The 229,029-nt window shown below is 57.4% G+C and carries 204 protein-coding genes and 6 pseudogenes (1 of these 210 cut by a window edge); 101 read left to right on the top strand and 109 right to left on the bottom strand.

The annotated features are described in order from the left end of the window. Positions 1–126: 126 nt before the first annotated feature. Entirely contained in the window at positions 127–657 is a 531-nt protein-coding gene (gene blc / locus AC6I79_RS22405) for an outer membrane lipoprotein Blc (RefSeq protein WP_021508986.1), read from the bottom strand. 98 nt (positions 658–755) lie between these two features. Further along, complete coding sequence (locus tag AC6I79_RS22400; RefSeq protein ID WP_058775966.1) at positions 756–1,451, bottom strand: RipA family octameric membrane protein; 696 nt, start codon at positions 1,449–1,451, stop codon at positions 756–758. Positions 1,452–1,685: 234 nt separating this feature from the next. On the opposite strand from AC6I79_RS22400, the gene AC6I79_RS22395 reads away from it, so the two are divergent. Both AC6I79_RS22395 and AC6I79_RS22390 read left to right on the top strand, forming a co-directional pair. Further along, the gene (locus AC6I79_RS22395; RefSeq protein ID WP_421039560.1) at positions 1,686–2,549 is read left to right on the top strand and encodes a substrate-binding domain-containing protein; all 864 of its coding nucleotides are present in this window, start codon (positions 1,686–1,688) and stop codon (positions 2,547–2,549) included. A 172-nt stretch (positions 2,550–2,721) separates the two neighbouring features. Then, positions 2,722–4,149, top strand: a complete 1,428-nt coding sequence (locus tag AC6I79_RS22390) for an alpha,alpha-trehalose-phosphate synthase (UDP-forming) (RefSeq protein WP_498027785.1) — start codon at positions 2,722–2,724, stop codon at positions 4,147–4,149. Between the two features lie 25 nt (positions 4,150–4,174). On the opposite strand, the gene AC6I79_RS22385 is transcribed toward AC6I79_RS22390, so the two are convergent. Then, positions 4,175–4,465 carry a hypothetical protein gene (locus AC6I79_RS22385; RefSeq protein ID WP_159377646.1) on the bottom strand — a complete coding sequence of 97 codons (291 nt, stop codon included), beginning with the start codon at positions 4,463–4,465 and terminating at the stop codon, positions 4,175–4,177. A 392-nt stretch (positions 4,466–4,857) separates the two neighbouring features. Continuing rightward, complete coding sequence (locus AC6I79_RS22380; RefSeq protein ID WP_159377647.1) at positions 4,858–5,757, bottom strand: LysR family transcriptional regulator; 900 nt, start codon at positions 5,755–5,757, stop codon at positions 4,858–4,860. Positions 5,758–5,926: 169 nt separating this feature from the next. Between AC6I79_RS22380 and mgrA the strand changes: the two genes are divergently transcribed. Beyond that, on the top strand, positions 5,927–6,961 hold the full coding sequence (mgrA, locus tag AC6I79_RS22375) for an L-glyceraldehyde 3-phosphate reductase (protein WP_159377648.1): 1,035 nt from the start codon (positions 5,927–5,929) through the stop codon (positions 6,959–6,961). A gap of 28 nt (positions 6,962–6,989) precedes the next feature. On the opposite strand, the gene AC6I79_RS22370 is transcribed toward mgrA, so the two are convergent. Continuing rightward, the gene (locus AC6I79_RS22370; protein WP_159377649.1) at positions 6,990–7,961 is read right to left on the bottom strand and encodes an AraC family transcriptional regulator; all 972 of its coding nucleotides are present in this window, start codon (positions 7,959–7,961) and stop codon (positions 6,990–6,992) included. 69 nt (positions 7,962–8,030) lie between these two features. Between AC6I79_RS22370 and AC6I79_RS22365 the strand changes: the two genes are divergently transcribed. The 3 genes from AC6I79_RS22365 to AC6I79_RS22355 all read left to right on the top strand — a co-directional run bounded on the left by AC6I79_RS22365 (position 8,031) and on the right by AC6I79_RS22355 (position 11,896). After that, a complete protein-coding gene (locus AC6I79_RS22365) occupies positions 8,031–9,065 on the top strand; it encodes an SDR family oxidoreductase (RefSeq protein WP_159377650.1) in 1,035 nt (344 codons plus the stop codon). Between the two features lie 90 nt (positions 9,066–9,155). Next, positions 9,156–10,355, top strand: a complete 1,200-nt coding sequence (locus tag AC6I79_RS22360) for an FAD-dependent oxidoreductase (RefSeq protein WP_159377651.1) — start codon at positions 9,156–9,158, stop codon at positions 10,353–10,355. Positions 10,356–10,699: 344 nt separating this feature from the next. After that, positions 10,700–11,896 (top strand): cupin domain-containing protein, encoded by a 1,197-nt coding sequence (locus AC6I79_RS22355; RefSeq protein ID WP_159377652.1) that lies wholly within the window; start codon positions 10,700–10,702, stop codon positions 11,894–11,896. A 131-nt stretch (positions 11,897–12,027) separates the two neighbouring features. On the opposite strand, the gene AC6I79_RS22350 is transcribed toward AC6I79_RS22355, so the two are convergent. The 4 genes from AC6I79_RS22350 to AC6I79_RS22335 form a co-directional block, all read right to left on the bottom strand. Continuing rightward, positions 12,028–15,108 carry an efflux RND transporter permease subunit gene (locus tag AC6I79_RS22350; protein ID WP_498027784.1) on the bottom strand — a complete coding sequence of 1,027 codons (3,081 nt, stop codon included), beginning with the start codon at positions 15,106–15,108 and terminating at the stop codon, positions 12,028–12,030. Further along, positions 15,092–16,261: an efflux RND transporter periplasmic adaptor subunit gene (locus AC6I79_RS22345; RefSeq protein WP_159377654.1), complete on the bottom strand. Its 1,170-nt coding sequence runs from the start codon at positions 16,259–16,261 to the stop codon at positions 15,092–15,094. The genes AC6I79_RS22350 and AC6I79_RS22345 overlap by 17 nt, the downstream gene beginning before the upstream one ends. Positions 16,262–16,358: 97 nt before the next feature. Further along, positions 16,359–17,531 (bottom strand): sensor histidine kinase, encoded by a 1,173-nt coding sequence (locus AC6I79_RS22340; RefSeq protein WP_159377655.1) that lies wholly within the window; start codon positions 17,529–17,531, stop codon positions 16,359–16,361. Further along, on the bottom strand, positions 17,528–18,223 hold the full coding sequence (locus AC6I79_RS22335) for a response regulator transcription factor (RefSeq protein ID WP_282996214.1): 696 nt from the start codon (positions 18,221–18,223) through the stop codon (positions 17,528–17,530). The genes AC6I79_RS22340 and AC6I79_RS22335 overlap by 4 nt, the downstream gene beginning before the upstream one ends. Positions 18,224–18,348: 125 nt before the next feature. On the opposite strand from AC6I79_RS22335, the gene AC6I79_RS22330 reads away from it, so the two are divergent. Next, entirely contained in the window at positions 18,349–19,128 is a 780-nt protein-coding gene (locus tag AC6I79_RS22330; RefSeq protein WP_498027783.1) for a MipA/OmpV family protein, read from the top strand. Between the two features lie 58 nt (positions 19,129–19,186). Here AC6I79_RS22330 and AC6I79_RS22325 read toward each other — a convergent pair whose 3' ends face one another. Continuing rightward, on the bottom strand, positions 19,187–19,915 hold the full coding sequence (locus AC6I79_RS22325) for an SDR family NAD(P)-dependent oxidoreductase (protein WP_498027897.1): 729 nt from the start codon (positions 19,913–19,915) through the stop codon (positions 19,187–19,189). A 101-nt stretch (positions 19,916–20,016) separates the two neighbouring features. Between AC6I79_RS22325 and AC6I79_RS22320 the strand changes: the two genes are divergently transcribed. From AC6I79_RS22320 to AC6I79_RS22310, 3 genes are all read left to right on the top strand, one after another. Beyond that, a complete protein-coding gene (locus AC6I79_RS22320; RefSeq protein WP_058759071.1) occupies positions 20,017–20,394 on the top strand; it encodes a winged helix-turn-helix transcriptional regulator in 378 nt (125 codons plus the stop codon). A 281-nt stretch (positions 20,395–20,675) separates the two neighbouring features. After that, a complete protein-coding gene (locus tag AC6I79_RS22315) occupies positions 20,676–21,254 on the top strand; it encodes a YceI family protein (RefSeq protein ID WP_058759072.1) in 579 nt (192 codons plus the stop codon). Positions 21,255–21,671: 417 nt separating this feature from the next. Next, complete coding sequence (locus tag AC6I79_RS22310) at positions 21,672–22,739, top strand: mechanosensitive ion channel family protein (protein WP_058770269.1); 1,068 nt, start codon at positions 21,672–21,674, stop codon at positions 22,737–22,739. Between the two features lie 306 nt (positions 22,740–23,045). On the opposite strand, the gene AC6I79_RS22305 is transcribed toward AC6I79_RS22310, so the two are convergent. Both AC6I79_RS22305 and AC6I79_RS22300 read right to left on the bottom strand, forming a co-directional pair. Then, positions 23,046–24,722 (bottom strand): SNIPE associated domain-containing protein, encoded by a 1,677-nt coding sequence (locus AC6I79_RS22305; RefSeq protein ID WP_498027782.1) that lies wholly within the window; start codon positions 24,720–24,722, stop codon positions 23,046–23,048. A gap of 564 nt (positions 24,723–25,286) precedes the next feature. Continuing rightward, positions 25,287–25,928 carry an HD domain-containing protein gene (locus AC6I79_RS22300; RefSeq protein WP_104187468.1) on the bottom strand — a complete coding sequence of 214 codons (642 nt, stop codon included), beginning with the start codon at positions 25,926–25,928 and terminating at the stop codon, positions 25,287–25,289. Between the two features lie 112 nt (positions 25,929–26,040). Between AC6I79_RS22300 and AC6I79_RS22295 the strand changes: the two genes are divergently transcribed. After that, positions 26,041–27,009: a GlxA family transcriptional regulator gene (locus AC6I79_RS22295; protein ID WP_031279996.1), complete on the top strand. Its 969-nt coding sequence runs from the start codon at positions 26,041–26,043 to the stop codon at positions 27,007–27,009. A gap of 47 nt (positions 27,010–27,056) precedes the next feature. Here the strand turns inward: AC6I79_RS22295 and yddG are convergent, their stop codons facing one another. Next, complete coding sequence (gene yddG / locus AC6I79_RS22290) at positions 27,057–27,971, bottom strand: aromatic amino acid DMT transporter YddG (RefSeq protein ID WP_125310541.1); 915 nt, start codon at positions 27,969–27,971, stop codon at positions 27,057–27,059. Between the two features lie 315 nt (positions 27,972–28,286). Here yddG and AC6I79_RS22285 point away from each other — a divergent pair, with 315 nt between their 5' ends. Further along, positions 28,287–29,294 carry an alpha/beta hydrolase gene (locus AC6I79_RS22285; protein ID WP_159377660.1) on the top strand — a complete coding sequence of 336 codons (1,008 nt, stop codon included), beginning with the start codon at positions 28,287–28,289 and terminating at the stop codon, positions 29,292–29,294. 48 nt (positions 29,295–29,342) lie between these two features. Here AC6I79_RS22285 and AC6I79_RS22280 read toward each other — a convergent pair whose 3' ends face one another. Further along, the gene (locus AC6I79_RS22280) at positions 29,343–30,197 is read right to left on the bottom strand and encodes a Vmh family MBL fold metallo-hydrolase (RefSeq protein ID WP_058759080.1); all 855 of its coding nucleotides are present in this window, start codon (positions 30,195–30,197) and stop codon (positions 29,343–29,345) included. Positions 30,198–30,320: 123 nt separating this feature from the next. Between AC6I79_RS22280 and AC6I79_RS22275 the strand changes: the two genes are divergently transcribed. Beyond that, a complete protein-coding gene (locus AC6I79_RS22275) occupies positions 30,321–31,202 on the top strand; it encodes a LysR family transcriptional regulator (RefSeq protein WP_058781544.1) in 882 nt (293 codons plus the stop codon). A 30-nt stretch (positions 31,203–31,232) separates the two neighbouring features. Here AC6I79_RS22275 and AC6I79_RS22270 read toward each other — a convergent pair whose 3' ends face one another. Then, positions 31,233–31,364 (bottom strand): hypothetical protein, encoded by a 132-nt coding sequence (locus AC6I79_RS22270; protein WP_260467644.1) that lies wholly within the window; start codon positions 31,362–31,364, stop codon positions 31,233–31,235. A 38-nt stretch (positions 31,365–31,402) separates the two neighbouring features. Here AC6I79_RS22270 and leuE point away from each other — a divergent pair, with 38 nt between their 5' ends. The 4 genes from leuE (at position 31,403) to biuH (ending at position 35,746) form a co-directional block, all read left to right on the top strand. Further along, entirely contained in the window at positions 31,403–32,041 is a 639-nt protein-coding gene (leuE, locus tag AC6I79_RS22265) for a leucine efflux protein LeuE (protein ID WP_058770263.1), read from the top strand. Positions 32,042–32,294: 253 nt separating this feature from the next. Then, positions 32,295–33,743 (top strand): amidase, encoded by a 1,449-nt coding sequence (locus AC6I79_RS22260; protein ID WP_125310537.1) that lies wholly within the window; start codon positions 32,295–32,297, stop codon positions 33,741–33,743. Further along, positions 33,736–35,046, top strand: coding sequence for a purine-cytosine permease family protein (locus AC6I79_RS22255; protein ID WP_262264037.1), 1,311 nt, complete (start codon positions 33,736–33,738; stop codon positions 35,044–35,046). Before AC6I79_RS22260 ends, AC6I79_RS22255 begins: the two co-directional genes overlap by 8 nt. Then, entirely contained in the window at positions 35,039–35,746 is a 708-nt protein-coding gene (gene biuH, locus AC6I79_RS22250; protein WP_498027781.1) for a biuret amidohydrolase, read from the top strand. The genes AC6I79_RS22255 and biuH overlap by 8 nt, the downstream gene beginning before the upstream one ends. 124 nt (positions 35,747–35,870) lie before the next feature. Here the strand turns inward: biuH and AC6I79_RS22245 are convergent, their stop codons facing one another. The 7 genes from AC6I79_RS22245 to AC6I79_RS22215 form a co-directional block, all read right to left on the bottom strand. Further along, complete coding sequence (locus AC6I79_RS22245; protein ID WP_058775944.1) at positions 35,871–36,665, bottom strand: hypothetical protein; 795 nt, start codon at positions 36,663–36,665, stop codon at positions 35,871–35,873. A gap of 34 nt (positions 36,666–36,699) precedes the next feature. Continuing rightward, the gene (locus tag AC6I79_RS22240) at positions 36,700–37,854 is read right to left on the bottom strand and encodes an MFS transporter (RefSeq protein WP_498027780.1); all 1,155 of its coding nucleotides are present in this window, start codon (positions 37,852–37,854) and stop codon (positions 36,700–36,702) included. A gap of 500 nt (positions 37,855–38,354) precedes the next feature. Continuing rightward, the gene (locus AC6I79_RS22235) at positions 38,355–38,738 is read right to left on the bottom strand and encodes a VOC family protein (RefSeq protein ID WP_481658224.1); all 384 of its coding nucleotides are present in this window, start codon (positions 38,736–38,738) and stop codon (positions 38,355–38,357) included. Positions 38,739–38,795: 57 nt separating this feature from the next. Then, entirely contained in the window at positions 38,796–39,491 is a 696-nt protein-coding gene (locus tag AC6I79_RS22230) for a helix-turn-helix transcriptional regulator (RefSeq protein ID WP_421039544.1), read from the bottom strand. Between the two features lie 40 nt (positions 39,492–39,531). Next, positions 39,532–40,848 (bottom strand): MmgE/PrpD family protein, encoded by a 1,317-nt coding sequence (locus tag AC6I79_RS22225; RefSeq protein WP_498027779.1) that lies wholly within the window; start codon positions 40,846–40,848, stop codon positions 39,532–39,534. Beyond that, positions 40,845–41,996: an amidohydrolase gene (locus AC6I79_RS22220; protein WP_498027778.1), complete on the bottom strand. Its 1,152-nt coding sequence runs from the start codon at positions 41,994–41,996 to the stop codon at positions 40,845–40,847. Before AC6I79_RS22220 ends, AC6I79_RS22225 begins: the two co-directional genes overlap by 4 nt. After that, the gene (locus tag AC6I79_RS22215; RefSeq protein ID WP_021509027.1) at positions 41,993–42,538 is read right to left on the bottom strand and encodes a GNAT family N-acetyltransferase; all 546 of its coding nucleotides are present in this window, start codon (positions 42,536–42,538) and stop codon (positions 41,993–41,995) included. Before AC6I79_RS22215 ends, AC6I79_RS22220 begins: the two co-directional genes overlap by 4 nt. A gap of 252 nt (positions 42,539–42,790) precedes the next feature. On the opposite strand from AC6I79_RS22215, the gene AC6I79_RS22210 reads away from it, so the two are divergent. From AC6I79_RS22210 to AC6I79_RS22200, 3 genes are read left to right on the top strand one after another with little or no spacing between them, the layout of a single operon-like run. Then, the gene (locus AC6I79_RS22210; protein ID WP_498027777.1) at positions 42,791–43,861 is read left to right on the top strand and encodes an iron-containing alcohol dehydrogenase family protein; all 1,071 of its coding nucleotides are present in this window, start codon (positions 42,791–42,793) and stop codon (positions 43,859–43,861) included. A gap of 34 nt (positions 43,862–43,895) precedes the next feature. After that, the gene (locus AC6I79_RS22205) at positions 43,896–45,194 is read left to right on the top strand and encodes an LLM class flavin-dependent oxidoreductase (RefSeq protein WP_058770255.1); all 1,299 of its coding nucleotides are present in this window, start codon (positions 43,896–43,898) and stop codon (positions 45,192–45,194) included. Positions 45,195–45,210: 16 nt separating this feature from the next. Then, a complete protein-coding gene (locus AC6I79_RS22200) occupies positions 45,211–46,410 on the top strand; it encodes an aminotransferase class I/II-fold pyridoxal phosphate-dependent enzyme (RefSeq protein WP_264443995.1) in 1,200 nt (399 codons plus the stop codon). 143 nt (positions 46,411–46,553) lie between these two features. Here the strand turns inward: AC6I79_RS22200 and AC6I79_RS22195 are convergent, their stop codons facing one another. Continuing rightward, positions 46,554–46,955, bottom strand: coding sequence for an H-NS family histone-like protein (locus AC6I79_RS22195; RefSeq protein ID WP_021509031.1), 402 nt, complete (start codon positions 46,953–46,955; stop codon positions 46,554–46,556). A 712-nt stretch (positions 46,956–47,667) separates the two neighbouring features. Between AC6I79_RS22195 and fhuE the strand changes: the two genes are divergently transcribed. Then, positions 47,668–49,866, top strand: coding sequence for a ferric-rhodotorulic acid/ferric-coprogen receptor FhuE (fhuE, locus tag AC6I79_RS22190; RefSeq protein WP_498027776.1), 2,199 nt, complete (start codon positions 47,668–47,670; stop codon positions 49,864–49,866). Positions 49,867–49,967: 101 nt separating this feature from the next. On the opposite strand, the gene AC6I79_RS22185 is transcribed toward fhuE, so the two are convergent. Further along, entirely contained in the window at positions 49,968–50,867 is a 900-nt protein-coding gene (locus AC6I79_RS22185; protein ID WP_031279999.1) for a nickel/cobalt transporter, read from the bottom strand. Positions 50,868–51,027: 160 nt separating this feature from the next. Here AC6I79_RS22185 and fetA point away from each other — a divergent pair, with 160 nt between their 5' ends. Both fetA and fetB read left to right on the top strand, forming a co-directional pair. Continuing rightward, a complete protein-coding gene (fetA, locus tag AC6I79_RS22180) occupies positions 51,028–51,696 on the top strand; it encodes an iron efflux ABC transporter ATP-binding subunit FetA (RefSeq protein WP_498027775.1) in 669 nt (222 codons plus the stop codon). After that, positions 51,683–52,444, top strand: a complete 762-nt coding sequence (gene fetB, locus AC6I79_RS22175) for an iron efflux ABC transporter permease subunit FetB (RefSeq protein WP_325924117.1) — start codon at positions 51,683–51,685, stop codon at positions 52,442–52,444. Before fetA ends, fetB begins: the two co-directional genes overlap by 14 nt. Positions 52,445–52,527: 83 nt before the next feature. On the opposite strand, the gene AC6I79_RS22170 is transcribed toward fetB, so the two are convergent. Genes AC6I79_RS22170 through AC6I79_RS22125 form a run of 10 tightly spaced genes read right to left on the bottom strand, consistent with a single transcriptional unit; the run spans position 52,528 to position 62,594 of the window. Next, a complete protein-coding gene (locus AC6I79_RS22170; RefSeq protein WP_021509036.1) occupies positions 52,528–52,827 on the bottom strand; it encodes a YicS family protein in 300 nt (99 codons plus the stop codon). After that, positions 52,824–53,846 carry an HAD family hydrolase gene (locus tag AC6I79_RS22165; protein WP_159377674.1) on the bottom strand — a complete coding sequence of 341 codons (1,023 nt, stop codon included), beginning with the start codon at positions 53,844–53,846 and terminating at the stop codon, positions 52,824–52,826. Before AC6I79_RS22165 ends, AC6I79_RS22170 begins: the two co-directional genes overlap by 4 nt. After that, entirely contained in the window at positions 53,843–54,859 is a 1,017-nt protein-coding gene (locus tag AC6I79_RS22160) for a BatD family protein (RefSeq protein ID WP_159377675.1), read from the bottom strand. Before AC6I79_RS22160 ends, AC6I79_RS22165 begins: the two co-directional genes overlap by 4 nt. Continuing rightward, positions 54,856–56,358: a VWA domain-containing protein gene (locus AC6I79_RS22155; RefSeq protein ID WP_159377676.1), complete on the bottom strand. Its 1,503-nt coding sequence runs from the start codon at positions 56,356–56,358 to the stop codon at positions 54,856–54,858. The genes AC6I79_RS22160 and AC6I79_RS22155 overlap by 4 nt, the downstream gene beginning before the upstream one ends. Beyond that, positions 56,355–57,332 carry a VWA domain-containing protein gene (locus AC6I79_RS22150; protein ID WP_159377677.1) on the bottom strand — a complete coding sequence of 326 codons (978 nt, stop codon included), beginning with the start codon at positions 57,330–57,332 and terminating at the stop codon, positions 56,355–56,357. The genes AC6I79_RS22155 and AC6I79_RS22150 overlap by 4 nt, the downstream gene beginning before the upstream one ends. Then, entirely contained in the window at positions 57,325–57,762 is a 438-nt protein-coding gene (locus AC6I79_RS22145; protein ID WP_059012128.1) for a DUF4381 family protein, read from the bottom strand. Before AC6I79_RS22145 ends, AC6I79_RS22150 begins: the two co-directional genes overlap by 8 nt. Next, complete coding sequence (locus tag AC6I79_RS22140) at positions 57,743–58,672, bottom strand: DUF58 domain-containing protein (RefSeq protein WP_159377678.1); 930 nt, start codon at positions 58,670–58,672, stop codon at positions 57,743–57,745. The genes AC6I79_RS22145 and AC6I79_RS22140 overlap by 20 nt, the downstream gene beginning before the upstream one ends. Beyond that, complete coding sequence (locus tag AC6I79_RS22135; protein ID WP_159377679.1) at positions 58,669–59,670, bottom strand: AAA family ATPase; 1,002 nt, start codon at positions 59,668–59,670, stop codon at positions 58,669–58,671. The genes AC6I79_RS22140 and AC6I79_RS22135 overlap by 4 nt, the downstream gene beginning before the upstream one ends. Then, positions 59,667–60,962, bottom strand: coding sequence for an anaerobic sulfatase maturase (locus tag AC6I79_RS22130; protein WP_498027774.1), 1,296 nt, complete (start codon positions 60,960–60,962; stop codon positions 59,667–59,669). Before AC6I79_RS22130 ends, AC6I79_RS22135 begins: the two co-directional genes overlap by 4 nt. 48 nt (positions 60,963–61,010) lie before the next feature. After that, positions 61,011–62,594, bottom strand: coding sequence for an arylsulfatase (locus AC6I79_RS22125; RefSeq protein WP_058770243.1), 1,584 nt, complete (start codon positions 62,592–62,594; stop codon positions 61,011–61,013). A gap of 621 nt (positions 62,595–63,215) precedes the next feature. Between AC6I79_RS22125 and AC6I79_RS22120 the strand changes: the two genes are divergently transcribed. Beyond that, a complete protein-coding gene (locus AC6I79_RS22120; RefSeq protein WP_058770242.1) occupies positions 63,216–63,482 on the top strand; it encodes a YdgH/BhsA/McbA-like domain containing protein in 267 nt (88 codons plus the stop codon). Positions 63,483–63,636: 154 nt separating this feature from the next. Here the strand turns inward: AC6I79_RS22120 and AC6I79_RS22115 are convergent, their stop codons facing one another. The 8 genes from AC6I79_RS22115 to AC6I79_RS22080 are packed head-to-tail and all read right to left on the bottom strand — an operon-like array spanning position 63,637 to position 72,044. Beyond that, positions 63,637–64,485, bottom strand: coding sequence for a VOC family protein (locus tag AC6I79_RS22115; protein ID WP_159377681.1), 849 nt, complete (start codon positions 64,483–64,485; stop codon positions 63,637–63,639). Positions 64,486–64,508: 23 nt separating this feature from the next. Then, a complete protein-coding gene (locus tag AC6I79_RS22110; protein WP_283342339.1) occupies positions 64,509–64,886 on the bottom strand; it encodes a peptidase dimerization domain-containing protein in 378 nt (125 codons plus the stop codon). Positions 64,887–64,888: 2 nt separating this feature from the next. Beyond that, entirely contained in the window at positions 64,889–65,992 is a 1,104-nt protein-coding gene (locus AC6I79_RS22105; protein WP_150360326.1) for an alkylhydroperoxidase domain protein, read from the bottom strand. A 12-nt stretch (positions 65,993–66,004) separates the two neighbouring features. Next, positions 66,005–67,009, bottom strand: a complete 1,005-nt coding sequence (locus AC6I79_RS22100; RefSeq protein WP_058770238.1) for a putative FMN-dependent luciferase-like monooxygenase — start codon at positions 67,007–67,009, stop codon at positions 66,005–66,007. Next, on the bottom strand, positions 67,006–68,616 hold the full coding sequence (locus AC6I79_RS22095; RefSeq protein WP_132463071.1) for a dipeptide ABC transporter ATP-binding protein: 1,611 nt from the start codon (positions 68,614–68,616) through the stop codon (positions 67,006–67,008). Before AC6I79_RS22095 ends, AC6I79_RS22100 begins: the two co-directional genes overlap by 4 nt. Beyond that, the gene (locus AC6I79_RS22090; RefSeq protein WP_498027773.1) at positions 68,613–69,470 is read right to left on the bottom strand and encodes an ABC transporter permease; all 858 of its coding nucleotides are present in this window, start codon (positions 69,468–69,470) and stop codon (positions 68,613–68,615) included. Before AC6I79_RS22090 ends, AC6I79_RS22095 begins: the two co-directional genes overlap by 4 nt. After that, positions 69,467–70,411, bottom strand: coding sequence for an ABC transporter permease (locus AC6I79_RS22085; RefSeq protein ID WP_498027896.1), 945 nt, complete (start codon positions 70,409–70,411; stop codon positions 69,467–69,469). Before AC6I79_RS22085 ends, AC6I79_RS22090 begins: the two co-directional genes overlap by 4 nt. Positions 70,412–70,421: 10 nt before the next feature. Further along, positions 70,422–72,044, bottom strand: coding sequence for a TIGR04028 family ABC transporter substrate-binding protein (locus AC6I79_RS22080; RefSeq protein ID WP_498027772.1), 1,623 nt, complete (start codon positions 72,042–72,044; stop codon positions 70,422–70,424). Between the two features lie 419 nt (positions 72,045–72,463). Here AC6I79_RS22080 and AC6I79_RS22075 point away from each other — a divergent pair, with 419 nt between their 5' ends. From AC6I79_RS22075 to AC6I79_RS22040, 8 genes are all read left to right on the top strand, one after another. Then, the gene (locus tag AC6I79_RS22075) at positions 72,464–73,459 is read left to right on the top strand and encodes an MsnO8 family LLM class oxidoreductase (protein WP_498027771.1); all 996 of its coding nucleotides are present in this window, start codon (positions 72,464–72,466) and stop codon (positions 73,457–73,459) included. 12 nt (positions 73,460–73,471) lie between these two features. Continuing rightward, entirely contained in the window at positions 73,472–74,608 is a 1,137-nt protein-coding gene (locus AC6I79_RS22070) for an amidohydrolase (protein ID WP_238562084.1), read from the top strand. Positions 74,609–74,687: 79 nt separating this feature from the next. Beyond that, complete coding sequence (locus AC6I79_RS22065; RefSeq protein ID WP_498027770.1) at positions 74,688–76,001, top strand: LLM class flavin-dependent oxidoreductase; 1,314 nt, start codon at positions 74,688–74,690, stop codon at positions 75,999–76,001. 17 nt (positions 76,002–76,018) lie between these two features. Beyond that, the gene (locus AC6I79_RS22060) at positions 76,019–76,951 is read left to right on the top strand and encodes an ABC transporter substrate-binding protein (RefSeq protein ID WP_058781522.1); all 933 of its coding nucleotides are present in this window, start codon (positions 76,019–76,021) and stop codon (positions 76,949–76,951) included. A 9-nt stretch (positions 76,952–76,960) separates the two neighbouring features. Beyond that, on the top strand, positions 76,961–77,473 hold the full coding sequence (locus AC6I79_RS22055) for a GNAT family N-acetyltransferase (protein ID WP_021509059.1): 513 nt from the start codon (positions 76,961–76,963) through the stop codon (positions 77,471–77,473). 11 nt (positions 77,474–77,484) lie between these two features. Beyond that, positions 77,485–78,411 carry an amino acid ABC transporter permease gene (locus AC6I79_RS22050; protein ID WP_021509060.1) on the top strand — a complete coding sequence of 309 codons (927 nt, stop codon included), beginning with the start codon at positions 77,485–77,487 and terminating at the stop codon, positions 78,409–78,411. Continuing rightward, the gene (locus AC6I79_RS22045; RefSeq protein WP_021509061.1) at positions 78,395–79,189 is read left to right on the top strand and encodes an amino acid ABC transporter ATP-binding protein; all 795 of its coding nucleotides are present in this window, start codon (positions 78,395–78,397) and stop codon (positions 79,187–79,189) included. Before AC6I79_RS22050 ends, AC6I79_RS22045 begins: the two co-directional genes overlap by 17 nt. After that, positions 79,189–80,100 carry an ABC transporter substrate-binding protein gene (locus AC6I79_RS22040; RefSeq protein WP_498027769.1) on the top strand — a complete coding sequence of 304 codons (912 nt, stop codon included), beginning with the start codon at positions 79,189–79,191 and terminating at the stop codon, positions 80,098–80,100. The genes AC6I79_RS22045 and AC6I79_RS22040 overlap by 1 nt, the downstream gene beginning before the upstream one ends. Positions 80,101–80,233: 133 nt before the next feature. On the opposite strand, the gene AC6I79_RS22035 is transcribed toward AC6I79_RS22040, so the two are convergent. Beyond that, entirely contained in the window at positions 80,234–81,661 is a 1,428-nt protein-coding gene (locus AC6I79_RS22035) for a putative bifunctional diguanylate cyclase/phosphodiesterase (protein WP_498027768.1), read from the bottom strand. Positions 81,662–82,033: 372 nt separating this feature from the next. Here AC6I79_RS22035 and AC6I79_RS22030 point away from each other — a divergent pair, with 372 nt between their 5' ends. The 4 genes from AC6I79_RS22030 to AC6I79_RS22015 all read left to right on the top strand — a co-directional run bounded on the left by AC6I79_RS22030 (position 82,034) and on the right by AC6I79_RS22015 (position 86,195). After that, the gene (locus tag AC6I79_RS22030) at positions 82,034–82,594 is read left to right on the top strand and encodes a non-canonical purine NTP pyrophosphatase (protein ID WP_010618047.1); all 561 of its coding nucleotides are present in this window, start codon (positions 82,034–82,036) and stop codon (positions 82,592–82,594) included. Further along, positions 82,591–83,385 (top strand): SIR2 family protein, encoded by a 795-nt coding sequence (locus tag AC6I79_RS22025; RefSeq protein WP_010618046.1) that lies wholly within the window; start codon positions 82,591–82,593, stop codon positions 83,383–83,385. Before AC6I79_RS22030 ends, AC6I79_RS22025 begins: the two co-directional genes overlap by 4 nt. A 76-nt stretch (positions 83,386–83,461) precedes the next feature. Then, positions 83,462–83,791, top strand: coding sequence for a YebG family protein (locus tag AC6I79_RS22020; RefSeq protein ID WP_132463056.1), 330 nt, complete (start codon positions 83,462–83,464; stop codon positions 83,789–83,791). A 463-nt stretch (positions 83,792–84,254) separates the two neighbouring features. Beyond that, a complete protein-coding gene (locus tag AC6I79_RS22015) occupies positions 84,255–86,195 on the top strand; it encodes a methyl-accepting chemotaxis protein (protein WP_021509066.1) in 1,941 nt (646 codons plus the stop codon). 72 nt (positions 86,196–86,267) lie between these two features. Here AC6I79_RS22015 and cybB read toward each other — a convergent pair whose 3' ends face one another. Both cybB and AC6I79_RS22005 read right to left on the bottom strand, forming a co-directional pair. Beyond that, positions 86,268–86,807, bottom strand: coding sequence for a cytochrome b561 (gene cybB / locus AC6I79_RS22010; protein ID WP_498027767.1), 540 nt, complete (start codon positions 86,805–86,807; stop codon positions 86,268–86,270). A gap of 87 nt (positions 86,808–86,894) precedes the next feature. Continuing rightward, positions 86,895–87,383 (bottom strand): MarR family winged helix-turn-helix transcriptional regulator, encoded by a 489-nt coding sequence (locus AC6I79_RS22005; RefSeq protein WP_021509068.1) that lies wholly within the window; start codon positions 87,381–87,383, stop codon positions 86,895–86,897. Positions 87,384–87,493: 110 nt separating this feature from the next. Between AC6I79_RS22005 and AC6I79_RS22000 the strand changes: the two genes are divergently transcribed. Together AC6I79_RS22000 and AC6I79_RS21995 are read left to right on the top strand one after the other, a co-directional pair. Beyond that, positions 87,494–88,648 carry an MFS transporter gene (locus AC6I79_RS22000; protein ID WP_498027766.1) on the top strand — a complete coding sequence of 385 codons (1,155 nt, stop codon included), beginning with the start codon at positions 87,494–87,496 and terminating at the stop codon, positions 88,646–88,648. A gap of 80 nt (positions 88,649–88,728) precedes the next feature. Beyond that, positions 88,729–89,157 carry a nucleotide triphosphate diphosphatase NUDT15 gene (locus AC6I79_RS21995; protein ID WP_193750278.1) on the top strand — a complete coding sequence of 143 codons (429 nt, stop codon included), beginning with the start codon at positions 88,729–88,731 and terminating at the stop codon, positions 89,155–89,157. Here the strand turns inward: AC6I79_RS21995 and AC6I79_RS21990 are convergent. Further along, on the bottom strand, positions 89,154–89,900 hold the full coding sequence (locus tag AC6I79_RS21990; RefSeq protein WP_059011255.1) for an SDR family oxidoreductase: 747 nt from the start codon (positions 89,898–89,900) through the stop codon (positions 89,154–89,156). The genes AC6I79_RS21995 and AC6I79_RS21990 overlap by 4 nt on opposite strands. A 99-nt stretch (positions 89,901–89,999) precedes the next feature. Here AC6I79_RS21990 and AC6I79_RS21985 point away from each other — a divergent pair, with 99 nt between their 5' ends. Beyond that, positions 90,000–90,944, top strand: a complete 945-nt coding sequence (locus tag AC6I79_RS21985) for an AraC family transcriptional regulator (protein ID WP_394516498.1) — start codon at positions 90,000–90,002, stop codon at positions 90,942–90,944. A 319-nt stretch (positions 90,945–91,263) separates the two neighbouring features. Here the strand turns inward: AC6I79_RS21985 and AC6I79_RS21980 are convergent, their stop codons facing one another. Both AC6I79_RS21980 and AC6I79_RS21975 read right to left on the bottom strand, forming a co-directional pair. Continuing rightward, complete coding sequence (locus tag AC6I79_RS21980) at positions 91,264–91,728, bottom strand: GNAT family N-acetyltransferase (RefSeq protein WP_325924139.1); 465 nt, start codon at positions 91,726–91,728, stop codon at positions 91,264–91,266. 113 nt (positions 91,729–91,841) lie between these two features. Then, on the bottom strand, positions 91,842–92,642 hold the full coding sequence (locus AC6I79_RS21975; protein ID WP_071813634.1) for an SGNH/GDSL hydrolase family protein: 801 nt from the start codon (positions 92,640–92,642) through the stop codon (positions 91,842–91,844). Between the two features lie 570 nt (positions 92,643–93,212). Here AC6I79_RS21975 and AC6I79_RS21970 point away from each other — a divergent pair. Together AC6I79_RS21970 and AC6I79_RS21965 are read left to right on the top strand one after the other, a co-directional pair. After that, the gene (locus AC6I79_RS21970) at positions 93,213–94,340 is read left to right on the top strand and encodes an acyltransferase family protein (RefSeq protein ID WP_058759114.1); all 1,128 of its coding nucleotides are present in this window, start codon (positions 93,213–93,215) and stop codon (positions 94,338–94,340) included. A gap of 300 nt (positions 94,341–94,640) precedes the next feature. Further along, entirely contained in the window at positions 94,641–100,619 is a 5,979-nt protein-coding gene (locus AC6I79_RS21965) for an autotransporter outer membrane beta-barrel domain-containing protein (protein WP_498027765.1), read from the top strand. 27 nt (positions 100,620–100,646) lie between these two features. Here the strand turns inward: AC6I79_RS21965 and AC6I79_RS21960 are convergent, their stop codons facing one another. Genes AC6I79_RS21960 through AC6I79_RS21935 form a run of 6 tightly spaced genes read right to left on the bottom strand, consistent with a single transcriptional unit; the run spans position 100,647 to position 106,653 of the window. Continuing rightward, positions 100,647–101,714: an ABC transporter ATP-binding protein gene (locus tag AC6I79_RS21960; RefSeq protein ID WP_088517298.1), complete on the bottom strand. Its 1,068-nt coding sequence runs from the start codon at positions 101,712–101,714 to the stop codon at positions 100,647–100,649. Positions 101,715–101,717: 3 nt separating this feature from the next. Next, on the bottom strand, positions 101,718–102,542 hold the full coding sequence (locus AC6I79_RS21955) for a carbohydrate ABC transporter permease (protein ID WP_481658206.1): 825 nt from the start codon (positions 102,540–102,542) through the stop codon (positions 101,718–101,720). Positions 102,543–102,551: 9 nt separating this feature from the next. After that, positions 102,552–103,472 carry a carbohydrate ABC transporter permease gene (locus AC6I79_RS21950; protein WP_058759118.1) on the bottom strand — a complete coding sequence of 307 codons (921 nt, stop codon included), beginning with the start codon at positions 103,470–103,472 and terminating at the stop codon, positions 102,552–102,554. 24 nt (positions 103,473–103,496) lie between these two features. Continuing rightward, positions 103,497–104,768 carry an ABC transporter substrate-binding protein gene (locus AC6I79_RS21945; RefSeq protein WP_059011244.1) on the bottom strand — a complete coding sequence of 424 codons (1,272 nt, stop codon included), beginning with the start codon at positions 104,766–104,768 and terminating at the stop codon, positions 103,497–103,499. Positions 104,769–104,789: 21 nt separating this feature from the next. Further along, positions 104,790–105,956, bottom strand: coding sequence for a PLP-dependent transferase (locus AC6I79_RS21940; protein WP_477529917.1), 1,167 nt, complete (start codon positions 105,954–105,956; stop codon positions 104,790–104,792). Next, complete coding sequence (locus AC6I79_RS21935; RefSeq protein ID WP_021509083.1) at positions 105,943–106,653, bottom strand: FadR/GntR family transcriptional regulator; 711 nt, start codon at positions 106,651–106,653, stop codon at positions 105,943–105,945. Before AC6I79_RS21935 ends, AC6I79_RS21940 begins: the two co-directional genes overlap by 14 nt. Positions 106,654–106,815: 162 nt before the next feature. Between AC6I79_RS21935 and AC6I79_RS21930 the strand changes: the two are divergent. The 3 genes and pseudogenes from AC6I79_RS21930 to AC6I79_RS21920 form a co-directional block, all read left to right on the top strand. Beyond that, a pseudogene (locus AC6I79_RS21930) lies at positions 106,816–108,465 on the top strand (DNA/RNA non-specific endonuclease); the annotation flags it as partial. Further along, a complete protein-coding gene (locus tag AC6I79_RS21925) occupies positions 108,465–108,797 on the top strand; it encodes a hypothetical protein (protein ID WP_058775901.1) in 333 nt (110 codons plus the stop codon). The pseudogene AC6I79_RS21930 and the gene AC6I79_RS21925, both read left to right, overlap by 1 nt. A gap of 325 nt (positions 108,798–109,122) precedes the next feature. Beyond that, complete coding sequence (locus AC6I79_RS21920; protein WP_310736060.1) at positions 109,123–109,425, top strand: colicin immunity domain-containing protein; 303 nt, start codon at positions 109,123–109,125, stop codon at positions 109,423–109,425. Between the two features lie 38 nt (positions 109,426–109,463). Here AC6I79_RS21920 and AC6I79_RS21915 read toward each other — a convergent pair whose 3' ends face one another. Then, positions 109,464–109,682: a SymE family type I addiction module toxin gene (locus tag AC6I79_RS21915; protein WP_058775900.1), complete on the bottom strand. Its 219-nt coding sequence runs from the start codon at positions 109,680–109,682 to the stop codon at positions 109,464–109,466. Between the two features lie 212 nt (positions 109,683–109,894). Here AC6I79_RS21915 and AC6I79_RS21910 point away from each other — a divergent pair, with 212 nt between their 5' ends. Further along, the gene (locus AC6I79_RS21910; RefSeq protein ID WP_262264993.1) at positions 109,895–110,644 is read left to right on the top strand and encodes a VENN motif pre-toxin domain-containing protein; all 750 of its coding nucleotides are present in this window, start codon (positions 109,895–109,897) and stop codon (positions 110,642–110,644) included. Between the two features lie 303 nt (positions 110,645–110,947). On the opposite strand, the gene AC6I79_RS21905 is transcribed toward AC6I79_RS21910, so the two are convergent. After that, positions 110,948–111,160: a SymE family type I addiction module toxin gene (locus tag AC6I79_RS21905; protein ID WP_058775899.1), complete on the bottom strand. Its 213-nt coding sequence runs from the start codon at positions 111,158–111,160 to the stop codon at positions 110,948–110,950. 182 nt (positions 111,161–111,342) lie between these two features. On the opposite strand from AC6I79_RS21905, the pseudogene AC6I79_RS21900 reads away from it, so the two are divergent. The 5 genes and pseudogenes from AC6I79_RS21900 to AC6I79_RS21880 form a co-directional block, all read left to right on the top strand. Continuing rightward, positions 111,343–111,603, top strand: a pseudogene (locus AC6I79_RS21900) (VENN motif pre-toxin domain-containing protein); the annotation flags it as partial. Between the two features lie 506 nt (positions 111,604–112,109). Next, the gene (locus AC6I79_RS21895; protein WP_338131965.1) at positions 112,110–112,328 is read left to right on the top strand and encodes a hypothetical protein; all 219 of its coding nucleotides are present in this window, start codon (positions 112,110–112,112) and stop codon (positions 112,326–112,328) included. A 10-nt stretch (positions 112,329–112,338) separates the two neighbouring features. After that, positions 112,339–112,590 (top strand): MafI family immunity protein, encoded by a 252-nt coding sequence (locus AC6I79_RS21890; protein WP_072208572.1) that lies wholly within the window; start codon positions 112,339–112,341, stop codon positions 112,588–112,590. A gap of 276 nt (positions 112,591–112,866) precedes the next feature. After that, positions 112,867–113,157, top strand: a complete 291-nt coding sequence (locus AC6I79_RS21885) for a hypothetical protein (RefSeq protein ID WP_498027764.1) — start codon at positions 112,867–112,869, stop codon at positions 113,155–113,157. A gap of 302 nt (positions 113,158–113,459) precedes the next feature. After that, positions 113,460–113,660: a hypothetical protein gene (locus AC6I79_RS21880; RefSeq protein WP_498027763.1), complete on the top strand. Its 201-nt coding sequence runs from the start codon at positions 113,460–113,462 to the stop codon at positions 113,658–113,660. A 39-nt stretch (positions 113,661–113,699) separates the two neighbouring features. On the opposite strand, the gene AC6I79_RS21875 is transcribed toward AC6I79_RS21880, so the two are convergent. Further along, the gene (locus AC6I79_RS21875; RefSeq protein WP_058776388.1) at positions 113,700–113,918 is read right to left on the bottom strand and encodes a SymE family type I addiction module toxin; all 219 of its coding nucleotides are present in this window, start codon (positions 113,916–113,918) and stop codon (positions 113,700–113,702) included. Between the two features lie 81 nt (positions 113,919–113,999). Continuing rightward, positions 114,000–114,212, bottom strand: coding sequence for a hypothetical protein (locus tag AC6I79_RS21870; protein ID WP_058776387.1), 213 nt, complete (start codon positions 114,210–114,212; stop codon positions 114,000–114,002). On the opposite strand from AC6I79_RS21870, the gene AC6I79_RS21865 reads away from it, so the two are divergent. From AC6I79_RS21865 to AC6I79_RS21855, 3 genes and pseudogenes are all read left to right on the top strand, one after another. Further along, positions 114,207–115,001, top strand: a complete 795-nt coding sequence (locus AC6I79_RS21865) for a VENN motif pre-toxin domain-containing protein (protein WP_104093313.1) — start codon at positions 114,207–114,209, stop codon at positions 114,999–115,001. The genes AC6I79_RS21870 and AC6I79_RS21865 overlap by 6 nt on opposite strands. A 38-nt stretch (positions 115,002–115,039) precedes the next feature. Continuing rightward, positions 115,040–115,306, top strand: a pseudogene (locus AC6I79_RS21860) (TNT domain-containing protein); the annotation flags it as partial. A gap of 1 nt (position 115,307) precedes the next feature. Further along, positions 115,308–115,724, top strand: coding sequence for an Imm63 family immunity protein (locus AC6I79_RS21855; protein ID WP_072208604.1), 417 nt, complete (start codon positions 115,308–115,310; stop codon positions 115,722–115,724). A 57-nt stretch (positions 115,725–115,781) separates the two neighbouring features. Here the strand turns inward: AC6I79_RS21855 and AC6I79_RS21850 are convergent, their stop codons facing one another. Further along, positions 115,782–116,015: a SymE family type I addiction module toxin gene (locus AC6I79_RS21850; RefSeq protein ID WP_058776385.1), complete on the bottom strand. Its 234-nt coding sequence runs from the start codon at positions 116,013–116,015 to the stop codon at positions 115,782–115,784. 360 nt (positions 116,016–116,375) lie between these two features. Here AC6I79_RS21850 and AC6I79_RS21845 point away from each other — a divergent pair. Both AC6I79_RS21845 and AC6I79_RS21840 read left to right on the top strand, forming a co-directional pair. Continuing rightward, positions 116,376–117,292: pseudogene (locus AC6I79_RS21845) on the top strand (VENN motif pre-toxin domain-containing protein); the annotation flags it as partial. A 4-nt stretch (positions 117,293–117,296) separates the two neighbouring features. Then, on the top strand, positions 117,297–117,536 hold the full coding sequence (locus tag AC6I79_RS21840; protein ID WP_262264989.1) for a hypothetical protein: 240 nt from the start codon (positions 117,297–117,299) through the stop codon (positions 117,534–117,536). Positions 117,537–117,577: 41 nt separating this feature from the next. Here AC6I79_RS21840 and AC6I79_RS21835 read toward each other — a convergent pair whose 3' ends face one another. Continuing rightward, a complete protein-coding gene (locus tag AC6I79_RS21835) occupies positions 117,578–117,664 on the bottom strand; it encodes a SymE family type I addiction module toxin (protein ID WP_315975550.1) in 87 nt (28 codons plus the stop codon). A gap of 403 nt (positions 117,665–118,067) precedes the next feature. On the opposite strand from AC6I79_RS21835, the gene AC6I79_RS21830 reads away from it, so the two are divergent. The 4 genes from AC6I79_RS21830 (at position 118,068) to AC6I79_RS21815 (ending at position 123,955) form a co-directional block, all read left to right on the top strand. Further along, the gene (locus AC6I79_RS21830; RefSeq protein WP_262264988.1) at positions 118,068–118,220 is read left to right on the top strand and encodes a VENN motif pre-toxin domain-containing protein; all 153 of its coding nucleotides are present in this window, start codon (positions 118,068–118,070) and stop codon (positions 118,218–118,220) included. Between the two features lie 796 nt (positions 118,221–119,016). Then, on the top strand, positions 119,017–119,361 hold the full coding sequence (locus AC6I79_RS21825) for a hypothetical protein (protein WP_166719163.1): 345 nt from the start codon (positions 119,017–119,019) through the stop codon (positions 119,359–119,361). A 410-nt stretch (positions 119,362–119,771) separates the two neighbouring features. Continuing rightward, positions 119,772–121,754 (top strand): autotransporter outer membrane beta-barrel domain-containing protein, encoded by a 1,983-nt coding sequence (locus AC6I79_RS21820; RefSeq protein ID WP_394541884.1) that lies wholly within the window; start codon positions 119,772–119,774, stop codon positions 121,752–121,754. 341 nt (positions 121,755–122,095) lie between these two features. Then, positions 122,096–123,955 carry a putative phage tail protein gene (locus AC6I79_RS21815; protein ID WP_498027762.1) on the top strand — a complete coding sequence of 620 codons (1,860 nt, stop codon included), beginning with the start codon at positions 122,096–122,098 and terminating at the stop codon, positions 123,953–123,955. A gap of 40 nt (positions 123,956–123,995) precedes the next feature. Here the strand turns inward: AC6I79_RS21815 and AC6I79_RS21810 are convergent, their stop codons facing one another. Beyond that, the gene (locus tag AC6I79_RS21810; protein WP_058770213.1) at positions 123,996–125,288 is read right to left on the bottom strand and encodes a glycoside hydrolase family 10-like protein; all 1,293 of its coding nucleotides are present in this window, start codon (positions 125,286–125,288) and stop codon (positions 123,996–123,998) included. A gap of 172 nt (positions 125,289–125,460) precedes the next feature. Between AC6I79_RS21810 and AC6I79_RS21805 the strand changes: the two genes are divergently transcribed. Beyond that, positions 125,461–125,781, top strand: a complete 321-nt coding sequence (locus tag AC6I79_RS21805) for a hypothetical protein (protein WP_021312978.1) — start codon at positions 125,461–125,463, stop codon at positions 125,779–125,781. A 31-nt stretch (positions 125,782–125,812) separates the two neighbouring features. Here AC6I79_RS21805 and gabP read toward each other — a convergent pair whose 3' ends face one another. After that, a complete protein-coding gene (gene gabP, locus AC6I79_RS21800; RefSeq protein ID WP_136546738.1) occupies positions 125,813–127,210 on the bottom strand; it encodes a GABA permease in 1,398 nt (465 codons plus the stop codon). Between the two features lie 104 nt (positions 127,211–127,314). After that, the gene (gene gabT, locus AC6I79_RS21795) at positions 127,315–128,568 is read right to left on the bottom strand and encodes a 4-aminobutyrate--2-oxoglutarate transaminase (protein WP_498027761.1); all 1,254 of its coding nucleotides are present in this window, start codon (positions 128,566–128,568) and stop codon (positions 127,315–127,317) included. 109 nt (positions 128,569–128,677) lie between these two features. Between gabT and pdxR the strand changes: the two genes are divergently transcribed. Then, the gene (gene pdxR, locus AC6I79_RS21790; RefSeq protein WP_193751880.1) at positions 128,678–130,171 is read left to right on the top strand and encodes a MocR-like pyridoxine biosynthesis transcription factor PdxR; all 1,494 of its coding nucleotides are present in this window, start codon (positions 128,678–128,680) and stop codon (positions 130,169–130,171) included. 14 nt (positions 130,172–130,185) lie between these two features. On the opposite strand, the gene AC6I79_RS21785 is transcribed toward pdxR, so the two are convergent. After that, a complete protein-coding gene (locus AC6I79_RS21785) occupies positions 130,186–131,049 on the bottom strand; it encodes an aldo/keto reductase family oxidoreductase (protein WP_498027760.1) in 864 nt (287 codons plus the stop codon). Positions 131,050–131,146: 97 nt separating this feature from the next. Here AC6I79_RS21785 and AC6I79_RS21780 point away from each other — a divergent pair, with 97 nt between their 5' ends. Further along, the gene (locus AC6I79_RS21780; RefSeq protein WP_058770209.1) at positions 131,147–132,058 is read left to right on the top strand and encodes a LysR substrate-binding domain-containing protein; all 912 of its coding nucleotides are present in this window, start codon (positions 131,147–131,149) and stop codon (positions 132,056–132,058) included. On the opposite strand, the gene AC6I79_RS21775 is transcribed toward AC6I79_RS21780, so the two are convergent. Then, positions 132,039–132,641, bottom strand: coding sequence for a TetR/AcrR family transcriptional regulator (locus AC6I79_RS21775; RefSeq protein ID WP_021509093.1), 603 nt, complete (start codon positions 132,639–132,641; stop codon positions 132,039–132,041). The genes AC6I79_RS21780 and AC6I79_RS21775 overlap by 20 nt on opposite strands. A gap of 129 nt (positions 132,642–132,770) precedes the next feature. On the opposite strand from AC6I79_RS21775, the gene AC6I79_RS21770 reads away from it, so the two are divergent. Beyond that, positions 132,771–133,163 (top strand): RidA family protein, encoded by a 393-nt coding sequence (locus tag AC6I79_RS21770; protein WP_058770208.1) that lies wholly within the window; start codon positions 132,771–132,773, stop codon positions 133,161–133,163. Between the two features lie 83 nt (positions 133,164–133,246). Here AC6I79_RS21770 and AC6I79_RS21765 read toward each other — a convergent pair whose 3' ends face one another. The 4 genes from AC6I79_RS21765 to AC6I79_RS21750 all read right to left on the bottom strand — a co-directional run bounded on the left by AC6I79_RS21765 (position 133,247) and on the right by AC6I79_RS21750 (position 138,150). Then, complete coding sequence (locus AC6I79_RS21765) at positions 133,247–134,713, bottom strand: pyridoxal phosphate-dependent decarboxylase family protein (protein ID WP_058770207.1); 1,467 nt, start codon at positions 134,711–134,713, stop codon at positions 133,247–133,249. A 12-nt stretch (positions 134,714–134,725) separates the two neighbouring features. Further along, positions 134,726–136,108, bottom strand: a complete 1,383-nt coding sequence (locus AC6I79_RS21760) for a diaminobutyrate--2-oxoglutarate transaminase (RefSeq protein ID WP_021509096.1) — start codon at positions 136,106–136,108, stop codon at positions 134,726–134,728. Positions 136,109–136,323: 215 nt separating this feature from the next. Beyond that, a complete protein-coding gene (locus AC6I79_RS21755) occupies positions 136,324–137,088 on the bottom strand; it encodes a prepilin peptidase (protein WP_498027759.1) in 765 nt (254 codons plus the stop codon). 846 nt (positions 137,089–137,934) lie between these two features. Beyond that, positions 137,935–138,150: a hypothetical protein gene (locus tag AC6I79_RS21750; protein WP_227746467.1), complete on the bottom strand. Its 216-nt coding sequence runs from the start codon at positions 138,148–138,150 to the stop codon at positions 137,935–137,937. 457 nt (positions 138,151–138,607) lie between these two features. Here AC6I79_RS21750 and arnB point away from each other — a divergent pair, with 457 nt between their 5' ends. The 7 genes from arnB to arnF are packed head-to-tail and all read left to right on the top strand — an operon-like array spanning position 138,608 to position 145,952. Beyond that, positions 138,608–139,744: a UDP-4-amino-4-deoxy-L-arabinose aminotransferase gene (gene arnB / locus AC6I79_RS21745; protein WP_104093300.1), complete on the top strand. Its 1,137-nt coding sequence runs from the start codon at positions 138,608–138,610 to the stop codon at positions 139,742–139,744. A gap of 1 nt (position 139,745) precedes the next feature. After that, on the top strand, positions 139,746–140,732 hold the full coding sequence (arnC, locus tag AC6I79_RS21740) for an undecaprenyl-phosphate 4-deoxy-4-formamido-L-arabinose transferase (protein ID WP_021509379.1): 987 nt from the start codon (positions 139,746–139,748) through the stop codon (positions 140,730–140,732). After that, positions 140,729–142,708 (top strand): bifunctional UDP-4-amino-4-deoxy-L-arabinose formyltransferase/UDP-glucuronic acid oxidase ArnA, encoded by a 1,980-nt coding sequence (arnA, locus tag AC6I79_RS21735; protein WP_498027758.1) that lies wholly within the window; start codon positions 140,729–140,731, stop codon positions 142,706–142,708. Before arnC ends, arnA begins: the two co-directional genes overlap by 4 nt. Next, entirely contained in the window at positions 142,705–143,589 is an 885-nt protein-coding gene (gene arnD, locus AC6I79_RS21730; protein WP_498027757.1) for a 4-deoxy-4-formamido-L-arabinose-phosphoundecaprenol deformylase, read from the top strand. The genes arnA and arnD overlap by 4 nt, the downstream gene beginning before the upstream one ends. Positions 143,590–143,620: 31 nt before the next feature. Then, positions 143,621–145,276, top strand: coding sequence for a lipid IV(A) 4-amino-4-deoxy-L-arabinosyltransferase (gene arnT, locus AC6I79_RS21725; protein ID WP_498027895.1), 1,656 nt, complete (start codon positions 143,621–143,623; stop codon positions 145,274–145,276). Further along, a complete protein-coding gene (arnE, locus tag AC6I79_RS21720; protein ID WP_498027756.1) occupies positions 145,273–145,593 on the top strand; it encodes a 4-amino-4-deoxy-L-arabinose-phosphoundecaprenol flippase subunit ArnE in 321 nt (106 codons plus the stop codon). Before arnT ends, arnE begins: the two co-directional genes overlap by 4 nt. Continuing rightward, positions 145,590–145,952: a 4-amino-4-deoxy-L-arabinose-phosphoundecaprenol flippase subunit ArnF gene (gene arnF, locus AC6I79_RS21715; RefSeq protein WP_058781501.1), complete on the top strand. Its 363-nt coding sequence runs from the start codon at positions 145,590–145,592 to the stop codon at positions 145,950–145,952. The genes arnE and arnF overlap by 4 nt, the downstream gene beginning before the upstream one ends. 3 nt (positions 145,953–145,955) lie before the next feature. On the opposite strand, the gene AC6I79_RS21710 is transcribed toward arnF, so the two are convergent. Then, entirely contained in the window at positions 145,956–147,299 is a 1,344-nt protein-coding gene (locus AC6I79_RS21710) for an MFS transporter (RefSeq protein ID WP_278427267.1), read from the bottom strand. A 317-nt stretch (positions 147,300–147,616) separates the two neighbouring features. Here AC6I79_RS21710 and AC6I79_RS21705 point away from each other — a divergent pair, with 317 nt between their 5' ends. From AC6I79_RS21705 to AC6I79_RS21690, 4 genes are all read left to right on the top strand, one after another. Then, complete coding sequence (locus AC6I79_RS21705) at positions 147,617–149,062, top strand: sugar porter family MFS transporter (RefSeq protein WP_166719174.1); 1,446 nt, start codon at positions 147,617–147,619, stop codon at positions 149,060–149,062. Positions 149,063–149,209: 147 nt separating this feature from the next. Then, positions 149,210–150,031, top strand: coding sequence for a TIM barrel protein (locus AC6I79_RS21700; protein ID WP_498027755.1), 822 nt, complete (start codon positions 149,210–149,212; stop codon positions 150,029–150,031). A gap of 31 nt (positions 150,032–150,062) precedes the next feature. After that, positions 150,063–151,073 carry a bifunctional inositol 2-dehydrogenase/D-chiro-inositol 1-dehydrogenase gene (iolG, locus tag AC6I79_RS21695; protein WP_498008257.1) on the top strand — a complete coding sequence of 337 codons (1,011 nt, stop codon included), beginning with the start codon at positions 150,063–150,065 and terminating at the stop codon, positions 151,071–151,073. A 158-nt stretch (positions 151,074–151,231) separates the two neighbouring features. After that, positions 151,232–152,470 (top strand): aromatic amino acid transporter, encoded by a 1,239-nt coding sequence (locus tag AC6I79_RS21690; protein ID WP_498027754.1) that lies wholly within the window; start codon positions 151,232–151,234, stop codon positions 152,468–152,470. A gap of 205 nt (positions 152,471–152,675) precedes the next feature. Here the strand turns inward: AC6I79_RS21690 and AC6I79_RS21685 are convergent, their stop codons facing one another. After that, positions 152,676–153,572, bottom strand: a complete 897-nt coding sequence (locus AC6I79_RS21685) for an SDR family oxidoreductase (protein WP_264443851.1) — start codon at positions 153,570–153,572, stop codon at positions 152,676–152,678. Positions 153,573–153,671: 99 nt separating this feature from the next. Here AC6I79_RS21685 and AC6I79_RS21680 point away from each other — a divergent pair, with 99 nt between their 5' ends. Beyond that, positions 153,672–154,511, top strand: coding sequence for a helix-turn-helix transcriptional regulator (locus AC6I79_RS21680; protein WP_021509391.1), 840 nt, complete (start codon positions 153,672–153,674; stop codon positions 154,509–154,511). A gap of 188 nt (positions 154,512–154,699) precedes the next feature. Here AC6I79_RS21680 and uraH read toward each other — a convergent pair whose 3' ends face one another. Both uraH and AC6I79_RS21670 read right to left on the bottom strand, forming a co-directional pair. Beyond that, positions 154,700–155,113 carry a hydroxyisourate hydrolase gene (gene uraH, locus AC6I79_RS21675; RefSeq protein ID WP_125310926.1) on the bottom strand — a complete coding sequence of 138 codons (414 nt, stop codon included), beginning with the start codon at positions 155,111–155,113 and terminating at the stop codon, positions 154,700–154,702. 129 nt (positions 155,114–155,242) lie between these two features. After that, on the bottom strand, positions 155,243–156,343 hold the full coding sequence (locus AC6I79_RS21670) for an NADH:flavin oxidoreductase/NADH oxidase (RefSeq protein WP_125310924.1): 1,101 nt from the start codon (positions 156,341–156,343) through the stop codon (positions 155,243–155,245). Between the two features lie 327 nt (positions 156,344–156,670). Between AC6I79_RS21670 and AC6I79_RS21665 the strand changes: the two genes are divergently transcribed. Further along, complete coding sequence (locus AC6I79_RS21665; protein WP_021509394.1) at positions 156,671–157,483, top strand: DUF4225 domain-containing protein; 813 nt, start codon at positions 156,671–156,673, stop codon at positions 157,481–157,483. On the opposite strand, the gene AC6I79_RS21660 is transcribed toward AC6I79_RS21665, so the two are convergent. The 4 genes from AC6I79_RS21660 to AC6I79_RS21645 form a co-directional block, all read right to left on the bottom strand. Beyond that, complete coding sequence (locus AC6I79_RS21660) at positions 157,467–157,796, bottom strand: hypothetical protein (protein ID WP_238562058.1); 330 nt, start codon at positions 157,794–157,796, stop codon at positions 157,467–157,469. The genes AC6I79_RS21665 and AC6I79_RS21660 overlap by 17 nt on opposite strands. Before the next feature lie 158 nt (positions 157,797–157,954). Then, positions 157,955–158,215, bottom strand: coding sequence for a hypothetical protein (locus tag AC6I79_RS21655; protein ID WP_104187340.1), 261 nt, complete (start codon positions 158,213–158,215; stop codon positions 157,955–157,957). 60 nt (positions 158,216–158,275) lie between these two features. Further along, on the bottom strand, positions 158,276–159,190 hold the full coding sequence (locus tag AC6I79_RS21650) for an SDR family oxidoreductase (protein WP_275029258.1): 915 nt from the start codon (positions 159,188–159,190) through the stop codon (positions 158,276–158,278). 36 nt (positions 159,191–159,226) lie between these two features. Continuing rightward, on the bottom strand, positions 159,227–159,964 hold the full coding sequence (locus AC6I79_RS21645) for an SDR family oxidoreductase (protein ID WP_498027753.1): 738 nt from the start codon (positions 159,962–159,964) through the stop codon (positions 159,227–159,229). Positions 159,965–160,083: 119 nt separating this feature from the next. On the opposite strand from AC6I79_RS21645, the gene AC6I79_RS21640 reads away from it, so the two are divergent. Further along, positions 160,084–160,998 (top strand): LysR family transcriptional regulator, encoded by a 915-nt coding sequence (locus AC6I79_RS21640; protein WP_211724748.1) that lies wholly within the window; start codon positions 160,084–160,086, stop codon positions 160,996–160,998. 42 nt (positions 160,999–161,040) lie between these two features. Here the strand turns inward: AC6I79_RS21640 and AC6I79_RS21635 are convergent, their stop codons facing one another. Next, a complete protein-coding gene (locus tag AC6I79_RS21635) occupies positions 161,041–161,772 on the bottom strand; it encodes an N-acyl amino acid synthase FeeM domain-containing protein (RefSeq protein ID WP_498027752.1) in 732 nt (243 codons plus the stop codon). A gap of 607 nt (positions 161,773–162,379) precedes the next feature. Between AC6I79_RS21635 and AC6I79_RS21630 the strand changes: the two genes are divergently transcribed. Beyond that, on the top strand, positions 162,380–163,933 hold the full coding sequence (locus AC6I79_RS21630) for a GGDEF domain-containing protein (protein WP_127834907.1): 1,554 nt from the start codon (positions 162,380–162,382) through the stop codon (positions 163,931–163,933). Here AC6I79_RS21630 and AC6I79_RS21625 read toward each other — a convergent pair. Further along, positions 163,930–165,429: a UbiD family decarboxylase gene (locus AC6I79_RS21625; protein ID WP_498027751.1), complete on the bottom strand. Its 1,500-nt coding sequence runs from the start codon at positions 165,427–165,429 to the stop codon at positions 163,930–163,932. The genes AC6I79_RS21630 and AC6I79_RS21625 overlap by 4 nt on opposite strands. 10 nt (positions 165,430–165,439) lie before the next feature. Beyond that, positions 165,440–166,033: a UbiX family flavin prenyltransferase gene (locus tag AC6I79_RS21620; RefSeq protein WP_498027750.1), complete on the bottom strand. Its 594-nt coding sequence runs from the start codon at positions 166,031–166,033 to the stop codon at positions 165,440–165,442. Between the two features lie 137 nt (positions 166,034–166,170). Between AC6I79_RS21620 and AC6I79_RS21615 the strand changes: the two genes are divergently transcribed. Both AC6I79_RS21615 and AC6I79_RS21610 read left to right on the top strand, forming a co-directional pair. Continuing rightward, entirely contained in the window at positions 166,171–167,073 is a 903-nt protein-coding gene (locus tag AC6I79_RS21615) for a LysR family transcriptional regulator (protein WP_498027749.1), read from the top strand. A gap of 124 nt (positions 167,074–167,197) precedes the next feature. Then, the gene (locus AC6I79_RS21610; RefSeq protein ID WP_498007463.1) at positions 167,198–168,118 is read left to right on the top strand and encodes a LysR family transcriptional regulator; all 921 of its coding nucleotides are present in this window, start codon (positions 167,198–167,200) and stop codon (positions 168,116–168,118) included. Here AC6I79_RS21610 and AC6I79_RS21605 read toward each other — a convergent pair. Further along, positions 168,108–169,802 (bottom strand): thiamine pyrophosphate-binding protein, encoded by a 1,695-nt coding sequence (locus AC6I79_RS21605; RefSeq protein WP_498027891.1) that lies wholly within the window; start codon positions 169,800–169,802, stop codon positions 168,108–168,110. The genes AC6I79_RS21610 and AC6I79_RS21605 overlap by 11 nt on opposite strands. Before the next feature lie 144 nt (positions 169,803–169,946). Then, on the bottom strand, positions 169,947–170,987 hold the full coding sequence (locus tag AC6I79_RS21600; RefSeq protein ID WP_498027890.1) for a tyrosine-type recombinase/integrase: 1,041 nt from the start codon (positions 170,985–170,987) through the stop codon (positions 169,947–169,949). 576 nt (positions 170,988–171,563) lie between these two features. On the opposite strand from AC6I79_RS21600, the gene AC6I79_RS21595 reads away from it, so the two are divergent. From AC6I79_RS21595 to AC6I79_RS21580, 4 genes are all read left to right on the top strand, one after another. Continuing rightward, positions 171,564–172,547, top strand: coding sequence for a DUF1852 domain-containing protein (locus tag AC6I79_RS21595; protein ID WP_498027889.1), 984 nt, complete (start codon positions 171,564–171,566; stop codon positions 172,545–172,547). Positions 172,548–172,574: 27 nt separating this feature from the next. After that, positions 172,575–173,603, top strand: coding sequence for a methionine synthase (locus AC6I79_RS21590; protein WP_021509410.1), 1,029 nt, complete (start codon positions 172,575–172,577; stop codon positions 173,601–173,603). A gap of 349 nt (positions 173,604–173,952) precedes the next feature. After that, a complete protein-coding gene (locus AC6I79_RS21585) occupies positions 173,953–174,336 on the top strand; it encodes a hypothetical protein (RefSeq protein WP_058776343.1) in 384 nt (127 codons plus the stop codon). A gap of 31 nt (positions 174,337–174,367) precedes the next feature. Continuing rightward, the gene (locus AC6I79_RS21580; RefSeq protein ID WP_498027894.1) at positions 174,368–176,425 is read left to right on the top strand and encodes a pyrroloquinoline quinone-dependent dehydrogenase; all 2,058 of its coding nucleotides are present in this window, start codon (positions 174,368–174,370) and stop codon (positions 176,423–176,425) included. A gap of 134 nt (positions 176,426–176,559) precedes the next feature. On the opposite strand, the gene malG is transcribed toward AC6I79_RS21580, so the two are convergent. From malG to malE, 3 genes are read right to left on the bottom strand one after another with little or no spacing between them, the layout of a single operon-like run. Continuing rightward, complete coding sequence (gene malG, locus AC6I79_RS21575) at positions 176,560–177,450, bottom strand: maltose ABC transporter permease MalG (protein ID WP_058759158.1); 891 nt, start codon at positions 177,448–177,450, stop codon at positions 176,560–176,562. 9 nt (positions 177,451–177,459) lie between these two features. Next, positions 177,460–178,992, bottom strand: a complete 1,533-nt coding sequence (gene malF, locus AC6I79_RS21570) for a maltose ABC transporter permease MalF (RefSeq protein WP_459748115.1) — start codon at positions 178,990–178,992, stop codon at positions 177,460–177,462. Positions 178,993–179,050: 58 nt separating this feature from the next. Further along, positions 179,051–180,241, bottom strand: coding sequence for a maltose/maltodextrin ABC transporter substrate-binding protein MalE (gene malE / locus AC6I79_RS21565; RefSeq protein WP_165899346.1), 1,191 nt, complete (start codon positions 180,239–180,241; stop codon positions 179,051–179,053). A gap of 361 nt (positions 180,242–180,602) precedes the next feature. Between malE and malK the strand changes: the two genes are divergently transcribed. From malK to malM, 3 genes are all read left to right on the top strand, one after another. Continuing rightward, on the top strand, positions 180,603–181,712 hold the full coding sequence (gene malK, locus AC6I79_RS21560; RefSeq protein ID WP_058759161.1) for a maltose/maltodextrin ABC transporter ATP-binding protein MalK: 1,110 nt from the start codon (positions 180,603–180,605) through the stop codon (positions 181,710–181,712). A gap of 41 nt (positions 181,713–181,753) precedes the next feature. Next, positions 181,754–183,055 carry a maltoporin gene (locus tag AC6I79_RS21555; RefSeq protein WP_058759162.1) on the top strand — a complete coding sequence of 434 codons (1,302 nt, stop codon included), beginning with the start codon at positions 181,754–181,756 and terminating at the stop codon, positions 183,053–183,055. A 108-nt stretch (positions 183,056–183,163) separates the two neighbouring features. Next, the gene (malM, locus tag AC6I79_RS21550; protein ID WP_413230760.1) at positions 183,164–184,081 is read left to right on the top strand and encodes a maltose operon protein MalM; all 918 of its coding nucleotides are present in this window, start codon (positions 183,164–183,166) and stop codon (positions 184,079–184,081) included. Positions 184,082–184,175: 94 nt separating this feature from the next. Here the strand turns inward: malM and malQ are convergent, their stop codons facing one another. Further along, entirely contained in the window at positions 184,176–186,245 is a 2,070-nt protein-coding gene (gene malQ / locus AC6I79_RS21545) for a 4-alpha-glucanotransferase (protein ID WP_498027888.1), read from the bottom strand. Between the two features lie 8 nt (positions 186,246–186,253). Further along, positions 186,254–188,656: a maltodextrin phosphorylase gene (gene malP / locus AC6I79_RS21540; protein WP_459748108.1), complete on the bottom strand. Its 2,403-nt coding sequence runs from the start codon at positions 188,654–188,656 to the stop codon at positions 186,254–186,256. Between the two features lie 276 nt (positions 188,657–188,932). Between malP and malT the strand changes: the two genes are divergently transcribed. The 3 genes and pseudogenes from malT (at position 188,933) to AC6I79_RS21525 (ending at position 192,289) form a co-directional block, all read left to right on the top strand. Further along, positions 188,933–191,635 carry an HTH-type transcriptional regulator MalT gene (malT, locus tag AC6I79_RS21535; protein WP_459748106.1) on the top strand — a complete coding sequence of 901 codons (2,703 nt, stop codon included), beginning with the start codon at positions 188,933–188,935 and terminating at the stop codon, positions 191,633–191,635. 126 nt (positions 191,636–191,761) lie between these two features. Then, positions 191,762–192,001 carry a type II toxin-antitoxin system antitoxin RelB gene (gene relB, locus AC6I79_RS21530; RefSeq protein WP_058759167.1) on the top strand — a complete coding sequence of 80 codons (240 nt, stop codon included), beginning with the start codon at positions 191,762–191,764 and terminating at the stop codon, positions 191,999–192,001. After that, positions 192,001–192,289, top strand: a pseudogene (locus tag AC6I79_RS21525) (type II toxin-antitoxin system RelE family toxin). Before relB ends, AC6I79_RS21525 begins: the two are co-directional and overlap by 1 nt. Before the next feature lie 118 nt (positions 192,290–192,407). On the opposite strand, the gene AC6I79_RS21520 reads toward AC6I79_RS21525, so the two are convergent. Together AC6I79_RS21520 and AC6I79_RS21515 are read right to left on the bottom strand one after the other, a co-directional pair. Next, positions 192,408–194,189, bottom strand: coding sequence for an EAL domain-containing protein (locus AC6I79_RS21520; protein ID WP_498027887.1), 1,782 nt, complete (start codon positions 194,187–194,189; stop codon positions 192,408–192,410). 497 nt (positions 194,190–194,686) lie between these two features. After that, on the bottom strand, positions 194,687–195,568 hold the full coding sequence (locus tag AC6I79_RS21515) for a LysR family transcriptional regulator (protein ID WP_498027886.1): 882 nt from the start codon (positions 195,566–195,568) through the stop codon (positions 194,687–194,689). A gap of 104 nt (positions 195,569–195,672) precedes the next feature. Here AC6I79_RS21515 and budA point away from each other — a divergent pair, with 104 nt between their 5' ends. Together budA and alsS are read left to right on the top strand one after the other, a co-directional pair. Continuing rightward, complete coding sequence (gene budA, locus AC6I79_RS21510) at positions 195,673–196,455, top strand: acetolactate decarboxylase (protein WP_498027885.1); 783 nt, start codon at positions 195,673–195,675, stop codon at positions 196,453–196,455. Positions 196,456–196,469: 14 nt separating this feature from the next. After that, the gene (gene alsS, locus AC6I79_RS21505; protein ID WP_159377729.1) at positions 196,470–198,149 is read left to right on the top strand and encodes an acetolactate synthase AlsS; all 1,680 of its coding nucleotides are present in this window, start codon (positions 196,470–196,472) and stop codon (positions 198,147–198,149) included. A gap of 79 nt (positions 198,150–198,228) precedes the next feature. Here the strand turns inward: alsS and AC6I79_RS21500 are convergent, their stop codons facing one another. The 7 genes from AC6I79_RS21500 to AC6I79_RS21470 all read right to left on the bottom strand — a co-directional run bounded on the left by AC6I79_RS21500 (position 198,229) and on the right by AC6I79_RS21470 (position 205,993). After that, on the bottom strand, positions 198,229–199,878 hold the full coding sequence (locus tag AC6I79_RS21500; RefSeq protein WP_288421740.1) for a methyl-accepting chemotaxis protein: 1,650 nt from the start codon (positions 199,876–199,878) through the stop codon (positions 198,229–198,231). A 158-nt stretch (positions 199,879–200,036) separates the two neighbouring features. Further along, complete coding sequence (locus AC6I79_RS21495) at positions 200,037–201,047, bottom strand: GlxA family transcriptional regulator (RefSeq protein WP_058776331.1); 1,011 nt, start codon at positions 201,045–201,047, stop codon at positions 200,037–200,039. Between the two features lie 271 nt (positions 201,048–201,318). Then, complete coding sequence (locus AC6I79_RS21490) at positions 201,319–202,437, bottom strand: NAD(P)/FAD-dependent oxidoreductase (protein ID WP_058776330.1); 1,119 nt, start codon at positions 202,435–202,437, stop codon at positions 201,319–201,321. Positions 202,438–202,470: 33 nt separating this feature from the next. Next, a complete protein-coding gene (locus AC6I79_RS21485; protein WP_159377792.1) occupies positions 202,471–203,544 on the bottom strand; it encodes a Gfo/Idh/MocA family protein in 1,074 nt (357 codons plus the stop codon). Further along, positions 203,544–204,290 carry an amino acid ABC transporter ATP-binding protein gene (locus tag AC6I79_RS21480; RefSeq protein WP_021509433.1) on the bottom strand — a complete coding sequence of 249 codons (747 nt, stop codon included), beginning with the start codon at positions 204,288–204,290 and terminating at the stop codon, positions 203,544–203,546. Before AC6I79_RS21480 ends, AC6I79_RS21485 begins: the two co-directional genes overlap by 1 nt. 1 nt (position 204,291) lies before the next feature. Then, complete coding sequence (locus AC6I79_RS21475) at positions 204,292–205,098, bottom strand: amino acid ABC transporter permease (RefSeq protein ID WP_021509434.1); 807 nt, start codon at positions 205,096–205,098, stop codon at positions 204,292–204,294. Positions 205,099–205,171: 73 nt separating this feature from the next. Then, a complete protein-coding gene (locus AC6I79_RS21470) occupies positions 205,172–205,993 on the bottom strand; it encodes an ABC transporter substrate-binding protein (protein WP_058781468.1) in 822 nt (273 codons plus the stop codon). 195 nt (positions 205,994–206,188) lie between these two features. Between AC6I79_RS21470 and AC6I79_RS21465 the strand changes: the two genes are divergently transcribed. Next, positions 206,189–207,265, top strand: a complete 1,077-nt coding sequence (locus AC6I79_RS21465; protein ID WP_159377730.1) for a LacI family DNA-binding transcriptional regulator — start codon at positions 206,189–206,191, stop codon at positions 207,263–207,265. A 931-nt stretch (positions 207,266–208,196) separates the two neighbouring features. Next, positions 208,197–208,661 (top strand): annotated as a pseudogene (locus tag AC6I79_RS21460) (SMI1/KNR4 family protein). Positions 208,662–209,192: 531 nt separating this feature from the next. Here the strand turns inward: AC6I79_RS21460 and AC6I79_RS21455 are convergent. Then, positions 209,193–209,885 carry a hypothetical protein gene (locus AC6I79_RS21455; protein ID WP_283342295.1) on the bottom strand — a complete coding sequence of 231 codons (693 nt, stop codon included), beginning with the start codon at positions 209,883–209,885 and terminating at the stop codon, positions 209,193–209,195. Between the two features lie 387 nt (positions 209,886–210,272). On the opposite strand from AC6I79_RS21455, the gene AC6I79_RS21450 reads away from it, so the two are divergent. Next, positions 210,273–210,977: an MgtC/SapB family protein gene (locus tag AC6I79_RS21450; protein ID WP_215800981.1), complete on the top strand. Its 705-nt coding sequence runs from the start codon at positions 210,273–210,275 to the stop codon at positions 210,975–210,977. A 24-nt stretch (positions 210,978–211,001) separates the two neighbouring features. Here AC6I79_RS21450 and AC6I79_RS21445 read toward each other — a convergent pair whose 3' ends face one another. The 5 genes from AC6I79_RS21445 to cscK all read right to left on the bottom strand — a co-directional run bounded on the left by AC6I79_RS21445 (position 211,002) and on the right by cscK (position 217,499). Beyond that, complete coding sequence (locus AC6I79_RS21445) at positions 211,002–212,012, bottom strand: substrate-binding domain-containing protein (protein ID WP_132463811.1); 1,011 nt, start codon at positions 212,010–212,012, stop codon at positions 211,002–211,004. Between the two features lie 29 nt (positions 212,013–212,041). Further along, positions 212,042–213,451 carry a sucrose-6-phosphate hydrolase gene (locus AC6I79_RS21440; RefSeq protein WP_498027884.1) on the bottom strand — a complete coding sequence of 470 codons (1,410 nt, stop codon included), beginning with the start codon at positions 213,449–213,451 and terminating at the stop codon, positions 212,042–212,044. Continuing rightward, the gene (locus AC6I79_RS21435) at positions 213,451–214,821 is read right to left on the bottom strand and encodes a sucrose-specific PTS transporter subunit IIBC (protein WP_021509443.1); all 1,371 of its coding nucleotides are present in this window, start codon (positions 214,819–214,821) and stop codon (positions 213,451–213,453) included. The genes AC6I79_RS21440 and AC6I79_RS21435 overlap by 1 nt, the downstream gene beginning before the upstream one ends. 64 nt (positions 214,822–214,885) lie before the next feature. Continuing rightward, the gene (locus AC6I79_RS21430) at positions 214,886–216,442 is read right to left on the bottom strand and encodes a carbohydrate porin (protein ID WP_413230756.1); all 1,557 of its coding nucleotides are present in this window, start codon (positions 216,440–216,442) and stop codon (positions 214,886–214,888) included. A 130-nt stretch (positions 216,443–216,572) separates the two neighbouring features. Further along, complete coding sequence (gene cscK, locus AC6I79_RS21425) at positions 216,573–217,499, bottom strand: fructokinase (protein ID WP_498027883.1); 927 nt, start codon at positions 217,497–217,499, stop codon at positions 216,573–216,575. Positions 217,500–217,735: 236 nt separating this feature from the next. On the opposite strand from cscK, the gene paoA reads away from it, so the two are divergent. From paoA to AC6I79_RS21400, 5 genes are all read left to right on the top strand, one after another. Then, positions 217,736–218,356, top strand: coding sequence for an aldehyde dehydrogenase iron-sulfur subunit PaoA (gene paoA / locus AC6I79_RS21420; RefSeq protein ID WP_498027882.1), 621 nt, complete (start codon positions 217,736–217,738; stop codon positions 218,354–218,356). Continuing rightward, on the top strand, positions 218,353–219,309 hold the full coding sequence (locus AC6I79_RS21415) for an FAD binding domain-containing protein (RefSeq protein ID WP_136546518.1): 957 nt from the start codon (positions 218,353–218,355) through the stop codon (positions 219,307–219,309). Before paoA ends, AC6I79_RS21415 begins: the two co-directional genes overlap by 4 nt. Next, positions 219,306–221,495: an aldehyde oxidoreductase molybdenum-binding subunit PaoC gene (gene paoC / locus AC6I79_RS21410; RefSeq protein ID WP_498027881.1), complete on the top strand. Its 2,190-nt coding sequence runs from the start codon at positions 219,306–219,308 to the stop codon at positions 221,493–221,495. The genes AC6I79_RS21415 and paoC overlap by 4 nt, the downstream gene beginning before the upstream one ends. 131 nt (positions 221,496–221,626) lie before the next feature. Continuing rightward, positions 221,627–221,878 carry a type II toxin-antitoxin system Phd/YefM family antitoxin gene (locus AC6I79_RS21405; protein WP_159377738.1) on the top strand — a complete coding sequence of 84 codons (252 nt, stop codon included), beginning with the start codon at positions 221,627–221,629 and terminating at the stop codon, positions 221,876–221,878. Then, the gene (locus AC6I79_RS21400) at positions 221,875–222,162 is read left to right on the top strand and encodes a type II toxin-antitoxin system RelE family toxin (protein ID WP_058770149.1); all 288 of its coding nucleotides are present in this window, start codon (positions 221,875–221,877) and stop codon (positions 222,160–222,162) included. The genes AC6I79_RS21405 and AC6I79_RS21400 overlap by 4 nt, the downstream gene beginning before the upstream one ends. Before the next feature lie 50 nt (positions 222,163–222,212). Here the strand turns inward: AC6I79_RS21400 and AC6I79_RS21395 are convergent, their stop codons facing one another. Genes AC6I79_RS21395 through AC6I79_RS21365 form a run of 7 tightly spaced genes read right to left on the bottom strand, consistent with a single transcriptional unit; the run spans position 222,213 to position 228,702 of the window. Then, a complete protein-coding gene (locus AC6I79_RS21395) occupies positions 222,213–223,547 on the bottom strand; it encodes a M20 family metallopeptidase (protein WP_159377739.1) in 1,335 nt (444 codons plus the stop codon). 3 nt (positions 223,548–223,550) lie between these two features. Then, positions 223,551–224,495 carry an ABC transporter permease gene (locus AC6I79_RS21390; RefSeq protein ID WP_058775026.1) on the bottom strand — a complete coding sequence of 315 codons (945 nt, stop codon included), beginning with the start codon at positions 224,493–224,495 and terminating at the stop codon, positions 223,551–223,553. Continuing rightward, positions 224,492–225,433: an ABC transporter permease gene (locus tag AC6I79_RS21385; RefSeq protein WP_058775027.1), complete on the bottom strand. Its 942-nt coding sequence runs from the start codon at positions 225,431–225,433 to the stop codon at positions 224,492–224,494. The genes AC6I79_RS21390 and AC6I79_RS21385 overlap by 4 nt, the downstream gene beginning before the upstream one ends. Before the next feature lie 11 nt (positions 225,434–225,444). Beyond that, positions 225,445–226,416 carry an autoinducer 2 ABC transporter substrate-binding protein gene (locus AC6I79_RS21380; protein ID WP_058758760.1) on the bottom strand — a complete coding sequence of 324 codons (972 nt, stop codon included), beginning with the start codon at positions 226,414–226,416 and terminating at the stop codon, positions 225,445–225,447. A 24-nt stretch (positions 226,417–226,440) separates the two neighbouring features. Continuing rightward, positions 226,441–227,208, bottom strand: coding sequence for an ATP-binding cassette domain-containing protein (locus AC6I79_RS21375; protein WP_159377740.1), 768 nt, complete (start codon positions 227,206–227,208; stop codon positions 226,441–226,443). Continuing rightward, a complete protein-coding gene (locus AC6I79_RS21370; protein WP_159377741.1) occupies positions 227,201–227,857 on the bottom strand; it encodes a TenA family protein in 657 nt (218 codons plus the stop codon). Before AC6I79_RS21370 ends, AC6I79_RS21375 begins: the two co-directional genes overlap by 8 nt. Continuing rightward, positions 227,857–228,702, bottom strand: coding sequence for a BtpA/SgcQ family protein (locus AC6I79_RS21365; protein ID WP_058758763.1), 846 nt, complete (start codon positions 228,700–228,702; stop codon positions 227,857–227,859). Before AC6I79_RS21365 ends, AC6I79_RS21370 begins: the two co-directional genes overlap by 1 nt. Positions 228,703–228,729: 27 nt before the next feature. Here AC6I79_RS21365 and AC6I79_RS21360 point away from each other — a divergent pair, with 27 nt between their 5' ends. After that, positions 228,730–229,029: the 5' end (the start) of a PfkB family carbohydrate kinase gene (locus AC6I79_RS21360; RefSeq protein WP_159377742.1), read on the top strand. 564 nt of this gene lie beyond the right edge of the window; only the first 300 of its 864 coding nucleotides appear in the window; it begins with the start codon at positions 228,730–228,732; its stop codon lies beyond the right edge, outside the window.

Here is a 229,029-nt window from a genome sequence, read left to right as displayed (position 1 = left end):
ATCAACACCCGTTTTTCAATAAAAAGTAAGGCCGTCAATTTACGCAATGCCTGTTACTGACCTTACTCTGATTACTGCCAGCGTAATCACTGACGCCCGCGCGGGAGTCACTGGCGCTGCACCCTCTTATCGTGACTGATTAACCCAAATCAGTTGATCGGTTGCGAAGCCCAGTCGCTGGGCATAGGCGAGATAACGCTGTTTGACCTCAGCCGGAATGGTGGGCTGACGCGACAGAATCCACAGATACCCCCGGTTCGGCCCGGCGACCAGTGCATACTGATAATCTTCATCCAGCGCGATCACGTTATAACCGCCATAAAAAGGCCCGAAGAACGAGACCTTCAGCGCGGCGACGTCAGGTTTGCCGGTGAAGTAAGCTTTGCCTTCGCTCTCGCTCCACGCTTTTTTCTCCGGATCGTAACCGCGATTCAGCACGCTGATACCACCGTCGCTGCGTTTGCCGTAGGTGGCGGTCACATGATCTTTACCGCGTTCGAAACGGTGATCGAGTCGGGCAATTTCATACCAGGTACCGAGATAGCGATCGGCATTGAAGTGGGTGATGGGCTGCACCCCTTTAGGTGGCGTCGGGGATTTACAGGCGACCAGGGTAACAGACAGCGCCGTAATGGCGACTAACGGCCAGATTTTCATCGCAACTCCTTTATATCTCTCAAAATCCTGTCTGAAGTATAGATAAGGATAGCGAAACCGGCGCGGCGCAAAACCTTACGCCGCTGCCGGTCTGTCGATTAACGGCGTTTCTCAACCTCATCTTCTGGCGGAATCACCGGCTCATCGATAGCGATTGATTTGCCGGATTTCAGCAGCTGAATATCCAGAATCACGTAGGTCATAGTGGTAATAAACAGCGAGATGACACTGCCAATCACGCCGCTGGTGGTGAAGGTGAAGTAGTTGTACATCACCACCCAGGTGAGGCAGATAAACATTGCCAGCGCCACGGTAATCGCCGACTGCGAGTAATGCGTGGTGCGCGCCCCCATTTCATTAATCTGCAGACTCAGGTTGCAGCCGCTGTATTTTTCCAGCAGCACGATAGTGTGATCCCAGTTGTGCAGGCGGCGTGCGCTGCCGCGCGCGGCGAACAGAAACAGCAGCGAAAGGAACAGACCAGAAAAGGCGATCAGGACCGGTACCGCTTCCAGCGCATAGGCAATGCTTTTATGGCTCGACGCTTGTGCGACCGCGCTCAAATCCAGCGTCAGCGAGCAGCCCAGTGCGCCATACAGGAACACAAACAGCAGCAGATAGAGCGCGTTGCGTTTCCAGTCGAGCTCTGCTTCATGATTTCTCTGTAATCGCGCATCCTGCAACGCCTGTTGCAGGCGCAGTTGTTCGTCAGACGTGGAATCGATACTGGCGATCTCTTCGCCCAGTAAGCGGTGAATAAAAGGCTGATCGGCCTGATCGAGGGTGATGCGCATAAATTTTCCGCTAGCAAAATATTCGTGGCGTCAGTGTAACGTAAAACGAAGCTCACCGGGCGTCCGGTGCAGCGGCTGCGCATTTTGCCGCCATCAACACGCACCGGGTGAAGGGGGAGAGCAGCAATCCTTCGCATCTACCAATTGGCGATATCTGATTATTCGGGTAACGTGGAATTTCATACTCATATGTCAAAATTTTTCCCGTACCCTATGTAGCAGGAGAGGTCAGTTATGTCCGTCCATTCGCCGCTCATCGGCATCGTCAGCGATGATGTCAGTCATCCGCACAGTATGCACATGCTCAAAGAAGTTACGCGTCAGCTCAGTGCGCGTGATCTGCTGCCGGTGCTGCTGTGCGCCGCCACGCGCGAGGATTTTCAGGCCGCGCTGCGGAACGCGGCGTCGCTGCCGCTGGGTGGGCTGCTGTTCCTGAGCTCGCCGTGTCGGGATGCGCAGGAGATCGCCGCGCACCTGCTGCCGTCGCTGCGCGCGGTGCATCTGTGCCCGAACGACAGCGCGGGCGCTGATGTGGTGATTGCGGATGCGTATCACGCCGGGCAGCAGCTTGGCGCACTGCTGCTATCGCAGGGGCACCAGCGTTTGGGCGCTATGCTGGTGCAGGCAAGTGACACGCCGCCGCGCCAGGTGCAGGGGTTTATTGCCAGCCTGCAGGCGGAAGATAAGACGCTGCACGCAGCAATGCACGCCGGTGCCCTTCACCGTGAGCAGGCTTATCAGGCGATGATGGCTTATCTGAAGAAAACCCGTGCGGCAGAACGCATCAATGCATTGATGTGCGAATACGACGAGCTGGCCTTTGGCGCACTGCAGGCCGTGCGCGACTTCGGTCAGGGCGCGCATATCGCCGTAGTGGGCTTTGATGATGCTGACGAGGCGCGCGGCTCCACATGGCACCTGAGCAGCTGGGCACCGCGCCGTGATTTACTGGTGACGGAAGCCCTGAACCGGCTGCTGGATCAGCGTCCGGACCACAGCCGCGCCTGGCAGCAGGGTGAGCTGCAGGTGCGCCATTCGCATCACGGCAAATATGTGCCTGGCGAAATGTCGCAGTGCGGCTGCGCCATCCGTCACTGATCGCTGCAAGCCTTTCCCCTTTGGCGCCGGGCTGATTTCCACACACTGGCGCTGATCTTTGCCGGATTTTTATATCCGCACAGGTTTTCTTTACGCCTTTTTTATATTGCCGGCGGTTAAATCAGCGCAGCAGGCGGCACTGTGGCGCGCCTTAACCTTAAAGGGAAATATCATGCCCGGCACTATTCTGGTCACACATAATCAGCATCAGTCTTCCACGCTGGCAGCCATTTACGATCGCCTGATGGCGCGACGCGGTGGCCTCTGGGTCTGCTGGGATGGACAACGTACCGTCGCTGCGCAGGAAGCGGCGCGCACGCTTAGCTTTCAGCAGGGTAATGAATACGACAGGTTGCAGTTTGCGCTGACGCGCGCAGAATACGAAGAGGGCTATCACGGCTACATACATCAGGGGTTGTGGCCGGTGTTTCACCAGCGTCCGGACCTGGCACGTTTCACCAGCGCCAGCTTCCAGGCCTATCGCCAGCTGAATGCGGCTTATGCCCACGCCATCGCCGAATATGCCATGCCGGACGATGTTGTCTGGCTGCAGGATTATCACTTCATCCCAACGGTGAAAATGCTGCGTGATACCGGCTTAACTAACCGCATCGGTTTGTTTTTACATCAGCCGTTTCCGTCCGGTCAGCTGTTTGAAGCGATCCCTGACTGGCGCAGCCTGGCAGAATCGCTGCTGTGCTGTGACCTGATTGGCTTCCAGACCGGGCAGGATATGAATAACTTTCTGCTGTGGCTGGAGAGCGAGTTTCGCGCTGAACGCTTAGGCAGGAACCGTCTGCGCGTACACGGTCACATTATCACCACCGGCGTGTTTCCGGTCGGGATCGATCTGGCTGAGGTTCAGGCGTTACTTGATAGCAACAGCTGCCAGTACATGGAACAGCAGAGCCGCGAACATTTGCCGGTCAACACGGTGCTGAGCGGCGGTCATCTCGACGACAGCGCAGGTCTGCCGTATCGCATCAGCGCGCTGGAAGTGCTGCTGCGCCATCATCCCGACTATGCGGGCAACATGATGTTATTGCAGCTGGCTTCTGCTGCCAGCGGTCACCCGCACCGGCAGCAGGCAATCAGCCACAATCTGGAAAATCTGTGCGGTGAGGTTAATGGCGTGCACGGTATGCTCAACTGGTATCCGGTCAGCTATCTCAACCACGATTATCGCCGTGAGGAGCTGGCCGGACTGTATCGCGCGGCGCGGGTGGCGCTGGTGACGCCACTGATGGCGGGCATGAGCCTGATGGCGAAAATGTATGCTGCGCTGCAGGATCCCGCGAATCCCGGCGTGCTGATTCTGTCACAGTTCGCGGGTGCGGCCGAACAGATGGATGGCGGGCTGATCGTTAATCCTTACGATCCTGATGCGATGGCGGATGCCATCCATACGGCGTTGCGGCTGCCACTCAGCGACCGTCAGAACCGTCATGCGCGATTGCTGACTAATCTGCACCGCTATGATTGTCACTGGTGGGCCGACAGCTTCCTCGCCCTGTTAATGGATGAGCAGCAGCCGGAGAGTGTGCAGCTGTGTAGCCGTCACCTGTCGGGCGCAGGCATAAGCGGGAGGTTACGTTATTGATAAGCAGACAGGGGGCAGAGCGGGGCTAATGTCGGGTGTTCTTGCCCGTATTATCACGGTTGCGAAAAATATGGGTCACGTTATCGCTACCTTTTAACGCCACTGCTTCGCCCTGAGGCGCACTTTTGCTGTTCTGCACTTCAGCAATCGCATAGCGAAACGCGCGCTGGCGGGCCGGATCGGTTTCTGAGGCCGCCATCGCGCGCAGTTTTTCCAGCAGCGCGAAAGTGGTTACCGGTCCGGCTTGTTTTAACAATTGCAGCACGGCATCGCCCATGACAATGTCGGCCAGTTTTTCATCTTCACTTCTATACATAAAAGCTCTCAGTATCCGCGTTGCGTTTAGCATTGCCTGGTGCAGGTAAACCAAAGCCTAATCAACGACTGATAGTGTCGCTCTACCGGTGTCGGAAATGTGTGACCTGCTGAGCGAAATTTTTCCCCGACAGCACCCTTAAACTTATACAACAAAAGCGCTTCTGTACAGGCGGGAGTGCGAGTGGCACGGGTTTTTAGCCACATAATCCTTGACAAACAGTGACTTGAATCAGATATCAATAGCGGTGCGCATTAATGCGCACCCTACATTGAGGGTGCAATCTCCCGGTAGGGTCGCCATTGATGGCGACCGTATCATGCCTGGCAGTCGATTCGTTAACACATAACAAGCGCTGCCGCCGTCATCCTGCACCGTTACCCGCCCCGGCGCTAATCGCTGCTGCCCAGAATATCCATAAACTCCTGCACTGGCCGGTCGTAGACGTTCATACTGCCGGGACGATCGCTGAGCCAGGCCACAGCCAGTTCCCAGCACACATCAACGTCGCTGATGCGGCAATAATGCAGCGTCGTGCTGCGCGCTTTCACTACCTGTTCGGGCAGCAGGGCAATGCCCATATTGCGCTCAACCAGACTCAGCAGGGTTTCCAGATCGCTGACTTCAAACGTCACTTTGCGGCTCAGCCCCTGCAGGGCAAAACTGTTGTCATTCACCTTGCGCGTGCCCTGGCCGGCTTCGAAATCGATAAACGACTGCTGCGCCAGTTGTGCCATGGTGACGTCCGACTGCATCGCGGTGAATCCGGCATAATCGGCGGCGAACGCTACCACGATTTCATCGCAGGCGATGATGCGCGACGACAGCCGGTCGGAGACTTCCTCCACCGGCATAATCGCCAGATCGATCTGCTGATTGTGCACTTTTGCATTGAGCTTCGCTGATGATCCCTGGCACAGCTTGACGTCAAAATCCGGAAAGCGACGAATAAAGGTTTCCAGTAATTGCGGCAGATCGATAAAGGGCGGCACGCTTTGCACCGTGCCAATCGACAGGGTTCCGGTCTTAAGCGCCACGATCGCCGCCACTTCCTGCGACGCTTTTTCGACAAAGGCGCCGATGGTTCTGGCGTAATCGAGAAACACTTTCCCGGCCATGGTCAGGCGCACCTGGCGAGTGGAGCGGATAAAAAGCGGCGTGCCCAGTTCCTCCTCCAGCTGTTTGATCGAGGTGGACAAGGCCGATTGCACAATATGCATACTCTGTGCGGCGCGGGTGAAATTTTCATGTTCCGCCACGGCGATAAAGTGCCGCATCTGGCGCAATTCCATCAGTTATCTCCATAAAAGATGAATTTAATCACAATAATGAATTTTACAGATTAACGATACGCGGTAAAAATTTGTCCGGCAATCGCCTGTTCGCCGCGCGGTTTTGCAGGAAGGCAGAACAATGTCTTCTGTGCACCTGTACGGCGGCATTTAATGAGAGGAATCTGTTATGAGTTATGTTGCATCGCCAGCGCGTTATCAGACCAACATGCAGTACCGTAAAACCGGCAAAAGTGGCCTGGTGCTGCCGCTGATCTCGCTGGGGCTATGGCAGAATTTTGGCGGCGTTGACGTATTTGAAACCGGCAGAGCGATCCTGCGCCACGCGTTTGATAACGGCATTACCCATTTCGACCTGGCTAATAACTACGGTCCGCCAGCGGGATCGGCTGAAGAGAACTTTGGTCGCTGGCTGGCGCAGGATTTTGCCCCATATCGTGATGAACTGATTATCTCCAGCAAAGCGGGCTGGGATATGTGGCCGGGTCCGTATGGTGGCCCGACCGGCACCCGTAAGCATCTGATTGCCAGCTGTGATAACAGCCTGCGCCGCATGGGGCTGGATTATGTCGATATCTTCTACAGCCATCGCGTTGATCCGAATACACCGCTGGAAGAAACCATGGGCGCGCTGGTACAGTTGCATCGTCAGGGTAAGGCGCTGTATGTCGGCATCTCTTCCCATTCGCCAGAGCTGACGCGTCAGGCCGCTGCGATTCTGGCCGATGAGAAAGTGCCGCTGTTTATTCATCAGCCCAATTACTCGATGCTAAACCGCACTATTGAGCAGGGGCTGCTCGATACGCTGGCGGAGCTCGGCAGCGGTTGCATCGCCTTTTCACCGCTGGCACAGGGCATGCTGACCAGTAAATACCTCAACGGCGTACCGCAGGGCGCGCGCGCCGGCGGCAGCGATCCGCGTCTTTCTGCCATGCTCAGCGAAGAGAACCTGGCAAAAATTCGTGCGCTTAACGCGATTGCTGAAGCGCGCGGTCAGACGCTGGCGCAGATGGCGATCGCCTGGGCGCTGCGTGATGAGCGGGTCACTTCTGCGCTGATTGGTGCCCGCACGGTTGATCAGTTGAGTGATTCCCTGCGCGCGCTGGACAACCTGACCTTTACGGCACAGGAGCTGGCGGACATTGATCGCTACGCCACCGAAGGCGGAGTGGATATGTGGCGCGTCTCTTCACAAATTAAGTAAAGCCCGGCGCCGCGCAACGCGGCGCGCTTTATCGCTGCGCCTGCTGTAACCGCACGGCGCGGCGAAATGCATTGGGTGACTGACCCGTTTCACGCTTAAAAGCATGGCTGAAGGCGCTCTCTGAGGCGTAACCCAGCGTCTGCGCTACCACGGCCACCGCCTCATTTTCCTCCTGCAACGCACGCTCTGCCAGCCGCATGCGCCACGCCGTCAGATAGGCTATTGGCGTGATGCCAACCACCTGACGAAAATACTGGGCAAAACGGGTGCGCGACATGGCACAGGCACGCGCCAGTTCGTCCAGATGCCAGTTGCGTGCCGGTTCGCCATGCAGCCGCTGTAACGCCGGTGCCAATCGCGCATCGCTCAGCGCCCGCAGCCAGCTGGCGGGCAGTGCGCTGCTGGTTTGCAAATGCGCCCGCAGAATCTGGATGAACAGTAGTTGTGCCAGCTGGGCCGTTGCCAGCTGCGATCCCGGCTGGACATGCTGGCCTTCCTGCACCAGTTGATCCAGCACCCAGCGGAATGACGCCGCCTGCGGTGACGCCGCCGGCACCTGAATCCAGGGAGGTAATACGTGGGTCAGTAAACGACCACTGGCAGGATCAAGCAGTACATGGCCACCGATATGGACAAAATCATCACCGCTGCCAATCGGCGCATGGCCTTTTCCTGCGCCATAAAACACGCTCATGGCGTCAACCGGCGGCTCGTCCGGATGGCTGGCCAGCACGAAGGCGCGTTTAGCGCTCAGCAAGCCGACGTCGCCGGTGGCAAAGTGGAACGGTTCAGGTTCGCCCTCCAGTATGACCCAGCAACTGCCTTTGATAATGGCGAAGAATTTAATTTTGTCTGGCGCAGGGAAACGCAGCGCCCAGCGTCCGCCCGCGGTAAAACCGCCGGTCAGCAGTGATTCGGCGCGAACGAATCGCAGAATGTCGGAAAAGGGATCAAGGCTCATTTCTGTACTATCACGCAAGTAAACTGCATTGACAAGCATTCAAAATCCGCCATCCGCCGCTTAACGTAGAGCGCGTCGAATGAACGATGCTTGTGATGAGGAAGAAAAATGAGTAATGAAAAGGTTCTGGTTACCGGCGGCAGCGGGTTTATCGCTCAGTACTGCATTATTGCGCTGCTGCAGCAGGGCTATCAGGTGCGAACCACCTTACGTGATGCCGAACGTGAAGCTGAAGTCAGGGCGCATCTGTTGCAGGCCGGGGTGGACGCAGGCGAGGCGCTGCAATTTGTCGTTGCCGATTTAACGGCAGACGCGGGCTGGGAAGACGCGGTGGCGGGCTGTCGCTTCGTGCTGCATGGCGCTTCTCCCACCCCGACCGGCAACCAGGTAAGCGAAGCTGACTGGGTGAATCCGGCGATTGAAGGAAATCTGCGCGTATTGCGCGCCGCGCGCGATGCAGGCGTTAAACGTGTGGTGCTGACCTCGGCGTTTGGCGCGGTCGGTATCGGACATCCAGCGGACTATCCGCGCCCCTTTACCGAGCGCGACTGGAGCGATGTCAGCGGCGATGTGTGGCCGTATCAGAAATCGAAAACCCTGGCGGAACGCGCCGCCTGGCAGTTTATCGCTGAGCAGGGTAACGGTCTGGAACTGGCCACGGTGAACCCGGTGTCGGTGCTGGGACCGGTGCTGGGTGCCGACTATTCACATTCGATTCGGATTGTGAAGGAGCTACTGGAGGGGCAGCCAGGCTGTCCTGACATCAACTCATGTTTTGTTGATGTGCGTGACGTGGCCAGTCTGCACGTGCTGGCGATGACCCACGCCGCCGCGCAGGGGCAGCGCTTCCTCGCCAGTTCGGGGCACAGCCTGCCGCTTATTGAGGTGGCGCGCACGCTCAAAACCCATCTGGCAGCAGAAGCAGAGAAAGTTTCGCTGCAGCCAATGAGTGACGCCATGGTGCGGGCGGCGGCAGCGCAAAATCCGCTGATGACGGGAATGGTAAAACTGCTGGGCGTTGATATGAACGTCAGCGCCGCTAAAGCTGGCTGGCTGCTGAACTGGCACCCGCGCAGTCCGCAGGAGGCCATTCTTGCCACCGCGCGCAGCCTGATTGCGCTGGGGCTGGTAGCAAACCACTAGTCTGACTGCGGCATTTATCATCACCCTGGTGACGCGCAGATGCTATATAAATGATAACAATTATCATATATAGCGATTGATGAGGACATCATGCCGTCTCCACAGGTGATAAACGCCGACTGCTGTATCGTCGGCGGCGGTCCGGCCGGCTTAATGCTGGCCTATTTACTGACGCGCGCCGGCCTGCGCGCGGTCGTGATTGAGAAGCACGCCGATTTTCTGCGCGATTTTCGCGGCGACACCATTCATCCCTCAACCCTGGAGATCATGCACCAGCTGGGTCTGCTCGACGCGCTGCTGGCGCTGCCGCATCAGCGCGCGGAGAAGTTACAGGCGGAAGTAGGCGGGCAGGAGATCACCATGGCCGATTTCTCCCGTCTGCCGTTGCGCTGCCGTTTTATTGCCTTCATGCCGCAGTGGGACTTCCTCACTTTCCTCGCCGCCCAGGCGGCGCACTATCCCGGTTTCACGCTGCTGCAATCCACCGGTTTTGACGATTTTCTTCATCAGGATGGCGTAATCGCAGGCGTGAAAACGTTACAAGGTCACGAAATTCACGCGCCGCTGGTAATAGGCGCTGATGGCCGTCGCTCGGCGGTGCGGCAGAAAGCCGGGCTGGTGGGTAAAAGCTTCGGTGCTCCACGCGATGTGGTGTGGTTCCGGCTGGATAAACAGCCGGACGACCCTGAGCTGGGGATGGGCCACAAGGGGCCGAAGCAAAACTTCATTGTCATTGACCGCGGCGAATACTGGCAGTGTGGATTCACCATTCAGAAAGGCGAATTCGAGGCGCTGAAGCAGGCCGGGCTCGACGCGCTGAAAAACCGCATGGCAGAGGTTGCGCCGTTCAGCGTGGCGCGCATGGCGCAGCTGCAGGAGTGGCAGCAGCTGAGTCTGTTATCCATCCGTATCGATCGGCTGGACAAATGGATGAAGCCCGGCGTGCTGTGCATTGGCGATGCCGCACATGCGATGTCACCGATTGGCGGCGTGGGCGTGAACCTGGCGATTCAGGACGCGGTGGCCGCCGCCAATTATCTGACGCGGCCGTTGCAAAACGGCACGCTCACGCTGCGCGATTTGGAGAACGTGCAGCGGCGGCGGCAGTTTCCGACCGTGGCGACGCAATTCCTGCAGATCAAAATGAGCAGCGGCAAGCGCCCGCGTACCACGCCCAGTAAGGTTCCGCAGCTCATCAGCCGCTATCCGTTTTTACGCCATCTGTTTGGCCGATTGATTGGCATGGGTTTCCGCCCGGAACGGCCACGTCTCGCCGGAGAAAAAACGTAGCCGGGTAATTATTGCAATTGCGATGCTTTTGTAACATTAAATTAACTTTTTCGACGGGCTATCATTAAAAAAATTGCTTAATCGGAGAGGGGGTTTAATCACTTTGTGCCTTATTTGTCGACTGATATAACCTGAACGTCAACGCGATCTCAACGAAGCGTAAATGGCGTGAGGCTGGTGAAGAGCGGGATTACGCGATGATAAAGGTTTTCTATTGATTTCAGCGGTGACACAAGGTTGGCGGAAGCCACAGTTTGATTATGGTTAAGGGGCATGACACAAACCATAAGAAACTGAGGAAGACAGCAGGTATGAAACTGGAAAACTTATCTCGCAGAAGCTTTATGGCCTTCGCGGCTGGTGGCACCGTGGCGCTGGCGGCCGGCAAGGTCCATGCCCACGACGGCAAGGTGGCGACTTATCCGGCGAATGATCCCAACCATCCGCGCGATCCTGGCCCGCACGATCCGGTGCGCGAAGCACTGAATCCGGATCTGGTCGATCCGCCAGCAACCGACAGCGGCACGTTACCCAACCTGCGCTTTTCGTTTAGCGATGCGCACGTGCGCAAGGGCAGCGGTGGCTGGACGCGCCAGGTGACGCAGCGCGAACTGGGCATTTCCACCACCATTGCTGGCGTCGATATGCGGCTGGATAAGGGGGGCATCCGCGAACTGCACTGGCACAAAGAGGGCGAGTGGGCCTACATGCTGTACGGCAATGCGCGCATCACCGCGCTGGATACCGCAGGTGGCTGGTTTGTCGATGACGTCGGCGTGGGCGATTTATGGTATTTCCCGCCGGGCGTGCCGCACTCAATTCAGGGCCTCGGGCCGGACGGCTGCGAATTCCTGCTGGCCTTCGACAACGGCAATTTCGATGAAGACAGTACCTTTCTGCTCAGCGACTGGTTCAAACATATCCCGCCCGAAGTGCTGGCAAAAAACTTTGGCGTGCCGGCTGAGGTGTTTAACACGCTGCCCTCGCCGGAAGAGGAGTACATCTTTGCCGGGCAGGCCCCGGACGGCGCGGCGGCTTCGGCGGTGAGCGGCGGGGTGAAATCGAAGCAGGTCTTCTCGCATAAAATGCTGGCGCAGAGGCCGTTGACGCTGCCGGGCGGCACGGTACGCATTACTGATTCCAGTAATTTTACGGTATCGAAAACCATCGCCGCCGCGCTGGTGGAACTGGCTCCCGGCGCGATGCGCGAACTGCACTGGCATCCCAATAACGACGAATGGCAATACTATCTGGAAGGTCAGGGGCGGATGGGCGTGTTTGCCTCGTCGGGTCAGGCGCGTACGTTTGACTTCCGCGCCGGTGATGTCGGCTATGTGCCCTTTGCCATGGGTCACTATATCGAAAACACGGGTGACAAGCCGCTGCGCTTTCTGGAACTGTTTAAAAGCGATTATTACGCGGATATTTCGCTCAACCAGTGGCTGGCCAGCACGCCGCCGGCGCTGGTGCGTCAGCATCTGCATCTCAGCGACACCTTCATGAATGCGCTGCAGCAGGAGAAGCATCCGGTAGTGAAATAGCCCGTGGCCACGCGCAGCCGGTGCTGCGCGTTCTCTCCTGATACTGTCCACATCTGGCGTGCATATCCCGCCCGGAACCCTGTGGATAAACCTTTCGTTGCCCCGTGCCAGCAGGGCTGACCAGCAGGCGGTTACTTTCTGAACGGCCGCCAGCGCAGCGATTTCAGTTTGTCCCGACGGGCTGCTGCCTGCATCACCAGACTCATCGCCGCGGGTAAAACCGTGAGCGTCACCAGCGTCGCCACTAACAGCCCACCGATAATCGCCAGCGCCATCGGTCCCCAGAAAACCTGACGCGAGATGGGGATCATACCGAGAATCGCGGCGCTGGCGGTGAGCACGATCGGCCGGGCGCGGTGTTCTGCCGCAGCCGCAATGGCGGCATCCGGCGGCATACCTGCATCAACGTTGTTATCTGCCTCGCTGATCAGGATCACCGCGTTGCGGATGATCATGCCAGCCAGAGCAATAACACCCAGCAGCGCCACAAAGCCCATCGGTGTGCCGGTCGGCAGCATGGCCAGCACAATGCCCGGCAGACCAAAGGGCGCCATCAGCAGGGCTAGCAGCATGCGGGAAATCCGCCGCAGTTGTAACATCAGCAGCAGCAGCATGCAGAGCAGCGTGACCGGCAGGATAGCGATCACCGACTGGTTGCCCTTGTCAGACTCTGCTACCGCCCCGTCCTCGTTCAGGCGGTAACCGGCCGGCAAGCTGGCCCTGAAGGTGGCAATCAGCGGCGTGAGGGCGGCTGAGACGGCTTCCGCGCGCAAACCCGGCGCCGTATCGGTCTGGACGGTGATAAACGGCAGGCGCTGGCGTCGCCAGATAACGGGATCCTCCAGCCCCCACTGCGGTGTTGCGACCTGCGTCAGCGGAATTTTTGCGCCCGACGGCGCAGTTAGCAGCAATCCGGACAGGCTGCTCAGGTCATGGCGCGCCGCAGCGTTGCCCTGTAGCACCACATCAATCAGCCGGTTGCGATCGTGTACCGTGGTGATCAGCGTTCCTGACCAGAGCGTATGCAGATACTGAGCAATCAGGTCAGAAGAGAGGCCGGCTGCGCGCGCTGCCGTCTGATTCACCTGCAAGGTGATAACGCGTTCGGGCTCACCGGCGGTTTGATTGACGTCACGCGTCAGCGCTGAGCTGCCGAGCGCGGCGGCCAGCCGCTCTGCCAGCTGCTGCACCTGGCGATAATCCGGACCGCTGATGCGATAACGAATCGGCCAGCCTACCGGCGGACCGAGCTCGAGCGGCGCGACGCGGGTGGTGATGTCGCTGAAATCCCGGGCAAGCACCGCATCCAGTGAGCGCTGCAGTCGTTCACGGGCGGCCAGGCTTTTGGCCACGACCACCAGCTGAGCGCTGTTTTCATCGTCCAGCAGCACATCCATGGGCAGGTAGAAGCGTATCGCACCGGTGCCGACGTAAGACGAGTAGTGGTCAACATCCCGGCTGGCGGAGACAATCTGCTCAAGGCGTTGCACCTGACGCAGGGTGGCCTGCTGCGACGCGCTGGCAGGTAGCGCCAGGCTCACCAGCAGCTCCGGCCGATCGGAGGCCGGGAAAAACTCGCCCTGCATATACGTGGTGCCGACGCCGGCCAGCAATAGCGCCAGCAACGCCATCGCCAGCGTCAGCATGCGGTGGCGCAGCACGCTGCTCAGCAGGCGGCGATAGAACTGGCTGAGGCGCCCGTTTCCGGCGCGGTGCTGCTTTAGCGTGGCCGGCAACAGCCAGCTGCCGGTCAGCGGTGAAAACAGCACCGCCACCAGCCATGAGCTGATGAGCGCCATCAGCACCACCGCAAACAGGGTATAGCAATATTCGCCCGCGCTGGATGCGGCAAAGCCGACCGGAATAAAACCGGCAATCATCACCAGCGTACCGGTCAGCATCGGGAAGGCGGTGGTACTGAACGCCCAGGTCGCTGCGCCGGTGCGGGAATCGCCGGCCTCCAGCCGCGCCACCATGGTTTCCACCGTGATCATCGCATCGTCCACCAGCAGGCCCAGCGCCACGATTAGTGCCCCCAGCGAGATGCGCTGCAGGCCGATACCGGCCAGATGCATGCCGATAAACGTCATGGCGAGCACCAGCGGGATCGCCGCCGCGACCACCAGGCCGGCGCGCAGTCCCAGCGAGACAAACGAAACCGCCAGCACGATGATCACTGCCTCGCCCAGCACATCGACAAATCCGCTGACCGCCTGTTGTACCACCGCTGACTGATCGGCGATGCGCGTCATCTCAATGCCGTGCGGCAGCTGGCTGGCTTCGCTCTCCATACGCGCCCGCAGTGCGCGACCAAAATCCAGCATGTTGCCGGTGGCGGCCATCGACACGGCCAGTCCAATGGCCGGCTGGCCGTTAACGCGAAAAAGCGGAGCAGGCGGCTCGGCGGGCCGGCGCGTGATGGTGGCTATCGCCGTCAGCGGAACATAGCGATCGTTAACGCGCAGCGTAACCGCCCGCAGGCTCGCCTCGCTGTTGAACGCGCCGCTGACGCGCAGGGTGATGTTATCGGTAGCGGTGCGCACATTGCCCGCCGGTTCGACGACGTTCTGCGCCCGTAGCGCCTCTGCTACCTGCTGCAAATCCAGCCCCATAGCGGACAGCTGGCGCGGGGAAAAGGCCACCACCAGCTGCTCTTCCTGCTCGCCCAGTAGCTGGATCTTACCCACATCCGGCAGACTCATCAGATCGCGGCGGATGTCGTCCACCCGGTCCCGCAGCTCACGCGGAGAAAAACCGTCAGCGGTGAAGCCGTAAATCGTGCCAAAGGTATCGTCAAACTCATCGTTGACCGCCGGGCCCTGCACACCCTGCGGCAAAGCCGGGGTCACATCCTGCATTTTTTTACGCACCTGGTACCAGATGCCGGCCACCTGTGCGGGCGGGGTGTCGTCACGCAGATTGACGAAAATGACCGTGCGGCCAGCGTGCGTTTCACTCTGCACATAATCCAGCCAGGGAATTTCCTGCAGCTTTTTCTCCAGTGGATCGGTGACCAGTCTGACCGTATCGTTGATGTCGGCACCTGGCCACTGCGCAGACACCACCGCAGTTTTGATGGTGAACGCCGGATCTTCGTTGCGCGAGAGTTTTTCATAGCTGACGATGCCTGCTGCCACAATCAGCAGCATAAGAAAGGCCATCAGCTGCTGCTGCTTCAGCGCCCAGGCAGAAAGATTAAACGCCGGTTTCATGCTGATCCTCCTGGCTGCCGGCAACGCGTTCACCGTCACGCAGGCTTCTGACGCCCGCCGTGATCACCCGATCGCCCGGCATGATCCCGGCGCGAATCCATACCGCATCTGCCGTGTAGCCGGCAATCTCGACCGTGCGCCGGATAACGCAGTTTTTCACCGGGTCGAGAATAAATACCGCCGGCTGGCCGGCCTGGCGGGTGAGCGCGGTGGCCGGAATCGCCATCACCGCATCCGCCGTCGTGTCGGCCAGCGGCAGGGTGACGGCGACGCTGGCACCCAGCACCATCTCCGCGGGAGGATTGTCCAGTGTGATGCGCACCCGCCAGCTACGTGTCTGGGCGTCGGCCTGCGGACTGACGTCACGCAGGTGCGCTTCGGCTATCACGGACGGATTCTGCAATAGCGCAACGCGGAAGCGGGCACTGGCCCGGCGATCGAGGGTTTCAGGTGTGGCAACGTCAAATACCACGTCACGGCCTGTGCCGGTCGCAACGGTAAACACCGTCTGCCCGGCGCTGACCACCTGACCGGCTGCGGCGCTGACGCCCGTCACCACGCCATCCTCAGGCGCGGTAAGGTGGGTCCAGCGCAGGCTATCCTGCGCATTTTTCAATGCCGCTTCACTGCTCTGCCGCCGCGCCAGCGCAGCCTGCCAGTCGGCGCTGGCGCTATCGAGCTGAGCACGGGCAATTGCCCCGGACGGCATCAGCAGGCGCATGCGGTGCAGATTGAGGGCCGCCACCTTTTCGGCCGCGCGGCTGCTGTTCAGCTCCGCCTGTGCGCTCGCCAGCTGATTCAGCGCGCCGGGACTGTCAAGCACGGCGAGCGTCTCTCCCTGCCTGAAGCGGCTGCCGACATCGGCGCTGCGCGTCAGAATCCGCCCCTCCAGCCTGAAACTGAGCGAGGTTTCATCGTGCGCGCGGATCTCGCCGGTCAGGGTTTGCTGCCCGGCGGGCGTGGGCGGGCCAACCGTGATGAACTTTACCGGACGCGGTGGCGGCGGCGTGGGTGAACGCTTGCGGTCACAGCCGGTCAGCAGCAGGGCCGTCAGCAGCAGACAGGGCAGCAGCGGCAGCAGGGAAACCAGGTGGCGCGGATTAAGCAGGTGGCGCACACCCTGTTTGATCAGGCAGGGAAGCTCGTCGGTCATGGCGCAATTCCTTTATCGGTATTTGCGCCATTACACCGTGCGATTATCAAGAATCCGGCGATGTTCCATCAAGAGCGTGTCAAGAAGGGCAACAACGTCAGGCGTTGCGCGGCAACAAAATCTGTACCTGCAAGCCTCCCGTTGCCGGCAGCGTGGCATTAATCGTGCCGCCGTGCGCCTGGCAAATCGCCCGCGCAATCGACAGGCCCAGCCCGCTGCCGCCCGAGTGGCGGGCGCGTGACGCCTCACCGCGCGCAAAGCGCTCAAACATCAACGCCAGAAACGCCGCAGGAACGCCCGGGCCGCTGTCCTGCACGATGATTTCGTAATGATCAACGGTGTTGCGCGTGCGCAGCTGCAGCTGGCTGCCGCTTCCGGCATAGCGCAGGGCGTTTTCCAGCAGGATGGTGAAAACCTGCCCGAGACGGAACGGATCGACCGGCAGTAATGTCTCCTCAGCCAGCGTTACCCCGGTGCTGATGCGTGCTTCATCCAGCTGCGGTTTGATCCATTGTAAGCGCTCGCGCAGGATATCGGCCGGGTTGCAGCGGACTTTCTCCAGCGTGAGCTGGCCGGCATCCGCCAGTGACAGCAGATGCAGCTCATCGATCAGCCGGTGCAGACAACTGAGCTGCGCCATGATCAGGGCGAGCTGACGTGAATCAGCGCTGAATACGCCATCAAGCAGCGCCTGCAGACGCACCATGGCGGCGTTGAGCGGCGACCGCAGCTCATGCGCCATGGCGACATGCGACGTACGCAGCTCTTTGTCGTAACGCGCCAGCTGGCGCGTCATCGCGTTGAAGTTGTGCGCGAACTGCGCCAGTTCGGCGGGCGCTGCCGGTGTTAACGCCGCCTGCGCACCGAAGTCGCCTGCGGTCACCTGGTCTGCCGCCCGTCTGAGCTGACTGAACTGCGCAGAAAGCGGGCGCGCGTGGCGCAGCCCGAAATAGGCAATAAACGGAATGGTCACCAGCACCAGGATGCCGACGGTGATCCAGTCCGAGGAAGCAATGGACGGATCGGAGTAGCGTATGCCCCACCAGCTATCAATGATCTGGTGAAAGCGCGCGGGATCGCGTTCCGGATGCGCACGCAGGGCGAGAAATTCACGCAGAACCGCCGGCGGCATATGGTGCGTGATCCACAGGTACTGCACCGTGAAGCGCAGCCACATGCACAAAGCAATCAGTACCACGGTACCGATAGCCAGCGTCAGAATGCGCAGACAAAGCCAGCGCCAGAGCGTTTGTGGAGATTTTTCTGTCATGGCTGGCGGAACCGATAGCCTACGCCGCGCACGTTGAGCAGCACGCCCGCCACACCGGCCGCTTCCAGCTTTTTGCGCAGGTTATATACGTGGGTATCAATCACCCGCTCCAGCGCGTCGCTGTCCGGCATACACTGCTCCAGCAAAAACGGGCGGCTCAGCGCGCGCACCGGTGCGCGCATCAGCGTGACCAGCAGCGTGAATTCGGTTGGCGTGGTATCAACGCAAAGCACGTTACCCGAGGCCTGCGTGACGGTAACCGTCATCGCGCCGCTGTTCACCTCCAGCCCCTGCCAGCGCAGGATCTCTTCCTGCGGCGTTTTTACCGCGCTGCGCCGCAGCACTGCCTGCACGCGTGCCACCACTTCGCCGGGATGATAAGGCTTGACCACATAATCATCCGCGCCGTAGCGCAGGGCACCGATGCGATCGGGCGTATCGCCCATGGCCGTGACCATAATCACCGGCACCTCGCTGCTGCGCCGGAGTTTTGCCAGCACCTCGGTGCCGTTCAGGCCGGGCAGCATCACATCAAGCAAAATCAGATCGGGCTGCCAGCGCAGGGCCAGCTCAAGTCCGTTCAGGCCATCAGCGGCAACACGCACCGCATAATTTTCCCGTAGCAGATAGGCCTCCAGCACCTCAGCCGCGTCAGCGTCGTCCTCAATAATCAGGATATTTTTGGTCTGCATAACTCACCTTGACAGTTTCTTCATAAATCCCTGGCTGTTTGTTGACACAGCCCCGGGATACTTCGGCTTCGCGCTGCGGCTGCCCGGGCAAGGGGCGGTAAACGGACCGATAAAGAGGTGACACGATGATAACCAGAAAAACGCTGATGTACATGACCCATCTGCTACTCATGATTTCCGCTGCCGCCAGGGCGGATGGTGACGCACAGACCAGCCTGACGCTCGGCGCGGGGGCGCAATTCGCGCCACGCTACAGCGGATCGAATAAAACACGGCTGCAGCCGGTACCAATTTTCCAGGCCAGAGACGGCGCATTTTTTGCTGATGCCCAGAAAGGCATTGGTTATGACCTGCAGAGCGACAGCGGGGTTTATCTGGAACACACGCTGGGTTATGGCCTTGGCAGAAGCGATAAAGATTCAACGTGGCGGGACGGCGCCAGCCGGCTGCAAGGTATGGGAAACATCAATGCGACGGTGAACACTGCACTGGCGCTGGGCTGGCAGCTTACGCCGTGGCTGAGCGCAGAGGGCAAAGCGGTGCTGCCGCTTAGCGATGATCAGGGCGTGAACTATCAGGCATCCGTTACGCTGGTGCCCGTCCAGCGCGACAGCGATAGCGTTGCACTGCAGACGGCGGCGCTGTTTGGCGATGCGCGTTATATGAATACCTGGTATGGCGTGAGCGATGTCCAGAGCAGGCGCAGCCGGTTTTCACGCTACGATGCCGGCGGCGGCTTCTACGGTGTTGCGACTACGCTCACCTGGAGCCACCAGTTTGATGCCCACTGGGGCACGCTGGTCAGCGCCGGTTACAGCTGGCTGGGCGATCGCGCCGCGGACAGCCCAATCGTGTCCCGGCGCGATCAGGTCACCGGCACGGTCGGCTTTAGCTACACCTTCTGAGAAACGTTTTCGGTGGCTGCACAACGCCCGGCAGGCGCGCTGTGCAGCACGACAACCATTACGCGGACATACCGCCATCAATCACCAGTTCGCTGCCGGTGACATAGACACTTTCGTCCGATGCGAGGAACAGGGCGGCCGCCGCAACTTCGTCAGGATGGCCGAGGCGTTTGGCCGGTATCTGCGCGCTGAATGTCTGTCGTACCTCGTCGCTGACCTGGTCAAACATCGGCGTGTCCGTCGGGCCAGGGCTGAGCGTGTTGACGCGAATGCCGCGCGGTGCCAGTTCGCTGCTCCAGGTGCGGGCATAGGCGCGCACCGCGGCTTTGCTGGCCGAATAAGCGCCATAGCCAGGGTTGGCCATGCTGCCCGCAATCGAGCCCACCAGCACGATGGCACCGCCTTCAGTCATGTGCTTCACCGCATGCTGTACGGTGAATACCATGGCACGCACGTTGAGGCCGAACGTGCGGTCAAAGTGCTCTGCGCTGGTCTCTTCGAGGCTGGCGGGTTCAGCCACGCCAGAGGAGTTCACCAGAATATCGAGACGTCCGGCGCGGGCCTGCACGGTGTCAAACAGACGGGCAACATCGTCTGCGCTGGTGAGGTCGCCTGCTATCGCCTCAATGCAGCCGCCAGTCAGCGTGACGGCTTCGGCCAGCAGCGCTTCGCGTCGCCCGGTGATGAAAACGTGGGCACCTTCCTGCACAAAACGGCGCGCGATGGCGAGGCCGATACCACTGCCGCCGCCGGTCACCAGCGCGACTTTTCCTTCGAGTTTCATTATGGCTGCTCCAGGATGAGAGGGGTGGACGGCTGATGATACATTTCGTATATTTAGTGTCAATTACGCACATTATCTACATTAGATATACATAAGGAAACCTCATGCCGACTGATATCGCGGCGCTGCTGGCAGAGATCAACAGCACCCGTCCAATCCTGGAACAGGTCGCCAATAAGTGGTCGGTATTAATTCTGACCGTGCTGTGCACTGAACCCGCTCGCTTTAACGCGATCAAGCGCCGTCTTGATCCGATTACCCACAAGGCACTGACGGAGGCGTTGCGCCGGCTGGAGCGTAATGGCCTGATTAGCCGTCGCGTGATCGCCTCGTCCCCGGTGGCGGTGGAATATGCCATTACGCCGCTGGGCCAGACGTTGCAGGATCCGTTTGTTGCGCTGGTGAAGTGGGCCAGAGAGCAGGGCGACGCGATTGAAAAGGCACAGCTTGTCTATGATCAACGTCGTGCCAGCGAAGAATAAAGCGTGGCGGTCGCCGGCTATTCAGGCGGTCTGTTAATCGCATGCTCAACATGGTTTGCCGTTCTTCTCTTCGCCGCTAAATTAGCCCACATAAAAACGGACTTATTAAATTCGACTCGCCGGAATTTAATTACGTCATTTCAGTAAATTTCACGCTGCGTTATTATTTGCGTGCGGGAAAAAAGGGTTAAAAATTTTGAATGGGTAAAGCAAATGATTTCAATAACACCTCAGCAGGTTTGCGCTACAGTATTAGCACTTGATTATTTGAGGATGTTTCCATGAAATTTTTGAAAAAAACGGCGCTGCTTTCTCTGGTGGCATTATATGTTCCCCTGTCACATGCCGCGGCGACGGAATATAACCTTGACCCGCAACATACTTCCGTGGTGATCGCATGGAATCACTTTGGTTTCTCTCATCCGACTGCTGATATTTCTGATGTTTCCGGTCAGCTGGCTTTTGATAAAGAAAACCCGGAAAAGTCACAGGTTAATGTGACCCTGCCGTTAAAAACGATTGACACGCATGTGCCAGCGCTGACCAAAGAGTTTTTGGGTAATGAGTATTTTGACGTTAAAAAATATCCTCAGGCCACCTTCCACAGCACCCATGTGGAAAGCAAAGGCGATAATAAATATGATGTGCAGGGTAATTTAACCATTAAAGGTATCACTAAGCCGGTTGTGCTGCATGCCACGCTGAACAAGCAGGATATGCATCCTATGGTTAAAAAGCAGGCGATCGGTTTTGATGCCACCGGCGTCATCAAACGCTCGGATTTTAAAATCGATAAATATGTTCCGGCCGTGGGCGACGAAGTGACGATTACGCTCTCTACCGAGGCGTATGCCAAATAATGCTTTGCGCGCTTAATCGCGCGCTTTTTCTCTGCATCAACCTGCTGCGCTATGCGCGTGTTCAGCGCGAGCTGGCGCAACAGGTTGTCTGTACTTCTTCCCTGGGTGCAGCATCACTGCCTGCCAGCACATTTCTCGCCAGCACCCTCTGACGCTTTGCCTCATCACCTGCCTGCAATTTCAGACCTTTAGCAATAAAGCCGAAAAAAACCACCAATTCATAACCTTGCGATGACCGTCAGCACTGCACCTGATTACCTGATGGGTTTTTACCCTGCTAACAGCGGCCAGTGAACTATATTTTTACCCACTGAAGTGCGAAATCATGGGTTTAGCAGATAACCGGCACGATAACGGTTACTGATTTTGGTGACTTATCTGACAACCACGGTTGTTAGCTGAACAGAAGGGAATATCATGCCATTACTTCCTGGTGAGTTATCTGGTGCGCCGACATGGGTGCCTGCTGTATTGCTCGTCACACTCTCGCTACTGCTGGGTTTTCTGGCCCGCTTTCTTCTTCTCAGGTTTATCCGCTACTGGCAAAGCCGCGATCGCAAGCTGTTTAAATCGCTGGAAAAGCATCTGCGGGGATCGTTATTTTTATTCATTCCATTACTGCTGATCAATATGGGGATGAATTATGTGCATCTTGATCCTGGGTCACTGAGCTTTATCGCCACCACGCTTAATATCTTTATCATCTTATCGTTCTGTTCCATTTTGATTCGTCTGATTAACGTAGCGCAGGATATGTTGTTTATTCGCTACGATATCAACCTGTCGAACAATCTGCGCGCGCGTAAAATTCGTACGCAATTAATCTATGTTAAAAAAGTGGCTATCGTCATCCTGGTATTGTTTTGCCTGAGTTTAATTCTGCTCAACTTCCCTGGTGTACGTAAATTCGGCACCACCATCCTCGCGGGTGCCGGGGTCGCCGGTATCATTATTGGTTTCGCTTTGCAAAAGTCGCTGGTGAATCTGTTTGCCGGCATTCAGATTGCTTTCACCCAACCGATAAAAATTGACGATGCGGTGGTGGTCGAAAAGGAGTGGGGCTGGATTGAGGAAATCAATCTGACCTATGTTGTGGTGCGCATCTGGGATTTACGCCGTCTGGTGCTGCCCATCACCTATTTTACCGAGAATGCATTTCAGAACTGGACGCGAAATAATGCGCAAATATTGGGGTCTGTGTTTCTCTATGTTGATTACTCGATGCCGCTGGCGCCGCTGCGTGAGCATTTTGAAAAAATCCTCAATGAGACGCGGCTCTGGGATCGCGAAACTCAGGTGTTACAGGTGACCGATACCACGGAAAAAACCATGACCATCCGTTTACTGATGACCGCGCAGAACTCACCGACGGCATGGGATCTGCGCTGCTATGTACGCGAGAAAATGATTGAATTCATTCAGCAGAATTACCCGCAGAGTCTGCCGCAGGTCAGAGCCACCCTGACCGACGCCGACAAAGCATAGTTCAGGCTGGCGATGGGGCATCGCTCGGTAATTGCTCAGGTTGCCATTGCTATCCGGCGTCATTATCAGGGCCCTTGTCGGGGCCCTGACAGGGCGTTTTCTCCGTCCGTTTTTACTGACTCTTTTCCTTATCCGCCTCCACCGCCTTCGGCAGATCTTTACGCAGTTTTGCTACCTGATCCGCGCTTACCGCAGGTGCCTGATTGCCCCAGCCGTTACGAATGAATGTCACCAGATCCGCCACTTATTCTTACATTCACAATAACCTGACGTATCATCATCAGGTCATATCATGGCTACAAAACATTATGCAACAATCAACTCTTCGCTTTCTTTTAACGCTGTGTTGCGTTCATTTTCGATGGCTAAAGACTCTCTGTACTCTTTAGCTTCTGCAGAAATTGTCCAATGCACATCAATGCTCATTTCCTGAATCGTGGATTTGATGTCTTTAATACCGACATTAAAGAACTCTTTGCGCGAGTTAACTTTGTTTACCTGTTTATCGTTAAACACCTTGTGAAGGTGATTTTCAAGCGAAGGAGCATCATCACTGTAGATCATTGCATGTACATCGAATGAAAACGGGACGCTGGCATCGCCAAGTTCACGAACCCGGTCGAGCGGTTCGAGCCTGCGTGTCATCCCAATTTTATACACGTTTTCTCCAAACGAGCCGATATTACTGATCACATACACATGACCTGAACGTGTTTGCTGTGCCATCGAAATGGCTCGTTGGTTTTTGGCTTCAGCTTCTTCGTATTTAATTTGTAGCTCAGCCAGTCTTTGTTCGAGGGCTATACGTTGTTCTTCGCCTGCGAGCATCAGTTCTTTAGTCGCTTTATCAATCGCCTGCTGAATTGTTTTTTCTTCTTTTTCAGCTTCTTTTATCGCTTTTTCATACTCGCGACGCGCCTTTTCTTCTTCACGCAACTGTTCTTTGATTCGTCTTTGTTCTTCTCTTTCTTCGAGCATAATTTCATTTACAGCTACTCCCCATTTAAGCTCGTTGAGTCGGGCCTGCAAGCAGATATCAGTGATCCTGGCTGACCTAAAGGCTGAACCGTTAAAATTAACAAGCTCAAAGGCATCTTTTATTTCCTGGGATAATTTGCCGTAATTGTTGTGTTTAATTTTTGAGAGGGTACTGTCGACTTTTCCATTGAAAGCATCCAGTACAAATTTGATGGCGGTGTTTCTTCTGTTTGGTTCGACGTAATCACAGCTTGCCGCTTTGTTCGTTTTGATAAGAGACTTAGTTAACTCTCTGGCTTTTTGCAGTTCTTTTCCTGCATCTGTAAATTCATAACTCTCTGCCAGTTCGTCCAAAACGCTTCGGTTTGGCACTATCCATTCATCGCCGTACCCTTCAATTTTATTTTTCATTGACCTGGCGACAGCCTGATAGGTTTCTGCAAACTCTTTCGCTTCATATGCGGAGCCAGCTATTTTCATTGCACGTATCTCTGCATCCGCGATTATTTTCATCGCATTATCATTTGCGTTGGAGATCAGCTCATCCGCTTTACTATTCGCGTTATCGAGTCGTTCTTTGGCTTTCAGGCGCGCATCACGCGCATCCTGGGTGATAGCGACAGCTTCGCTATTGGCGTTGCTTATTGTTAATGCAGCCTGATCGTGAGCTTCGTTTACCGCTCTTGCCGCTTGTTTTTGCGCGTCATCCAGCTTTTCTCTGGCAATAGCGTCAGCGGTTTTAATCTTTTTTTCCGCATCTAATACTGCATCGTGTAATTCCTGATACTGCCACAAAGGAGTGGCTTTTCCTTCAAGTTCTGCGTGGTCACGTACAGCCTGAGCTAATTTTTTCTGCGTTTCACCTAATTCTTCGCCAAGCGTATTTTTGCCGGAGATTAAAAGAGCTATTTCCTCTCGGTATTTTTTGCTTTTTTTGAAAAGTACGACAGATAAAACCGGAGCCAGAAGTGCTAATAAGAGTACTACTACTAAAAATAATTCCATTTCAAAGTCCTTTTACTCTATCAATTTGTAACAGCTGTGCTTCCTAACTATGCTATCACTTCTATATCTGAAAAAGCACATTCAAAAATATCATTTACAGTGGAAAGTTTGAACCTGCCTCTGGACGACCGGGGGATGAGTCTAATGAAATTGTAATGAAGAAATACCTATAGCATGGTCGAATTGTTATGAATTGATTGCTTTGGTTAACACCGTGTCCGTGCATGACCCTCTGTTAACTGAACGTACAAGGACGACCGCAAAGGCATTGCTGGAAGCAGGGGAATGGGGAATCAAGCCGTTTGAAACCTGCGGCGTAAGAGGTTTGGCAGCAGCGCGACGGTGCATTTTTCGGAAAAAAATGCCCGCAGAGCGGGCATAACAAAAAAACTACAGGAAAAATTCTCGTCGCAACGCTTGAGCTGTGTGTTGCGTCACTATAGTAGCAACGAAAATTCTCCCATGCTGACAATGTTCGATGAGTTAATTTTGTTGCCGGGATTCACAGCGCACGCTTCCGTCGCCATTTCTCCCGTTCGCGATGAGCTATCTCCGCTGTCCATGTTAACCCGCCCAGCGCGACTGGCGGATAATCCGGCAAAAATTCATCGGGCGAAATGCCGGTTGCTTATCAGCGATGACGTCAGCTTTCACGTTGCCGAAAGTCGTCGCCGGTTTGTGTTGAATGCCTTCATAAAATGCCTGGATAATTTCTTCTTTAAACTGTGCCGGACGGGGATGCTGCTGCACCACGGCTTCACGTTGCTCATCGCTGAAGTGGTCATAGTCAATACCCAGCACATCCATCTCAACGCCGGCCGTCACCAGGGCGATTTCCCCGGCCATAAATTGCGGAATGCCGGGCGTCGTGTGCAGGGCAATCGCCGTCCACACTTTATCAATGTCCGCCTGGGCAACCCCGTAATGTTGCAGAAAATCGCGCGCCGCATTGGCGCCATCGACTTCAAAGCGCTTATCGCAGCTGCAATGCTGTTGCGTCAGGCCCACATCATGAAACATGCAGCCAACGTAAAGCAGCTCGGCATCCACTTTGACCCCCAGTCGCTGACCTGCCAAAGCGCCCCAGTAAAAAACGCGGCTGGAGTGATGAAATAACAGATCCGATTCGATGTCACGTACCAGCGCGGTAGCATCGCGCGCCATTTTGCTGTCCGGAATACGAATGCCGTTAAGAGTAAAACTCATGGTGATGTCTCCGCTTAGTAAAGTTGCGTTCAGCATAAAGCCGCGCGACAATGTCATGAATCTCTGTTTAACGATGATTTCAGACATTGCGATTTAAGCGGACAGCCAGACAATGACTCACCATCACATTACCCTTTTGGCCGTTCCCGGCGCCCAGTTGCTGGATATTTCCGGGCCGCTGGATGTGTTTGCCGAGGCAAATCGGCTGCTGCATCGTCAGGTGTATCAGCTCAGCGTGATGTCGCTGCAGCACACCAGCATCCGCTGCTCGTCTGGTGTCCGGCTGGAAGCCGACGTTGCGCTAACTGCGGCGACACAGCATCGCGCCGATACCTTTCTGGTTGCCGGAGCACCTGACGCCAGCCAGATGCAGCTTTCCGCCAGTGAGCGCCAGCAGATTATCGCGCTCTGTCAGCGCAGCCAGCGTTACGGCTCGGTGTGTACGGGGGCGCTGCTGCTGGCGCAAACGGGTTTGCTGAACGGCAGGAAAGTCACTACTCACTGGGCGTGTGCGGAACGGCTGGCATTACTGCTACCCGATGCGCAGGTCGAAGCCGATGCGCTGTATGTGGCGGATGGTGCATTACGCACGGCAGCGGGGGTGACGTCCGGACTGGATCTGGCGCTGCGGCTGGTGGAAGAGGATCTCGGGCGCGAGCTGGCGCAGGAGGTGGCCGCCAGCCTGGTGATGTTCTTCCAGCGCCCGGTGACACAGGGACATTTTGTACGTAAACAGCAGGTGTCCCTGGCCGGACGCAGCGCCTTTCAGGAGATGCAGCGCTGGGCAATCGCGCATCTGGCACAGATTCGCGGGCTGGAAGACCTGGCGGCGCACATGCACCTCAGTACGCGGCATTTAGCGCGTCTGTTTCAGCAGGAAATGCAGATCCAGCCTGGCGCATGGCTGGAGCAGGCACGCATCAGCCACGCGCGGGCTTTGCTGGATGCCGGTGAGCTGCCGCTCAAAGCGATCCCGGCGGCCTGCGGTTATCACAGTGCCGATGTGATGCGCCGCGCGTTTGTCAAAGTGACCGGCATGACGCCGTCGCTGTATCGCAAAATGTTCCCGCCGCCGCGCTGAGTCTGCACCACTGTCCGTATTCTCGTCCGGCTGCGCCATCCAGCCGCTTATTCCAGCGTATTGCTTTCCAGCTTACGCGTTGCAGTCCCGCGCGTTGACCACCAGCAGAGCAGCGAACCGAGGCAAACCATGGCCGTGCCTTGCCAGAAGGAGAAGGTCAGGCTAGAGTTAAGGATAAAAGCGGCTATCAGCGACGAAATGATAGGGATAAAGTAGGAAGCTGCGGCTAACAGCGTGACATTGCCGTGCAGAATGCCGACGTTCCACGCCGCATAGCCGAGCCCCATCGCCATCGCTGCCAGCGCCAGGCTGATGCACGCCTGCAGTGAGAACACCACGGGCGGCTGCGGTGATAGCAGCGATTTCAGCCACAGCGTCAGCGCAGTTAAGATGAAAAACAGCGTGATGCCGTTACTGCCTTTCGCGCTATTTTTTGTCACCACGCAATAAACCGCCCAAATCATCGCACCGCCAAATGCCAGACCATAACTGAGCGGATTATCCATCACATTGTCGATCATTTCGCCCAGTGAAAATCCCCGATCGCCGCTCAGTACCCGACAAATACCGGCGACGGCCAGCAGGAGGCCGGGAATAATCAACGGGCTGGTCTTTTGCCGGTTAACCATCACCGTTAAAACGATAGTCATCGCCGGCCACAGGTAATTAACCATGCCGACTTCAATCGCCTGATGGCCGCTATGAGTAAAACCCAGCGACAGCGACAGGCAGAGCTCATAGCAGACAAACAGCAGGCTGCCGATCAGCAAATAGCGTCGGGGAAACTGGCGCAGGTCAGGAAAACCCACGGTGAGCAGCAACAGCAGGGCGCTGGCGCTATAAATCAGCGCGGCACCGGTTACCGGACCAAAACTTTCACTGACGCTTTTTATTAATCCTACAATCGTGCTCCACAGCAGAATGGCCAGCAGACCAGTCAGGGTAGCTTTACTCTGCGGCATTACCCGTTACCTCAATGTGTGAAAAATCGCGGCGTGCTCGCCAGTGTGGCGGCTGGCGGGGACGCAGACAAGATGAATCTGCAGGTTGCCGATGTGACTGGCCGGAAAGCGAACCCGTCTGCAGACAAAAAGTTGATAAAATATCCTGATTAAAATCAGTGTAATAGAGTGGTGATGTAAATCTTCGCTAAAAAATAACTTGCTATTAAATAGCGCACTATATAAATTCAGTCTCAGTTCAGAACACGACCATCAAGTCATTATCATTTAAATAGCGCGCGATATAATCGCAAAAAACATTAAAGGAGTAACACCATGAAATTACAACACTCTCTGCTTGCCATGGCGATGGCTACTGCGTCGGTAAACAGCTTTGCTGCCGCACCACAACCTGAACGTCACGTGCAGCAGTTTTTACAGGCGCTGAACAGCAGCGGCGGCAAACCGATTGAGCAACTGCCACCGCAGGCGGCGCGTCAGGTGCTGATTGATGCGCAGAAGGGCGTAACGCTGCCGCCGGCCGACGTCACTGAAAAAACCATTCAGGTAAACGGCCAGCCCATTAAGCTGAATATCGTAAAACCGCAGGGCGCACAGGGTACGTTACCGGTATTTATGTTCTTCCACGGCGGCGGCTGGATCCTCGGTGATTTCCCGACCCACGAACGTCTGGTGCGCGATCTGGTGGTGGAATCTGGCGCTGCGGCTGTGTTTGTGAACTATACGCCGTCACCCGAAGCGCATTATCCGCTGGCCATCAATCAGGCTTATGCGGCGACACGCTGGGTGGCGGAACACGGTAGCGAGATTGGTGTCGATGGCAAGCGCCTGGCGCTGGTTGGTAACAGCGTCGGCGGTAACATGGTAGCGGCGGTCGCGCTGCAGGCTAAACAGCAGCAAACGCCAGCAATTCGTTATGACATCATGCTGTGGCCGGTAACCGATGCGCGCTTTGATACCGCTTCGTATCACCAGTTTGCCAACGGATATTTCCTGTCGCGGAACATGATGAAATGGTTCTGGGACGCCTACACCACCAAACAGAGCGAGCGCGACAATATTCTCGCTTCGCCGCTGCGCGCCACAAAAGAGCAGCTGCAGGGCTTACCGCCAACGCTGATTCAGACGGCAGAACTGGATGTGCTGCGTGATGAGGGTGAAGCCTTTGGTCGCAAACTGGATGCCGCCGGTGTGGATGTCACCGTGACGCGCTATAACGGTCTGATTCATGACTACGGTCTGCTCAATCCGCTGAGCGAGGTGCCGGCAGTCCGCACTGCGATTCGCCAGGCGGCGGAAGAGCTGAAAACCCATCTGCAGTAAGCTTCAGGCCAGGCGCGGCGGCGTCTGGCCCGTTTATTTATCCTCGCGTCACTTCCACTTCATCTCACCGGTATTCACCTTCGCGCTCAGCTCCAGCGAGCTGACATCCGCTAAGGTTGGCCATGCCTGTTTCATCGCCTGAATCACCGCCGCGGAGCCTTTGTGCTGTTGCAGCGCCCGCTCAAAACTTTGCAGATAATCCAGCGTAAAGGTGACCGCCTTATCGCCCGCCGGACGCGCACCTAGATAGTGGCCGGGGATCACCACCTGCGGCTTCAACTGCTGCATTTCTCGCAATACCTGACGCCACTCTGCGCGGCTGGCTGCGGTCTGTGTGTCCGCGGTCCAGACGTGAATGCCGGAATCCACCACTGTGCCACCGAGTATTGCCTTACTGGAGGGAATCCACACGTAGGCTGATTTTTCTGCCGCGTGGCGCAGTTCAATGCGCTCACCATCGACGCTAAACCGCGTCTGGTGGGTAATCTGTGGCACATACAGCTGGTGCGGCGCAGCGCCGTTCATCTGCGGTCCCCAGTACTGCAGCTTGGCATCTTTGGTCGCTTCGATATGTTCCACTACCAGCGGCGAGGCGACAATTTTGGCCTGCGGAAACGCCTGCACCAGCGGCTCAAGACCGAAGTAGAAATCCGGATCGCCCGAGGTGATCACGATGTGGGTCAACTGCTTGCCGCGCGCTTTAATCAGTTCCACCAGCTTCTCGCCATCTTTGGGGCTGAACTGCGCATCAAACAGAATCGCTTCATGCGGACCGGAGACCAGCGTCGACGAGACCGGAAAAATTCCCTGTTCCTGTGGGTTATACACGTCTAACTGCAACGGGGCGGCAAAAGCCGGCGCGGCGGCTAAGGTGACCAGCAGCGCGAGTGATTTCATCTTCATGGCATCTTCCTTTTTACGGCAACGTGCCGTCACTGAAAGACGCTATTGTAAGCCAATCGCCAGCTGGCAGAATTCCCGCAATCAGATATGATCAGTTGCATAAAACGATCAGATGGAGCCTGCATGGACAGAGTGACGGCAGCGCGGGTGTTTAACCGAATTTGTGAGTTGGGAAGCCTGAGCGCGGCGGCACGCGCGCTGGATATTTCGCGCCCGATGGTCAGTCGCTATCTTGATGAAATGGAGAAGTGGGCAGGCGCACGCCTGCTGCACCGTTCTTCACGGCGGCTGACCATTACGCCGGCGGGTGAGCAGATTTTGCATAAGACACGTGCGCTGGCCCGGCTGGCCGACGAGATTGAACAGCAGGGCGATGAGGGCAAACCGCAGGGCACGTTGCGCGTGGCCTGTGCACATTCAACCGCCACCCACATTCTTGGACCGATGATTCCGGCGTTCCTCGCGCGTTACCCGGCGGTACGTATTGAGCTGGAGATCAATAATCAGCCGGTCAGCCTGGTGGGTGAGCGCATCGACGTGGCCATTCGCATTACCGACGATCCGGAGCCCGGCGCGATTGCCCGCAGGCTGGGTGAATGTGCCTCGGTAGTCTGCGCCGCGCCGGCCTATTTAACGCGACGGGGCGAACCGCAGACGCCAGCGGATCTGGCACAACATAATTGCCTGCACTACAGCCGCTTTGCCGGGCAGCGCTGGCAGTTTCACGATGCGCAAGGCGAGGCGGTTTCCGTGGTGGTGAGCGGCAATTTCAGCGCTGGTATTTCATCCGTGTTATGTGATGCCGCTATCGCCGGCTGTGGTGTTGCCATGGTGCCGGCAATGGAGGCGCAGGCTGCACTGGCCAGCGGTCAGTTACGTTGCGTACTGCCCGGTTTTCAACCGCGCACCTTAGGCATTTATGGCCTGTATATGTCGCGCGAACGCCAGCCTGCGGTATTACGGGTATTTCTGGACGCGGTGATGCAGCAGTTGCGAAACCTCTGAATCATCACTGTGACAACGTCACTGTGCCTGTCACGCGCTGTATGCGTTACGTAACACCGTTTCGACATACTGAACCGTGGCGTTAAGCGACAAATCCACCGCACAACTGCTACTATGCGCCGCGCCGCGGCAGTTGAGCAGCGCGCCGGGTTCCACTTTCACTCATTTTTACCTGCTTAACGGCATGGGGTAGCACCGTAATGTTTCACGATTTAGGCATCATTAATCTCTGGACTTTCCTGGCGGGCGCGCTGGTGATCATTCTATTACCCGGACCCAACAGCCTGTATGTGCTGCGCACCGGGATGAGTCGTGGGGCAAAGCCGGCCTGTCAGGCGATAGCCGGGGTGATGGCGGGCGATTTGATTTTGATTTTTCTCGCCTGGGCGGGCGTCGCGACGCTGATCCGTACCAGTCCGCATATTTTTATGGTGGTGCGTTATCTTGGCGCCATGTTCCTGCTGTATCTCGGCGTGAAGATTATCATCGGCGCGCTGCGCAAACGCAGCGGCGATCAACCGGCTGAAGCGGTAAAACAGGAAAACTATTTCCTGCGTGCGCTGCTGCTTGGCGTAACCAATCCCAAGGCGATTCTGTTTTACGTTTCGTTCTTCATTCAGTTTATCGATCCGCGCGTAACCCATACCGCGCCGGCGTTTGCCACCCTGGGTGCGCTGATTCAGGTGATCAGTTTCAGCTACTATTCCCTGTTGCTGGTGGCTGGCGCGGTGATGGTGCGCTATCTGCGAAGCCGCACCCGCCTGGTTAAGCTGGCGAACATGCTGACCGGCATGCTGTTTTTTGGCTTCGCCGTGCGGTTAGTCAGCGCGCAAAGCTAACCCTTCTGACGCACGCCACGGCAGCAACACCGCCTCCGCCGGCTGCACCTTAAAATGGCAACGCGATGATGCAGCGGTGTGCACAGCTTGTGCGCATTGGCTGCATCCGTATGACTGCCGCATCCATAAGTATTCCATCTTGTATCCCAGACCGTATCCTATCTGGCCCGGCGCATAACGGCCGCGCACATCACGTTATTCTGGCACGCAAACTGCACTCCTCCCGGTAGCCAATTAACCCGGGAGAACGATCATGTTTGATGCACTGCTGGATGAAGATGCCACCCAGCTGGCGGCGCGGGTGCGCGACGGCGAGGTTTCCGCGCGCGAGTTAACCCAGGCGACGCTGGATCGCCTGGAACAGCGTGAGCCGCTGATTCAGGCGTTTTGTACGCTAACGCCGGAGCGGGCGCTGGCACAGGCAGAGCAGATCGACCGCCGTCGTGCGCGCGGCGAGCCGCTGGGCGCACTGGCGGGCGTGCCGCTGGCGGTAAAAGATTTGATCTGTACCGCCGGTGTGCGAACCACGTCAGGATCGGCCGCCTACGCCGATTTTATTCCCGAAGAAGATGACATCACCGTTGAGCGCCTGCTGGCGGCGGATGCCATCCTGCTGGGCAAGACCACCGCGCCGGAATTTGGCTACAGCGGTGTCGGCCATAATCCCCTGTTTCCCTCACCGCGTAATCCCTGGGATGTGAGCAAAACGCCGGGCGGATCGAGCGCGGGATCCGGCGCGGCGCTGGCGGCGCGGCTGTGTCCGATTGCGCTCGGCAGTGATGGCGGAGGATCGGTACGTATCCCGGCGGCCCACTGCGGTGTCTATGGACTCAAGGCCTCGATGGGACGGGTGCCGCTGTGGCCGGGCTGCCGCGATGAGCGTTATCCTGGCGTTTCCAGCTGGGAATCGCTTGAACATATCGGTCCGATGACGCGTAGCGTGCGCGACAGCGCGCTGATGATGTCGGTGATGGCCGGTCCGGACATGCGCGATCGGCACTCCATCCCATGCAGCGATGTTGACTGGCTGGCCAGTCTGGATCGGCCACTGCAGGGGTTGCGCATCGCTTTCAGCGCCGACTTTGGCTATATCGCCGTCGATGCGGAAGTGCGCGCCGTGGTCACCGCGGCCGCGCGTCGTCTCGCTGCGGCGCTGGGCGCAGAGCTGGAGGAGGTGGATCCCGGCATCGCTGACGAAAGCGCCAGCTTTGCTGCGCTGGTGGCGTTCGAAAGCGATCTGAGCGGCATGCGCCAGATGCAGAGCGAGCTGGGTGCTGCGATGTCACCGCACCTGAGTGCCATGCTGCAGCGCGACTGGCGCGCGGAGCATTTCACCGACGCCAATACCACGCGCAAAAAGCTCTGCAACCAGCTGTGGCGCTTTATGCAGCGCTACGACCTGCTGCTGTCACCGACGCTGGCGGTGCCGCCGTTTGCGCTGCACATGCAGGGCCCGGAAATCATTGATGGCCGCATGGTGCGCAGCGATCACTGGCTGTCGTTCTGCTTCCCGTTCAATTTTACCGGTCAGCCTGCCGCCTCGGTGCCTGCCGGCTTCACGGCCAGTGGTCTGCCGATCGGTATGCAAATTGTGGGTCGTCATCTGGACGATGGCCTGGTGCTGGCGGCCAGTGCCGCTTTTGAGCGCATCCAACCATGGAATCATCACTATCCTGCTGCTATTGGAGTTCTCCATGAGTAACAAATCTTCCCCTGCGCTGGAGCAGGAGTTCGAGCATGAGCCGGTGCCGCTTAGCCATCGCCACTCGACGGGTTCGGTGTCGGCGGTGTGGTTTGGCTTTCCGATGATCCTCACCAATGCGCTGTTCGGCGGCATTATCACCTGGCATCTTGGCTTCTGGCCGGCACTGCTGGCGATTTTGCTGGGTAACCTGGTGCTGTTTGCCTATGTCGGCGCACTTAGCTGGTTCGCCGGGCATACCGGTATGAACTTCGCGCTGCAGGCGAAGCGGACCTTCGGCACCAAAGGCTATATCCTGGTGTCCGGCTTTCTTTCTACTGTGGTGATAGGCTGGTACGCCTTTCAGACCGGCCTGACCGGAACGGTGATCAACCAGACTTTTGGCTGGAATGCGCTGGCGGTCACCGCGTTTGCCATGGTGCTGTATACCGGCGTCACCTTTCTTGGGGTACGGGCGCTGTCGGTGCTCGGGATGATTGCCGCACCGCTGTTTGTGGTGCTGGGGCTGGTTGCGCTGTGGCTGGTGAGCAAGGATCATGATTTCACCACGCTGACCCAGTGGCAGGGCAGTCCGGCAGCCGCTGGCGCCATGAGCATGGGCACGGCGGTCACCATGGTGATTGCCGGCTTTGCGGATTCCGGCACCATGACAGCGGATTTCACCCGCTGGTCGAAGGACGGCAAATCAGCGGTGATCGCCGCGTTTTCCGCGTTCCCGCTGGCGAATGTGATTTCCTATCTGTTTGGCGTGGTGATTGTCGCCGTCGGCGCGGCGGTCGATCCGCTCAGCAACGGCGGTAACTTTCTGCCGCTGCTGATGGGGCACGGCATGCTGCTGTCGGCCATCGCCTTTCTGTTTGTGTTTATCAACCTCGGTTCGGTATGCACGCACTGCCTGTATAACGGCGCGGTCGGTTTCAGCCATCTGTTCAGCAGCAAAATGCGTCTGTGGACGCTGATCCTCGGTGCCATCGGTGGCGTGCTGGCGCTGGCCGGCGTGTGGTCCTGGTTCCTCGAATGGCTCAGCCTGCTTGGCATGGTGGTGCCGCCGTTTGGCGCAGTGATGATTGTTGACCTGATCTTTATGGCGAAAATCAGCGAACAGCGTCAAACCCGGCGCCTGCGCGGCAGCGCGTTCGCCGCCTGGGCCATCGGCAGCCTGTGTGCGGTGATGGCCCACCTCGAATTCCCGCAGTTTGGTGAAGCGGTTATCGGCCTGGTCACCGCGGCACTGAGCTATACGCTGATTGTGAAATGGAAACCGGAAAGCAGTACGGCGGTAATGGAGAAAAGCAATGCCTGATTATATCGTAGATTCAACCCCCTATCCGTGGCCGTATGACGGCAACTGCACGGTGCAAAACACCGCGCTGCTGGTGATTGATATGCAAACCGACTTCTGCGGCAAGGGCGGCTATGTTGACACTATGGGTTACGACATCTCCCTGACGCGCGCCCCCATCAAACCGCTGCAGCAGGTGTTAGCGCGCATGCGCGACTCCGGCTTCCCGATCATCCATACCCGTGAAGGCCATCGTCCGGACCTGAGCGATCTGCCGGCCAACAAGCGCTGGCGATCGCGGCGGATGCAGGCGGAGATTGGTGCACCAGGGCCCTGTGGCCGCATTCTGGTGCGCGGTGAGCCAGGCTGGGAAATCATTCCCGAGCTGGCGCCGCTACCGGATGAAGTGATTATTGATAAACCCGGCAAAGGCTCTTTTTACGCCACCGACCTTGAGCTGATTCTGCACAGTCGCGGTATCCGCAACTTAATGATCAGCGGCATCACCACCGACGTTTGCGTGCATACCACACTGCGCGAAGCCAACGATCGCGGCTTTGAATGTCTGGTGCTGAGCGACTGCTGCGCGGCGACGGAGTTGAAGCATCATCAGGCGGCGCTCAGCATGATTCATATGCAGGGCGGTATATTCGGCGCAGTGGCAGACTCGGCAGCGCTGCTGGCCGCGCTGAACAGCCCGGCAGCGGCGCGCGTGAGCTAATCCGGCAACGGACGCGAACGGCGGGCTGGCCAGGCGTTGAGGTGCCGGGCCAGCCACAACCGAACACAACCCTGCGCGGGCGTGATGATGCAGTCTGACCGGCCTAGGCCGGTCATGGCAAACTTCAGCCAACGTTGCCGGCAATCGTCAGATAGTCGGTATACATTTGCGGTGCGCCGGAGAACGAGGCCATGGTGCGCCATTCATCATACATACGCTCGCTCTCCTGATGGTTTTTCACAAACGTCAGCGATTTTTCGGTTGAGACGTCCATCGCCGGATGGAAGCTGTTGAGCGAGTCGAGGCTCTCGATCACCAGCATCACGGCATACTGCTCACTTCGATTACCGCCGGTGCCCTTCAGCATGTGAAACTTCCAGCCGGGATAGTCATCAATGCGCGCGACGTTCTCAATCATAAAGCGATCAAAGTCGGCAGCCGTCACGCCAGCGCGTAGCGCCAGATGATGAAAACCGACCACGCGTGCCACCGCAGGTTGAGCATCGGGCTGAAAGTTCGGGCCGGGCGGCAGTGAACTGTGGCGGTTTTCTGCCAGCAGCGAGAACGTGGAGAAGAGCGTTGGTAACTCCCCATAGGTGGCAAAGTTTTTCCACTCCTCAAGCAGCGCGCACGCCTCGGGCCGTTGTTGCCAGAAGGCGATGGCCTCGGCCGTGAGTTCGCCAGCCGGTGTGATATAGCGGTCATAGTCTGCCTGGCTGGCAGCCTGATACAGCATCAGGTATTGTTCCTGGCGTTCGCCGCGCAGGCCTTTTAACAGCGACCATTGCCAGCCCGGATAAGCAGGAATCTGCGTGCCGCGCGCCTTGAGAAAGGCTTCGAAGGTCGCGGCATTAACGCCTTTCTTCAGATTGAGCCCGACGTAGTGCAGGCTGAACACCGGTTGCGTTGAGGTTGTCATAGAAACTCCTTGTGAATATGACAGGGCAGAGGCGCTATTTCGCTGCCAGAGCGAAACGCGCCGCGAAAGTCACCAGCAGCAACATCACGATGCCGGCGCTGAGCGTGGTGGTCAGGGACGTGAGCTGGGCGCTAAAGCCAATCAGCGCCGGGCCCAGCAGTAGCCCGGAGTAACCGCATAGCGTGACGGCCGGTATGGCGTAATGCGCGGCGACAGTGCGCTGGTTACCCGCCGCGTTGAATAAAATCGGCACGATATTGGCCAGACCGATACCCACCAGCACAAAGCCGAGCAGGGCGCTCCACAGCCAGACGGAGAAAATCGCTAATGCCAGCCCTCCGCTGGCGACGAGACCGCCCCAGGTGAGCACGCGGCGACTGCCATAGTGATTAATCAGCCGATCGCCAAACAGGCGCAGCGTAGCGACAGCCGTGGCGTACAGTGTGAAGCTGAAACCGGCCAGCTGCATCGACATGGCGCGTTCACTGTTCATAAACACCGCTGACCAGTCGAGCATGGCGCCTTCGATGAGGAACAGCAGAAAACACAGCAGGGCAATCAGCACCACGTTACGGTGCGTCAGGGCGCGCAGCGTACCGCGCGTTGGTTTTGCATCCGTGCGACGAAGGGGCAACAGGGCGGTATGGCTCATCAGCAGCAGCAATACAATCAACGCACACAGCGGCAGCAGCGCCAGCAGGGGCGCAACCTGCAGCCACAGCAGCAGACTCACCGCGCCGGCGCCAGCAATGCTGCCAAGACTGTAAAAGCCGTGAAAGCCCGACATCTTGCTGGCCCCGGCCTCGCGCTCCACGATCACCGCCTGATAATTCATGCTGACATCCATCAGTCCGTTGATCGCACCGAAGAGCAACAGCGCGCCCGCCATCGGCAATGGTGAGGACAGCAGCATCAGCAGCGGCAGATCCAGGGCCAGTCCGGCACCGCACAGCAGCAGCAGCGTGCGACAGCCAAAATGGGCTATCAGCGCGCCGGTAAAAGGCATAACTGACATGGAGCCTGCGGCGATACAGAACAGCAGCAGCCCCAGCATGCCGTCATTGATCGCCAGTTGCGCTTTGGCGAAGGGAATAAGCGGCGCCCAGGCGGCCATGCCCAGTCCGGCGATAAAAAATAGCGTGCGCGTCGCGCGCTGCTGGCGCAGGTTAAGCAGATTACTGTTCATCATCACATCCCGGTGTAGTACGGCGTTTAATCGCCTGGCCTTATCCATGGTCGGGCTACAGGTACACTGCAGCCTGTGCAGAGGCCCATAAAAACGTAATTAATATTTAACAGTAACAAGACTTGTCCTGGAAATGACGTAGCGTGTTCAGGTGGCTGTATTCAGTAGAGTTTATTTATTACATATACGGAAGGCATTTTAAAAAAGCGCGATGTGGGATGGGAACGGTAATGACGGATAAAGTAAATAATGACAATCTTATTTCAATGCGCTGAAATATATATAAATTTAACTGGGTCGATACAAGCATTGCGTGCACTGTGTAGCGGTGCAATTTATTGCACGATAAATCGCACCGCTATCCACCAGGTTGAATTACCTGCACGTTGCTTAACTGAACAGCAGCGTTAATGTCATTAACCGGCAATCAATAATATAAATATAGTTAATTGATTGCTCAGTGCATTTAACAACCTGCAACCGTCAGCGCCAGGTCTCTTCACTTACTCATCCAGCTGTAAATAGCAGACACGCAGGCGGTGCCCGTCCGGGTCCAGCGCGGTAAAGGTGTAGCCAAAGTCCATGCGCACCGGTGACTGAATGATGGTGATTTCGCGCAGCACGCCCCATTCGTGATAAAGAAAATCGACATCGTCTTTGCGCGCGGTTTTAAACACAATTTCGCTACGCGCCGCACTGGCGGGCAGGGAGAGTGCGGGTTCAACGGTATACTGCGACCAGATACCCAGTTTAAAGCCGTTCTCAAACATAAACATTGCAAAGGTCGGGCTGAGTTCTGCGGGTTTGATGTCGAACAGCGCGGCATAAAAGTCAGCACTTTTCACGACGTTGGGCACATAAATAATGGTCATGTTAGCGGTAAGCATGGTGATCTCCTTGTGTGTTTACCGCTGCATAGTAGGGGGAGGCTGTGACAGATTTTGTCAGGAGTCTACCGGGTACCGCAGATTCTGATAATCCCGCCAGCGTTTCAGCAACTGATGACGCGTGCCGGGATAGAGTTCGCTGGTGACGCTGATCGCTTCAATGCGGTCGACGCGGAAATTGCGGAACTCCTGGCGCAGTTCGCACCAGCCGCACAGCAGGCGCACGCGTTCAAAGTAGCCAATCACTACCGGCCAGATGGTGCGGGTGGAGAGGTTATCCTGCAGATCTTTGTAGCGCAGGCTGATCTTGCTGCGCTGATGGATTGCCTGGCGAATCTGCGGCAGATGGGTTTCGAACAACGCTTCGCCCTGGGAGGCGATCAGCAGCGACTGGTGATCGATACTCTGCGTAAGATGCGGCGGAACCACAGCCTGGACTTTGGCCAGCGCATGGCGCGCGGCGGACTTAAGCTCTTCGTCGGTGTGTCGGGTGACCCAGTTGAGCCCGAGCACCAGCGCATCAATCTCCTGACGGGAAAACATCAGCGGCGGCAAATGGCCGTCGGATTTCAGTAAATAACCAACGCCCGCGCTGCCCTCAATCTCCACGCCCTGCTGCTGCAAACTAAGAATGTCACGATAGACGGTGCGCACGCTGATGTGCAGCTGTTCGGCGATACGCTGCGCGGTCAGCGGATAGCGATGACAGCGCAGCAATTGCAGCAGTTCGGGAAGCCGCTGAGTTTTAGACATGATACGCCAGCCTTAAGCGAAGAACGCGCGCCGCCAGGATTCAGGCGCGCAACAGTTGGCTTAATGTAGCCAAATCCGCCGTGCTTTGCAGCTCACTGATAGCCAGTAACTGCTGCTGGCGCGCCGGCACTTCATGGCGCAGCGCCTGACGCAGTTTAGCCGCCACATCTACGCCATCCGCCAGCGACTGCTGCCGCGTGCGGCGCTGCTGCAGCTGACGACCCTCTTTCAGCGTCAGCGTGACGAGATGAAAACGCCGCGCCGGGTTGAGCGCATCGGGCGGCGCGGACGCATCCGGCGTGCGACGCACTTTGGCCGCCAGCGGCATCACCGCCGGATTAAGCGCACCTTCGGCAAAATCTTCCATCCGCAAATCGTCATACATCAGCATGGCGGCAATCACGTATTCCAGGCTAAAGCGTGCTTCGATGCCGTTAGCCGGCACGCGAACTGCCGCCGCGATATCGCCACCCGGCGGGAAGGCGACCGTGATGTCATCAATATTTTCCAGCAGCGAGTCCAGCGAGTGGCCTTCCGCCAGCCAGGCGCGCCGCAGCAGACGTGCCGCTTCGGCAGCGCTGTGAGTTCCGGCGCAGGTGGGGAAGGGTTTGAACTCCAGACCGGGGGTACTGATGCGCCACGGCGCGCCCCAGTTTTCCACCAGCCGTTGCGGCTGCGCCTCGCCGTTACTGCTGGCGGCGAGAAACGCGTCGAGCACGCCTTCATGCCGGCCATCGAATTTCGCCAGCGTCAGCTGCGCCGCCATCACCGCACGCTCTGCCGCCAGTCCGGCGTGCAGCGGCTTCACCGCTGAACCAAACTGAGCGCGCAGTCCGCTGGCCTGGGTCGCCGCGATGCCGATCAGCGTGGCGCAGTCGGTTGCATTAAGCTGCAGCAGACGTGCCAGCGCGGCCGCCGCCGCCAGCGTGCCCAGCGTGGCCGTGTTGTGATAACCCAGCGCATAGTGCTGCTGGCTGGCGGCCAGTCCCAGCCGGCCAGCCACTTCCACGCCGATGACATAGGCATCAAGGAACGCTTCGGCAGTGGCGGGCTGCTGCTGCTGCCAGGCAAACAGCGCGGGCAGAATCGCCACGCTGGGATGGCCGCGAAAATCGGCATGGAAATCATCGTAATCCAGCGCATGGCCGGCATAGCCCAGCAGTAACGCCTGTGAGCGTACGCTGCCGTCGCCATAAACCTGTCGCAGCGCCGGTAAGCCGCTGTCCGGGACCTGCTGCTGTAACACCGGCCAGCTCACGGCGAGAAAATCCTGCACGCCAGTGCGCGCGGCATCACGTGCCGCCGCATCCGGCTGGCTTTGCAGGATGCGCTCAGCCAGCGCGTGGCTCAGGTTCATGCCTGCTCCAGACTGCGAAGCGCCGCCACGGCGAGTTGCGCGAGGTAGCGTGAGGTGGGCAGTAACACCGCATCATTGATGCGAAAAGCCGGATGGTGCAGCGCAAAAGGTTCGCCAGTGCCGATCATCACAAAGGCGCCGGGCAGCTGTTGCTGATAAAAAGCAAAATCTTCGCCGATCGGGCTGGCTTCCACCACGCGCGCTTCAAGTCCGCTGGCGGTGGCCTGTTGCAGGGCAAAATCCGCCCAGTGCGCATCATTCACCACCGCAGGCGGACCGGCGTGCCAGTTAAACTCAACCTCTGCGGCAAAAGCCGCACCGAGGCCGAGCACGATTTCGCGGAAGCGCTGCTCCAGTCGCTCACGCGTGGACTGAGAGAAGGTGCGCACCGTGCCTTCCAGCCAGGCGCTGTCCGGAATAACGTTCCAGGTGCTGCCGCTGTGCAGCTGGGTGATCGACACCACTGCGTTGTCAGCGGAGGGGGCGTTACGGCTAATTAGCGTTTGCGCCGCGGAGACTATCTGCGCCGCGATAACGATCGGATCGTTGCCCTGATGCGGTTTGGCGGCATGGCTGCCGGTGCCGGTGATGCGGATATCGAAGCGATCCACCGCCGCGGTCAGCGCACCGGCTTTGCTGCCCACCACGCCAGGCGGCAGCGACGGATCGTTATGAATGCCGAAAATCGCCACCGCCTCCTGCAGCGCGCCGGTAGCGATGACATCCGGCGCGCCCTGGCCGGTCTCTTCGGCGGCCTGGAACAGAATCCGCACGCGGCCGGGCAGCGTTGCCTCCTGCTGCTTAAGCAGAATCGCCGCGCCAAGTGCAGCGGAAGCGTGAAAATCGTGGCCGCAGGCGTGCATCACGCCAGGACGCTCCGAGCGAAAAGCGACCTCCGACTGCTCTTCAATCGGCAGCGCATCAATATCCGAACGCAGCACAATCAGCGGTCCCTGTGCCGGGCCGACTTCCGCCACCAGACCGGTTTTCAGTGGCAAATCAACGATGCGAATCTGGTGCTGTTCCAGCTGCTGGCGCAGGCGGGCGGTGGTTTCAAACTCCTGATTAGAGAGTTCCGGAAAACGGTGCAGTTCGTGGCGAAAGGCGATCAGCTGCTCGCCCAGCGCGGTTTCATTCAGTTGGCTCATGCCTGGCTTCCTTGTGATGCCGCCTGGCGCGTCAGCCAGGCATCGTGCGCGGTTTCATCCAGCACTTTTTTCATATATTGCGTGATGTGGCCTTTGCCGAGATCGGTGGTGTGCATGAGCACAAATCCGCGCTTGCGATACATATCAATTAGCCACGGATGGCTGATGGCGGTACCGAGCGATACCGCCGGTGCGCGTAACTGGCCGCGTAAAATTTCCTGCTCCAGACGATCCTGAACCTGGCGGCCAAACTGCTGCCCCGCGTAGTCCGGGTGAGCGCCAAACCAGCCGATATGCGGCAGGCCGAACGGACCCGGCAGCGGGCCCCATGGATAACGCACGGTGACCGAGGAGACCATCACGCCCTGGGCATACAGCGCATACACGCCGTGGCTTTGCAGATGCCGCAGCGTTTTCTCGCGGTCAGCGGTGGCCGCATCAAATTTGATCCCCAGCGCCAGCGTGGGCGCATAGGCGGCATGCATCAGCGCCTGATAAGTGTCCACTTCGTCTTCAGTGACCTGACGAAACTCAAGTGTCATAGCTATCCCCGGAAAACCGCCCGGCGGGCGATAAAGAAAGAAGGCTCAGAGTAGCAGTAAAGCGCTGACGGGCTATATGTGAAATCCGGATAAGCTAATGCAAATTTGTGAAAATGAAATGGCGGCTTTTTCATTGCACAAATCGCCATTTACCGTAGTATGCATAAAATACATAGCGCTATAACTATTTCGCATTAATCCTCTGAAATATAACAATTTTGTTATGGCGTTTTTCCTAATCAGGGTGACAACGTGTTAGCGATTAAATCTCCGCGTGCCTACGCACACGAACCGGGACTGCGTGCGCGCACCGGCGAATTCATTAAATCTTATGCTACGCATATCCGTATTTTCACCTCTCCGCGCGCCTGGCAGGCGGTTAATCCGCAATTAACGCAAAGTCTGGAAACCTGTGGTATTCGCTGGGAAATCGAGTATTTGCACGGCGAATGCACCGACGCGGCCATTGATACGCTGAAAAGCAATCTGCAACAGCAGCAGGCTGAACTGCTGCTGGCAATTGGCGGCGGGCGCGTACTGGATGCGGCTAAAGCGGTCGGCAGCCAGTTACCGGAAATCACCGTCGTCAATTTCGCCACCGTCGCGGCGACCTGTGCCGCCTGGTCGCCGGTGGCGATTATTTATGACGCGCAGGGCGGCCACGTGCGCAGCCAGCCGCTGGGCAAAATGCCTGAACTGGTGCTGGTAGACAGCGAAGTGATTGCGCAAAGTGATGTGCGTTACCTCAAAGCGGGCATTGTCGACGCGCTGGCTAAATACTACGAGTTCTATCCTTATCTGCGGCACAACCCCCACGATCTCGCCCTCGATCTTAAAGTGATGACCGCGCAGCGCGCGCTGGATGTCTATCGCCAGCACGGTGCCGCCGCCGTGATGGCCAACCAGCAACAGCGCGTGACGCCAGATCTGGTGAAGGTGATCGATGCCAGTATTGTGCTGGCCGGCCTGGCCAACAGCGTGCGTGACGTGCTGCCAACGCCAGGCTTTGCCCATGCGATTCATAACCGTCTGACCCATCAGCCGGAGCTGCACCACTGGCTGCACGGTGAAAAAGTCGGTTACAGCCTGCTGGTGCAGTCGCTGATTGAGCACGACGGTGAGCCGGACGCCGCGCTGCTGGCGCTGCTGCGACAGTATGATATGCCGCTGACCTTAGCGCCGCTGCACGGCGATCGTCGCGCAGCCATCAGAAGCATTGCTGAACAGATCAAATTCCCGGCGGCCAGCGCCGAACGTCTGCCGTTCCGCATCAGCGCGGATGCCTTAGAGCAGGCGCTGCTGGCGACCGAGAACGCCTTTTAATTGTTATTGACCCTTTTATTGACCAGGAAAAAATATGGCTACTTCATCTTCACGCCGCATCCGTTTAGGGCTGTTTGTACAACCGGTTGGACAGCATGTGAGCGGCTGGCGGCTGACGGAAAATCTGGGCGATCCGACGGATATTGACTGGCTGATCACCATCGCGAAAAAAGCCGAAGCCGGTAAGTTTGATCTGTTCTTCGTGGGTGATGCACTGGCGACCAGCATGTATCGTCTGCCTTCCACCATGGCGCGTCTGGAGCCGTTAACGCTGCTGTCGGCGCTGGCGGTCAACACCAAACGCATTGGCCTGGCGGCGACCGCCTCGACTACCTTCAGCGACCCGTTCACCATGGCACGCAGCTTCTCGTCACTGGACCACATTAGCCGCGGCCGCGCCGCCTGGAACGTGGTGACGTCGTTCTCTACCGATGTGGCGCGTAACTTCAGCCGCAGCGATATGCCTAATCATGCGGAGCGCTACGCACGCGCCCGTGAATTCCTCGATGTTACCTATAAGCTGTGGGACGGCTGGCAGGCAGGGGCGGTGCAGCCCAACAAAGAGACCGGTCAGTACTTCATTGATGACAAAATTCAGCCGATTAACCACGTCGGCGAGCACTTCCAGGTGCAGGGCCCGCTGAACATTACCCGCTCACCGCAGGGGCGTCCGGTGATTATCGAAGCCGGTTCTTCCAGCGATGGGCAGAAGCTGGCGGCCGAGACTGCCGAGGTGATTTTCACCGCCTCGGCCAGCCTGGAAGAAGCACAGAGCTTCTACCGTTCGCAGAAAGATCAGGTGATTGCCGCCGGACGCAATCCGGATCACGTGGTGATCATGCCTGGCGTGATGCCGATTGTTGGCCGCACGCGCGAAGAGGCCAAAGCGCTGTGGAAAGAGCTCAACACGCTGGTTGATATCGACAACGGTCTGCGTCAGCTCTCGCTGCGCTTCAATATGGATCTGAGCCAGTATCCGCTCGACGGTCCGGTGCCGGAAGTGCCGCTGGGTGAAGGCAACCAGAGCCGCGTGAAACTGATGACCGACATGGCGAAACGTGAAAATCTGACGCTGCGCGAACTGGCCGCGGTAGCCGCCGGATCGCGTGGTCACCGGGTAATCGTCGGTACCGCGCAGGATATTGCCGATGACTTTGAGTTGTGGCTCAACGAGGGCGGTGCCGATGGTTTCAACATCATGCCGGCGATCATGTCCGAGCAGCTGGATTTGTTTGTGGAGCTGGTGATTCCGGAACTGCGCCGTCGCGGTCTGTTCCGCGAAGAGTACGAGTTCGCCACGCTGCGTGAAAACCTCGGCCTGCCGGTGGTGTGAGAGACAGGAGCGAAACATGATCACCCTATCGAAGCGCGTACAGTCTGTGTCGCTCTCGGCTAACGCGGCGGCACGCCAGCTGACCCGCCAGCTAAAAGAGCAGGGCGTGGATATTCTTGACCTCACCACCGGTGAGCCGGATTTTGATACGCCCGCGCACATCCGTGCCGCCGCCAGCGCCGCGATGGATGGCGGTGAAACCCGTTATACGCCGACCAATGGCACCACCGCGCTGCGTAAAGCGGTGCAGGCCAAACTGGCGCGGGAGAACCAGCTGCAGTACGCGCTGGGTCAAATCTGTATCGCCAACGGCGCAAAGCAAATCATCTTCAACGCGTTTGCCGCGACGCTAAACGACGGCGATGAGGTGATTGTGCCCACGCCATATTGGCCAACTTTCCCGGACAGCGTGCGCTTCAACGGTGGCGAGGCGGTGCTGCTGCCTTGTCCGCTTGAGCAGCAGTACAAGCTGCAGCCGGCGCAACTGGCGCAGGCGATCACTGAGAAAACCCGCTGGCTGGTGCTGAACAATCCCGGCAATCCCTCTGGCATGGTGTACAGCGCACAGGAGTTGCAGGCTCTGGCGACGGTGCTGCGCGATCATCCCAATGTGCTGATTATGCTGGATGAGCTGTACGAACATATCCTGTTTGACGATCGTCAGCACGTTAGTCTGCTGCAGGTGGCGCCAGATCTGGCTGAACGCGTTTTGCTGGTGGGAGGCGTGTCGAAAACCTATGCCATGACCGGCTGGCGCATTGGCTTTGCTGCCGGGCCGCAGCCGCTGATTGATGCCATGGTGGTGGTGCAGTCGCAGAACAGTTCTGGCGCCAGCGCCATCAGCCAGGCGGCGGCGGTTGCGGCCTTTAACGGTGGGCTCGATTTCCTGCCACCGCAGCGCGCCGCGTATCAGGCGCGACGCGATGTCATTGTGCAGCAGTTGCAGCAGGTGGCCGGCATTGAAGTGCTGCAACCTCAGGGCGCATTTTTTGTCTTTTGCCGCTGTGCCGGCCTGCTGGGCAAAACCCGGCCTGACGGCGCCGTACTGCATGACGAACAGGATGTGCTGAATTATCTGCTGGAGAGCGGTGTGTCCGGCGTGGCGGGCAGTGCTTACGGCCTGTCGCCGTATTTCCGTTTGTCGATCGCCACGGATATCGATAGCGTGCAGGAGGCGGGTAAACGTATTGCGCGCGCCTGTGCAACGTTAATCTGACGGGCGGGTGTGGGAAGGCGTAATGGCCTGATCACCTCGCGGCACACTGTATGAAAGGAATGCATGAAAGCATTTAGGGTGCCGCGATACAGGGGCGGTGATGCGGCAATTAGCCGGTTCCGCCCCGATTTCCTGCGACTGGATTAAATCAGAAAATCATCCAGCGAACCGCCAGCGTCAATCGCTGACTTTATCGGCGAGGGAGTACGACCCTGACCGGTCCAGAATTTCTCATTACCCTGTTCGTCGGTAAATTTATACTTCGCCGGACGCGGTGCACGTTTTGCTTTGCTCTTCGTTTCACCCTGGTTTAATTGCGCCAGTTCATTAATTGTAATGCCGTCTTTGCGCAGCATCTCTTTATATAACGCCAGCTTCTCTTCTTTTTCGCGCTGTGCAGCACTCTCTGCAGCCGTCTCTTCGCGGCGTTCGGCGACCACCACGGCAAACTTCTCCAGCATTTCGTTTAATACCGCAACCTCAATATTACGTGCTTCAGCACGCAGCGTACGAAGATTGTTCAATGCCTTGAGTGCATCGCTCATGTATAAACCCTTATTACTGATACCACTGATTTGAAAGCGTGCATTCTACGGCAATTTTATTCAAATGGAAATATTCACCCGCCGACAGATTTGTCCGGAAATATGCCCCGACCTGTACAGTTTTTGATTGGGCGTAAAGATTTTTGTCTCTTCATTGATTACGCATAAACATGTTAGCGGCGGATTTAATATTACTCGCCACCTACGTCAAGCCGTTCATTTAACATCGCGGCATCTCACACAATATACGTCACGGCGATTTACAGCTTAATAAATGGCGTCATGTTAACAACGCAGCGATTGCTGCAGGGATTAAAAGCGTAACTGGTCAACCTTAGCGCAGAAAAGGAAATTTTATAAACACCTTCCCATCGGCAGCGTAATTATAAATCAATGGCGGTGACCGGGTACCAGGCTGGTACATACGTGGTGTTCAGATGCCATAGCAGGATGCAGGCACAGCCGTTCAGGCGGGGAGGCCGTAGGTCACGCACCGGTTGACTCAGATTAAGGATGATTTCAGGCGTGATAGTTTCCTGTAAAGCAGTATTAGTGCCGTTACTCCCTGAAGCATAAGATTTTTTCGCAGTGTAAAGGCGTCAGAAAGGCAGTAACAATTTCTTGCAATGTTAATCTTAATGCGTATATTTCTCATTTGCTTTCTTAACCACATGCTCACCACAAAATAACGATAAGCCGATTGAGGAATATTATGTCTTGCAAAGAGATGCGCGTCCGGGACGCAGGTCTTGCGCCGCAGCGCGCGCTGCGCCTGTCACTGCTGGCAGTGCTGGTTGCCTCGGGTGTCGCTCAGGCGGCCGATACGCAAAACAGTGAGGCCACCCTGACCGTTGATGCCAGCGCCAGCGCGGAAGCGCAGCAGACGCAGGCCGCAGCGGATTACAGCGTACCGGTGACGCGGGCCGGCACCAAAATGGCGCTGACCGCACGTGATATTCCCCAGTCGGTCACCATCATCAGCAAGCAGCGCATGCAGGATCAACAGCTGCAGTCGCTGAACGACGTACTGAGCAACACCACCGGCATCCACGGTGTGGCCGCCGATATGGACCGCATCAATTACTATTCGCGCGGTTTCCTGATCGATAATTACATGACCGACGGCATTCCGACCGCGTTTGCCCAGCGCTGGAACCTCGGTGATGCGCAGACCGATACCGCGCTGTACGAACGCGTCGAAGTGGTGCGTGGCGCAACGGGCCTGCTGACCGGACCGGGCAATCCTTCCGCTGCCATCAACATGGTACGTAAACATGCCGACAGCAAAGAGTTTACCGGTAGCCTTGAAGCTGGCTATGGCAGCTGGAATAAGCAGCGTTACGTCGCCGATCTTTCTGCACCGCTGTCACCGGAAGGCAACGTGCGCGGTCGCCTGGTGGCCGGCTATGAAGACAAAAACAGCTTCATTGAACGCTACGGCGCCGATAAGAAGTTTATCTACGGCGTGGTCGACGCTGACGTGACGGACGCCACCAGACTGTCTGTTGGTTATGAATTCAGCCAGGTAAATACCGATTCACCTATGTGGGGCGGTGCGCCGCGCTGGTACACCGACGGCACGCAGATCCACTCCCGTCGCGGCTATAACACCGCACCTGAATGGGCTTACAACAACAAAGAAAATAAAAAGGTCTTTGTTAACCTGCAGCAGAATTTCGATAACGGCTGGAACATCACCCTTAACGGCACGCATAACGAGATGTTCCTCGACAGCAAGCAGCTGTATCTCGACGGTTACTTCGATAAAACCACTGGCACAGGCGTCTCTGGTTATGCCGGCTATCCGGTAGTAGGCGGAACCGGCTACAACACCGGCAAACGTAAGGTGGATGCGGTGGATGCCTTCGCCAGCGGTCCTTATGAACTGCTGGGCCGCCAGCATGAGCTGATGGTCGGGGTGAACTACAGCCGTCAGGACAACAAATATTACAGCGCCTGGGCCAACATTTCGTCAGCCGAGCTGGGCAACTTCAACCAGTTTAACGGCGATTTCCCGGAAACCGACTGGAATCCGCGTGAACCCGCGGCCGACACCCAACGGGTGCGGCAGAAGTCAGCGTATCTTGCGACGCGCATCAATCTGGCCGATCCGCTGCACCTGATTGTCGGGGCGCGCTACACCAACTGGAACCGCCAGACGCTGACGGCAGAGATGGAGAAAAACAACATCACGCCGTACGGTGGGGTGATTTGGGACTTCTACGATAACTGGTCTGCCTACGCCAGCTACACTTCGGTGTTCCAGCCGCAGGATTATCAGGATGCGTCAGGCGCGTATCTCTCACCGGTAATTGGCAAAAACTACGAAGCGGGCGTGAAATCTGACTGGTTCAACAGCCGTCTGACGACGTCGGTATCGATTTTCCGCACCGAACTGGATAACGTCGGCCAGAGCACCGGTCAGACCAATGCGCAAACCGGTAATACTATTTACGTGGCGAAGAAGGGCGTGGTAAGTCGTGGCGTCGAGTTTGAGGTCAACGGAGCGCTGACCGATAACTGGCAGATGACCTTTGGCGGGACCTCGTATGTGGCGGAAGACGCCAACGGCGATCGCTACAATTCACAACTCCCGCGCACCTCGTTCAACCTGTTCACCAGCTATCGCCTGCCGATGCTGGACCAGCTGACGCTGGGCGGCGGGGTGAACTGGCAGGCGAGAACTTACGCGGACATCAGTGGCCCGGATGGCAATGGCACCTGGCGCACCCGTCAGGGCAGCTATGCGCTGGTGGATCTGTTCGCGCGCTACGACGTGACCAAAAACCTCAGCCTGCAGGCCAACCTGAATAACCTGTTCGACAAAGAGTACGACGAAAACGTCGACAGCACCGGCATCGTCTACGGCGAACCGCGTAATTTTATGCTGTCCGCGAAATACCGTTTCTGATCAGTAAGCCAGAGCCCAAAGCGGCACCTGACGTTCCCTCTCCCGCGTGCGGGAGAGGGTTAGGGTGAGGGGAAAACCGCACCCTCCCCAAACCATGCACCTCAACATCCCGCCGCAATATAATCCCCGTTGGCACTCACCGGCACCACGGTAAAAAACAGCACCAGCGCAAACATCACCAGCAATATCCCACCGGCGATCCGCACCGCTCTCAGCAGCGATGCCGCCTGCGGCGAGCGCTCTGCCAGCCACAGCTGCCCGGCGCGCTGACGGTAATGCTGCACAAACAGTGCCAGCGCCACCAGCGCCATGCCGGTACCGAGCGCCATACTCATCACCGCCAGCATGCCCCAGCGCGTAATGCCGATGACGCTGGCGAACAGCAGCACCGTCAGCGCACCGCTGCACGGCCGCACGCCGGTGGCGATGATAATACCCGCCCAGCTTTTCCAGTCGCTGCCGTGCCCAGCCGCGACGCCATGCGCGTGGCCGCAATGATCATGATGATGCTCCGCTGGTGGCCTGCGCCAGGCTTGCAGCAGCAGCATCACGCCCAGCCCGGCAATGAACACAGCGCTGGCTTTCTCCAGATACCAGCGGCTCAGGCTGAGATCGCCGGTGGTCAGGTTAAAACCAACCGCCAGAATAAAGACAAAGGCAATCGCGCTCAGGCCCTGCACCAGGCTGCCCAGCAGCGGCACGCTCAGCGCCACGCCGCGCGGGGGCTGATGGGTGGTCAGCCAGGTGGTAACGATAAATTTACCGTGGCCGGGACCCACCGCGTGCAGAATGCCGTAAATGAAGGTCACGGCCAGCAACCACAGTCCGGCACTGTACTGGCCGCTATTGATTTGCAGTAAATGGGTAACCAGCAGCCGGTGCAGCTGAATCTGACTTTGCAGCGCCCATGCCTGAAACGCGCTCCAGTGCAACGACAGCAGCGTCAGCGCGCTCAGCAGCAGCACGCTCGCGCAGAGAAATCCGGTTTTGGTGGCGGTCATAGTAATGAAGAAAGTGGTCCTGAATGTCACCAGCATGCGGATTTCTGCCGCGTTGTAAAGCCACGGCGGTTAAACGGCAGCCGCTCTCCGCATCGTGACGCATTCCCCTGCCTTGTGCAGCTGTCTATAATCTGCCGACAATTTCTCACGGATGCCTTTTATGTCTGCTGATTCTCCTTTGCTGGCGGTACAAGACGTCACGCTGGCCGTGCAGGGGCGCACCTTGCTGGCGCCGGTATCACTGCAGCTGTACGCAGGTGAAACGCTGTTGCTCACCGGCCCGTCCGGCAGCGGCAAAAGCACGTTGCTGAAAATTATTGCCTCACTGCTGGAGCCCGATAGCGGCCAGATCCTGTTTCAGCAGCGGGATATTCACACGCTGAAAGTCGAACACTATCGCCAGCAGGTCTCCTACTGTTTCCAGACACCGCAACTGTTTGGTGACACGGTCTACGATAACCTGGCGCTGCCGTGGCAGCTGCGTCAGCAACAACCGTCGCGCGAGCAGCTGGTGGCGGCGTTGCGCAGTCTGCATTTACCCGCCGACATGCTGGACAAAAACGTTGCCGGACTCTCTGGCGGTGAAAAGCAGCGGGTGGCTTTGCTGCGCAATCTGCAGTTTCTGCCACAGATATTGTTGCTGGACGAAGTGACCAGCGCACTGGACGAGTCTAATAAACAACGGGTTAACCAGCTGATTGCCGCGCTGGTGGCGGAAAAAGGGCTGGCGGTGATCCGTATCAGCCATGACGTACAGGAGATTGATGCCGCTGAGCGTATTCTGCGGCTGACCCCACCCGCAGCGGGAGAACAGCATGAATCAGCATAATATCAGCGACAGCTCGCTGCTGCTTTCACTCATGCTGGTGCTGGTAGCGCTGCTGATTAGCCAGAAAGAGAAGCTGGGGATGAGCAAAGACATTCTGTGGAGTGTCACGCGCGCCATTATCCAGCTGGTGATCGTCGGTTACGTTCTGAAGTCAATTTTCGATGTTAATAATGACTGGCTGACGCTACTGATGGTGCTGTTTATCTGCATCAATGCAGCGCTGAATGCGCGCAAACGCAGCCGGCAGATCGATCATGGTTTTATCATCGCGCTGGTGGCGATTACCAGCGGTACGGCACTGACACTAACGGTGCTGCTGCTGAGCGGCGCCATTGCCTTTGTTCCCATGCAGGTAATCCCCATTTCCGGCATGATTGCAGGTAACGCCATGGTGGCGGTCGGGCTGTGTTTCACCAATCTCAATCAGCGCTTTAGCGACAACCAGCAAAAAATCATGGAGATGCTCAGCCTGGGCGCGCCGATCAAACGCGCATCCGCCGGGCTGATGCGTGACAGTATTCGTGCCGCGATGATCCCCACCGTTGACGGCGCGAAAACGGTGGGGCTGGTAAGTCTGCCAGGCATGATGTCCGGGTTGATTTTTGCCGGGATCGATCCGGTAAAGGCCATCAAGTACCAGATCATGGTGACGTTTATGCTGATTGCCACCGCCAGCCTGTCGACCATCATCGCGGCGTATCTGTCCTACCGTCGTTTTTACACCGCGCGGGCGCAGCTCAAACCGTAGATTACGCCTGAAACCGCAGCGCCACGCCGCTGGCCTGTTCCGCGCTGACCACGATGGCGTCTGGCATTTCCTGCCAGCGACGATCAGCTAAAATCCGGGCAGGTTATCTGCGACATCAACTGCTGATAATGCTGATGCTTGCCCATCTTCAGGGCATCAGCCGCCTGCAACAGCGCGTTGTGATTGCTCTTATCCGCCAGAAAGGTCTGCTTGATTTTTTCGTCGGCGATGGAGACCGGCACGCGGCAGTGAGTGCGCAGATCGTTGATCATGGTCTGCTGCCGCAGCGCCAGCGCCAGATTCTCATACGGCGATACCGCCAGCGCAGACGTGGCACTCAGGGTGAGCAGGGCGATCATGGCAGTGAAAGGTAATGTTTTCATTTTGCTTCTCCTTGATGAACGGGAACGGCGGCCGGGCACTGGGCGGGGTCGAACACCGTACCCCAGTCCTGTTTCATATCGACAACGGTCCAGCCATAGTGCGCGGCCAGCCTGAGACCGTTAACCAGTTTGCCGCTGGCCGGCGGATGCGCATCGTAGGCGTATTCCCGCTGTGCATCGGTGTGATGCACCAGCAGCCCGAAGGTGCTGGCGGCAGGGTTGCCCGAGGTGTATTGCAGCATCGGCACATCGCCGTCGCTGTTGCCGAACGCTGCTACCGGCCGATGACCCATGAACAGATGGATGGCCACCGGTTTGGCCGCTTCATCATCATAAAATGCACCATTCATGGTTTTCCGCAACTGCGTGCCGTTGTCGCTGAGTGAAAATTCCGCAAGGGAAAACGAGCCAACCACTTGCTCAGGTGGAATGCCGTACATCTGTTCCGCCAGCACGCGCATAAAATCGATGCCGCCGCCGGAGATAATCCAGGTGCGGAAACCGTGAGCGCGCAGATAATCCAGCAGCTGGCGCATCGGCAGATAGCCCATGCGATCGTAGCGGCAGCCAAAACGCGTATCCCGCTGCGTCGCCACCCAGTTCTGCACGCGCTGGGCAAACTCATCGGTGGTGATACCGCTGTGAGTCAGTGTCAGCAAATGCATCAGCCCCTTTTTCCCGCTGGCGGCAATAGCGGCGGTGTTGTTGCTGAGCACCGCCTGCACCAGCGCATCCTGCTGCCACTGCGGATGCTGCGGTGCCAGCCGTTTCACTTCATCGAGCGCAAACTGCAGCTGAAAGGTGAGCGGTGCTTCCGGCCATAGCGTGCCGTCATTATCGAACACCACGTAGCGCTGGCTAAGAGGAATAAAGTCAGCGCTGCCGGCGCGGGTGGTGTCATCCACCCACTGTGTAATGGCATGCTTTGCCGCACCGTCACGCCAGGCGGAGAGATCGTCAGCCTGACTGACGCTAGCGAGGCACAGCGTGAGGCCCGCCAGTATAGAAACAGTTTTCATCGGCGACTCCTGTGATGTGGAACGAGATCGGGCAGCGCATGAATACGCCACAGGCGGCTCCACGTATGGCCGGCAAACATCAGCGCCTGACGCAGTAAACGGCGGCCAGCCCACAGCACCGCGACGAGGAGAACCACGGTTGCGGCGAGCAACAGCCACTGCCACCAGGGGCGTTCAGGCCCGGCACGCAGCACCTGTTCGCTGCCGGCCGGGCGCGCAGGCAGAATGTCATAGTGATGGGCGGGCAGCGTGGCGAGCTGCCATGTCTGTTGTCGGGTATCCCACCAGCGCAGCTGCACCGGCGGCAGCGTCAGGCTGCCGGCGCTGTCCGGCAGATAGCGCAGCCGCTCGCGTCGCTGGCTGCCAGTGATTTCACCGCGTCCGCTGGTCAGGACGCTAACCTCGGGCGTCAGCAGCTGGGTACTGGCACCGGGCAAATCGATCAGCACCGGTGGAATCTGTCCGGAGACCACACCACTGGCCTGCAGCGTAATCTGACGTTCCACCACGTCGCCTGCGTGTAGCGCGTCGCCCTGCGCGGCACGATACAATGTCACTTTTTCCTGCAGATGAAGCGTGGCGGCGGGCAGGAAGCGATCCGGCTGCTGCACACCCGGCGGCCAGCGCACATTTTTTTCCAGCGCTGGCAGCGTAACGGTCTGCGGCGGCTGGCCCGCGGATTGCAGGGTGATGTCCAGCGCCGGCAGCTGCAGTTTGCCCTGCTCCCAGGCCATCAGCTGGCGCTCCATGCGGATGCCGCTCCAGCTGACACCGTCACGCTGACGCGATACCAGCTGATTGGGAATGGCCGCCGGCAACAGCGTGCCGTTGCTGACCGGGAAGTCAGGCCACTGTGGCGGCGGGTTAAACCAGCTATCGGTCCAGTAGGTTACCGCGACGCGCAGCGGCTGACCCGGCACCAAACGGTCATCGCCCACCAGCTCGCGCGTGATGTCCATCGCGGCGCGCGCGGGCCCGGTCAGCAGCAACAGGCAAATCAGCAGCGTTCTCATGGTGACTCCTGACGATAGAGATTTTCCAGCAGGCCACCGGGCGACAGGCTGAGATTGTCGTACCACTGACTGACCTGCGGTGCCGCGTGACCTGCAGGCTGCATGACCTGCTGCGCGACGCCCTGCTGTTTGTGCAGATCTTTTTTACTGCCGTCAGGATCGTAATCCTGCTCTTTCCCCTGTGCCGCCTGGCGATCGCGCTCCTGCTGACGAAGCTGCATCACAATGCGCGCGATGCTGGCGCGATTTTGCTGTGCCATTCGCCAGTCGGGACGCAGGCTTAGCGCCTGATCGTAATGCTGCAGCGCCTGCTGCCACTGTTTCTGCTGCGCCAGGCTGTTGCCCAGCCACAACAGCGATTCAGGCGTCACGGGTGCCTGACGAAAAGCGCCGCTGGCGGCGGAAAAATCACCGGCATAGTAGAGCGCAATGCCGCGGCGCAGCGGATCAACATAGTGCTGCGCCGCGCGCGCGTAATCCTGCCGTTGAAAGGCATGTTGCCCTTGCAGGTCGGGCGGGATAAACGCATCCAGCAGCGCGGCGGCCGCCGGCGGCGTTATCCCACTGAGCGGCAACACAATCAGCACGATCAATATATGACGACGCCACCACAGCAGCAGCAACAACATCGGCGCAATCAGCCAGTAGCCGCTGTTGTGCCACGGCAGATCCGCGCGACTGTTTTGCTGGGCGCTGAGGCTTTGCTGAATATGGCGTCTGATGGCAGGCAGATCGCTGTCATCGGGGGTGGCGAGCGTAACCGCCAAGCCGTCGGCGCGTAGCTGCTGGAAGCGCGCCACGTTGAGGCGGGTATCAATAGCCTGACTTGCGAAAGCGGGCGGCAAGGGGCCGCCGGGCGCGGTGCCGGGCACCCACAGCTGCAGCGGCAGCGAGGTCTGGCTGAGCAACCGGGCATCTTCCTGGCGCAACGTATCGGCCACCAGCACAATGCTGCGCGGCGTGTCCGGCAGATTATCATCGGCCAGCCTGAGAGCGGCCGCCAGGCCATTGCCCTGACCGTCCGGCAGTAACGTTGGCTGCTGCGCCTGCAAGAACAGCGAGTAAAAGGCCGGATCGTTGGTCAGCGGCGTGGTCAGCCAGGCACCGCCGCGATACACCACCAGGCCAAAGTGGCTACCCGGCATCTGCTGCATCAGCTGAGCGATCTTATGCTGCATGCGCTGATGCCGGTCGGGCGGGAGATCCTGCGCCAGCATGCTGAGATCCTGTTGCAGAATCACCATCACGTTACTTTGCGGCGTAACGCCGCCCGGCAACGCCTTCTGCCATGACGGCCCTGCCAGCGCCAGCACGCCGAGCGCCAGCAGCCACGGTACGGGTGACAGCCGCTGCAGTCGCTTACCGGTAATCAGGGCGTGAAACGGCGCTGTCATAATGCGCTGCCAGGCGCTGCGCGGCGCGCGCAATAGCCACGCCAGTGCCAGACAAACCAGCAGCCCGGACAGCCACCACGGGTGCATAAAATGAAAGCCATTCATGCTGCACGCTCCCGCAGGCGCGCCAGCAACAACGCCGCGGTTAACAGCGCCAGCGCCGCGCCGAGCGGCCAGGCAAACAGCGGGCGCGTAAACGACAGACCGAGCGTCGCCACCTGCGCGGGCGTTTGGGCGTCAATGGTTTGCCAGACACGTTGCAGGGCGCTGCCTGAGGTAGCCGCCTGAAACGCGCTACCGCCGGTGATGCGGGCAATATCCTGCATCAGCGCGCTATCGACTTTGTCCTCGCCGCTGGCATTAAGATCGCCAAAGGCGATGGTATCAACCTGCACCTGATGCTCTGCTGCCAGCTGCGCAGCGAGGGCGGGCGGCAGCTGCGAAGCGGTATCGTTGCCGTCGGTAAGTAAAATCACCATGCGGCTGGCGTCCTGTTCCAGGCTGCTGTCCAGCAGTTTGACCGCCACCCCCAGCGCATCGCCGATGGCGGTTTGCTGGCCCACCATGCCGGGTGCCAGCTGGTTGATGCGCGCCAGCAGTGCCTGCTTATCGGCACTGATCGGCGCAAACGGCCACGCCTGACTGGCAAAAATCACCAGCCCGATGCGATCGAGGGTTCGCTGCAGCACAAAATTGTGCACCGAGCGCTGCACCGCCTGCAGGCGAGTGGTGCCCGCGCCGGCGTCGTTTTTCGCCATCGAACCGGAAACATCCAGCACCAGCACCACATTGCGCATCGGCTTATGCTGTAGCTGCGGTGGCAACAGCAGCTCAGGGCGCGCCAGCGCGGCCAGTAACAGCAGCCACACCAGCCAGAACAGCAGCGTTTGAGGCCAGCGGCTGGCCGGAGGGGCATTCTCCAGACGCAACTCCCTCACCAGTTCCGGCAGGAACGGCACGCGCACCTCTTCGCTGACCGGCTGGCGTGGCGGTAGCAGAAAGCGCGTCAGCAGCGGCAGCGGCAACAGGAGCCAGATCCACGGCCAGGCAAAATCGAAGCGGGTAAGCAGTTCAGACATCGGGCAGTGCCTCCAGCCAGCGCCGCAGCTGGCTGCGCAGGCGCTGCATTTCATCAGGCGACAGGCTATTGTCCGGCTGGCAGTAACCGTCAAGCAGCCGCTGATAGGTTGCAGCATCCAGCGGTAGCTCCTGCAGTAACTGGCTGAGGCTCAGTTCACTGACCTGAGCACGCGGCTGGTGCACCAGCCGCACCCGCTTAATCAGCCGCAGCCAGCTATCAATGCTGTTGTCGTGACGTAAAACCTGACGCGCTTCACGCCGCCAGCGGTTGCGCCGCCAGCGCGCTGTGCGCCACAGCGCCAGCAGCACAAGCAGGGCCGCTAACGCGCCTGCCAGCCACCACCAGCCCGCAGGAAGCGGCAGCCAGGATACCGCGGGCGGCAGGTCAGGCTGCAGCAGTGGCGGAACGCTAAAGCCTTTTTCCAGCATGCTCGTCTCCCTGCGTTAACTGACGCAATAACGGTTCACTCACCACAATGTGCTGCACGCGGATGCCGAGCCGCAGCAGTCGCGTCTGCTGCTGTGCCAGCCGGGCGGTGACCCGCTCGCTAATCTGCTGACGCAACGCGGGCGAAAGCGGCAGCGTAACGTGCTGATGCTGGTAATGCGCGGCGAGATAGCCCTGATGCGGAAGCCGCAGATGCAGATCGTCGAGCAGCACAAAGGCGGTGATATCACACCGGCGCGCCAGCGCCGCCAGCAGCGCGTCACTCTGAGCGTCAAGATCGTGGAAATCGCTGATCAGTGCCAGCCAGCTTCCGGCAGGCACCTGCGCCCGGATACGTTGCAGCACCTGATGGAGTGGCAGACTGCTGGCGGGCTCCTGCGGATAGCGCGCCGGCAGCTGATTATTCATTTGATGCAGGTCGTTCAGGCACGGCGCCAGGGCGAGTTTCGGCGAGCGGCAGCGCTGCAACCTCAGGGAATCATCGCTGAACACGGCGGCCCCGAGGCGATCGCCATCGTGCCAGCTACGCCACGCCAGCAGCGCTGCCAGATGAGCTGCGGCAACCGATTTAGTCTGCCCGCGTGTGGCGAAATACATATCCAGGCGCTGATCAACCAGCAGAAATACCGGCCGCTCGCGCTCTTCGTTGTACAACCGCACCCAGGGTGTGCGCAGACGCGCGGTGGCCTGCCAGTCGATCAGCCGCACATCATCGCCCGGCTGATAGCGGCGCAGGCTGTCAAAATTGAGTCCGCGTCCCTGCTGACGCGACACGCGCTCGCCGGCCATCGCGCCGGGCGGCAGCTGAGCCGGCGGATTGCGCAGCTGCTGCGCTGCACCCGCCAGCGCCAGTAGGCCGGGCAGGGTGACGGCCAGTGCGGTATCCGTCATGCGACCACCGCATCCAGCAGCATGCGTACCACGTCATCGGCGGTCACCTGGTCGGCGCTGGCCTGATAACTCAGCAGCAGACGATGCCGCAGCACGGCCGGGGCAATGCGCTGAATATCGTCCGGCAACACCGCATCACGCCCTTCGAGCCACGCCTGCGCGCGCCCGGCGCGGTCCAGTGCCAGCGTGCCGCGCGGGCTGATACCCAGCGCCACATAACTGGCAAAGGTGTCGCTGACCTGCTGCGGCTGGCGCGTCATTTCCACCAGCGAGACGATGTAATCTTCCACCGTGGGCGCGACGTAAATGTCGGAGATGGCCTGCCAGCAGCGACCCATATCCGCCTGGCTGATCCTCACTGGCGGCGGCGTAGCGGCGCTGACGGCAGGGGTGTCCTGTTCGCGATATTTTGCCTGCTGTTCGGCGCGCACCAGTTGCATCACGCGCTGTTCATTCTCTTTCGAGGGATAGTGCACCAGCACTTTCATCAGGAAGCGATCCAGCTGCGCTTCCGGCAGAGGCCAGGTGCCTTCCTGATCAACCGGGTTCTGCGTCGCCAGCACCATAAACACGCCGGGCAGCGGCCAGCTGTTGCCCGCCACCGTGACATGACGCTCCTCCATGGCTTCCAGCAACGCCGACTGCACGCGGGCCGAGGCGCGGTTGATCTCATCGGCCAGAATCAGGTTGCCGAACACCGGGCCTGGCCGGAAACGAAACTGCTCCTCTTCACGCGTGGCGTGTTGCTGATAAATTTCGCTGCCGGTGATATCCGAGGGCAGCAGATCCGGTGTGAACTGAATACGGCTGAAGTCGCCTTCAATGTGGCGCGCCAGCTCACGCACCGCACGGGTTTTGGCCAGTCCGGGCAGTCCTTCCAGCAGAACGTGGCCGTCGCACAGCAGCGCGATAATCAGCATGCGCACCAGCTCTGGCTGACCCAGCACCTGCTGGTTTATGCTCGCTTCCAGGTCGAGAAACCGTTGCCGCAGGGTCATTGCGTCACTCCCTGTTTTTCCCGCTCAAGCAGCGTGGCGATACCTACCAGGATCGGCTGAGCATAGGAAAAAAACGCTTTGATGCCGGGACAGAGATAGTTAAGGCCGGGTTCACCCTCTGCGCTGCGCACGATGCGGTTTTTCGGGCATTCGCCCCAGCATAATTTGAGGTAAGGACAGCGTTTGCAGACGGCGGGCAGGGTGTCGCGTTTCCCGAGGCCAAACGCTTTTTGCCGTTCGGAAAACGCCAGGTGCGCCAGTTTAGTGTTGGCAATATTGCCCAGCTGATACTCCGGATAGACGTAGTGATCGCAGGCATAGATATCACCGTTTTTTTCAATGGCGAGGCCCTTGCCGCAGAACTCTGAGGTCACGCAGATCTGGCCCGGCAGGCCCAGGGTTTGCGCCACTGCCGTTTCAAACAGGTTAACCTGTACGCGGCCTAAATCATTGTTGACCCACTCTTCAAACACGGCGATGAGAAAGCGTCCCCAGTCATCGGGATCGACCGACCAGTCGGTCACCACCGAGTCGAGATCGCCCGGCCGCGCGCGGCGGGAACCGCTCACCGGGATGCTGTCATCGCGCCAGAACTGCGGCGCGGTTTGGGTAAAATCGACCGGCTCGACGCAGGGATTGAATTGCAGATAGGTCGCGCCCAGTTCGCGCGTGAGAAAGCGGTACACCTGCAGCGGAAAGCGTGCATTGGTCCGGTTGACCGTGACCAGCGCGTTGAACGGCACGCCATGACGTTGCAGCGCGGCCACACCCGCCATCACTCTGTCGAAAGTCGGTTTACCGCTGCGCGTTACGCGATAGCGATCGTGCAACTCGCGCGGGCCATCAATCGACAGCCCGACCAGAAAGTGATGCTGCTTCAGAAAGCGCGCCCAGTTGTCGTTCAGCAGGATGCCATTGGTTTGCAGATCATTCTCGATGCGTTGTCCTGGCTTCTGATACTTTTGCTGTAGCGCCACTACCTTTTCGAACCACGGCAACCCCATCAGCGTCGGTTCACCGCCTTGCCACGAGAACACCACCTGATCGCCATCCTGACTATCAATGTACTGGCGAATATAGTTCTCCAGCACCTCATCAGACATGCCGCTGTGATGATCCTGCTGCAGCAGCTGCTCTTTATGCAGGTAAAAACAGTAGTTGCAGTCGATATTGCAGCGCGAGCCGGTGGGCTTGGCCATCACGTGAAAGCGGCGTTTATACGCCGGACCGATGCCGTTGTATTTTTCCGCCGAGAGCAACGGGCGAACCGGCAGTGTGGTGCTGTATTTCATCAATGCCTCCGAATACCGGGCACGGCGTGCCCGGCTGTGAGTCATAACTCAGTTAGTGGCCGGGCTGCCTTCGTCAATCAGTTTCTGCACATCCGAAACGGTGAAGGAGCCGGGTTTCTGACGAGGCGGGAACTCTTTGAAGCTTTGCAGCATTTCTGCGGCATATTTCTGCGCGCCACCCAGCAGGAACAGACGGTCATAGAACCAGTGGTTGTAATCCATACCGCTGTCACCGCGCTCCAGCGGGTCGATCTCCAGGTCGAAGATCAGTGGCGTGCGCAGTTTAACGAACGGATATTTCCACAGGTCGAGGCCGGTGTGTTCCTGAATCATGAAATGCGCTTTCCAGCGACCGTAGCGCATCGCTAACAGATCGCCGTCATCGCTCCAGTAGAAGAACTCATTACGCTGGTCGGGCCCTTTGCCCTGCAGGAAATCCAGCTGGTTGTAACCGTCCAGATGCACTTTGTAGGTCATGGCGCTGGTCTTATAGCCTTTCAGCAGCTGCTGTTTGATATCCGGCACGCCCGCTGCGGCAACCAGCGTCGGGAACCAGTCGTTGCTGCCGAAAATATCGTTGATCATCGTGCCGGGCTTAATATGCCCCGGCCATTTGATCATCGCGGGTACGCGGAACCCGCCCTCCCAGCCGGTATTTTTTTCGCCACGGAATGGCGTCATGCCGGCATCAGGCCAGGTGGCGATCATCGGACCGTTGTCGGTGGTGTAAATCACGATGGTGTTATCTTCTATACCCAGATCTTTGATTTTCTTCAGCACCTCGCCGATCATTTTATCGTGCTCAACCATGCCGTCTGCGTAGTCTCCGAGGCCGGTCACGCCCTGATCCTGCGGTTTAATGTGCGTTTTGTTGTGCATGCGCGTGGTGTTGAACCAGGTAAAAAACGGTTTGCCCGCTTTGACCTGACGCTCCATGAAATCGTTGTTGGCGGCGAGGAACTCTTCATCCACCGTGCCCATACGTTTCACGTTCAGTGGCCCGGTATCTTCAACCTTGCCATCCGCGCTGGCTTTAATGACGCCGCGCGGACCGAACTGTTTACGGTACTCAGGATCTTTCGGATAGTCCGGGTTTTCCGGTTCTTCTTCGGCGTTCAGGTGATAAAGATTGCCAAAGAACTCGTCGAAGCCGTGTGCGGTAGGCAGGAATTCATTGCGATCGCCCAGATGGTTTTTACCAAACTGACCGGTGGCATAGCCGAGCTGTTTCAAAATTGAGGCAATGGTCGGATCTTCTTTCTGCAGGCCCTGCGGCGCACCTGGCATACCGACTTTACTCATGCCGGTGCGGAACGGCATCTGCCCGGTGATAAACGACGAGCGTCCGGCGGTGGAGCTTTGCTCGGCGTAATACGAGGTGAATTTGGCGCCCTCGGCGGCAATACTGTCGATGTTGGGCGTTTTGTATCCCATGGTGCCCTGGTTATAGGAACTGATGTTCCAGTAGCCAATGTCATCGCCAAAAATCACCACGATGTTAGGCTTGCCCGAATTTTGCTCGGGCGCGGTAGAGGGCGTCGGGGATTGAGGAGCCGCATGGGCGCTCCAGGAACAGCAGGCCACAGATAGCATGGACGCTAATAGTGACTTGCTAAAAGGTAATCTGGACATTTCTGCACTCCGATAATTGTATTCCGACCAGGTCAGAATTTTTCCGACCGAATAAGTGCTGCGCAGACGGTTATTTCCTCCTTACCCTGAAAGGACGGCAGATGAATAAACGCATCTTTTTGATAGCTATTTCCCGGTGCGGAATGGCGGTGCTCAGTCAGTCTGATTATCTGTGATTTTAAATAGTTTTTATTAAAGCGTGGCCCGCTGCACGCAGGCTGCGTGCAGGCGAAAAATATGCGGTGTGCGAGAGGGTATAAGTAACCAAGGTATAAAAATGCAAAAAATGAGCAGGCTGTGTATCTGGTTATGTAGCAACCATAGCGGCTCATAACTGGAATGCCAAGTGCTATTTTAAAAATGTGAGCGGCAGAGTGATTTTTTTCTGCTGTATCGCACTGCTGCGCATTTCGGCTAAGGTATTTCTTATTTTAAATAAGCTGAATATTACTTAACCTATTGTAATATATAAATTATTTTTCTGTTGGCTGAAAGTGGCTGGTTATTTTTTACGAGGCGGGTCATATTTTTTAGCGTTCAGGTTTGCGTTATTTTTATGGCTCACCTAAGCCTTAAAAGGCCATCCGGAACGGGATGGAATCAATTAATCTGGGGTGATTTATGAAAAAAATTACGGTAGCAATAATGTCATTGCTGGTGGCGTCAACTTTCTCTTTATCGGCTCTGGCAGCGCAGGAGATTACTAAAGAAGAGGCTAAGCAGTATCAGGAAGTTGGTAAGGTTAGTACCAATAATGAATACAGTTCACCGGCAGAGGCCATGGCTGAAATCTCGAAAAAGGCCGATGAGATGGGGGGTAAATATTTTGTGATCACCTCCGGCAAAGAAGGTAAGAAAATACAGGGTACGGCAACAGTGTATAAATAATAAATTATACGCTGCAAATCAGGCGTCATAGTCATTGCAACAGGCCGTTTTAATAACGGCCTGTTGTCGTGTTTCTATTTCTACAGTAAGCGATGAGATTAAGATCTGGTTCGCTTGCCTGGTCCTCAGCAGGCAATCTACTCCGGCAATGCTTTCATAGCTGAAACCTTAGCGCCACGCCGCTGGCCTGTTCCGCGCTGACCACGATGGCGTCTGGCTCTTCGCGGAAAGGCACATCGCCCAGCAGCAGGCTGGCTTTCACCCTGCGTAAGTCGCTGCTGCGCAGCGTCAGCGCGGCCATACGCGCACTGCCGTCATAATCGGGCGGCAGGCCGGTAAAGCGCTGCGTCACATAGTGCGCAGCGGCAAAGCGCACGGTGGCCACGCCCGCTTTCAGCACAAACGCGCCCTGCTGACAGGCGGTGAGCTTATCAGCACCAAATAAACGACTGTAGGGCAGCGCGGCGGCTGCCGGATCCTGGGCCACCACCACAAACTCAATAATGTCGGTCACCGCGTTGGGATGCTGCTGCCACACTGGCTGCCAGACCGCCTGCGGTGTCTCATGCTGGCAGAAAAAACTGCGTCCGTTTGGCACCAGGGCGGGGCGCAGGCAAACGGTGCGAAAACGCGCCTGCTGTGCGCTACCATCCGGCAACTGCACCGGCCGGTAAAAACTGGCGGCGGGATCGCCATCAATATCCTGACTTTCCAGATAGCGCCACACCGCATCGGCATCGCCGGTTTTCCATGCCAGACCGCTCAGGCCCGCCGGTGCCTGCCAGATATCCTGACGCTGTTGCGCACGCCCGGCTTCATAGCCCAGCAGTTCCAGATAATTATCACCAAACACCGCCAGATGATTACTGGAGCCAAGCGAATGATGGCCGCGTGGCGTGAGCTGGAAACCGAGCCGGCGATACAGCGCGCTGGCGTCATCCAGCCGATCGGCAACATTGATCACTGCATGATCGAGCTGTGGAATGGGTACCGGTATCGCCATTATCTGCCTCCTGGTTCGCATCATTACGATGACCGCGGTGTCGCGCTGCGTTCGGCTTCGCGTTGCGGTTGCCAGGCGAGCTGCGCTTCGGCGCCGAACGCCCGGGCAATATGGCTGACCAGCGTCGCGGCCTGCGCCGATGATCGCTGGCGCGCGCTGGCATCCTCGCTGTGCAGCACGCCTTCCACGACGACCTCTGGCGGCAGCACGTTCCAGCTGTTGCCACCCTGAAAGCGGGTGACATCCAGGCCGGCGGCCGCCAGCGCGCTGACGATATGGCTGCCGGTAACGATACTATCGATGCCCTCATGCGGACGTGCAGCGTGAGCGCCTTTGCCTTGAATGGTGATATGAAAATGGTCAGTAAACGCTGCCGGTGTGGCAGATAACGTGTGTGTCATGGTCATCCCTGCGGCTGTTCGGGTAAGAAAGGTTCGCCCAGCGTTAGCATCAGGCGGTTGGCCCAGGCAAAAAACGCGGCGGACTGGATCAGGTCCAGCAGCTGCAGCGTATCCAGTCCGTGCTCGCGCAGCGCCTGCAGCTGGGTCTGGCTGCTGGCGACCGGGGTTAGCGATAAGGTGGCGACAAAATCGATAATCGCCGCCCAGCGCGCGGACTGGCCGTGTGCCAGCTCGGCACCTGGCGCGACATTCAGGAGTTTCTGCACCGCAGTCTCATCTTTTGACAGCTGACTGGCTTTGCGGGCATGCACGGATGCGCAGTAAATGCAGCCATTGACTTTACTCACTACCGTGGCCGCCAGTTCGCGCTCGGCGCGAGGTAAACCGCCTGGCGTATAAAAGATGCCTTTATCCGTCAGCGTGCGTTGTTCCAGCAGCGGCAGATTGCGCGCCAGCAGACGGAAATAGTCGGACTCGCTATGACCGTTTTTTGCCAGCGTCGCCTGTTCTTCCGCCGTAAACTCGCTGAGCGGTTTGGCTGCCAGCCACGGCTCCCAGCCCAGCTCCTGCTGGGTAAACGCGGTGAGCGCAGTCTGTCCGCTGGCCGTGAGCGGCGCGCTATGCCATTTGCCGGCCACCGCATGCGGCTGAGCGCGCGACGCTTCACCGCTCAGCAGGCGCAGGCCGGTCAGCAGGCGACTTTGAAAGCTGACAAATCCCACCAGCTGCGCCAGCGTGACGATGCCGCGCGGCGTCCAGCCGGCATGGCGCAGCGTGGTCAGTTGTTGCGGTGTGGCGTCGACCGGATGCAGGCTCAGCAGTTCAGCAAAGGCGCGACCGGCGGCAAAGCGCGTATCTGTCGGGGTTTCGCTGGATTGCTGCTGATAGTGTGCCTGCAATGATGTGACGCCGTGCCAGCCCGCGACCTGCCCGGCGAGCGCGTAACGCTGCGCCAGCGGGAAATCGTCGTCATCCTGGCCAAACAGCACCTCATAGCTGCCCTGTGCGTGTCGGGTCGCGGCCTGACGCACGCTGCGCGCCTCTGCCAGTTGCGCCGCCGGGTCGATATCGGCCAGCGCCGCCAGTAAATCTGTAGCCTGAGACATGGTTTTCTCCTGTTAAGCGGTCCCCAGCGCACGCAGCGTGGGGGCAATATGTTCAGCAATTAACGCCACCGAACGCAGCGTATCGGCGTGCGGCGGATCGATAGAGTGCACCTGGAAGGTGATGTCGGTGGCGCGCGTCAGCGTGCTGTCGGCCAGCAGCGAAGCCAGCACCGCGTCCGCATCGCCGATATGTGCATCGAGCTGGCGCGCGTGGCTCTCCAGCGTGCTGCCGGTGATGTCGTGGCCCGCCTTGCGAAACTGCTCTGCCTGGCGTTGCAGACCGGGCGCGGCAAGGCGGCGCGCGTAGTCGTTCGAGTCGGCAACAAACGCGGTGCGTGAAGCCAGGATGCGGGGCGCCACGCCCGACGGCAGCGCCGCGAGATAAGCATCGATCATCGGGTTTTGCAGCTGCTGCAGCGACAGGTCCGGCTGACCCGCCGGCCGCGGCTGGGTGCGCGATAACATCAGCCCGTGACCGGCCTGGCCGGCACGCGTCGCGCCTGCAACGGAAAAGGTGGCGATCCACACGCGCTGCGCCAGCGTGGGCGCCGGCGGATAGAGATGATTGTCCGGATGGGCCAGCGTGTCGCCGCGCCACGCGCTGAGCAGCGTATGCAACTGGTCGGCAAACACGCCGGCGCGCTGTTCGCTGGTCAGGCCAAACGGCAAAAATGAGGTTGGCGTGCCGCCGGAGCCGAGCCCAATTTCCAGGCGTCCGTCGCTCAGCAGATCCAGCACCGCCGCGTCTTCGGCCACGCGCAGGGCATTTTCCAGCGGCAGGGTGATGATGCCGGTGCCGAGGCGGATATGACGGGTGTGCGCGGCCACGTGGGCAAGAAACACCAGCGGCGAGGGCAGCCCGCCTTCCTTTTCATGAAAGTGGTGCTGCGCGATCCAGGCACTGTCAAATCCGCAGCGTTCAGCGTGCTGAATTTGTTCCGTCGCCAGCCGGTAGCGCTGTTGCGCCGTGGTGTCGTCGAGCAGGCGGGTAAAAAAACCGATGCGTTTGCGCGTCATGCAGACTCCTTAATCAGCGGACGGAAAACCGGAATGGCGTCAATCAACGCGCGGGTGTAGGGATGCTGCGGCGCATTGAACAGTGTGACGGTGTCACCTTGTTCAACCACTTCGCCGGCGCGCAGCACGGTAACGCTGTGTGCCAGTCGTCGTACGGTGGCCAAATCGTGGGTGATAAACAGATAGGTGAGGCCCAGCTCGCGCTGCAACTGTTGCAGCAGCTGCAGAATCTGCGCCTGCACCGTGACGTCCAGTGCTGACGTTGCCTCATCCAGCACCAGGATCGCCGGTTGCGGGATCAACGCCCGTGCGATGGCGACGCGCTGACGCTGGCCGCCGGACAGCTCGCGTGGCTTGCGCGTCAGCAGATCCAGCGGCAGTGCCACGCGCTGCGCCACCTCGTGCACCCGCTGCTGGCGTGCGGCGGCGCTGAGCGAGCCGAAGTTGCGCAGCGGTTCTTCAATGATGTTAAACAGCGTCTGGCGCGGATCGAGCGAGGCGAACGGATTCTGGTAAACAAACTGTATTTTGCGCCGTAGCTGGCGCAGCGCTTCGCCGCGCAGGCTGCTGGCATCAATGCCGTCAATCACCACTTTGCCGCGATCGGCGCGTTCAAAGCCAAGCAGAATGCGCGCCAGCGTGGTTTTGCCGGAACCGGATTCACCCACCAGCGCGTGCGTCGTGCCGCGTGGCACCGTCAGGCTGACCGCTTTCGCCACCGTCAGCGTCTGCTGCCTGCCAAGCGCAAACTGTTTATCGATGGCGTTGAGCTGAATCGCCGGTGTGGAAAAACGGGCTGCGGACGGATAAGGCAGAGCGGCAGCATCGGGCACCGCGTCCTGTAACAGCTGGCGGGTATAAGGATGCTGTGGCGCGCTGACCAGCGTCGCTGCGCTTCCCTGTTCCTGGATCTCGCCGTGACGAAACACCAGCAGACGGTCAGCGCGTTCCGCGGCCAGCGCCAGGTCGTGGGTGACAAACAGCACGGCGGTGGCGAACTCACGGCGTAGCTGGTCGAGCAGATCGAGAATGCGCTTTTGCACCGTAACATCGAGCGCGCTGGTCGGCTCATCGGCGATGATCAACTGTGGTTGCAGGGCGAGGGCGATGGCAATCAGCACGCGCTGCTTCATTCCGCCAGAAAGCTGATGCGGATATTGATGCAGGCGCTGCTCAGGATGGCTCAGCCCAACTTTTTGCAGCAGTTCCAGCACGCGCTGCTGGCGCGCGGTCCGGCTAAGCTTCTGATGCAGCTGCAGGATCTCGCCAACCTGATCGCCAATGGTCTTCACCGGATTAAGCGAATTACCGGGATCCTGCGGCACCAGGCTGATATGCACGCCGCGCACGCTGTCCATGCGCCGGGATGACCAGCCGGCGATATCGGTGCCGTTCAGCAAAATTTTACCGCTATCGCGCCGGGCATTGTCCGCCAGCAGACCGATAATCGCCTGGGCCGTGGTGGTTTTGCCTGAGCCGGATTCACCGACCAGCGCCACCATTTCGCCCGGCTGCAGGGAAAAGCTCACGTTGTGTACCACTTCGTGCCACTCGCCGCGCTGGCGATAGCTGAGGCTGAGGTTTTCCACATTCAATAGCGCTGTCATGCGTCACATCCTGCCAGCTGACGGCTGACGCGATTTGCCGCCAGCACCACGGCGACCACCACCACGCCGGGAAAGGTAGTCAGCCACCACGCGGTAGCCAGATAGTTGCGGCCTTCGGCGATCAGCAAACCCCATTCGGGGGTCGGTGGCGGCGTGCCATAGCCGAGAAAGCTGAGGGTTGAGAGCGCCAGAATGGCCTGACCGAACTGCAGCGCGGCGAAGGCAATCACCGCGGTCAGCGAGTTCGGGACAATGTGGCGCCACAGTACCTGCCAGAAACGGCCGCCACTGCCGAAAGCCGCTTCCACATATTCACTGCGGCGTACCCGCACCACTTCGCCGCGTGCCAGCCGGGCAAAACTGGCAATCGAGGCGATGCCCACCGCCAGCGCAGCGTGCACGGTGCCAAAACCCAGCAGGATCAGCAGGCTTAATGACAGCAGCAGCGCCGGGATTGAAAGCAGCACATCAACCAGTCGCATCAGTGCCTGTTCACCGCGGCCGCCCACGGCCCCAGCCAGGACGCCCAGCGCGGTTCCGCCAGTGAGCCCCATCGCCACCGCTGCGACCGCCGCAGAGAGCGACTGCGAGGCACCATAGACGATGCGCGCCAGCAGGTCGCGTCCGAGTTGATCGGTGCCGAGCCAGTGCACACTGTGCGGCGCTAAGCGCTGCGCGCCGGCAATGCCTTCGGTCGGGCTATAGTGGGTAAACAGCTGCGGTGCCACGGCCGCCACAAACGCCAGCGCCAGCACCGTCCATGCCAGCCACAAGCCGGGCTGCAGGCGGCGGGCACGATCGCGCCGCAAGGCCGGCTGTCCCTGACGCGCGGTAGAGTAATCGACCAGACTCATGAATTTCCTCCGGCTACGGTTTGCAGACGTGGGTCGAACAGCGGCATCAGCAGATCGACCAGCAGGTTGATCAGTACAAACGCCAGTGCGGAGATCATTACTACCGCCTGTAACACCGCCACATCCTGATTGTTGACCGCCTGCTGGGTCAGCTGGCCGATGCCGCTTAAGCCGAACACGGTTTCGGTAATCAGCGCGCCCGCGATCAATTCCCCCAGCAGTAAACCGGCCACATTGAGCACCGGCAGCAGCGCGTTGCGCATGATATGGCGCCACAGCACGTGTGGTGCGCTGGCACCTTTGGCGCGGGCCACGGCGACAAACGGCTGGGTAGCAACCTGATCAATGCTGCGCAGCAGAATCTGGGCCAGCGGGGCGGAGATGGGCACGGCGACGGTCAGCACCGGCAGAATCAGCCCCTGCAGGGGCGATGGGTTGATCACCGGGATCCAGCGCAATTGAAAGGAGAACAGCTGAATCAGCGCGATGCCAAGCCAGAACGTCGGCAGCGAAATAAACAGTGCCGGCAGCGACTGCAATAGCGTACGCAGCAGGCGCAGCGCAGGCAGTCGCGCCAGCGCCGCCAGTGCGAAGGCCACCACGCAGGCAACGGCAAATCCGGCCAGCGCCAGCTGCAGCGTGGCGGGCAGATTGCTGCGCAGCAGATCGCTGACCGGCACACCTGCCTGCACCGAGTAGCCAAAGTCACCGCGCAGCATCGCCAGCAGCGTATGCAGATACTGCTGCCAGATCGGGCTATCGGCACCGTAGGCCTGCCGCATCTCTGCAATTTGCTGCGGGCTGAGACCCAGATCCGGATTCTGGAACTTGATCAGCACCGCATCGCCCGGCAGCACCTGCAGCAGCAGAAACGACAGGGTAAATGCCGCCCATAACACCAGCAGGCTTTGTCCCGCTCTATGCAGCAGTGCGTATCGCATCATCATCCTCTCAATGTTTTTCCAGCCATGCGCCGTAGAATGACGGCCGGCCTACGGCTTCAAAGCTCACGCCCTTCAGCCACGGCGCGCCGGCAAACACCTGCGGCTCTTCAAAGATCGGGATTACATAAGCCTGATCCAGCAGATAACGCTGGGCGTCTCCGGTGAGCGCCAGACGTTTCGTCGGATCGACTTCGGCCGAGATCGCCACCAAAAGCTTGTTGAGTTGGTCGTCACGGAAATGCCGGACTTTGTCGCTGGAGCCGCCTTTTTGCAGCAGCGCATCGCGGTTGGCGGGATAAAACATGCTCTTCACCACGTCCGGGTCGGCGCGGCCCACTTCCGAGACCGTGAGCGGGGTTTTTAGCGGATCGAGGTTGTCCAGCGTGCGGCTGCCGGCGTCACCGGCTTTCACCGTGAGCTGGACGCCAACCTGACGCCACTGCTGGGCCACCAGCTGCAGCACTTCTTTGTTCTGCGGCTGCGGCAGCGATTCATACACGGTCAGGGCCAGCTTTTGCCCCGCTTTAGCGCGGATGCCGTCGCTGCCGGGCTGCCAGCCAGCCTCATCAAGCAGTTGCCCGGCGCGGGCGGGATCGTATTTCAGTTTGTCCGCGAGGTTGACATACCCGGCGGCCGAGGCGGCGAGTACCGAGGTGGCCTGCGGATAGTTAGGTGAAAACAGGGTTTGCACCACCTGCTGCGCGTTGGTCGCGTGCAACAGCGCCTGACGTACACGCAGATCGCTGACCAGCGGGTTGTCCGGGCGGAAGCTGATGCTGTCGTTGACGCCACGCGTCGGCGCTGCGTAAACCGGGAACGCCTGCTGCTGTGCCTGTTTTTCGTCATACGCCTGCACCTGGCGAATAAAATCGGCCTGGCCGGCCAGCAGCGCGCCGATGCGCACGCTATCTTCCGGTGTGACGATAAATTTGATGCCAGCCAAATTCGCCGGTCCCTGCTGGGTGCTGTTTTTCGGTCCCCACTGGTAATCTTTGCGCGCGGTTAAATCCACTTCCCGCCCGAGCTTTTCATCGCTGACCACAAACGGCCCGGAGCCAATAATATGGCGCGCATCGCCGAGCTGGTCGAAACTGCGTTGCAGCGTGCTGAGAGAAACCAGCCCGGAGCCAATGGTGGCCGTGCCCTGTAAAAATCCAGGTGAGGGCTGTTTGAAATAAAACTTCACCGTCTGGGGATCAATCACTTCGCTGCGTTGGTAATTATTAATCACTTCAGACACCGGCAGGCGCTGGGCTTTATTACCGAGTCCGTAAGTATCAAAGTTTTTCGCCACGGCATTCGCATCCAGCGGTGTGCCATCGGAAAAGGTGACGCCAGGGCGAATTTTAAAAGTGTATTCCGTTTTATCCGCGTTGCTGCTCCAGCTTTCGGCAATCCACGGTTCTACCTGCAGCGTTTTCGGATTTTGCCACGTCAGTTTGTCGGTGATCTGATTGAGAATGCCGCCGTTGGGATAAAAACCCCCGGCCGGCGGATAAAGATTGGTATGTGCCTGCTGTTCCAGATAAATCAGCGTGCCGCCTTTGACCGGCGTCTCCGCCGCGTGGGCGCTAAATATCCCTGTCAGCAGGGCTAAGCTCAGCGCCCGCAAGTGAAAATGCGTCTTCATGATGATTTCCTTTGTTATCAAGTGCCCGGTGGGCTGAAATCATCATCAAATGTGCAACCCATGAGTTGAACCAATGAATTGCACTAAGCTTTTGCGAAAATAACAAAAGCGGAGAATTAATTGTATGCCGCAATTACCGGGTTGTTTTCCTGGCTCGATAAAAATTGTTTTTTTCTCAACCTGAAAATCTGCACTGAGGTTATTGCTGCTGCGGATCATTGCCGGCTCGCGTAATGTTAACCCGACAGAAAGCGAAATCCGCTTTATGAAAAATCAGGATTTCACCAGCAAGTATTATGACTATTTCTCATTTCCTGAATCGCTTTGCCGATTTAGTTGTTTTACGAAATATAAATCTCCCCGCCACACTAAGCGCCATATTCATCGCAACCCTATTCATCAAAATAAGGAACAGGCGCATGTCATACCGACTGAGTTTGCTCGACAAATCACCGATTGCAGCAGGTGAGAGCGCCACGCAGGCCCTGCATCGCACACTGCAGCTGGCTCAGCGCGCGGAAGCCTGGGGTTATCACCGCTTCTGGCTGGCGGAACACCACAACAGCGACCAGCTGGCGAGTCCTTCGCCGGAATTGTTGATTGCCTGGATCATCGGCCAGACCCGGCATATCCGCGTGGGTTCCGGCGGCGTGATGTTGCAGCACTACAGCCCTTATAAAGTGGCGGAAAACTTCAACCTGCTGGCTGCGCTGGCACCTGGACGTATCGACCTGGGCGTGGGGAAAGCGCCCGGCGGACTGCCGCTTTCCACCCGCGCGCTGCAATTGGGGGTGCACCAGCAGGAGAAAGGCAGCTTTGCCGAACAGCTGGCGCTGCTGGATAGCTGGCTCAGTGTGCCGCCGGTGGGGGATGAGGAGATCCTGCGCGCCACGCCGCAGCCGCCGCGTCCGGCCAATCGCTTTCTGCTCGGGGCCAGCGAAGCGAGCGCCCGACTGGCGGCAGAGCTCGGCTGGCAACTGGTGTTCGCCGCACACCACAACGGCGATCCGCAACTGATGGCACAGGTGCTGAACAGCTATCGCCTGCACAGTCAGGGTCAGCGTGCGCTGGTGGCGGTGCAGGTGGTGGTAGCGGATTCGCCGGCAGAAGCTGACCTGCTGGTCGACACACTGCGCATTTATCACGTCAGCGTGACGGGTGGACAGAGCGTTAACGTCGGCAGCATTGAACAGGCTGAGCGCTATGTGCGTCAGGGCGGGTTCAGTGACTACGTGATTGAGCCACGCACGCCGTCGCTGCTGAAAGGGACCGCGGCACAGGTGCACGCGCAGCTTGATGCGCTGCACCAGCGTTACGGCATTGAAGAGTTTGTTATTGATACACCGGTGGCGGAGGAGCAGGCGCGGGTGAAATCCCTCGAACTGCTGGCGACGCATCGTCTGGTTAGCGCCTGACCGGGAGGTCCTGTGACGATAGTAAGCGAACAGCAGCTGATTGACTGGCGGCGCGAGCTGCACAGCTGGCCGGAACTCTCCGGTCATGAAGTGGAAACCAGCGCGCGGCTGCGCCGCTGGCTGCAGCAGGCTGACGTGCGCCTGCTGGATTATCCGCTGCACACCGGCGTGGTGGCGGAAGTGGGTCAGGGCGCGCCCCTGATCGCCCTGCGTGCCGATATCGATGCATTACCGATCCATGAAGCCACCGGGCTGCCTTTTCGTTCACGGCAAGCCGGCGTCATGCACGCCTGCGGTCACGATGTGCACAGTGCGGTGATACTGGGTGCCACGCTGCAGCTGAAAGCACGGGAAGCTCAGCTACCGGGGCGGGTGCGCATCCTGTTCCAGCCGGCGGAAGAGATTGCCCAGGGCGCGCGCCAGTTCATCGACGCGGGTGTGCTGGATCAGGTACAGGCGATTTTTGGCATGCACAACGAACCGGGTTTGCCCACGGGCACCTTTGCCACGCGCAGCGGTGCGTTTTATGCCAACGCCGATAAATTTGTGGTGCGCGTGCACAGCACCCGCACGGACGTAAACAGCATCCTGGTCGCCAGCCAGATTATTCAGGCGCTGCAATCCCTCACCAGCCGCAGCTTTAATACGCTGGACAGTCTGGTGCTGAGCGTCACGCGGATTGATGCACACAGGCACGACGGTCAGCCGACGGCTGAAGCGGAATTTGGCGGCACGGTGCGTACGCACGATAAACAGGTGCGCGCGCAGCTGGAGCAGCGTGCGCGCGAGGTGGTGGTCAATATCGCCGCCGCCAGCGGTGCCACGGCCACCTTTAGCTGGCATCCGGGGCCGCCGGTGCTGGAGAACGACGCCCACTGGGCACAGTTTGCCAGTCAGGTGGCGCAGCAGGTGGGTTATCAGGTGCAACAGGCTGAGCTGCACCTTGGCGGCGAAGATTTCGCTTATTACCTGCAGCAGCTACCGGGCGCGTTTGTCAGCATTGGCAGCGCCAGTGAATTTGGCCTGCATCACGGTGGCTTCAACCCCGATGAAGCGCTGATCGCCCCGGCGGCACACTACTTTAGTCAGCTGGCGCAACAGGCATTGCAGCAGCTAAACGCGCGATGTCGCGACGTCATCCTTAACTGATTTCCTTCCATTTCTGGCAGCGCTGTACGGCGATAAGGCTATCGCCGGCAGGCTGCGCCATGAGCAAAGAGAGACGATTATGACTGCAAGACAACTGCGCCTCGGCACCATTCTGCACGGCGCATCCGGCAACATGTCCGCCTGGCGTCATCCGGCGGCGCAGGCGGATGCCAGCATCAGTTTTGATTACGCCCGCCGTATCGCCCGTAAAGCCGAGGCTGGCAAACTGGATTTCCTGTTTGTCGCCGATGGCCTGTTCATCAATGAGAAATCGATCCCGCACTTTCTTAACCGCTTCGAACCGCTGACGCTGCTGTCGGCGCTGGCCGGCGTCACCGAGCATCTCGGTCTGGTCGGTACGGTGTCCACTTCCTACAGTGAGCCGTTCACCGTCGCCCGCCAGTTCGCCAGTCTCGATCATCTCAGCGGCGGGCGCGCGGGCTGGAATGTGGTGACATCGCCGCTGGAGGGCTCGGCAAAAAACTTTTCGCGTCAGCAGCATCCCGAGCATGCGCTGCGCTACCGCATCGCCGACGAATATCTGCAGGTAGTGAAAGGATTGTGGGATTCCTGGGAAGAGGGCGCGTTTGTGCGCAACAAAGCCAGCGGTCAGTTCTATGCGCCTGACAAACTGCACACGCTGAATCATCACGGTGATTTTTTCCAGGTACAGGGGCCGCTGAACATTGAGCGCACGCCGCAGGGCCGACCGATTATCTTTCAGGCGGGCGCCTCGGAAGATGGCCGCAAGCTGGCGGCGCGTCATGCTGACGCCATCTTCACCCATCAGCCAACGCGCGAAGAGGCGCAGGCGTTCTACCGGGATGTGAAGCAGCAGCTGGTGGCGAACGGGCGTGAACCGGGCGATCTGCACATTTTCCAGGGCGTTAGCGTGATCGTGGGGGAAGATGACGCAGACGTTGAGCGCCAGTACCAGACCACCGCGGCGCTGGTCTCGATTGAGGATGCACTCAACTACCTTGGTCGCTTCTTTGACCATCACGACTTCTCGCAGTATCCGCTCGACCAGCCTTTCCCGGACATTGGCGATATTGGCCAGAACAGTTTCCGTAGCACCACCGACGAAATCAAACGCAAAGCGCGTGAACACGGCCATACGCTGCGCCAGGCGGCGCTGGAAGCCACGACGCCGCGTCCGCTGTTTCACGGCACGCCACAGCAGGTAGCGGATGGTCTGCAGCTGTGGTTCGAAACCGAAGCCACTGACGGTTTCATTATTCAGGGCGGCACGCCGGACACCTTCGAGCGTTTTGTTGATCAGGTGATTCCGGTTCTCCAGGCGCGCGGCCTGACGCGTCGCGAATACCCGGGCAGCACGCTGCGTGCCAGCTTTGGTCTGAGACAACCGCTCAACCAGTTCACACAACAATAACGATGAGAAAACACGCTATGCAGAAAAAATCCCTGATTGTGCTGCTGTTACTCAGCCTGAGCAGTGCGGCACTGGCCGAGGACGTGGCCGTCAATGGTCAGCAGGTGAGCCTTGCCGCCAATAAAACGCCCATCAACACGCCAGAGAATCCTGCCGCCGTGGCGCAAATTCCGGCGGGCCATAAATTTGCCGTGCCGGGATCGTTCACCGTGGCGGTGGCGGCACTCAACTCGCCGCCGCTCACGGTATTCAGCGACGACAATAAAACGCTGCTGGGCAGTGAGGTGGATATCGCGCGTCTGGTGGCCGACAGCCTCGGGCTGAAGCTCAACATCGTGCCCACCTCGTGGGAAGACTGGCCGCTGGGCGTGGCATCGGGCAAATATGACGCGGCGATCACCAACGTGACGGTGACCAAAGATCGTAAACAGCGTTTTGATTTTGCCACCTACCGCAAAGATTCGCTGGGCTTCTATGTGAAAACCAGCAGCCCGATTACCTCGCTGAGCAAGGCAGAAGATATCGCCGGCCTGCGCATCATTGTCGGCTCCGGCACCAATCAGGAGGCCATCCTGCTGGCCTGGGATAAAGAGAATCAGGCTAAGGGGCTGAAGCCTTTCACACCGGTTTATACCAAAGATGACGCTGCGCAGACGCTGGCGCTACAGGCCGGGCGCGCCGACGCTTACTTCGGCCCTAACGTGATTGGCGCGTGGAAAGCGGCGCTGACCAAAAAGACCCGGCTGGTGGGTAGCGTGGACGGCGGCTGGCCGAAGGCGGCGCACATCGCGGTGACGGTGAAGAAAGACAACGGGCTGGTGCAGCCAATTAACACCGCACTCAACGGCGTGATCAAAAACGGTGACTACGACAAGGTGCTGAACCGCTGGGGTGAAGGCGTGGAGCGTCTGGATCGTTCCGAGATCAATCCGCCCGGACTGGGCGATTAAGGAGGCGGCATGAGCCAGCAATTTTTCCGCGAAGTGTCACCGGAAGCGCCGGAGCTGCAGCCGATTCTTGACGGTCTGTTTGGTGAATATGCAGCACGCTACGGCGATTTCTTCAGGAAACACAATGAAGTTGAGCTGACCGAGTGGTATCTGCCGCCGCGCGGGCTGTTCATCGTGCTGGAGCGCGACGGTGAGATCATCGCCATGGGCGCCTACAAACCGTGGGATGCTACCACCGCCGAACTGAAGCGCATCTGGACGCGGCGTGACCTGCGCCGTCAGGGACTGGCACTGCTGATTCTGCAGGAGCTGGAGCGCCGGGCGCTACGCGCAGGCTATCAGCGCGTGTTTCTCACCACCGGTTTCCGTCAGCCGGAAGCGGTACAGCTGTATATCGGCCACGGCTATCAGCCGCAGTTTGAGCTGCGCGAAGATATGGAGATTTACGGCCAGCCGCCGCACGATGGCCGGCTGCGTTTTCTCAAAGTAATTGATGTGCACAACGTGGCGCAGGCCAGCTAAGGAGAGCCACCATGAGTAAGCAACAACCTTTGACCGTGGTGCCGGCACGCTATCCGGCGCGTACCGTCGGTGCCATCATCGCGCTATTTATCCTTGCGGCGGTGATCGATTCCGTGGCCTTTAATCCGCGCTGGGAGTGGAGCGTGTTTGCCCGCTGGTTTTTTGATCCGGTGATCCTTAATGGCCTGGGACAAACGCTGCTGCTGACGCTGTGCGGCACACTGCTGAGCCTGATATTCGGCGGCCTGCTGGCCCTGGCGCGGCTCTCGTCATCGTGGCTGCTGAGCACGCTGGCGTTTGGCTATATCTGGCTGTTTCGCTCGCTGCCGCTGATTGTGGTGCTGATCATTCTGTATAACTTCTCGTATCTGTACGACACGCTGTCGTTCGGTATTCCTTTCACCGCCCTGTCGTGGGGGCACTTCCAGACCATTAACGTGCTCGGCCAGTTCCCGGCGGCGGTGATTGGCCTGACGCTGGTGCAGAGCGCGTATAGCGCGGAGATTATTCGCGGCGGGTTTCTCGGCGTCGATCACGGTCAGTTTGAAGCCGCTTCGGCGCTGGGATTATCGTCGTCGCGCCGCACGTTTCGCATCATTCTGCCGCAGGCGCTGCGTGCGATTATTCCCACCACCTTTAATGAGATCATCAGCCTCGCCAAGGGCACCTCGATGGTGTATGTGCTGGCGATGCCCGAGCTGTTTTACACCATCCAGATGATCTACAACCGCACCCAGCAGGTGATCCCGCTGCTGATGGTCGGAGCCGCCTGGTATCTGATCATCACCACCGTGCTGTCGCTGCTGCAGCACAGCGTCGAGCGCTGGCTGGCACGCAGCGTCACGCGTGAACCGCAACCTTCGCGCTGGCGCCAGTGGCGCAACCGCAGCGTGAACCCTGCCGTCAACGAGGAGCTGTCTCATGTCCGAAGCCATTGATTACCGCTATCTGCATACCACCGGCGCCATCAGTATTACCGGCGTCAGCAAGACGTTTGGCCGGCATAAAGCGCTGGATGAGGTGTCGCTTGAGCTGGCTCCCGGTTCGGTGACGGTGATCCTCGGGCCGTCCGGTTCTGGCAAATCGACGCTGCTGCGCACCATCAATCATCTGGAGCGCGTGGATGAAGGCTTTATTCAGATCGATGGCGATTACATCGGCTATCAGCGGCGCGGCGATAAACTCTATGAGCTGAAAGAGAAGGCGATTTTGCGGCAGCGCATCAACGTCGGCTATGTGTTCCAGAACTTCAATCTGTTTCCGCACCTGACGGTGCTGGAAAATCTGATTGAAGCGCCGATTGCCCATCGTCAGCTGTCGCGCCGGGCAGCGATCGATCGCGCCGGTGAGCTGCTGGATGTGGTCGGCCTGCGGCACAAAGCCGATGCCTGGCCGCGGCATCTCTCTGGCGGTCAGCAGCAGCGCATTGCGATTGCGCGTGCGCTGATGCTCAACCCGCGCGTGATGCTGTTTGATGAGCCGACTTCGGCGCTCGACCCGGAACTGGTGGGCGAAGTGCTGGATGTGATTAAAAAACTGGCGCGATCCGGCACCACGCTGGTGATTGTCACGCACGAGATCGGCTTTGCGCGCGAAGTGGCGGATAACGTGGTGTTTATGGTTGACGGGCGCGTGGTTGAGCAGGGTAGCAGCCAGCAGGTGCTGAATCAGCCGCGTCATGAGCGCACCAAACGTTTCCTCGCCAGGGTGCTGTAATGAAGCAAGCGATCATAGTCGCGCTGACGGGGGCGGTGCTGGCGGCACCCGCGACAGGCGCGCAACAGCTGGACGCCAGTCATAACGAAACGCCGATCACCATGGCGGCCAATCCGCAGGCGATCGCGAAGATCCCCGCCGGATTTCATTTTGTTCAACCCGGCTATTTAACCGTCGCCACTTCAGCCAGTAATTCACCGCCAATTGGCCTCTGGGCGTCCGATAATAAAACGCTGATCGGCAGCGACCCGGACATTGCGCGCCTGCTGGCCGACAGCCTCGGTCTGAAACTCAGGCTGGTGCCGGCGGCGTGGGAGGACTGGCCGCTGGGCATCACGGCAGGGCGCTATGATGTGGCGATGTTTAATATCGCGGTGACCGAGGAGCGCAAGCAGAAGTTTGATTTCGCCACCTATCGCGCGGATAACCACGCCTTCGCGGTGAAAGCGGACAGTAAAATCAGCGCAATTCGTCGCCGGGAAGACGTGGCCGGCAAACGGATTATTGTGGGCTCCGGTACCAATCAGGAGCGAATATTACTGAGCTGGGATGAGAAGAATCGGGCGCAGGGCCTGGCCCCGGTGCAGCCGATTTATCTTAACGATGATGCCTCCGCCACGCTGGCGCTGCTCTCTGGCCGGGCCGATGCGTCATTTGGCCCGCAGGCCATGGCGGCGTGGAAAGTGGCTTCGCGCGGGCAAACCAAAATTGTCGGGCACGGACCGTTTCGCGCCTGGGTGGCGGTCACCACGAAGAAGGGCAATGGCCTGGACGTCGCGCTGCAGCAGGCGATCAACGGCGCTATTGCTGGCGGCCAGTATCGCCAGGTGCTGGCAAGATGGGGTGAAGAGGGCGAGGCGGTGGAGATTTCGCAGGTTAATCCGCCCGGGATTGTTTATCAGGATAATTAGGGCGGGGTGGCAGAGCGGCGAGATGAGTTTTCACCCGTTCAACAACACAGGCAATAGCGGTAACGGCGCAATTCATTGCGCTATGTCGGGATGGGCATGGCGCTTCTGAACATTCGCGCGATGAATCGCGCCGCTACAGTTTCGTGCAATGTGATGTATTGCGTGAGGACACAGCAATCCGTCCATACGTCATCCCGCCCGGTTTATCCTGCTTTTTTATCCACTGCAATGCTTCGGCGGCGGGCAGCGGGCGGGCAAAATGGTAGCCCTGGAATAAATGGCAGCCCTTATTGCGCAGGTGCTCGAAATACTCCTCGCTCTCAATCCCTTCCGCCAGAACGTTCAGCCCCATCGCGCGCGACAGCTCAATGGTCTTTTGCACCACAATCGCCGCCGATTCGTTTTCAAAAATGTGCATGATCAGGGACTTATCAATCTTAATATCATCAATAGCGAAATCACTCAGCGACTTAAGCGAAGAGTAACCGACGCCGAAATCGTCGATCGCCCATTTAATCCCTAACTGGCTGAAGTGGTTGATGACATCCCCAATGCGCTGCTGATCGTAAATAAAGGTGGTCTCGGTAATTTCAAACTTCAGCCGCTCGGGACGGATTTTGTAATGCGACAGCGTCAGCAGCGTGTCATGGGTGAAGTCGCGGTGCATCAACTGCAGCGGGCTGATATTGATGGAAAACACCAGCGGAGGCAGCCGCAGCACACGATCCCACTCGACGATTTGCTGCAGCATGCGCTCCAGCACCCACTTGCCAATATCAATGATCAGCCCGCTTTTTTCGGCTACCGGGATAAACACCTCCGGCGAGATAAAGCCTTTCTCCGGGTGCTTCCAGCGCAGCAGCGCTTCAAAACCGATGAGATTTTTGTCGCCATCGACCTGCGGCTGATAATAGAGCTCCAGCTGCTGGCGCTCAATGGCGGACGCGAGCTCGCGCTTGATAAGATCGGTGGCGGAATAATTGCCGCCATAGGTAAACACGGTCGACAGCAGTGCCGTCACCGGCACTGCACAATTGAAAACGGTAAAAACGGCTTCCTGCGGAATATTGAGATGAAAACGATTATTTTCCCAGATCAGACCGGTGGTGACAAAAAACAGATAACACAGCAGGCACAGCAGCGGAAATATTTTACTCAGATAAAAGGATTGCTGGTGCAACACCAGTGCCGAACCGACGATCAAGGCCACCAGATAGTTATATTCTGAACGCTTGCCGGCAGCGTGGTGATTATCCACCAGCAACAGCACGATGATGGTAAATAATAACGCATGGGTAATGACCGCCAGATGCCGCTCCAGCCGGTCGCTGAAGGCGCCGATGATGATGTAGCCCCCCAGCGCTATACTGGCGATATACAGACAGCCAATGTCATGATGACCGCGACTGAAATTCAGTGTTGCCATAAAGATACCAGCCACGATACTGGCGACGCCGGCAATCAGCAGCGTCAGGCGGAGCTTTTTTTCCGGGCTATCACCCTGCAAAATGAAGGGCAGATTACGGATGCGCGACCAGGCTGAACTCAACAAAGGGTTCATAAACGGTTCCGGGTTTTATTGTCATGACGCGTGAAGGTGTAAACGCCACATAATATATTTAAGCGAGACGACTGTCATAATTGTTTTCAGATTATTTGCGCGTTAAGCGCGGATTTTTATATTTGACATAAGCGGCGTCAAATAGCGCTATTAACGCATTCAGGTGCAATATTTAACGCCGCCAGCGATAAGCGATGCGATATACCGGCGAAGGCGCGCGCAGCGCGACCCGATTGTTCCTCGCCAGTGACGTCGCCGCAGAGTAGAATGACCACGCGGCGCGGCGACAGCGTGCCGGACAATAACAGCCGGAACCGCAGCCGGATACGCGTCACCAGGTTGGACTAACCCACTTTCAACATACTGATTGCAATGAAAATTCGTTTCTTATCTGCTAATGAACTCAAGCTGGCCGAGGTGCGTACCATCCTTGAGCCGGTGGGTGTCGAAGTGGTGCCCATTGCGCGCCGTATTGAAGAGATTCAGACCGAAAATGAGGTGGAGCTGGTTCGTGACAAACTGACTAAAGCCTTTTCAATCATTGGCCGCCCGCTGTTTGTCGAGCATACCGGTCTGTATCTGGATGGGCTCAATGGCCTGCCCGCCGGACTGACGCGCATCTTCTGGAGCCGGCTGAACGCGGAACGCTTTACCAAACTGGTGAACGGACTGGACAGCCCGGGCGTGACCGCCAAAACCGTCCTCGGCTACTGTGACGGGCGCAAAATGTACCAGTTTGAAGGCCAGCTGCGCGGCACCATTGCCCGGGAGCCGGCGGGGCCACGCGAATTTCAGTGGGACTGCGTCTTTATCCCGGAAGGGCACACCCAGACATTCGCTGAAATGGGCGAACTGAAAAACGAAATCTCGATGCGCCGCCTGGCGCTGGATCGCTTTGCCACCTTTCTGAAAACTTCGCGGGGGCTGGCATGAAACCGGAACTCAAACGCGCTTACGATGCCGGCAAACTGATTCTGTTCGCCGGTGCGGGCATCTCACGCAATCTCGGACTGCCGGAGTGGCACGAGCTGATTGCACATCTGGCTAATGAGCTGGGCTACGATCCGAAAATCTTCAATACCTACGGCACCCATTTGTCGCTGGCGGAATATTACAAACAGCGCAAAGGCTCGCTCGGCCCGCTGCGCAGCTGGATGGATCGCGAGTGGCACCGTCCGGACATCGACGTGCGCAGCTCTGAAATCCACACCATGATCACCCAGGGCAATTTCTCGCGTATCTACACCACCAATTACGACCGCTGGCTGGAGATGGCGCATGAAGCGCACAACGTGCCGTACAGCAAGGTCGCTAACGCCGCCGATCTGGTGTCGCTGACCGAAGATAAGCGCCATATTATTAAACTTCATGGCGATTTTGACGATGATACCTCCATCGTGCTGGATGAGAGCAGCTACTTTGAGCGGCTCTATTTTGACTCGCCGCTGGATATCAAACTGACCCATGATGTCATGGGTAACTCCGTGCTGTTTGTTGGCTACAGCATCAGCGATTTCAATATCCGCCTGCTGTTTTATCGCCTGACCAAAATGTGGGGCCGCACCGGGCTGGCGACCGCACGACCCAAATCCTACCTGTTCACCAACCGTAATAATCCGGTGGCGAAAGAGGTACTGGGGCAGTGGGGCATTGAGATGATCGTGTCTGAAGAGGACGATCCGCGCAAAGCGCTGGCAACCTTCCTCGAAGAGCTGCTGGCTTAAACGGCGAGCAGAAACCGTTGGCGAAAAAAAGCTGAATGAAATATACTGTATATAAACACAGTAAATGAGGTGCATCATGGCAGTCGAAACCAAATATGTTGTGGTCAGAAAGGGTGAAGAGAAGATGACGTTTGCCAATAAAAAAGACGCAGATGCATGGGACAAGATGCTCGATATGGCCGACGCGTTCACCGACTGGCTGCAGCAACATCAGCCAGCGATGGATGAGGCCCAGGCCGAAGCGCTGGGTATGCTGCTGGCCGAACAGAAAGACGCGGTGCAACACATTCTGCGCACCAGCAAACTGCCGGACGCGGTGAAAGACAGCGGCGAAACCATTGCTGACGACAGCGATACGGCTGCGCCGGAAAAAGAGAAGAAGGTGCGTGCGGTCAAAGCCGCCTGAGGAACAGCGCGTTCGCTTTGCACTGCTGCTGAATCCGGGCCAGCCTCTGCGCTGGCCTGGGAACCGTGCTAACGATCAGTGCGTGAAAAGAGAGAAGGTGCCTGAGTAGTAACTGACCATCCACGCCACATACACCAGCCAGACCACCATTAACCCTGCCAGACTCAATTTACCTGCCATGTTGCATTCCTCTTGTTATGCGGCGCGTTGCGCCCGTACGCAATAACCTGACAGCACAACGAAGTGGCGATCTTGCGCCAGATCAAATTCCCTCTTTTTTACTGCATCGTCTTAGCGTTTTTAATGGCGACCCGACGCCACAACAGCGGTTGATGGTTTTCTGATCGGACCTGCCAGGCCATCAAGTTCCCGGATTGTGCGCCGATAGAGTGATTACAGGGATGCAGGTGCACAGGGCGTGATTCTTTTTCAGTAATAAAGTGTCAACACCAGGAGCGCCGACATGGCCACAACCGTATCTAATAAGAAAAAAATGAGCACCCGCACACAAATGCTGCTGACGGGCGCCTTAACCATCACCCTCGGCTTCGCCGTGACTATCGGCGTGCTCAGCTGGCAGTCCAGCAATGAGCAAAAATCGCTGGCGGAAAGTTACTTACAGCAGATTGCGCAGAGTCAGGCGCTGCAAATCCAGCAGGAGCTGAGTTACGCACGCGATGTCGCACACAACCTCGGCCACAGTCTGATTGCCCTGCCGGCTGCCGGCGTGCAGGACCGTAAAGTGGCCGATAAGCTGCTGGTCTCTGCACTGCGTGATAATCCGGACTATCTCTCTATTTCGGTCATCTTCGAAGAAAACGCGTTTGACGGACGCGATGCTGAGTTTGCCTCTCAGGCTGGCGCGGCACCTAAAGGACGTTATGCCTATTTCGTCGATCGCGACCAGGGCGGCAATTTTGCCCTGCATCCGCTGACCTCAATCTTTACGCCAGGCCAGGGCGATTACTATCTGCTGCCGCAGAAAAGCCAGAAAGATACGCTGATCGAACCTTATAGCTATGCCTATAACGGTGTGCCAACACTGCTGACCTCGGTGGCCGCGCCAATTATCAGCCAGGGCAAACTGTGGGGCGTGGTAACGTCCGATATCTCACTGGCGTCACTGCAGGAAAAAGTGAACAGCATCAAACCGTGGGAAGGCAGCGGTTATGCCATGCTGCTCTCGAGCGCGGGCAATGTGGTGTCTTATCCGGACAAAAGCCAGACCAGCAAAGCCTGGAAGGGCGACACACATAATTTCAGCAGTACGGTCACCGAACAGCATGACGCTATTCTGGGCGAGGATGCGCTGGTAGCCTGGCGGCCGGTGGTGATCGGTAACAGCGATCAGAAATGGTATCTCGGCGTGGTGGCCCCGGTGAGCAAGGTGATGGAAGCGGCGCACCGTCAGCTGATTAACGCGGTGATTTTAATGGTGATCAGCATCCTGGTAGTGTGCGCACTGCTTGGGCTGGTATTTAGTCGCAAAGTGCTGAAGCCGATTGGCGGTGAGCCACTGACCGCAGCCACCATTGCGCTGGCGGTGGCCGATGGCAAACTGGATAACGCTATCCCGCTGAAAGCGCGCGACAGCAGCAGTCTGTTCTTCGCCTTGCACACTATGCAAAACCAGCTGCGCGAGATTGTCGGGCAGATTCAGGATGCCAGCGCCTCGGTGCGCCAGGGCGCGGGTGAAATCGCCAGCGGCAACCTCAACCTCGCGTCACGTACCGAAGAGCAGGCGGCCGCGCTGGAACAAACTGCCGCCAGCATGGAGCAGATTACCGCGACGGTGAAACACAACGCTGCTAACGCGCATCAGGCGACGACGCTGACCGATAACGCCACGCACATCGCCAGTCGCGGTGAGTCACTGGTGGGCCAGGTGGTGCAGACCATGGCGCAAATCGACGACAGCGCGAAGAAAATCGGCGACATCACCGCCATTATCAACAGCATCGCCTTCCAGACCAACATTCTGGCGCTCAACGCCGCGGTTGAAGCGGCGCGCGCCGGCGAACAGGGACGCGGTTTTGCCGTGGTGGCGTCGGAAGTGCGTAATCTGGCACAGCGCAGCGCCAATGCGGTGAAGGATATTGCTGCGCTGATTGAAGAGTCCGGGCAGCGCGTCGGCAGCGGTGTGCAGCTGGTGCAGGATGCCGGTAAAACCATGCAGGAGATGACGCAGGCGGTGAACTCGGTGCGCACCATTATCGGCGAGATTGTTACCGCGTCAGACGAGCAGGCGCGCGGCATCAGCCAGGTAACGATCGCGGTGAACGAGATGGATGGCACCACCCAGCAGAACGCCGCGCTGGTCCAGCAGATGTCAGCCGCCGCCAGTTCGCTGGAAGACCAGGCGGCACAGCTGGCGCATACCGTGGGACGTTTTCACCTCAGCTGAGGTCGGTGACCAGTCGCCGGCACGCTGCGTAAATCAGGACTGTCGCCACGTCAGGCGACCGTCTTATTCCTTTCATCCGTTTCGCCGTGACGGCATCATGCGCAGCAACGTATTGTCTTTAATCAGATAATGATGCACCAGCGCGGCCGCCGCGTGCAGACCAATCAGCCAGTAGCCGTATGGCGCGAGGGTTTCGTGCCAGTCGCTCAGCATATCGGCAAAATCCGGATCCGGGCTGGCGCTGACCGGCATCGGAATCGCAAAAATCCACCAGTTACGGCCCATGTAGAAGCGCGAAAGGATGCCGAGAATCGGCAGCACGATAAAGAACAGATAGATCGCCAGATGCATCAGATGCGCCAGTCCGGTTTGCCAGTGTGGCGGCTGGGGTTCGATTTTCGGGCTGCGATGGCGAAAACGCAGCACAATGCGTGACAGCATCAGCAACAGCACACAACTGCCGGCGCTGAAATGTCCGACGATCATGGTGTAGCCTTGCCAGGATCCGCGCGTGAATAAGCCGCGAAACTCCATGGTGCAGTAAGCGGTGGCCACCAGTAACAGCGTCAGCCAGTGAATAAAGATTTGCGCAGGGGCATATTTGTTACGCATAGCCAGTCCGAAAATAAGCGGTGTGGGATGCTTAACATAGCGAAAAACGCGCTGAATTAATTCATTTTTTGCCACATCCCGCTCGGCTTACTGTTCGGCTGCCTGCAACAGCTGACGCAGCAGGGCGGCAAGCTGCTGCTGCTGCCGATCGTCCAGCGTGGCCAGCAGCGCGTTCTGCGTTTGCGTATGCACCTGCAGCGCCTGCTCAATCTTTGCCAGGCCGGCCGGCGTCAGCATCACCAGCGTGCTGCGCTTATCATCGGCATCGGCAACACGCGCAATCAATCCCTCTTCTTCCAGCCGGTTAAGCCGGTTGGTCATGGCACCGGAGGTGACCAGCAGCGATTTGTAGAGCTGCGTGGGCGACAGCCGGTAAGGTGCGCCGGCACGCCGCAGCGTCGCCAGCACATCAAATTCGCCGTCGCGAAAACCAAAGGGTGCCAGCGCCTCAGCGCGCTTTTTCGCCAGATGTTTCATCAGGCGCAGCATGCGGCCAAAAATCGCCATGGAAGAGGCGTCCAGCTCCGGCATGGCGCTGGCCCATTGCGCAACGACAAAATCTACGTGGTCAGTCATGTTAATTCTCATTAGTTCACGGCGGGTAATGTGTCGCTTTGTGCGCACCCGCTATCGTTCTTCCGCAAAGTATCTTAACGTTAAGATACTTTGGCGTATGGAGACAGAATGTGAATCGTACCTTACCTGCTATTGGCCTGTTTGCTTTACTGGTTTTTGTGGTGGCGCTGAATTTGCGTCCGGTGATGGCGGCCATCGGACCGCTGTTCCTGCAACTGCAGCACGATGCAGGGCTCAGTGCCACGCAGCTGAGCCTGCTGACGACGCTGCCGGTCATTATGATGGGGCTGGCGGCGCTGGCCGGACCGCTGCTGCTGCGCAGGCTGGGTGAAGCGCGCGGCATTACCGCTGGCCTGATGGTGCTGGTGCTCGCGGGTGGCGCGCGTGGCGTTGATCACAGCGCCGCCATGCTAACCGCCAGCGCACTGCTGGCCGGCTGCGGCATCGGGCTGATCCAGGCGCTGATGCCCGCGCTTATCAAACGTCACTTCGCCTCGCGTGCCGGTACGTTAATGGCACTGTTCACCACCGGTATTATGGCCGGAGCCGCAGTGGCCGCTGCCAGCGCCGCGCCGCTCGCCAGCCATGCCGGACTGACGATTGCACTGATGCTGCCGTCGCTACCGGCGCTGATCGCATTGATACTGTGGCTGTGCCTGCAGCCTGTGACCACAAGAGTAAACACGCCACCGGCCGGCGGCGTACACCGCACGCGGCGCGCCTGGCTGTTGATGCTGTTTTTTGGCATCGGCACCGGTGCATACACGCTGGTGCTGGCGTGGCTGCCACCATTTTACATGCAACACGGCTGGCTGCCGGCGCAGAGCGGCTACGTGCTGGGCGCATTAACCCTGACCGAAGTCGCCGCCGGATTTATGCTCTCCGCGCTGATTCATCGCTGCCGCGATCGCCGCTGGCCGCTGCTGCTGGTGCTGGTGCTGGCTTCCATCCTGCTGGGGCTGATCGCACTGCTGTGGCTGGGCGGCGAACGCGCCTGGTTGCCGACGCTGCTGCTGGGATTGGGGATTGGTGCGCTGTTTCCGCTATCGCTGATTGTCACGCTAGATCATGCCCGCACGCCGGAAGAAGCCACTGCGCTGCTGTCGTTTGTGCAGGGCGGCGGCTATATGCTGGCCGCGCTGATGCCGCTGATGGCCGGCATCGTGCGCGACCGCGCGGCATCGCTCGACAGCGCGTGGCAGATCATGGCGGCGGGCGTGCTGCTACTGATGTTGATGGCGCTGCGACTCAACCCCCAGCGATAACGGCAGGAAACCATTGTCAGACGGAATACGCTGTTTTATAAACCGTGCAGAGTGAGAGGATCGATAAATCAGGAGCAATGATGTCCCCCCAGGTCGGTGTTGGCGTATTAATTTTCCGCGATGGCAAGCTGTTGCTCGGCCAGCGTAAAGGCAGCCACGGTGCCGGTGACTGGTCGGCGCCGGGCGGCCATCTGGAGTTTGGTGAATCACCGGAAGCCTGTGCACGGCGGGAAGTGCTGGAGGAGACCGGTTTACTGCTGCACAGCGTACACAACGGCGCCTTCGTCAGCGATGTGTTTCCGGCGGTCAACCGCCACTATATTACGCTGTTGATGGTAGCGCCGGACGCCAGCGGTGAGCCGCAGCTGCGGGAACCGGATAAGTGCGCAGGCTGGCACTGGTTCGCGCCTGAGGCACTGCCTGAACCGTTATTTGCCCCGCTGCAAAGCTGGCTGGCGCGCGACGGTCTGGCGGCACTGCAGGCGCTGGCCCAGCGTAAAGATCGCTAACCGTATTGCTTCATCGAAGCTTCGGCATCTTCTCCGGCCGGGATGCGCATCGGTGCGGCGGGATCGGTCGCGGCACGCCACACGGCAGCGGCAACGTCCTGTGCTTTAGTGGTTGGCTGGGGCTGTTGCATACCGGCGATGATGCCATCAAACATCGGCTGGTAAGGCTCAAGCAAGGTGTTTTCCATGCGCGGCCGGGCGTTTTTGCCAAAGTCGGTAGTGGGTGCCAGCCCGGGTAATACCAGTCTCACCTGAACATTAAAGGGCTGCAGTTCCAGCGCCAGCGACTCGGTAAAGGCGTTGACTGCCGCTTTGCTGCCGGTATAAACCGCCAGCAGCGGCAGGGATTTCAGCGTCACCGTCGAGGTCACATTGATCACCATGCCACTGTTTTTCGCGCGGAACTGCGGGATGACCGCCTGCGTCATGGCGATGGTGCCCAGCGTGTTGGTTTCGAACACCTCCCGCACCGAGGACATCGGCGCGCCTTCCAGCGAAGTTAATAATCCGATACCGGCATTGTTGACCAGCACATCAATCTCTCCCGCCTCAGCCAACGTTTGCCGGATGCTGGTGGCATCGGTGACATCCAGTGGCAGCAGGCGCAGATGGGCGGATTCAGGAAACAGTTCGGCGCGCGGGGTGCGCATGGTGGCGATGACTTTCCAGCCGCGCTCCAGAAACCAGAGCGCGGTAGCATGACCAAAACCAGAAGAGCAGCCGGTGATTAAAATGGTTTTCATGGTTCACTCCTGCATTGCGTTGGGTAAGAGCTCACTATAGAGTGCCACTACCGGACTCACTACAACGTACAGTCCTGGTTTCATTTGCAGGAGTCCATTATGATCGATCCGCTCGCCGAAATGGTGTCACTGTTACAGCCCGGGGCGGCTTATTCCAAACGCGCGCGTGCCAATGGATTATGGCGTGTGCAGCGCAGTGAGACCGGCCAGCCGTTTTACTGCGTGGTTCTGGAGGGGCGCAGCCGGCTGGAAATGAAAGGTCATCCTCCGGTTGCGCTTGAGCAGGGGGATTTTGTCCTGATTCCGGCTGCGTGGGAGTTTTGCATGACCAGCGAGCAGCCACCGGCCGCAGATGCGCCTGATTCGATGCCGGAGATGCTTGCGCCCGGCGAAGTGTGGCTTGGCGATCGGCAGCAGCCAGCCGAGGTTCAGACGCTGATTGGTTACTGCCAGTTTGCCGCACCCGACGCGGAATTGATTGTCTCGTTACTGCCACAGTTTATTCATGTGCGTGGCGTATCGCGCCTGACCACGCTGGTGCAGCTGGTCAGGGATGAGTGCCGTGCACAGCGTCCGGCACGGCAGATTGTGCTGGAACGTTTGCTGGAATTACTGCTGATCGAGGCGCTGCGCGCAATGCCCGCGGCGAATGCATCGCCTGGCGTGATGCGGGGACTGGCCGATGAGCGGCTGGCCGGGGCGATTCGCGCCATCCACGCCAGGCCTGCCCATGGCTGGACGGTACCCCAGCTGGCGAAACACGCGGCGCTATCGCGCTCGGCGTTTTTCGTGCGTTTTCGCGATGCAGTGGGCATGGCGCCGATGGCATATCTGCTGACGTGGCGCATGGCGCTGGCCAAAAATCTGCTGCGCAGCAGCCGCCTGTCAGTAGCCGACGTGGCTGAACGGGTGGGTTACCGCTCTGCCAGCGCCTTCAGCATTGCTTTCACCCGCTTCACCGGCCAGACGCCGAGCGGCTTCGCTGGCGCTGAACGGCGCAGCGGCACCGCAGAAGCTGAGCCAGCAATCGCCCGGGTCAGTTAACCACGCCCGGAGCAGCAGCCAGCGTAAGACGGGCCGCCATAAAGCGTGCAATGCCGTTCAGTAAAAAAAACTGATAATGCCGGTGCGCATCAATGCGCACCCTACAAAAACGTGCCGTTACCCTGTAGGGTCGCCATTTATGGCGACCTAAAACACATTACAAAACCGTGCAATTAACCCGTAGGGTCGCCATTTATGGCGACCAGGGAATACTTGTGTAGCCAACATACGACCTACAAGAATCGTTTTAAATCAAAGCATCATTAAAACAAAGAATTACAACTTCACCGGGGAGCACAATTGCCTCTGTTTCTTTTCCTTAAAAGATTTCCCTTCGCATCACGCTAACCTGTTCTGACGACACGATGCGCTGCTCGATTTCCTGCCAGCCATAGCGACGGTAAAACGCCTGCTGATCCGGCGTATACAGCCACAACTCTGCCATATCGCGCTGGCGAGCTTCTTCAATTAAACGCAATACCAGAGCAGAGGCCACGCCTTTACCGCGGTGTGCCGCGACAGTCAGTACTTCGCCCATCCAGAACTGGCGTTCATGGATGTCATCAAGCTCGTGAAGAATCGTGCTGGCGGTGGCAAGCACTTCATTTTCTGCATTCAACGCGACCAGCGTAAACGTTTTTGCCGGATGCGCGTTGCGCATCAGCAGGCGCTGACGAATGGCGCTCCGGTCGCGCCAGTGAGAAAACCCGGACCACTCCTGATGAAGCATAGCTGCCACCGTATCCAGCAACTGCGGACACTGGCTCAGTAAACTGATATTCATTGTTATCCCTCCGCGACAACCCGAGGGATAACACAGCGTGGTGGTAAAGACTACCGTTAATATGCCGCTACACTATCGCGTTAAGCCGTTTCACCGGTCAGCCAATCACCGGCTTAGCGTTTCGCCACCTGCTCGCCATCCGGGGTTTTGCCATGCCCGGCAGCAGCCAGCTCGGTATTAAAGTGGGAGACCAGCACCGAAAAAGTTTCCTCTGCTTTCATGCGGTACAGCTGTTCGGACGGATGAATACAGTCGGGTGACATCAGCGACTGCCAGTCTTTCATCTGCAGGATGCGCTGATACTGACGCGCCAGCGGCACCGATTCTGCTTTAGCCAGCGCGTCCAGTTTGGTGACGTAAGGTGCAACGTGCCATTTCTCCGCGCGGCCACAAATCGGGTGCGGCTCCTGTAATATCACCTGCTTACCCTCTTCACGGGCAATAGTAATCAGCTGTGTCATCACCTGAGTATATTTATCCGGGCTAACCTGGTAATCCTTTTCTATATCGCGGAAATGGAAATGGCGTGCATCGTTGGTGGCAAAATTCAGCAAAATGATTTTTGCCGGCGATTTCTTCATCTCTTCGCGCCAGCTTTTATTATTCTTGTAGAAATATTTGCCATTTAACAGGTCCATGGCCTGCGATGAGGACGCGCCTTTATTCACGACGCGAATACCATCGCCATACTTCTCCTGTAACCATTGGTTAATCAGAGCAATCTCATTGTCTTTAATATAGATTGCGCGCAATTTGCCATTTTCCTTTATCGCCATAGCGCCACGCGTGCTTGAACCGCCATAGGCTTCAATAATAAAGTTATTATCGGGCTTGCCGCTTTCGGCGAATGCGGTATTGCACAGACAGGCTGTGGTAATCAGCAAAGTGACGATGCCAGATAGCGCTCGTTGCATAACAAATTTCCGCCTTTTGATACTCAAGGTTACATGGAGAATCGGTTGTTTACCGTAAGCGAATTACCTTAACAGGGGAGATTGCGGGTCAACAATCCGAAAGCACGGTTGCGGGGTGAAAATTAGGTCAACTCTGAGAAAAAAGCCGCTTGCTGAATAAAAGTTATTTAAATTCAATCAGGTAAAAAACATCCCTGCCTAATAGCCTCCCTTCAGCTAGAAAATCCCGCAGTGACGCCTGCTTAAAACATCATGGTTGCTTCAGGACATAACGCAGTTTGATTAGCGAATTTTCGCACTGCGAGTCGAACCGGATAATCCACAACCTGTTGTAAAGGAGCGGGTTTTCGCTGCTTTTCCGGCGGTTAGCTGCGAATATGCGCTGCCTGACGATAACTTTTACCATCAGAACATTCTGGCTTAAGCTTTATGGCCATTGCACAGTGGCATTCTTTACACTATGGCGAAATTCCGAAACGTTTCTAAACATAATGTATACAGATTAATCCGGTGTTAGCATTCTGACTGAATCATTATGATTGCGTTACAACTCATTTCAGGATGTGCAATGTGAAAACAGAATCCTTTTTATCCAGCCGTAATATTGGCCTGGATCTGCTGCGTGCCGGCCTAATTCTGGAAGGGGTGTTATTACACGCCTCACGGAGTTTGCCGGGAGAGAATGGCTGGTATTATGTCGCGCAGCGCGATCCCTCGGAAATATTCACGGCACTGCTGAGCATGGTGCACACCTTCAGGATGGAAGTGTTCTTCTTTCTTTCGGGCATGTTCTCCGCGCTGATTATTTTGCGAAAAGGGCAGAAATTCTTTACGGATAATCGCCGTAAGCGCGTCCTGATTCCGCTGATATCAGCCTATCTGTTTATTCCGCCGCTGATGTATTTTATCGCGGGACAGATGAATAACACCCCGCTGAGTCTCGAAGGCTGGCTAAACAGCTATACCATGATGCACCACCTGTGGTTCCTCGTGTCGCTGTCGGTGATGTCGCTGCTGGTACCCGGCGCGTTTTATCAGTGGAGCGCCCGTCAGTTGGGCAAAATGTCGTTGCCAATGCTGATCGCCACACTGGTGATTCTGGGTAACGCCTGCTTCGTGCTGAAGTTCCTGGTGAAAGGCCGCGGTGAATTTGTCGAGCTCATCCCGGTGACCGCACGCTTCCTCGTCTACTACACCGCCGGTTTTGCGTTATACGTCAACCGCGAGAAAATTGCCCGGTACGCCAACAGTAAACTGATGAATGGCTGGCTGGTGGCCGCGCTGGTGCTGGCGGTGTGGGCCGCCTGCTATGTCGTCGCGCACAACCACATCACCGGGGTGATGAAATATGTGCCGGTGATGCTGGGCAGCGTGCTGTCGGTGATGCTGTCCTACTGGCTGGTGTTTAGCTTCGAACGCATCAACGTGAAAGAGAGTCGCATTCTGACGGCAATTGTGGATTCCGCGCTGATCATCTATTTGCTGCACTATCCGGTGGTGATCATTTTCTCATGGCTGCTGGATGTCTGGTTACCGGATAACCTGTCAGTCCTGTATGTCCTGATCGATTTTGCCCTCGGCATTGCGCTGAGCGCGGTGTGTTACGCCATCGTCAAACGTTCACGCTTCGCCTCGTTCATGTTTGGCCTCAAGCCGAAAGATAAAAAAGTGGCGGTGCCGGTCGAAGCGCGACTGTAATTGTCATCATGCCCGGCCGCCACTGGCGTGCCGGGTATTATTTCCCGCCATCTGATTTTTGCCATTTTCTGCATTTTTAGTTCCAGATAATTATCTCAAGCCGTTAGCGCAATTCCTAAAGCTTATCGCCGTCATCACAATTCCTTAAGTCAAACTGGACGTTTTAAGCTGATCGCGGTAATACTCATTTCAACGGATTTCCAGCCGTAAGCTATTACGACAATATATTTCGCTTCGCTATTTCCCCGCACTGCGCATTCGCTGTGCGGCATTTGTCTTTTCTCTGGTGAGGACAATAGTGTGTTTAAATTAAATCCCTTGTTACTAAGCCTGCTTGCTGCGCAGGGCTTAATGCTGCCTGCCACACCGGTATCGGCGGTGGTATTAAAACCTTTCACTCCCGAGCGCAACGACAATAAAGTTGGCGCTTATTGCTTATGTAATGGTTCCACCCAGACGCTAAGCGGCGTGCCGCGCTTTACCGCTGGAGAAAGTGGCATGAGCAGCGTCACGCTGGGTGAACTACAAAAGGTTGGGCGTATTATTAATGACAATTTAATCGGCGAGCCCCGCCTGCAACTCGGTGCACAAAATTATGCTATTGGTATTCCGGATGAAGAAACAGGCAGTTATCGTGTCTATCAGGTTTATAACAGTGCGGAAATGATTGCGCCGGCGGAAATTAATGGCGCTACGGTAGTGCCAGATTATTATGATGTGAACGATAAACAATATATTGATGCGCGCGTGGCGACAGTCACTAATGGCCGGTTAAATATCAATATTGGTCAGCAAGGCGCAGCCGCTAACGCCAGCACCAATCGCTGGTCAATGGCGGCCAAACAGAGTCAGTTATTTGCCAGCAGTAATAACGGCCAGATTAACTGGGACAGTAATAACCGCATCCGCTTTACCGCCGCCACGCCGCCGTACGGTGGCGATCGGCTGGCATTTGATGCCGGAGGCGTGGTGACCTACGCCGGTCTGTTTGATGTCACGCTCAAGGATGGCAGCAGCAACGCGTACTACGTCAGTAATCTCAATGAATTGCGGAACTATAACGACTGGCTGATTGACCAGATTAGTGGCGGCAACCTGAGCCCGGAAAGTTATAACGCCGCGCTGAACCAGGCGTTCAGCCTGCGCGACGGTCGTGTGGTTTACCGCATGAGCACCGGTAATTACGATGATGAAGTGGCTGCCGCACTGGGCGATCAGGTGGTGCTGAGTGCCGATGGCGCGAAAGCCAGTGTGAAAATCAATCGCGGCAAAACGCTGGAAGTGGCCAACAGCGCCAGCGCCGTGATGCGCGCCAGCAACGGTGCAACGGCGATTATCGCCGGAAAACTGGCGACCAGTAACGCGCTCTCATCCGAAGCGGGCGCACTGGAGCTGATCAGCGGCGCGCGCGGTATCAATAATGGTGTCATCAACAGCGGTTTTTTCAACGCCGCCAATGGACGGGGCGTGGCGGAGGATTCCCTCGGCTATGCGGGCACGGCGGTGTCAGCGATTTATGACAGTGAGTTCCGCAACAATGGCGTGCTCAATGTGCATATCGGTGATGCGCCGTGGGGCACCGCCGGCTTATTTCTCGGCAGCAGCAGCGCGGTCAACCACGGCAATATTAACATCGGCATTCACGATGTGGCGAACGGCTCCTCAGCAGCAGCGGTGAGTTTCAGCGGCGAGGGCAGCTTCGTCAACGCGCGCGATGGCACGATTTACCTCGGCCGCACACCGCAAAATCATAAGGGCGACGTCACGCAGGAGGTCGCGGTCAGCCTCGGCGGTGGCATCAGCGCCATTTCCGGCCTGCTCGACTCGCGTGCCATCAATGATGGCCGTATTGTTATCGGCTCAAAAGTCGAGAACGCGGTTGGCATGCGCATCGAGGCCGGGCCCAACGCGGTGTCACTGAATAACGGTGTTATCGACGTCAACGGTATGGCGCAGGCGCTACCGCGCGAAAATATCGCCATGCTGGCGATTGATTCCGGCAGCGGCGGCCAGGTGGGCAACCGCGGTACCCTCAATCTGAATGGCTATAACAGCACCGGCCTGAAAGTGATCGCCACGGCGGGCAATCAGGCGCACGCCTTCTCCAGCGGCGCGATCAACGTGGCGGGTGACGCCGACCGCTTTGGCGGCACCAACAATACGGCGGTGTGGGTAACTGGCGAACCGGGCGGTCACGCCAGTGCCGATATCACCGGCCCAATCCGGCTCAGCGGCAAAGCGGGCATCGGGATTCGTGCTGAAGGCCAGGCAACGGTCAACGTTAGCGCCCGCGCCATTCCCACCTCCAGCGGCAGCGACAGCATGCTGGATAGCGGACAGATCAGTTTCTACCGTATCGGCCCGGATGCGCGCATTAATCTGCCGGCCAACGGCCGCTACAGCGCCTCCGTGTGGAACGGCACGATTTTTCGCGTCGAGCAGGGAGCGGATTTTGAAGGGCGCGGCCTGACTTTGTCGATGAACAGCCCGTTTGCGACCGGTGTGTACGGCAGCGGTGCCGGCACCGACATTGATACCCACGGCGCGACGCTGAACATCGCCAGCTTTGCCAGCGGGCTGACTATCACTGATGGCGCCCGCGCCACCATTGATGCCGCAACGCGTATTCACCTCAACGGGTCTGATGCCCGCGTCGCCATCGCTGACGGTAATCGCTATACGCTGCAGGGTAACGTTGTTAACCCTAATACGCAGTTCGACCCGAACACTTTATTGATCAATCAGGCAGCGATAGACGGCCGCGCCAATAACCAGCAGCCGTTTACCGTGATGAATCATGCGCGGCTGGTGAATCGTGGCGCTATCTCCCTGCGGGGTGAAGGCGTAACGGGTATCTACGCGCAGTATGGCGCCACAGTCGACAACCGCGGCGATATCAACATTTTGCGTAATGGCCGGGCGCTGTTCGCCGATGGCTATCCGGGCGCCGGCGACGGCAAAACCCTGACGGAGATTAACAATAGCGGCACGCTTAATCTCTACAGCGGTCAGAGCACCCAGCAAACCACCACCTTCGGTGCGGTCTCGTATCACCAGCTGGGGCGGATTAACCAGAACGGCACGATTAATCTGTACGGCGATAACGTGGTCGGCGCGAAAGCCTTTGCCGGCGGTCGTATTACGCTGGGCACGAACAGTCGCGTGGTGTTCCATGACGCACAGCAAATTGGCTATCAGGCTTTCGATCCCGGCTCACGCCTGATCGTCAACGGCAGCCCGATTGATGTCAGCAGTCGTAACTCGACGTTGTATGAAATCCGCAACGGCGCGTGGCTGTACAACCAGGGCTTTGGCAACGTCACGCTGAGCGGCAGGGACAGCACCGGCATTGTGGTCAGCGGGACGGATGCGCTGGTATCCAGCACCGATGTTTATCAGGTCACCGGTAAGGGTGCCACCGTGCTGCGCGCCAGCGATCGCGCGCAGGGGATCATTACCAGCCTAATCGCGCTGAACGGCAAAAACACCCTCGGCGCGCAGGCGACGGGCGATGGCACCGAGGTCTACGCCGCCTCGCTCATCACCGGCACCGGGCGCAACGCCACGGCGTTTGATGTCAGTGGCGACGCGCGCCTGTTTAATCAGCAGCAGGGCGTAGTAGATTTGCGCGGCCGCAACAGTACCGGGGGCCGGGTGCACGATGGCGGTAACTTTATCAACCGCGGCACGGTTAGGGTCGCCAGCGGCACCGGTGTGGATGTCAGCAGCGGTTATGGCCAGTATGTACCGGTCGACAGTACCTTACGTGTGAATGACGGCACCGCCGCGCTGCGCGTGGGCTCCGGCGGCGCGATGAAAATTTACGGCGACGGCCAGGGGGCCAGCACGCTGGCGGCTTACGGCAAAGCCGATGGTTTGCTGCTCGACAGCGGTGCGCAGCGCTTTGAAGCCAACGACATCATCATCGGCGCTTACGGCAGCGGCACTGCGCTGAACAATCGCGCCGGCATCAGTGATATTTCGCTGAGTAATGTGCGCTTCGAGGCCAATGGTGGCACCGGCATTCGCTCTGCCACCTCGTTCGATCCGGCGGGTAGCGCGCAGATTCACGTCGGCGCAGGCGGTACCGGCTATCGTTTTGAAAACGCAGATGGATCGACCACGGGCAACGATTTAGTGATTGGGCGCGACTACCGCATTGAAGTCAACGGCAGCGGCACCGGCGTGCGTGCCAACACCCGTGGACGGGTGATTGCTCAGGGCCTGATTGATATCCGCGATGCTGATGGCGGTTCGGCGATTGTCACCCGCAGCGCCAGCCAGGTGATCAACCAGGGCACCATCCGCTCACAAAGCCGCGTCGCACCGCTCATTGATTTGCGCGGCGGCGAGACGGTGTTTATCAACCAGGGCACGCTGGATGCGCCGTACGCCGATCAGGTGGTAGTGGCAGGCGGCGCGACCCGTGATGTGGTGGCACTGCTGGCGGGCAAAGTCACGGGCGAAGTGAACACCGGCAACGGCAGCGATACGCTGCTGGTTACGGGCGGCACGCTGGATGGCGGCCTGAGTATGGGTGACGGCAGTGCCAATCAGGCGACAGTGCAGGCTATCAGCCTGAACCAGACCCGCCATATCACCAGCGGCGGCGCGGATAGCACGCTGAACCTCAGCCAGCTCACTGCGCGCGGCGGTTCGTTCCGGCAGGACGACCTCACCAAAGGCACCAACCTCGGCGCGGGCTGGAGCACGCTGAACTTCATCGATACGCAGTGGACGCTGAGCGACAACATTAAACTGGCGCACAGCACCATCAATATCGATGCCGGATCCACGCTGTTCGCCGGCGATGGCGTCAACGCGCGGCTGCAGGGGGCCAGCAATGATTCGCTGGTAGTGAATAATGCCGGCACGCTCGACCTGACCAACGGTGGCAATGTGGCGGCAAATACCCTGACCATCGAAGGTAGTCTGGCCTCCGCGCAGGGCCGCCTGAAACTCAATTCGACAGCCACCCACAGCGACGTGCTGCTTGTTAACGGTAACGCCAGCGGTACCACCTGGGTGGATGACCGCCTGCAGGGCGGCGGGCTGCTGGACACTAATCGTGACAATGTCATCGCGGCCAGCGAAGGCGTCTCACTGGTGCAGGTGACCGGCAGCGCCAGCGCCGACAGCTTCAGGCTGAGCAATGGCTATGTGGCAGCCGGGCCGTGGCAGTATGGTCTGTACAGCTTTGCACCGGGCAGCAGCGCAGGCGGCAACGCATGGGACTATCGTCTGGCAAACAACTTCATCTGCAGCGATGGCTCGCTGTGCCAGCCGCAGGCGGGCAGTGCGGTTAAGGCGGTGCGTCCGGCGGTCACGCCGCAGGTGCCGTCCTGGATCTCCGCACCGGTCGGGCTGGCGTACTACTCGTTGGCAGTCACTGACGATCTGCATAAGCGTCTCGGCGAACTGCGCCAGCAGCCGGCGGACAGCGCAGAGATGTTTATCCGCTACCTCGGTTCGGATTTGCAGTATCGAAGCAATCGCGGGCTGGACGCCTGGGGTTATGATTTCGACCTCAACTACAGCGCCGTACAACTCGGCGGCAATTTGCTGCGCGCCGATGGCGCTGAAGATAGCGTACGTGGCGGCGTCGCCTATACACGCGGCAACACGCGCATTCGCCCGCATGCCGCTGACGGGTACAGCTCCACCAGCTTTGATAGCGATACGTTGTCACTTTATGGCACCTGGCTGCGCAGCAGTGGCTGGTATGTAGATGGTTCGCTGAGCTGGAGCGGCTACCGTGGCGAAACCGACATTGCGCGGCAGAAAGCGGTCGCTAAACCCAAAGGGCACGGCTGGACAGCGTCAGTCGAGTCTGGCTATCCGCTGATGCTGGCGGGTGATGTGCGCCTGGAACCGCAGGCACAGGTTAGCTGGCTGCGTATGAACATGGACAGTTTTACCGATGCTGACGGCGCGCGCGTCTCTTATAACGATTACGATCAAACCATTGGCCGGCTCGGCGCACGCGTGGCGCGCAGCTGGCAGGACAGCAGTCAGAACCAGTACACGCCGTATCTGCGCGCAAACTACTATCGCGGCTGGGGCGGTACGGCGCAGGTCAGGGTCGGCACCAGCGACAGTGACCTGAGCCAGAGCTTCAGCAGCGGCAAATTTGGCCAGATGTGGGACGTCGGCTTCGGCGGCACGGCGACCCTCATCAACAACGTGGCGCTGTATGCCGAGGCGGATTACCGCAAAGAGATTGCCGGCAACGGCGTCAAAGGCTGGCGCTACAATGCCGGGGTGCGCTGGTCGTTTTGAACGTAAATGACCACCTTAAACGTGCAATTACAGGCGGCGCTGTGATGCGGCGTCGAACAGCATCGCACGTTCGCTGTCCAGCGTGACCGGTAAAATATCACCGGCGCGCGCGCCGGAACGCTGGGTGGTAAACAGCATCAGCGGGTGGCCAAACAGCGAACCGTGAATCAGTTCGGACAGGCCGGTCGGCTCCACCAGCGACACTTCAAGAGGCAGCGCATGCTGCTCACCCGGCTGCGCCAGACTGATGTTTTCCGGACGGATGCCGTAAATGACGTCACGGCCAGCGGCCTGTGCTGCCCAGTGCGTATTCAGGGGCAACTGAGCGCTGTCGCTGATACGCACGCCGCTGGGGGTCATCACGCCGTTGATAAAATTCATCGACGGTGACCCGATAAAACTGGCGACAAATTTATTGGCCGGTGTGTCGTACAGCTCCAGCGGTGTGCCCACCTGCTGAATGACGCCGTGGTTGAGCACCACGATGCGGTCAGCCAGCGTCATGGCCTCAACCTGATCGTGGGTAACATAAACGATGGTGTTGTTCATTTGCTGATGCAGTTTTTTGATCTCCACGCGCATCTGGCCGCGCAGTTGCGCATCGAGGTTGGAAAGCGGCTCATCAAACAGAAACACCTGCGGCTGACGCACAATGGCGCGGCCCATCGCCACGCGCTGACGTTGTCCACCCGACAGCTCTTTTGGCCGGCGATCAAGCAGGTGTGTCAGGCTGAGAATCTCCGCCGCTCGCCGGACTTTCTCCTCAATCTCAGCACGCGGTCGTTTCTGAATTTCAAGGCTGAAGCCCATGTTGCGCGCGACCGTCAGATGCGGATAGAGCGCGTAGCTCTGGAATACCATCGAGATATCGCGGTCTTTCGGCGCCACCTCGTTCATCAGCTGACTGCCGATATGGATATTACCGCCCGTTGCCAACTCCAGGCCGGCAATGGTGCGCAGCAGGGTGGATTTACCGCAGCCGGACGGGCCGACCAGCACCACGAACTCACCATCTTTAATGGTCAGATTGATGTCGCGCAAAACCTCAACGTTGCCATAGCGCTTTTCAATTTGCGCCAGCGTAATTTCAGCCATTATTTACCCCTTAACCGCACCGGCGGTGAGTCCCTGAACCAGGTAGCGTTGAATGAAAGCGAAGAACAGACAGGCTGGAATTAACGCCAGCACGGCGGCAGCCATCATTTCGCCCCACGAAACAGCGAATTTGGAGACGAAACTGAGCAGCCCGACCGGAAAGGTCATGGCTTCGTTTTTGTTGATCAGCATCAGTGAGAACAGCAACTCACTCCACGCGGCGGTGAAAACAAAGCCGAGCGTCGCCGCCATGCCGGGCAGCGTCAGCGGCATCAGCACGCGGTACAGCGCCTGAAAGCGGGTGCAGCCTTCCAGCATGGCGGACTCTTCGAGATCTTTCGGGATGGCATCAAAAAATGATTGCATCAGGAAGGTGGCGAACGGGACATTAAAGGCGCTGTAAATCAGAATCAGCCCCAGCAGACTATTCGTCAGACCCAGCGGGGCCATCACCCGGTAAATCGGCGCAATGATCATCACCAGCGGAAACATCTGGGTAAACAGCAGCAGGGCCGCCATCACCATCTTGCCGCGAAACTGAAAGCGGGAAAAGGCATAGCCGGCACCCGCAGCAATCAAGGTGGTCAGCGCGGCAGTGCTGCAGGAGACAATGAGACTGTTAATAAAAAACGTGGGGAAATCACTGTCGGTCAATACCTTGGCAAAGTGGCTCAGGGTGAAACCGCCAGGTAACAGCGTCACGCCCTGACTGAACAGTAACCTGTCCGGCGTGACGGCAATTTTAATGATCCAGTACAACGGAAACAGCGCAAACAGCAAATAGGCGGCGATGCTGAGACGATGACCGATCAACGGTAACAGGCGCATGCAGACTCCTTACTTAAGTAACTGATGGCGGATGCGCAGCAGTACCAGCGCATAGCAGGTCATCAGCAGTAACAGACACACCGCCATCGCCGAGGCATAACCAAAATCCAGTTTGCGATAAGCGGTGGTGAAGATGTAACTGGAAAGAATCGAGGTTGAACCGGCCGGACCGCCGTCGGTCATCACCACGATCAAATCGGCAAAGTTAGCGATCCAGATGGTACGCAGCATCACGGTAATGGCGATCATCGGGGCGAGAAACGGCAGGGTGACACGGCGAAACTGCTGCCAGCCGCTGGCACCGTCAATGGCTGCTGCTTCATACAAATCTTTGGGAATCGATTGTAGTGCCGCCAGTAGAGTGATGGCAAAAAACGGGATGCCAAACCAGACGTTAGCAATCACCGGCCCCCACATCGCCAGTTGCGGATCGGAAAGAATATTGTAAGGTTCGCTGAGAATGCCCACGTCGCTGAGCCACTGTGGCAGCGGACCTACAACCGGGTTGAGCAGCCAGGACCAGGTCAGGCCGGAAAGAAACGCCGGCACCGCCCACGGTAAAAACACCAGCGCCTGCACCCAGCGGCGAAAGCGAAACTCGCGGTTAAGCAGCAGCGCCAGCGCGAGGCCGAAAAAGAACTGCAGCAGCAGTGAACTCAGCGTCCAGTTAAGGGTATGGCCGAGTGCGCGAAAGAAGCGGCGATCGTCGAGCATCTGCGCAAAGTTCGCCCAGCCAACCCAGCCGCTCTCCAGCGGATTGAGCAGGTTCATGCTCTGAAAAGCGTAAGAAATGCCGATCGCCATCGGCACGAAGATGAACAGGGCGATCAGCAACAGGCCCGGTGACAGATACCACCATGGCTCAGCAAGCCGGGTCCAGCGCCAGCGGCGACGCGCCGGGCTGGCAGGAAGAGAGATTTCAGGCATCATTTCAGGGCTCCGGTTTACGCGGGATTACTGGCTGGCGAGCCAGGCTTTTTGCTCTTTACTCAGATAGCTGGCCCAGTCCTGCACCATATCTTTGGTGTCGTTTTCGCCCAGTAACGTCTCCTGGCTGCTCTCTTTCACGATCACTGAATTGAAATAGCCCCAGCCTTTGAGATGGGTCGGCATGGTGAGCGGCACATAATTTGGATCGTTCAGCTCCTTAAACCAGCCGGCAAACTGCGGCGTCTGATAGAACGGGTCCTGTTCCGCACCTTTATAGATGGGTAGCGTGCCGACAAACTTCGCCCACGCCAGGTTGTTGGTTTTATTACTGAGGAAGGTAATCAGCGGCCAGGCGACATCGTTTTGTTTACCCTGTTTGAACATCGCCCAGCCGGTATAGCCGATGGTCGGGAAGGCTTTACCGGACGGCCCGACCGGCATGGGCGCCACGGCAAAATCCTCAGCCGCCATGCTATTTTTAATCGCGATCAGCGCGTCCGGATCCTGATCGAGCATCGCGCATTTGCCGGAATAAAAGCCCGAGACAATCTCGTTAAAGCCCCAGTTCACGCTGTCTTTAGGCGCGCCGCCTTGCTGATACAAATCGACCAGCAGTTGTGCCCCCTTTATCGCCCCCGGCTGGGTTAAGGTACTGTTGCCGTCTTTATCAAAGAAGGCAGGCGAGCCATTCATCGCCGCCATAAACATCATCCACGCATTGGTTCCTCCGACACCGCCGCGCATGCAGTAGCCGCTGATACCGTTACCTGACTGACTAATACGCTTCGCGTCGCTGGCAAACTCGTCCATGGTTTTCGGCGGCTCACTCAGTCCTGCCTGCTTAAACAGCTTTTTATTCCAGAACAGCGCCCGCAGGTAAAAACCGTACGGTACCATGGTGGCTTTGCCGTTCGCGGCCCGCGCCATTGCCAGCGTTTTGTCCGTCAGCTGGGCGCTTTCAGGCCAGCTTTTCAGGCGGGGTTCCAGATCCTCCAGCATATTGTTGCTGGCGTATAAGCCTTGCCAGGTATCGGGCATCTCCACCACATCCGGAACCTGTCCGCTCTGTAACATGGTGCCCAGTTTTTCAAATGCCTGGCCCCACGGCAGCGAAATCAGCTCAATCTCGGTACCGGGATGCTGCGTCTTGTATTCGTCGAGCATTTTTTGCAGAAGCGCGGTACGTGGCGGGCTGGTGATGACTTCCACCACGGTGAGTTTGGCGGCGAGGCTGCAAAAGGCGCTGCCTAAACCCACGGCGAGTACCAGGGCTTTCAGGGCGAAACGTGTTGTCATGGCTGGTTCTCCGGAGCGTGATTAACGGTGAGTGGCGGCAGCAAGTGCCTGATTCAGATCGGTCCAAAGATCGTCGGTCTCTTCGAGGCCAACAGAGATACGGATCAGGCGCGGCGAGACACCAAAATCCTGGGCTGAATTAAATTCACTGGCCTGATTAATGACCGAAATCGCCGGCATCACCAGGCTCTCAAAACCTCCCCAGCTGACGCCCATGTGGAACAGTTGCAGGGCGTTGCAGAATTGCGGTATGTCGACCTGTTCGGTCACGGCAAAGGAAAACAGCCCGCTGTAACCGCGCAGCGTGGACCATGCAGGGGGATTGAGCCCGGGGTGGCAAACCGCGCTGACCTGCGGATGGTCACGCAGCTTTTGCGCCAGCTGCAGGGCGCTGTGCTGATGCTGCTTCATACGCAGCGGCAGCGTGCGCAGGCCACGCATCAGCAAAGAGGCTTCGTTCGCGGACAGTTTGCCGCCAAGGAACGGACTAATGTGACGGGCAATGTTGTTGATGTGCTGGTGGCTGGCAATCACAAGGCCGGCCACCACATCGCTGTGGCCGCTGATGTACTTCGAGGCGGAGTGCACCACGATGTCGATACCACACAGCAGCGGCTGCTGGAAAATGGGCGAAGCCCAACTGTTATCAATCAACGTGACGACGCCCGCATCGCGCGCCAGCGTGGCCAGCTGCCGCAGGTTCTGTTCACTCATCACCCAGCTGGAGGGACTTTCCAGATAGAGCAGGCTGGCGCCGGGCAGCTCGGCGGCTATCGCCGCTTCATCGTCGCCATCAACAAACTGCGTCGTGATACCGAAACGCTGACAAAAGCCGCGCAAAAAGCGGTAAGTATCGGGATAGACATGATTAACGCAGACCACTTTCGCGCCTGGCTGAACCACACTCAAAATCGCGTTGCTGATGGCGGCCATGCCGCTGGCAAAGGCGAGGCAGGCATCACCGCCTTCCAGCGCGGCAACTTTATCCTGTAGCGCTTTAACCGTCGGATTATCAACGCGGGAATAGAGCGGCTGGTCGCTCTCACCGCGAAAGCGGGCGATCATGCTGTCGTAATCGCTGAAGGTAAACAGCGAGGACTGATAAATCGGTGGCGTTACGGCGCCCTGTTCGTGGCGCTGGTCGTGGGTCAGCAGTGTCTGTTGCGCAATAGGTTTAGCGTTTGGCATGGATCACGTCCTTCATGTCGCGTTCGGTGATATCAAGAATCTGGTGGCAAAGGGCGCGCGCGGCCTGGCTGTCGCGGGCGCGGATGGCGTTAAACAGTTCACGGTGCAGGGGAAACGAGTCTGAAAACAGCGCCTGCTCCGGCGGGGATTCGAAAAAGGCATGCAGCGTGTCGTAGACGCCGTTAAGCATCTGCAACAGCAGCGGATTACCGGCGGCGCGGTAAATGCTGGTGTGGAAAGCCCAATCCTCCGGCCCGGCGGAACCGATAGCCAGGTGCACACGCTCCATCTCTTCCAGCCGCCGTTCGATTTCCAGCAGGTCGTCGGCGCTGGCGCGCTGCGCGGCCAGCACGCAGGATTCGGACTCAATGATGCGGCGCACTTCCAGCGCATGAAGCATGTTGGCGGAGTCGTTTTTAAAGCGCAGAGAGAGAAAGCTGTCATGCAGACCGACTTCCGCCTGCAGAAAGGTGCCGCTGCCTTTTTTGCGCACAATGATGCCGAGTGCTTCCCAGCGCTTGAGCGCCTCGCGCACCGTATTACGGCTGACGCCCAGTTTCTCCGCCAGCTCGCGCTCCGGCGGCAGGCGACTGCCCGGCTGCGCGCCGGCATGCGCCATGTAGCGCGTGAGCGCATCAAGAATCAGCGTATCGCTGCGCGTCGGAATAATGGGATGGAGTTCAGCCGGGTCATGCATCGCTTTGCCTTAATTGGTCCAACATCTCTACCAAAGGCTTAGCAACCCGCATGCCAGAATCGTGAGCTTTTGATTTAGCGAGAAATTTGATGCCGTAATAAGCGCAGATTATGAGATCTGCTGGTGCAAAACCCGCCAGGGTGCACCGTGGTGTGGCGGTACACAGCCGTTGCCCAGGGAACGATAGTGGTGCGCGACCAGGCAAATCAGCAGCAGGATGTTGCTGCACTTAGCCGCGACACCGAGCACGCTAATGACAGCATCAGCCCGATTTTCGACAAAGAGAAGGAGCAGAAACGCCTGCAGACGGCTCAGCTGATCGGTGAAATAGGCAGCCAGGTTGCTGATATCGCCCGGACGCAGGGGCAGATTGAGGCGACGGAAGCAGGTAAGAAGGAACTGGCAAAAAACAACATAAACCAGCCGGATGCCGACGCGCCTGTGGCTGAAAAGAAAGCGTATCAGGAAGCGCTGGAAAACAGCAGTGATTATAAGAAGGCCATGGCACTCTGGGGCACCGGCAGCGATATCCAGAAGGGGATTCAGGCGGCGACTGCGGCGATTCAGGGTTTGGCGGGTGGCAATCTGGCGCAGGCAGCCAGCGGCGCGGCGGCACCGTATCTGGCCGAGCAGATACACAAATATACCGCCGACAATCAGGCCGCAAAAGCGATGGCTCATGCAGTGGTAGGTGCGGTAACATCGTGGGCTGCAGGCAACAGCGCGGCAGCAGGCGCGACCGGTGCGGTCAGCGGAGAGCTGATGGGTCAGTTGATCATGCATTCGATGTATCCGGGTAAACAGGTCAGCGACCTGCAGGAGTCGGATAAGCAGGTCATCAGTGCACTGAGTACCCTGGCTGCAGGTCTGGCAGGCGGCGTGACCGGCGGCAGTAGCGCCAGTGCGCTGGCCGGCGCTCAGGCAGGGAAGAATGCGGTTGAGAATAACTCGCTGGGTGATATAGCGCAGGCGCAGTCTGAAGGTAAAACGCTTGAGCAGAAGGCCGGTGAGTATGTTGAGGCGGAAAACGAGCGCTATAAGAAGGAGAACTGTGCCGGATTAAGCGCGGAAGCCTGCTCGGTGAAAATGTACGACGAGCGGCGTGAATCGCTGAAAGAAACTCTTGCCGCCGGTGCAGATTTTGTGCCGGTGGTGGGTGATATCAAGAGCTTTGCGGAAGCGCAGAGTGCGCTGGATTATCTTGCCGCAGCGTTAGGGTTGATACCGGGCGCAGGGGATGTGGCGGGCAAGGCCATTAAAGCGGCTGAGACAGCGCTGAACAAAGGGGAACTTGCTGAAGCCTCGAAGCTGATCAATAAGGCCAGCGATGAAATCGTTGCAGTATCAGGTAGTAAGGGAAACTGGAGTAAAGAACTGAATAATCCCCTGCCAAATAAAACGTATAAAGTTGATGCTAATAAAACTTATGTGACCGATAATAATGGCCGGGTAGCGTCTGTTGAAGCAGATCTGTCATTATTGACAAAAGACCGTAATACATACCAACAGTGCAAAGCTGGTAAATGTGGGGTTGCAGGGGATGAAGGTGGTCACCTGATAGCCAGCATTTTTGGTGGTATGGGTGAGAAGCTTAATATTGTTCCAATGAGTGGTAATCTGAATAAGGGTGCCTGGAAACAAATGGAAAATACGTGGGCTTCTGCCCTGAAAGAGGGTAAGCAGGTGAATGTTAAGATAGATCCCGTTTATTCTGGAACTGGTGGTCGCCCTGAAAGCTTCAACGTTATCTACTCTATTAATGGTGGTCGCCCAATAGAAAAAACCTTTATAAATGCACCGGGAGGGAAATAATGAGAAATGATCAAGAGATTTATAAAGATATCGGTACTGTTTTATATAGTATCGCTCCCGACAAAGCTAAGAAGATCATTATGCGTGCAGAATTGTCACCGGAAAATGATCATTGTGAGTATGAATATGATTATCTTGATGATGATGATAAAACTCAATGGTTAACGGCAGGTGGAAGGGCGAATACAGATATCCTTCATTATTTAGTAGAGCTTCGCAACTACTATATTGAAAACAATCTGACCAATGGCCGCCCTGCGTGGCATGGATGTAAAGTGACTCTGGATGTTGAAAAAATGAAACTAAATATAGACTTCCGCTACGACGATTAGCCATCAATGATCCCGGCTCTCAAGCCGGGATCTTCCTATTTTTAGCCGTCAAATCCACCCATAATGCCCGTTCCCGCGCTTGATCACCGGCAGATCGCCGGTGTAGTTCAGCGCGCCAGGGAACGCCTTAAGTCACTGCTTCATCTTCGGCCTGTTGACGGAGACCACGCCACATTTAGATAACACAAGTACTTATGAACATGGCAAATACTTGTTAGTTCCAGAATTGAAAGTATTTTTTAACCCGCAAAAAATAATGTAGTTGTGGTTGATATAACAGGTAATTTTGTCAGTGGATGGAAGCTTGATCCTCAAACGAAAAAGTATGATAACGTTATGGATAACGAGATTTAAGATGAGTCAATCACTTAAGAGCTACATTGACAGTTTTATATCCAAGGACATAACCGCTGGCTGCTTTGTGGACACTTATATGATTAAGTGGAAAACAGAACGTGATAATGAATTACTTGCACAGGATGATGATAATTTAAGTGAGTTACTCTCCAGCGTATTTTGTATTGCTGATATGTATAACCCAGATAATGATCGTCAAGAATGTGAATTTAATGAAGGTCAACTTTGGTGTGAAATAAATAAGCTAATAGCCGCTTATACAGATAACTAAAAGGAAATCCTGGCCATTGAGCCGGGATTTTTACATTATCACTCAGCTGCTGCCAGCCGGATAATCATCTGTCCCGGTTCAGTGATCCCCTCGATCTTCTGCCTGGTCGCAAATCCCAGCTCTGCCATCCAGTGCCCGCGCAGGGTGATCGACGGTGAAGGCCGGTGCTTCAGGTGATCACGAATATATCCCACGGTATAACGTCTTGATTTAGTTGAGGGCGTGTCGGTTTCTGACTTAAGCTGGGTGCCAGCCATAAGCAGCTCCTCGTTAATTGCTTGCGGTCAGCGGGCTGGGATATTCGAGCACCTCAGTTCCGCGCCTGTTAGCTAATCCGTTTACCCATCACGTTATCGAGCATCTCAGAATTAAACTTCTGCTTCGCCATTAGCGTCTGTCGGATCGCATCGATCTGCCTTTCCAGCCGTGGCACCAGTGCAATGGTTCGTGTGATAAGATCGCGGGCGGCGTGACCGGCGGCAGTAGCGCCAGTACGCTGGCCGGCGCTCAGGCAGGGAAGAATGCGGTTGAGAATAATGCGCTAAGTTTGGGTACGGGTATGACCAGTTCAGGCTCCGCTGCGCAGTCATGGAATCAGTATTCAGAGGAACATAACCTTACACCAGAGCAGAAACAGGCAGGATTGGATAAACTGACGCAGGGTGATTTGCCTGACGGCGCGAATATAACCAAGGTTATCGTGAATGGATATAAGGACGGCGTGTTGATAGCAGGAGCAGCTTATTTAGGTCCGGCTGCATCGGTAGGTAAAGTAGTCGGTGGTGCAGTCATCGCGGCAATGGCTAATGGTACGTATCAGTGGTTTGATATCAACAGTGAGAAGAATCAAAGCCTGCCTGAAAATCAGCAAACAACCTGGGACTACTGGGGCAGTGCTTCTGCGGCTGTAACCGGCGCACTGGCTCCGGGACGTGGACTATTGCAGAACGTAGGAATAGCTACGACTGGTGCGGCATTGAGCAATGGAGCTGATATTGGGGCGATTGGTATCGCCGCAGGTAGCGCTGGATTGGGATGGGGATTTGGTGAATATGCACCAGGGGTTGTTAATTCGTTAACAGGAAAGGATGCACCTGGCTTCATATTTGATGCTATAGGCTCGCTCGGGACAGAATTTTTAGGTGGATATACACAAAATCTCTTAAATACATTAACTCCACAAAAATCTTCTGAAAAAGAAAAGGAGGAGAAAAAATGATCGCATATATCAAATTACTAATTTACTCTTGTGTTTTTTGTATACTGATTTGTTTTATTTTGGGGGCTGGATCATCGATGATTATATATATCAAAAATGGATTTTTTCTAATTCCCGATGGACAGCTAAAGAGAGCTATTGTTTTTGGAACTATTGCAGGAACAGCGATTACATTAGCTACAATAGTTTTTAATCTGACAGACAAGTTCAATACGCGAAAATCTCCCCCATCAGATCCTAATTGATCTTAACAAGAAATCCCGGCCAGTGAGCCGGGATTCCATTTTTATCAGTCAGTTATCCTTAAGCAGCCAGGCGGATAATCAACTGTCCCGGCTCAGTGAGCACCTCGATCTTCTGCCCGGTCTCAAATCCCAGTGCCGCCATCCAGTGGCCCTTCAGGATAATAGACGGTGAAAGCGTGAACTTCCTCTGATCCCGGACATATCCCACGGTGTAACGTCTTGATTGAGCTGTGGGCGTGTCGGTCTCTGGCTTATGATGCGTGCCAGCCATAACCAGCTCCTTGTTAATTGCTTGCGGTCAGCGGGCTGGGGTTTCGAGCACCACGGTTCCGCGCCTGTTAGCTGTTCCGTTTACCCATCACGTTATCCAGCAACTCAGAAATAAACTTCTGCTTAGTCATTGGCGTCTGTCGGATCGCATCGATCTGCCTTTCCGGCCGAGACATCCGTTCAATGGTTCGTGTGATACGATCGCGGGCGGCAGGAACCAGTGCGGCAGCAGACGCGACCGGTGCGGTCAGCGGAGAGCTGATGGGTCAGTTGATCATTCATTCGATGTATCCGGGTAAACAGGTCAGCGACCTGCAGGAGTCGGATAAGCATATCATCAGTGCACTAAGTACCCTGGCTACAGGTCTGGCAGGCAGCGTGACCGGCGGCAGTAGCGCCAGTGCGCTGGCCGGCGCTCAGGCAGGGAAGAATGCGGTTGATAATAACTCGCTGAGTCTGCCTAAGGAACTGAATGATATTGGCTTATCTCAACAGTCCCTTGCGGCCAGCATGATCCATAATGGCGCTTCGCTGGATGAACTTACGGCGGCGCTGGTTAAAAACTCGCAGGGTCAAATACCTGAAGGGCAGGATGCCGTTAAAGGATTGCTGACAGCATGGGCAGAGTTCTTTGGGGTCCCGGTCAGTGCATTGGCGGCTGACGGAGAAATGACGCCACAACGGGCAGCAGAAATCTTGGCAAGTGGTGTACCTACGAGTGAAGCCAAGCTGGCGCAGTACGTAGTTGCTAAAACCTTTTTGTCTATTGCTAAAGTTCAGATCTTGGACTATCACCTTCAAACCAGAAATACGTTGATATCCTTTCACCAGAAGCCAAACAACATATTTTATATGGGGATAGCCCTACGCAAGGGGGACATCTATATCCTGGAAATCCAGGAAAAACAGTCTTTCCTCAAAGTTGGTCAGCAGATAAGGTTGTCCATACTGTGGGAGGCATTGCTACCTCCCCCGATACTCAATGGTTTGCTCAGACCGGAACTGGTGGGGCATATACAAACGCAGGAAGGCCGGCAAGGTGGGTTGCCTGGGAAGAACGAGATGGTGTCAGAGTTCGTGTGGTATACGAGCCCGCTAGTGGGAAAATTGTAACAGCGTTCCCGGATAATAATCTGACTCCTCCAACTTTAAAGCCTATTAGAAAATAGTGTGGGTGAAATGGATATTAATGACGAAATTAGAGAATTTGGTGAAGGATTAAAAGATCGTCTGGAACCTTCGTTAGTTGACTTTGCCCTTGGGTATCTTGGGTTTTCAGAGAATGTAATAGCATTCGAAACGCTATGTGATCATATTGCTGATCATGATGTTGTGATCAGTAAAGGTGAGTACACGCAAGTGCTTAAAATAGTTAATGATCTTGGTCTGGAAATTGATAGTAGGTATACATATATAAATCCAGAAAAATAACCGCTAAAACGTACAAATGCTCCCAACCCAACGTCTGGAGCATTTTTAAAAATCCTTACAATGCGCCAGGTGCTCTTGGCCAGCGGTAGCATGTGAAGAAGAAAAAGGCGCGTCGGAGCTACAAGTTGTCGCGCCGGAAGTACGCCGGTAAAAACGATTCTAACTAACAGAAAGTAAAGGGAAAAATCGCCTTCGTCACCATACTCCACGCCAGAGAGTGTTGTTGTTGAGAATAATGCGCTGACTATCCCTGCGCCTCCAGTTCCTGTTCCGGGTGTGCCTGCTGATCCCGGCGACCAGGTTAAACAGGATGCAGATAAGAAAAAAGCTTCAGGTCTTGAAGGTACAATTAAAGATCTGGGTGATGCGCTGGACAAGGCAACGCAATGCTCCTTCGGACGAGCTTGTTCTTCGGAAAATGGCCAAGAGCAGAATCAAGCAAATATTGGCAAAGATTTGTCGGATGCTAATAAGCCGAATTGGGTGGAACGGGGTCCGGAACGCCTGGCGATTGGGAGCCACAGGATGAGGAAAATGCACGGAATAATGAGGCTCATAGTGCTGTAAATAGTAAAAATCTTAATGCCGAGTTAACGGGAAAAGAAATTGCCGATGGACATGCTTTCGAAAAACATGTTATTCAGTAAATTGAATTCGCTAATCTGGGAATAAAGACAAAAGAACAGTTTTCTCAACTCATTGAGAACGTTGTAAAATCCAACTTCTGTCAAAGAGCTAAGTGGCGGAGGGTCAGCTTATTGGGATCAATCGACAAACACCGTTGTTATACGAAACCCCAAACCTGGCGATGGTGGTACTGCATTCAGACCAGTGAACGGGAGAGCCTACTTTGATAGCTTGAGGTAAATATGGAACTATTATCTGTCACAATGAAAACTGCAGAAATTAATATAACAGAAGAAGAGTTGCTGATATTAAATTCAGCGTTGAATGAAATCTGTAATGGTATTGATATTGCTGAGTTTGAAACAAGAATAGGCTCTGATAGAAATGAGGTTGTAGCCTTGTTAAGTAAGATTGGAAACATATTAGATCAAATGGTCTATTAATGACCAAATCCCGGCCATTAGGCCGGGATTTTTACATTATCACTCAGCTGCTGCCAGCCGGATAATCATCAGTCCCGGTTCAGTGATCACCTCGATCTTCTGCCCGGTCGTAAATCCCAGCTCAGCCATCCAGTGGCCGCGCAGGGTGATCGACGGTGAAGGCCGCTGCTTCAGGTGATCGCGGATATATCCCACGGTATAACGTCTTGATTTAGTCCTGGACGTGTTGGCCTCTGACTTATGATGCGTGCCAGCCATAACCAGCTCCTCGTTAATTGCTTGCGGTCAGCGGTCAGCGGTCAGCGGGCTGGGGGTTCGAGCACCACGGTTCCGCGCCTGTTAGCGGCTCCGTTTACCCATCACGTTATCCAGCATCTCAGAAATAAACTTCTGCTTCGCCATTAGCGTCTGTCGGATCGCATCGATCTGCCTTTCCGGCCGAGACACCCGTTCATTGGTTAGTGTGATAAGCTCGCGGGCGGCAGGAACCAGTGCGGCAGCAGGCGCGACCTGTGCGGTCAGCGGAGAGCTGATGGGCAGCTGATCATGCATTCGATGTATTCGGGTAAACAGGTTAGCGACCAGCAGGAGTCGGATAAGCAGATCATCAGTGCACTGAGTACCCTGGCTGCAGGTCTGGCAGGCGGCGTGACCGGCGGCAGTAGCACCAGTGCGCTGGCCGGCGCTCAGGCAGGGAAGAATGCGGTTGAGAATAACTGGCTGAGGGTGCAGGAAGCCGACAGAAAGAAACAGCTGGAGACGAAGCGCGACTATCTAAAACAGGAACTGACACCGGCTGAAGCGAAAGAGCTGGCGACGATTAATCAGACAGATAAAGCGCGTGATGAAGCGATAAAAGCGGTCTGTACGGATGGTAATAAAGGTGGTTCAGCCTGTGGTGCGCTGATTGGCCCGGCTCAGGAAGCATTTAATAAATATGGTGAAAATGCGACCTACTCATTGTTGTACAGGGATTTATATCCACAGGATGTGAAAAACCTGGAAAGTGTTTTGCAGGGACTGGATGCAGGCAGTATCAGCCGCGACCAAGCCATAACAGCAATAGCACAGGCGTCCGGTATGAGCTGGGAAACAGCAGCAGGCCGTTATGATATAGCAATGCAGACTCAGGAACTGGCTGCCGCTCTGGCGGGTGCTTACGGGCTGAAGAGTGTAATTAAGGATCCGACAAAAAGAGTTCAGCAAAAAAACTATCTCAACCTTCAGCCGGAAGAACGGCAGAGCCAAATAGAGTTGCTGCTGATGAGGAAGCTTCAGGGTGGTCACAGTACGATAAATACCGTAATGAAAGCGGAGACTGGAACTGGCCTGCAAAACTAGGTTTTGCCGAAGAACCAGTTAAAACAACGCTTCCTGTAGGCACTCATTTAGATAGGTATGGCAAGACAAATGGTTCTTTCCTGGCACCACAAGGTACGCCCCAGGAACAGCGCGCTTTAGCCCCTGGCTCCTTAGCGGATAAGTACCATGAATACGTTGTCATAAAACCGTTGCCTGTTATGCAAGGGAAAATAGCCCCTGCTTTTGGTGAACATGGCGGAGGTATTCAGATTCCGCCTAATATGCAGGAACGAGTAAATGTACAATGGTTGTTAGACAACAAATATATTGAGAGGGTTAATTGAAATGCTGTTGAGTATTAATGATCTTCAAAAAAAAATAGATACGCTGGTTTTGATATTAGGTTTTCCAGTTCACTCTGTTAACCTTTGCTCAGCACCTATTGATGATGGAACGCCTTATATTTCATTTGAAAATGGAAAGTATAATTATATCTGTACCGAGAGAGGATATGAGTTTTCTAGAAAGGTTACAGATTCAACAGATGAGTTACTTTATTGGATTGTGTATGATTTTATATATGATGTAGCAGTCGAGTACGAATTAAATAATCGGATTCCCGGTAAAGATAGTCGGCGTATTTATTTTCCAAAGATTATTGAGCTTATGAACAAAATCAACATCGACTGGGGAATAAAATCTCGAAAACATTTTGAAGAAATTCTTGCTGCCAGTCCTTACGATGATAGCCTCTACTTATAATCTTAACTCAATAAATCCCGGCCTTAGTGCCGGGATTTTAATCTACAGAACAGTTAATTACCCTTCATTCGCCAGCCGGATGAGCAGTTGCCCCGGCCCGGTGATCACCTCGATCTTCTGCCCGGTCGTGAAGCCCAGCTGCTCCAGCCAGCGGCCTTTAATGGTGAGCTGCGGCAGCGGGTTCGGCTGGCTCCGGTTAGGCCGGTAGCTGACCCTGTAATAATGCGCCTGTAGTCCGCAGGCAGCGGTTGTGGGTGTGCGGGTCTCTGACTCATGATGCGTGTCAGCCATGATCAACTACTTCTTAGTTGCTCATGGTCAGCGGGCTGGGGTGCTCCAACACCTCAGTGCCGCGTCTGTTAATTACTCCGTTTTACCAATCGCTGCCGTAACGCTCTGGAAATGCTCACTTCTGAATTAGTATCGTGCTCTGCCATGATTAACCCTCTCGTATAATTGGTTGTGGTTAGCGGGTTAGCGGGTTAGCGGGTTAGCGGGTTAGCGGGTTGGGGTGTTGGCGCACCTCAGCTCCGCGCCGGATATCTACTCTGTTTAACCAATCACATCGTCCAGCATCTCAGCCACAAACTTCTGCCTCGTCATTAGCAGTTGCCTGATCGCATCGATCTGCCTTTCCAGCCGCGGCACCGTGCAGTTGTTAGAATGATAAGATCGCGGGCGGCAGGCAACAGCGCGGCAGCAGGCGCGACCGGTGCGGTCAGCGGAGAGCTGATGGGTCAGTTGATCGTGCATTCGATGTATCCGGGTAAACAGGTCAGTGACCTGCAGGAGTCGGATAAACAGATCATCAGTGCACTGAGTACCCTGGCTGCAGGTCTGGCAGGCGGCGTGACCGGCGGCAGCAGCGCCAGTGCGCTGGCCGGCGCTCAGGCAGGGAAGAATGCGGTGGAGAATAATGCGCTGACTATCCCTGCGCCTCCAGTTCCTGTTCCGGGTGTGCCTGTTGGTCCCGGCGACCAGGTTAAACAGGATGCAGATAAGAAAATAGCTTCAGGTCTTGAAGGTACAATTAAAGATCTGGGTGATGCGCTGGACAAGGCAACGCAATGCTCCTTCGGACGAGCTTGTTCTTCGGAAAATGGCGAAGAACAGAACCAACCAAATATTGGCAAAGATTTTTCGGATGCTGATAAAGCCGAATTGGGTGGAACGGGGTCCGGAACGCCTGGCGGTTGGGAGCCACAGGATGAGGAAAATGCACGAGATAAGGAAAACGGTTCAAATAATAATTTTGACCGTTTCAAGAAAGATGATCTTATTTCGTCTGCGAACGAGCCAATTAACGAACAAGGTTTATCCGCTGCGGCCAGAGCATGGGAAAAACACGCAGGTAGACCTGGTGGTGTTTTTGAACCTTTAAAAGGCAATCCAACACAGAAAGTGAAGCAGCGAATCAGTTTGTAAATGAAGTACTGAATAATAAAAGCACTATAAAAACAGAACTTTCCAGAGGTGGCGTGGAATATAGGTTGCCTGATGGCAGAGGTTTGCGTTATAACTCAGGTGGCTCATTTTCTGGTTTCTTAGATCCTAAAAAGCCGAGATAAATATATGAACAATGATTTTGAATTAACTTTATTCAGTGATTCTAAATATGAAGAAATTACAGCGGAGATCTCTTACAAAGATCAGATTCTTTGCCAACTAAACAAAGATAAAGGCCTTGATAATATAGAAATAGAGTTTTTCTCAGATGCCAGGATACTTGCTGAACAGAATGCAATGAAATTTAGTCTAAGCAGTTTTTTGCAAATCCTGGCGGAAGCAACGGAAGAACTGAAAATATCTTAATCAGATAAAATCCCGGCCACCGAGCCGGGATTTTTACATTATTAGTCAACCGCCGGGCGGATGATGATCTGTTTCGGCGTGGTTATCACCTCGATCTTCTGCCCGGTTTCAAATCCCAGCTCAGCCATCCAGTGGCATCGTGCGTGATCGACGGTGAAGGCCGGTGCTTCAGGTGATAGTGGATATATCCCACGGTATAACGTCTTGATTTAGTTGAGGTCGTGTCGGTTTCTGACTTATGATGGGTACCAGCCATAAGCAGCTCCTCGTTAATTGCTTGCGCTCAGCGGGCTGGGATATTCGAGCACCTCAGTTCCGCGCCTGTTAGCTAATCCGTTTACCCATCACGTTATCCAGCATCTAAGAAATAAACTTCTGCTTCGCCATTAGCGTCTGTCGGATCGCATCGATCTGCCTTTCCAGCCTTGGCATCCGTTCAATGGTTAGTGTGATACGATCGCGGGCGGCAGGAACCAGTGCGGCAGCAGGCGCGACCGGTACGGTCAGCGGAGAGCTGATGGGCAGCTGATCATGTATTCGATGTATTCGGGTAAACAGGTTAGCGACCTGCAGGAGTCGGATAAACAGGTCATCAGTGCACTGATTACCCTGGCTGCAGGTCTGGCAGGCGGCGTGACCGGCGGCAGTAGCGCCAGTGCGCTGCCGGCGCTCAGGCAGGGATGAATGCGGTTGAGAATAACTCGCTGAACGGGGATAAAGCACGTTAATCCGACTGACAAAGTGCGGAATACCTTAAAGACCAGGTCAGAAACAAGCTCGGTAACGGGACAACCTCTGCTATCGCCAACGCGATTATCAACGGCCTGGCCGATGCAGGCGACTCGGCACTGGGGGGCGTGGACTATGTTGCCGATGCGGCCATGGCGCTGGCAACCTGTGTAGCGGAAGACCGTTACTGTAACCAGGGCTGAATGATCTGTCCGGGAAAAATCAGGCAGTCGCGGACAACGTTAAAGCGCTGATGAAAAGCGATACCTGGTATGCGGTGAAAGATACTGTAGTTCAGGCATCAAAAGGGAATCAGCTTGCGCTGGAAGCGACGGATGGGATGCTGGCTGGGATAATACTGCCAGGTAAAAAGGTTCCGGGAATCACTGCGGCCAGACAATCGCCAATTCGGTAGTTGATGCGAAAATTTTGATTATCTTTTTGGTAGAGAAACCGGTAATAGTCATACATTGGATCGTACAAATCAACTTGCTCTGGAAATGAAACGATTAGGTATTACTGATGATATTAATGGCCATACAGTGCTGGCTGAACATTTTACTCAGGCGACAAAAGTCCCAAATAATGTTGTAAAAAAATATACGGATCAATAGGGTAGCTCTGAGATTAGAGAGTCTTTCTTCATTGGCCCTTCAGGAAAGGTTACTATGTTTAAAAGTACTTTCAAAGTTACGGGCGATGGTGTTCGTCAGTACATTACGACCATACCGAAAAATGGGGTAACTAAGTAATGTTTATAGAAAATAAGCCTGATGAAATTGAATTGCTCTCTTTCTTTGAAAGTGAACCAGTCTCGTTTGAGAGAGAGAATGTCAGCTTTTTATATACAGCAAAAGATCAATGCGGTCTTAGTATTGATTTTTCGTTTAGCGTTATTGAAGGTTGGGTTCAGTACGTAATAAAACTACATGATAAAGAAATTTCACATAGCGCTATTGATGGTGTGAGTTCATTTAGTATCAAAAGGGATAATTTAGGTGATTATATTTATATTGAAGTTGTTGCAGAGGGGACGATAAATGAAGTTGAGGTGCGTATAAGGCCAGATATAAAAATTAGCTCTGTTCTTAGATAACGAAAATCCCAGCCCCTGCGGCTGGGATTTTTATTGTGGAGAATAACTTCCTGAAGCTTTTTGCGGAAGGCTGTGCCATCGCTGCCCCGTGTCATAGCAAGGTTGCAGAGCAGTTACTGGGGATGCCAGGGGTCTGTTTATGATATCGGCTGCAGTTAACGCCGCCGCTTTGTCACTCTAAGCACCGTTCCTCACGCTGCGGTTACCAGCCCGCAATCCCTGACGTGCCGATCCACCCCGCAAATTTCCGCTCTCCACCTGGTAAAGGCGCGCCTGCCTGACTACACCTTAAGCATCCTTGTTATCACTGTCCTTTCCGCTGTTTAAGCGGTTTTCAGCCTGCGCGACGGCATCCTGCGGCGCCGGCACCTTTAGCGGTCAGACATGACCTCTGGCCTGATTCGGAGTGAATGATGAAGAGTCGCAACCTGGCGCGATCGGCGGTCGCGTTTGCCACAGTGAGTTGCCTGTGTGTGCCGTTTAACGCTCTGGCGTGGGATAACCTGACGGTTTTCGGCGATAGCCTGAGCGACGGCGGTAATGTCGGGCGTTTTACTTATGATGGCGCGCAACATCCACTGTATGACGAGATCCTTGCTGCACAGTTCGGGCAAACGCTGCAGCCGTCGTCGCGCGGTGGCAGCAACTATGCACAGGGCGGCGGCGTTACCGTTCCGGCGCTGGATGCCAGCCTCAATACGCAAGACCAGCTGGCTACTTATCTGCAATCCACCGGCGGCCGCGCGGATAGCAACGGACTGTACATTCACTGGGTGGGCGCTAACGATATCGCGGCGGCGGTGACCAATCCGCTCACCGCGCGCGAGACTATCAGCAACAGCGCCAGCGCGGCGGTGTCGCAAATCAAAACGCTGTTGGATGCCGGCGCGGGGGCGGTAATCGTGCCAAACGTGCCGCAGCTTGGCTCCACGCCTTTCATGATGCAGGCGGTGCTGAGTGTGCTGGGCCCGGCGGCGCAGTCGGCGATGGTCGCGGCGTTTGCCTCGCTGGACAGCCATGCCACGCCCGACGTGGCTGCGCGCCAGCAGGCGGTGCGCGACGCATTCGATCAGGCCGCCGCACAGGTATCGACCATCCCGGCGCTGCGTGCCGCGCTGGCGCAGCAGCTGTTTTCGGCCTGGCAGGTGCTCAGCGAGCAGGTGACGGCCCTCTCCGATGGCTATAACCAGCAGGAAGAGGCCGGGCTGGTGGCGCTGAATGGCAACATTGTGCGTGCCGACATCGCCGGCCTGTTCAACGAGGTAATTGCCGATCCGCAACGCTATGGCCTGAGCAATACGCTGGGGATGGCCTGTCCGGTCGGCACCTCCGCCGCCGAATGCACCTCGTCAACGCCCGGTTTCAGTAACGCGCAGGCCTATCTGTTTGCCGACCGGCTGCATCCCAGCCCGGCGGTACATGCCATGATTGCCGACTACATTCAATCGATCCTTGACGCACCCGCGCAGGTGGCGGCACTGGCACGGGCGCCGCTGATGCTGTCGCGGGATATGCAGAACACCCTCGACGGCCATTTACAGCAGCAGCGTCAGCAGCCGGCCAGCGCCGGTCAGGTCAGCGTGTTCGGCGGCTATGCCGGTCAGCATATTGATTATCGCGGCGATAGCCTGCTCAACGGTGACGCCAATACCGGCAGCCTGACGCTGGGATTAGGCTATCAGTTCACGGATAACTGGCAGGCAGGTCTGCTGTTGTCGAGCACCGCGCAGCACCAGCATCCTTCGGCGCACTATGATTACAAGCTGCGCGGCAATTTGCTGGCGCTGTATAGCCAGCTGACGCTGCTGGAGCAGGGCTGGATCAATGCGGATGTGCACTATGCCGATCTCGATTTTGACAGCATCGAACGTCGCATCAATATCGGCCCGGCAACGCGCACCGAACAGGGCAGCAGCAGCGGCAAAATGCTCGGGCTACGGGTGCAAACCGGCTGGGATCTGCCGTTGGGCGAACACCTTTCCACCGGCCCGGTTGCCAGCTACGCACTGGATTATGTGCGGGCAGGGGGCTACAGCGAAAACGGCGACAGCAGCACCGCCATGCGCTTTTCCGATCAAACCCTGCATTCGCAAATCGGCGCGCTTGGCTGGCGTATCGACAGCAAACAGTGGCCGGTGAATCCGTGGGCGCAGCTCAGTTATAACCACCAGTTTGGTGATACGCAGAACGCGGTGCGCGCCGGGCTGAAGTCAACGCAGACCGGCTTTGTACGCAGCGTCAGCGCCGGTGATAAAAACTGGCTGGATATGTCGCTGGGGGCCAGCGTGCCGCTGGGTGAAACGGTCAACGCCTTTGCCGGGGTTTCTGCGGTCGGTGGCAACAGCGCCTATCATCAGCTGAGCTGGAATATTGGTCTGAACGCGACATTTTGACGGCGACGCGCCAGTCGGAAAGTTTCACTGGCGCGTTATCTCGCGTAAAAAATTAAACTGATGATCGCGGGAAATATTTCGATAATTCAAGCCATTCTTCTTCGTAAGTCAAATTAATCAGAACGTTCGTACCGGCGATTACCACAATTATTCTGCGATAAATCTGTAAAAGGTAATTTTGTCGCTTCGCTTTCCTTCCGGAATCATATCGTTATTCTGTTCCGGCAAATCACCCCGCTGAAAAGCTCCCGTATAAACTGGCACAGGTCAATATATTAATTTTCAATCACTTATACTGCTGATGCTCTGTCGTATTACGTTAATAATTTATGGGGAACACCATGGCGAATACATCTGGCACCACCAGCACTATCACACCATCTGCCACCGGGACGGTGATTCAATTACATACCATTGACGATTTACGTAAACAGGAACCTGTTTCGATTGGCGAAATTGCGTCGGTGCTGGAATACAGCCGTGGCAGTCGGATGGGCGGCGGCGTGTTTGTCTACGATGCCACCGACAACAGTACGCCCGATGACGGCGGGCTGAATTTCGTGACGTCCGGTAAAAAGCGCTGGAAAAGAGTAGTCCTCGATTATAGCGCGGTCACGGTGGTGGATTTTGGCGCGATAGCCGATGGCACCACCGATTGTATTGATGCGGTGATCCGCATGTTTAAATGGTCGCAGCGTGTTTTACCCTCCGCGGGCATTCGCTTTACCGCCGGTGAGTTCAGCCTGTCCGGCTTTGATTTAGCGGAAGTGCTGGGCAGCGACAGAGAGATTAACCGCTTTAAAATTTCCGGCGCGCCGGTCAACTTCGGTTATTTCCCCACCACCACGCTGAAATTTAACTGGGGACCGAAACCGCGCAAAACTCATTTCTTTAGCGTGCGCGCACGCTATGTGGAGATCTCCGGCTTTGTGGTGAAAGGCATGAGTTCTGACAGCGGCGAAGACGGCGGCACGGCGTTTAATAATGTCGGCTTCTTTACCAACAGTATTATCGGTGGCCAGTTTCTGCGCGTCAGCAGTATGGAGTTTCGCTACCTCGGCGGGCGGGCACTGGAACTGATTGATACGCTGGACTGTAAAATCGATCAGTTTTATTCACGTGGCTGTCAGGGCAGTATTGTCTATGCGCGCTGGTCCGATCGGGAAAAAGGCGCCTGGGATCATTCGACCGCGATTGAACTCTCCAACTTTAATTTGCAGCGCAGCACCAAACAGCCGGTGTTCGATCTGCCGCGCTGCACGCAATCGTTTATTCGTAATGGCTGGATCGAGCACTCCGAATTTGCCGGCGATCTCACCAATGGTCAGTGGACCATTGAAGGGCTGGTGATTGAATCGACGCAAAATCCCATGAAGATGGGTTATTGCCGCGCGATGATTATCCAGAAAAGCGTGCACCGCGATAGCGCGGGCTTTGACTTCAGCAAAGAGGGTATTGAGCCATGGACGCTGCTGGCCGAGGGCGATCGTGGCGTGATGGAGATTTCCGATCTCGGCGCGATCATTCAGGGATCGCTGAGTTATGACTTCACCACCTCGCAGCATCACATGGATAACCGTGGCAAAGACGCAAAATGGTTTTACGTCGGCGAATTTAATTTTTCCGACGCTACCTCACAAATTCACGTGCGCATTGTCGGCAGCGCGCAGTATGTTTCCCAGTCGGAAACGCAAACCGATTACAGCTACCGGACACCGGAAGGCGTGGCGCATATTTATCTGCAGGCGCGCAACGACGATAACACCATTGGCAGCTGGCACAGCGAAGGCTCCTCACCCGTAATTAAGGTGCATATTGAGGGCAAAGGCGCACACACCAAACTGTACGTTAAAATTCCGGCCTATACCGGCTTCTCAATTGCGCTGGTGGAAACCAACGGGCGCGATCGCTATCAGTCCGGTCAGTGTTTTATTTTCCGCAAAAGTTTTACCGCCTGCAGTGCGGAAGAAGCCACGGCACTGGATAACCAGCCGGTCGTCGCCTTTGAACAGCACTGGGTGGGCAATAAAGATGTCGGCTTTGGCTACAACAATAATAAGGAACTGCTGCTGCGTGGGCCGTTTTTTGAACGGCAGGAGCAGGATGCCGCGGGGAAGTGGATCACCCGCCGTTTCCTGAAAGTCCGCGTGAACGGCGTGCCGCGCAGTATTGAATTACTCGATCCGGATAACCCGCGCTAACGCTTCAGGCCAGCAGTATTCCTCTGCTGGCCTGAATAAATCATTTTCCCCAGCGCTGACGTAAATAATCGACTGCCTGCTGCGTCTGCGGCTGATTAAGATAATCTTCGCGAAACAGAATGGTGCCGTCGATGTGCGGCAGCGATTCATTCAGATCGAGCTGTTTTTTCAGTTCGGGAACGCCGCCCTGAACCGTCCAGTCCGGCTCACTTTTTGAAGCTTCACCCACCTTATACAGCGCCACGCCAATGTACAGCCGGGTGTGGGTTGGCTGTACCACATTGGCCCACCAGCGCGCCAGGACGTCATAGCGCGCAGCCTGGCGGGCAAACGGCCAGTAGAGCTGCGGCGCGATGTAATCCAGCAGGCCAAGCTGCACCCAGCGGCGCGTGTCGGCATAGGCTTCATCATAAGCCGCCGCACCGCGCGTATCGGAGCCGGCCGCATCGTGCGACAGATTACGCCATACGCCCGCCGGGCTGACGCCGAACTCAACGCCAGGCTTGAGCTGTTTAATCGTGTGGGAAACCTGTTCGATCAGCAGCTGGGTATTGTGCCGCCGCCAGTCGGCTTTGCTGGCAAAGCCCGCGCCGTACTGGCGGAAGGTGGCGCTGTCATTGAGCGGCGATGCCGCGGTTTCGGTGTAGAAATAGTCATCGAACTGAACGCCATCAATGGCGTAGTTTGACACCACTTCCGCCACGATGCTGGTGATCCAGTCGCGCGCCGCCGGAATGCCCGGATCGAGCACGAAGCGGTCGCTGGCGGTGCGGATCCAGTCGCGATGCAGCACAAACACGCTGGCCGGCTGCAGCTGGAGCGTGTTGTTTAACGCCGTCACGGTGGCAGGTTTGGTATTGGTCGACACGCGGTAAGGATTGAACCACGCATGCACCTTCATGCCGCGTTTGTGCGCCTCGTCGAGGATAAATTGCAGCGGATCGTAACCCGGATCCTGCCCGATGTTGCCGGTCAGGGTATCGGACCATGGCAGGATGCGCGAACGCCACAGCGCGGTGCCATCGGGCTTCACCTGGAAAAACACCGTGTTGATCCCCAGGCTGTGCAGCTTATCCAGTTTGGCCGTCAGCGCCTGCTGCTGCTGGCGAATACGCAGCGCCGGGCTGGCTGTGACGGAGGATATCGGCGGCCAGTCGAGGCGCGACACCGTAGTGAGCCAGACGCCGCGCACTGGTTCAGTCTGCGCTGCGGGTTTAGCCGGAACAGGAGGTTTAGTCGGCGACGGAAACGGGGTGACCAGCGATTTTGGCGGCTCCGAGGCGCAGCTGGCCAGCAACAGCACGGCAGACAGCAGACGGGCGACGCGTTTAATGTGGGTAACAGAGAGGTAACGCGCTGAACAGGCTATGATAAACTCCGTTTCTTGTAGTCCGTTATTCGCAGGCGTTCATTCTCTGATCCTCAGACATAATGTCAAGACATTGGCTAAGATGAATGCCGCCGCGGCGCTGTCGCGCGTCACGCATCTTACAGGAGTTCTCACTATGCAATACGAAGACCTTTATCGCCGCATTGGCCAGATCATTTTCAGCTGTGGCCCCGACGGCGCGCAGGTGCTGGTGGTGCAGGCGGAGCTGTTTGCCGATGAGGAGGGCGGGCAGTTTCAGTTTAACTACCTTGATGAAAACGGCGAACCGGACTGGTTCGAGCCGGACGCGCGCGCGATTGGCGATCTCAGTGCCGCGCTGAAAGACTTTCAGCAATACTTTATCGAACATGAGATGACTGAAGGGCAGCCGGTGTGGACGCACTGCACCGTGACGATTAACGTGGCGGAAGAGTCAATCAGTATTGATGTGCAGTAACGGCGGGCTTCCGTGCCCGTTAAGGCGAGCGTTACGAACGCAGCGCTACCATCTCCTCGCTGTTTTTACGCGCCGCGCGCTTGCGGTGCACTATCTGGCTGGCGACCAGCACCAGCAGCGTTAACAGCCCGGTGGCGATAATTTCTGAACGATGCTGCGCATTGAACAGCATTGACGTCAGTACGCCAACAATGAATACCATGGTGGCCCACGTCAGACCCGGGAACAGCCACATGCGATAGCTGAGTTGCTCGCCGCGCGCCTCGCGCTTTTTCCGCAGCACCAGATGCGAAGCGGCAATGACCAGATAAACCAGCAGCGCAATGGCGCCGGAGCTGGCCAGCAGGAACTCAAACACCGCGCTCGGCGCCAGATAGTTGGCGATCACCGCCAGAAATGCTGCGGCGGTAGACATCAGCACTGCGACCCATGGCGTGCCGCTGCGCGTGGTGCGCGAGGCCGGCGCTGGCGCATCCTGACGACGCGACAGGGAATAGAGCATGCGCGACGCGGTGTAAAGCGCAGAATTGAGACAGCTGCATACCGCGATCAGCACCACCACATCGACAATCTGCCGGGCATACGGCACGTTCATCATCTCCATCGCCGTCTGGTAAGATCCGGCTTTCATCAGCGACGGCGTATTCCACGGCACCAGCGCCACCACCAGAAAGATCGACAGCAGATAAAACAGCGCGATACGCCAGATCACCGAGTTGGTGGCGTGGGTGATTTGCTTGCGCGGTTCGTTAGATTCGGCGGCGGCAATGGTGACGATTTCCGTGCCCATGAAAGAGAACATGGTGGTGAGAATGGCGGCGAGCACGGCACTGATACCGTTAGGCATAAAGCCGTGAGTGTCGTACAGATGTGAAATACCCTGCGTGCTGCTGCCGGGCAACAGGCCAAACAGCGCCAGGCTGCCGGCACAAAGAAAGGCGACGATAGCCACCACTTTCAGCAGCGCGAACCAGAACTCAAACTCACCGTAGTTTTTCACGCTGAACAGGTTACTGATGGTCAGGAAGCTGGTGATCGCCAGCGTGTATTCCCACACCGCCACCTGCGGGAACCAGCCGTGCAGAATGGTGCCGGCGGCGTTGGCCTCCAGCGGAATCACCAGTACCCAGAACCACCAGTAAAGCCAGCCGATGGTAAACCCAGCCCAGCGGCCAAGGGATTTGTCGGCGTAGGTGGAGAAGGAGCCGGAGTCAGGTGAGGCGACCGCCATCTCCGCCAGCATGCGCATGATCAGTACCACCAGCGCACCGGCGGCGATGTAGGCCAGCAGCACCGCCGGCCCGGCTTCGGCAATCGCATGGCCGGAACCGACGAACAGCCCGGCGCCAATCACACCGGCAATTGACAGCATGCGCACGTGGCGGGGTTTCAGGCTTTGTGCCAGTACATCGGCATTCTGAGCAGTCATCAATATCTCTCCAGATCGTCTCTCAGGCAGGGCAGACCCCGCCTGTTATGCAGGTGAAACTTGCCTGCACGCGGCAGGCAAGCGATCGGACAATGGGTGGAACGCTAAGGCTGGCTGAGCAGGCTGTCGAGAATATCCAGCGCCTGGCGGAACTGGGTATCCGGAATGGTGAGCGGATAGAGGAAGCGGATCACGTTACCCTGCGGGCCACAGGTCAGCAGCAGCAGACCGCGCGCCATCGCCTGTTGCTGCAGTGCCTGCGCCTGCTGCGCGCTGGCAAACTCCACGGCTACCATTGAGCCCAGCGCACGCACGTCGGTAATCGACGCGTTAGCGCGGCGCGCGCGGTGCAGCAGTTCGCTCAGCGTAGCGCCCAGGTCGCTGGCGCGCTGGCACAGCTGCTCTTCGTCGATGACATCCAGCACCGCATGCGCGGCGGCAATCGACAGCGGATTGCCGGCGTAAGTACCGCCCAGCCCGCCCGGACCGGGCGCATCCATGATGTCAGCGCGACCGCTCACCGCCGACAGCGGCATACCGCCCGCCAGGCTTTTCGCCATGGTGATGAGATCGGGCTGTACGCTGTAGTGTTCCATGGCGAACAGCTTGCCGGTGCGGCCAAATCCGCTCTGTACCTCATCGGCAATCAGCAGAATGCCGTGCTCATCGGCCAGCGCGCGCAGCTGCGTAAGAAACTCTGCCGGCGCGATGTGGAAACCGCCTTCGCCCTGCACCGGTTCCAGTACGATGGCGGCCACATCCTGCGGCGCGATGTCGTGGCTGAACAGGTCGTGCAGGCTGGCGATAGCGTCCTCAACGCTGATGCCGGTGACCGCGGTAGGGTAGCGGGCGTGAAACACCGAGGCCGGCATCGGGCCAAAATCGCGCTTGTAAGGGGCCACTTTGCCGGTCATCGCCATGGTCATGAAGGTGCGGCCGTGAAAGGCGTTACCGAAGGTGATGATGCCGTGACGACGGGTAGCGGCGCGCGCCACTTTAACCGCATTCTCTACCGCTTCAGCGCCGGTGGTGAAAAAAGCGGTTTTGGCTTTACCGGCAATTGGCACCCGCTGATTGATGCGTTCCGCCAGCGCCACATAGCTCTCATACGGCGTGACCTGGAACGCGGTATGGGTGAATTTTGCTAACTGATCGGCAATGGCCTGCACGATGCGCGGATGACGGTGGCCGGTGTTGAGCACCGCGATGCCGCCAGCGAAATCAATCCAGCTATTGCCCTCAACGTCACGCAGCGTGGCGTTTTCGGCCTGATCGACATACCACTGACAAAGATTACCGGTGCCGCGCGGCAGCGCGTCATCTTTGCGTTGTTGCAACTGGCTGTTTTTACCTTCCATAACCTTTCCTTAGCGATAAGCGTCTTTACAAATCACGACAAACACGCTTATTTATGCCTGCACTGAGCGCGGTTGCCAGAGCCAATTTCACTGAGAAGGATGGAGCCAATTGCGGAGTTTGTACGCCGATCATGTATTGGAACGACTACAGTTTGTCGCGGAAGGCACGCTGCAGCAGCGCCTGCTGCACTGCATGCAGGCGGCGATTGTAGAGGGCATTTTCCCGCGCGGCTCACGCCTGCCGGCGACGCGTGATTTAGCGCGCGAGCTGGCGGTGTCGCGTAATACGGTGCTCAACGTCTATGAGAATCTGGTCGCGCAGGGATATGTCAGCGCGCGCACCGGCAGCGGCACCTGGATTGCAGAAAACCTGCCGGAAGGGTGCCTGAACAGCGCGCCGGCGCTGCCGCTTAGTGAACCCCTGATGAGTAAACCGGCGGCGATCTCTAAACGCGGCGCCACGCTGCTCGGTCACGCCAATGCCTCGCCTTATCAGTGGGGCGCATTTGTGCCCGGCGCGCCGGATGTGCGTGAGTTTCCGCATAAGTTATTTAGCCAGATTCAGTCGCGCCTGAATCGCGAACCTGACATCGAGCGGCTGATTTACAGCAGCAATGGCGGCTGCCCGCAGCTGCGCCAGGCGCTGGCTGAGTATCTCAGCGTGGCGCGCTCGGTGCGTGCCGACGCCGATCAAATCATCATTACTGAAGGCATTCATCAGGCGGTGGATCTGGTGACGCGCGTGCTGTGCGACGCGGGCGATCCGGTGTGGATCGAGGAGCCAGGCTACTGGGGCACGCGCAACCTGTTACGCATTAACGGGCTAAAAATTCAGGCCAAAGCGGTGGATGAACAGGGCATTATCCCGGAGCTGGCACCGCGCAGCAAAGCGCCGAAGATGATTTTTGTGACACCGTCACACCAGTATCCGCTGGGTGTGCATCTCAGTCTGGAGCGGCGCAGGCAGCTGCTCGATCTCGCGCGCAAACACAAAAGCTGGCTGGTGGAAGATGACTATGACAGCGAATTTCGCTTCGCCGGCCAGCCGTTCCCCTCGCTACAGGGCTTTGAACCGGATGCGCCGGTGATCTATATGGGCACCTTCAGTAAAACGCTCTATCCCGCGCTGCGTCTCGGCTATCTGGTGGTGCCAAAAGCGCTGGCGCAGCCGCTGCGCGTGGCGGCGGCCGAACTTTATCGCGGCGGCCATCTGCTGGTGCAGCGCGCGCTGGCTGAGTTTATTCAGAAAGGCCACTACATGACGCACATCCGCCGCATGCGCAAACTCTATAGTCAGCGCCGGCGCTTTATGATGACGCTGATTGAGCGCTACCTGGGCGCGGCCTTTATGCCGGTGGTCAATCATGAAGCCGGGCTGCATCTGGTGCTGAATCTGCCTCCGGGCTGCGATGATGTGGCGATTGCCGCGCTGGCGCTGCGACGCGGCGTGAAGGTGCGGCCGCTGTCGCAATACTATATGCATCCGCAGGAGCGACGCGGTCTGCTGCTCGGTTACGCCTGCGTGGATGAGCGCCAGTGTCAGGATGCGTTTGGTGTGCTCAAAGCCTGCCTGGTGGAAGCGGGCATCGCCGGGCGGGGATAGCCCCGGCGTGTGCCTTACGCCCGACCAATGCTGTCCAGTTGTGCAATCACTACCGGGCTCAGCGTCAGCGCCGCGCTGGCCAGATTTTGCTGCAGATGCTGCGGCGAGGAGGTGCCGGGAATCAGCAGAATGTTGTCTGAGCGCTGCAACAGCCAGGCGAGCGCCACCTGCAGCGTACTGGCGTTGAGCGTGCTGGCCACCGCGCTAAGCTGTTCCGACTGCAGCGGCGAAAAACCGCCGAGCGGAAAGAACGGCACGTAGGGAATGCCCTGCGCCGCCAGCTGGTCGATCAGCGCATCATCCTGACGATTGGCGAGATTATACAGATTCTGTACGCAGGCAATCGGCGTCATCTGCTGTGCCTGCGCCACCTGACTGGCGGTCACGTTGCTCAGGCCAATGTGCCGAATCAGGCCACGCTGCTGCAACTTAATCATCGCCTCGATTTGCGGCTCCAGCGATCCCTCTGCCGGTCCATGAACGCTCAGCATCGAGCGTAAATTGACGACCTCCAGTACGTCGAGGCCGAGATTGCGCAGGTTATCTTCAACTGCCTGCGTCAGTTCCTCCGGCGTGCTGGCGGGCAGCCAGCCGCCTTTGGCATCACGTCGGGCACCCACTTTGGTCACCAGCACCAGATCGTCGGGGTAAGGATAGAGCGCTTTTTTGATCAGCTGATTGGTGATGTGCGGGCCGTAAAAATCACTGGTGTCGATGTGATTCACACCGGCAGCCACGGCATCGCGCAGCACCTGTAACGCGCGGGCCTCATCTTTTGGCGGGCCAAATACGCCGGGACCGGCCAGCTGCATGGCACCGTAGCCGAGACGGGCAACCTGACGGTCGCCCAGTGTGTAAGTGGTGGTAGCCTGTGACATGTAAACCTCCTTTATCGGATAGTGTTTAAATTGTAATCACAACGGTGCTGTGCGACTATCCGTGTAAATCAGGACAGACTGTACGGAGTGACGCACAATGGCGCTGGATATGGCATTGCTGCATGCGGTAGTGGCGGTGGCAAAAGCCGGTGGATTTCGCGAGGCGGCGCGCATGAGCGGCAGCAATCCGTCGCGTTTGAGTGATGCGGTGCGGCGCGCCGAACAGCAACTGGGCGTTCGGCTGTTCAATCGCACCACGCGAACGGTGGTGCTGACCGAAGCGGGCCGGGCGCTGATGTCACGGCTGCTGCCCGCCATGAACGAAGTGGATGCGGCGCTGGATGCTCTGAACACGTTCCGTGACACGCCGGGCGGCACGCTACGGCTGAACGTGCCGGTCAGCGCGGCGCGGCTGGTATTACCGGCGATTGTGCCGGGATTTTTGCAGCGCTATCCCGACATCCGGCTGGAGATCGTGGCGGAAAGTAATGTGCAGGACATTTTTCGCGACAGCTGCGATGCCGGTATCCGTTACGACGATCATCTGGAACAGGATATGGTGGCGCTGCCGATTGGTCCGCGCGTGCAGCGCTTTGCCGCGGCCGCGGCGCCGGCCTATCTGGCGGCTCACGGTACGCCGCAGCATCCGCGCGACCTGATGCAGCATCGCTGTCTGTATGGTCGTTATGCCACCGGGGTGACGGCCGAATGGGAGTTCAGCCGCGGCGCGGAACGCATCACGCTACAGCCGCAGGGGCCGCTGATTTGCAGCATCGGTGCGGCGATGGAGCTGACGGTGTCGACAGCCATCGCCGGTGCCGGCGTGGTCTACCTGTTTGAGGACTGGCTGAAGCCGGCGCTGGCCAACGGCAGTCTGCAACCGATTCTTGCCGACTGGTGGCTCAGCTTTCCCGGCCTGTGGCTGTATTACAACGATCGTCGGCTGATCCCGGCACCGCTGCAGGCGTTTCTCAGCTGGATACGCGAACTCAATGCGACGCCGGGTTGACCAGCAGCCCGGAAACCAGCAGCCGAAAGGCCTGCACCGCACGGGGCAGCGCCGCGACCGGCTCATCGGCAGCGGCAATCCACAGCGCGGCATTGAGCGCGGCGCCGTTGACCAGTTGCGCCGCCGCTTCGGTATCGACCGGTTTCACCGTACCTTCCTCAATCAGTTCCGCCAGCATGGCGGCGGTGGTGCGCAGACAGGCGGTCTGATTAGGCCAGCGCGACGGATCGCCCAGCACCGCCGGGCCATCCAGCAGCATGATGCGCTGGACTTCTGGCTCCAGCGACATCTCGATATAGGTAATGGCTTCCGCCAGAAACGCGTGCCAGCGAGTGTGATACTGCTGCCCGGCTGCGCGCATCTGCTCAAGAATCTCACCGTCAATCTGGTCAATAACCGCCTGCAATAACCCTTTCTTGTCGCCGAAATTATGATACAGCGCACCGCGCGTCAGCCCGGCGGCTGCCGTGAGGTCATCCATTGACGCTTCGCTGTAACCTTTCTGCGCAAACGCGCGTCGTGCAGCGGCAATCAGTTTGCCGCGCGTCTCTTCCACCTGGTCTGCCCGTCGTCTGGCTGCCATCGCTGTTCCTTAAATTTTGCATTGACATACGCCGCGTATGTAAAACATAGTAATACATACGCGGCGTATGTTAAAGCGAAAGCGGGCATAGCTAACCCGCTTTCTTCTCTCATCTTCAGGAGTACGATTATGAACAAACGCGATGCTGTTTTTCCAGCGGGCCGTCAGGCGTTGTACAACATCAATAAATACTCTGCGGCGATTCGCTCCGGCGACCTGCTGTTTGTTTCCGGCCAGGTAGGCAGCCGGGATGATGGCACCGCCGAGCCGGATTTCACGCGTCAGGTTAATCAGGCATTTACCAATCTCGCGGCGGTGCTGAAGGCCGCCGGTTGCAGTTTCGATGACGTGGTTGATGTCACTACGTTTCATACCGATCCGGAAGCGCAGTTCGCCACGGTGAACGAAGTCCGGCTGCGCTTCTTCGGCGATGAGCCTTATCCCAACTGGACGGCGGTGGGCGTCAACTGGCTGGCGGGTTATGATTTTGAAATCAAGGTAATTGCACGCATTCCGCAGTGAGCCAGCGTGCGGCGATCTGTTTTTAAGCTATAAAAAAAGCCGCTAACCGTTGCCGGTTAGCGGCTTATTTACTTCACGCCTAATCAGGCGCTCAGCAATTGATCAGCAGTTTTTTCTACCAGCGCCAGCAGCAGCTTGATGTCTTCCAGCGTGACGGTCGGGTTCAGCAGCGTCAGCTTCAGGCAGGTCACGCCTGCATGCTCGGTCACACCGACGTTAGCGCGGCCAGACTCCAGCAGCGCATCGCCGATACGCTGGTTGAACAGGGCGATCTGCGCGCTGTCGCTCAGCTGGGCTGGACGATAGCGGAACAGCACGCTGGCCAGCTGTGGCTGCATTACCAGTTCCAGACGCGGCTCAGATTCAACGAACTGCGCGACGTCCTGTGCCAGGCTTACGCCGTGGTCGATAATCGCGGCGTACTGTTTCTGACCCAGCGCTTCCAGACCCATCCACAGTTTCAGCGCATCGAAACGACGCGTGGTCTGCAGTGATTTGGACACCAGGTTCGGCACGCCGGCTTCTTCATCGAACTCGGAGTTCAGGTAAGCTGCCTGATAACGCATCAGCTCATAGTGACGCGCGTCTTTCAGCAGGAACGCGCCGCAGCTGATGGTCTGGAAGTATTGTTTGTGGAAGTCGAGGGTGACGGAATCCACCAGCTCCAGACCATCCAGGTAATGACGATACTTTTCAGACAGCAGCAGCGCACCGCCCCAGGCCGCGTCCACGTGCACCCAGATGTTGTGCTCAGCGGCGATGGCTGCGATTTCACGCAGCGGATCGATGGCGCCGGCATCGGTGGTGCCTGCCGTCGCGACGATCGCCAGGATTTGTTCGCCGTTGGCTTCAGCCTGAGCCAGTTTGGCTTTCAGGTCATTCACGTCCATACGGGCGAACTGATCCGATTTCACCTGCACCACAGACTGATAGCCGTGGCCCAGCAGCGCCATGTTTTTCTGCACGGAGAAGTGGGCGTTTTCTGAGCACAGCACTTTAATCTTGCGCAGATCGCCAGTGATGCCGTGCTGCTGCACGGAATGGCCCTGACGCGCATAGAAAGCGTCACGTGCCAGCATCAGGCCCATCAGGTTGCTCTGCGTACCGCCGCTGGTGAACACGCCCGCATCACCGGCCGGATAGCCAACCTGCGCACGCAGCCACTCAATCAGTTTGATTTCAATAATGGTGGCAGAAGGGCTCTGATCCCACGAATCCATGCTCTGGTTAGTGGCGTTGATCAGCACTTCAGCCGCCTGGCTTACCACCAGGCTCGGACAGTGCAGGTGCGCAACGCACTGCGGATGGTGCACCGCCAGACTGTCTTTGAGGAAATATTCAATCGCACGTTCAATCGCGGCCTGGTTGCCCAGGCCGTTTGGATTGAAGTCGAGCGTGATACGCTCGCGCAGTTCGGCAACCGTTTTGCCCTGGTACATCTCAGGCTGTTGCAGCCACTGCACAACCGCGGCGCTGCTCTGGGCAATCGCCTGCTGGTACGCCTCAATGCTCGGGGCCGAGGCGGCCAGAATCGGGTTTACTTCAGACATTTACTCTTCCAGTCAAACAGGTTTGACGCCAGCGCCCAGCAGCGCCTGCTCAAATTTATCCAGGAACACGGCCAGCTCTTCGTTGCTGATCAGCAGTGATGGCAGCAGGCGCAGTACCGCACCGTGACGACCGCCACGCTCCAGAATCAGACCGGCTTCGAAGCATTTTTTCTGCAGCAGTGCAGAGAGTTCGCCGTCGGCCGGGAAGCTGCCCATGTGGTCAGCTGGCTCGTGTGGCTTAACGATTTCGATACCGATCATCATCCCGAGGCCGCGTACGTGACCAATAACCGGGAAGCGTTTCGCCATCGCGTTCAGCTGGGCTTTCAGCCATTCACCCTGTTCTGCCACTTTGCCGGCGATGTTCTGCTCGGTCAGGATCTTCAGCGTCGCCAGACCGGTTGCCATCGCCAGCTGGTTGCCGCGGAAGGTACCGGTGTGGTGGCCAGGTGACCAGGCGTCAAACTGCTTTTTAATACCCAGCACGGCCAGAGGCAGACCGCCACCCACCGCTTTAGACATCACGATGATGTCTGGCTCAATGCCCGCGTGTTCGAAGGCAAAGAACTTACCGGTACGGGCAAAGCCAGCCTGGACTTCGTCAAGGATCAGCAGAATGCCGTGTTCCTGGGTCACTTTGCGGATGCGCTGCAGCCACTCAGCTGGCGCCGGGTTCACGCCGCCTTCACCCTGTACCGCTTCGAGGATCACGGCCGCAGGCTTACGCACGCCGCTTTCAACGTCGTTGATCAGGTTTTCGAAGTAGTAGGTCAGGGCTTTCACGCCAGCTTCGCCGCCGAGGCCCAGCGGGCAACGGTACAGGTGCGGGTAAGGCATGAACTGCACTTCTGGCATCATGCCGTCAACCGCTTCTTTCGGCGACAGGTTGCCGGTCACGGACAGCGCGCCGTGCGTCATCCCGTGGTAACCGCCAGAGAAGCTGATTACGCCGCTGCGGCCGGTGACTTTTTTCGCCAGTTTCAGCGCCGCTTCAACGGCATCAGCACCGGATGGACCGGTGAACTGCAGGCAGTACTCTTTACCCTGACCTGGCAGCAGCGAGAGCAGAGATTCGGAGAACTGATCTTTCAGTGGCGTCGTCAGATCAAGAGTATGTAACGGCAAGCCGCTGGTAATGACATTTTGGATGCTCTGCAGAACATCAGGATGGTTATGACCAAGTGCCAGCGTCCCTGCGCCAGCCAGACAGTCAAGATATTGTTTGTTTTCAACATCCGTAATCCACACGCCATTGGCTTTGGCAATCGCTAAAGGCAACTTGCGCGGGTAACTCCTGACGTTTGATTCAAACTCAGCCTGACGGGCTAAGAATGCGTCGTTGTTTCCGTTGAATGAGTTGGCACCAAAAGTATCAATACGGACTTTATCCGTCATCATATCTCTCCTTCAACCGGGGCTCGAACAGGCTGGCCGATTGACTAGTTGAACAAAAAAGTATCAGTGGCTCAAAAAACGCGGCCAATATAGAGCCTTTTGACGCACATCACAATGATTAATTTTGTTTAGAATTGTTTATTCTTTTCATATAGGAATCAGGACGTTGGACAGAAACTGGCCACTTATTTTAGCGCCGCGATATGAACAGGCGATTAAATAATCGTGTGAATAAAAAGACTTATGCCCGCCAGTGCCAGCCACGGACCAAAGGGCAGCACGTGATACAGCTCGCGTTGCCAGCCTAATCGGGCCAGCAGAACAAACAAAATTGCGCCTGTGCAAGCCAGTAACAGCACAAAGGGTAAAAGCGCCCAGCCGAGCCAGGCACCCAGCGCAGCCAGCAGTTTGGCGTCTCCGCCACCGAGGCCGGGGCGCTTTTTTATCAGCTGATAGAGTCCACCGATTAGCCACAGCGCGCTGTAGCCGGCTATCGCACCGAACACGGCATCATTCAGCGTACCGGGCAGCCAGTGCAGCGCTTTGAACAGCAGGCCAAGCCACAGCAGTGAAAGGGTGAGAGCGTCCGGCAACAGCAGATGCTCAATGTCGATGAGGGTTAGCGCCAGCAGAATCCAGGCGAGCAGCAGGGCGGCAGGCAGGCGGCTGTCGGGCGGCAGCAGCCAGGCCAGCGCCAGGCTGATCGCGGCGGTGAGCAGTTCCGTCAGCGGGTAGCGCAGGCTCACCGGGTGGTGGCAGTAGCGACAGCGTCCGCGTAATAGCAGCCAGCTCAGCAGCGGCAGCATATCGATCGCGCGCAGCGTGGTCTGGCAGCGTGGACAGTGCGAGCGCGGCAGCAGCAGGGTAAGGCCGGGTTGCGGGTTCATTACCTGCTGCGGCAGGCGATAAATGACTACGTTGAGAAAGCTGCCGACACAGAGCGCCAGCAGTGTACCGATCAGCCAGTAGGCGATTTCCATGAGGTTTTCTCCTGCTGTCCATGCAGCGTTGGGTTTTTCTGTCGCCACGAATGGCGATCGTGCAGGTCATGGCGCGGTTACCGTGGGGGCGCATTTATGCGTACCGGTGTAAATAGGGCGATTTTTTGCCCGGTTGCACGACAGGTTGGCATAAAGGTGCCGCGTAACCTGTTTGCGCGATAAATCGCGCCGCTACCAGTTCTGTGCGGTTTGGCGACAGGTCGCCATAAATGGTGACCCTACAGGTTTCGCAGGATGCACATTGATGCGCACCGCGAAATCGCGCCGCTACCAGTTCTGTGCGGTTTGGCGAAAGGTCGCCATAAATGGCGACCCTACAGGTTTCACAGGGGGCGCATTTATGCGCACCGCGAAATCGCGCCGCTACGGATTTGTGCGGTTTGACGGCAGGTCACCATAAATGGCGACCCTACAGGTTTCGCCGGGCGCGCATTTATGCGCACCGCGAAATCGCGCCGCTACGGATTTGTGCGGTTTGATGGCAGGTCGCCATGAATGGCGACCCTACAAAACCTGTAGGGTGCGCATGGATGCGCACCGCGATCTGTCGACAACCCTGGCCGGTGTGCGAGAGTCACAATACGCCGGTGGAGACGGCGTGGCGAGCAGCAAAGCGGCGTTGCAGCGATTTGCAGCAGGATTTACGAGCGGGTTCCAGAGAACAGAGAAGATATAAGCGGGGATGCGTGAATTTCACCGGCTGGCAATGACCAAATCGATGCGAAGACAGGCAAAAATCCTATCGATGCGCTAGCTGAGGCTGGCAACAATCTAACCAATACACCAGCGGAGACAGATAATAATCCAGTCAATGCGCCAGCGAGTTTACTGGCTCTGTTTAAACTGCTGCATGGCTTCCAGTACATTGCTGGTGGCGAGCGACATCACCCATTCGCTGTTGCGAAACACGTCGTAATGGCCGGCGTTATAGCGAAACACATACAGCTCACCGCGGAAACGTAATCCTTTTGTTTTCACACCAATGTGATGCCGGCGCAGTGCTGCCTGTGAAAGTCTGTCAGTCGCGGTTCTCATCATCATTCTCCTGTCCAGCCTCTGGCGTCACTATCCCGGGGAAGAATAAGCAGCCAACCTTAGGATAACCTTAAGAACAGTGTAGCCTCTTGGTTAATGCATTGAAAAATAGCCACTTTAATTGCCCTGTATCGTAAAGCCGACCCATGATGTCTGACCCGATGCTGATTTCCGGCCCCGGCGCGCAATCTTCTACCAATCTTCAACATCACGTAAAAAAGTCAGCGTGCCGCTTTGCCATTTAATGTTCAGTTAAGTTTTCCCCCGTATTTTGGTTTCTTATAGCGATAAAACAGACCTGCTTAAGTTTTATTGCGCGCAGATAACAGCCGCCCTGCGAACACACTCGTTTAAGTAACGTTTAAACAAAAGGTTACAGCGTGTTTCATCAGGTTGTCATGAGCGGCAATAACGCTTGTTTTATTTTTCAGCATGTTTTCAGGCACAACAGTAAGGTTATCTTATGAGTTTCCTTCCGTTTTCGCGCCCGGCATTGGGTGAGGAAGAACTGGCCGCGGTGCAGGCGGTATTTGCATCGGGCTGGATTACCACCGGACCGCAGAATGCTGCGCTGGAGCAGGCGTTTTGCCAGCTCACCGGCAACCAGCACGCTATTGCCGTCAGCTCCGCCACAGCAGGCATGCACGTTACGTTGATGGCGCTGGGTATCCAGCCCGGCGACGAGGTGATCACCCCGTCGCTGACCTGGGTTTCCACGCTCAATATTATTACGCTGCTGGGCGCGACGCCGGTGATGATCGATGTGGATCGCGATAACCTGATGGTGAGCGCAGAACAGATCGAAGCGGCCATTACGCCGCGAACCCGCGCCATCGTGCCGGTTCACTATGCCGGTGCGCCGGCGGATATCGACGCCCTTCGCGCCGTCAGCGCGCGCCACAATATCCCGCTCATTGAAGATGCGGCCCACGCGGTAGGTTGCTACTACAAAGGCCGGCACGTCGGGCAGCAGGGCACCGCAATCTTTTCGCTGCACGCCATCAAAAACATCACCTGCGCCGAAGGCGGCATCGTGGTGACCGATGACGCGCAGCTGGCTGACCGCCTGCGCAGCCTGAAATTCCACGGCCTCGGCGTCGATGCCTACGATCGTCATACCCATGGCCGCAAACCGCAGGCCGAAGTGATCATGCCCGGTTTTAAATACAACCTGCCAGACATCAACGCCGCGATTGCGCTGGTGCAGCTGCAAAAGTTGCCGGCCATCAATGCACGTCGCCAGGCCATCGCCGCGCGCTATTTGCGCGAGCTGGCAGATACGCCGTTGCTGCCGCTGGTGCAGCCGGCGTGGCCGCATCAGCATGCGTGGCATCTGTTTATCATTCGCGTGGACGAAGCGCGCTGCGGTATCAGTCGCGATGCGCTGATGGAGCAGTTGAAAATCCATGACATCGGCACCGGTCTGCATTTCCGTGCCGCGCATACCCACAAGTATTACCGTGAACGCTATCCGCAGCTCTCGCTGCCGGCCACCGAATGGAACAGTGAACGTATCTGCTCGCTGCCCCTGTTCCCCGACATGCTCGATGACGATGTAACGCGTGTGATTGCTGCCTTACGCCACCTTGCGGGAGCCTGAGATGCTGGAAGAAAAACCGATTCGCAAAGTCTCCGTGGTGATCCCGGTGTACAACGAAGAACAGAGCCTGCCGGAGCTGGTGCGCCGCACCGACGCGGCCTGCCGCACGCTCGGCCTTGACTATGAAATCTTACTGGTGGATGACGGCAGCGCCGACCGCTCCGCGCAGATGATCGCCGATGCGGCGGATATGCCGGGCAGTCACGTGGTCGGCGTGCTGCTGAATCGCAACTACGGACAACACTCGGCGATTATGGCCGGTTTCAGCCATGTTTCCGGTGATGTGATCATTACGCTGGATGCCGATCTGCAAAACCCGCCGGAGGAGATCCCCAACCTGGTCAAAGCCGCGCAGCAGGGCTACGACGTGGTCGGCACCGTGCGCCAGAACCGTCAGGACAGCTGGTTCCGTCGCCGCGCTTCACGCACCATCAACCACCTGATTCAGCGCGTGACCGGCAAAGCGATGGGCGATTATGGCTGCATGCTGCGCGCCTATCGCCGTCACATTGTCGATGCGATGCTCAACTGCCACGAACGCAGCACCTTTATCCCGATTCTGGCGAACACCTTCGCGCGCCGCACCATTGAACTGCCGGTTACGCATGCCGAGCGTGAGTTTGGCGACTCCAAATACAGCTTTATGAAGCTGATCAACCTGATGTATGACCTGGTGACCTGCCTGACCACCACGCCGCTGCGTCTGCTGAGTATTGTCGGCAGCTTAATCGCGCTGGCCGGTTTCGCCTTTTCTCTGATCCTGATTGTGCTGCGCCTGTTCCTTGGTGCCAGCTGGGCCGGTGACGGTGTGTTCATGCTATTTGCCGTGCTGTTTATTTTTGTCGGCGCGCAGTTTGTCGGCATGGGCCTGCTGGGCGAATACATCGGTCGTATTTATAACGACGTACGCGCCCGTCCGCGCTACTTCATTCAACGTGTTATCCATCCGCAACAAGATGCCCCGTCTGTACAGGAAATTAAGCAATGAAAACTATCGTCTTCGCCTATGCCGAAATGGGCTGTGCAGGCATCACTGCGCTGCTGAACGCAGGCTATGAAATCAGTGCCATCTTCACCCATGCGGACACCTCGCCGGAGAGCCATGCGTTTCCTTCGGTAGCACGCCTCGCGGCTGAGCAGGGCATTCCGGTTTATGCGCCGGAAGATGCTAACCATCCGCTGTGGGTGGATCGCATCCGCACCATGCAGCCGGACTTTATCTTCTCGTTTTATTATCGCGCACTGCTGAGCGATACCATTCTGAACTGCGCGCGGGTTGGCGCGTTTAACCTGCACGGTTCGCTGCTGCCGAAATACCGTGGTCGTGCGCCGCTTAACTGGGTGCTGGTCAACGGCGAGACGGAAACTGGCGTAACGCTGCACCGCATGGTGAAACGTGCCGATGCCGGCGACATTGTGGCGCAGCAGCGCGTGGCGATTGACCCGCAGGATAATGCGCTGACGCTGCACCGTAAGCTGGTGGCCTGCGCCGGCCAGCTGCTGGAAGGCGCGCTGCCGCCGATGAAGCGCGGTGAGATTACCGCCACGCCGCAGAACGACGCGGAAGCGACCGTGGTGGGTCGCCGCACGCCGGAAGATGGCCGCATCAACTGGGAACTGCCTGCGGCTAAAGTGAATAACCTGGTGCGCGCAGTTACCGATCCCTGGCCGGGTGCGTTTGCCTATGCCGGCACGGTGAAATTCGTGGTGTGGAAAGGGCGGGTTCACCAGGATGCGCCCGGCGCCAAACCGGGCACAGTGCTGTCGGTTGAGCCGTTCCTGATTGCCTGCGGCGAGGGCGCGCTCGAAGTGGTCACCGGGCAGAGCGACAACGGTGTTTACATGAACGGCAGCCAGCTGGCGCAGAGTCTGGGCATGGTGCCGGGTGCGCTGCTCTATTCGCAGCCGGTGGCCGCGGTGAAACGCCGCACCCGGGTACTGATCCTCGGCGTTAACGGCTTCATCGGTAACCATCTTACCGAACGCCTGCTGCAGGATGATAACTTTGAGGTTTATGGCCTGGATATCGGCTCGGATGCTATCAGCCGCTTCCTGGATGAGCCGCGCTTCCACTTTGTCGAGGGCGACATCAGCATTCACTCAGAGTGGATTGAGTATCACATCAAGAAATGTGACGTAGTGCTGCCGCTGGTGGCGATCGCCACGCCGATCGAATATACCCGTAATCCGCTGCGCGTGTTCGAGCTGGATTTCGAAGAGAACCTGAAAATTATTCGTGACTGCGTGAAGTATAAAAAGCGCATCATTTTCCCGTCGACCTCCGAAGTGTACGGTATGTGTACCGATCAGCATTTCGACGAGGATCACTCCAACCTGGTGGTCGGACCGATCAATAAACAGCGCTGGATCTATTCGGTATCAAAACAGCTGCTGGACCGGGTGCTGTGGGCCTATGGCGAAAAAGAGGGGCTGCGCTTTACGCTGTTCCGTCCGTTTAACTGGATGGGCCCGCGGCTGGATAACCTCAACGCCGCGCGTATCGGCAGTTCTCGCGCCATCACCCAGCTGATCCTTAATCTGGTGGAAGGCTCGCCGATCAAGCTGATCGACGGTGGCGCGCAGAAGCGCTGTTTCACCGATATTCGCGACGGCATCGAAGCGCTGTTCCGCATTATCGAGAACAAGCACAACAACTGCGATGGCCAGATCGTTAACATTGGTAACCCGGAGAACGAAGCCAGTATTAAAGAACTGGCGGAACACCTGCTGGCCAGCTTTGAGCGCCACCCGCTGCGCGATCGCTTCCCGCCGTTTGCCGGTTTCCGTGAGGTAGAGAGCAGCAGCTATTACGGCAAAGGCTATCAGGACGTGGAGCACCGCAAGCCGTCGATTAAGAATGCCCGCCGCCTGCTCGACTGGACGCCAACCGTGGCGATGGATACCACCATCGACAACACGCTGGACTTCTTCCTGCGCACCGTTGAGCTACAGGAAAAGCCATGAAGCGAGTGGGTTTGCGTGTTGATGTCGATACCTGGCGCGGCACGCAACTGGGCGTACCGGCGCTGCTGCAGCAGTTCAGCCTGCATCAGCTGCAGGCCAGCTTCTTCTTCAGCGTCGGGCCGGACAACATGGGGCGCCACCTGTGGCGCCTGATGAAGCCGCGCTTTCTGTGGAAAATGCTGAGATCGCGCGCGGCCTCGCTGTACGGCTGGGATATTTTACTGGCCGGTACCGCCTGGCCGGGCCGCGAAATAGGCAAAGGGCTGGCTTCGATTATTCGCGCCACGGCAGATCACCATGAAGTGGGGTTACACGCGTGGGATCACTTTGCCTGGCAGACCTGGGCTGGCGTCTGGTCGCCACAGCAACTGAATGCGCAGATTGCGCGCGGTAAAGCGGCGCTGGAAGCCATTTTGGGTGACAGTGTCACCTGTTCTGCGGTGGCAGGCTGGCGCGCCGACAGCCGGGTACTGGATGCCAAGCAGCCGTTTGGCTTTCGCTATAACAGCGACTGTCGTGGCAGCGGGCCGTTCATTCCGCGCCTTAACGATGGCAGCTTCGGCACGGTGCAAATTCCGGTAACCCTGCCAACGTGGGATGAAGTGGTGGGCCAGCAGGTCAGCGCGGAAGGGTTTAACGACTTTATTCTCGCGCAGATACATGCCGCCAGCGGTACGCCGGTCTATACCATTCACGCAGAGGTCGAAGGCATCATCGGATTGCCCGCCTTTGCCGATCTGCTGACGCGCGCGCAGCAGCAGGGCATCCGGTTTTGTCCGCTGAGCGATCTGCTGCCGGACGATCTCAGTACGCTGCCACAGGGCCATGTGGTGCGCGGGCACATTGCCGGCCGGGAAGGCTGGCTGGGTTGCCAGAGTTAACATTTTACAGGACCCAAGTATGGAAACACCGATGCGCAGCCGCACCCGCATAGTGCTGCTGATAGCGCTTTTTGCTCTCTATTATCTGATCCCGGTGCCATTCCGTGATCTCTGGCAGCCGGATGAAACCCGCTATGCCGAAATCAGCCGCGAGATGCTGCTGAGCGGTAACTGGGTGGTGCCGCACTTTTTCGATTTGCGCTACTTCGAGAAGCCGATTGCCGGTTACTGGATCAATAATTTTGGCCAGCTGATATTTGGGCATAATAATTTTGGCGTGCGCGCCGGTGCGATTATCTGTACCACGCTGAGTGCCATGCTGATCTACTGGCTGGGCAAGCGGATGTTCGCTAGCCGCAAAATAGCGCTCACCGCCAGCGTGATCTTTCTTACCTCGCTGCTGGTTTACGGCATCGGCACTTACGCCGTGCTCGATCCGATTCTGCTGCTGTGGCTGGTGGCGGCGATGTGTAGCTTTTGGTTTGCTGCGCAGGCGCACAGTACCTCACAGCGGCTGACGGGGTATGTGCTGCTCGGCGCGGCCTGTGCCATGGGCTTCATGACCAAGGGCTTTCTGGCGCTGGCGGTGCCGGTGCTGGCGATTGTGCCCTGGGTGCTCTGGCAGCGACGTTTTGGCGAACTGCTGCGCTGGGGCCCGCTTACTGTGCTGGTGGCGGCCGCGATCAGCGCGCCCTGGGCGCTGTCTATACAGCATCAGGAAGGCGATTTCTGGCACTACTTCTTCTGGGTCGAACATATTCAGCGCTTCGCGGAGAGCGATGCGCAGCATAAAGCGCCGTTCTGGTATTACCTGCCGGTGTTGGTGGCGGGCTGTTTACCGTGGCTCGGCCTGTTGCCGGGCGCGCTGAGCGGCGCATGGCGACAGCGTCAACAGCACGCTGCCGCGATCTATTTGCTTAGCTGGGTTGTGCTGCCGCTGCTGTTCTTTAGCATCGCCAAAGGCAAACTGCCGACCTATATCCTGCCGTGCTTTGCGCCGCTGGCGTTGTTGATGGCGCACTATGCACACGGTAACGCCGCACGCCTGAAACAGGCGTTGGCGGTAAATGGCTGGATCAACCTGCTGTTTGGTCTGGGCGCCACGCTGCTGGTCGTGGTGGTGCTGGCACCCTGGGGGCTGGCGCACCATCCGGTCTACGCGCGCGATGAGTTGTTGCGGGTACTGTGCGCTGCGCTGGCATTTGCCGGCTGGGCGGTGATGGGCTGGCTAAGCCTGAAAACAGGCCGCTGGCAACTGGCTGCGCTTTGCCCGCTGGCATTGGCGCTGCTGGTCGGGTTGGCTATCCCACAAAAGGTACGTGACAGCAAACAGCCGCAGAGTTTCGTCAGCGCCGTTCGGCCTCAGCTGGCGCAGAGCCGCTATCTGGTGGTGGACAATTCCGGTATCGCTTCTGCGGTCGCATGGGAATTGCGCCGCAGCGATATCACTTTCTTCGATGAAAAAGGTGAGCTGGAGTACGGACTGGGTTATCCCGATGCAAAAACGCGCTACGTCGACGGGGAAGCCTTCGCCGACTGGCTGCGCCTGCATCGCCGAAAAGGTCCGGTAGCGCTGGTGCTGCTGCTGAATTCTGACGAAAAGCAAGCGGATGCGCATCTGCCGGTGCCGGACGATGTCTATCAGCAGGGACGGCTGGTCTACTACGGCTACAACGCGACACCATGAATCTGCTGCTGATCCTGCTGGTAAGCCTGCTCAGTTGTGCCGCCCAGCTGTGCCAGAAACAGGCGGCCCACTGCGGCGGGCACCGCCTGTTCGGCTGGCTGGGGCTCAGCCTGCTGCTGCTGGGGACGGCGATGGTGCTGTGGCTGGTGGTGCTGCGCACCGTGCCGGTCAGCGTGGCTTACCCGATGCTGAGCCTGAATTTTGTGCTGGTGGCGGTGGCGGCGCGCGTCATCTGGCGTGAGACCTACACGCGGCGGCAGTGGCTGGGTACGCTGGCGATCGTTGCCGGGGTTGCGCTGATGGGGAGCCATCTGTGAAGGGCTGGCTGCTGGCGCTGGCCAGCGTGCTGCTGGTGTCGCTGGCGCAGTTGCTGCTGCGCACGGCGATGCTCGCGCTGCCACCGCTGGATACATGGACCGCGCTACCGTGGCAGCACGGCCTGATACCGTTAATCGGCGGACTGGCCGCCTACGGCTGCTCAATGCTGTGCTGGCTGCTGGCACTGCGGCTGTTGCCGCTCAACCGGCTCTATCCATTGCTCAGTCTGAGCTATGTGCTGGTGTGGCTGGCCGCCATTTCTCTGCCGGCATTGCATGAAACCTTCCGCTGGAGCAGTCTCGCTGGCGTTATATTGATCGTCTGCGGCCTGCTGTGCGTGGCGCTGCCGCGCCGTTAACCGTTAATGCTGCTGCCACGGGTGATATTCACCCTGGCGGCGGCCTGGCGCCGTTTCCGGCAGACGCAGCAGACCGAACAATGAAATCATCCCCAGCACTGCAACATACAGCGCCAGACCATACCAGTGGCCGTTGGTCACCTGCAGAATTTTCACCGCCACCAGTCCGAGTACGCCGCTGCCGATCAGCGAACCGATCTGCCAGATCACCGCGATACCGCTGCAGCGAATGTGCGTGGGAAACAGTTCGGGGAACCATGACGCCTGCGGGGCATAACACATGCTGTGACCCAGCGTCAGCGCCACGATCATCGCCAGCTGCGTGAGCCAGTAGCTGTTGTGCGCCAGCGCGAGAAAAAAGGGCACGATCGAGAGCATGATCAGCAGCGTGCCGATCAGGTAAACCGGCTTGCGACCGATGCGGTCGGAAAGGGCACCCATCAGCGGGATCGCCAGTACTTCGAGGATCACCGCGACGATCATACTGTTCATCAAAATGCCGGCATCAAGCTGATTAGCCTTACCCCAGGCAAGGATGATGACGGTAAACAGGGCGAAGGCGCAGGCTTCGATCAGTTTCGCTGCCACACCGTTGACCACCAGCCGTGGATTACCACGCAGCACCTCTTTTAACGGCCTGGATTCTGCCGCTTTGGTTTCACGAATGGCGGCGAAGACCGGCGATTCATCAATGCGCAGGCGAATAAACAGGCCGACAATCACCAGCAGCGCGCTGAGCAGAAAAGGCACGCGCCAGCCCCAGTCCATCATCTGCTCCGCGCTCAGCGCGGCATTAAGCACAGCGAACAGCGCCAGCGGCAGCAGAAACCCGACCGGAGCACCAATCTGCACCCAGCTGGCAAAGAAACCGCGCCGGGAAGGCTGCGCATATTCGGCCGTCATTAATACCGCGCCCGCCTGTTCGCCGCCGACGCCAAACCCCTGCAGCAAGCGGATGGCAATCAGTAATACCGGGGCCCAGACGCCAATTTTTTCGTAGGTTGGCAACAGGCCAATGCAGAACGTGCCAAGGCCCACGATCAGGATGGTCGCCACCAGCGCCTTTTTGCGTCCCACTTTGTCGCCGATGTGCCCAAACACCATGCCGCCAATGGGACGAGCGAGGAAGCCAACCGCATAAGTGGCGAAGGCAGCGAGTGTGCTGACCAGCGGATCGTGGCTGGGAAAAAACAGATGGCCAAAGAACAGTACCGCTGCCGTACCGTAAGCGAAAAAGTCGTAATACTCTGCCGCCGTGCCTATCGCCGAGGCGCTGGCAACGCGGCGGATCAATGATTTAGGGTGAGCTTCAGCGGTATCAGATTGAGCAACAGTTGAAGAGGCCATGACAAATCCTGAAGAGGTTAAAGAGCGACTACCATACAAGAAGGTTTGTGCAGTTGTTGCGCGATTGATCACAAAGCGTGGCGGCTCCCGGCGTAAAGGGGCCGATCTGCTGCGCTTCCATAACCACCTCGCCCGATCTTCATTCTCCTTATTTCGGCTGATGTAAATCCATCAAAATAAACCGGTCAAAAGGCTTGAACTCACAATTTGAAAAGCAGGTTTCAAATATAAATTAACATGAAATAAAAATGCCGATAGCCTGGACGCGCTGCTTTGTTCTGATGCTTTTCCAAACGCATTTTTTACCAGGAGGTATTATGGAAAAAGAACTTTATCTCTCCACCAACCCCGCGTCCGGCCCCAACAGCACAACAAAAACCGAACCCTTCGTAAAAATCATCGCGCTGGTGGCGACACTCGGCGGGCTGCTGTTTGGTTACGATACCGGCGTGGTATCCGGTGCGCTGCTCTTCATGCGCAGTGATTTACATCTCACGCCGTTCACTACCGGGCTGGTGACCAGTTCACTGTTGTTTGGCGCTGCCTTTGGCGCGCTGCTGGCAGGGCACTTCGCGGATGCCCTCGGGCGCCGCAAAATCATCATCACGCTGGCCTTTATTTTTGCCCTCGGCGCGGTCGGCTCTGCCTTCGCACCTGATGTGGTGACGATGATTGCGTCACGCCTGTTTCTTGGTATTGCCGTTGGCGGGGCGGCTGCCACTGTGCCGGTGTATATCGCGGAAATTGCCCCGGCGAATAAACGCGGTCAACTGGTGACGCTGCAGGAGCTGATGATTGTTTCTGGCCAGCTGCTGGCCTATGTCTCCAATGCCACTTTCAATGAAATCTGGGGTGGCGAACATACCTGGCGCTGGATGCTGGCCATCTCCACCGTACCCGCCGTGCTGTTGTGGATCGGAATGATCTTTATGCCGGAAAGTCCACGCTGGCACGTCATGCGCGGCAACACCGCTGGCGCGCGCAGGGTGCTGGAGAAAACCCGGGCGGCGGAGGATGTAGAGTGGGAGCTGGAGGAGATCGAAGAGACCATCGAAGAGCATCGCCAGCAAGGCAAAGGTCGCCTGCGTGACCTGCGCACGCCATGGTTGCGCAAAGTGTTTTTACTGGGAATTGGCATTGCCGCCATCCAGCAGCTGACCGGTGTGAACACCATCATGTACTACGCGCCAACCATGCTCACTGCTACCGGCCTGAGCAACGATGCGGCGTTGTTCGCCACCATCGCCAACGGCGTGATCTCGGTAATCATGACGCTGGTGGGGATCGTGATAATCGGTAAGGTTGGTCGTCGTCCGCTGGTGCTGATAGGGCAGATGGGCTGTACCGCCTGCCTGTTCTTTATCGCTACGGTGTGTCTGCTCATGCCAGAGTATCACGCCGGTGGTGCGGTTAATCTGCTGCGGGCCTACCTGGTACTGGCCGGAATGCTGATGTTTTTATGTTTTCAGCAGGGCGCGCTGTCACCGGTCACCTGGTTGCTGCTGTCGGAAATCTTTCCGGCGCGCATGCGCGGCATTTGCATGGGCGGTGCCGTTTTTGCCTTGTGGATTGCCAACTTCGCCATTTCCATGGCCTTCCCGCTGTTGCTGGCCGCCTTTGGCCTGGCTGGCGCTTTCCTGACTTTCGCTGTGATCGGAATCGGCGGCGCCCTGTTTGTACTGCGTGCTATCCCGGAAACCAAAGGGCGTAGCCTGGAACAGGTCGAACACTATTTCTATGAACTGTATGACGGCAAAGGCTAAATGTGAGGGCGATCAGATTGCGCTCAGGCTGATGTAAATCACTCAAAGAAGCCGCAGAGCGGGCAAAAAAGATAACTTACTATCAGGGCATGTCAGTACCTTGCAGCAAACAGAACCTTACCCAGTGATTATTATCCAGGAAAGATCATGACCTACAAAATAAGCAGTGACCGATTCTGTGTTAACCGTAAAATTGCCCCTCATCTCAGCATGGCGGAATTCTTCGCGCTGGTGGAACAACTGGGATTAAATAAAGTTGAAATACGCAACGATATGAAAAGCTGCAGCGTGACCGACGGCGCAGGCGGTGAGGAAGTGCGTCGTCTGGCAGCGCAGCATCAGCTTGAGATCGAAACCATCAACGCGGTGTATCCCTTCAATCAGTTAGATGATGCGGTGCTGGAAAAAACGCGCGCGCTGTTAGCCGATGCGCGCGCCACCGGGGCGAAAGCGCTGGTGCTCTGTCCGCTCAATGATGGGACGCCGGTGAGTAATGAGCAAACCGTACAGGCGCTGCAAATCCTGGCGCCGCTGTTTGCCGAATATGGTGTTGCCGGGCTGGTTGAACCGCTCGGTTTTCCGCAGAGCTCACTGCGCTCCGCCGCGCTGGCGCAGCAGCTTATCGCTCAGGCCGGCGTGCCGTTTAACATCGTGCTGGATACCTTCCATCATCACCTGTACGAAGGCGCCGAACAGGATTTTGCCGGTGGCGTAGACGTGAATCACATCGGCCTGGTGCATCTCTCTGGCGTAACGGATGCGCGCCCGACTCATCAACTCACCGACGAAGAGCGCATCATGCTGAGCGCGGATGACCTGCTGAAATCCCGCGAGCAGGTGCAGCGCCTGGAAGAGATGGGCTATCGCGGTGTTTATGCTTTTGAGCCGTTTTCGTCGGTGATGGAGAGCTGGAGCGCTGAGGATATTGCGCGCGAAATCCGCAGCAGCATTGACTACCTCAACCACTAACCAATCCGGCATTTCGCTGAAGGAACCTCGCATGACACTCAATATTGGTGTAATCGGCACTGGCGCTATCGGCCGTGAACACATTCGTCGTTGCAGCCAGGTGCTGCAGCATGCGCGCGTGGTCGCGCTTAATGATATCAATCGCAGCAACTGTGAGCAGGTGATTAGCGAGCTCGGCTTGCAGGCGGAGATTTACGACAACGCGCACGATTTAATCGCCGCGCCGGAGGTGCAGGCCATTCTGGTTACCTCATGGGGCCCGACGCATGAAGAGTTTGTGCTGGCAGCCATCAAAGCCGGCAAAGCGGTATTCTGCGAGAAGCCACTGGCGGTGACCGCGCAGGGCTGTATGAATATCGTCGAAGCGGAAATTGCCGCGGGCAAAAAACTGGTGCAGGTGGGTTTTATGCGACCGTACGACAGCGGCTATCGCGCGCTGAAAGCGGTTATCGACGGCGGCACCCTGGGTGAGCCGCTGATGCTACACTGCGCGCACCGCAATCCGGCGGTCGGCGATGCTTATACCACCGATATGGCGATCACCGATACGCTGATCCATGAACTCGACGTGCTGCGCTGGCTGCTGAACGATGATTATGTCAGCGCGCAGGTGATTTACCCACGCAAGACCCGCCACGCGTCATCGCACCTGAAGGATCCGCAGATTGTGCTGCTGGAAACCGCGAAGGGCATCCGCATTGATGTCGAGATCTTCGTGAACTGCGCCTATGGTTACGACATTCAGTGTGAGGTGGTTGGCGAGAGCGGCATTGCCCGCCTGCCTGAACCAATGTCGGTGCAAACCCGCCACGCGGCGCAGCTCTCCACTGGCATTCTGACCGACTGGAAAAAACGTTTTATCGCTGCGTATGACGTTGAGCTGCAGGATTTCATTAACAACGTGCTGTCGGGCAAAATGACAGGCCCGTCGGCGTGGGACGGCTATGCCGCCGCCGTGGCGGCCGATGCCTGTGTTGCGGCACAGAACAACGGTGACATTGTCCCGATTACCATGCCGCCACGTCCGGCTTTTTATCGTTAATCCCGCCACATCGCGGCTGGCGCACCCTAACCGGTGCGCCTTTATGTGACATTGTCACCTGTTGACAGCCATCTTCCCGTCAGTCACCGCCCGCGCCTCACATTTGTTAGCGATCCCGTGTATCATCGCCGCCTTTATGTTGTGCAAGGAAAAGTGTGATGACGGAGAGCGTAATGGCGCGCCGCCAGCCCTCGGTATGGTGGGGCGCCATGATCATTTGTGGGACGGTAGTGGGCGCCGGTATGTTTACGTTGCCGATCGTGATGGCCGGAGCGTGGTTTGGCTGGGCGCTGCTGCTGCTGGGCATCAGCTGGGGCGCAATGCTGCTCTCCGGGCTGCTGTTTATGCGTGTCAGCCTGCATTATCCGCCAGGCGCGGGCTACGATACGCTGACGCGCGATTTACTTGGGCGCGGCTGGGCCAGCATCAATGGCCTCAGCATCCTTTTTGTACTGGGCATTCTCACCTACGCTTATATTTCAGCCAGCGGTCCGGTTTACCAGCACTCGCTGAATCAGCTTGGCGTGCCGCTCTCAACCGCCGGGGCCAAAATCGCGCTGACGTTGTGTGTCGCCGCCGTGGTGTGGCTCGGCACTACCGGCGTCAGTCGTTTGATGACGTTCTGTGTGCTGGCAAAAATCCTGCTATTGATTTTGCTGTTCGGCGGGCTGTTAACCCAGGTAGACGTGCCCTCGCTGTTCGCTGCCGCCGCGCCGGGAGACAGCTACTGGCCTTACGCACTGGGCGTGCTGCCGTTCTGTCTGGCCTCTTTTGGCTATCACGGTAACATCACCGGACTGGTGAGTTATTATCAGCGCCGCGAGTCGCCGGTGACACGCGCGCTGGTGCTGGGCACGCTGATGTCGCTGGCGCTTTACCTGTTCTGGATTGTCTGCACCATGGGGAATTTGCCGCGCGCTGTGTTTCCTGACATCGTGCAGCAGGGTGGAGATATTGCCGCACTGATGGCCGCGCTGCGCGATCATCTGCACGTGCGCGCGTTGTCGCTGGTGATGTCGGTGTTCTCACATTTTGCGGTGATTGCCTCGTTTCTAGGCGTGACGGCAGGTCTGTTTGATTTCATCGCCGACCGCCTCGGCTGGGGGCATTCCCCGCGCGCGCGGCTGCAAACCGCCTGCCTGACATTTTTGCCGCCGCTGCTCGCTTCGCTATGGTGGCCGCATGGCTTCGTCGCCGCCATCGGTTTTGCCGGTCTGTTTGCCACGCTGTGGGCGGTGATTATTCCGGCGCTGCTGGCGCGGCGTGCGCAACAGCGCTTCGCCGATCGGCCGCGAACGCCACTGGCGATTGGTCTGGTGCTGCTTTTCGGCGCGCTGAATGTGCTGGCATGGACGCTGAGCTGGCTGGGTGTGTTACCGCAATTTGCTGCGGCCTGAGTGGCGAGAGTCGTGGGGTTCAGAGGTATTCGTAGCGGCGCGATTTATCGCGCGAATCTGGCCACCGCGCCGTTGTAAATTGTGCGATAAATTGCACCGCTTACGGTAACAGCACCAGCTTGTAGCGGCGCGATTTATCGCGCTAATCCATTCGCCGTACCGTTGTAAATTGCGCAATGAATTGCGCCGCTACCCGGCGCTGGGGCTACGACTGGGTTGAATAATTCACTCTGCTTAAATCAGCGATAAGACCCGGTCCTGTGGGCTGCCAGTTGAGCTGCTGACGCGTCCAGGCACCGCTGGCACGCAGATCCAGCCTGGCGAAAGCGGCGAACCAGCCGAAATGCTCCGCGGCCTGATCGGGTTTCAGCGAAACGGCAGGAATCCCCAGGCCTGCTGCCACGGTTTCAGCAATCAGCCGTGAGGCAATACTTTCCTCTGCTACCGCATGATACCGTTTGCCGCGTTCGCCTTGCTCAAGCACTTTTACGTACAGCCCGGCCACGTCATCAACGTGTGCCGCACACCAGGCGTTTTCACCTCCACCGATGTAAGCTGCCGCGCCTTTCTCCCTGGCAAGAGCGATGTAATAGCTGATTAATCCCTGACGTTCGCTGTTGTGAACCTGAGGTAAACGCACCACACGAAGATCGATCCCCGATTCAAGGAGCTTATTGCCTTCCAGCTCCGAGGCGACGCGTGGGTTAGGGTGTGCCGGGTTGAAATTCTGCTCAAGAGCGGGCTGGCCGCTGCCGTCATCACCCATTCCGGTACCAGAAGTGATGAGCAGCGGACGCTTACTGCCCTGCAACACAGAGCCAATCGCGCGAATAACGCGGCGGTCTTTTTCGCAATTGTCGACAAAACGGCTGAAATCATGATCGAAAGCGGTGTGAATCACCGCATCACATTGGTCAATGCCGGCAATCCACGCCTGGGGATCTTCCAGCGTACCGCGCTGGGCTGTGGCGCCCTTATCGTTTAACTGCTGAGCTGCTTCTTCTGAACGTACAAGACCGGTCACCTGATGGCCGCGAGCCAGCAGGTCCGATACAACGCGTGAGCCGATAAAGCCCGTCGCTCCCGTTACAAAAATACGCATAGCCTGTCTCCTGAGTGATTTAGTGCGACAGCGTAAGCGCGGATCTTTTACTATTAAAGTAGTGAGGTTATCAGGGTATAAACATTAACAGGGTGATTTATGACGCTGCTTTCTGAAAATCCGCTGGGTGAGTTTTTAAGGGCACGCCGTCTGGCAATTGACCCGGCTTCGTTTGGTTTTTTGCCCGGCCGCCGCCGTACACCGGGCCTGCGTCGCGAAGAGGTTGCCCAGCTCGCGAATATCAGCCCGACCTGGTACACCTGGCTCGAGCAGGGCCGCGGGGGAGCGCCCTCGCGTGAGGTACTGAACCGCATTGCTGCCGGACTGCGGCTTACGTCTCCCGAGCGCGATCATCTGTTTATCCTCGCGTTTGGGCATCCGCCAGAAAACCGGGTAAGTCGGTCCGACAGCATAACCCCACGGCTGCAACGCGTACTGGAAAGCCTGACGATTCCGGCGATTATTAAAACCGCCACCTGGGATGTGGTGGCATGGAATCACCCGGCGACGGTTGTGCTGAAGGATTACGGGCAACTTCCGCCCGCGCGGCGCAATATTCTGCGCCTGCTGTTTACCGATCAGGAAGCGCGGGGGATGCAAGACGACTGGGAGGGCGTTGCCCGTCTCATCGTCAACGCCTTTCGGGCGGATGCCGCGCGCCTGGGGGCTTCAGAGGAAATTGATCGACTGGTTGAGGAGCTATCCGCTCAAAGTGCTGATTTCGCCCGCCTGTGGCGTAACAACGATGTGGCCGGGCATGGCGAAGGGTTTAAGGTGCTGCATCATCCGCAAATGGGGACGATTGCCCTGGAGTTCTCGACCTTTTCTGTTGAAGGCAGGCCGGATTTAACGATGATGCTCTTTAACCCGGCAACCGATGAAAGCAGAGCGAAAACAGAGCGCTGGATTTCACAGAACCCAGCTCAGCGCGAAAGCTGAGTCAGGCAGTTTTTAATGCGTCAGCCAGCACGCTATAGCAATCACACCAGTCGAAAAAAAACAGGCTTACCCTGTAATGGGCAGGAGAAACGAAATAGAGGTTCTCCTGCCTGATTCAATCGCTTAACGAGGCAACGGTTCAACAAAACGTACTGGTATAAATATACCGTTCGCAGCGCCTTTTTTGCTTAGTTGCCGCGATAGGTGGAGTAGCCGTACTGGCTGAGCAGCAGTGGAATATGGTAGTGCTGATCGGCATTATCCAGGTTGAACATCACCGGAATTTCCGGGAAGAAGGTCGGCTGACCGTTTTTTTTGTAATAGTCACCGGTTTTAAAAATTACGCGGTAAATCCCGGTCTGCGCCTTCTGGCCCGCCGGGTAAAGCGCCGGAATACGTCCCTGTTCGTTGGTGGTGCCCTGCGCCAGTTTCACCCACTTGTCGCCCTGTTGCTTATCCAGCTCGACCTCAATACCTGCGGTCGGCACGCCGGTTTGCAGATTCAGCACATGCACGCTCAGGGGATTTTTCATCTCAGCGGCCAGGCCGCTCACGCTGAAAGCACAGAGCGCGCCGCCCAGTAAATAATGCTGCAATTTCATCTCATCTTCCTTTTGGTTAATTGGCCGGGAAAGCATAAGACGAAAACAGTGCGGTCGCGCACAATGGGCTGAAATCTGTGAAATTTCCCAGAACAGAACCGGCAACCGGGCGGCTGCCGGTCAGGGGAACTACTGGTTGCTGATCAGGGTGCCTTTCAGGCCGTGCGGTTCGGAACGTAGATACTGTGGCGGCGCTTTGGCCTGCGCGCCCAGTTCGGCGGCGGCGTGCCATGGCCAGCGTGGGTCATACAGTACCGCGCGTGCCAGCGCGATCAAATCGGCATCCTGCTCCTGCAGCGCCTGCTCGGCCTGTTTCGGTTCGGTAATCAGCCCCACGCCAATCACCGGAATCGAGACCTGCTGGCGAATCTCGCGGGCGAACGGCAACTGATAACCAGGGCCCACGCTGATTTGCTGCTGCGGTGCCAGGCCCCCGCTGGAGACGTGAATGTAGGCGCAGCCTGCGGCTTCGAGCTGCTGGCTGAAAACAATCGATTGCTGATTATCCCAGCCGCCCTCGATCCAGTCGGTGGCGGAAAGCCGCACGCCAACCGGGATTTCCGCCGGCAGCGCAGCGCGCAGCGCCTTAAATACCTCAAGCGGGAAACGCAGTCGGTTCTCTAATGAGCCGCCGTATTCATCGTCACGCTGGTTGCTGAGCGGCGACAGAAACTGGTGCAGCAAATAGCCGTGCGCAGCATGCAGTTCGACCAGCTGAATGCCGATGCGTACCGCGCGCAGGGCGCTATCGACAAAGGCTTTTTTGAGCTGCGCCAGATCCTGTTTGCTCAGTGCGGCCGGCGGACGTTCATCCTTTTCAAACGGCTGCGCAGACGGCGCCACGGTTTGCCAGCCGCCGTGTTCCTCAGAGAGCTGCGCACCGCCTTGCCATGGCGCAGCACAGGACGCTTTGCGCCCGGCGTGACCCAACTGAATGCCAATCGGCAGGGTAGCGTAGCGCCGTACGTCCTGCAGCACGCTGGCCAGCGCGGCTTCTGTCGCGTCGTCCCATAACCCCAGGTCGCCCGGCGTGATACGGCCAATGGCTTCCACTGCCGTCGCCTCGATAATCAGCAGTCCCGCGCCAGAGAGCGCCAGCTGGCCCAAATGAATGCGGTGCCAGGCCGTTGCCTGACCTTCTTCCGCTGAGTATTGGCACATCGGAGCAATCACAATACGATTTTCCAGCGACAACTCGCCAAGCTGCGTCGCGCTAAACAGTAAACTCATGCATACCTCATATCCGCACGTTAATGACTCCCTACAGCATAGGAGCTGCAGCCGGATTTGCAGCAATGCCAGATGTAAGCGGCAATGACACACATTAATTACAACATACTATTAGTGATTAATGTAATGGTGCCTGATTCGGCTAACGTGCCGGTAAGGCTGACTAGCGCCATTTATTCAAACCAGGGGCTGAGGCTCAACAGAATGCAAGCTAACGCTAAGGAATTCTGGACAGGCGTAAACCCAGCGGCCCAAAATAACTCCTCATGTTAAAGAGGGATTTGATTAAGTATTATCGAATTATTGGCTAATCAAAGGAACTGTGAAATGGATGAAGCACTACTCGCAATGATGCGTTCAAATGGGCGCAACAGGGCCTGGGCAGAATCGATGGTCAATCTTGAAGCCCGTAAGCTGATTGAAACGGCTAACCGTGAAGCCGGGTTTCACATCAGGGATGGACTTACGCGACTCCAGTTTGTGCAGGAAATAAGGGATGTGATTGAAGAGCAGTTCTCGATTGCCCGGCGCGCAAAGTCTGATGAAGAGTGCATGGCCTGCGTAAAAAATCTCAGGGCAGAGACCGAAAATCTTGCAGAGCAGGGGCAAATGCTGCGCAGGAATACTGCGAAACTTTACGCTAAAGTGGAGTTCGTCCGGGAAAATAACAAAATTGTCGGTTATGTGATTTCTGCTGTGAATGTAGTGCTTTCGGGCGCAGAAATAGCTTTAGGAACAACGCTACTGGCTAGCGCTAATCCATTGGGTGTGCTGGCTGGCGCAATACTCGTTGTGGATGGATTCAATGGCCTTAGTAAAGAATTTAGCCATCAGGTACTTCATGATTCTTCATCTGAAGGGTTCGCTGCCAATGCTGCTATGTCTACGGCTGAATTTATGGGTTTTAGTTCTAAAAGTGGATTAGGCGTATATAAATCAATCTCACTTATTGCTAACGCTTACAGCATCTTAGGCTTAATAAGAAAGCCTGGAGCATGGAGGCTATTTCGCTATATGCCCATCGATTATTACAGGAAAGTCAGTACGTTAAGTCGGCCAAAACTAACCATGAAAATTGTTGGATACGGCGTGAAGGCCAAAGTTATTTTTGATCTGATGACAATTACAGATCGCCCTTAATCCCGGAAGCATGTTTTTTATACCGCCAGGCTTTAAAAGCGAGTTTGGCGGGCGTCAAATACCAGATAAAAGGTAACCCTACAATTAACGCAAAAGCCAGAGAGAGAGTGTTATTTTTTGTAGATAAAACAGATGTAAAAATCAGGATTAAAAAAGCAATAATAGTTATCCACTTAGCTACATTGAATCGTTTTGCTAAATCCTGAACCACTTCATCAAGAGTTCCCCCGAAATTTTCCACATTGCTTTTAATTTTCTGGAGATCTTTATGACTGAAGCCGGACTCCAGCAGTGATTCTTCGCTAATTTTCATGGATTTCATCCTTAAAATTCACCATAACATCACCAGTGAGTTTACCCGAAAACAGGCGATAAATCGCCATCTGTGAATCATGTTTCGATGTTAGTTAATTTAACTTTGAAACAGCAGCTTACGTCATTCGTCTGACTTGCTGGTTACTTGTAATCGATTTACCAGAGAAACAGCACGAAACCGGCAGCGATGACCGGCGGCAGCAACACGAACGGCAGTACGGACAATTCTTCACTGAACGCATAGCCGGCTTTGTTAATACCTGTCCACATGTTGATGAATGCGATTACCACCCAGACGGCGATGAAACTTTTCGTGGTTAACTCACTGGGAAAGGGCCCTAAATGCCAGAGCCATCCAAAAGTCAGGAAGATGCCAAATAGCGCAAAGCCACAGATAAGGATGACAACGGTGTGCATTTCCGGCGCTCCTGTTTATATGGTAAAGCGACCGGCGAGCGATCCCGCCAGTCACGACTGTTACCCTTCACACGACGGTGCTTTCGCTGGCGTCAGAAGGTCGGACAATCCAACCCGATGTAGCATTTCGGCGCGCAAACGGTCGATGACCGCAAAGCCGATATTCGCGCCGTCTTCGGACGGATCGTTATGCACACGAAATGGACGCGTACCAAACGGCATACCGACAACATCGGCAATCTGTGCTGCAACGCGCGCGGGATCGGCATCCTCCGGCACTATCCCCGCAAAGGCATTTTGCACAACATCGCCGAATCCGGCATAAGGACCTGCTTCATACTCCGCGACACGCCCGGTGTCGGCAGGACTTCCAGAATGGGCAAAATGGTTGGTCCCTTTGGTAAAGGCTCCCGGCACGATGATTGTCGTCTCAATGCCGAATCGGCTGAGCTCGCGCGCATACTGAACGGCAAGCGTATCCATCGCCGCTTTGGCGGCAAAATAAGGGGCCAGATAGGGCGGTGTGCCGCCGGTCACGCTGGAACTGGAAATCCAGACCAGCAGGCCTTCACGTCGGGAGCGCATATGCGGCAGTATGGCCCGGTTGACGCGCTGCGTTCCCAGTACGTTAACGTCATATTGCTGGGCGAACTGCTCTGGCGTGAAGGCTTCGGCCGGACCGAACATCATGTGGCCAGCATTGTGTACCACCACATCAAGCTTTCCGGCGTCGGATATTACCGTTTCAATGGCAGCATCAACCGATTTATCGCACTGAACATCAAGTTCCAGCGGCCGAAGGTCAATTCCTTCCCGCGTGGAAAGTTCGTTTAACTGGCGGACATTTGCGGCATTACGGCCCGCAATACCCCGCATTGATGCATAAACGGTATGACCAGCACGCGCCAGCGCTTCGGCGGTCAGGCGACCGAAGCCGCTTGAAGATCCGGTCACAAGGATAATCTTCTGAGACATAACAGTACTCCATTGACTCAATCTGCAGTTTGCGGCTCAGACCATTCCGCCATTGGCGCGCAGGATCTGTCCGTTCATCCAGCAGCCCTGTGGTCCGGCGAGGAAAGAAACGACATTAGCGATATCCTCAGGGGTGCCGAGGCGTTCCAGCGGATTCATTTTGGACATGCGCGCGATCAGTTCATCGCTTTTCCCATTGAGGAAGAGGTCGGTCGCAGTCGGACCGGGCGCGACGGCATTGACGGTGATGCTGCGTCCGCGCATCTCTTTGGACATGATGGTTGTCAGTGTTTCGACGGCCGCCTTGGTCGCGGCATAGACGCCATAATTCTCAAGCTTAAGCCCGACAACCGACGTGGAGAAGTTGATGATGCGCCCGCCAGAGCGCAGGCGGTTTGCCGCTTCGCGCAGGGTGTTAAACGTCCCCTTAAGATTGATGTCAATCTGCTTGCTAAAACTCTGATCGTCGGCGCTGGCCAGCGGAGACAACATCATTACGCCGGCATTATTGACGAGCACATCAATACCACCAAACGCAGATTCGGCTAAATCGAACATGCGTTTGACCTGGCTGGCATCAGCAACGTCCGCCTGCGCGGTGATGGCTCTGCCACCGGCGGCTTCGATCTCCTCAACCACGGCGGCAGCAGCCTCTGCGTTGCCGGCATAGTTCACCACGGTGGCAAAGCCGTCCGCAGCAAGCTGCCTGGCAATGGCGGCACCAATTCCGCGGGATGCACCGGTTACGATTGCAACTTTCTCTGAAACAGACATAGATATTCTCCCATTTTCGCGCGGTATCGCGCCTGAACATGGAGAAAATCTAGCACTGTATCCTTTCCGGATAATCAGTCATTATCTGGTATCAGAATCCGATAATGACGAACAATGCCATGGACAGAATTGATACGATGCGCGTTTTCACGCGTGTGGTAGCGCGCCGCAGCTTCACAAGGGCGGCGCAAGACCTCGGCCTGCCACGCTCGACCGTAACGGACGCGATTAAGCAACTTGAGTCGCGCCTGGGCATTAAGCTGCTGGAACGCACCACGCGTCACGTCAGCCCGACGCTGGACGGTGAAGCCTACTACAAGCGCTGCGTTTCTATACTGGACGATATCGAGGATGCCGAGGGGGCGTTTGCCGGCGCCCGACCGAAGGGATTGTTGCGTGTCGATGTTCATGGCACGCTGGCAAGACATTTTGTTCTGCCGCATCTTCCTTGTTTTCTCGAAGCTTATCCTGATATCGAAATCTATCTGAGCGAGGGTGACCGGCTGGTCGATCTGGTGCGTGAGGGAATTGATTGTGTCCTGCGTGTCGGAACGCCGCAGGACAGCGATATGATCGCACGGTGCGTCGCCACGCTGGAAGAGGTCACGGTCGCTTCGCCCGGTTACGTCTCCCGGTTCGGGCTTCCGTCGGATCCGGATGAACTGCATTCCGGCCACAGGATGATCGGATTTCGCACCACGGGCAGCAGCGGCATACTCCCTCTGGCATTCAGGGTGGACGGCAAGCGCATCACCACGACGATCAAAACTTCAATTACCGTCAATGCGGCTGATACCTTTGTATCCGTGGCGCGCATGGGACTCGGCATCATCCAGGTGCCGCGTTATCACGTGGAAGATGATCTGAAGACGGGAGCCCTCGTCGAATTGCTCAAAGCCTTTCCACCTGAACCGTCTCCCGTCTCTGTCCTGTATCCGCGCAACCGACAGCTATCACCCAGAGTCAGGGTCTTCATCGAATGGCTAAAAGATCTCTTCCTGCAGCACGACGTGGATAGCCATGCCGGCAAGTGATCTGTGTGAAAATCGAAAACGGTGCAGAGACGGCTGGCGCCGTCACAGATTACACAAATATTGATAGAGCTCCGCGTCCCGCTGATCCGGCGTAAAGCGCGGGCAGCTGTGGCACTGCTGGCTCAGCGTGCGGTAGTGCTGCAGTAAACCAAGTTCACGCAGCATGCGCAGCCAGCCCATCGGGCCATAACACTGCTGCTCATAAATTTTGTCGCGGATACTTTTCACATCCACGCGCAGCAGTGCGGCGTTAAGGTCACTGTAATCCGGGTGCTTTTTGGTGCCGCCGACCTGTTTGAACAGGAAATTGCGCTCGTAAAACGCAGCAACCTTCTCTTTAACCTGAATAAAGATGTCATCCACCTGTTCAATGAAAATGGTGTAGATCATGATTTTCAGGTACAGCATAAACACGATGTTTTCACTGTCTGCCTGATAGCGTACCGACAGCGTGCCAAGCTCTACCACTTTGCGCTTTTCCAGCTGCAGGGCGGCCATCTCTTCACGAAAAAGTTTGCTGCACGGCAGACAGTTATTGTGATTGGCGATGACGCTTAGCGTGCCGAGGATATCCTGGCCTTTGCGGGCGAGAAACAGCGTGCTTTCCGGATTCAGCAGCCCTTCGTTATAGAGAAAAATTGAGCGTTTTTCCTTAACGATTCCACTGCGCCGGTACTGTTCGTTGGTCACCTCCATCCCTTTAAGGAAGTCAATCAATCCGCTTGCCGGTGTAATGCTAATGCGCTGATCGATACCATTAAGTATCCTGCACATTCTGTGGGTTCTTTTTGTCAGTACGCCATCAGAGATAGCGCTGCTAATCACTGATTTCCTTGTTAAATGCACTGTAATCCTCAACCAGTCCACATTAAAGTTTCGCTAATATAATAAATATAATTTAATGATTGAATAAATTTTTGCTGCAAATTTAGATCGTCAGAAAAGCGTGGCGGCAGGGGATAAGGCGCGTTACAGGGGAGAAAATACCGGCGGTAACAACCGGAACGATAGCAGGGATAATGATTAGCGTGATTTAATATTCGTAGTTGAACAAACAGCATGGCGCTGGCTGATTTCAACGCCTCGTCGCGACAAAGGATTTTAACTGATCAATAAACGCTCTCAGCGAGGCCGACATATGGGGATTGTTAACGTAATAGAGATGAAGCCCTGAAAACACTGCAGACCACTCGCTCAGCACCTGCCTGAGTTCACCGCGTTCAATCCAGGGTTGTGCGAACTGATCGCTGGCGATTTATGCAGCATCCACTCGTCGTCCAGCGGCTATTGCCACGCATGACATCATTACCGCCTTTAATCCTGAAAATCCCGTCGCTGATTATGTGCTTAACTTAGCGTTGACACGGCAACAGGGTGAAACATGACGTTTAAAAGGAAAAATGAAGCGGCAATCATTTCAGGTTCCTCGCTGCTGCGCAGTATTTTGCTGTCCGGCGGATTGCTGATATGCGCGATCATTGCGCTCACCCTGTGGACGCTGCGCGAAGACTGGCACGGCGCGGTGCGCCAGACGGAAGAGATGGCGGTCAATCTTTCCCTGTCACAGTCACGTCAGGCGGAAGATACCGTGCTCCAGACCGAACTGGCCCTGCGTGAAGTGCAGCGCGACCTGCAGGCGCAGCCGCTGGAAAAACTCAACGCCGCCAATCTGAGCCAGATTATGCGCGATCTGCAAAGCCGTCTGCCGCAGCTGCATGGGCTGTTTTACTATGATGAGCAGGGCCGCTGGATCGCCACCTCCACGCGCAGCGTGCCGGTGGGCACCAACAACTCTGACCGTGAATATTTCCGCTATCACCGCAACAATAGCCGTGACAGTTTGCACATCGGCCCGGTGATTCGCAGCCGCAGCACTGGCGATCTGGTTATTCCGGTTTCCCTGCGCGTCAGCGATGCCGCGCGTGATTTTAAAGGCATCCTGTTAGCCACCATTAAAGTGGATTATTTCCGCCGTTTTTACAGTTACTACGAACTGGGGCCGCGCGACGTGCTGGTACTGATGCTGGCAGACAGCACAGTGCTTTATGCCCGTCCGATGCCCGACAGCTATATCGGCAAGAGTCTCTCCGCCAGCCATCTGTTCCAGCAGATGCTGGTGAAAGCCGATCGCGGCAGCGGCGAGTGGAACGCGGCGCTGGATGGCCAGGTGCGCATCTTCGGCTTCGCCAGCTCAGAACGCTATCCGCTGGTCGTCGCGGCCGGTTACGACAAGCGCAATCTGTATCTGCGCTGGGTGAAAGGAAGACTGCAGGATATTTCCCTGAACGTGGCGCTGCTGGTCGCGATTATCCTGCTGGGACTGTTTGTCATTCGTCAGGCTCGGCATAGCCAGCATTATCAGGAAGCGCTGCTCAAATTAAAAAACGACCTCGCCGATGCCAATCACCATCTGGATCAACTGGCGTTTTTTGATGGGCTGACCGGTCTGGCTAACCGCAGACAGTTTGACCGCTTTTTGCAGAATGCTTTGCATCATCTGCGGGAAAAATCAGCACCTGTGTCGCTGATTTTGATGGATATTGACTACTTCAAACACTACAACGATCGCTACGGGCATGTGGCAGGCGATCACTGTTTACGCCAGGTGGCCGACGCGCTCAAACGCCTCAAGCTGCGGCAGAGCGACATGGTCGCGCGCTATGGCGGCGAAGAGTTTGCCATCATCCTCGCTGGTGCCGATCAGCATGCAGCGCTGAATATTGCGCGTCAGGCAGTACAGGCAATTGCTGACCTGCATCTGCCTCACGCCGCTTCCGCACTGCCCGATGCGCAGGTGACGCTCAGCGCAGGCTGTGCGACCACCTGGCATGACGATCAGGCCGGCAACCTGATCGAACATGCTGATGCGGCGTTGTACCAGGCCAAGCATAGCGGACGCAATCAGGCGCAGGCCTGGCGGGCGGTGAGTGATTAACGGTTAAAACCTGGAATGAAGCGTGAAACATCGACTTCCATAAACTGCGAGCGCTGGAAATTGTGTTTCAGGTCATACGGCACCGTACAGTCAAAAATGGTTTTACAGGTAATGCCATGGGCGCGAATCGAATTGCTGAAGGCCGGATCCTGTGAGGGATCGAGCGGATGACAGCGCACGCCGGGAATAAAGATGGTATCCGCGTCGCCCTGATAACGCGTGGTCATCGCCCAAATCACGTCATTTAAGTCGAACACATCAACATCTTCATCGACCAGGAACACGTGCTTCAGCTCTGAAAAGGCCGAGAAAGCCAGCAGGGCGGCCTGACGCTGGCGTCCCTCATCCTGCGGGCCGCGCTTATTGATTTGCAGCACCGCAACATATTTCCCGGTCCCCGGCGAAGGGCAATGCACATTCTTCACCAGACCGGGTAACGCACGCTCAACCATATCGAGAATGCTGGCTTCGGTCGGGATACCGGCCAGATTGGTGTGCTCGTCGCTCGGTCCGATGCAGGTTTGCAGGATGGGATTTTTGCGGTGCGTCACGGCTTTGACTTTAATCACCGGCACTGCCGCCTGCGCTTCACCGGTATAACCCGGGAATTCCGGCATCGCTTTGCCGCTATGGGTATGCTGATCTTCCTGTACGCGATAATCCGGCACCAGTTCACCCTCAATCACGATCTCTGCATGGGCAATGGCGCGGGCATCAACGGCGACACCCTTAACCAGCTCAACCGCCCGACCGCGCAAGCCCCCGGCTATCGCCAGCTCATCAAAACCGAGCGGTGTGGTCGGCGGCTCGAAACAGGCACCAATTTCGATGGCCGGATCGACGCCAATACTGATGGTAATCGGCAACGCTTTGCCCGCCTGCTCAGCCTTGATGCGGAACTGATCAAGATGGCGGCCCGGCACAAAGTACATCGAGATCTCATCTTTGCCCTGCACACACAAGCGGTGAATAGTGACGTCATGTTCGCCGGTTTCCGGATCGGCGGCATAACACATCCCCATGGTGAAATAGGGGCCGGCATCTTCAGGCGTGTTGGTTGGCGCGGGCAGCAGGCGGCGGATATCAAAACCGTCGTCCGTGGCGAGGTGCACCACTTCCTGACAAACCGCCTGCTGCTGGCTTATTTCCACCGGCGCAATGGCGTTGTGTACCGATGAACGCAACAGATGCGCCAGCTTTTCTTTCGGCACTCCTAGCAGGCGCGCCACGCGCTGCCGTGAAGCCAGCAAACCAATTAGTACGCGAAAGTTGTCGTAACCTTTGATGTGATTAAACACCATCGCCGGTCCGGTCTGCGTGGGACGCATCACGGTGCCGCCCGCGCCAACGTAACGATAGACACCGGACAGTTCCGCTTCGGGATTCACTGGTTCATCGGTCTCAATATACTCACCATCAAATTGTTTCAGCATTTCGATGGCAGAACGCAGATCGTAAACCTCACTGCTGTGTGAAGAGGGAGATGTGTTTGACATAGGCTGTTCCTTAGTTTGAGAGTGTCTGGTCATCACTGGCGGGATGCAAACCCTGCCAGCGCGTGGCGCCAGCAGTGTCGATGCCAAGCTGATCCAGCACGCGACCCACGATATGATTTTCCACATCGGCGATTGTGGCCGGATGGTTGTACCAGGCCGGCACAGGGGTAATCAGGCTGACGCCCATGCGTGACAGCGCCAGCATGTTTTCCAGATGAATGGTGTTAAGCGGGGTTTCGCGCGGTACCAGAATCAGTTTGCGCTGCTCTTTCAGGACGACATCAGCGGCGCGGCCAATCAGCCCTTCCGCATACCCGCTGCGGATACCGGCCAGCGTTTTCATGCTGCAGGGAATAATCACCATCCCGTCGGTGACAAATGAGCCCGAAGAGATAGTCGCGGCCTGGTCACCGGCCGGATGAAACACATCGGCCAGCTGTTTGATGTCGTTGAGAGAACAGTTGGTTTCATGTTCCAGCGTCACTTTTCCCCAGCGTGACAAAATGAGGTGCGTTTCGATATGCGGAATGTCCGCCAGCTGCCGCAGTAATCGCAGCGCGAGTGGGGCACCGGTGGCACCGGTTACGCCGACAATGATGCGCATAAGGCCTCCTGTGAAAGGCAAAAAATTTCCGGCGCGTTTCTGCCGTCGCCGTTCTGCTGGCAAAGATAATGCGCTCGCTAATCAGGGTCTAATTGGTATTATGCTTTTATTAATAACGAATACTTATCAGGTGTGGCATGGATTACCGTAAGCTGCGTTCTTTTCTGGCACTCGCCGATACGCTGCATTTCGCACGGGCGGCGGCGGCGGTTAACCTCACGCAACCGGCGTTGTCTCAGCATATTCAGGCTCTGGAGCAGCAGTGGGGCGTGAAGTTATTTGCGCGCGACAAGCGTAAGGTGAGTCTGACGCGCGAAGGCGCATTGATGCTCGGGGAAGTCCAGCAGACGGTGCAACGTGTGGAGCATCTGCAGAACACGATTAAGCAGGTGGCCGCCGGACGACGCGGCATGTTACGCATTGGCTATGTGGGCACATCTATGCTGGAGCCGGCGCTGGTCAAAATTATCCGTGCCTTCAGGCGTGATTTTCCCCAGATCGCGCTGCAACCCGTTGAGTACAGTGTCAACCAACAGCTAAGCCTGCTGGAGAGCGGCGATTTGGATATCGGCATCCTGCGCGGGCCGCTGCCCGAACGTCGCCAGATTAGCCGGCAAATTCTGCATCAAACCTCGCTGTGTGCGGTGCTGGCCGACGACCATGCGCTGGCGCAGCAGACCTGCGTCACGCTGGCTGATTTAGCGGCGGAACCGCTGATTTTGCAGGAAGATCCGGAAGGTATCGGGCTGGGTGGCGCGGTACTTAATCTCTATGCCGCCGCCAGGCAGATTCCCGCCAGCGTGCTCCGCGCGCGCGATGTGGCCACCGCCGTCGACCTCGCCGCGCTGGGGCTGGGCGTGACCTTCATCCCCCACGCCCCGGAGAGATTTTTGCGGCAGGATGTGGCACTGCTGCCGCTGGCGCAGCAGGATGTCACAACGGCACTCTACCTGTGCTGGAAAACCGGCGCTGCTAACCCGGAGATCCGGCGCTTTGCCGGGTACGCGCAGTCACAGTATGGTGAGGAACCCGCTGCGTAATCAGCCGGGCATTCCAGCCTCAGCGGCGTTATGGGGATCAATATGGCGAATTGCTATGCCTTATCGGCCAACTTGTGATTCACTGACCTAATCTATTGTCAGATTATGCGTGAGAAGCGCAGTCATGAAGCCAACACTGAATCAGCTAATGAGTTTTTGTACCGTGGCAGAAGTGGGGAATATAGGCCGGGCAGCAGAAAAGCTGAATATTTCGCAGCCACCGCTAAGCAGACAAATAGCCCAGCTCGAACGTGATGTGGGTGCGAAACTGTTTACCCGTAATGCCAAAGGCATGAAACTTACCTTTGCCGGCGAGCAATTTTTAAAAGATGCTTACGCCGTATTAAGAATGATGCAGCAGGCGTGTAGTAATGTGCAGGCTGTTTCAGAAGGGCAAATGGGATTGATTAAGCTGGGCGCAACCATGTACGCATCGTACAGTGTTGTGCCGCAACTGGTCATGAAACACAGAATGAATTATCCCAGTATTGATCTGCAATTCCAGGAAATGATCCCGACCGGGTTAAACGCTGCGCTGGAGGATGGGCGGCTGGACGTTGCGATCAGCTTTTCGGAAGTCACCAGCTCCGCGATTAACTCGCTGGTGTTATTGCGTGAACCGTTAATTGTCGCGCTTCCTGCGGATCATCCCCAGGCTAATGTCGAAAATTTCGCCCTGGAAACGCTGGCCAATGACCCGTTTATCATTGTGCCTCGCCCTATGTCGCCGCTGCTTTATGACAGAATTTTTAATCAATGTCTGAAAGCCGGTTTTAGTCCACACATTGGCGTTGAGGTTTCAGTCCAGCAAACCATCGTTAATTTCGTCGCTCATGGATTAGGGGTGGCCATCATTCCGGCAAGTATGGCGACAGCGCAGATAAGAGGCATTAATTATCGGAAAATTGCGGACGCAAATACCATCGAAAATATCCTGATGTGGTCTTCTGGTAATAAAAATCCAGCGCTGGAACACTTTGTTAACCAATGCCGTGCCCTCGCAGAGGAGTTAAGCACGGCAACGGATACCCGCATCAGTTCTTAGCAATCACGATTTCGATCAGGCTGGGTTTACCGCTGGCGATAGCCTCCTCGACAGCCGCAGCGATCTGTGAAGCCACCTCAATCTTACGCGTTTTCAGCCCCAGCGCGGTGCCAAGTGCCTGATAATCAATCACAGGATCTACCAAATCCATGGCGATAAAGCGATTGGTTTGCGCCGAGGTATAATCTTCTTTAGACCGCATAAAGTTCTTAAGAACATTATATTCAGTATTGTTCATCACAATAAAGGTTACCGGCAATTGCTCATGGGCGGCGGTCCACAGCGACTGAGGCGAATACATTGCCGCACCATCCCCCACAAAACAGACAACAGGGGCTTTGCCCAGTCCGAGGGAATATCCCACTGCAGCGGGCATTCCCCAGCCCAGACCGCCACCGCGCATAAAAGCATATTGATCTGCTCTGTTACTCGACAGCGATCTACGCAGCGATTGTGAGGTCGCAATGGCCTCGTCAACAATTGTTATATCCGGACCAATAGCGCGCGCGGCCTCAAATGCGGCGATCAATGGCGTGATCTTCGTGGCCGACTGCTGCTCTTGTACCGACTGTAATAAGTTCTCTTTGGTTTGTTCGAACTGTGCTGCCGCAGCCGCGAAACGACGCTGATAATCCGGGCGATTATGCGCGGTAGCCTCTTTCAGCTCAGGTAGCAGCACCGCCAGCGATAATTTAATATCGCCGAGAGTTGAGAGCTCGCTACGATAAGTTCGTCCCAAATCGCCGGCATCGGCTGAGAGCTGGAACACTTTACAATGCTCCGGCACGGCACGCCCCTCGGTATAGAGGATGGTGATGAGCGATTTACCGCCGAGCGCAAAGATTGCATCGTATTGATCAAGCGCTTTGGCAATGTCCGTCGCCTGAGTAGAGAGATTGCCTCGCCACAGAGGATGCGCGGTGGGATACGGAATCCGATTCGGCCAGGTTGAGCCGTAAACGTCAGCGGCCAGCAACTCAGCCAGTGCGACAACTTCCGCAGCCGCGCCGCTTTGATGAATCTCATCGCCGGCAATAATCGCGACCTTGCCAGGGGTGAAGGCGGCTAACTTTTTGGCTAACAGCGGCAGTGAACCTGCGACCGCTTTACGATCAACGTTAGACGGCGCGCCGATGTCAACGGAGCTCATGGCTTCCATCACATCCATCGGTAAAGAGAGGAAAACCGGGCCTTTGGGTGCGGCGTCCGCATCATGAAAAGCACGGCGCACCAGGATTGGCAGCTGGTCAACGCTGGTGACTTCCTTCGACCATTTGGAAAAAATCTTACCCATACCCACTAAATCCCCCAGCAGCAGGGGATCGGTGATGCTGTGGCGTAAATCCTGCTGGCCAGCCGTCACCACTAATGGCGTTTGCGAGCAAACTGCATTATGCAGATTGCCCATGCCGTGCCCCAGACCACCGGCCGTGTGCAGATTGAGAAAACCGGGCTTACCGGCAGCCTGCGCGTAACCATCGGCCATCGCAACCGCACTGGCTTCCTGCAAGGCAAGCACATAGTTGATGTTGGTATTTCGGAGCAGGGCGTCCATGAACGGTAATTCAGTCGTACCTGGGTTACCGAACACATACTCAACGCCTTCGCTCTCTAACACTTCCAGCAGGACATCACCACCGCGGCGTACCGGGGTGTCGTTTAATTTTGCAATGGGTTTATTCATCGTTGTTCACCTCTGACTATCGGTTAATAATCCGCCAGTTTCCGGGCTGAATTTATCTTAGAAGCAGGGTGAGCGTTGATTCCAATACTAAGATTGGCCTGTTAGATACCCTAAAAGGTATGGCAATGAAGCAAAGCCGCGTGATTAAAGGTGCCCATTCATCAAATCCACCATCGCCCCGGCATGGGCATCAACGTGGCGAATATAGCGCATCACCGTTTCCGGCTTCTTCCAGGTGCCTTCCTGCATGATCTGCGCGGTGCTGTACTTATTGCTGGCCATGTCGATGGCGGCCCCGACCCGGGTGCTATGTCCCGACCAGCCGCGATAACGATTCTTATTGGGTTGCACGCCGGTGCCTGGTCCCGCTTCACGCCAGGCGCGGACGAAAATATCCTCCAGCGCGCGAGTCGAGAGCGGCTTATCGCAGACAATTTGCGCCTGGTTGGCGCGGTGCACCGGGCCAAAAATGAACGCGTCGGGTTCTGCGATCAGCCCGGATACCACCAGCCATTCGGTCAGCCGTTGTGATGAGAGATCGCCGAGTGCCTTAATCAGTCCCCCGGTCATCACAATGGTTTTGGTCCAGGCGACATCGAGAATGATACGGCCATCGGCCGAGCGCGAAATGTCACGCACCCGCAGGCGGCTCAGTTCACTGATGCGTAACAGCGTGGCGTAAGCCACATGCAAAAATGCCAGATCGCGCTGCTGTTGCAGGCGGTCAGAGCCCGCCCAGTGCTGATCCAGCGTGAGTAAATCGCGAATGCGAAAGGGGATGGCCTGGCCGGCACGTTCACCGGCTATCACCGCGCTGCGATTAATTTTTTTCACTGCGCGAAACACCAGCGGCGAAACATTGGGCGGCACCAGACCGGCGTTACGGTGTAACATGGAAATTAATGCAGCATGGGTCGCGATGGTAGAAGAGGCGCGTCCCGATGCCTGAAGCCACAGCAGGTAATCACGCAGATCGGCAGGATCCATCGGTAAAAATTGCCGGCCATGTTCAGTCGCCCAGCGGCTGCCGATCCGCATAACGCTCAGCAACTGTCGCCACGTGTTATCAGAAAACGCCTCTTTATCACTGACAAATTCTCTCAGGCGTTCAGCAATATCCTCATCAGCACTGTGCATCAGGGCCGGGCTGGCGGTAATCCCGGGCAGGGTGTCCGTTTTACTCATTAATTTATGACGTCGCTACGTGAATTCTGTGCATGTAGCAGGGTCATCACCCGCCAGATTTAACGTAGCGGTGCCGGTTTTTTATGCACGATGTGGCGCAGACACACTGCATCATGTTAACCAAAGGTGATGATCCTGCGGATCCTGACTTCATATAATGCCAATTATATGAAGTCAGCTATTTTACCCGGTGAAATCCAGGATAGATAGCGGGGAAAGTCAGTGCAAAAAGAGCAAGGTGAACATTTTTCAACTGACAAATGGCCGGCTGGCTGTCAGGCTGGAGGTTAGCAGTAATGCGAACCGCCTTATCACATGATTTTACTGCTTATTTAGTCAGAAATCGCCTTTTCCAGCATCGCACAGCCGCAAAGGCATCATCATGAATTTAGTTCATCTTGCTTTGAAATTTAATCACTTTTCCTCACGCGGGGACTCTGGCATAACTAAGGTCATGTTAAATATTTTCGACAATATGACCACTGCTGAATTTGCAATCCTGTAAACGATTTGGGAAATCCTGCAAAGGAGAGAACCGCTTCAGGTTGCAAGCAGAAATCAGGATGCCCGCTCGCGATGAAAAATGATTTTACCTTTAGTATAAAAAGCACGCGCTTCGATGAGAATTACAATCCCTCCAAAGATACGCGCATTACCACCAATTTTGCCAACCTGGCGCGCGGCAGCAATCGTGAAGAGAATCTGCGCAACGCGTTGATCATGATGAACAACCGTTTCAATTCGCTGGCAAACTGGGACAACCCGAAAGGCGATCGTTATGCGATTGAACTGGATATCATCTCTGTGGAAATGAATCTGGGTGCAGGCGGCGAGGGCAAAAGCTTTCCGGCGATTGAGATCCTGAAAACCAATATTGTTGATAAAAAAACCAGTGAGCGCATTGAAGGCATCACCGGCAACAATTTCTCTTCATACGTGCGTGATTATGATTTCAGCGTTCTGCTGTCCGAGCATAATAAAGGCCGTTCCGGTTTCAGTATTCCGGATGACTTCGGCGTGCTGCACGGCAATATTTTCCGCCATTTTGTCAACTCAGAGACGTATAAAGCCAACTTCCGCAAAGCGCCGGTCATTTGCCTCAGCGTCTCCAGCAAAAATATTTACCGTCGTACCGGTAATCAGCATCCGGTGCTGGGCATTGAATATCAGCAAAATGAATCTTCATTGACCGATCTCTATTTCGCCAAAATGGGACTCAGGGCGCGCTATTTCATGCCGGCCAACAGCGTGGCGCCGTTCGCCTTCTACTTCGCCGGTGATTTGCTCAGTGATTACAGTAACCTGGAGCTGATCAGCACCATCAGTACCATGGAAACTTTCCAGCGAATTTACCGCCCGGAGATTTACAATGCGAACTCACCGGCGGGCATTGAATATCAGCCAGACCTGTATCATCAGGATCACTCGCTGACCAAAATTGTTTACGATCGCGAAGAGCGTACCCGCCTGGCGATTGAGCAGGGTAAATTTACCGAAGAGCAGTTTATTAAGCCTTACCACAGCATTCTGAAACAGTGGTCTGATCATTTCGCTCTTTGATTAACGAATAAATAAGGTTATTGATTAATGAAAACATTATTACCGACGTCAACGGCTGGCAGCTTACCGAAACCTTCCTGGCTGGCGCAGCCAGAGACATTATGGTCGCCGTGGAAATTGCAGGGCGATGAGCTGATTCAGGGCAAACAGGACGCACTGCGTTTATGTCTGGACGACCAGCAGCAGGCCGGTATTGATATCGTCAGCGACGGCGAGCAAACGCGCCAGCACTTCGTCACCACCTTTATCGAACACCTTAACGGCGTTGACTTTGAGAATCGTAAAACGGTGCGCATCCGTAATCGTTATGATGCCAGCGTACCCGGCGTCGTGGGCGAAGTGAGCCGGCAGAAACCGGTCTTTGTCGATGATGCCAAATACCTGCGTCAGCTGACGCAGCGTCCAATCAAATGGGCGCTGCCGGGCCCGATGACCATGATCGACACGCTGTATGACGATCACTATAAAAGCCGTGAGAAGCTGGCCTGGGAATTCGCTAAAATTCTCAATCAGGAAGCGCGCGAATTAGAAGCCGCAGGCGTTGATATTATTCAGTTTGACGAACCCGCTTTTAACGTCTTTTTCGACGAGGTGAATGACTGGGGCATTGCCGCCTTAGAACGCGCCATCGAAGGACTTAAATGTGAGACCGCAGTGCATATTTGCTACGGCTACGGCATCAAAGCCAACACCGACTGGAAAAAAACGCTGGGCACTGAATGGCGTCAGTATGAAGAGATCTTCCCGAAACTGCAGAGTTCCGGCATTGATATTGTATCGCTTGAGTGTCAGAACTCACGCGTGCCGATGGATTTGATTGAACTGATTCGTGGTAAAAAAGTCATGGTTGGCGCGATTGATGTCGCCACCAACACCATCGAAACACCGGAAGAAGTGGCTGCCACGCTGCGTAAAGCGCTGCAGTTTGTTGATGCCGATAAACTTTATCCAAGCACCAACTGTGGCATGACGCCACTGTCACGTCATGTTGCTTACGGCAAGCTGCAGGCATTAAGTGCCGGCGCAGAGATTGTGCGGAAAGAACTGCAAGGCTAACGCGTAACGCCTTATTTGTCTCTGACTCAGTCCGCAGGGTTTAAATATCCTGCGGACTGAGCGTTTGTAATTAACTTCCCTGCCTGACTCGCTGGCCTCGCTAAATAATCCTGTAAAACACCCGGCGGCGACGGTCATAAATCCCCCATTTATACCGGATTCATTCTCTGCCTCTAATCCGGCGGGCAGCCTGAATATCATCGTCTATACTCAGCAACGCGAAGTGATATATGCCGCTGCTTTTCACGCTGCGCTGACGTTAATTCAACCAGCCTGTGTGAACAACAGCCGCATTGACTCATCAGTACACGCTGTTTTCCGTGCTTTCATCCTCAAGGGACTTCCTGGTATGTTGCAATCTCAATCCTCCCGTTTGGGCAGTTTACTGCTGCTGCTGGCGGCACTCATCGGCTTTGCCGTCGCGCTGTATGCCTGGCTCACGCCACTCACCGGTGTCACCGGCACCATTGGCGCGCTGGGCGTCGCTATTGCCAGCGTCGTTCTGGCGGTGCTGACCTTCCTGCTGCGCGCGGCCACCGGCCGTACCGGTCGTATTTTCCTGATAGTCATTACGCTGCTGCTGTTATGCGCGATCGGTTTTGCTGCCGCGCTGCTGCATCAGGGGATCATTACACTGGCAATGGTCATCGGGCTGATGGGTCTGATTATGCTGGCGCGCAACCCGGCGCATCGCGTTCGCCACGCCACTGCACAAGGAGCTAACCGTGCATAATGAAAAATACATTCCGCTGCTCAAAGTCGGCATGACCGCCCTGGCGCTGCTGATGGCACCTGCCACGCTACGCGCCGAAGATAAAGCCGCTGAGGCGTCGATGGGTACGCAGGAGAAACTCAACGTGGATGCGGCCGATCAGCAGGCGCCCGGCACCACGCACGCCACCGATGATGTCTCCAGCGGCAAGCGCGACGGCGAGAAAGTGGCCTCCGCCAGCCAGCCGGCCACGCCGCTGGTGCCCTCCACGGCGACGTGGGACAGTTTTCACGGCCAGCTCAACGCGCAGAAATACAGCCCGCTGAAACAAATCACCGCTGACAACGTCAGCAAGCTGAAAAAAATCTGGGAGTTTCACACCGGTGACGTTTCGGATGGCAAGGGCGACACGCCAGCGACCGTCTGGTCCGCCACGCCAATTTTTGCCAACGATACGCTGTACATCGGTACGCCATTTGATCGGCTGATTGCGCTGGATCCGGGCACCGGCAAGGAGAAGTGGCACTACGATACTAAATCGCCACGTCAGGCGCTGACCCAGCCGGTACTGAAAAATCGTGGCGTCTCTTACTGGCAGGCGAAAAATCCGCAGGCGGGTCAGGCCTGCCAGAAGATCGTTTATATGGGCACCGTTGACGGCAAGCTGTACGCACTGGATGCCGATTCCGGCAAGCCGTGCGAAAACTTTGCAGATAAGGGCGTGCTCAACGTCAACCAGTGGAATACGGTTAACGCTAAATTCCCGCTGTCCCTGCTCCAGCCGCCGACGGTGGTGGGTGATCACCTGATCGTTGGGTGGGCGGGCAAAGACTGGGCTTACGCAGAAGCGCCGCCGGGCACGGTGTTTTCAATTAACGCGCAGACCGGGGCACGTGAATGGACTTTTGACGCCATCCCGGCCAGCATTCGCCAGCGCACCGGTACGGCTAACGTCTGGACCCACATGTCGGCCGACGAAGCGCATGGCCTGGTTTATCTGCCGGTGTCATCACCTTCGCCAAACTACTGGGGCGGCAACCGCGTCGATCCAATTCCGCTCGGCACCTCTACGACTGCGCTGGATGTGAATACCGGCAAAGTGGTGTGGTCGCGACAGTGGGTGCATCATGATGTGTGGGATTACGACATCAACTCAGCACCGACGCTGATGGACATTACCGTGAACGGCAAGCAGATACCGGCGCTGATTCAGGCCACCAAGCAGGGTTTCCTGTTTGTGGTCAATCGCCTGACCGGTGAAGATGTCTGGCCGATTGAGGAGCGTCCGGTGCCGCAGGGCGATGGTTCAGTACAGGGCGAGAAACTGTCGCCAACCCAGCCATTCCCGACCAAACCGGCACCGCTGCTGGATCAATCCAAAAAACCGGCGATCTGGAAGCTGGCCGATATTGTTGGCGCCGGTCAGTGCTCACGCCTGTGGGATAAGCTGAGCTATGACGGCATGTACACACCACCAACCACCCAAGGCGAAGGCGCACTGACCTATCCGGACAGCGCGGGCGGCGTGCAGTGGGGTGGTGTGGCGTTTGATCCGCAAAAACAGATCGCCATTGTGAACACCTCGCACATCGTGCAATACGTGAAGCTGTACAGCCGCGCCGATTACGACAAGGCCGATAACGGCTCGGGCAACGAGAGTGGTTTCGCCCCGCAGGAAGGCGCGCCTTACGGCCTGCGCCTGATGGTGGCGAACAACTGGCTCGGCATGCCGTGCTGGCAGCCGCCGTTTGGCGAGATTGTTGCGCTCGATATGCACACCGGTGATGTGAAATGGCGTCGTCCGGTCGGCGCGTCGCAGCAGTACGGCTTTTTCATGCCGGAAAGCTGGGGCTCGCCAACCATTGGCGGTCCGGCAGTCACCGCCGGCGGTGTGATCTTTATCGGCGCCTCAATGGATGCCAAAGTACGCGCCTATTCACTGGATAGCGGCGAAGAGCTGTGGTCCGATCAGGTTGAAGCGCCTGCGGTTGCCAACCCCTCGGTGTATGAATATAAAGGCCGCCAATATGTCGCCTTTGTCGCCGGTGGTAACACCATCCTGAAGGATCAGGTTGGCGATCAGGTGGTGGTTTACGCACTGCCGGAATAATCCAGCGCAGTTAACTAACAGAGTGGGGCCACAGCGCTCCACTTTTTTTATGCCTGCAATAAAAACGGCGGCCATTGGCCGCCAAAACCTCAACAGGTGGTTGCCGTTGAGGAAGCAGTGGTACTGATGAATCTTTAACCTTTCACGCCGCCCGCCGTCAGTCCGCTCACCAGCCAGCGCTGCGCCAGTAAAAACACCAGCGTGATGGGAATGGCGGACAGCACAGCCGCCGCGGCAAAATCGCCCCACAGATAGTTCTGCGGATTAAGATACTGCTGCATCCCGACCGCGAGGGTATAGCTGTTGACGTCGCGCAGCAGCAGCGAGGCGACCGGTACTTCGGTGACCGCAGCGATAAACGCCAGGATAAACACCACCGCGAGGATTGGCACCGAAAGCGGCAGCAATACCAGACGAAACGCCTGCCAAGGCGTGGCACCATCCAGCGCCGCCGCTTCCTCCAGCGAACCATCAATGGTTTCGAAATAGCCCTTAATGGTCCAGACGTGCAGCGCGATGCCGCCCAGATAGGCGAAAATCACGCCGCCGTGGGTATTGAGGCCAAGAAACGGCAGATATTGCCCCAGCCGGTCAAACAGCGCATAGAGCGCCACCAGCGACAGCACCGCCGGGAACATCTGAAAAATCAGCATGCCTTTTAACAGGCTGGCGCGACCGGCGAAGCGCATGCGGGCAAACGCGTAGGCGCAGGTGGTCGAGAGCGCCACAATCCCCAGCGCGCTGATGGCGGCGATCTTCACTGAATTCCACAGCCACAGCAGCACCGGGAAGGGCGGCGGCGTCACGCGACCATCGGCATGGGTGACGCTGAACCCGAGCGCCAGCCGCCAGTGTTCCCATGAAATCTGTTCCGGGATCAGACTGCCGGTGGCGAAATTGCCGCTGCGTAGCGAGATGGCAATCACCATCAGCAGCGGGAACAGAATTGCCGCGATAAACAGCAGCAGCAGCAGATGCGTCAGCAGCAGACGCAGCTTCTGCGATTTCGGTTGTACCATGGCCATAACGCCTCCTTAATCAAACTTCATGCGTAGCGCTTTCAGGTTAATCACCGCCAGCGCACCGACCAGCAGGAAGATCAGCGTGGCGATGGCTGCCGCCAGGCCGAAGTCCTGACCGCCGCCGCCTTCAAAGGCGATGCGCCAGGTGTAGTTGACCAGCAGATCGGTGTAGCCCGCCGGCGTAGTGGTGCCGAGTCGATCGGGGCCACCATTAGTCAGCAGCTGCACCAGCACGAAGTTGTTGAAGTTAAAAGCAAAGCTGGCGATCATCAGCGGCAGTAGCGGTTTCAGCAGCAGCGGCAGTGTAATCAAAAAGAAATTCTGCAGCGGCCCGGCGCCATCCATCGCGGACGCTTCATACAGATCGTCCGGGATCGCCTTGAGCAAGCCCATGCACAGGATCATCATGTAGGGATAACCCAGCCAGGTATTGACGATCACCAGCATGGCGCGCGCCAGCGTCGGATCGCTGAACCACGCTGGCTTGAAGCCAAACAGCGCATTGAGCATGACGTTGATTTCGCCAAAACTCTGGTTAAACAGCCCCTTGAAAATCAGTATCGAAATGAATGCCGGTACCGCGTAGGGAAGAATCAGCATCACGCGATAGATGGCCTTGCCCCGCAGCGCTTCCCACTGCACCAGACACGCCAGCACCATGCCCACCGCGACCGTCAGCAGCACGGTCAACAGCGAAAACAGCAGCGTCCAGCCAAATATCGCCAGGAACGGTTTCTGAATGCCTTCGTCGGTGAACACGCGGGCAAAGTTTTTCCAGCCCGCGCCAACGGTAAAGCCGGGGCTGAGCTGTTCGCTGGCCCAGCTGCCATCGGCGTTGATCTGCTGATAGAACCCCGTGTCCCGGTTGGCCTGATAGCGGGCGCCGTTTTGCTGATTTCTCAGCTGTCCCGGTGCGTCCAGCACATACAGCGGCCGCGTGCCGGAAAACTGGCGCAGCGAACTCATCACCAGCTCGCGACCGTCCGGCAGCCGGGCAGTTAACTGACCCAGCGCCTGACGGTTTTGGGTGATGATTTTTAAGCTGGCGCGCGCGGTGGCGGGCAGCGCGGCTGGCGTGAGGCTGAGCTGCTGTTCACCACCCAGCGTAAACGGCGCAGACAGGAAGCTGTTTTCGCCCGCGCTGAGCGCCAGCTGCCAGCGTTCGCCCTGCGGATAAAGCGCGAAGTTCATCGCGTTCCCGGCCTGATACTGGCGACTCAGCAGCACCTGCTGCGCGCGCGCCTCACTGAGCTGATTGGTGCTGCTGTAGTTAGTGAAGGCAATGGCGACGGTACAGGCCAGTGGAAACAGCACGAACAGCGTCATGCCGGCCAGTCCCGGATACACATAGCGCCAGGCATAGGCGCGCCGGTTGGTGTAAATCCACAGGCCTGCGGCGCTGACTACCAGCGTGACCAGCGCAAACAGGTATTCACCCTGAGCATACATCAGCACCAGAAGGTAGCCGACCAGCAGACAGCCGATCCCGACCAGCAGGCTGCGCAGCACCAGGCTGTGCCGTCTCTTTTGCGGTATTCCTGACATGATACGGTGTTCCTTAACAGCCAGTGGCGAGCCGACAGCCGTCGGCTCCGTAACAGCATTACTTATTGAGACGCGCCTGCGCATCCTTCAGCGCCGCATCGACGTTTTGACGACCACTCAGCGCATTCAGCGTCGCGGTGCGCATCGCATACCAGAAGGCCGCCATCTGCGGGATGTTAGGCATGATGTCGCCATTGCGCGCATTGTTCATGGTGGCGGCGATGCGCGCGTCTTTCTCCAGCGTTTGCTGGAAAGACTTCAGGGTGACCGCGCCCAGCGGCTTGTCCTTGTTAACCGCGTTGAGACCGGCGTCGGTCAGCAGATAATTTTCCAGAAACTCTTTGGCCAGCTCTTTATTAGGACTGGCCGCGTTGATGCCCGCGCTCAGTACGCCGACAAAGGTTTTGGTCGGCTTGCCGTTCAGCGTCGGTAACAGCGTAACGCCGTAGTTGATGCCGCTTTTATCGATGTTGCTCCACGCCCACGGACCGTTAATCGTCATCGCGGTTTGTCCCTTATTGAAGGCCGCTTCGGCAATTGAATAGTCGGTATCGGCATTAAGGATTTTGGCTTTCACCTGATCGACGAGGAACTGCATGCCTGCTTTCGCGCCGGCGTTGTCGACGCCGGTATCTTTCACGTCATAGCCGCTATCGGTCTTTTTGAAAGCATAGGCGCCACCGGCGGCCAGCAGCGGCCAGGTGAAATAGGGTTCCTGCAGGTTAAACATGATGGCGCTCTTGCCTTTGGCGCGTAGCTGCTTATCCAGCGCCGCCATCTCTTCCCAGCTTTTCGGTGGGGTGGGCAGCAGATCTTTGTTGTAAATCAGCGATAGCGACTCCACAGACACCGGATAGCCAATCAGTTTGCCGTTGAAGCGCACCGCATCCCAGGTAAACGGAAACAGTTTTTGCTGGAAGTTTTGATCCGGTGTGACTTCGGCGAGCAGCCCTGACTGGGCATAGCCGCCAAAGCGATCGTGCGCCCAGAAGATGATGTCCGGCCCGTCACCCGTCGCGGCGACCTGCGGGTATTTCTCTTCCATTTTGTCAGGGTGTTCGACCGTCACGCTGATACCGGTGTCCTGCTCGAATTTTTTGCCTACCTCGGCGAGGCCGTTATAGCCCTTATCACCGTTGATCCAGATGACCAGTTTACCTTCTTCAATTTTGGCCACGGCCGAAGCCGAAAACAGTACGGCCGTAAGGGCGGAAAGGGCCAGAACGCGTGCGCCGGTTTTCATTGTCATAACTCCATCCTGTTAGCGGAAGCGGAAATCATTAGTGGCATCATTGTGCGGCGTTATGCCATTTCCTCATCCTCCTGCGCTCTACGCCCAAAGGCACTAAGCCGTGATCGCGCTTGCAAAACAGCGCCTTAATACGCGCTGGCGCACACTATTGACGCATCAGCTCTGCGTGACAGCTCACAAAATTGCCGTGAACGTCGCGCCGGCGCGGCTGGCGTGCGCGTACTCCTCCTCCCGCCTCATCCCCCAGTAAAAACCCACACGGTGGAGGATGTTGCGCCGTCTGCGCCTGCCCATAGTGGTCGCCGGAGTCTGCCTGCGGTGCTGCAGGCAAGCATGAGCCTGCGAAGAGGAAAGCATCATGGCGAGCGTTGCGTTACACCATGTCACCAAGGCCTGGGGCGATACCGAGGTATCAAAAGACATCAATCTGGAGATCGGCGAAGGGGAATTTGTAGTGTTCGTCGGTCCATCCGGCTGCGGCAAATCAACGCTGCTGCGTATGATCGCCGGCCTGGAAACCATCACCCGCGGCGATCTGCTGATTGGCGGTCAGCGTATGAACGATGTTCCGCCCGCTGAGCGTGGCATCGGCATGGTGTTTCAGTCTTACGCCCTTTATCCCCACCTTTCAGTGGCCGAAAACATGTCGTTTGGCCTGAAGCTGGCCGGCGTAAAGCGTGCTGAGATCCAGCAGCGCGTCAATCAGGTGGCGGAGGTGTTACAGCTGGCGCACCTGCTGGAACGGCGACCCAAAGCGCTATCGGGCGGACAGCGGCAGCGCGTGGCCATCGGGCGCACGCTGGTGGCCGAACCGCGTGTGTTTCTGCTCGACGAGCCATTGTCCAATCTTGATGCCGCGCTGCGCGTACAGATGCGCATCGAAATCTCACGCCTGCATAAGCGCCTGAAGCGCACCATGATTTACGTTACGCACGATCAAATCGAAGCGATGACGCTGGCCGACAAGATCGTGGTGCTGGACGCCGGTCGCATCGCCCAGGTCGGTAAGCCGCTCGAACTCTATCACTATCCCGCTAACCGCTTCGTTGCCGGTTTTATCGGCTCGCCGCGCATGAATTTTCTGCCCGTCAAAGTGACCGCCACCGCCATCGATCAGGTGCAGGTGCGCTTGCCCAACGATCAGCGGGTCTGGCTGCCGGTGGAGAGCGCCGGCGTCCAGGTCGGCAGCAACATGTCGCTGGGTATTCGTCCGGAACATCTGCTCTCCAGCGACATCGCCGATGTCACGCTGGAGGGCGAAGTGCAGGTGGTTGAGCAGCTCGGCCACGAGACGCAGATCCATATCCAGATCCCCGCCATTCGTCAGAACCTGGTGTACCGCCAGGAGGACGTGGTGCTGGTAGAAGAGGGCGCCCTGATGGGTATTGGCCTGCCGCCGGAGCGTTGTCACCTGTTCCGCGAGGACGGGAGCGCCTGCCGCAGGCTGCATCAGGAACCCGGTGTTTAGCCCTGCAAAACAATAAAAGCAATGACCTCAGGAGATAGAAAATGTTAACTCTGCGCAAACTTCCCGTCGCGATTGCCATCGCAGCGGGTACGCTCTCCGCTCAAGCCATGGCGGTCGATTTTACGGGTTACGCCCGTTCAGGTATCGGCTGGACCGGCAGCGGCGGCGAGCAACAGTGCTTTCAGGCTACCGGCGCGCAAAGCAAATACCGTCTGGGCAACGAATGTGAAACCTATGCTGAACTGAAACTGGGTCAGGAAGTGTGGAAAGAGGGCGATAAAAGTTTCTATTTCGATACCAACGTCGCCTATTCCGTTTCCCAGCAGAATGACTGGGAAGCGACTTCACCGGCCTTCCGTGAAGCCAACGTGAAAGGTAAAAACCTGATCGATGCGCTGCCGGGTTCCACCATCTGGGCCGGTAAACGTTTTTATCAGCGTCATGATGTTCACATGATCGACTTCTACTACTGGGATATCTCCGGTCCGGGTGCCGGTCTGGAAGATGTCGATCTCGGGTTTGGTAAGCTCTCGTTCGCCGCGACGCGCTCTTCCGAAGCGGGCGGCTCTTACACCTTCTCCAGTGACCAGATCCGTGATTACGCCACCAGTACCGCCAATGACGTTTTTGATGTGCGTCTCGCCGGCCTGGAAACTAACCCCAATGGCGTGCTGGAACTGGGTGTCGACTATGGCCGCGCCAACGCGCGTGACGGCTATCGCTTAGACGACGGCGCGTCGAAAGATGGCTGGATGTTCACCGCGGAACACACGCAGAGCATGCTGAAAGGCTACAACAAGTTTGTGCTGCAGTACGCCACTGATGCGCTGACCTCGCAGGGCAAAGGCCTGCCGCAGGGCAGCAACATCAATAACAACGGCAATATGTACCGCATCCTCGATCACGGTGCGATCTCGCTGGCCGATCGCTGGGATCTGATGTACGTGGCGATGTACCAGAACGTCGATCTGGATAACAACCGCGGAACTGAGTGGTACACCGTCGGCGTACGGCCTATGTACAAATGGACGCCGATCATGAGCACCCTGCTGGAAGTCGGCTATGACAACGTTAAGTCCCAGCAGGTCAGCGAACGCAACGGCCAGTACAAAATTACCCTGGCGCAGCAGTGGCAGGCTGGCGATAGCATCTGGTCACGTCCGGCGCTGCGCCTGTTCGCCACCTACGCCAAATGGGATGAGAAGTGGGGCTACAGCAAAGACGCCTCCGGCGATATCACGTCGCTGGCCGCGGCGGACAGCAGCGGCAACGGTCTGTTCACCAACAGCCGTGGCGACAACGATGAGTGGACCTTCGGCGCACAGATGGAAATCTGGTGGTAAGGCGCTGCGCAGGTTAAGCAAACATCCGCCGTGCGTCAGACGCACGGCGTTTTCGGACAGCGGCGGCCATTGCCTGGTCCACGCCGCTGCCTGACAGCTTGTTGGGATATCACAATGCAAAAAAATCTTATCGCTTTCTGCCTGAGCAGCGCGCTGCTGACCGGCGTCATTGCGCCAGTCCAGGCCGACATCAATCTGGTGCCGCAGAATCTTTCCGCGGCGCCGTCCATTCCCACCGCGCGGCTGCAGCAGCTCAGCTGGCAGCCGGTGGATGCAACGCGTGCACAAACCACCACGCTGACACAAAGCGCAACGCCGCTGGATGTACGTGGCGTCACGGGGGCCATCGCGGCTTACAGCCTGCCTGCCAATCAGGGCGAGCTGACGGTTACGCTGAGCAGCGAGGTGGTACACAATCAGGTCTTTGCGCCCAATGTGCTGGTACTGGATGAAAACCTGCAGCCGGCCGCGTGGTTTCCGAGCCGCTTCTTTAGCTATCAGCAGCCCGGCGTGATGAGCGCCGATCGGCTGGAAGGGGTGATGAAGCTGACGCCGGTGCCGGGCCAGCAGAAGATCTATTTGCTGGTGTTCACCACCGATCAGGATTTAACCCAGACCACGACGCTGCTGGATCCGGCCAAAGCTTATGCCAAAGGCACCGGCCATGCGGTACCGGATATTCCCGATCCGGTGGCGCGTCACAGTCGCGACGGCAAAATCAAACTGAAAGTAGCAACCAGTTCCGGCTCGTCGATTCTGGTTGGCCCGTTGTTTGGCTCAGCCGCGCCTGCCGCTGTCACCGTTGGCAGCACCCGGCCGGCCATGGCCGCCACGACGGCGCGCGCGCCAGCGCCTGAATTGGCACCGCTGGTGAATGAGACGGAAAGCTATTTCAATCAGAGCATTCGTCAGGCGGTGCAACAGGGCAATATCGATAAAGCGCTGAAGCTGCTGGATGAAGCAGAGCGTCTGGGATCGACATCGGCGCGGCAAACCTTTATCAGCAGTGTTAAAGGCAAGGGGTGAAACTGCCCCGACAGTGCTGAGTTGCCCCACCTGGTGCGCTTCGGCGCACCTTTTTTATGGCACTCCGACCTGCACGCAGCAGGTCGGTTTCGTGCTACTTACGCTGACGCTGACGTGATTGTACCGCCGTGAGCAACGCATCGATCCTGTCATCCTCCGCCATCGCTTCCAGCGTTACACTCAGTTTACGTCGCCAGTTGGGATACTGATCGACGGTGCCCGGCACGTTGACCGGCAGTGCCATATCCAGCCACTCTTCCGGCTGCAAACCGAGCAGCGCACATTGGCTGCGGGCCAGATAGCGATGGATCGCCTGACTAAGCTGATGACTCATGCGGACGCTGGCCCGCCGGAAGCGGCGGCGCGGCGGCAGGTCACCGCTGCGCAACAGCGTACGCAGCAACGCCTGTTTAGCCAGGCGCCGATCGCGATACAGGCCAGCGAGAATCGCCCGATCGGGGTAAAGCCCCAGCGCACTGCCCAGCCGCAAATCGTCACTTTGCCACCAACCGCGCAGCGTCGGCATATCATGGGTGGTGGTAACGGCCATCGCCTGACGCGGCCACGTCGCTGGCGCGCGGAAGTGGCGCTGCGATTCCTGCTCAAAGTAGAGCACTTTGTAGGAGTACACACCGGCGTCGCGCAGTTTATCAACGATGGCTTCCGGCACGGTGCCCAGATCCTCGCCAATCACCATGCAACGATGGCGCTGGCTCTCCAGTGCCAGAATCGCCAGCAAATCATCCACCGGATAGTGCACATAGGCACCGTGCGCCGCGCTTTCGTCCTTCGGTATCCACCATAAACGCAGCAGCGCCATCACATGGTCAATGCGCAGCGCGCCGCAGTCGCGCATGCTGGCGCGCAGCAGGGCGATCCACGGCTCGTAGCCGCGCGCGGCCATCACCTGCGGGTCCATCGGCGGCAATCCCCAGTTCTGACCGAGCGGACCGAGGATATCCGGCGGCGCGCCAATGCTGGCGTCCAGGCAGTAAAGCTGCCGATCGCGCCAGGTTTCCGCGCCATCCGCCGCCACGCCCACCGCCAGGTCGCGATACAGCCCGATCGCCATCTGCTGCTGCTGACACAGCTGCCAGCAGGCGGCGAATTGCTCTGCCGCCAGCCACTGCAGCCACATGTAGAAACGCACCTCGTCGCTGTGCTCAATGCGAAACGTCAGTACTGCCGCACTGTTCGCCTGCTGCCATTCGGCCGGCCAGTGTTGCCAGCCATAGCCCGTGCCATCCTGGGCGCTGCGCGCCGCGTGCAGCGCATCAAACAGCCCCTGATGCAGCAGGCTGTCGCCCCCGGCACGCACAAACTCCGCAAACGCCTGCGCCTGTCCATCATCTGCCGTGCGCCGGCGAAACTGCTGCCAGGCAAGCCGCAGTCCCTGCAGCTTAAGCCGGGTGACGGCAGCGTAATCCACCCACGCGGCATCACGCGCTGCCCGAATCGCCTGCTGCGTCTCCTCAGCTTGCCACCAGGCCTGCGCCGCGTCGCTGAGGCCAAAATCGGCCACGGCGCTCACATCGATATAGAGGATGTTGAGCCAGCGCCGGGACGAGGGACTGTAAGGGCTGGCGCTCTCCGGTGCGGCAGGAAACAGCGCGTGCAGCGGATTGAGCCCGACAAACGCGCCGCCGCGCCGCGCGGTTTCAGCGATCATCTGCCGCAGATCGCCGAAATCCCCGATGCCCCAGTTAGCCGCAGAGCGCAGCGTATACAGCTGAATACAGCTGCCCCACAGCGATTCGCCCGCCAGCAGTTCCGCAGGTTCGTAGCAGCGGCGGGGTGCCACTATAATCGGGCAACAGTGACACTGTAACTCCTGGGTCAATGTCAGCTGGTGATAACCGGCGGGCAACGCGGGCAACACCAACGCTTCACCCGGCTGGCAGCGCCCGGACCAGCTTTCACCGCTTTCGCTCGTCAGCTGCCATTCCGCGTCGGCGCTGAGCACCGGTGCCAGACTCAGTGGCTGTCCGACATAAAAAATCACCACCGGCGGCAGCGGTGCGGAGCCGTTCACAGGCGCCTGCATCAGCGCAGCGAGACGCTGATGGGTAAGAGCAGAAATCTGCCGCGGTTTTCCGTGCGCATCAATATATTCCGCAGCAATAAGCGCGTCAGCACGGCGATCAAGAGCATCTTTGGGTTTCATGGCGTTCCTTAGCGGCTGGCCTGCCAGATACGTTGCTGATAGTCACGAATGGCGCGATCGGCACTGAACATGCCGCAACGCGCGGTATTGAGGATTGCGGCGCGCGTCCAGGCCTCAGGATCGGCCCACAGTGCTTCAACCTGCTGCTGCGCGTTGAGGTAGTGGCGAAAATCAGCCAGTACCAGATAAGGATCGCCGCCTTGCGCGCCCAGGCTGTTGACCAGATCGCTAAACGCCGTGCGGTCGCCGTTACTGAAGGTGCCATCTTCCAGCGCGGTCAGCGCGCGATCCAGCTGCGCATCCTTGCTGCGCCAGTTCAATGGCGTGTAACCGGCCTGTTTCAGCGCGCTGACCTGCTCTACGGTATGGCCAAAGATAAAGATATTCTCTTCACCGACCTGCTGCGCGATTTCAACGTTGGCCCCATCCAGCGTACCGATGGTGAGTGCGCCGTTCAGCGCCAGCTTCATATTGCCGGTACCGGATGCTTCTTTGCCCGCAGTAGAGATCTGTTCCGAGAGATCGGCGGCCGGGATCAGGCGCTCGGCAACCGACACGTTGTAATCAGGGATAAAAACAATTTTCAGCCGGTCGCCGACGCGCGCATCGTGGTTGATGGTTTCCGCCACTTTATTGATGGCGTAGATGATGTTTTTTGCCAGCGCATAACCCGGCGCCGCTTTGGCACCAAACAGCATCACGCGCGGAGCCAGATTGGCCTGCGGATCGCTGACCAGCGTTTGCCACAGCGCAATCATGTGCAGCAGCATCAGGTGCTGCCGTTTGTATTCGTGCAGCCGCTTGATTTGGACGTCAAACAGCGCATCAGGCTGCACCGCAATGCCGGTTCGGGCGGCGATCCACTCTGTCAGTGCCTGCTTGTTGTGCTGCTTAATGGCGCGGTATTCGGCGAGGAAGGCGGCATCATCGGCGAACGGCGTCAGATCCTGCAGCGCATCGAGATCGTTAAGCCACGGACGCTGCAGCGTTTTGTTGATCAGCGCCGCCAGCGCCGGATTGCACTGGTTGATCCAGCGACGCGGCGTGATGCCGTTGGTGACATTGTGGAACTTCTCCGGCCACAGCGCGTGATACTCGGGGAACAGGTCCTGTACCACCAGCCGCGAATGCAGCGCCGCCACGCCGTTGACTGCAAAGCTGCCGACCACGCACAGATTTGCCATGCGCAGTTGCTGATCGTGCACCAGCGCCAGTTTTGACCAAATCGCCTGATTGCCCGGCCAGCGCGCCTCAACCTGCTGTTTTAGCTGCGCATTGAGCGTATTGATGATCATCACATGGCGCGGCAGCAGGCTGCGCACCAGGCGCAGGTTCCAGCACTCCAGCGCTTCCGGCATCAGCGTGTGGTTGGTATAGGCGAAGGTGCGCTGGGTAATGCGCCAGGCGTCCTGCCAGCTGAGCCGGTGCTCATCCAGCAGCAGGCGCAACAGCTCCGGGATGGCCAGTGTCGGATGCGTATCGTTCAGCTGGATCACTTCATAATCCGCTAACGTTTCGATGGACCGTCCCGCCGCCTGATGACGACGCAGAATATCCGCCAGCGTACAGGCACACTGGAAATACTGCTGCATCAGACGCAGTTTTTTGCCGGCCTGATGGTTGTCATTCGGGTAGAGCACTTTGGTCAGTTTTTCCGCCTCAATGCCTTGCTGTTCTGCACGCAGAAAATCGCCGTTATTGAAACGCTGGAGATCAAACGGACGGGCATGCTTTGCCTGCCACAGACGCAAGGGCTGCGTGATGCCGTTGTGGAAACCAACCACCGGCAGATCCCAGGCTTCACCCTGCACAACAAAAGCAGGCTGCCAGTGCGTCACGCCGTCAATGATGGTCACGCTGCCGCCCAGTCCGACCTGCACGTCAAGCGCCGCGTTGTGGCGAAACCAGGGATAACGATCGCGCTGCCAGTCATCCGGCTGTTCATGCTGCGCGCCCCCGACAAAATGCTGGCGAAACAGACCGTACTGGTAGTTCAGGCCATAGCCGATCGCAGGCTGGCCGGTGGTCGCCATCGCATCGAGAAAACAGGCGGCCAGCCGTCCCAGACCGCCGTTGCCCAGCGCCGGATCGGTTTCACGCTCCAGCACGTCACTCAGCGCCACACCTGATGCCGCCAGCGTCGCTTTGACGCCGTCGTACCAGCCGAGATTCAGCAGATTGTTGCCGGTCAGCCTGCCCAGCAGAAACTCCATCGACAGATAATTAACGTGACGCTGTCCGCCAGCGGCTGGCCGCGCCGGTATATCCGCCAGCAGTTCGGCCAGCGCGCCGCTCAGCGCCTGCCACCACTGGTCGGGGCTCATTTCCTGCGCATCCGGCAGGCCAAAACGTTGCCACTGGCGCACCAGCGCGGCAGAAAAACGGTCAGGGTCAAATGTGGGCAGTGCCATAGGGAAACTCCAGTCGAATAAATAGGGTTACAGGCAGTGTGACGCTGCCGCCAGGCGGCTGCCTCCTCCTGCAAAAAATTCCACGGGGAGGACAGGGAGGGTGGAGAGGCTGAGGTAAATCTGAAAGCGCGGCAGGAGTGTGATAACACTCGCTTTTGTAAAGCGTAACTAATCAGTTCGCTTGCATTCAGTAACCGAATCTCCGAACGTGTATGACTATTAATTACGAAGCGTAAAAAAATGATGCGCTGAACGTTAACGGAGAAGCGTGCGCCCATGTTGATACCCTCAAAACTGAGTCGTCCCGTTCGTCCTGAAAGCACGGTTACCCGCGATCGTCTGCTGCAAAAGCTTAGCGCAGCGGCGAATTACCGACTGGTGCTGATTGCCAGCCCGGCGGGCTACGGCAAAACTACGCTGGTATCGCAATGGGCGGCTGATAAAAGCGAGCTGGGCTGGTATTCATTAGACGAGGGCGACAATCAGCCGGAACGCTTCGCCGATTACCTGATCGCCGCGCTGCAGCAGGCTACCCGCGGCGCATGCAGCCGCAGCGAGACGCTGGCGCAAAAGCGTCAGTACGTGAACCTCAATGCGCTGTTCGCCCAGCTGTTCAATGAGCTGGCCGCGTGGCAGCAGCCGCTGTGGTTGATCATCGATGATTATCATCACATCACTAATCCCGCCGTGCATGAAGCGATGCGCTTTTTCCTGCGCCATCAGCCGGATAACCTGACGCTGGTGGTGCTGTCCCGCAATCTGCCGCAGTTGGGTATTGCTAACCTGCGCGTGCGTGAACAACTGCTGGAGCTGGGCAGCCAGCAGCTGGCCTTCACCCATCAGGAGGCGAGACAGTTCTTCGACTGCCGCCTGAGTGCGCCGCTCGCGCCGGATGAGAGCAACCGTCTGTGTGATGATGTAGCAGGCTGGGCGACCGCGTTACAGCTGATCGCACTCTCCACCCGTCAGGGCGCGGCGTCGGCGCAGGACTCCGCTCGCCGGCTCTCCGGTATTAATGCCAGCCACCTTTCCGATTATCTGGTCGAGGAAGTGCTGGATAACGTCGATGCCGCCACGCGCCATTTTTTGCTGAAGAGCGCGTTATTGCAGTCGATGAATGATGCGCTGGTCGCCTGCGTGACCGGTGAAGACAACGGGCGCATGCGGCTGGAAGAAATTGAACGTCAGGGGCTGTTTATTCAGCGCATGGATGATTCAGGGCAGTGGTTCAGCTATCACCCGCTGTTCGGCAGCTTTTTGCGTCAGCGCTGCGAATGGGAGCTGGCCAGCGAGCTACCGGCCATTCACCGCGCGGCTGCGCAAAGCTGGATGGCGCAGGGTTTTCCCGGCGAAGCGATTCATCATGCGCTGGCGTCCGGCGATACCGATATGCTGCGCGACGTGCTGCTGCAGCATGCGTGGACGCTGTTCAACCGCAGCGAACTGGCACTGCTGGAGCAGTCGCTGAATGCGCTGCCGTGGCGCACGCTGCTGGCCAGTCCGAAACTGGTACTGCTGCAGGCCTGGCTGATGCAGAGCCAGCATCGCTTTTCTGAAGTTAACCGGCTGCTGGCGCGCTTTGAGGAAGGCTGCGACTGTGAAATCGACGCTGCGCTGCAGGGCGAATTCAATGCGGTGCGCGCACAGGTGGCCATCAATCACGGCAACGCCGACGAAGCAGAGCGGCTGGCACGGCTGGCGCTGGAAACGCTGCCGGAAACGCGTCGCTACAGCCGCATTGTGGCCACTTCAGTGCACGGCGAAGTGATGCATTGCAAAGGCGATCTGACCAACTCGCTGGCGCTGATGCGGCAAACCGAACAGATGGCGCGCCGCGATGAAGCCTGGCACTACGCGCTGTGGAGTTTGATTCAGCAGAGCGAAATCCTGTTCGCGCAGGGATTTTTACAGTCAGCGTGGGAGATTCAGGAAAAAGCGTTTGTGCTGGTGAGTGAACAGCATCTGGCGAACATCCCACTGCACGAGTTTTTACTGCGCATCCGTGCGCAGCTGATGTGGGCGTGGGGCCGGCTGGATGAGGCCGAACACGCCGCGCGCGCGGGCATCAAAGTCCTGAAAGGCTATCCGCCCCAGCAGCAAATCCAGTGCCTTGGGCTATTGATTCAGTGCTCGCTGGCACGCGGCAATCTGGATAATGCACGCAGCTATCTCAGCCGGCTGGAAAACCTGATGAATAATGGCGTGCTGCACAGCGACTGGATTGCCAACGCCGACAAAGTGCGGCTGATCTACTGGCAGATGACGGGCGATGCACAGAGCGCCAGCCACTGGATGCGCCATACCGATAAACCCGCCTTTGCCAACAATCATTTTTTGCAGGGCCAGTGGCGCAATGTGGCGCGGGCGCAGATCCTGCTGGGCAATCTCAACCAGGCCGAAGTGATCCTCGATGAGCTGAATGAAAATGCGCACGCGCTGCGGCTGATGAGTGATTTAAACCGTAACCTGCTGCTGCTAAATCAAATCTACTGGCAAACCGCGCGCAAAGCGGAGGCGCAGCAGGCGCTGATCGAAGCGCTGAAGCTGGCACGCAGCACCGGCTTCGTCAGCCACTTCGTGATTGAGGGCGAAATGATGGCGCAGCAGCTGCGCCAGTTAATTCAGCTCAATACGCTGAGCGAACTCGATCAGCATCGGGCCCGGCGCATTCTCAGTGAGATCAACAAGTATCACCGGCATAAGTTTGCCCATTTCGATGAGGGCTTCGTCAGCCGGCTGCTGAACCACCCGGATGTGCCGGAGCTGATTCGCACCAGCCCGCTGACGCAACGAGAATGGCAGGTGCTGGGGTTGATCTACTCCGGCTACAGCAACGATCAGATCGCCGGCGAGCTGGACGTCGCGGCAACCACCATCAAAACCCATATCCGTAATCTGTACCAGAAGCTGGGCGTCACCCATCGCGCCGAAGCGATGCACCAGGCACAGTCAATGCTGAAACTGATGGGCTACGTTTAAGGCAGAAGTCGTGTGGCGGTGAATCTCATTACCTGCAGAGCGCGTATAACGCTGGGCAGGACTTGATATATACATGAGGGAGTGAAATACTTGTAATGACATTTGTATGTACAGGAGGAGTAGGACATGGGCAGCATCAACCTGCGTATTGATGATGAACTCAAAGCACGTTCTTACGCTGCGCTTGAAAAAATGGGGGTGACTCCCTCTGAAGCGCTTCGTCTCATGCTTGAGTATATCGCCGAAAATGAACGTTTACCGTTCAAACAGACACTGCTGAGCGACGAAGATGCTGAGCTGGTCGAAATAGTGAAAGAGCGGCTTCGCAATCCTAAGCCAGTTCGTGTGACGCTGGATGACCTTTGATGGCCTATTTTCTGGATTTTGACGAGCGGGCACTAAAGGAATGGCGAAAGCTGGGCTCGACGGTACGTGAACAATTAAAAAAAAAAGCTGGCTGAAGTACTTGAGGCACCCCGTATTGAAGCGAACAAGCTTCGCGGTATGCCTTACTGCTACAAAATAAAGCTCAGGTCTTCAGGTTATCGCCTTGTCTATCAGGTGATAGACGAGAAGGTGGTGGTTTTCGTGATTTCGGTTGGTAAAAGAGAACGCGCGGAGGTTTATAACGAGGCCGTGAAGCGCACTCTCTAAAACTAAGCCGGGCATTTCTGTTTCACCTTTAAAGTATCATTTTGCTTTAAGCTAACAGACTCATCGTATTGCCACTGAGTCTGCTCCAGACGCTCCCCGGCGTACACTGAACCACACCTCAGCTTTGTGCCGCGAGCTGGCGCGTCAGCCACGCATCCAGCTCGCTTTCCGGCAGCGGGCGCGCATAGAAGTAACCCTGCGCCTGATCGCAGCCGTACTCCGCCAGCGCGGCAACGGTGTCGACATTCTCTACGCCTTCAGCCAGTACGGTGTAATCCAGCTGTTTCAGCATGGTAATGATGCTGCGCGCAATAATCCGCGACGCGGTATCTGAGGCGATTTCGCTGATCAGCGCGCGATCAAGCTTGATCACATCCAGCGGCATCCGTCGCAGGTAGCCGATATTGCTGTAGCCGGTGCCAAAGTCATCCAGCGAGATGCCAAACCCACGCAGCTTGAGCATCTCCAGCCCCTGTAGCGCGGCGGGACTGTTAATAATCTGCTCGGTCTCCAGACATTCAATGCCCAGCAGCGAGGTCGGCAGGCGGGCCTGCAGCATCTTCGTTTCCAGCGCATCGGCAAAGCCGGGGTCAGAGAAGTCGCGACTGCTAATATTGATGGTCACCGGCAGCTGGAGGGGGCTGTGCTGCAGGCGTTTTAACCTGGCGATCGCCTTATCGGTCACCCAGCTGGTCAGGGCACTGAGCAGCTCGGTCTGTTCCGCCAGCGGGATAAACAGATCGGGAGCGAGTTCGCCGCGCTGCGGATGCCGCCAGCGCACCAGTGCCTCCAGCCCAACGGGCCGGCCACTGTTCAGGCAGATCTTCGGCTGGAACGCCAGCCACAGGCCCTGATCCTGTTGCAGTGCCGCAGCCAGATCGTTCATCAGCAGAAAGTCCTGAGTGCGGCGCTGATCGGCTACCAGGCTGAAGCTCATGGCGGGCACCCGGTTGCCAATCGCCTCATGCAGGGCACTTACCGCCCGGCGCAGCACTTCCTGCGCGCGAAGTTCTGCTGGAATGAAAATGACTTCGCCGGTAAAGCAGGTGAGGGCGACAGAGATGCCCGCGTCCAAATCCGCGCTGATCCCTGCCAGGTTTTCTGCCACCGATGAGGCGGTCAGCGGGCTGTTGTCCATGGTGAGAATCGCAAAACGCCCGGTGGCGACGGTATAAATGATGTCGTCCGCACCGGGCTGCAGGCGCAAAGGCAGTAACGTGGTGACGTGCTTCAGCAGGCTTTCCACCGGCCCCATGCCCATGGAGCGCGCCAGCTCATAGGCACGCGGCATATCAATGCAGTCGATCAGGATCAGCCGCTGCGGCGTCCGGTCCCCGATGGAGGCCAGCCGCTGCAGGTCGCGAATCAGGCGCTGGCGGTTAGGCAGTGCCGTGACCGGATCGGTGAAGCCGGCGCAGTGCCACGCTTCGAGGAATGACATCACCAGATCGGCCAGCAGCTGTAATACCTTCACCTGATCAGCGCTGAACGGGTGTGGCGCGACGTCCGTGACGCACAGCGTGCCCAGCACATAGCCATCGCGATGCCTGAGCGGCACACCGGCGTAAAAGCGGATAAAAGGGGCACCGATGATCAGCGGATGGCGGGCAAAACGCGCATCCAGCAGGGTGTCGGGGATGACTACCGCGCCGTCACTGTCCACGGCGTGGCGGCACAGCGAGTCCTCGCGGGAAGAGTGCTCCAGCGCAAAATTGTGGGCGGCGCAGATATGCTGATGTTCATCATCCAGAACCGAGACAAAGCTACCTGGAATACCCAGTGCCTGACTGGTCAGCCGGACAAAGTTTTGTAATACGTCGTCACGGCTTTCGTCGCGACTGCGCAGCGCCTTCAATGCCCGCGCACGGCGATCGTCGTCACCGTTGAAATTCATCAGCATAATTTCCTCCGCGCCGGCCTGGTTCCGGTGCGAAATTTAACAGCAAAAAGTACAGTATGCGGCCTGCAACACCCTGCCGCTGGCGTGGTTAATAAGCGTAAATATTATAATGGTCTTTCTCATGGTAGGCTTAACACCGGCATCTGTCATTTTTATTTTCTTTAACGAAATTTTTAAGCAGCGACGATTCTAATAATTTATCGTAATATTTTTATCAGTCTGATTGATAACAGGTTACGCGTCCTCACTGCTAACTCTAATTAAGTGGAACGTGCAGACATTAATCACTGAGAATGAAGGAATTATTAATTTCTGGCCGGGATGAGTCAGGTAATAATACTGGCTTTTAGTGATTGATGAGCAAAATAATAGTATCACTGCGTATTATTATCCTGATAAAAAAGCACCTGCCGGTATATTTATTATCCCGGCTAATGTTATATAAACGTATTGTTCAGTCCGCTCTGTCACCGCAGACATCAGATTTCCCCCTCAAATTATTCCCCGTTAATCAAACTCAGCAGGTGTAACACCGTTTTGGCCGGATGATTACGCCGCCAGGCAAAGGCAATGTCGGTGAACAGCGTATTGTTTTCAATGTCACGAAATACCAGCTGTGGATTGTTGACGCAGCACAGCGAAGCCGGCACCAGCGCAATCCCGCAGCCTGCGCCCACCATCCCCAGCGAGGAGGTAATCTGCGGTGCCTGCTGAAAGCGTGTTGCATCAAAGCCGGCGCGCAGACAGGCACTGACGATTAATTCGTACAGGCTGGGCGCAACCTCGCGCGGGAAAATAATCAGTGATTCTTCGGCCAGCTGCGCCAGCGAGACTTTCTGCAAATGGTTAAGCGGATGGCTGGCTGGCAGCGCCACTTTCATCTCCTCCGTGGCGATCACTTTCAGGTTAAACGCCTTACTGCTCTCACACGGCAGACGAATGAACGCCGCATCCAGTAAACCTTCCCCTAAGTCCTGCATCAGCAGCGCCATGTTCTCTTCCCGGGTGATGAGCTCCATCGCCGGGTAGCGCGTTTTGAAGGCGCGAATCAGCTCAAACACCGGCGCGCCAAACGCCACCGAGCTGGCAAAACCCAGTGACATCTGGCCGCTCATGCCGCGCGCCACGCCGCGCGCCTTTTCCAGCGCCATATCGGCCAGCTGCACAATCGCTATCGCATCGGGCAGAAACGCGCGGCCCGCATCGGTCAGTTCCACGCCGCGCGTCAGGCGCTTCAGCAACGGCGTGCCGATCTCGTGCTCCAGCCGCTGGATTTGCTGGCTGAGCGGCGGCTGCGACATGCCCAGCAACTCGGCGGCGCGGGTAAAGTGCTGCGTTTCAGCAACGGCAACGAAATAACGCAGGTGGCGAAGTTCCATATCAAAAACGTCTCGAAGTTGGCAGTTTTCACTATTGGATTCTGTGAGCTATGTAGCCCACCATGATATTAACACGGCTTAACTATCTGATTGTGAGGCAGCAAATGTGTAACTTTGTATCTGATTGTTCATGCGAAGATCAGCTAAAGGCATCCGTCACTCAACTGGGACAGCAATCACCAGAAAAGGTTATCTATCAGACCTCCCTGATGAGTGCGCTGCTCAACGGCATCTATGACGGTTCAACCACCGTCGCGCAGCTGTTACAGAAGGGCGATTTTGGCCTCGGCACGTTCAATCAGCTGGATGGTGAACTGGTGGCATTTGACCGGCAGGTTTATCAGCTGCGCGCCGATGGCAGTGCCAGCCCGGCCCGGCCTGAGCAACAAACCCCGTTCGCCGTGATGACCTTCTTTAAACCGGAACATCAGCACCACTTTGCGCGCACCGCCAAGCGCGATGACGTCCATCAGGTGATTGATCGCATCATCACCTCCGATAACCATTTCTGCGCGCTGCGCCTGAGCGGCCGCTTTGCCTCGGTACAGACGCGCACCGTGCCCTGCCAGTGCCGTCCGTATCGCTCGATGCCGGAAGTGCTCGGCAATCAGCCCACCTTCGATTTTCGCCAGCGCGACGGTGAGCTGATTGGATTCCGCACGCCGCAATATATGCAGGGTATTAACGTCGCCGGCTATCACGAGCACTTCATTACCGACGATCGTCAGGGCGGCGGGCATATCCTCGACTATGTGCTGGAGCAGGGCACGCTGACGTTTGGTGCCATCAGCAAGCTGGTGGTCGACCTGCCGCAGGATCGCGAGTTTTTACAGGCCGATCTCAATCCTCAGGATCTCGATGCCGCGATCCGTTCCGTCGAAAGTTAATCGCAGAGGTGATCATGAAACAGCTTAAAACCCAGACGCTGTGGAACAGTGGCGCAGACCTGGTTGTCGCTCAGCTGGAAGCGCAGGGCGTAAACCATATTTTTGGCATTCCCGGTGCCAAAATCGACAAGGTGTTTGATTCGCTGGTAGATTCTTCCATTCAGCTGATTCCGGTGCGTCATGAGGCTAACGCGGCGTTTATGGCCGCGGCAATGGGCCGCCTGACCGGCCACGCCGGCGTAGCGCTGGTGACTTCCGGGCCCGGCTGCTCAAACCTGGTGACCGGCATGGCCACCGCCACCAGCGAAGGCGATCCGGTGGTAGCGATCGGCGGGGCGGTTAAGCGCTCCGACAGTGCCAAACAGGTGCATCAAAGCATGGACACGGTGGCGATGTTTCGCCCGGTGACCAAATTTGCCGTAGAAGTCACTGATGCTTCGGCGCTCGCGGAGTGCGTATCGAACGCGTTTCGCCATGCCGAAAACGGGCGCGGCGGCGCATCGTTCCTCAGTCTGCCGCAGGACATTGTTGACCAGCCGGTGTCAGGCAGCCTGTTACAGCGTTCAGGACACATCACGCTGGGCGCTGCGCCCGACGCGCTGGTGAATGCCGTAAGCCGCGAGATTGCGCGGGCGAAAAATCCGGTGATTCTGCTGGGCCTGATGGCCAGCCAGCCGGAGAACAGTGCGGCGATTCATGAACTGCTGAGCAAAAGCCGTATTCCGGTGACCAGCACCTATCAGGCGGCGGGCGCGGTGCGGCAGGAGCACTTCTCACGCTTTGCCGGGCGGGTTGGCCTGTTTAACAATCAGGCCGGTGACCGCCTGCTCCAGCAGGCGGATTTGATTATCACCATTGGTTACAGCCCGGTCGAGTATGAACCGGCCATGTGGAACAGAAGCAACGCCTTGCTGGTGCACATCGACGTGCTGCCCGCCGAGACCGATAACCACTATCAACCCGACGCTGAACTGGTGGGCGATATCGCCGGGACAGTGCGCAAAATCGCCGCGCAAATCGCGTCACCGCTGCAGCTCAGCGACGCTGCCGCCACCATTCTGCAGGATCGTCAGCAACAGCGTCAGCTGCTGGCGATGCAGGGTGCCAGCCTCGATCAGTTCGCCCTGCATCCGCTGCGTATCGTCCGGGCGATGCAGGATATCATTAACAGTGACGTCAGCCTGACGGTCGACATGGGCAGTTTTCATATCTGGATTGCCCGTTATCTCTACAGCTTCCGGGCACGGCAAATCATGATTTCCAACGGGCAGCAAACCATGGGCGTGGCGCTGCCGTGGGCGATTGGCGCCTGGCTGGTCGATCCGTCCCGTAAAGTGGTTTCGGTGTCGGGCGACGGCGGCTTTCTGCAATCCAGCATGGAGCTGGAAACCGCCGTCAGGTTAAAGGCCAATATTCTGCACATCATCTGGGTCGACAATGGCTATAACATGGTGGCGATTCAGGAAGAGAAGAAATACCAGCGCGTGTCCGGTGTGAACTTTGGGCCGGTGGATTTCAAAGCTTACGCGCAGGCGTTTGGTGCCGCTGGATTTTCGGTGAACAGCGCCGCTGAACTGGAACCCACGTTGCGGCGGGCGATAGAGGTGGAAGGACCGGCCGTGGTGGCTATCCCGGTAGATTACAGCGATAACCCGCTGCTGATGGGGCAGCTGCACCTCAGCCAGCTGCTTTGATCGGCTGTCACCTGAGCCAGTCCGGACCGGCCGTCAACGTCACGGCGGTCCGGAATAATGCGCTATTTAGCAGATGGGGTTAAAAGCTCTGCCAGTCCGCGTCAATGCCGTGCCCGGCGGCCACGGGTACAGCAGCCGGACGTTTCAGCGCGGAGACCGTTTTCGGGCGCTCAGCAGGTCGCGCGGACCCGGCCAGTGAAAACTGATTCACCAGGCCGGACAGGGTTTGCGCCTGATCCTGCAATGACGCGGATGCGGCAGAAGCCTCCTCTACCAGCGCCGCATTCTGCTGCGTGACATCATCCATCTGATTAATCGCCAGGTGCACCTGCGAGATGCCGGTGTTTTGCTCTTCGGCTGCGGCAGCGATTTCGCTTACCAGGTCATTCACCTGACGGAACGCGGTTTTCAGTCCTGCCATGTTCGCTTCCACCGCTTCAGCCTGTACCGCACCCGATTCCACCAGGCTGTAGGAGGTATCAATCAGCTGTTTGATCTCCCTGGCCGCCTGGGTTGAACGCTGCGAGAGGTTGCGCACTTCACCCGCGACCACCGCAAAGCCCTTTCCGTGTTCGCCGGCGCGCGCCGCTTCGACGGCAGCATTCAGTGCCAGGATATTGGTCTGGAAGGCAATGCCTTCGATCAGCGTGACAATTTCGGTGATTTTTTTCGAACTGGAGCGGATCTCCGCCATGGTGTTGAGCATATTGCCCAGCGACACCGCGCTGGCGTCTGAAAGTTCTGTCGCGTTACCGGCCAGACGATTAGCCTGCCGGGTATTGTCGGCCGTCTGACGCACGGTTTCGCTCAGTTCCGCCATACTGGCCGCCGTCTGTTCCAGCGAGGCGGCCTGCTGTTCCGTCCGCGAGGAGAGATCTTCGTTGCCAGCGGCGATTTGTGCCGACGCCGAACTGACGGCGTGAGAAGCGGTACTGACCTGCGCCAGCGCGCTGCCAACCCGGTCAAGCAGCTGGTTAAAGGCGCGGGCCATATTGCCGACTTCGTCTTTTTTGCTGTCATCGGCGGTGACGCTCAGATCAAGGCTGCTGCCAACGTGATCCATCACCTGACCAATCGCTTTCAGGCTCTGACGAATGCGCACCAGAGTTAACGCGGTGAGCGTACCCAGTAACAGCAGTGTCACCGCGACCCCGGCACTCAATCCCCAGAATGTGCGGTGATAAATCTCCTGGTTGACCACGCGCAAGCCGTCACCCAGCGACAAATTAAGCGACATCTGCTGGCGATAATCATTTTTTAACTGGCTGATGGCGCCGCCAATACCACTTTCGGCTTCCAGCATGCCGAGCGTGACGTCATCCTGATGAGCGTGTGAAGCAGCCAGAAAGGCCGGCAACCGCGATTCAACCACGCGCAGCGTCGCCAGGCCTTTAATGGTCATCTGCTTATCTTCGTCGCTGGAGATATCATTGGCTAAATAATATTCAGCCAGCGTTTTAATGTCGGCCAGGCGCTGAGCGATCTCTTTCTCGACCGGCGGCATACGCGCATTGTCAGTCTGGCTTTGATGCTTATACAGCGACAGAGAGAGTTTATTGCTGCGATCGATCAGCTCGGATAAATCGCGAATAGAGGGAATCGCATTGACCTGAACATATTCAAAGCGCTCCTGAAAACCGCCTAACAGTCGCACAGAAATAATGCCCGTCACCACCAGTGAAGCTGAGAGTAAAATGAAAGCCAGGGTAAGTCTTTGAGTAATATTCATCATATTGTTACCTGGTAAAAAGTTAAAAGGAATAAAGCGACAACCCACCGTACATCGGCAGGACCTCACAAAAGGTTATTTCAAAAATTATGAATAAATTAACTTTTCAGGATCATTAATTTTGAAGTAATTAAATAACTTTCAAAATGCGTGGCGTATTATTTTGCGCTAATTACCTGCGCCTTACGGTGTGCAATCCACTCACGATACTGGGCCGGCGTCATCGCCATCACCTGATGGAAGGCTTTACGAAAGGCGGTATCTTCGCTGTAACCGCACTGCAAGGCGGTCTGACGCACGCTGACGTCGGTGCTGGCCAGAATGGTACAGGCCAGTTCAATGCGGATGCGGGTAATAAACTCTTTTGGCGTTTCCTGCGACAGGGCTTTCATTCTGCGCTGCAGGGTACGCCCGGTAACGTTCAGCGCGGCTGCCAGTTGCGCGGCATTGATGGCGGGATTTTCCAGGCGGATGATCTCCTGCGCCCGCACCAGAAACGGCGTGCTGCTTTTCCCCGTACCCGGCGAGCCGGGAAGGTGGGTGTGCAGCACAGGGTTATCGGCCAGCGACATCTCCCGGGTGAGATCCGCCACCGCCTTGCCGGCGCTTTTTTCAATGATATACAGGGCCAGCGATATCCACGAAAAACAGCCACCGCTGGTAATGACGCGATCGTCTTCCTCCAGCGTTTTGCCTTTCGCCAGTCGCGCCTGCGGATAGCGCGCCTGCAGCATATGGCTGACCCACCAGGTGGTGGTACAGGAACGGTCATTCAGCAAACCCGCCTCGCCAAGGATCACGCCACCGGTGCCCGCAGCAGCCACCCAGGCACCCTGCTGATAGAGTTTGTTAAACCAGCCGGCAGCCTGACGGATACTGTCGAGGTTGATCGGTTGCAGGTCGGGCCCCAGCAACATGCCGGGCGCAATCACCACATCAACCGCACCGGCCCCCTGAAATGAGCTGTCGATGTGAATCAGGCGGCCTTCCGTATCCCACACCGGGTCACCGTTGGCGCTGACAATCAGCGTTTCAAAAGCTTTATCGGGAAAGCGTGCGGCGTGCACGGGGGAAGATGCAATCGCTTTGTTGGTTATCCAGAAAAGGTCGGTCATTCCGGCAACGGCGGACAGTACGCTGCCTTCCAGGGCGAGTATGGCGATACGCATAAGGGGTTTCCTGTGTTCAGATTGTCGTGATTTGCGTGAAAAATGTGACATTTTCCGCCGCTGAAGCTTTGTGGCCTCAATAGCGGACTCTTAGTTTATCTGGCCCTGGCGGTTGTCATCGGAAAAGAAACCGGCAATACGCGGATATCAGACCAGCAGGGAAGCGGAAAGGGCGCGTGGATGAAGCGATGGGATCGGGCAAATGAGAGGTGTGTGACAGACAATAGGGCGTGTAGCCAGCGCCACCATCATCGTGGCGCTGGTGCTGACGTTAGCTGAATCTTTCCGGGCGGAAGGTCGCCAGCATCGGGTGTTTAACGCCGGTGAGTATCTCCTGCGTCAGTATCTCACCGAGGATCAATGCCAGCGTGGCGCCGGAATGGGTGAAGACAACAAAACAGCCGGGAACCTGCTGCAGCTCACCGACCACCGGTTCGCCATCGCCAGGAATCGGTTTGAGACCGATTTTCCAGCTGCTGGCTTTCAGCGGCGCGCCGTCAGCGATCAGGTTACCTGCTTCCGCCATCAGCTGGTTAATGACTGCGGTATCAATGCTGTACTGCCCGTCGGCCTGCGCGACGATGTGCTCTTCATACCAGTCATGATCGACGGCGATGGTGTTGCCGGGATTAGGCCGGACCGCCGCGCGCGGCGTATTCATTACCACCTGCAGCCGGTGATCGCCGGGCTGGCTGGTCACCAGCATAGAGACCGGAGAACCGTTGGGGATGTGCACGCCGAGCGGGGCAACCACTTCCGGCGTCCACGGGCCACACGCTACCAGTACGCGATCGGCCAGCAGCTCACCGCGTTTTTCGCTGCGAATGCCGCTGGCCCGGCCGTCTTTGGTGATCACGCTGGCTTTACCGGCGTGCTCAACGATCTCTCCGCCCAGCGCGCGCAATGCCTGAACCAGATGCTCAACCAGATGCGGCAGGCTGACCCAGCCTTCACCGGGGTTGGCAATCGCCACCTGACTCAGACTGGCCGGATTCACCTGCGCATCGACATCACCGACCGTGGCGCGATTGATCAGCTTTGAGTCGTAGCCCTGCGCTTTTTCATAGTGATGACGCGCTTTGGTGCCCGCTTCATCGTCTGCGGCCCAGTAAATCGCGCCGTCGAAGCGCAGCCAGTCGAGCTGCGGATGACGGGCAAACAGCGTGCGATAGCGGTCAATGCCCGCCATGCGCAGCGCATGGTAAGGCTGCGAACGCTCGCCCGCGGAGTTGAGCCAGGAGAGGGATCGGCCGGTGGCGCCGGAGCAGAGTGCCGCTTCCGTCACCAGCGTGACCTGCGCGCCCGCCTGCGCCAGCTGCCAGGCGGTTGAGACGCCGAGGATGCCGCCACCCAGCACGATAACGGTTTTTGCCACGGTTTTGTCAGACATCATTCATTCCTTCTGTTAAAAAATGTTCGCCCTTCAGGCAATACGTACGCGATGCTGCTGATGGAGCTGCTCAATAAGCTGTAAAACGCCGAGCGCTTCACGCGCATCAACCGGCGGCGGCCCACCATGTAACAGCGCGTGGGCTAACAGCTGATAGAAAGCGGGGTAGTGACCACGTTCAATCGGCACCGTTGTGGTTGCCCCGACCGTGCCGGCCCGGGCAACGTTTTCTGCCGGCGTGACGCCGTACTGGCTATCGCCGGGCGACATGCCAGCCGCCAGCTGCGGCTCCTGATTGTCCAGCCCCCAGTGGGTGAAAGCGCCTTTGCTGCCCAGCAGGTGAAAGCGCGGCGCATTCAGTGCCGCCTGGCCATTCATCCACAACCGCGAGCGCACGCCGTTGTGGTGCAGCAATGAGACAAAACAGTCCTCGTCGCTGTCCGATTGCGGGCCGGAATGGCGCGCCAGCTCTGCCGTGGCATGGGCGACCGGGCCAAAGAGCTGGATGGCCTGATCAATCAGATGGCTGCCGATATCCAGCAGCAAACCACCGCCCTGCGCCAGCGTGACGCTGTCACGCCAGTTGCCGAATCCCTGCGGTCGCCACCACTCGAAACGCGACTCAAAACTCCTTACGGTGCCGAAGGCTTCCTGGTGCACCAGGCGCTGCAACGTCAGAAAGTCGCCGTCCCAGCGTCGGTTGTGAAACACGGTGAGCAAGGTATTGGCCTGCTGCGCGGCGGCGATCATCATTTCTGCCGCCTGCACGTCTGGTGCGAACGGTTTATCCACCACCAGATGGATCGCGCGCTGGCTGGCCTGTATAGCCTGCTCCGCGTGTTGCGCCGGTGGCGTGGCCAGCACGATGAGATCGATGCCGATCTCGCCGCCATCAATGGACTTGAGCAGCGCGGGCCAGTCCGGCAGCACGCGCGCCTGGGGGTAACGTTGCTGCGCGGTCGCTACGCGTTGGGCATCGCCAGTGACGATAACGTCGAGACGATAGTCGTCGTTATGTGCAAGCAGCGGTGCATGAAACACGCTGCCGGCGACGCCAAATCCCACCAGCGCCGTGCGGACTGGGCCGCTAACCTGAAGATGCGTCATCACAGTACCTCCGACAGAAAACGCTGCAGGCGCGCGGATTGCGGACGGTCAAAGATTTGTTCCGGCGTGCCGGCTTCCACGATTTCGCCTTCATCCATAAACACCACCTGATCGGCCACGCGCCGGGCGAAGCCCATCTCATGGGTCACGACTACCATGGTCATGCCGCGCTGGCACAAATCGGCCATTAGCGTCAGAACGCCTTTCACCAGCTCAGGATCGAGTGCCGAGGTGGCTTCATCGAACAGCATCACTTCCGGCTCCATCGCCAGCGCGCGCGCTATTGCCACGCGCTGCTGCTGGCCACCGGAGAGATCGCGCGGACGGTGATCGGCTCGCTGAGCAAGGCCCACTTCGGCCAGCCGCTGACGGGCAATCTCCAGCGCTTCGGCTTTCGGGCGGCCTTTCACTTTCCACGGTGCCAGCGCCACGTTTTCCAGCGCGCTGTGATCGGGAAACAGATTGAAATGCTGAAACACCATGCCAATTCTCAGCCGCAGCGCATCGGGCTTGTCCTTCAGGACAGAACGCCCGGCCAGTAAGACATCGCCGTTCTTCGGCTCATGCAGGCGATTGATGCCGCGCAGTAAGGTGGATTTTCCCGATCCCGAGGGACCGATGATGCAGGTGGTGGTGCCCGGTTCGATGCTCAGCGACACATTGCGCAGCACCTCAATCGGGCCGTACGCCAGCGTCAGATTGCGCAGCTCGAGGCTGGCGCCGTGAAATGCAGATGGCATGGCCATATTAATGTCCTCGCTCGCTGGTAAGTGAGACCGCCGGAACCACGTTGCGCTTTTGCTGCACTTCATCGAGCTCCTTCAGGCCGCTTTGTGGCGCGGTGGCGCGGCGACGTCCGGTACGGTAGCGGACGTCGATGTAGTTCACGGCGTGGGTGAGCGGCACGGTGATCACCAGATAGAACAGCCCGGCCAGCATCAGGGGTGACAGGTTGCCGCTTAGCACGGCGGCATCCTGGCCGACGCGGAACAGCTCACGCTGACCGGTCATCAGGCCCAGCAGATAAACCAGCGACGAGTCTTTGATGATGGCGATGAACTGATTGACTATCGCAGGCAACACGCGGCGGATGCCCTGCGGAATGATCACCAGGCGCATCGCCCGGCCATAGCTCATTCCCAGCGCCCGGCAGGCTTCCATCTGCCCCTGTTCCACGCTCTGGATACCGGAGCGGAAAATCTCGCCCATGTAAGCGCTGGCAATCAGGCTCAGGGCAAAAATGCCGAGCGGATACGGCGTCGGACCAAATAGCTGATAGCTGAAACGCGCCAGGCCCTGACCAATCAACAGAATGGTGAGGATGGAAGGCAAGCCGCGAAACAGATCGGTATACAGCCGCGCGGGCACGCGCAGCCAGCGCGAGGGCGAGATGCCCATCAGCGCCAGTATCAGGCCGAATAACGTGCCCAGCACGGTGGCCGCCACGGAGATAATGATGGTGTTCACCAGTCCGGTTGCCAGCAGCTGTGGCAGGACGTCCATCATCGATGGAATATCAAAAAACGTACGGGAAAGAATAGTGATCAGATCCATAGCCGATTCTCGGTTGCGGGTGACGGACATGCGCCGTCACCGGATGCAGTCTCACGCATAACGATGCGCAGGGTTATTGGCCGCCGGGCAGATACTGTTGCGGCATTGGCGAACCCGGGAACCACTTCTGGTACAGCTGTTTCCAGGTCCCATCCTGCATCGCCGCTTTGATGGCTTTATCCAGCGCTGCTTTGAACTCGGGCTTGCCTTTGGCGATGGCGACACCCGCAGGCGCGTCAAATGAAGGGATGTTCGCCGCCGTGACCAGCTTAAAGCGGGTGGCATAATCTTTGGCGGCTTCGTAGTCGAGGAACATAGCATCCAGCGTGCCGTTATTCAGCGCGGACACCGCTGCGTTGTTATCGGGGAAACGCACCAGATCGGTCTGTTTGAAGTGCTGCAGCGCATAGTTCTCCTGCAGCGTGCCCTGAATCACTCCGAGCCGTTTATGCGCCAGGGTTTCTACGTTTTTCACCCCGGAATCACTGCGGGTCAGCACTGTCAGATAGCCCGCAAGATAGCCGGTGGAGAAATCGACGGTTTTTTCGCGCAGCGGCGTGATGCCAATGGCGGCGACGCCGGCATCATACTGGCCATTTGCCACCGCCGGCAGAATGGCGGAGAAGTCCTGACCGATAAAATCCACCTGATCGATGCCCATGCGATGCGCCACATTTTTGAAGAATTCGACGTCAAAGCCGGTGAAGTTGCCGTTTTTATCGGTGAAGGTGTAGGGCTTCGCGTCGCCGAGGCTGGCAACGCGGAGGTGACCGGGTTCGATCAAACCCCAGGGATTACTGTCGCTGGCGGCGTGGGCGCTCCAGCTGGCGGAAACCAGCATTGCCGTGCCGAACAGGGCGGCGGTCAGTTGATTGAAACGTTTGTGCGATGTCATAAGGCTCTTCCGTCTGTGCAGGTGAAACTTCAGAGTTCGCCAAGCCGGTTTATTGTTATTGAGACCGGTCTCAACGCGGGGCAAAATGAAACCGGCTCTGGTTGTGAGACCGGTCTCATTCGGATATACTGATATTAAGCACACGCTATCAGCAGCGTCAATTATGTTGTTATCAACTTGTGATTCGAAATAATTATGACCAATGAAAATGCTCGTTCACGCGGTCCGACCGTTGCCGACGTCGCCCGCGCCGCCAATGTTTCCAAAGCCCAGGCGGCACGCGCGCTGGGCGGGTATGGTTCCGTCAGTGAAGATGTGCAGACGCGGGTGAATCAGGCTGCTGAAGCGCTGGGATACCGACCGAACGAGCTGGCGCGCAGCATGAACACTGGCCGCTCCAATACTATCGGGGTGATTGTCGGCGACATTGAAAACCCGCACTTTGGCCTCGCGCTGCGCGGTATGGCGGATGTTGCGCGCCAGGCGGGCTTTCACCTGCTGCTGAGTAACAGCGATGAAACGCTGGACGAGGAACGGGAAGCCGTGCGCGTGATGCTGGATAAGCGCGTCGATGGCATCATCGTCGCGCCGTGCAGCTCATTGTTTGAGGATAACGAGCATCTGCGCCAGGTGCTGGCAGAAGGGCGTTCATTAATGATGTTCGACCGGGCAGTGCAGGGGATGGAAGTGGAGACCATCCAGGCGAACTTTGTCGCGGTGGCCAAACAGGCGACGGAGCTATTACTGGCGGCCGGGCATCAGCGTATTGCTTATCTCTCCAGCATGCGCAGCGCTGCACCGTATTCGCCGGCAATCACGCTGGGCCCCACGCCGGTGGCGCAGCGCGTTAGCGGAATGATTGATGCCTACCGGGCCGCAGGTAAGGAACTGGATCCAGCGCTGATTCGGCTTAATGCGCTCAGCGAAGCCATCATTGAGCAGATCCTGACTGAACTGCTGGCGCTCGCCGAACCACCCAGCGCGCTGATTGCCTCCGATAACCTGATTGCGATGGGCATCCTGCGCGGTCTGGCCAAACGCGGCCTGCGCGTACCTGAAGATATCTCTTTTGTGATGTACGACGATTTTCCCTGGACCGAACTGATGTCACCGCCGCTGACCGTGGTCGCCCAGCCGGTGTATGAAATGGGGCGCGAAGCCGCGCGCCGGTTGATTTGCCACATCCGCCAGCAATCCGCCGGCGCCTTACCCGCGTTTGACAGCTGGATGGTGGTGCGCGGCTCAGTGGGGGCAAACCCGTCGGCCCGGTGATACAATGTGCGGCGGCGGGTTTGTGCAATTTCTCCCTGCTTTTTTGGTCGCCATGAATGGCGCCCCTACGGAAAACCGCGCGGTTTTGTTTCTTCATACGCCTTAGAAAAACAGTAAATTGTGCGATATCTCGTAGGGTGCGCATTCATGCGCACCGGTGACACATTAAGTTGTGCGATGCCTCGCAGGACGCGCATTCATGCACACCGGAGAAACATCAAATTGTGCGATATCTCGTAGGGTGCGCATTCATGCGCACCTGGATAATTAATAATCAGCGGCACCGGTAAGAAACGCGGTAGAACGCAGTAATTGATGCAATGATTTCTTGCTCCATCAGGTGTGAGACATAACAAAGAATGTTGGAATGATTAGTCTCTCATTGGTGTGGGATCATCTCCTGGGATTAGTCGCATCAAACTCCATAGTATTCATTTTAAAGGGAGTTCTTAACAGGAGTTTTATGATCATGAATCTAAATGATATTTACTACACTAGCTTATCTATAACAGTAATTTCCATGCTAACATTCATTGTTTGTTTCTTCCTTTTTGCGCATTCCAGATTAAGCAGGAAAACACCAGCAAAAGCCACATTTCTTTTTTTTGACTTCATGCTTTTTAAGCCTGGCCGGTTATCTAATATCTCAGCCATATCGATTGCAGGCACCTTGATATTTGGTAACCTCTTTGACTTCGACAAAAATCAGAACACCTCAGCTTTATACATAAATTCAATTGGCTTTATTTCTACATTTCTTTTCTTTGTTCATTGCAGATCATTTTCCAAAGAAACCTATAATGGAAAGGATGTTAAATGTCTGAACGAAATGTTTACTAATATCAATCTATCTTCAAGGAATTTGTTTTTATGGTTATCGAGATTGAGTTATGTGATAATGATCATTGCTGCGGGATATGGTGAATGAATTATGAGCGATTTTGCGTTATCAGATGTTGCGGAGCTTATTGCTAATAATAGTGATTTAGTAGATTTTGGAAGTGCTGAAAATGCCGTTGATAGTGAGTGGGTTGAAAGAGCTGAAAAAACTCTTGGCCTTCCCTTTACGCTATCCTATAAAGCTTTTTTAAAGGAGTATGTTGGCGGCGAAATTGGTGGCGAGGAAATATATAGTATCTATGGCATAGATTTTAAGGATGTCTGTGGTGGAGATATTGTTTATCAGAATTTAACTGATGTGAAAAATGGCTAGGCAAAAGAAAAACAACTCGTTGTAAGTGAAATTGATTTTGGTGAAATATTCTATTTTGACTACACGCAACTTAAAGATGAAGAGTGCCCAATATTTCAGAAGTTACCCTCAGGGAATTGACTGCATTATGCGAATAACTTCTATGAGTTTTTGTGTAAGCGAATCGAAGCTCACCTGAATTAGCTTCTATAATTTTTACTTTCAGGCCCATAGCTTGCGGGATTTTCTGTCCTAATCTCCTTCGGCAACAGACAATATATGTTTTTTGGATAACCATCATTTGAGGAGTTTCTCGACATCAGCACAGCAAACAGGTGCTAAACGGGCAGTCAGCTGTAGGGTGCGCATTGATGCGCACCAGGATAACGCCGCGGTGTCGCGGGATTCGTTGTCATGCTGGATGAGCTAAAGAGATGTTTAAAGCACCGAGGGCGAAGCTAACCGTGCACTCAGTTGTAGGGTGCGCATTGATGCGCACCAGGTTAACGCCGTGGAGACCGGTGGGATAAGTTTTCATATAGTGTCGCCGTGGTGGAATGCGTTGTGGGCCTGTTAAGAGGCGTAAAGGGCGAAACTGAAGGATTGCGATACCTGACGGGATACCATATTTAACATAATCATGATTATGCGCACTTTGGCGCGAAAGGCAAATCAGTAGCATCTATAAACAGCTCCATTAGTTTAAGGCTGCCAGTTATGGCGCACTCACCATATTTAAACCCTCGCCGGCAATAACGGATAACACTTTGTCCAGTTGTAGTTAGTCTTCGTCAACATCAATTCTCCCGCCACCGCACCGAAATTGATGTCCTGACGTTCATAAAAGAATTGACGCAAAACTGCGGGTAAAAACTCAGCGCTGTAGCGCAGTAACGTGCTGTGCCAGAATGGTGCCGGCAACGGGCTGTTGCCATGCCGCATCAGCAATTCATTTTCCCAGTCTGAATCCAGAACCTTGTCGCAGAATGACTGGCGCATGGCAATCGCAGGCGTATCAGGTATGCCCGCAAGCAATAACTGACTGGGCAACGCCACTAAGCGCAGATCCCGGATAACGATTTTTTTCGCAGCAAATTCCTGCCAGATTGTGGTCAATTGTGCCGCTTTCGCTGGTAAAGGCTCGTTGACGTTATACAGCGGTAAAGTCAGAGGCAAAAAAGTAAAATGAAGGCCTTGCGCTGGCAGCGTATCAGCAAGCGGATCTGCCAGCGTGAGTCGTTGCAATTCATCAATCAGACGTAACACCGGTAAGGAAACTGACGGCTTTATCCCTGCGGCAAGCGCCAGTTTTACCGGATCGTAGTAATTCTCTTCACGGATGTTTCCGATGCCTGCATTTTTCGCCCACAGCGCAATGGTGTTTTCGTTCGCAGAACGGTACCGGGTTTGCAGACTGATTGGTTGCATGTCAGACCTTAGGGTATTTGGATGAGCGCAGATAATTAATTATGAAACGGTTTTTAGCAGATACCCCAGCCTGATTGTAATGAAAACGCGTGATTATCTCATGCCTGTTCAACACCGCTTAAACGATGCGCGATTTGTCTTCGCTCTGACGCATCAAAGCGTCTACAATGCCGGCGAAATTTTTACTGATGAGGATACACAATTGGACACCTGTCCCACACGATTACAATCGGTGCCGATGCTGAGATAGCCTCATCGCTGTCTTAGCCCTGCGTTAAGACGGTGGATTTTCCTCCCCCTTTTTCCTGCGTTCTGTCTGGCCCCGCTGTAATCCATTCTTATAACTCTGAATATCCATTGCCCGGCGGTGATGGAGTGAGGTCTGACATGGACTGGAAAATCTTTTTATTGCGCGTCACGGTCGCGCTGATTCTGGGCGCGCTGATTGGCAGCGAGCGCCAGCTGCGCCAGCGCCTGACCGGGCTGCGCACCAATGCGCTGGTCAGCACCGGTGCCTGTTTGTTTGTGCTGATGACGCAAAGCGTACCGGGAATTGCCGCAGATGCCTCGCGCGTCGCGGCCTATGTGGTTTCCGGCATTGGCTTCCTCGGCGGTGGCGTCATCATGCGCGATGGCCTGAATGTGCGCGGCCTTAACACCGCGGCCACGCTGTGGTGTACCGCGGCGATTGGCGTGTTATGCAGCATGGGCTTGTTGCTGGAGGCAGGCATCGGTTGTGTGGTTATTCTGTGCGCCAACATCCTGCTGCGCGAGATGGCACAGGGTATCAATCGGCAGAGCATCATTACTGCGGAAGACGCCAGCCAGTATTACAAAGTGCAGATCATCTGTCTGGCGGCCGATGAGGTGCAGGTGCGCAGCCTGATGCTGCACAGCCTTGGCGGCAGCGGTCTGCGGCTGCAATCCCTGCACAGTGAGGATCTGGAACCCTCACACCGCATGGCGGTAAATGCGGAAGTGCTGGGTAAACCCAGCCTGACCGATCAGCTGGAAAATCTGGTCAGCCGCATCAGCCTGGAAAAAGGCGTCAGCTCGGTCAGATGGCAGGTGTGTGAGCCGGAGACCGATTGAGTCGTTAAACGCGATGCGGCTGCGCTACTTGCCAAAGCGCAGCCGCAGCGTTGCCGGCAGCACGGTATGCTGGCTGATGGGGTCATCGCCGTTAATCATGGTAGTGAGCAGCGTAAAACACTCCTGCGCCAGGCGCGGCACATCCTGCTCGACGGTATCGATCGGCAGTGTCAGTGAGTCATACAGATAGTGATCGTCAAAGCTGGCCACGCGGATGTCGCTGTGCAGCAGATGATGCTGGCTCATGTAGCGCAACACCCCTTCCAGCAGACCGCAGGCGGCGGTGAAAATCGCTTTGGGCGGACGCCCCAGCCGGGCGCACAGCGCGGCAAACATTTCATAACCGCTGCTCGGGTGATAGTTGCCGTGAATGATCCACTCCGGCCGTGGCGTCACACCTGCTCGTTCGAGACCCTGCATGAAACCGGCCAGACGATCTTTGGTGGGTGACAAACGCGGCTGACCGCCGAGGAAATAAATTTCATCCGGATTGGCGCGCGCCAGCCGTTCCACCAGCTCGGCAGTCGGCGTGACCGAATCGGTCATCACCAGCGGCAGTTGCGTATCATTAACGTAGCGGTCAAACAGCACGATCGGCAGTTGATCGCTCAGTTTGACGTAGTCACTGTCGCTTAACATGCTGGACGCCACAATCAGCCCATCCACCTGACGCGCCACCAGATTATCCACCACCACCCGCTCCTGCCCGGCGTTCTCGTCAGTGCAGGAGATCAGCAGCTGTAAGCCCGCCTCGCGACACAGATTTTCCAGCGCGTGCGAGAACACGGCAAAACCATGGTTGGTGATCTCCGGCACCACTAAACCCAGCGTATGGCTGCGATTATCGCGCAGCGAGCGCGCGTGAATACTGGCCTGGTAGTGATGCTCGCGCGCCAGCGTTAATACCCGTTCACGCGTCTCTTTCGCCACACGCAACTCTTTGCCACGGCCATTCAGCACCAGGCTGGCGGTGGCTTTGGACACCCCCGCCAGCGCGGCGATATCCGCTATGGTAACGCGTTTGGTTTTTCTCACGTCAGTGCATCGGTTAAGGAAACAATGACTTATTCTACCATGCGCGGCCGCAACGACCAGTAGCGCGCCGTCACTTCTGCGTGTCCGGTCAGGGTTAATTGCGCCGGATGCGCCGGGAAGTAGCGGCTGCTCATCACCCCTTCCCCTTCATTAATGAAAATCTCGACGCTGGAGTGATCGCACAGTAACTGGAGCTGACTCACCGCGCCGCGCCAGTAACGGAACTGCCACTCGCCGCTTGCCAGACTGCGCCGCGCGAGCCGCAGCCCGTCGGCGCGCCACTCCAGCCGTAGCTGGTCGGCGAAATCCAGGGTGATGTCGCCCTGCCCGCTCAGCAGTAATTCCAGCCGCTGCGCATCAATGACCGGCGCATCGGCGGCTGGCCCCTGATAGTGCTGTTCAGCGCTGCGCAGCGCCTGCAGTTCAGTAACCGGACGCTGGAACAGCCGGCCATCACGCGTGCCCAGTTCGCGCACGCAGGTCATCTGATGGATCCAGCCATTGGCCACCGTGGGCTGCAGCATCTCCTCGCCATCCGGCACGCCCATCCAGCCCACCAGCAGCCGGCGTCCGTTGGCGGTTAGCGTGGTTTGCGGCGCGTAAAATTCGAAACCGGCGTCAAGCTCATGTAATTCGCCATGGCTAAAGCGGGCGTTAGCATAATCAAGATCGCCGGAGAGCCACGCGCTGGGATGCGTATTGAGAAAACGATGCTGTTCCTGCGCAAGCCCCTGCGGACAGCAAATCAGGAACGTGGTATCGCCGAGGGTAAACATGTCCGGACATTCCCACATATAACTGGCTGCCGCCAGCCCGTTCAGGCCGCTACCGGCAATCTCGCCCAGATTGCGCCACTCACGCAGGTCCGCCGAGCGCAGCAGCAATACTTTGCCCTGCTTTTGCAAATCCTGCGCGCCCAGCACCATGAACCAGTGTTCGCCATGCCGCCACACTTTCGGGTCGCGCACGTGTCCGGTATAGCCGTCGGGCAGCGCGATCACCGGCCCGAGTTTGTCAAAGCCGCCCTGCGCATTCTGCACCGCCAGACACTGCCAGGCGGTGCGCGCGCCATCGGCAAACTTTACGTTGCCGGTATAGATCAACGTCAGCGCGCCATTGTCATCAACGGCGCTGCCCGAATAGCAGCCGCTGCGGTCATACTCTTCATTCGGCATTAGCGCTATGGGTTCATGCTGCCAGTGCAGCAAGTCGGCGGAACTCCAGTGGCCCCAGCATTTATGCTGATGCTGGCAGCCCAGCGCATTCCACTGATAGAACAGATGGTAACGCCCGGCGAAGTGGATAAAGCCGTTCGGATCGTTAAGCAATCCGGTGACGGGCGCCAGATGCCAGCCCGGATAATGCGGGTCGCTCAGCGCGCGCGGCTGACCGCGCATCACCGCCTGTAAAATATCGGGTAACAATGTAGAAGCCGCCATTATTCCGCGTCCGTTTTGTATTTGAGCAGATAAGAGATCATAAATGCGCTGCTGAAGGCAATCACCATGCCAATGGCATAGTTAAGCAACGAACTGGCCTGCACAATCGCCATGCCCGGCAGACCGGTGAGACCGACAGCCGTCATATACACATGCACCGACACTACCCAGGCACCGCCCAGCGCGCCGCCGATCAGGCCGGCGATAAAGGGTTTCATAAAGCGCAGGTTGATACCGAAAATCGCCGCCTCGGTAATACCCAGCAGCGCTGAAAAGCCGGACGGCAGCGAAATCGCTTTGATTTTCACATCTTTGGTTTTGAACCATACCGCCAGACAGGCACCGCCCTGCGCCACGTTAGCCATCGCCCAAATCGGCAGCAGGAAGTTGACGCCAATCGCCGGATTGCCCAGCAGCCCGGCTTCAATCGCATGGAAGCTGTGGTGCACGCCGGTGATAACGATAACTGAGTAAAGCCCGCCAAACACCAGTCCGGCCAGCCAGCCGGCATGGGCAATCAGCGTGCTGAGGACGAATGAAATACCGTCGCCCAGCATCCGCCCTGCCGGACCAATCACCAGCAGCGCAACGAAGCCGGCGATAATCACCGTCAGGAACGGCGTCAGGATCAGATCCAGCGCGTCCGGAATCACCCGGCGCAGCTGCTTCTCCAGCACACTCATAAACCACACCGCCAGCAGCACCGGAAACACCGTGCCCTGGTAGCCGATCATCGCCACTTCGATACCGAAAAAGTTCATGGTATGGAAGCCGGCCGCCACGCCCCAGGCGTTAGTGAGCGCCGGATGGGTCAGAATGCCGCCGAGTGTGGCACCGAGGAACGGGTTACCGCCAAACTCACGTGCCGCGGTAAAGCCAATCAGGATCGGCAGGATGATAAAGGCCGCCGAGCTGCACATATCCAGCATGATATACAGCGCGTTATCGGGATTAACCCAGCCGTAGGTTTTAACCATGCCGAGCAGTCCCATCAGCAGGCCAGAGGCCACAATCGCCGGGATGATCGGTACAAAAATGTTCGACAGCAGACGCGCAATGCGCTGGAACGGATTGAGCTTGCGCGCAGCGATATCCGCCGCTTCCGACTTGCTGGTTTCACTGATGCCAGCTTCGCGGATAAACGCGGCATACACTTTATTCACCACGCCAGTGCCAAAAATCACCTGCAGCTGTCCGGCATTGCGAAAACAGCCTTTCACGCCCTCCAGTTTGCCAATCGCGGCGGTGTCGGCTTTGGCGTCATCCACCAGCACCAGGCGCAAACGTGTGGCACAGTGCGCCGCACTGGCGATATTTTCCCGGCCTCCCAGCAGCGGCAGCAGCGACCGGGAAAGAGTAACAAAATCCATAGTAACCTCTGTTTTTGGTTGTTATGCCATCATGCGCTAAGCGGCCCGCACGCGGGCCGTTTCATCAGAACCAGGTTTCCATTTGCACGCCAAAGTTCCACTCGCCGCCGGACTTAAAGCCGGTGCTGCCAAAGGCGTCATCGCTGGCGTAGTTATCCAGACGATGATCCCAGTCCATCCAGCTGGCGAACAGGCGGATTTCCGGACGCTTGAGGAATTCGCCCACGTCGCTGGCTTTGAGCGTGGGGGCGACGGTGAGCTTGTAGAAGTTGCCGCTGACGGCCTGGCGATTGTTATAGCCTTCAGGCCGCAGATCCATGTACTGATATGAGCCTTCATACTGCATCTCAAAGTTCTGGGTAAATTCCTGAATCAGGCGCAGGTTCATGGTGGCCCACTCATAGCTGTCGCCTTTGACGTAGCGGTCTTTGCTGCTCTGCGCCAGCAGCGCCGGCGCGATGTGCCAGCCAGCGCCCAGCGGCGTCATCCCGTAGCTGGCGAGCCGCCAGGTATTCGCCTGCGGCAACAGCGCGCCATCGGAACCAATACTCTTCACTTCTGCACCGAGGCCATGACCGTACAGTAGCGCGGTTTTCGCTGAACCTTCACCCAGGCCGTAGAAGCTGTCGTTGTGCAATCCGACCAGGGCGTGCACACCGTCACTGGCGGCATCACTTTTCACGCGGTTGCCGTCAATATCGGTGCGCTGATCGTTATCTTTCGCACGCATGCCGCTCACCATCAGCTGCAGTGGCCCGACAAAGTTATTCAGCGACAGAATGTAGTTTTGCGCGGTGTTGTCGTTATTTTCGATGTCCCCGAAGGTGCGGCCATAAATCGACAGGTTGCTGCGGGCGTCATCGCCCCACTTCATGTCGTAAATACCGGCCCCGGTTCCGGCGAGGAACACCACATCGGAATCGATCCAGTGGATGTCGAAGTTATCGCGGTCGAAACGCTTACCGGCCCACACCGTGGAGTCTTTGAACGCGCCGGTGAAGGTCGGTAGCTGCCCCAGTTCGACAAACGCCTGACGCAGGTTGAGATCGCTGCTGGCGGCAGTCCAGTCGTTGTAGGTGCGCTGTCCGTCGGCCAGCATCGCCTTGAAGCGCGTGGTGGCACCGTTGGCCAGCGTTTGTTTATGTTCGAGGTTAAGTTCAACGTAGGTATCCGGCTCATTGCCGAGCCGCCCGACGTGACCGCCGGTCTCACCGGCTGGCGTGACGGTGGGCCCGCCCTGAGTTTTCGCAGCGGAACTGTTCATCAACAGGCCAGAGCGTGCGTAGCCATGAAACTCAAAGCCCTCTGACTCGCTGCTGGCGGCGGGCGCAACAGGCTGAGCGGCGCGCGGTTCGGTCTGTGCGACGGCAACTGGCGTCGGGTTCTGCTGCTGCACCGCAGCCAGCTTTTGCACCTGCTGTTCCGCCGCCTGCGCGCGCTGCTCCGCCACGCTGGCACGCTGTTCAGCCGCGGCCAGCCGTTTTTCCATCGCCGCCAGACGCGCTTCAATACTGCTCATGTCGTCTGCCGCCCAGGCTGGGCCTGAGCCTAATACGGTACTAAGGGTTATAGCGATTATGCTTTTTTTCACTGTTTTGCATCCCTGAGGCAAGGCTATCATCAGATGTATTTTTTTGCTAAACCGGTTTAGGCACCGCATCATAGCGGTGCCATTTTTTAAAGCGCAATGGATTTTGCTAAACCGATTTAGTGGATGTGAGATACATCGCAAAACAGGGAAAACGGCGGGGTCAGATACTGTGCTGCTGTAGCTGTTGATGGTTGGGTAACGCGGTCATCGCGCCTTTGGCGGTGGTGGCCAGCGCCCCGCACGCCTGCGCCGTGCGCAGGCAGGCCGCCAGCTGCGCTTCCTCCGCCGGCAGACCCTGCTGCGCCAGTTCCCACAGCAGACCGGCCACGAAGGCATCGCCTGCACCGGTGGTATCCACGCTGACCACCGGTCGCGCGGGATAGTGAATTTGCCGACCGTTAAAGTACGCACGCACGCCGGCGCTGCCCTGCGTAACCAGCAGTAATTTCAGAGCAAACCGCTGCGCCAGTTGCGCAATGCCGTTATCAATGTCGGTGCAGTCGGTGATGAAACTCAGCTCTTCCACGGAGAGCTTCACCACATCCGCCCGTTGCAGTGCCGCGCTGAGGCACTGCTGCAGCGCCGCCGGATCGGACCACAAATCGAGACGGATATTGGGATCGAAGCTGACAAAACCGCCCGCCTCACGCACGCGCTGCATGGCGGTTAACGCCGCCGTGCGCGACGGCTCGGCGAGTAACGCAATCGAACAGCAGTGCAGCCATTCGCCACACTGAAACCGCGGCAAATCGTCTGGCGTGAGAAACAAGTCGGCGCTGGGGCGCACCATGAAAGTGAAGGTACGCTCACCGTACTCATCCAGGGCCACGACCACCGTGGAGGTGCGCTGCTGCACATCTTTGCGCATATGGGAAACATCCACCTTTTCCTGCGCCAGCGTGCGACACAAAAACTGGCCAAAAGGATCGTCACCCACCCGTCCGATAAATCCGCTGTTACCCGCCAGCCGGGCGATACCCACTGCCACATTGGCGGGCGCGCCGCCGGGACACTGCAACAAACGGCCTGCGTCATCAGGCAGCAAATCCACTACGGCATCACCCAGACACCAGATACGTTTCATCATGATTCGGTCTCACTTAATCGCTAAAACGGTTTAGCAAAGCATGCATATTAATCATGAATGCGGGCATTTGTCACCGTGAACAGTCCGACAGGCTTCAGACTTGTCCGTTGCTGGGATCGGTTTCGCCCTGCCGCATGGTCGTCTGCGTATTGACGTCTATGCTTAAAGTTTTCCAAAACCTTATAAAAATCGGTGTCATTGAGATTTCATTTCGCCACTTGTCCGGAGGCAAAGGCATGAGCAACCCACGCGATGAAAAGACGCAGCGGTATTCACCGCAGCAGGAAGAGACAGAGCGAGCCCGGCTGACGGCCGGTGCCGGTTCCGCCGCGCCGGTCCCCGTCACGGTGCCAGTCACGCTGCAGGTGAACGGCGAACCTCAGCAGCTTAACGTGGATACCCGTACCACGCTGCTGGACGCGCTGCGCGAGCAATTACACCTGACCGGCACCAAAAAAGGCTGCGATCACGGTCAGTGCGGTGCCTGTACCGTGCTGGTCAATGGCCGGCGCATCAACGCCTGCCTCACTCTCGCGGTGATGCAGCAGGATGCCGAAGTGACCACCATTGAAGGCGTCGGCACGCCGGATGATCTGCACCCGCTGCAGTCCGCCTTTATCCGCCACGACGGCTATCAGTGCGGCTACTGCACGCCGGGGCAAATCTGCTCCTCGCTGGCGGTACTGCAGGAAATTGCGGCGGGCATTCCCAGCCATGTCACGGGCGATCTGACCGCCGCGCCAGCGCTGAGCGATGAAGAAATTCGTGAGCGCATGAGCGGCAACCTCTGCCGCTGCGGCGCTTATGCCAACATCCTTGCCGCCATTGAAGAGTACGCCGGAGGCCAGAAAGCATGAGAGCCTTTACCTTTGAACGGGCAGCGACGCCCGCACAGGCTGCCAGCAGCGCGATGCAGCATCCGAGCGCACGCTTTATCGCCGGCGGTACCAATCTGCTTGATCTGATGAAGCTGGAAATTGAAACCCCGGCGCACCTGATTGATGTTAACGGACTGGCGCTGGACAGCATTGAGCCCACCGCCGGGGGCGGCTTACGTATTGGTGCGCTGGTGCGCAATACCGATCTGGCGGCAGACGCGCGCATCCGGCGCGACTATGCCGTGCTGACGCGCGCGCTGGTGGCGGGTGCTTCTGGCCAGCTGCGCAATCAGGCCACCACCGCCGGCAACCTGCTGCAGCGCACGCGCTGTCCCTATTTTTACGATGTTAATCAACCCTGTAACAAGCGTCAGCCGGGTACGGGCTGTGCCGCACGCGAAGGATTCAGCCGCCAGCATGCGGTAGTGGGTGTCAGCGAAGCCTGTATTGCCACCCATCCCAGCGATATGGCGGTGGCGATGCGACTGCTGGATGCGGTGATTGAAACCGTCAGCCCTGATGGCAGCCAGCGCGCCATTCCCATCGCTGAATTCTACTGCGCACCGGGCGACACGCCGCATATCGAAACCGTGCTGCAGCCGGGTGAGCTGATCGTTGCGGTTACCCTGCCTGCACCGCTGGGTGGCACGCACATTTACCGTAAGGTGCGCGATCGCGCTTCGTACGCCTTTGCGCTGGTCTCAGTAGCAGCGGTTATCCTGCCTGAGGGTGGCGGCCGGGTGGCCGTCGGCGGCGTGGCCCATCAGCCGTGGCGCAGCGCGGCGGCGGATGCTGAACTTCCTCACGGGGCGCAGGCGGTCTGCGATGTGCTGTTTGCTGATGCGCGTCCCACTGAAGCCAACCGATACAAACTGTTGCTGGCGCAGCGCACGCTCGCCTCAGCGATCGCGGAAGCGAGGAGCAACGCATGAAATTTGACACACCTGCAACCGCCAATCCTATCGACCAGCAGCGCGTCGTCGGCCAGCCGCTGGCACGCATCGACGGGCCGTTAAAAACCACCGGCTCGGCGCATTACGCCTATGAATGGCACGCTGAAGCACCGGATGCGGCCTACGGTTATGTGGTCGGCGCGCCAGTTGCCAAAGGCAATATTCTCTCGATTGACACCCACGCCGCAGCACAGGCACCGGGCGTGCTCGGCATCGTCACCGGAGCAACCGCCGGTAAGCTCAACAAGGCAGAGCGCAACACCGCGACGCTGCTGGCAAATAATAAAATCGAACACTACCACCAGGCCGTGGCGCTGGTGGTGGCGGAGACCTTTGAGCAGGCACGTGCAGCCGCGCAGCTGGTTAAGGTTAACTGCCAGGCTGAAACGGGAGCTTACGATCTTGAAGCGGCCCAGCCAGAGGTGACAACGTCACCCGAAGGTGAGCCGGATAAAACACTGGGCGACGTCGATGCTGCCCTGCACAGCGCAGCCTTTACGCTGGACGCCACCTACACCACGCCCGATCAAAGCCATATGGCAATGGAACCGCACGCTTCCATGGCGCTGTGGCAGGACGATCACCTGACGGTCTGGACCTCGAATCAGATGATTAACTGGTGCCATACCGACCTGGCGCACACGCTCGACATGCCGATGGAAAAGGTGCGCGTGCTGTCTCCTTACGTCGGCGGTGGCTTCGGCAGCAAACTGTTTTTACGAAGCGATGCGCTGCTGGCGGCTCTGGGGGCGCGCGCCGTGGGACGCGCGGTGAAAGTGATGGTGCCGCGCCCGATGATCCCCAACAACACCACGCACCGGCCAGCGACGCGGCAGCGCATCCGATTAGCTACCGATGCGCAAGGCCATCTCACCGCCATTGCCCATGAAAGCTGGTCCGGTAATCTGCCGGGCGGAACGCCGGAAACTGCGGTGCAGCAGACTGAATTACTCTACGCCGCCGCCAACCGGCTTACCGGGCTGCGCCTCGCCGAACTCGATCTGCCCGAGGGCAACGCGATGCGTGCGCCGGGTGAAGCGCCCGGTCTGATGGCGCTGGAGATCGCCATGGATGAAATGGCCGCCATCGCCGGTATCGACCCGGTTGAGTTTCGCATCATCAATGATACACAGGTCGATCCGCTGCATCCGGAGCGCTTCTTTTCACGCCGCCAGCTGGTGCAATGCCTGCGCACCGGCGCCAGCAAATTTGGCTGGGCGGAGCGCAGTGCGCAACCCGGGCAGCGGCGCGAGGGGCGCTGGCTGGTGGGCATGGGCGTGGCAGCCGGTTTCCGTAATAACCTGCTGGCGCCCTCCGCCGCGCGCGTGCAGCTGGATGCGCAAGGCACAATCACTGTCGAAACCGATATGACCGATATCGGCACCGGCAGCTACACCATCATTGCCCAGACGGCAGCCGAGATGATGGGCGTGCCGATTGAGCAGGTCAGCGTGCGGCTTGGCGATTCGGCGTTTCCTGTCTCGGCGGGTTCGGGTGGCCAGTGGGGAGCCAATACCTCCACGGCCGGGGTGTATGCGGCCTGCGTCCGGCTACGCGAGAAGGTTGCCGCACAGTTGGGTCTGGATGCGGAAAGCGCAGAGTTTGCCGATGGGCACATTCACGCCAGCGGGCAGCGCCTGCCACTCACTGCGGCGGGTCCGCTGATGGCGGAAGAGACCATGGAATTCGGCGATCTGGACAAAACCTTCCAGCAATCCACCTTTGCCGGTCATTTTGTCGAAGTGGCGGTCGATAGCGCCACCGGCGAAGTGCGCGTGCGGCGCATGCTGGCGGTATGTGCCGCGGGGCGCATTCTCAACCCCAAAACCGCGCGCAGTCAGGTGATCGGCGCGATGACCATGGGCCTCGGCGCCGCGCTGATGGAGGAGCTGGCGGTGGACACCCGGCTCGGCTACTTCGTCAATCACGACATGGCAGGCTATGAAGTGCCGGTACACGCCGATGTGCCTGAGCAGGAGGTGATTTTCCTCGATGACACCGACCCAGTCTCTTCGCCGATGAAAGCCAAAGGCGTCGGTGAACTGGGGCTGTGTGGCGTCGGTGCTGCGCTGGTTAATGCGGTCTACAATGCAACCGGCGTACGAGTGAGAGACTATCCGGTGACGCTGGATAAGTTACTCGCCGCGCTGCCCGACCAGCCATAATGCGGGTCCCCTCCGCCAGTGCATGCTGGCTGGCGGAGGGTGGAAACGCGTGAATGGCTAAGCCGTCAGGACTGGTTAACAGGTCATCAAACTGATAATATTGAGACCTGTTAACTAGTCTGGAGAGACGTATGCCAAACATCATTCTCAGCGATATGAGCGCCAGCGTCAGTGAATTGAAAAAGAATCCTATGGCGACCGTCAATGCGGGAGAAGGCTTGCCGGTGGCGATTCTCAATCGTAATCAGCCCGCCTTTTATTGTGTTCCCGCACAACTTTACGAGCAAATGCTGGAAGCGCTGGACGATCAGGAACTGGTTAAAATGGTAACTGAACGCCACCAGCAGCCGCTGATTGACGTGGATTTGGACAGCTTTCTGTGACATGGACAGTGAAGTTCAGGGAAGAAGCCCTGAAGGAGTGGCATAAACTGGATAAAGCCATTCAGCAGCAGTTTGCCAAAAAGCTCAAAAAATGTTGTGAAAATCCTCATATCCCCTCAGCCAAATTGCGTGGCATTAAAGACTGCTACAAAATTAAACTCAGGGCTTCCGGGTTTCGCCTGGTTTATCAGGTAATTGATGACCAGTTGATTATCGCCGTGGTCGCGGTGGGTAAACGCGAGCGCAGCGACGTTTATCATCTTGCCAGTGACAGAATGCGCTAACTCGTGACGCCGGCCCTCTGCGGCCAGCGTCACTGCGGTAGTTAATGCTCTCAGCGCCCCGCTTCCTGAGCGACTCCGCACCAGTGCACCAGCGTTAGCGCAATGGCTTTGGTACAGGCCACCAGATCGGCAATCGGCACATGTTCGTTAGGCTGATGCGACAGCGCCGGATCGCCGGGACCAAAGTTGACCGTCGGCGTCTGGCCTAACGTGCTGGGCAGGCCGATGTCGCTGTGGGCACCAAAGCCGGCCAGCTGCGGGCTCAGTGCCGCGTCACTCACGCCCTGCTGAAAAGCGCTGACAAAAGGATGATCGGCCGGGATCTCGGCGCAGTCGGCGTCCAGTATCCACTCCACGCGCGCCGGATGCTTTGCCAGATAGGGATCCAGCGCGCATACCTTCGCCACGTGCGCCTCAATCTCCTGTTTTACCTTACCGCCCAGCCCCATCTCATCCTTTTCTGCCGGCAGATACTGCACGTCTATGACGATCTCGGCGCGGCCGGCAATCGACGCCGGATGCTCGCCCACTTTTAGCTGCGTCACGATAATCTGGTTGGGCAGATCCATGAGTGGATGGTTTTTGTCGGGCTGCGTCTGCCAGCGGCGGTTCAGCACATCGAGCCCGTCCAGCATCTGGCGACACAACATCACGGCATCAACCGGACCGCTGCTGTCCCAGCTGTTCGGCGTTAATTCCGCATGGCCGCCGATGCCATCGAGGATGATGCGCGCCCACAAAATGCCGTGGCAAATCGGCGCGATGCGGTTGGCAGTGGGCTCCGTCATGATACCGGCATCGGCTTTGAAGCCGCGATCCACCATTGCCAGCGAGCCCATGCCGCCGATCTCTTCATCCACTACCGTGGTGAACACCACGTCGCCGGCCAGCTGCACGTTGAGATCCTGCAGCAGCTCCACCGCCATCAGCATGCAGGCCACGCCACCTTTCATATCGACCGCGCCGCGACCATACACCGCCTCGTTGCGGATCTCCGGCACAAATGGATCACTGTGCCAGTGCTCAGCCGGACCCGGTGGTACCACGTCAATATGGCCGGTAAGCATCAGCGACCTGCCGCCACCGGATCCGCTCAGGGTGCCGCCCAGATTCGGCCGGCCTTCGAAGGTGCGGCCTTTATTAGCCCCCGGGCGGCCCTGATACTTCTGGTACAGCGCCGGGCCATCCGGATCCCACAGATCGGTGTCCATGCCCAGCGCCATCAGCCGCTGCTGCAGATAGCGCTGGCAGTCGCGCTCGCCTGGTCCGGCCTCGCGCGGATCGACCTTTACCACCGAGGGAAACGCCAGCAGGTCGCATAATGTCTGCGCGATACGCTGCGCGCTGGCATCGACGTGTGCGCTAATTTTTTCAGTCAGACTCATGTGTTATCTCCGATAGATAAAAAGTCGTTGTGCCATTAACACCATGATTAACAGCATGCCCACCACGCCCAGTTGCCACACGCTGTTCAGCCCCAGCTGCAACATGCAGGTTTTGAGGGTGACCAGCATCAGCGCGGCGGCGAGAACGCCAGCTACGCTGCCGCGCCCGCCAAAGATCGCCACGCCACCCAGCAGCGCGGCGGTCAGCGACTCCAGCTCAAGATTCACGCCGATTTCCGGACGGGCGCTGCCGAGCCAGCACAGGGAAATAAAGCCGGCGCAGCCCGCCAGCGCACCGCTCAGGCAGTAAACCAGCAGCCGCAGGCGATCGACCGGAATGCCCACCAGCCGCGTGGCGTGCTCGTTGAAGCCGCAGGCGTAGATCCATTTGCCCCACGCGCTGTTGCTGAGGATCAGCCACGCCAGCAGAAACGCCGGGATGACACAGGTTAAGAAAGGCAACGGAACGGACAGCATGGCCGCCCGGCCCCACTGCGTCAGCAGCGGCGGCACGCCGGCCAGCGCCGCGCCACCGGTTAATGCCAGCGCCAGGCCGGAGAACAGATAAAAACTGCCCAGCGTAACGATCAGCGGCCAGAGGCGTAAGCGCGCCACCAGCAGGCCGTTCAGCGCGCCGGCCAGGCTGCCGCTTAGCAGGCAAATCAGCGGCAGCCAGCCCGGCGCAATACCCTGATCGAGCGCCAGCATGCCGATGACCGCCGAGAGCGAAACGTTACCGCCAACCGACAAATCAATGCCGCCGCCGCCAGTCATCACCACCAGCGACTGCCCGAGCGCCACCAGCGACAGCAGCGTGGCAAACTGCAGGATGGAGGTCAGCGACCATGCCGCCAGCATCTGCGGCAGCACAATCGCGATGGCGCCCAGCAGCAACAGCCACAGCGCCAGCAGCAGCGTCAGGTCGGGGGCTTTGCGCCACAATTTCATGCCAGCCTCCTTAGCGATAACAGCCGCCCACTGGCTGCTTCACTGCTCAGCACCAGCAACAGCACCGCCCCGGTGACCACGGTTTGCCACAGCGAGGGCACGCCAATCAGCAGCAGGCCATTTTGCAGAATGCGCAACAGCAGCACGCCGAGCAGCGTGCCGAGCAGACTGCAGGAGCCGCCGGTAATGCGCGTGCCGCCCAGCACCACCGCGGCAATCGCCTCCAGTGCCAGCGTGCCGCCGACGGTCATCTCCACGTTACGATAGGTGGCGATGTAGCAGGTGGCGGCCAGGCCGCACAGCACGCCGCTGAGGGCAAAGGTCGCGACACGCACCTGGGTTACCGGAATGCCCGCCAGCCGCGCTTTTTCTTCGGAGTTACCGGCGGCCAGCAGCCATAACCCGTACGGCGTATGGCGCAGCGCCAGCCACACCAGCGCCCAGGCCGCGATAATCAGCCAGGCCATCAGCGGCAGCCCCAGCAGCGGCTGCATCAGCGCATGCGTCAGATCGCCTGGCAGACCGGAAAGCCACTGCCCGCCCAGCAGCACAAACAGCGCCGTGCGCCAGACGCCGAACAACCCCAGCGTGCCAACAATTGCCGGAATGCGGCCAATCACCACCACCAGCGCGGTGATCAGCCCTGCCAGCAGGCCAATAAGCGGTCCGGCCAGCGCCGCCAGCAGCGGGGATTGCAGCATCAGCAGTTGTCCGACGCCCCACGCGGCCACGCCCATCACCACGCCCACCGAGACGTCCACGCCGCCCATGGCGATCACCAGCGTCATACCCAGCGCGATCAACAGCAGTTCGCTGCTGTTGCGCAGAATGGTCAGCAGGTTGTCAGCGGTGGCAAACCACGGCGAAAACCACGTAAAGCAGGCGCCAGCCAGCACGGCGATCGCCAGCAGGACGATTTCCCGCGAAGTCATATGCATCACAGGCCTCGTCAGAATTTGAACTGGTCGACGTTATCTTTGGTGAACACCGCCGGCTTGCCGAGCAGCAGCACACCGGTTTTGCTGTCAAAGGTCACCGGTTGAGCAAAGCCGGGAACGTGGTTTTCGGCGGCAAAGGCTTTACCGTCGATCAGCTGTTTGCCCGCCCACACCGTCAGATAGCCAAGCTTTTCCGGGTCCCACAGCACGGTGTAGCCAAACGCCCCGCTTTTCAGGTAGGCGCGCGCGGTGTTCGGGCTGCAGAAACCGCTGCCAATTACCTTGCCGTTTTTGCCAGCGGTTTCGATGGCCTGCGCCACGCCCGGACAGGTCGTGGACGCCATGGCAATCACCCCTTTCAGATCGGGGTTAGCGGACATCAAATCGGTGGTGATTTGCGCCGCGCGGCTGGCGGAGCCGCCGGCATACTGGGGTTTGAGCAGCGTAATGTGCGGGTATTTGCTTTTCACCCGCTGCTGCATAAAGCCAATCCAGCTGTTGAGGTTTGACGCGGTGGCTTCGCCGGAGACGATGCCAATTTTGCCGCGCTCGCCGACGCGTTTGACCATCTCATCGATCACCGTATCGCCCAGGCCCTCATCGGTAGCCTGCGCCACATAGACCGGCCGCCCGCTGTCGGGTGCATCGCTGTCGCTGGTGAACAGATGCACATTACTCGCCTGCGCCTGCGCCATCACCGGCGCAATACTGGAGGCATCCAGCACGCTGATGCCAATCGCATTGACCTTCTGCGCAATCAGGTTCTGCACGATCTGCAGCTGATCCATCGGGTTGGTATCTACCGGACCGCTGTAGACAAACTCCACGCCGAGATCGTGCGCGGCGCGCTTGCCGCCCGCCTCCATCGCCTGAAAATAGGGAATACCGATGATTTGCGGCACGAAGGCCACCTTTTGTGCCGCGAAGGCGTAGCCCGATACCAGCAACGACAGCGAACAAACAGCAGTAGCAATGCGATGCATGATGATTTCCCCTGGTGTGAGTGCTTAGGTGTTTTCGAAAATGCGCGCATCAGGATGCGCACCGGTAATGAGTGCAACAATTTCGTCTGGCGTGGTGTCAGCGTGACGGCGCTCGGCGATTTTGCGGCCGCGACGAAACACCACCATGCGATCGGCCACGGCAAACACATCGCTGATGTTGTGGCTGATCAGCACCACGGCGCAGCCGCGTTCCGCCAGGCGGCGCGTCAGCTGCAGGACTTTCTGCGTCTCCGCGACCGCCAGCGCGGCGGTGGGTTCATCCATGATCACCAGCTGCGCGTTGAGATTGAGTGCGCGGCAGATCGCCACCGCCTGGCGCTGACCACCGGACAGACTGCCAACCGCCGCTTCGGCATCGGAAATGTGCGCATCGAGTTCGGTCAGCAGTCGATCCACCGTTTCGCGCATCGCGCGGCGGCGCAGAAAAGGGATGCCGAGCACGCGGCGCTTCAGCTCGCGGCCAAGAAACACGTTCTCGGCAATCGACAGATTCTCTGCCAGCGCCAGCTCCTGATAGATGGTGGCAATACCGTGCTCGGAGGCCTGGCGCGGCGAGGTGAATTTCACCGCCCTGCCGTCTACCCACAGCTCGCCGTCGCTGGCGCTGTACGCGCCGGATAACACTTTGGTAAAGGTCGATTTGCCCGCGCCGTTGTCACCCAGCAGCGCCAGCACTTCACCGCGATGGATCGACAGATTGACTTGGCTTAGCGCCGTTAACGCGCCGAAGCGTTTGCCAATGTTGCGCGCTTCGATGAAACAGCTAGTCATGGGCGCTCTCCGGGTAAGCTGCGCTGTGGAAATCGATCTCCCACTGCAGCACGCGGGCGTAAAGCTGCGACAGCTGCGCCTGTTGCGCCGCGCTGAGCGTCAGTGCGCACTGGTCCAGCTCGGTTTTCAGCCACTGCGCCTGCTGATGGAACTCGTCTTCGGCATGCATCTCTACCCAGCGGCGCACGTCAGCGTCCTGCTGCGATTGCGCGCTGACGCGCAGGCACCAGTGGTAATACATCCACTCGGCACCGAACATCAGGGTGATGATTTCCGCGTAGCTGCCCTGCTGCGCGACTTTCAGCATGCCATCGCGGAATGCGCTGACGCCGGGCAGATCGTCCGGATAATCCGCTGGCTGAATGCCGCGCCGCGCCAGCACCGCCTCAAACCAGGCGATTTGCGTATCCACCAGCGCATTGAGCACGCCAATCAGCCAGCGCTGCTGACGAATGCCGGGTGCCTTGCTCACCGCCAGCGCAAAAATAGCGATGGCGGTGGCGACGAAGTTGCCCTCAAACACCAGATAGCGATTAAACACGCTGTCCGGCAGCCGATCGTGCTCAATGTCGACGACAAAGCGGTGCTGCTGCATCGCCTGCCACAGCGCCTGATGCTGCGTCAGCAGCCGATCGCTGAAGCTTTCCATCACGCCTCCTCCAGCGCAGCCTGCGCCACCGCCATAAAGTGCTTCACGCGCGCCAGTTCCACCGGGTTCCACCACACGCCATCAACTTTCAGCGTGCTGGCGACAATCACCCCCTGCGTGCGGCCAAGGATCTGACAGACGTTGTCCGGCGTCACGCCTGAGCCCACCAGCAGCGGCAAGGCAGTTGCGGCGCGGATTTCGTCGATCTCACTCAGCGTGGCGCTGTCGCCGGTGCGCTGGCCGGTGGCGATCACCGCATCGGCTTCGAAGAAGTCGACGTCACGCGTCAGCTCCTGAATCGAGCGGTCGGCGACAATCGCGTGGCTGCCGTGTTTAACATGGCTATCGGCAAATACGCGGATATGATCGGCCCGCAGCTGATTGCGATAGCGCAGCGCTTTAGCGGCTGCCCCTTCGATAAAACCTTCATTGGCGATATAGGCATTGGCCCACTGGTTAACGCGCACAAAATCCGCCCCGCCGGCTAATGCCGTGGCAATTGCCGGGATTGCCGCATTGGCCAGCACGTTAATTCCCAGCGGTGCAGCAAAACGCTCGCGGATTTTATCGGTGATCACCGCCATAAATGCCGCCGTTTCCGGACCAATATCGTCGGGCTTGGCAAAGGGAATATCGCCATGATTCTCAACAATTAAACCGTGCACGCCGCCAGCCAGATAATTATCCGCATCGCGCAGGGCGCAATCGATAATTTCACTCACCGGTTTACCGCGATATTTCGGCGAGCCGGGAAAGGCATCACAGTGAATAACACCAATCACCGCTTTACTGCGTGAAAAAATATCTTGTATCGCGTTACTTTTTTCTGCTGATATAGAAGCCATCTCTTTCACCTTATTAACGAGAAAACTATGCGTGTCTATGTTGCAGGCAATATTGTGGTGGATGAAACCTGGTCCATCGATCAACTCCCTGAAAAAGGCGCATCAATTCATGGCAGCAAAATTGCGCAGGATATCGGTGGCAAAGGCGCCAATCAGGCAATCGTACTTTCGCGTTGCGGCATCGATACGCGCTTAATTAGCGCCACTGGCGATGATATTAACGGCCAGTGGATCCGCGAACGCATCCGGCACGAAAGATTAACCTTACTGCCGCCTCAGTTTTTGTCTGCTCACAGTGACACCTCAATTATTTTTAATAGCAGCGAC

The organism is gamma proteobacterium symbiont of Scutellera amethystina (genome assembly GCF_059730845.1).
This window is presented reverse-complemented; position numbering and strand designations above follow the sequence as displayed.

Excerpts from the sequence above, each read along its gene's own strand:
- AC6I79_RS21840 (WP_262264989.1), top strand. The coding sequence starts at position 117,297 with ATGAACAATGATTTTGAATTAACTTTATTCAGTGATTCTAAATATGAA.
- AC6I79_RS21855 (WP_072208604.1), top strand. The coding sequence starts at position 115,308 with ATGCTGTTGAGTATTAATGATCTTCAAAAAAAAATAGATACGCTGGTT.
- AC6I79_RS22215 (WP_021509027.1), bottom strand. The coding sequence starts at position 42,538 with ATGACACTTGAGTTTCGTCAGGTCACTGAAGACGAAGTGGACACTTAT.
- AC6I79_RS22025 (WP_010618046.1), top strand. The coding sequence starts at position 82,591 with ATGAAACCGGAACTCAAACGCGCTTACGATGCCGGCAAACTGATTCTG.
- gabP (WP_136546738.1), bottom strand. The coding sequence starts at position 127,210 with ATGACTGCTCAGAATGCCGATGTACTGGCACAAAGCCTGAAACCCCGC.
- AC6I79_RS22040 (WP_498027769.1), top strand. The coding sequence starts at position 79,189 with ATGAAGCAAGCGATCATAGTCGCGCTGACGGGGGCGGTGCTGGCGGCA.
- AC6I79_RS21750 (WP_227746467.1), bottom strand. The coding sequence starts at position 138,150 with ATGATGATGAGAACCGCGACTGACAGACTTTCACAGGCAGCACTGCGC.
- AC6I79_RS21710 (WP_278427267.1), bottom strand. The coding sequence starts at position 147,299 with ATGGCCTCTTCAACTGTTGCTCAATCTGATACCGCTGAAGCTCACCCT.
- AC6I79_RS22390 (WP_498027785.1), top strand. The coding sequence starts at position 2,722 with ATGCCCGGCACTATTCTGGTCACACATAATCAGCATCAGTCTTCCACG.
- AC6I79_RS22065 (WP_498027770.1), top strand. The coding sequence starts at position 74,688 with ATGACTGCAAGACAACTGCGCCTCGGCACCATTCTGCACGGCGCATCC.
- AC6I79_RS21465 (WP_159377730.1), top strand. The coding sequence starts at position 206,189 with ATGACCAATGAAAATGCTCGTTCACGCGGTCCGACCGTTGCCGACGTC.
- AC6I79_RS22370 (WP_159377649.1), bottom strand. The coding sequence starts at position 7,961 with ATGCTTGTCAATGCAGTTTACTTGCGTGATAGTACAGAAATGAGCCTT.
- arnD (WP_498027757.1), top strand. The coding sequence starts at position 142,705 with ATGAAGCGAGTGGGTTTGCGTGTTGATGTCGATACCTGGCGCGGCACG.
- AC6I79_RS21630 (WP_127834907.1), top strand. The coding sequence starts at position 162,380 with ATGACGTTTAAAAGGAAAAATGAAGCGGCAATCATTTCAGGTTCCTCG.
- AC6I79_RS22145 (WP_059012128.1), bottom strand. The coding sequence starts at position 57,762 with ATGCTGGAAAAAGGCTTTAGCGTTCCGCCACTGCTGCAGCCTGACCTG.
- AC6I79_RS22360 (WP_159377651.1), top strand. The coding sequence starts at position 9,156 with ATGCCGTCTCCACAGGTGATAAACGCCGACTGCTGTATCGTCGGCGGC.
- AC6I79_RS21385 (WP_058775027.1), bottom strand. The coding sequence starts at position 225,433 with ATGCATATGACTTCGCGGGAAATCGTCCTGCTGGCGATCGCCGTGCTG.
- AC6I79_RS22085 (WP_498027896.1), bottom strand. The coding sequence starts at position 70,411 with ATGCGATACGCACTGCTGCATAGAGCGGGACAAAGCCTGCTGGTGTTA.
- AC6I79_RS21600 (WP_498027890.1), bottom strand. The coding sequence starts at position 170,987 with ATGAGTAAAACGGACACCCTGCCCGGGATTACCGCCAGCCCGGCCCTG.
- AC6I79_RS21435 (WP_021509443.1), bottom strand. The coding sequence starts at position 214,821 with ATGGATTTTGTTACTCTTTCCCGGTCGCTGCTGCCGCTGCTGGGAGGC.
- relB (WP_058759167.1), top strand. The coding sequence starts at position 191,762 with ATGGGCAGCATCAACCTGCGTATTGATGATGAACTCAAAGCACGTTCT.
- AC6I79_RS22285 (WP_159377660.1), top strand. The coding sequence starts at position 28,287 with ATGAAATTACAACACTCTCTGCTTGCCATGGCGATGGCTACTGCGTCG.
- AC6I79_RS21470 (WP_058781468.1), bottom strand. The coding sequence starts at position 205,993 with ATGACATCGCACAAACGTTTCAATCAACTGACCGCCGCCCTGTTCGGC.
- alsS (WP_159377729.1), top strand. The coding sequence starts at position 196,470 with ATGAAACAGCTTAAAACCCAGACGCTGTGGAACAGTGGCGCAGACCTG.
- fetA (WP_498027775.1), top strand. The coding sequence starts at position 51,028 with ATGTCTGCTGATTCTCCTTTGCTGGCGGTACAAGACGTCACGCTGGCC.
- AC6I79_RS22075 (WP_498027771.1), top strand. The coding sequence starts at position 72,464 with ATGTCATACCGACTGAGTTTGCTCGACAAATCACCGATTGCAGCAGGT.
- malE (WP_165899346.1), bottom strand. The coding sequence starts at position 180,241 with ATGACAATGAAAACCGGCGCACGCGTTCTGGCCCTTTCCGCCCTTACG.
- AC6I79_RS21650 (WP_275029258.1), bottom strand. The coding sequence starts at position 159,190 with ATGTCTCAGAAGATTATCCTTGTGACCGGATCTTCAAGCGGCTTCGGT.
- AC6I79_RS21380 (WP_058758760.1), bottom strand. The coding sequence starts at position 226,416 with ATGCATCGCATTGCTACTGCTGTTTGTTCGCTGTCGTTGCTGGTATCG.
- AC6I79_RS21595 (WP_498027889.1), top strand. The coding sequence starts at position 171,564 with ATGAAAAATGATTTTACCTTTAGTATAAAAAGCACGCGCTTCGATGAG.
- AC6I79_RS21640 (WP_211724748.1), top strand. The coding sequence starts at position 160,084 with ATGGACAGAATTGATACGATGCGCGTTTTCACGCGTGTGGTAGCGCGC.
- arnT (WP_498027895.1), top strand. The coding sequence starts at position 143,621 with ATGCGCAGCCGCACCCGCATAGTGCTGCTGATAGCGCTTTTTGCTCTC.
- AC6I79_RS22100 (WP_058770238.1), bottom strand. The coding sequence starts at position 67,009 with ATGACGCGCAAACGCATCGGTTTTTTTACCCGCCTGCTCGACGACACC.
- AC6I79_RS22220 (WP_498027778.1), bottom strand. The coding sequence starts at position 41,996 with ATGAGCCAACTGAATGAAACCGCGCTGGGCGAGCAGCTGATCGCCTTT.
- AC6I79_RS21375 (WP_159377740.1), bottom strand. The coding sequence starts at position 227,208 with ATGACTAGCTGTTTCATCGAAGCGCGCAACATTGGCAAACGCTTCGGC.
- mgrA (WP_159377648.1), top strand. The coding sequence starts at position 5,927 with ATGAGTTATGTTGCATCGCCAGCGCGTTATCAGACCAACATGCAGTAC.
- AC6I79_RS21500 (WP_288421740.1), bottom strand. The coding sequence starts at position 199,878 with ATGAATATTACTCAAAGACTTACCCTGGCTTTCATTTTACTCTCAGCT.
- AC6I79_RS22110 (WP_283342339.1), bottom strand. The coding sequence starts at position 64,886 with ATGACACACACGTTATCTGCCACACCGGCAGCGTTTACTGACCATTTT.
- AC6I79_RS22350 (WP_498027784.1), bottom strand. The coding sequence starts at position 15,108 with ATGAAACCGGCGTTTAATCTTTCTGCCTGGGCGCTGAAGCAGCAGCAG.
- yddG (WP_125310541.1), bottom strand. The coding sequence starts at position 27,971 with ATGCCGCAGAGTAAAGCTACCCTGACTGGTCTGCTGGCCATTCTGCTG.
- AC6I79_RS22380 (WP_159377647.1), bottom strand. The coding sequence starts at position 5,757 with ATGGAATTGCGCCAGATGCGGCACTTTATCGCCGTGGCGGAACATGAA.
- AC6I79_RS21815 (WP_498027762.1), top strand. The coding sequence starts at position 122,096 with ATGGCGAATACATCTGGCACCACCAGCACTATCACACCATCTGCCACC.
- AC6I79_RS22330 (WP_498027783.1), top strand. The coding sequence starts at position 18,349 with ATGATAACCAGAAAAACGCTGATGTACATGACCCATCTGCTACTCATG.
- AC6I79_RS21635 (WP_498027752.1), bottom strand. The coding sequence starts at position 161,772 with ATGTGCAGGATACTTAATGGTATCGATCAGCGCATTAGCATTACACCG.
- AC6I79_RS22245 (WP_058775944.1), bottom strand. The coding sequence starts at position 36,665 with ATGACAACCTCAACGCAACCGGTGTTCAGCCTGCACTACGTCGGGCTC.
- AC6I79_RS21475 (WP_021509434.1), bottom strand. The coding sequence starts at position 205,098 with ATGGATCTGATCACTATTCTTTCCCGTACGTTTTTTGATATTCCATCG.
- AC6I79_RS21665 (WP_021509394.1), top strand. The coding sequence starts at position 156,671 with ATGGATGAAGCACTACTCGCAATGATGCGTTCAAATGGGCGCAACAGG.
- AC6I79_RS22355 (WP_159377652.1), top strand. The coding sequence starts at position 10,700 with ATGGCCTTCGCGGCTGGTGGCACCGTGGCGCTGGCGGCCGGCAAGGTC.
- AC6I79_RS22170 (WP_021509036.1), bottom strand. The coding sequence starts at position 52,827 with ATGAAAACATTACCTTTCACTGCCATGATCGCCCTGCTCACCCTGAGT.
- AC6I79_RS21490 (WP_058776330.1), bottom strand. The coding sequence starts at position 202,437 with ATGTCTGACAAAACCGTGGCAAAAACCGTTATCGTGCTGGGTGGCGGC.
- AC6I79_RS22090 (WP_498027773.1), bottom strand. The coding sequence starts at position 69,470 with ATGAGTCTGGTCGATTACTCTACCGCGCGTCAGGGACAGCCGGCCTTG.
- AC6I79_RS21945 (WP_059011244.1), bottom strand. The coding sequence starts at position 104,768 with ATGACAACACGTTTCGCCCTGAAAGCCCTGGTACTCGCCGTGGGTTTA.
- AC6I79_RS21450 (WP_215800981.1), top strand. The coding sequence starts at position 210,273 with ATGGACTGGAAAATCTTTTTATTGCGCGTCACGGTCGCGCTGATTCTG.
- blc (WP_021508986.1), bottom strand. The coding sequence starts at position 657 with ATGAAAATCTGGCCGTTAGTCGCCATTACGGCGCTGTCTGTTACCCTG.
- AC6I79_RS21590 (WP_021509410.1), top strand. The coding sequence starts at position 172,575 with ATGAAAACATTATTACCGACGTCAACGGCTGGCAGCTTACCGAAACCT.
- AC6I79_RS22305 (WP_498027782.1), bottom strand. The coding sequence starts at position 24,722 with ATGGAATTATTTTTAGTAGTAGTACTCTTATTAGCACTTCTGGCTCCG.
- AC6I79_RS21935 (WP_021509083.1), bottom strand. The coding sequence starts at position 106,653 with ATGCATGACCCGGCTGAACTCCATCCCATTATTCCGACGCGCAGCGAT.
- AC6I79_RS21515 (WP_498027886.1), bottom strand. The coding sequence starts at position 195,568 with ATGGAACTTCGCCACCTGCGTTATTTCGTTGCCGTTGCTGAAACGCAG.
- AC6I79_RS22155 (WP_159377676.1), bottom strand. The coding sequence starts at position 56,358 with ATGAATGGCTTTCATTTTATGCACCCGTGGTGGCTGTCCGGGCTGCTG.
- AC6I79_RS22105 (WP_150360326.1), bottom strand. The coding sequence starts at position 65,992 with ATGTCTCAGGCTACAGATTTACTGGCGGCGCTGGCCGATATCGACCCG.
- AC6I79_RS22080 (WP_498027772.1), bottom strand. The coding sequence starts at position 72,044 with ATGAAGACGCATTTTCACTTGCGGGCGCTGAGCTTAGCCCTGCTGACA.
- AC6I79_RS22095 (WP_132463071.1), bottom strand. The coding sequence starts at position 68,616 with ATGACAGCGCTATTGAATGTGGAAAACCTCAGCCTCAGCTATCGCCAG.
- AC6I79_RS21705 (WP_166719174.1), top strand. The coding sequence starts at position 147,617 with ATGGAAAAAGAACTTTATCTCTCCACCAACCCCGCGTCCGGCCCCAAC.
- AC6I79_RS21920 (WP_310736060.1), top strand. The coding sequence starts at position 109,123 with ATGATAACGTTATGGATAACGAGATTTAAGATGAGTCAATCACTTAAG.
- AC6I79_RS22260 (WP_125310537.1), top strand. The coding sequence starts at position 32,295 with ATGTTTGATGCACTGCTGGATGAAGATGCCACCCAGCTGGCGGCGCGG.
- AC6I79_RS21850 (WP_058776385.1), bottom strand. The coding sequence starts at position 116,015 with ATGGCTGACACGCATCATGAGTCAGAGACCCGCACACCCACAACCGCT.
- AC6I79_RS21700 (WP_498027755.1), top strand. The coding sequence starts at position 149,210 with ATGACCTACAAAATAAGCAGTGACCGATTCTGTGTTAACCGTAAAATT.
- AC6I79_RS21495 (WP_058776331.1), bottom strand. The coding sequence starts at position 201,047 with ATGCGTATCGCCATACTCGCCCTGGAAGGCAGCGTACTGTCCGCCGTT.
- cscK (WP_498027883.1), bottom strand. The coding sequence starts at position 217,499 with ATGATGAAACGTATCTGGTGTCTGGGTGATGCCGTAGTGGATTTGCTG.
- AC6I79_RS21835 (WP_315975550.1), bottom strand. The coding sequence starts at position 117,664 with ATGGCTGAGCTGGGATTTGAAACCGGGCAGAAGATCGAGGTGATAACC.
- AC6I79_RS22320 (WP_058759071.1), top strand. The coding sequence starts at position 20,017 with ATGCCGACTGATATCGCGGCGCTGCTGGCAGAGATCAACAGCACCCGT.
- AC6I79_RS22235 (WP_481658224.1), bottom strand. The coding sequence starts at position 38,738 with ATGCTTACCGCTAACATGACCATTATTTATGTGCCCAACGTCGTGAAA.
- fetB (WP_325924117.1), top strand. The coding sequence starts at position 51,683 with ATGAATCAGCATAATATCAGCGACAGCTCGCTGCTGCTTTCACTCATG.
- AC6I79_RS21610 (WP_498007463.1), top strand. The coding sequence starts at position 167,198 with ATGAAGCCAACACTGAATCAGCTAATGAGTTTTTGTACCGTGGCAGAA.
- AC6I79_RS21390 (WP_058775026.1), bottom strand. The coding sequence starts at position 224,495 with ATGAAATTGTGGCGCAAAGCCCCCGACCTGACGCTGCTGCTGGCGCTG.
- AC6I79_RS21820 (WP_394541884.1), top strand. The coding sequence starts at position 119,772 with ATGATGAAGAGTCGCAACCTGGCGCGATCGGCGGTCGCGTTTGCCACA.
- AC6I79_RS22345 (WP_159377654.1), bottom strand. The coding sequence starts at position 16,261 with ATGACCGACGAGCTTCCCTGCCTGATCAAACAGGGTGTGCGCCACCTG.
- AC6I79_RS21430 (WP_413230756.1), bottom strand. The coding sequence starts at position 216,442 with ATGATAGCCTTGCCTCAGGGATGCAAAACAGTGAAAAAAAGCATAATC.
- malK (WP_058759161.1), top strand. The coding sequence starts at position 180,603 with ATGGCGAGCGTTGCGTTACACCATGTCACCAAGGCCTGGGGCGATACC.
- AC6I79_RS22115 (WP_159377681.1), bottom strand. The coding sequence starts at position 64,485 with ATGGCGATACCGGTACCCATTCCACAGCTCGATCATGCAGTGATCAAT.
- uraH (WP_125310926.1), bottom strand. The coding sequence starts at position 155,113 with ATGAAATTGCAGCATTATTTACTGGGCGGCGCGCTCTGTGCTTTCAGC.
- paoA (WP_498027882.1), top strand. The coding sequence starts at position 217,736 with ATGAGCAACCCACGCGATGAAAAGACGCAGCGGTATTCACCGCAGCAG.
- AC6I79_RS21865 (WP_104093313.1), top strand. The coding sequence starts at position 114,207 with ATGCATTCGATGTATTCGGGTAAACAGGTTAGCGACCAGCAGGAGTCG.
- AC6I79_RS21660 (WP_238562058.1), bottom strand. The coding sequence starts at position 157,796 with ATGAAAATTAGCGAAGAATCACTGCTGGAGTCCGGCTTCAGTCATAAA.
- malG (WP_058759158.1), bottom strand. The coding sequence starts at position 177,450 with ATGGCCATGGTACAACCGAAATCGCAGAAGCTGCGTCTGCTGCTGACG.
- AC6I79_RS22130 (WP_498027774.1), bottom strand. The coding sequence starts at position 60,962 with ATGAAATACAGCACCACACTGCCGGTTCGCCCGTTGCTCTCGGCGGAA.
- AC6I79_RS21805 (WP_021312978.1), top strand. The coding sequence starts at position 125,461 with ATGCAATACGAAGACCTTTATCGCCGCATTGGCCAGATCATTTTCAGC.
- cybB (WP_498027767.1), bottom strand. The coding sequence starts at position 86,807 with ATGCGTAACAAATATGCCCCTGCGCAAATCTTTATTCACTGGCTGACG.
- AC6I79_RS21585 (WP_058776343.1), top strand. The coding sequence starts at position 173,953 with ATGTTGCAATCTCAATCCTCCCGTTTGGGCAGTTTACTGCTGCTGCTG.
- AC6I79_RS22300 (WP_104187468.1), bottom strand. The coding sequence starts at position 25,928 with ATGAGTTTTACTCTTAACGGCATTCGTATTCCGGACAGCAAAATGGCG.
- AC6I79_RS22280 (WP_058759080.1), bottom strand. The coding sequence starts at position 30,197 with ATGAAGATGAAATCACTCGCGCTGCTGGTCACCTTAGCCGCCGCGCCG.
- AC6I79_RS22045 (WP_021509061.1), top strand. The coding sequence starts at position 78,395 with ATGTCCGAAGCCATTGATTACCGCTATCTGCATACCACCGGCGCCATC.
- AC6I79_RS22205 (WP_058770255.1), top strand. The coding sequence starts at position 43,896 with ATGGCTACTTCATCTTCACGCCGCATCCGTTTAGGGCTGTTTGTACAA.
- AC6I79_RS21830 (WP_262264988.1), top strand. The coding sequence starts at position 118,068 with ATGTATTCGATGTATTCGGGTAAACAGGTTAGCGACCTGCAGGAGTCG.
- arnC (WP_021509379.1), top strand. The coding sequence starts at position 139,746 with ATGCTGGAAGAAAAACCGATTCGCAAAGTCTCCGTGGTGATCCCGGTG.
- AC6I79_RS22135 (WP_159377679.1), bottom strand. The coding sequence starts at position 59,670 with ATGACCCTGCGGCAACGGTTTCTCGACCTGGAAGCGAGCATAAACCAG.
- AC6I79_RS22240 (WP_498027780.1), bottom strand. The coding sequence starts at position 37,854 with ATGATGAACAGTAATCTGCTTAACCTGCGCCAGCAGCGCGCGACGCGC.
- AC6I79_RS21685 (WP_264443851.1), bottom strand. The coding sequence starts at position 153,572 with ATGCGTATTTTTGTAACGGGAGCGACGGGCTTTATCGGCTCACGCGTT.
- malF (WP_459748115.1), bottom strand. The coding sequence starts at position 178,992 with ATGTCAGGAATACCGCAAAAGAGACGGCACAGCCTGGTGCTGCGCAGC.
- arnB (WP_104093300.1), top strand. The coding sequence starts at position 138,608 with ATGAGTTTCCTTCCGTTTTCGCGCCCGGCATTGGGTGAGGAAGAACTG.
- AC6I79_RS21625 (WP_498027751.1), bottom strand. The coding sequence starts at position 165,429 with ATGTCAAACACATCTCCCTCTTCACACAGCAGTGAGGTTTACGATCTG.
- AC6I79_RS22385 (WP_159377646.1), bottom strand. The coding sequence starts at position 4,465 with ATGTATAGAAGTGAAGATGAAAAACTGGCCGACATTGTCATGGGCGAT.
- AC6I79_RS22015 (WP_021509066.1), top strand. The coding sequence starts at position 84,255 with ATGGCCACAACCGTATCTAATAAGAAAAAAATGAGCACCCGCACACAA.
- AC6I79_RS21985 (WP_394516498.1), top strand. The coding sequence starts at position 90,000 with ATGATCGATCCGCTCGCCGAAATGGTGTCACTGTTACAGCCCGGGGCG.
- fhuE (WP_498027776.1), top strand. The coding sequence starts at position 47,668 with ATGTCTTGCAAAGAGATGCGCGTCCGGGACGCAGGTCTTGCGCCGCAG.
- AC6I79_RS21765 (WP_058770207.1), bottom strand. The coding sequence starts at position 134,713 with ATGTCTGAAGTAAACCCGATTCTGGCCGCCTCGGCCCCGAGCATTGAG.
- AC6I79_RS21615 (WP_498027749.1), top strand. The coding sequence starts at position 166,171 with ATGGATTACCGTAAGCTGCGTTCTTTTCTGGCACTCGCCGATACGCTG.
- AC6I79_RS22230 (WP_421039544.1), bottom strand. The coding sequence starts at position 39,491 with ATGTCTAAAACTCAGCGGCTTCCCGAACTGCTGCAATTGCTGCGCTGT.
- AC6I79_RS22140 (WP_159377678.1), bottom strand. The coding sequence starts at position 58,672 with ATGACGGATACCGCACTGGCCGTCACCCTGCCCGGCCTACTGGCGCTG.
- AC6I79_RS21875 (WP_058776388.1), bottom strand. The coding sequence starts at position 113,918 with ATGGCTGGCACGCATCATAAGTCAGAGGCCAACACGTCCAGGACTAAA.
- AC6I79_RS21905 (WP_058775899.1), bottom strand. The coding sequence starts at position 111,160 with ATGGCTGGCACGCATCATAAGCCAGAGACCGACACGCCCACAGCTCAA.
- AC6I79_RS21975 (WP_071813634.1), bottom strand. The coding sequence starts at position 92,642 with ATGCAACGAGCGCTATCTGGCATCGTCACTTTGCTGATTACCACAGCC.
- AC6I79_RS21370 (WP_159377741.1), bottom strand. The coding sequence starts at position 227,857 with ATGGAAAGCTTCAGCGATCGGCTGCTGACGCAGCATCAGGCGCTGTGG.
- AC6I79_RS21680 (WP_021509391.1), top strand. The coding sequence starts at position 153,672 with ATGACGCTGCTTTCTGAAAATCCGCTGGGTGAGTTTTTAAGGGCACGC.
- AC6I79_RS22030 (WP_010618047.1), top strand. The coding sequence starts at position 82,034 with ATGAAAATTCGTTTCTTATCTGCTAATGAACTCAAGCTGGCCGAGGTG.
- arnE (WP_498027756.1), top strand. The coding sequence starts at position 145,273 with ATGAATCTGCTGCTGATCCTGCTGGTAAGCCTGCTCAGTTGTGCCGCC.
- AC6I79_RS22365 (WP_159377650.1), top strand. The coding sequence starts at position 8,031 with ATGAGTAATGAAAAGGTTCTGGTTACCGGCGGCAGCGGGTTTATCGCT.
- arnA (WP_498027758.1), top strand. The coding sequence starts at position 140,729 with ATGAAAACTATCGTCTTCGCCTATGCCGAAATGGGCTGTGCAGGCATC.
- AC6I79_RS21955 (WP_481658206.1), bottom strand. The coding sequence starts at position 102,542 with ATGCGCCTGTTACCGTTGATCGGTCATCGTCTCAGCATCGCCGCCTAT.
- AC6I79_RS22340 (WP_159377655.1), bottom strand. The coding sequence starts at position 17,531 with ATGACAGAAAAATCTCCACAAACGCTCTGGCGCTGGCTTTGTCTGCGC.
- AC6I79_RS21925 (WP_058775901.1), top strand. The coding sequence starts at position 108,465 with ATGAGAAATGATCAAGAGATTTATAAAGATATCGGTACTGTTTTATAT.
- AC6I79_RS21455 (WP_283342295.1), bottom strand. The coding sequence starts at position 209,885 with ATGCAACCAATCAGTCTGCAAACCCGGTACCGTTCTGCGAACGAAAAC.
- AC6I79_RS21480 (WP_021509433.1), bottom strand. The coding sequence starts at position 204,290 with ATGGCCATGCCATCTGCATTTCACGGCGCCAGCCTCGAGCTGCGCAAT.
- AC6I79_RS21415 (WP_136546518.1), top strand. The coding sequence starts at position 218,353 with ATGAGAGCCTTTACCTTTGAACGGGCAGCGACGCCCGCACAGGCTGCC.
- AC6I79_RS21785 (WP_498027760.1), bottom strand. The coding sequence starts at position 131,049 with ATGTCACAGGCTACCACCACTTACACACTGGGCGACCGTCAGGTTGCC.
- AC6I79_RS22035 (WP_498027768.1), bottom strand. The coding sequence starts at position 81,661 with ATGAACCCTTTGTTGAGTTCAGCCTGGTCGCGCATCCGTAATCTGCCC.
- AC6I79_RS21775 (WP_021509093.1), bottom strand. The coding sequence starts at position 132,641 with ATGGCAGCCAGACGACGGGCAGACCAGGTGGAAGAGACGCGCGGCAAA.
- AC6I79_RS21870 (WP_058776387.1), bottom strand. The coding sequence starts at position 114,212 with ATGCATGATCAGCTGCCCATCAGCTCTCCGCTGACCGCACAGGTCGCG.
- AC6I79_RS21580 (WP_498027894.1), top strand. The coding sequence starts at position 174,368 with ATGACCGCCCTGGCGCTGCTGATGGCACCTGCCACGCTACGCGCCGAA.
- AC6I79_RS22055 (WP_021509059.1), top strand. The coding sequence starts at position 76,961 with ATGAGCCAGCAATTTTTCCGCGAAGTGTCACCGGAAGCGCCGGAGCTG.
- budA (WP_498027885.1), top strand. The coding sequence starts at position 195,673 with ATGTGTAACTTTGTATCTGATTGTTCATGCGAAGATCAGCTAAAGGCA.
- AC6I79_RS21950 (WP_058759118.1), bottom strand. The coding sequence starts at position 103,472 with ATGATGCCTGAAATCTCTCTTCCTGCCAGCCCGGCGCGTCGCCGCTGG.
- AC6I79_RS22005 (WP_021509068.1), bottom strand. The coding sequence starts at position 87,383 with ATGACTGACCACGTAGATTTTGTCGTTGCGCAATGGGCCAGCGCCATG.
- AC6I79_RS22120 (WP_058770242.1), top strand. The coding sequence starts at position 63,216 with ATGAAAAAAATTACGGTAGCAATAATGTCATTGCTGGTGGCGTCAACT.
- AC6I79_RS21520 (WP_498027887.1), bottom strand. The coding sequence starts at position 194,189 with ATGCTGATGAATTTCAACGGTGACGACGATCGCCGTGCGCGGGCATTG.
- AC6I79_RS21780 (WP_058770209.1), top strand. The coding sequence starts at position 131,147 with ATGGCGCTGGATATGGCATTGCTGCATGCGGTAGTGGCGGTGGCAAAA.
- malT (WP_459748106.1), top strand. The coding sequence starts at position 188,933 with ATGTTGATACCCTCAAAACTGAGTCGTCCCGTTCGTCCTGAAAGCACG.
- AC6I79_RS21670 (WP_125310924.1), bottom strand. The coding sequence starts at position 156,343 with ATGAGTTTACTGTTTAGCGCGACGCAGCTTGGCGAGTTGTCGCTGGAA.
- AC6I79_RS22020 (WP_132463056.1), top strand. The coding sequence starts at position 83,462 with ATGGCAGTCGAAACCAAATATGTTGTGGTCAGAAAGGGTGAAGAGAAG.
- AC6I79_RS21825 (WP_166719163.1), top strand. The coding sequence starts at position 119,017 with ATGTTTATAGAAAATAAGCCTGATGAAATTGAATTGCTCTCTTTCTTT.
- AC6I79_RS22060 (WP_058781522.1), top strand. The coding sequence starts at position 76,019 with ATGCAGAAAAAATCCCTGATTGTGCTGCTGTTACTCAGCCTGAGCAGT.
- AC6I79_RS21760 (WP_021509096.1), bottom strand. The coding sequence starts at position 136,108 with ATGACGGATAAAGTCCGTATTGATACTTTTGGTGCCAACTCATTCAAC.
- AC6I79_RS22150 (WP_159377677.1), bottom strand. The coding sequence starts at position 57,332 with ATGTCTGAACTGCTTACCCGCTTCGATTTTGCCTGGCCGTGGATCTGG.
- AC6I79_RS21890 (WP_072208572.1), top strand. The coding sequence starts at position 112,339 with ATGGATATTAATGACGAAATTAGAGAATTTGGTGAAGGATTAAAAGAT.
- biuH (WP_498027781.1), top strand. The coding sequence starts at position 35,039 with ATGCCTGATTATATCGTAGATTCAACCCCCTATCCGTGGCCGTATGAC.
- AC6I79_RS22165 (WP_159377674.1), bottom strand. The coding sequence starts at position 53,846 with ATGAAAACTGTTTCTATACTGGCGGGCCTCACGCTGTGCCTCGCTAGC.
- AC6I79_RS21405 (WP_159377738.1), top strand. The coding sequence starts at position 221,627 with ATGCCAAACATCATTCTCAGCGATATGAGCGCCAGCGTCAGTGAATTG.
- AC6I79_RS22310 (WP_058770269.1), top strand. The coding sequence starts at position 21,672 with ATGCCATTACTTCCTGGTGAGTTATCTGGTGCGCCGACATGGGTGCCT.
- AC6I79_RS21645 (WP_498027753.1), bottom strand. The coding sequence starts at position 159,964 with ATGTCTGTTTCAGAGAAAGTTGCAATCGTAACCGGTGCATCCCGCGGA.
- AC6I79_RS22395 (WP_421039560.1), top strand. The coding sequence starts at position 1,686 with ATGTCCGTCCATTCGCCGCTCATCGGCATCGTCAGCGATGATGTCAGT.
- AC6I79_RS22200 (WP_264443995.1), top strand. The coding sequence starts at position 45,211 with ATGATCACCCTATCGAAGCGCGTACAGTCTGTGTCGCTCTCGGCTAAC.
- AC6I79_RS21395 (WP_159377739.1), bottom strand. The coding sequence starts at position 223,547 with ATGAGTCTGACTGAAAAAATTAGCGCACACGTCGATGCCAGCGCGCAG.
- AC6I79_RS22185 (WP_031279999.1), bottom strand. The coding sequence starts at position 50,867 with ATGACCGCCACCAAAACCGGATTTCTCTGCGCGAGCGTGCTGCTGCTG.
- AC6I79_RS21755 (WP_498027759.1), bottom strand. The coding sequence starts at position 137,088 with ATGGAAATCGCCTACTGGCTGATCGGTACACTGCTGGCGCTCTGTGTC.
- AC6I79_RS22225 (WP_498027779.1), bottom strand. The coding sequence starts at position 40,848 with ATGAACCTGAGCCACGCGCTGGCTGAGCGCATCCTGCAAAGCCAGCCG.
- AC6I79_RS21915 (WP_058775900.1), bottom strand. The coding sequence starts at position 109,682 with ATGGCTGGCACCCAGCTTAAGTCAGAAACCGACACGCCCTCAACTAAA.
- AC6I79_RS22125 (WP_058770243.1), bottom strand. The coding sequence starts at position 62,594 with ATGTCCAGATTACCTTTTAGCAAGTCACTATTAGCGTCCATGCTATCT.
- AC6I79_RS22275 (WP_058781544.1), top strand. The coding sequence starts at position 30,321 with ATGGACAGAGTGACGGCAGCGCGGGTGTTTAACCGAATTTGTGAGTTG.
- AC6I79_RS22400 (WP_058775966.1), bottom strand. The coding sequence starts at position 1,451 with ATGCGCATCACCCTCGATCAGGCCGATCAGCCTTTTATTCACCGCTTA.
- AC6I79_RS21990 (WP_059011255.1), bottom strand. The coding sequence starts at position 89,900 with ATGAAAACCATTTTAATCACCGGCTGCTCTTCTGGTTTTGGTCATGCT.
- AC6I79_RS21555 (WP_058759162.1), top strand. The coding sequence starts at position 181,754 with ATGTTAACTCTGCGCAAACTTCCCGTCGCGATTGCCATCGCAGCGGGT.
- AC6I79_RS21655 (WP_104187340.1), bottom strand. The coding sequence starts at position 158,215 with ATGCACACCGTTGTCATCCTTATCTGTGGCTTTGCGCTATTTGGCATC.
- AC6I79_RS22160 (WP_159377675.1), bottom strand. The coding sequence starts at position 54,859 with ATGAGAACGCTGCTGATTTGCCTGTTGCTGCTGACCGGGCCCGCGCGC.
- malP (WP_459748108.1), bottom strand. The coding sequence starts at position 188,656 with ATGGCACTGCCCACATTTGACCCTGACCGTTTTTCTGCCGCGCTGGTG.
- AC6I79_RS22255 (WP_262264037.1), top strand. The coding sequence starts at position 33,736 with ATGAGTAACAAATCTTCCCCTGCGCTGGAGCAGGAGTTCGAGCATGAG.
- AC6I79_RS22050 (WP_021509060.1), top strand. The coding sequence starts at position 77,485 with ATGAGTAAGCAACAACCTTTGACCGTGGTGCCGGCACGCTATCCGGCG.
- AC6I79_RS22195 (WP_021509031.1), bottom strand. The coding sequence starts at position 46,955 with ATGAGCGATGCACTCAAGGCATTGAACAATCTTCGTACGCTGCGTGCT.
- AC6I79_RS21980 (WP_325924139.1), bottom strand. The coding sequence starts at position 91,728 with ATGAATATCAGTTTACTGAGCCAGTGTCCGCAGTTGCTGGATACGGTG.
- AC6I79_RS21880 (WP_498027763.1), top strand. The coding sequence starts at position 113,460 with ATGGAACTATTATCTGTCACAATGAAAACTGCAGAAATTAATATAACA.
- AC6I79_RS22295 (WP_031279996.1), top strand. The coding sequence starts at position 26,041 with ATGACTCACCATCACATTACCCTTTTGGCCGTTCCCGGCGCCCAGTTG.
- iolG (WP_498008257.1), top strand. The coding sequence starts at position 150,063 with ATGACACTCAATATTGGTGTAATCGGCACTGGCGCTATCGGCCGTGAA.
- paoC (WP_498027881.1), top strand. The coding sequence starts at position 219,306 with ATGAAATTTGACACACCTGCAACCGCCAATCCTATCGACCAGCAGCGC.
- AC6I79_RS21620 (WP_498027750.1), bottom strand. The coding sequence starts at position 166,033 with ATGCGCATCATTGTCGGCGTAACCGGTGCCACCGGTGCCCCACTCGCG.
- AC6I79_RS21770 (WP_058770208.1), top strand. The coding sequence starts at position 132,771 with ATGAACAAACGCGATGCTGTTTTTCCAGCGGGCCGTCAGGCGTTGTAC.
- gabT (WP_498027761.1), bottom strand. The coding sequence starts at position 128,568 with ATGGAAGGTAAAAACAGCCAGTTGCAACAACGCAAAGATGACGCGCTG.
- AC6I79_RS21995 (WP_193750278.1), top strand. The coding sequence starts at position 88,729 with ATGTCCCCCCAGGTCGGTGTTGGCGTATTAATTTTCCGCGATGGCAAG.
- AC6I79_RS21485 (WP_159377792.1), bottom strand. The coding sequence starts at position 203,544 with ATGACGCATCTTCAGGTTAGCGGCCCAGTCCGCACGGCGCTGGTGGGA.
- AC6I79_RS22315 (WP_058759072.1), top strand. The coding sequence starts at position 20,676 with ATGAAATTTTTGAAAAAAACGGCGCTGCTTTCTCTGGTGGCATTATAT.
- AC6I79_RS21940 (WP_477529917.1), bottom strand. The coding sequence starts at position 105,956 with ATGCCAAACGCTAAACCTATTGCGCAACAGACACTGCTGACCCACGAC.
- AC6I79_RS21605 (WP_498027891.1), bottom strand. The coding sequence starts at position 169,802 with ATGAATAAACCCATTGCAAAATTAAACGACACCCCGGTACGCCGCGGT.
- AC6I79_RS21690 (WP_498027754.1), top strand. The coding sequence starts at position 151,232 with ATGACGGAGAGCGTAATGGCGCGCCGCCAGCCCTCGGTATGGTGGGGC.
- AC6I79_RS21440 (WP_498027884.1), bottom strand. The coding sequence starts at position 213,451 with ATGGCGGCTTCTACATTGTTACCCGATATTTTACAGGCGGTGATGCGC.
- malQ (WP_498027888.1), bottom strand. The coding sequence starts at position 186,245 with ATGAAACCCAAAGATGCTCTTGATCGCCGTGCTGACGCGCTTATTGCT.
- AC6I79_RS21960 (WP_088517298.1), bottom strand. The coding sequence starts at position 101,714 with ATGGCTGAAATTACGCTGGCGCAAATTGAAAAGCGCTATGGCAACGTT.
- AC6I79_RS22335 (WP_282996214.1), bottom strand. The coding sequence starts at position 18,223 with ATGCAGACCAAAAATATCCTGATTATTGAGGACGACGCTGACGCGGCT.
- AC6I79_RS21365 (WP_058758763.1), bottom strand. The coding sequence starts at position 228,702 with ATGGCTTCTATATCAGCAGAAAAAAGTAACGCGATACAAGATATTTTT.
- leuE (WP_058770263.1), top strand. The coding sequence starts at position 31,403 with ATGTTTCACGATTTAGGCATCATTAATCTCTGGACTTTCCTGGCGGGC.